191 protein-coding genes and 3 tRNA genes (2 of these 194 only partly in view) are annotated in these 230,686 nt (G+C 44.2%); 126 read left to right on the forward strand and 68 right to left on the reverse strand.

Annotated features, from left to right (window positions below):
• From recN to truB, 25 genes are all read left to right on the forward strand, one after another.
• Window positions 1-1,444, forward strand: partial view of a DNA repair protein RecN gene (gene recN, locus QHH26_02985; protein ID MDH7480926.1) — the 3' portion only. 239 nt of this gene lie to the left of the window's left edge; only the last 1,444 of its 1,683 coding nucleotides appear in the window; its start codon lies beyond the left edge, outside the window; it ends in the stop codon at window positions 1,442-1,444.
• Between the two features lie 120 nt (window positions 1,445-1,564).
• Entirely contained in the window at window positions 1,565-2,689 is a 1,125-nt protein-coding gene (gene steA, locus QHH26_02990) for a putative cytokinetic ring protein SteA (GenBank protein ID MDH7480927.1), read from the forward strand.
• A 10-nt stretch (window positions 2,690-2,699) separates the two neighbouring features.
• The gene (locus tag QHH26_02995; GenBank protein MDH7480928.1) at window positions 2,700-3,599 is read left to right on the forward strand and encodes a copper transporter; all 900 of its coding nucleotides are present in this window, start codon (window positions 2,700-2,702) and stop codon (window positions 3,597-3,599) included.
• The gene (locus QHH26_03000) at window positions 3,575-4,291 is read left to right on the forward strand and encodes a glycosyltransferase family 2 protein (protein ID MDH7480929.1); all 717 of its coding nucleotides are present in this window, start codon (window positions 3,575-3,577) and stop codon (window positions 4,289-4,291) included. Before QHH26_02995 ends, QHH26_03000 begins: the two co-directional genes overlap by 25 nt.
• Window positions 4,288-5,109 carry a hypothetical protein gene (locus tag QHH26_03005; protein ID MDH7480930.1) on the forward strand — a complete coding sequence of 274 codons (822 nt, stop codon included), beginning with the start codon at window positions 4,288-4,290 and terminating at the stop codon, window positions 5,107-5,109. The genes QHH26_03000 and QHH26_03005 overlap by 4 nt, the downstream gene beginning before the upstream one ends.
• 2 nt (window positions 5,110-5,111) lie before the next feature.
• Window positions 5,112-5,315, forward strand: coding sequence for a 4Fe-4S binding protein (locus QHH26_03010; GenBank protein ID MDH7480931.1), 204 nt, complete (start codon window positions 5,112-5,114; stop codon window positions 5,313-5,315).
• A 106-nt stretch (window positions 5,316-5,421) separates the two neighbouring features.
• Window positions 5,422-6,519: a 3-methyl-2-oxobutanoate dehydrogenase subunit VorB gene (locus QHH26_03015; protein ID MDH7480932.1), complete on the forward strand. Its 1,098-nt coding sequence runs from the start codon at window positions 5,422-5,424 to the stop codon at window positions 6,517-6,519.
• 52 nt (window positions 6,520-6,571) lie between these two features.
• A complete protein-coding gene (locus tag QHH26_03020; protein ID MDH7480933.1) occupies window positions 6,572-7,309 on the forward strand; it encodes a thiamine pyrophosphate-dependent enzyme in 738 nt (245 codons plus the stop codon).
• A 32-nt stretch (window positions 7,310-7,341) separates the two neighbouring features.
• Window positions 7,342-8,613, forward strand: a complete 1,272-nt coding sequence (locus QHH26_03025; protein ID MDH7480934.1) for a hypothetical protein — start codon at window positions 7,342-7,344, stop codon at window positions 8,611-8,613.
• 143 nt (window positions 8,614-8,756) lie between these two features.
• Entirely contained in the window at window positions 8,757-9,893 is a 1,137-nt protein-coding gene (locus QHH26_03030) for an alpha/beta hydrolase family protein (GenBank protein MDH7480935.1), read from the forward strand.
• Window positions 9,894-9,961: 68 nt separating this feature from the next.
• Window positions 9,962-10,798, forward strand: a complete 837-nt coding sequence (locus QHH26_03035; GenBank protein ID MDH7480936.1) for a thymidylate synthase — start codon at window positions 9,962-9,964, stop codon at window positions 10,796-10,798.
• A 55-nt stretch (window positions 10,799-10,853) separates the two neighbouring features.
• Window positions 10,854-11,069 (forward strand): hypothetical protein, encoded by a 216-nt coding sequence (locus QHH26_03040; GenBank protein ID MDH7480937.1) that lies wholly within the window; start codon window positions 10,854-10,856, stop codon window positions 11,067-11,069.
• Between the two features lie 125 nt (window positions 11,070-11,194).
• Window positions 11,195-12,169, forward strand: coding sequence for a DNA-processing protein DprA (locus tag QHH26_03045; protein MDH7480938.1), 975 nt, complete (start codon window positions 11,195-11,197; stop codon window positions 12,167-12,169).
• 23 nt (window positions 12,170-12,192) lie between these two features.
• Entirely contained in the window at window positions 12,193-13,002 is an 810-nt protein-coding gene (locus tag QHH26_03050) for a hypothetical protein (GenBank protein ID MDH7480939.1), read from the forward strand.
• A gap of 53 nt (window positions 13,003-13,055) precedes the next feature.
• Window positions 13,056-16,625 carry a chromosome segregation protein SMC gene (gene smc, locus QHH26_03055; protein ID MDH7480940.1) on the forward strand — a complete coding sequence of 1,190 codons (3,570 nt, stop codon included), beginning with the start codon at window positions 13,056-13,058 and terminating at the stop codon, window positions 16,623-16,625.
• Between the two features lie 299 nt (window positions 16,626-16,924).
• Entirely contained in the window at window positions 16,925-17,374 is a 450-nt protein-coding gene (locus QHH26_03060; GenBank protein ID MDH7480941.1) for a BlaI/MecI/CopY family transcriptional regulator, read from the forward strand.
• A gap of 257 nt (window positions 17,375-17,631) precedes the next feature.
• Entirely contained in the window at window positions 17,632-17,913 is a 282-nt protein-coding gene (locus tag QHH26_03065) for a hypothetical protein (GenBank protein MDH7480942.1), read from the forward strand.
• Window positions 17,910-18,563: an MgtC/SapB family protein gene (locus QHH26_03070; protein ID MDH7480943.1), complete on the forward strand. Its 654-nt coding sequence runs from the start codon at window positions 17,910-17,912 to the stop codon at window positions 18,561-18,563. The genes QHH26_03065 and QHH26_03070 overlap by 4 nt, the downstream gene beginning before the upstream one ends.
• A 148-nt stretch (window positions 18,564-18,711) precedes the next feature.
• Window positions 18,712-20,034, forward strand: a complete 1,323-nt coding sequence (nusA, locus tag QHH26_03075; protein ID MDH7480944.1) for a transcription termination factor NusA — start codon at window positions 18,712-18,714, stop codon at window positions 20,032-20,034.
• Between the two features lie 2 nt (window positions 20,035-20,036).
• Complete coding sequence (locus QHH26_03080; protein MDH7480945.1) at window positions 20,037-20,315, forward strand: YlxR family protein; 279 nt, start codon at window positions 20,037-20,039, stop codon at window positions 20,313-20,315.
• A 74-nt stretch (window positions 20,316-20,389) separates the two neighbouring features.
• Complete coding sequence (infB, locus tag QHH26_03085; GenBank protein ID MDH7480946.1) at window positions 20,390-22,498, forward strand: translation initiation factor IF-2; 2,109 nt, start codon at window positions 20,390-20,392, stop codon at window positions 22,496-22,498.
• 45 nt (window positions 22,499-22,543) lie between these two features.
• Entirely contained in the window at window positions 22,544-22,825 is a 282-nt protein-coding gene (locus tag QHH26_03090; protein MDH7480947.1) for a DUF503 domain-containing protein, read from the forward strand.
• A 13-nt stretch (window positions 22,826-22,838) separates the two neighbouring features.
• Entirely contained in the window at window positions 22,839-23,204 is a 366-nt protein-coding gene (gene rbfA, locus QHH26_03095; protein ID MDH7480948.1) for a 30S ribosome-binding factor RbfA, read from the forward strand.
• A complete protein-coding gene (locus tag QHH26_03100; GenBank protein MDH7480949.1) occupies window positions 23,176-24,144 on the forward strand; it encodes a bifunctional oligoribonuclease/PAP phosphatase NrnA in 969 nt (322 codons plus the stop codon). The genes rbfA and QHH26_03100 overlap by 29 nt, the downstream gene beginning before the upstream one ends.
• Window positions 24,129-25,043 (forward strand): tRNA pseudouridine(55) synthase TruB, encoded by a 915-nt coding sequence (truB, locus tag QHH26_03105; protein ID MDH7480950.1) that lies wholly within the window; start codon window positions 24,129-24,131, stop codon window positions 25,041-25,043. The genes QHH26_03100 and truB overlap by 16 nt, the downstream gene beginning before the upstream one ends.
• An 84-nt stretch (window positions 25,044-25,127) precedes the next feature.
• Here the strand turns inward: truB and QHH26_03110 are convergent, their stop codons facing one another.
• Window positions 25,128-26,189, reverse strand: coding sequence for a hypothetical protein (locus QHH26_03110; protein MDH7480951.1), 1,062 nt, complete (start codon window positions 26,187-26,189; stop codon window positions 25,128-25,130).
• A gap of 207 nt (window positions 26,190-26,396) precedes the next feature.
• On the opposite strand from QHH26_03110, the gene accD reads away from it, so the two are divergent.
• From accD to QHH26_03125, 3 genes are all read left to right on the forward strand, one after another.
• Window positions 26,397-27,263, forward strand: coding sequence for an acetyl-CoA carboxylase, carboxyltransferase subunit beta (accD, locus tag QHH26_03115; GenBank protein MDH7480952.1), 867 nt, complete (start codon window positions 26,397-26,399; stop codon window positions 27,261-27,263).
• Window positions 27,253-28,248: an acetyl-CoA carboxylase carboxyltransferase subunit alpha gene (locus QHH26_03120; GenBank protein ID MDH7480953.1), complete on the forward strand. Its 996-nt coding sequence runs from the start codon at window positions 27,253-27,255 to the stop codon at window positions 28,246-28,248. The genes accD and QHH26_03120 overlap by 11 nt, the downstream gene beginning before the upstream one ends.
• A gap of 131 nt (window positions 28,249-28,379) precedes the next feature.
• Entirely contained in the window at window positions 28,380-31,115 is a 2,736-nt protein-coding gene (locus QHH26_03125; GenBank protein ID MDH7480954.1) for a beta-N-acetylhexosaminidase, read from the forward strand.
• A gap of 3 nt (window positions 31,116-31,118) precedes the next feature.
• Here the strand turns inward: QHH26_03125 and QHH26_03130 are convergent, their stop codons facing one another.
• Window positions 31,119-32,531 (reverse strand): sulfatase, encoded by a 1,413-nt coding sequence (locus tag QHH26_03130; protein MDH7480955.1) that lies wholly within the window; start codon window positions 32,529-32,531, stop codon window positions 31,119-31,121.
• A 133-nt stretch (window positions 32,532-32,664) separates the two neighbouring features.
• Here QHH26_03130 and QHH26_03135 point away from each other — a divergent pair, with 133 nt between their 5' ends.
• The 3 genes from QHH26_03135 to QHH26_03145 are packed head-to-tail and all read left to right on the forward strand — an operon-like array spanning window position 32,665 to window position 37,096.
• Window positions 32,665-34,155, forward strand: a complete 1,491-nt coding sequence (locus QHH26_03135) for a hypothetical protein (protein ID MDH7480956.1) — start codon at window positions 32,665-32,667, stop codon at window positions 34,153-34,155.
• 24 nt (window positions 34,156-34,179) lie between these two features.
• The gene (locus tag QHH26_03140; protein MDH7480957.1) at window positions 34,180-35,178 is read left to right on the forward strand and encodes a hypothetical protein; all 999 of its coding nucleotides are present in this window, start codon (window positions 34,180-34,182) and stop codon (window positions 35,176-35,178) included.
• Between the two features lie 28 nt (window positions 35,179-35,206).
• Window positions 35,207-37,096, forward strand: a complete 1,890-nt coding sequence (locus tag QHH26_03145) for a hypothetical protein (GenBank protein ID MDH7480958.1) — start codon at window positions 35,207-35,209, stop codon at window positions 37,094-37,096.
• Here QHH26_03145 and QHH26_03150 read toward each other — a convergent pair.
• Window positions 37,093-37,986, reverse strand: coding sequence for a hypothetical protein (locus QHH26_03150; GenBank protein MDH7480959.1), 894 nt, complete (start codon window positions 37,984-37,986; stop codon window positions 37,093-37,095). The two genes, QHH26_03145 and QHH26_03150, sit on opposite strands and share 4 nt — an antisense overlap.
• Window positions 37,987-38,055: 69 nt before the next feature.
• Here QHH26_03150 and QHH26_03155 point away from each other — a divergent pair, with 69 nt between their 5' ends.
• From QHH26_03155 to QHH26_03235, 17 genes are all read left to right on the forward strand, one after another.
• A complete protein-coding gene (locus QHH26_03155) occupies window positions 38,056-39,666 on the forward strand; it encodes a D-aminoacylase (protein MDH7480960.1) in 1,611 nt (536 codons plus the stop codon).
• Window positions 39,667-39,673: 7 nt separating this feature from the next.
• Window positions 39,674-40,750, forward strand: a complete 1,077-nt coding sequence (locus tag QHH26_03160) for a hypothetical protein (GenBank protein ID MDH7480961.1) — start codon at window positions 39,674-39,676, stop codon at window positions 40,748-40,750.
• A 15-nt stretch (window positions 40,751-40,765) separates the two neighbouring features.
• Window positions 40,766-41,962: a DNA adenine methylase gene (locus tag QHH26_03165; protein MDH7480962.1), complete on the forward strand. Its 1,197-nt coding sequence runs from the start codon at window positions 40,766-40,768 to the stop codon at window positions 41,960-41,962.
• Between the two features lie 36 nt (window positions 41,963-41,998).
• Window positions 41,999-42,643 (forward strand): hypothetical protein, encoded by a 645-nt coding sequence (locus QHH26_03170; GenBank protein MDH7480963.1) that lies wholly within the window; start codon window positions 41,999-42,001, stop codon window positions 42,641-42,643.
• A 221-nt stretch (window positions 42,644-42,864) separates the two neighbouring features.
• Window positions 42,865-43,332 (forward strand): hypothetical protein, encoded by a 468-nt coding sequence (locus QHH26_03175; GenBank protein ID MDH7480964.1) that lies wholly within the window; start codon window positions 42,865-42,867, stop codon window positions 43,330-43,332.
• Window positions 43,333-43,760: 428 nt separating this feature from the next.
• A complete protein-coding gene (locus QHH26_03180) occupies window positions 43,761-44,624 on the forward strand; it encodes a hypothetical protein (protein ID MDH7480965.1) in 864 nt (287 codons plus the stop codon).
• A gap of 95 nt (window positions 44,625-44,719) precedes the next feature.
• A complete protein-coding gene (locus QHH26_03185) occupies window positions 44,720-44,884 on the forward strand; it encodes a Flp family type IVb pilin (protein MDH7480966.1) in 165 nt (54 codons plus the stop codon).
• A 107-nt stretch (window positions 44,885-44,991) separates the two neighbouring features.
• A complete protein-coding gene (locus QHH26_03190) occupies window positions 44,992-45,510 on the forward strand; it encodes an A24 family peptidase (GenBank protein MDH7480967.1) in 519 nt (172 codons plus the stop codon).
• A gap of 119 nt (window positions 45,511-45,629) precedes the next feature.
• Window positions 45,630-45,806 (forward strand): Flp family type IVb pilin, encoded by a 177-nt coding sequence (locus QHH26_03195; protein MDH7480968.1) that lies wholly within the window; start codon window positions 45,630-45,632, stop codon window positions 45,804-45,806.
• A gap of 55 nt (window positions 45,807-45,861) precedes the next feature.
• A complete protein-coding gene (locus QHH26_03200; GenBank protein ID MDH7480969.1) occupies window positions 45,862-46,323 on the forward strand; it encodes a TadE/TadG family type IV pilus assembly protein in 462 nt (153 codons plus the stop codon).
• Between the two features lie 17 nt (window positions 46,324-46,340).
• Complete coding sequence (locus QHH26_03205) at window positions 46,341-47,504, forward strand: pilus assembly protein TadG-related protein (protein MDH7480970.1); 1,164 nt, start codon at window positions 46,341-46,343, stop codon at window positions 47,502-47,504.
• Between the two features lie 25 nt (window positions 47,505-47,529).
• Window positions 47,530-48,447: a Flp pilus assembly protein CpaB gene (gene cpaB, locus QHH26_03210; protein MDH7480971.1), complete on the forward strand. Its 918-nt coding sequence runs from the start codon at window positions 47,530-47,532 to the stop codon at window positions 48,445-48,447.
• A gap of 90 nt (window positions 48,448-48,537) precedes the next feature.
• Complete coding sequence (locus tag QHH26_03215; GenBank protein ID MDH7480972.1) at window positions 48,538-50,181, forward strand: pilus assembly protein N-terminal domain-containing protein; 1,644 nt, start codon at window positions 48,538-48,540, stop codon at window positions 50,179-50,181.
• 11 nt (window positions 50,182-50,192) lie between these two features.
• Window positions 50,193-51,410 carry an AAA family ATPase gene (locus QHH26_03220; protein ID MDH7480973.1) on the forward strand — a complete coding sequence of 406 codons (1,218 nt, stop codon included), beginning with the start codon at window positions 50,193-50,195 and terminating at the stop codon, window positions 51,408-51,410.
• A 3-nt stretch (window positions 51,411-51,413) separates the two neighbouring features.
• Window positions 51,414-52,745, forward strand: coding sequence for a CpaF family protein (locus QHH26_03225; GenBank protein ID MDH7480974.1), 1,332 nt, complete (start codon window positions 51,414-51,416; stop codon window positions 52,743-52,745).
• A 6-nt stretch (window positions 52,746-52,751) separates the two neighbouring features.
• The gene (locus tag QHH26_03230) at window positions 52,752-53,714 is read left to right on the forward strand and encodes a type II secretion system F family protein (GenBank protein MDH7480975.1); all 963 of its coding nucleotides are present in this window, start codon (window positions 52,752-52,754) and stop codon (window positions 53,712-53,714) included.
• A gap of 20 nt (window positions 53,715-53,734) precedes the next feature.
• A complete protein-coding gene (locus tag QHH26_03235; protein MDH7480976.1) occupies window positions 53,735-54,667 on the forward strand; it encodes a type II secretion system F family protein in 933 nt (310 codons plus the stop codon).
• A 182-nt stretch (window positions 54,668-54,849) separates the two neighbouring features.
• Here the strand turns inward: QHH26_03235 and QHH26_03240 are convergent, their stop codons facing one another.
• Window positions 54,850-55,722, reverse strand: a complete 873-nt coding sequence (locus QHH26_03240) for a hypothetical protein (protein MDH7480977.1) — start codon at window positions 55,720-55,722, stop codon at window positions 54,850-54,852.
• A 564-nt stretch (window positions 55,723-56,286) separates the two neighbouring features.
• On the opposite strand from QHH26_03240, the gene QHH26_03245 reads away from it, so the two are divergent.
• The 34 genes from QHH26_03245 to QHH26_03410 all read left to right on the forward strand — a co-directional run bounded on the left by QHH26_03245 (window position 56,287) and on the right by QHH26_03410 (window position 100,961).
• On the forward strand, window positions 56,287-57,201 hold the full coding sequence (locus tag QHH26_03245) for a polysaccharide biosynthesis/export family protein (protein ID MDH7480978.1): 915 nt from the start codon (window positions 56,287-56,289) through the stop codon (window positions 57,199-57,201).
• 29 nt (window positions 57,202-57,230) lie between these two features.
• Window positions 57,231-59,390, forward strand: a complete 2,160-nt coding sequence (locus QHH26_03250; protein ID MDH7480979.1) for a polysaccharide biosynthesis tyrosine autokinase — start codon at window positions 57,231-57,233, stop codon at window positions 59,388-59,390.
• 17 nt (window positions 59,391-59,407) lie between these two features.
• Complete coding sequence (locus QHH26_03255) at window positions 59,408-60,124, forward strand: sugar transferase (protein MDH7480980.1); 717 nt, start codon at window positions 59,408-59,410, stop codon at window positions 60,122-60,124.
• Between the two features lie 4 nt (window positions 60,125-60,128).
• Window positions 60,129-61,061 carry an SDR family NAD(P)-dependent oxidoreductase gene (locus tag QHH26_03260; GenBank protein ID MDH7480981.1) on the forward strand — a complete coding sequence of 311 codons (933 nt, stop codon included), beginning with the start codon at window positions 60,129-60,131 and terminating at the stop codon, window positions 61,059-61,061.
• An 18-nt stretch (window positions 61,062-61,079) separates the two neighbouring features.
• Window positions 61,080-61,976 carry an exosortase/archaeosortase family protein gene (locus QHH26_03265; protein ID MDH7480982.1) on the forward strand — a complete coding sequence of 299 codons (897 nt, stop codon included), beginning with the start codon at window positions 61,080-61,082 and terminating at the stop codon, window positions 61,974-61,976.
• The gene (locus QHH26_03270; protein MDH7480983.1) at window positions 61,943-62,581 is read left to right on the forward strand and encodes an EpsI family protein; all 639 of its coding nucleotides are present in this window, start codon (window positions 61,943-61,945) and stop codon (window positions 62,579-62,581) included. Before QHH26_03265 ends, QHH26_03270 begins: the two co-directional genes overlap by 34 nt.
• Before the next feature lie 117 nt (window positions 62,582-62,698).
• Window positions 62,699-64,489 (forward strand): O-antigen ligase family protein, encoded by a 1,791-nt coding sequence (locus QHH26_03275; protein MDH7480984.1) that lies wholly within the window; start codon window positions 62,699-62,701, stop codon window positions 64,487-64,489.
• Between the two features lie 143 nt (window positions 64,490-64,632).
• Complete coding sequence (locus QHH26_03280; protein ID MDH7480985.1) at window positions 64,633-65,502, forward strand: class I SAM-dependent methyltransferase; 870 nt, start codon at window positions 64,633-64,635, stop codon at window positions 65,500-65,502.
• 47 nt (window positions 65,503-65,549) lie between these two features.
• The gene (locus tag QHH26_03285) at window positions 65,550-67,007 is read left to right on the forward strand and encodes a flippase (GenBank protein ID MDH7480986.1); all 1,458 of its coding nucleotides are present in this window, start codon (window positions 65,550-65,552) and stop codon (window positions 67,005-67,007) included.
• A 2-nt stretch (window positions 67,008-67,009) separates the two neighbouring features.
• Window positions 67,010-68,194, forward strand: a complete 1,185-nt coding sequence (locus QHH26_03290; GenBank protein ID MDH7480987.1) for a glycosyltransferase family 4 protein — start codon at window positions 67,010-67,012, stop codon at window positions 68,192-68,194.
• Between the two features lie 12 nt (window positions 68,195-68,206).
• On the forward strand, window positions 68,207-70,540 hold the full coding sequence (locus QHH26_03295; GenBank protein ID MDH7480988.1) for a hypothetical protein: 2,334 nt from the start codon (window positions 68,207-68,209) through the stop codon (window positions 70,538-70,540).
• Window positions 70,537-71,385, forward strand: coding sequence for a hypothetical protein (locus QHH26_03300; GenBank protein MDH7480989.1), 849 nt, complete (start codon window positions 70,537-70,539; stop codon window positions 71,383-71,385). Before QHH26_03295 ends, QHH26_03300 begins: the two co-directional genes overlap by 4 nt.
• A gap of 13 nt (window positions 71,386-71,398) precedes the next feature.
• Window positions 71,399-72,517 (forward strand): NAD-dependent epimerase/dehydratase family protein, encoded by a 1,119-nt coding sequence (locus QHH26_03305; GenBank protein MDH7480990.1) that lies wholly within the window; start codon window positions 71,399-71,401, stop codon window positions 72,515-72,517.
• Window positions 72,518-72,553: 36 nt separating this feature from the next.
• The gene (locus QHH26_03310; protein ID MDH7480991.1) at window positions 72,554-73,513 is read left to right on the forward strand and encodes a glycosyltransferase family 2 protein; all 960 of its coding nucleotides are present in this window, start codon (window positions 72,554-72,556) and stop codon (window positions 73,511-73,513) included.
• Between the two features lie 17 nt (window positions 73,514-73,530).
• Window positions 73,531-74,202 carry a methyltransferase domain-containing protein gene (locus QHH26_03315; protein ID MDH7480992.1) on the forward strand — a complete coding sequence of 224 codons (672 nt, stop codon included), beginning with the start codon at window positions 73,531-73,533 and terminating at the stop codon, window positions 74,200-74,202.
• Between the two features lies 1 nt (window position 74,203).
• A complete protein-coding gene (locus QHH26_03320; protein ID MDH7480993.1) occupies window positions 74,204-75,409 on the forward strand; it encodes a glycosyltransferase family 4 protein in 1,206 nt (401 codons plus the stop codon).
• Between the two features lie 6 nt (window positions 75,410-75,415).
• Window positions 75,416-76,579, forward strand: coding sequence for a glycosyltransferase family 4 protein (locus QHH26_03325; protein ID MDH7480994.1), 1,164 nt, complete (start codon window positions 75,416-75,418; stop codon window positions 76,577-76,579).
• Window positions 76,576-77,781 (forward strand): glycosyltransferase family 4 protein, encoded by a 1,206-nt coding sequence (locus QHH26_03330; GenBank protein MDH7480995.1) that lies wholly within the window; start codon window positions 76,576-76,578, stop codon window positions 77,779-77,781. The genes QHH26_03325 and QHH26_03330 overlap by 4 nt, the downstream gene beginning before the upstream one ends.
• Before the next feature lies 1 nt (window position 77,782).
• A complete protein-coding gene (locus QHH26_03335) occupies window positions 77,783-79,009 on the forward strand; it encodes a glycosyltransferase family 4 protein (protein ID MDH7480996.1) in 1,227 nt (408 codons plus the stop codon).
• Between the two features lie 42 nt (window positions 79,010-79,051).
• Complete coding sequence (locus QHH26_03340; protein MDH7480997.1) at window positions 79,052-80,218, forward strand: glycosyltransferase family 4 protein; 1,167 nt, start codon at window positions 79,052-79,054, stop codon at window positions 80,216-80,218.
• Window positions 80,215-82,806: a hypothetical protein gene (locus QHH26_03345; protein MDH7480998.1), complete on the forward strand. Its 2,592-nt coding sequence runs from the start codon at window positions 80,215-80,217 to the stop codon at window positions 82,804-82,806. Before QHH26_03340 ends, QHH26_03345 begins: the two co-directional genes overlap by 4 nt.
• Before the next feature lie 73 nt (window positions 82,807-82,879).
• Window positions 82,880-83,953, forward strand: coding sequence for a DUF362 domain-containing protein (locus QHH26_03350; protein ID MDH7480999.1), 1,074 nt, complete (start codon window positions 82,880-82,882; stop codon window positions 83,951-83,953).
• Between the two features lie 112 nt (window positions 83,954-84,065).
• The gene (locus QHH26_03355) at window positions 84,066-87,809 is read left to right on the forward strand and encodes a metallophosphoesterase (GenBank protein MDH7481000.1); all 3,744 of its coding nucleotides are present in this window, start codon (window positions 84,066-84,068) and stop codon (window positions 87,807-87,809) included.
• Window positions 87,810-88,011: 202 nt separating this feature from the next.
• Window positions 88,012-90,705, forward strand: a complete 2,694-nt coding sequence (locus tag QHH26_03360) for a GAF domain-containing protein (GenBank protein ID MDH7481001.1) — start codon at window positions 88,012-88,014, stop codon at window positions 90,703-90,705.
• A 29-nt stretch (window positions 90,706-90,734) separates the two neighbouring features.
• The gene (locus QHH26_03365; GenBank protein MDH7481002.1) at window positions 90,735-91,937 is read left to right on the forward strand and encodes a sigma-54 dependent transcriptional regulator; all 1,203 of its coding nucleotides are present in this window, start codon (window positions 90,735-90,737) and stop codon (window positions 91,935-91,937) included.
• A 248-nt stretch (window positions 91,938-92,185) separates the two neighbouring features.
• Complete coding sequence (locus tag QHH26_03370) at window positions 92,186-93,241, forward strand: response regulator (protein ID MDH7481003.1); 1,056 nt, start codon at window positions 92,186-92,188, stop codon at window positions 93,239-93,241.
• A gap of 188 nt (window positions 93,242-93,429) precedes the next feature.
• Window positions 93,430-94,320, forward strand: a complete 891-nt coding sequence (locus tag QHH26_03375; protein MDH7481004.1) for a hypothetical protein — start codon at window positions 93,430-93,432, stop codon at window positions 94,318-94,320.
• A 38-nt stretch (window positions 94,321-94,358) separates the two neighbouring features.
• On the forward strand, window positions 94,359-95,222 hold the full coding sequence (gene rfbD, locus QHH26_03380; GenBank protein MDH7481005.1) for a dTDP-4-dehydrorhamnose reductase: 864 nt from the start codon (window positions 94,359-94,361) through the stop codon (window positions 95,220-95,222).
• Window positions 95,212-97,971: an isoleucine--tRNA ligase gene (gene ileS, locus QHH26_03385; protein ID MDH7481006.1), complete on the forward strand. Its 2,760-nt coding sequence runs from the start codon at window positions 95,212-95,214 to the stop codon at window positions 97,969-97,971. Before rfbD ends, ileS begins: the two co-directional genes overlap by 11 nt.
• Window positions 97,972-98,057: 86 nt before the next feature.
• Window positions 98,058-98,432, forward strand: a complete 375-nt coding sequence (locus QHH26_03390; protein ID MDH7481007.1) for a TraR/DksA C4-type zinc finger protein — start codon at window positions 98,058-98,060, stop codon at window positions 98,430-98,432.
• Window positions 98,429-98,893: a signal peptidase II gene (gene lspA / locus QHH26_03395; GenBank protein MDH7481008.1), complete on the forward strand. Its 465-nt coding sequence runs from the start codon at window positions 98,429-98,431 to the stop codon at window positions 98,891-98,893. The genes QHH26_03390 and lspA overlap by 4 nt, the downstream gene beginning before the upstream one ends.
• A gap of 20 nt (window positions 98,894-98,913) precedes the next feature.
• Window positions 98,914-99,738 (forward strand): prolipoprotein diacylglyceryl transferase, encoded by an 825-nt coding sequence (lgt, locus tag QHH26_03400; protein MDH7481009.1) that lies wholly within the window; start codon window positions 98,914-98,916, stop codon window positions 99,736-99,738.
• A gap of 6 nt (window positions 99,739-99,744) precedes the next feature.
• On the forward strand, window positions 99,745-100,731 hold the full coding sequence (locus QHH26_03405) for an RluA family pseudouridine synthase (protein MDH7481010.1): 987 nt from the start codon (window positions 99,745-99,747) through the stop codon (window positions 100,729-100,731).
• A gap of 47 nt (window positions 100,732-100,778) precedes the next feature.
• Window positions 100,779-100,961: a DUF951 domain-containing protein gene (locus QHH26_03410; protein ID MDH7481011.1), complete on the forward strand. Its 183-nt coding sequence runs from the start codon at window positions 100,779-100,781 to the stop codon at window positions 100,959-100,961.
• An 18-nt stretch (window positions 100,962-100,979) separates the two neighbouring features.
• Here QHH26_03410 and QHH26_03415 read toward each other — a convergent pair whose 3' ends face one another.
• From QHH26_03415 to pilM, 9 genes are all read right to left on the reverse strand, one after another.
• Window positions 100,980-102,296, reverse strand: coding sequence for a sigma-70 family RNA polymerase sigma factor (locus tag QHH26_03415; GenBank protein ID MDH7481012.1), 1,317 nt, complete (start codon window positions 102,294-102,296; stop codon window positions 100,980-100,982).
• Window positions 102,297-102,400: 104 nt separating this feature from the next.
• Window positions 102,401-103,603, reverse strand: coding sequence for a type II secretion system F family protein (locus tag QHH26_03420; protein ID MDH7481013.1), 1,203 nt, complete (start codon window positions 103,601-103,603; stop codon window positions 102,401-102,403).
• A gap of 35 nt (window positions 103,604-103,638) precedes the next feature.
• On the reverse strand, window positions 103,639-104,778 hold the full coding sequence (locus tag QHH26_03425; GenBank protein MDH7481014.1) for a type IV pilus twitching motility protein PilT: 1,140 nt from the start codon (window positions 104,776-104,778) through the stop codon (window positions 103,639-103,641).
• Between the two features lie 41 nt (window positions 104,779-104,819).
• On the reverse strand, window positions 104,820-106,541 hold the full coding sequence (gene gspE / locus QHH26_03430; protein ID MDH7481015.1) for a type II secretion system ATPase GspE: 1,722 nt from the start codon (window positions 106,539-106,541) through the stop codon (window positions 104,820-104,822).
• A gap of 133 nt (window positions 106,542-106,674) precedes the next feature.
• Window positions 106,675-108,921: a hypothetical protein gene (locus QHH26_03435; protein MDH7481016.1), complete on the reverse strand. Its 2,247-nt coding sequence runs from the start codon at window positions 108,919-108,921 to the stop codon at window positions 106,675-106,677.
• Window positions 108,893-109,567 (reverse strand): hypothetical protein, encoded by a 675-nt coding sequence (locus QHH26_03440; GenBank protein ID MDH7481017.1) that lies wholly within the window; start codon window positions 109,565-109,567, stop codon window positions 108,893-108,895. Before QHH26_03440 ends, QHH26_03435 begins: the two co-directional genes overlap by 29 nt.
• Window positions 109,568-109,579: 12 nt before the next feature.
• Entirely contained in the window at window positions 109,580-110,251 is a 672-nt protein-coding gene (gene pilO, locus QHH26_03445) for a type 4a pilus biogenesis protein PilO (protein MDH7481018.1), read from the reverse strand.
• Entirely contained in the window at window positions 110,238-110,873 is a 636-nt protein-coding gene (locus tag QHH26_03450) for a PilN domain-containing protein (protein ID MDH7481019.1), read from the reverse strand. Before QHH26_03450 ends, pilO begins: the two co-directional genes overlap by 14 nt.
• Before the next feature lie 57 nt (window positions 110,874-110,930).
• On the reverse strand, window positions 110,931-112,046 hold the full coding sequence (gene pilM / locus QHH26_03455; GenBank protein ID MDH7481020.1) for a type IV pilus assembly protein PilM: 1,116 nt from the start codon (window positions 112,044-112,046) through the stop codon (window positions 110,931-110,933).
• 307 nt (window positions 112,047-112,353) lie between these two features.
• Between pilM and QHH26_03460 the strand changes: the two genes are divergently transcribed.
• Window positions 112,354-112,563 (forward strand): hypothetical protein, encoded by a 210-nt coding sequence (locus QHH26_03460; protein MDH7481021.1) that lies wholly within the window; start codon window positions 112,354-112,356, stop codon window positions 112,561-112,563.
• A gap of 389 nt (window positions 112,564-112,952) precedes the next feature.
• Here the strand turns inward: QHH26_03460 and QHH26_03465 are convergent, their stop codons facing one another.
• From QHH26_03465 to pstC, 5 genes are all read right to left on the reverse strand, one after another.
• On the reverse strand, window positions 112,953-114,029 hold the full coding sequence (locus QHH26_03465) for a trypsin-like peptidase domain-containing protein (GenBank protein ID MDH7481022.1): 1,077 nt from the start codon (window positions 114,027-114,029) through the stop codon (window positions 112,953-112,955).
• Window positions 114,030-114,153: 124 nt separating this feature from the next.
• A complete protein-coding gene (phoU, locus tag QHH26_03470) occupies window positions 114,154-114,819 on the reverse strand; it encodes a phosphate signaling complex protein PhoU (protein ID MDH7481023.1) in 666 nt (221 codons plus the stop codon).
• A gap of 80 nt (window positions 114,820-114,899) precedes the next feature.
• Window positions 114,900-115,664 carry a phosphate ABC transporter ATP-binding protein PstB gene (gene pstB / locus QHH26_03475; protein MDH7481024.1) on the reverse strand — a complete coding sequence of 255 codons (765 nt, stop codon included), beginning with the start codon at window positions 115,662-115,664 and terminating at the stop codon, window positions 114,900-114,902.
• Entirely contained in the window at window positions 115,658-116,503 is an 846-nt protein-coding gene (gene pstA, locus QHH26_03480; protein MDH7481025.1) for a phosphate ABC transporter permease PstA, read from the reverse strand. Before pstA ends, pstB begins: the two co-directional genes overlap by 7 nt.
• Window positions 116,500-117,378: a phosphate ABC transporter permease subunit PstC gene (pstC, locus tag QHH26_03485; protein MDH7481026.1), complete on the reverse strand. Its 879-nt coding sequence runs from the start codon at window positions 117,376-117,378 to the stop codon at window positions 116,500-116,502. The genes pstA and pstC overlap by 4 nt, the downstream gene beginning before the upstream one ends.
• A 149-nt stretch (window positions 117,379-117,527) precedes the next feature.
• On the opposite strand from pstC, the gene QHH26_03490 reads away from it, so the two are divergent.
• Together QHH26_03490 and QHH26_03495 are read left to right on the forward strand one after the other, a co-directional pair.
• Window positions 117,528-118,631, forward strand: coding sequence for a hypothetical protein (locus tag QHH26_03490; GenBank protein ID MDH7481027.1), 1,104 nt, complete (start codon window positions 117,528-117,530; stop codon window positions 118,629-118,631).
• A complete protein-coding gene (locus tag QHH26_03495; protein ID MDH7481028.1) occupies window positions 118,609-120,342 on the forward strand; it encodes an ATP-dependent DNA ligase in 1,734 nt (577 codons plus the stop codon). The genes QHH26_03490 and QHH26_03495 overlap by 23 nt, the downstream gene beginning before the upstream one ends.
• Before the next feature lie 104 nt (window positions 120,343-120,446).
• On the opposite strand, the gene QHH26_03500 is transcribed toward QHH26_03495, so the two are convergent.
• From QHH26_03500 to QHH26_03520, 5 genes are all read right to left on the reverse strand, one after another.
• Window positions 120,447-121,178, reverse strand: a complete 732-nt coding sequence (locus QHH26_03500; protein MDH7481029.1) for a ThuA domain-containing protein — start codon at window positions 121,176-121,178, stop codon at window positions 120,447-120,449.
• Between the two features lie 138 nt (window positions 121,179-121,316).
• Window positions 121,317-123,164: a glycoside hydrolase family 127 protein gene (locus QHH26_03505; GenBank protein MDH7481030.1), complete on the reverse strand. Its 1,848-nt coding sequence runs from the start codon at window positions 123,162-123,164 to the stop codon at window positions 121,317-121,319.
• A gap of 83 nt (window positions 123,165-123,247) precedes the next feature.
• On the reverse strand, window positions 123,248-124,333 hold the full coding sequence (locus tag QHH26_03510; protein MDH7481031.1) for a carbohydrate ABC transporter permease: 1,086 nt from the start codon (window positions 124,331-124,333) through the stop codon (window positions 123,248-123,250).
• Window positions 124,330-126,765, reverse strand: coding sequence for an extracellular solute-binding protein (locus QHH26_03515; protein ID MDH7481032.1), 2,436 nt, complete (start codon window positions 126,763-126,765; stop codon window positions 124,330-124,332). Before QHH26_03515 ends, QHH26_03510 begins: the two co-directional genes overlap by 4 nt.
• A 132-nt stretch (window positions 126,766-126,897) precedes the next feature.
• Window positions 126,898-127,176: a DUF5658 family protein gene (locus QHH26_03520; protein ID MDH7481033.1), complete on the reverse strand. Its 279-nt coding sequence runs from the start codon at window positions 127,174-127,176 to the stop codon at window positions 126,898-126,900.
• Window positions 127,177-127,559: 383 nt separating this feature from the next.
• Here QHH26_03520 and QHH26_03525 point away from each other — a divergent pair, with 383 nt between their 5' ends.
• The 4 genes from QHH26_03525 to QHH26_03540 all read left to right on the forward strand — a co-directional run bounded on the left by QHH26_03525 (window position 127,560) and on the right by QHH26_03540 (window position 130,877).
• The gene (locus QHH26_03525; GenBank protein ID MDH7481034.1) at window positions 127,560-128,339 is read left to right on the forward strand and encodes a hypothetical protein; all 780 of its coding nucleotides are present in this window, start codon (window positions 127,560-127,562) and stop codon (window positions 128,337-128,339) included.
• Window positions 128,340-128,364: 25 nt separating this feature from the next.
• Window positions 128,365-129,000, forward strand: coding sequence for a hypothetical protein (locus QHH26_03530; protein ID MDH7481035.1), 636 nt, complete (start codon window positions 128,365-128,367; stop codon window positions 128,998-129,000).
• 231 nt (window positions 129,001-129,231) lie between these two features.
• Entirely contained in the window at window positions 129,232-130,419 is a 1,188-nt protein-coding gene (locus tag QHH26_03535; protein MDH7481036.1) for a M48 family metalloprotease, read from the forward strand.
• A 149-nt stretch (window positions 130,420-130,568) separates the two neighbouring features.
• Entirely contained in the window at window positions 130,569-130,877 is a 309-nt protein-coding gene (locus QHH26_03540) for a hypothetical protein (GenBank protein MDH7481037.1), read from the forward strand.
• A 60-nt stretch (window positions 130,878-130,937) separates the two neighbouring features.
• On the opposite strand, the gene QHH26_03545 is transcribed toward QHH26_03540, so the two are convergent.
• From QHH26_03545 to QHH26_03565, 5 genes are all read right to left on the reverse strand, one after another.
• Window positions 130,938-134,348, reverse strand: coding sequence for a sugar-binding protein (locus QHH26_03545; GenBank protein ID MDH7481038.1), 3,411 nt, complete (start codon window positions 134,346-134,348; stop codon window positions 130,938-130,940).
• 74 nt (window positions 134,349-134,422) lie between these two features.
• A complete protein-coding gene (locus tag QHH26_03550; GenBank protein MDH7481039.1) occupies window positions 134,423-135,589 on the reverse strand; it encodes an aminotransferase class I/II-fold pyridoxal phosphate-dependent enzyme in 1,167 nt (388 codons plus the stop codon).
• 20 nt (window positions 135,590-135,609) lie between these two features.
• Window positions 135,610-136,089 carry an Lrp/AsnC family transcriptional regulator gene (locus QHH26_03555; protein ID MDH7481040.1) on the reverse strand — a complete coding sequence of 160 codons (480 nt, stop codon included), beginning with the start codon at window positions 136,087-136,089 and terminating at the stop codon, window positions 135,610-135,612.
• A gap of 160 nt (window positions 136,090-136,249) precedes the next feature.
• Window positions 136,250-136,831, reverse strand: coding sequence for a putative metallopeptidase (locus tag QHH26_03560; protein MDH7481041.1), 582 nt, complete (start codon window positions 136,829-136,831; stop codon window positions 136,250-136,252).
• Window positions 136,832-136,888: 57 nt separating this feature from the next.
• A complete protein-coding gene (locus QHH26_03565) occupies window positions 136,889-137,998 on the reverse strand; it encodes a Gfo/Idh/MocA family oxidoreductase (GenBank protein ID MDH7481042.1) in 1,110 nt (369 codons plus the stop codon).
• Window positions 137,999-138,168: 170 nt separating this feature from the next.
• On the opposite strand from QHH26_03565, the gene QHH26_03570 reads away from it, so the two are divergent.
• Window positions 138,169-139,374, forward strand: a complete 1,206-nt coding sequence (locus tag QHH26_03570) for a serine hydrolase (protein ID MDH7481043.1) — start codon at window positions 138,169-138,171, stop codon at window positions 139,372-139,374.
• Window positions 139,375-139,454: 80 nt separating this feature from the next.
• On the opposite strand, the gene QHH26_03575 is transcribed toward QHH26_03570, so the two are convergent.
• The 4 genes from QHH26_03575 to fsa form a co-directional block, all read right to left on the reverse strand.
• Entirely contained in the window at window positions 139,455-140,579 is a 1,125-nt protein-coding gene (locus tag QHH26_03575) for an ROK family transcriptional regulator (GenBank protein MDH7481044.1), read from the reverse strand.
• A gap of 124 nt (window positions 140,580-140,703) precedes the next feature.
• The gene (locus tag QHH26_03580) at window positions 140,704-141,459 is read right to left on the reverse strand and encodes a sulfite exporter TauE/SafE family protein (protein MDH7481045.1); all 756 of its coding nucleotides are present in this window, start codon (window positions 141,457-141,459) and stop codon (window positions 140,704-140,706) included.
• A gap of 26 nt (window positions 141,460-141,485) precedes the next feature.
• Complete coding sequence (locus QHH26_03585) at window positions 141,486-142,898, reverse strand: aldehyde dehydrogenase family protein (GenBank protein ID MDH7481046.1); 1,413 nt, start codon at window positions 142,896-142,898, stop codon at window positions 141,486-141,488.
• A 36-nt stretch (window positions 142,899-142,934) separates the two neighbouring features.
• Window positions 142,935-143,579 carry a fructose-6-phosphate aldolase gene (gene fsa, locus QHH26_03590; GenBank protein MDH7481047.1) on the reverse strand — a complete coding sequence of 215 codons (645 nt, stop codon included), beginning with the start codon at window positions 143,577-143,579 and terminating at the stop codon, window positions 142,935-142,937.
• A gap of 89 nt (window positions 143,580-143,668) precedes the next feature.
• Between fsa and QHH26_03595 the strand changes: the two genes are divergently transcribed.
• The 4 genes from QHH26_03595 to larA all read left to right on the forward strand — a co-directional run bounded on the left by QHH26_03595 (window position 143,669) and on the right by larA (window position 147,955).
• Window positions 143,669-144,664, forward strand: a complete 996-nt coding sequence (locus QHH26_03595; GenBank protein MDH7481048.1) for a hypothetical protein — start codon at window positions 143,669-143,671, stop codon at window positions 144,662-144,664.
• A 3-nt stretch (window positions 144,665-144,667) separates the two neighbouring features.
• Window positions 144,668-145,471: a phosphosulfolactate synthase gene (locus QHH26_03600; protein MDH7481049.1), complete on the forward strand. Its 804-nt coding sequence runs from the start codon at window positions 144,668-144,670 to the stop codon at window positions 145,469-145,471.
• Between the two features lie 65 nt (window positions 145,472-145,536).
• On the forward strand, window positions 145,537-146,625 hold the full coding sequence (locus QHH26_03605) for a putative sulfate exporter family transporter (protein ID MDH7481050.1): 1,089 nt from the start codon (window positions 145,537-145,539) through the stop codon (window positions 146,623-146,625).
• Between the two features lie 88 nt (window positions 146,626-146,713).
• Window positions 146,714-147,955, forward strand: coding sequence for a nickel-dependent lactate racemase (gene larA / locus QHH26_03610; GenBank protein ID MDH7481051.1), 1,242 nt, complete (start codon window positions 146,714-146,716; stop codon window positions 147,953-147,955).
• Window positions 147,956-148,001: 46 nt separating this feature from the next.
• Here larA and QHH26_03615 read toward each other — a convergent pair whose 3' ends face one another.
• Both QHH26_03615 and QHH26_03620 read right to left on the reverse strand, forming a co-directional pair.
• Window positions 148,002-148,859, reverse strand: coding sequence for a class II fructose-bisphosphate aldolase (locus QHH26_03615; GenBank protein MDH7481052.1), 858 nt, complete (start codon window positions 148,857-148,859; stop codon window positions 148,002-148,004).
• Window positions 148,860-148,905: 46 nt separating this feature from the next.
• On the reverse strand, window positions 148,906-149,949 hold the full coding sequence (locus tag QHH26_03620) for a Gfo/Idh/MocA family oxidoreductase (GenBank protein ID MDH7481053.1): 1,044 nt from the start codon (window positions 149,947-149,949) through the stop codon (window positions 148,906-148,908).
• Between the two features lie 372 nt (window positions 149,950-150,321).
• On the opposite strand from QHH26_03620, the gene QHH26_03625 reads away from it, so the two are divergent.
• On the forward strand, window positions 150,322-151,671 hold the full coding sequence (locus QHH26_03625) for a BNR repeat-containing protein (protein ID MDH7481054.1): 1,350 nt from the start codon (window positions 150,322-150,324) through the stop codon (window positions 151,669-151,671).
• A gap of 35 nt (window positions 151,672-151,706) precedes the next feature.
• Here the strand turns inward: QHH26_03625 and QHH26_03630 are convergent, their stop codons facing one another.
• The 9 genes from QHH26_03630 to QHH26_03670 all read right to left on the reverse strand — a co-directional run bounded on the left by QHH26_03630 (window position 151,707) and on the right by QHH26_03670 (window position 163,499).
• Complete coding sequence (locus QHH26_03630; GenBank protein ID MDH7481055.1) at window positions 151,707-152,507, reverse strand: sugar phosphate isomerase/epimerase; 801 nt, start codon at window positions 152,505-152,507, stop codon at window positions 151,707-151,709.
• Window positions 152,508-152,545: 38 nt separating this feature from the next.
• On the reverse strand, window positions 152,546-153,535 hold the full coding sequence (locus QHH26_03635; protein MDH7481056.1) for a Gfo/Idh/MocA family oxidoreductase: 990 nt from the start codon (window positions 153,533-153,535) through the stop codon (window positions 152,546-152,548).
• Between the two features lie 194 nt (window positions 153,536-153,729).
• Window positions 153,730-154,653 (reverse strand): tetratricopeptide repeat protein, encoded by a 924-nt coding sequence (locus QHH26_03640; protein MDH7481057.1) that lies wholly within the window; start codon window positions 154,651-154,653, stop codon window positions 153,730-153,732.
• Between the two features lie 96 nt (window positions 154,654-154,749).
• Window positions 154,750-156,063 (reverse strand): UDP-glucose/GDP-mannose dehydrogenase family protein, encoded by a 1,314-nt coding sequence (locus QHH26_03645; GenBank protein ID MDH7481058.1) that lies wholly within the window; start codon window positions 156,061-156,063, stop codon window positions 154,750-154,752.
• A gap of 390 nt (window positions 156,064-156,453) precedes the next feature.
• Window positions 156,454-157,764 (reverse strand): TolC family protein, encoded by a 1,311-nt coding sequence (locus QHH26_03650; GenBank protein ID MDH7481059.1) that lies wholly within the window; start codon window positions 157,762-157,764, stop codon window positions 156,454-156,456.
• Window positions 157,765-157,819: 55 nt separating this feature from the next.
• Window positions 157,820-158,743: a M28 family peptidase gene (locus QHH26_03655; protein MDH7481060.1), complete on the reverse strand. Its 924-nt coding sequence runs from the start codon at window positions 158,741-158,743 to the stop codon at window positions 157,820-157,822.
• Between the two features lie 5 nt (window positions 158,744-158,748).
• Entirely contained in the window at window positions 158,749-159,441 is a 693-nt protein-coding gene (locus tag QHH26_03660) for a 5'-nucleotidase (protein ID MDH7481061.1), read from the reverse strand.
• Window positions 159,431-160,544, reverse strand: a protein-coding gene (prfB, locus tag QHH26_03665) for a peptide chain release factor 2 (GenBank protein ID MDH7481062.1) whose coding sequence is annotated in 2 segments (ribosomal slippage) — window positions 159,431-160,474 and window positions 160,476-160,544 — 1,113 coding nt in all. Because the reading frame shifts where the segments join, the coding sequence is not laid out codon by codon here. The genes QHH26_03660 and prfB overlap by 11 nt, the downstream gene beginning before the upstream one ends.
• Before the next feature lie 12 nt (window positions 160,545-160,556).
• Window positions 160,557-163,499, reverse strand: a complete 2,943-nt coding sequence (locus QHH26_03670; GenBank protein MDH7481063.1) for an SEC-C metal-binding domain-containing protein — start codon at window positions 163,497-163,499, stop codon at window positions 160,557-160,559.
• 265 nt (window positions 163,500-163,764) lie between these two features.
• On the opposite strand from QHH26_03670, the gene QHH26_03675 reads away from it, so the two are divergent.
• The 3 genes from QHH26_03675 to QHH26_03685 are packed head-to-tail and all read left to right on the forward strand — an operon-like array spanning window position 163,765 to window position 165,892.
• Window positions 163,765-164,202, forward strand: a complete 438-nt coding sequence (locus QHH26_03675) for a prepilin-type N-terminal cleavage/methylation domain-containing protein (GenBank protein MDH7481064.1) — start codon at window positions 163,765-163,767, stop codon at window positions 164,200-164,202.
• 39 nt (window positions 164,203-164,241) lie between these two features.
• Window positions 164,242-165,180, forward strand: coding sequence for a hypothetical protein (locus tag QHH26_03680; protein ID MDH7481065.1), 939 nt, complete (start codon window positions 164,242-164,244; stop codon window positions 165,178-165,180).
• Window positions 165,164-165,892 carry an HD-GYP domain-containing protein gene (locus QHH26_03685; GenBank protein MDH7481066.1) on the forward strand — a complete coding sequence of 243 codons (729 nt, stop codon included), beginning with the start codon at window positions 165,164-165,166 and terminating at the stop codon, window positions 165,890-165,892. Before QHH26_03680 ends, QHH26_03685 begins: the two co-directional genes overlap by 17 nt.
• 41 nt (window positions 165,893-165,933) lie before the next feature.
• On the opposite strand, the gene QHH26_03690 is transcribed toward QHH26_03685, so the two are convergent.
• Genes QHH26_03690 through lnt form a run of 3 tightly spaced genes read right to left on the reverse strand, consistent with a single transcriptional unit; the run spans window position 165,934 to window position 168,604 of the window.
• Entirely contained in the window at window positions 165,934-166,488 is a 555-nt protein-coding gene (locus QHH26_03690) for an archaemetzincin family Zn-dependent metalloprotease (protein ID MDH7481067.1), read from the reverse strand.
• The gene (locus tag QHH26_03695) at window positions 166,479-167,123 is read right to left on the reverse strand and encodes a cyclase family protein (protein MDH7481068.1); all 645 of its coding nucleotides are present in this window, start codon (window positions 167,121-167,123) and stop codon (window positions 166,479-166,481) included. Before QHH26_03695 ends, QHH26_03690 begins: the two co-directional genes overlap by 10 nt.
• Window positions 167,120-168,604, reverse strand: a complete 1,485-nt coding sequence (gene lnt / locus QHH26_03700; GenBank protein ID MDH7481069.1) for an apolipoprotein N-acyltransferase — start codon at window positions 168,602-168,604, stop codon at window positions 167,120-167,122. The genes QHH26_03695 and lnt overlap by 4 nt, the downstream gene beginning before the upstream one ends.
• Before the next feature lie 102 nt (window positions 168,605-168,706).
• On the opposite strand from lnt, the gene QHH26_03705 reads away from it, so the two are divergent.
• Window positions 168,707-169,324 carry a hypothetical protein gene (locus QHH26_03705; protein ID MDH7481070.1) on the forward strand — a complete coding sequence of 206 codons (618 nt, stop codon included), beginning with the start codon at window positions 168,707-168,709 and terminating at the stop codon, window positions 169,322-169,324.
• 74 nt (window positions 169,325-169,398) lie between these two features.
• Here the strand turns inward: QHH26_03705 and QHH26_03710 are convergent, their stop codons facing one another.
• From QHH26_03710 to QHH26_03725, 4 genes are all read right to left on the reverse strand, one after another.
• Window positions 169,399-171,531 carry an LptA/OstA family protein gene (locus tag QHH26_03710; GenBank protein ID MDH7481071.1) on the reverse strand — a complete coding sequence of 711 codons (2,133 nt, stop codon included), beginning with the start codon at window positions 171,529-171,531 and terminating at the stop codon, window positions 169,399-169,401.
• Window positions 171,532-171,673: 142 nt separating this feature from the next.
• Complete coding sequence (locus QHH26_03715; protein MDH7481072.1) at window positions 171,674-172,753, reverse strand: LptF/LptG family permease; 1,080 nt, start codon at window positions 172,751-172,753, stop codon at window positions 171,674-171,676.
• Window positions 172,754-172,904: 151 nt separating this feature from the next.
• Entirely contained in the window at window positions 172,905-174,023 is a 1,119-nt protein-coding gene (locus QHH26_03720; protein ID MDH7481073.1) for a uroporphyrinogen decarboxylase family protein, read from the reverse strand.
• A 155-nt stretch (window positions 174,024-174,178) separates the two neighbouring features.
• Window positions 174,179-176,170, reverse strand: a complete 1,992-nt coding sequence (locus tag QHH26_03725) for a right-handed parallel beta-helix repeat-containing protein (protein MDH7481074.1) — start codon at window positions 176,168-176,170, stop codon at window positions 174,179-174,181.
• Window positions 176,171-176,275: 105 nt separating this feature from the next.
• On the opposite strand from QHH26_03725, the gene QHH26_03730 reads away from it, so the two are divergent.
• Together QHH26_03730 and QHH26_03735 are read left to right on the forward strand one after the other, a co-directional pair.
• Complete coding sequence (locus QHH26_03730; protein ID MDH7481075.1) at window positions 176,276-177,079, forward strand: histidinol-phosphatase; 804 nt, start codon at window positions 176,276-176,278, stop codon at window positions 177,077-177,079.
• A 46-nt stretch (window positions 177,080-177,125) separates the two neighbouring features.
• Entirely contained in the window at window positions 177,126-178,151 is a 1,026-nt protein-coding gene (locus QHH26_03735) for a Gfo/Idh/MocA family oxidoreductase (GenBank protein ID MDH7481076.1), read from the forward strand.
• Between the two features lie 111 nt (window positions 178,152-178,262).
• On the opposite strand, the gene QHH26_03740 is transcribed toward QHH26_03735, so the two are convergent.
• Window positions 178,263-178,703 (reverse strand): EamA family transporter, encoded by a 441-nt coding sequence (locus QHH26_03740; GenBank protein ID MDH7481077.1) that lies wholly within the window; start codon window positions 178,701-178,703, stop codon window positions 178,263-178,265.
• 571 nt (window positions 178,704-179,274) lie between these two features.
• On the opposite strand from QHH26_03740, the gene QHH26_03745 reads away from it, so the two are divergent.
• Window positions 179,275-180,069, forward strand: a complete 795-nt coding sequence (locus QHH26_03745; GenBank protein ID MDH7481078.1) for a carbon-nitrogen hydrolase family protein — start codon at window positions 179,275-179,277, stop codon at window positions 180,067-180,069.
• Window positions 180,070-180,088: 19 nt separating this feature from the next.
• Complete coding sequence (locus tag QHH26_03750; protein ID MDH7481079.1) at window positions 180,089-180,814, forward strand: DUF72 domain-containing protein; 726 nt, start codon at window positions 180,089-180,091, stop codon at window positions 180,812-180,814.
• Here the strand turns inward: QHH26_03750 and hydE are convergent.
• The 6 genes from hydE to QHH26_03780 all read right to left on the reverse strand — a co-directional run bounded on the left by hydE (window position 180,811) and on the right by QHH26_03780 (window position 187,765).
• Window positions 180,811-181,851, reverse strand: a complete 1,041-nt coding sequence (gene hydE, locus QHH26_03755; protein MDH7481080.1) for a [FeFe] hydrogenase H-cluster radical SAM maturase HydE — start codon at window positions 181,849-181,851, stop codon at window positions 180,811-180,813. The genes QHH26_03750 and hydE overlap by 4 nt on opposite strands.
• A 23-nt stretch (window positions 181,852-181,874) precedes the next feature.
• Window positions 181,875-183,263 carry a [FeFe] hydrogenase H-cluster radical SAM maturase HydG gene (hydG, locus tag QHH26_03760; protein ID MDH7481081.1) on the reverse strand — a complete coding sequence of 463 codons (1,389 nt, stop codon included), beginning with the start codon at window positions 183,261-183,263 and terminating at the stop codon, window positions 181,875-181,877.
• A gap of 198 nt (window positions 183,264-183,461) precedes the next feature.
• Window positions 183,462-185,237 (reverse strand): NADH-dependent [FeFe] hydrogenase, group A6, encoded by a 1,776-nt coding sequence (locus QHH26_03765; protein ID MDH7481082.1) that lies wholly within the window; start codon window positions 185,235-185,237, stop codon window positions 183,462-183,464.
• Window positions 185,230-186,858: an NADH-ubiquinone oxidoreductase-F iron-sulfur binding region domain-containing protein gene (locus QHH26_03770; protein MDH7481083.1), complete on the reverse strand. Its 1,629-nt coding sequence runs from the start codon at window positions 186,856-186,858 to the stop codon at window positions 185,230-185,232. The genes QHH26_03765 and QHH26_03770 overlap by 8 nt, the downstream gene beginning before the upstream one ends.
• Window positions 186,859-187,362, reverse strand: coding sequence for an NADH-quinone oxidoreductase subunit NuoE (gene nuoE / locus QHH26_03775; GenBank protein ID MDH7481084.1), 504 nt, complete (start codon window positions 187,360-187,362; stop codon window positions 186,859-186,861).
• A gap of 34 nt (window positions 187,363-187,396) precedes the next feature.
• Window positions 187,397-187,765, reverse strand: a complete 369-nt coding sequence (locus tag QHH26_03780) for a (2Fe-2S) ferredoxin domain-containing protein (protein ID MDH7481085.1) — start codon at window positions 187,763-187,765, stop codon at window positions 187,397-187,399.
• Window positions 187,766-188,130: 365 nt separating this feature from the next.
• Here QHH26_03780 and QHH26_03785 point away from each other — a divergent pair, with 365 nt between their 5' ends.
• Genes QHH26_03785 through feoB form a run of 3 tightly spaced genes read left to right on the forward strand, consistent with a single transcriptional unit; the run spans window position 188,131 to window position 190,630 of the window.
• Window positions 188,131-188,562 (forward strand): Fur family transcriptional regulator, encoded by a 432-nt coding sequence (locus tag QHH26_03785; protein MDH7481086.1) that lies wholly within the window; start codon window positions 188,131-188,133, stop codon window positions 188,560-188,562.
• A gap of 11 nt (window positions 188,563-188,573) precedes the next feature.
• Window positions 188,574-188,783, forward strand: a complete 210-nt coding sequence (locus QHH26_03790) for a ferrous iron transport protein A (protein ID MDH7481087.1) — start codon at window positions 188,574-188,576, stop codon at window positions 188,781-188,783.
• Window positions 188,783-190,630: a ferrous iron transport protein B gene (gene feoB, locus QHH26_03795; protein ID MDH7481088.1), complete on the forward strand. Its 1,848-nt coding sequence runs from the start codon at window positions 188,783-188,785 to the stop codon at window positions 190,628-190,630. Before QHH26_03790 ends, feoB begins: the two co-directional genes overlap by 1 nt.
• A gap of 11 nt (window positions 190,631-190,641) precedes the next feature.
• On the opposite strand, the gene QHH26_03800 is transcribed toward feoB, so the two are convergent.
• A complete protein-coding gene (locus tag QHH26_03800) occupies window positions 190,642-190,827 on the reverse strand; it encodes a KGG domain-containing protein (GenBank protein ID MDH7481089.1) in 186 nt (61 codons plus the stop codon).
• A gap of 716 nt (window positions 190,828-191,543) precedes the next feature.
• Here QHH26_03800 and tgt point away from each other — a divergent pair.
• From tgt to nagA, 9 genes are all read left to right on the forward strand, one after another.
• Window positions 191,544-192,674: a tRNA guanosine(34) transglycosylase Tgt gene (gene tgt / locus QHH26_03805; protein ID MDH7481090.1), complete on the forward strand. Its 1,131-nt coding sequence runs from the start codon at window positions 191,544-191,546 to the stop codon at window positions 192,672-192,674.
• Between the two features lie 3 nt (window positions 192,675-192,677).
• The gene (locus tag QHH26_03810) at window positions 192,678-193,340 is read left to right on the forward strand and encodes an HD domain-containing protein (protein MDH7481091.1); all 663 of its coding nucleotides are present in this window, start codon (window positions 192,678-192,680) and stop codon (window positions 193,338-193,340) included.
• A 149-nt stretch (window positions 193,341-193,489) separates the two neighbouring features.
• Window positions 193,490-195,985, forward strand: a complete 2,496-nt coding sequence (gene secD, locus QHH26_03815) for a protein translocase subunit SecD (protein MDH7481092.1) — start codon at window positions 193,490-193,492, stop codon at window positions 195,983-195,985.
• Window positions 195,986-196,135: 150 nt separating this feature from the next.
• Window positions 196,136-197,878 carry a single-stranded-DNA-specific exonuclease RecJ gene (gene recJ, locus QHH26_03820; GenBank protein MDH7481093.1) on the forward strand — a complete coding sequence of 581 codons (1,743 nt, stop codon included), beginning with the start codon at window positions 196,136-196,138 and terminating at the stop codon, window positions 197,876-197,878.
• A 12-nt stretch (window positions 197,879-197,890) separates the two neighbouring features.
• Entirely contained in the window at window positions 197,891-200,113 is a 2,223-nt protein-coding gene (locus tag QHH26_03825) for a bifunctional (p)ppGpp synthetase/guanosine-3',5'-bis(diphosphate) 3'-pyrophosphohydrolase (GenBank protein MDH7481094.1), read from the forward strand.
• Entirely contained in the window at window positions 200,110-200,556 is a 447-nt protein-coding gene (dtd, locus tag QHH26_03830) for a D-aminoacyl-tRNA deacylase (GenBank protein ID MDH7481095.1), read from the forward strand. The genes QHH26_03825 and dtd overlap by 4 nt, the downstream gene beginning before the upstream one ends.
• 47 nt (window positions 200,557-200,603) lie before the next feature.
• Window positions 200,604-201,458 (forward strand): tetratricopeptide repeat protein, encoded by an 855-nt coding sequence (locus QHH26_03835; GenBank protein MDH7481096.1) that lies wholly within the window; start codon window positions 200,604-200,606, stop codon window positions 201,456-201,458.
• Window positions 201,458-202,090, forward strand: a complete 633-nt coding sequence (locus QHH26_03840) for an MBL fold metallo-hydrolase (GenBank protein ID MDH7481097.1) — start codon at window positions 201,458-201,460, stop codon at window positions 202,088-202,090. The genes QHH26_03835 and QHH26_03840 overlap by 1 nt, the downstream gene beginning before the upstream one ends.
• 98 nt (window positions 202,091-202,188) lie before the next feature.
• The gene (gene nagA, locus QHH26_03845; protein ID MDH7481098.1) at window positions 202,189-203,346 is read left to right on the forward strand and encodes an N-acetylglucosamine-6-phosphate deacetylase; all 1,158 of its coding nucleotides are present in this window, start codon (window positions 202,189-202,191) and stop codon (window positions 203,344-203,346) included.
• On the opposite strand, the gene QHH26_03850 is transcribed toward nagA, so the two are convergent.
• Window positions 203,324-204,322 (reverse strand): uroporphyrinogen decarboxylase family protein, encoded by a 999-nt coding sequence (locus tag QHH26_03850; GenBank protein ID MDH7481099.1) that lies wholly within the window; start codon window positions 204,320-204,322, stop codon window positions 203,324-203,326. The two genes, nagA and QHH26_03850, sit on opposite strands and share 23 nt — an antisense overlap.
• A 162-nt stretch (window positions 204,323-204,484) precedes the next feature.
• Here QHH26_03850 and QHH26_03855 point away from each other — a divergent pair, with 162 nt between their 5' ends.
• Complete coding sequence (locus QHH26_03855; GenBank protein ID MDH7481100.1) at window positions 204,485-205,363, forward strand: zf-HC2 domain-containing protein; 879 nt, start codon at window positions 204,485-204,487, stop codon at window positions 205,361-205,363.
• A gap of 64 nt (window positions 205,364-205,427) precedes the next feature.
• Entirely contained in the window at window positions 205,428-208,649 is a 3,222-nt protein-coding gene (locus QHH26_03860; GenBank protein ID MDH7481101.1) for a hypothetical protein, read from the forward strand.
• A gap of 12 nt (window positions 208,650-208,661) precedes the next feature.
• Here QHH26_03860 and QHH26_03865 read toward each other — a convergent pair whose 3' ends face one another.
• From QHH26_03865 to wrbA, 6 genes are all read right to left on the reverse strand, one after another.
• Window positions 208,662-209,759: a helix-turn-helix transcriptional regulator gene (locus tag QHH26_03865; GenBank protein MDH7481102.1), complete on the reverse strand. Its 1,098-nt coding sequence runs from the start codon at window positions 209,757-209,759 to the stop codon at window positions 208,662-208,664.
• Window positions 209,760-209,866: 107 nt separating this feature from the next.
• On the reverse strand, window positions 209,867-211,129 hold the full coding sequence (locus QHH26_03870; protein MDH7481103.1) for a dihydrolipoamide acetyltransferase family protein: 1,263 nt from the start codon (window positions 211,127-211,129) through the stop codon (window positions 209,867-209,869).
• A gap of 41 nt (window positions 211,130-211,170) precedes the next feature.
• The gene (locus QHH26_03875) at window positions 211,171-212,154 is read right to left on the reverse strand and encodes a pyruvate dehydrogenase complex E1 component subunit beta (protein ID MDH7481104.1); all 984 of its coding nucleotides are present in this window, start codon (window positions 212,152-212,154) and stop codon (window positions 211,171-211,173) included.
• Between the two features lie 66 nt (window positions 212,155-212,220).
• The gene (gene pdhA / locus QHH26_03880; GenBank protein MDH7481105.1) at window positions 212,221-213,201 is read right to left on the reverse strand and encodes a pyruvate dehydrogenase (acetyl-transferring) E1 component subunit alpha; all 981 of its coding nucleotides are present in this window, start codon (window positions 213,199-213,201) and stop codon (window positions 212,221-212,223) included.
• Between the two features lie 3 nt (window positions 213,202-213,204).
• Window positions 213,205-214,113, reverse strand: coding sequence for a class II fructose-bisphosphate aldolase (locus QHH26_03885; protein MDH7481106.1), 909 nt, complete (start codon window positions 214,111-214,113; stop codon window positions 213,205-213,207).
• A gap of 1 nt (window position 214,114) precedes the next feature.
• A complete protein-coding gene (gene wrbA, locus QHH26_03890; GenBank protein ID MDH7481107.1) occupies window positions 214,115-214,723 on the reverse strand; it encodes an NAD(P)H:quinone oxidoreductase in 609 nt (202 codons plus the stop codon).
• Window positions 214,724-215,017: 294 nt separating this feature from the next.
• On the opposite strand from wrbA, the gene QHH26_03895 reads away from it, so the two are divergent.
• Both QHH26_03895 and QHH26_03900 read left to right on the forward strand, forming a co-directional pair.
• Window positions 215,018-216,256, forward strand: a complete 1,239-nt coding sequence (locus tag QHH26_03895; GenBank protein ID MDH7481108.1) for an exonuclease SbcCD subunit D — start codon at window positions 215,018-215,020, stop codon at window positions 216,254-216,256.
• Window positions 216,257-216,314: 58 nt separating this feature from the next.
• Window positions 216,315-218,915 carry an SMC family ATPase gene (locus QHH26_03900; GenBank protein ID MDH7481109.1) on the forward strand — a complete coding sequence of 867 codons (2,601 nt, stop codon included), beginning with the start codon at window positions 216,315-216,317 and terminating at the stop codon, window positions 218,913-218,915.
• Here QHH26_03900 and QHH26_03905 read toward each other — a convergent pair whose 3' ends face one another.
• From QHH26_03905 to QHH26_03915, 3 genes are read right to left on the reverse strand one after another with little or no spacing between them, the layout of a single operon-like run.
• Window positions 218,916-220,694, reverse strand: coding sequence for a carbon starvation CstA family protein (locus QHH26_03905; GenBank protein MDH7481110.1), 1,779 nt, complete (start codon window positions 220,692-220,694; stop codon window positions 218,916-218,918). It lies immediately after the preceding gene.
• Between the two features lie 14 nt (window positions 220,695-220,708).
• On the reverse strand, window positions 220,709-221,371 hold the full coding sequence (locus QHH26_03910) for an NAD-binding protein (protein ID MDH7481111.1): 663 nt from the start codon (window positions 221,369-221,371) through the stop codon (window positions 220,709-220,711).
• Between the two features lie 17 nt (window positions 221,372-221,388).
• Window positions 221,389-221,844 carry a TrkA family potassium uptake protein gene (locus tag QHH26_03915; GenBank protein ID MDH7481112.1) on the reverse strand — a complete coding sequence of 152 codons (456 nt, stop codon included), beginning with the start codon at window positions 221,842-221,844 and terminating at the stop codon, window positions 221,389-221,391.
• A 123-nt stretch (window positions 221,845-221,967) separates the two neighbouring features.
• On the opposite strand from QHH26_03915, the gene QHH26_03920 reads away from it, so the two are divergent.
• From QHH26_03920 to QHH26_03950, 7 genes are all read left to right on the forward strand, one after another.
• Window positions 221,968-222,043 (forward strand) — tRNA-Arg (locus QHH26_03920).
• A 68-nt stretch (window positions 222,044-222,111) separates the two neighbouring features.
• Window positions 222,112-222,187 (forward strand) — tRNA-Arg (locus QHH26_03925).
• A gap of 79 nt (window positions 222,188-222,266) precedes the next feature.
• Window positions 222,267-222,356, forward strand: a tRNA-Ser gene (locus tag QHH26_03930).
• Window positions 222,357-222,429: 73 nt separating this feature from the next.
• Window positions 222,430-224,412 (forward strand): tetratricopeptide repeat protein, encoded by a 1,983-nt coding sequence (locus QHH26_03935; protein MDH7481113.1) that lies wholly within the window; start codon window positions 222,430-222,432, stop codon window positions 224,410-224,412.
• A gap of 64 nt (window positions 224,413-224,476) precedes the next feature.
• Entirely contained in the window at window positions 224,477-226,120 is a 1,644-nt protein-coding gene (locus QHH26_03940) for a glycosyltransferase family 39 protein (GenBank protein ID MDH7481114.1), read from the forward strand.
• 43 nt (window positions 226,121-226,163) lie between these two features.
• The gene (locus QHH26_03945) at window positions 226,164-227,813 is read left to right on the forward strand and encodes a tetratricopeptide repeat protein (GenBank protein ID MDH7481115.1); all 1,650 of its coding nucleotides are present in this window, start codon (window positions 226,164-226,166) and stop codon (window positions 227,811-227,813) included.
• Between the two features lie 127 nt (window positions 227,814-227,940).
• Window positions 227,941-230,686: the 5' portion of a penicillin-binding transpeptidase domain-containing protein gene (locus QHH26_03950; protein ID MDH7481116.1), read on the forward strand. It continues 437 nt past the right edge of the window; 2,746 of the gene's 3,183 nt are visible here — the first part of the coding sequence; its start codon is at window positions 227,941-227,943; its stop codon lies beyond the right edge, outside the window.

Consider the following 230,686-nt stretch of genomic DNA (forward strand, 5'->3'; position numbering starts at 1 on the left):
TGAAGCAGCCGGTTTGGAAGCAGAAGATGGTAGAATTATAATTTGCCGTGAAATTCATAAGTCAGGCAGGAGCCAGTGCCGAATCAACGGAAGAGCGGCAACTATTGCCCTTCTAAAAGAGATAACCGATAGTCTGGTTGACATTCACGGACAGCATGAGCATCAGAGCATTCTACGGCCAGAATCGCAAATAGAGATACTAGACAATTGGTGTGGCGACGAAGTACTGTCATTAAGGGCGGAAGTAGGCGAAAAATTTGCTATTCTTCGGCGACTTAAAGACGAACTTCGCCAATTAAAAAGCGAGGAACAGGAACGTGCGCGGAATATAGATATCTATAGGTTTCAAATAGATGAAATAGAAAAAGCCGCTCTATCGCCTGGGGAGGAAGAGGAACTGCTAGCAGATAAAATCAGACTTGCGAATGCAGAGCGCCTTCATTCTATGACTTCCCTTGCATATGAAGCTATTGGCAATAGGTCAAGTGAATGCTGTGCGTTGGATAAACTTGGTGAGGCAGTTGCCGCTCTCGAGGGGATTTCGGAGGTTGATTCAAATCTGCAGCCGCTCGTAGAATCGCTCCAAAATGCTTTGTACCAGGTTGAAGATATAGCACGCGAGCTCAGGAGTTATCGGGACTCAATAGAATTCAACCCTGCACGTTTGGAAGCTATTCAAGAACGCATAGACCTCATTAGGGCGCTTAAACGTAAATATGGTGATACTGAGCAGGCTGTTATTGATTATGCCCAGCAACTAAAAAGCAAACTCGAATTGCTTGCAAATAGTGAGGAGCGGTCAAAAGAATTAGTTGCCGAGATTGAGCGTCTGGAATCGGAATTAACGCAAAAAGCCAAAGCACTTTCAGATTTGCATAAGAAAGGCGGAGAAAAATTTACAAAGGCAATCGTTAGCGAACTTGTCGAACTTGGCATGCCAAATGCTGTTTTTCAGGTTTCGCAAGAACGGAAAGAAATTGATTCTTTAGGCATTGATAAAATCGAATTTCTGTTTTCCGCCAATACTGGGGAGCCGCCAAAGCCTCTTGTTAAAATTGCATCCGGAGGCGAAATATCACGAGTAATGCTGGCAATAAAATCAGTTTCTGCTACAGCAGATAGAACCCCAACGCTAATATTTGACGAAATTGATGTTGGTATTGGGGGTCGAACAGCGGAAGTCATAGGTCAGAAGCTAGACACTTTGGCTAGTAAAAGTCAGGTTATATGCATAACTCATCTGCCACAGATTGCCTGCCGAGCTGGAAAACATTTTGGAATAGAAAAGGAAGTTTCAGGCGGGCGAACGGTTGTACGAGTTCGTCCTCTAACTTATGAGGAACGAGTGGCGGAGCTTTCTCGGATGCTTGGAGGCGCTAGCCCTTCTCCAACTGCCATTCAGCATGCCCGGGAAATGCTTGCTATGAAAAGCACTGACACATAATCTAATTTTCTCTTGTCATTAGTTCTGCAGCCAAATTTCAGGATTCCTGTTGTTTCGCGTAGATAAGAATAAAATCAGCGAGCAATTTTTAGGTCCCAATTCTAATTTCGGATTTTGCAAATGGCTAAAATTACGTCAATAGCTAGGGTTGACAAAAAGACAAAGCATTTGGCTCAAAGGCTTAGGAAAGGTGAAATAGCTGTTATTGACCACCAAGACCTTGACTCGACTTGCGCGCGGATGCTTGTTGATTGCAAGGCTGCGGCAGTGATAAACGCAAGCAAATCCATCTCTGGAAGATATCCAAATACCGGTCCAAGCATTCTCCTTTCTGCTGGCATTCCAATCATAGACAACGTTGGCAAGGAGATTATGGACGTCGTTTCGGAGGGCGACAAATTATTAATTGATGGCGAGACTATCTATAAGAATGGGGTAGTAGTTGGCATTGGAAAGTTGCTGTCTACTGAAGAAGTCAATCGTATGATGGAAGAATCTCGTAGCAATCTTGCTGTCGAGCTTGAGAAATTCGTTCAAAATACCCTGCGGTACATTGAGGAAGAAAAATTTCTAATCCTTGACCCAGTTGAGGTACCAGAATTAAAAACCAAAATTGCCGGCCGCCATGCGCTCATCGTAGTTCGGGGCGAAGGTTACAAGGAGGATTTGGCTATCATAAAATCGTATCTTCAAGATGTAAAGCCTGTCCTAATTGCTGTTGACGGCGGTGCAGACGCCCTGCTTGAATTCGGATTTAAGCCTGATTTAATAGTTGGTGATATGGATTCGGTGAGCGATGAAGCATTGAAATGTGGCGCAGAAATTGTTGTGCATGCGTATGGGAATGGAAAAGCTCCAGGTCTTGCAAGGGTGAAAGAGCTTGGTTTAAAAGCCGCAGTATTTCCACTGCAAGGTACAAGCGAAGACATGGCGATGATGTTAGCTTATGAAAAGGGCGCTGATCTTATCGTTGCGGTTGGGACGCACTCTAGTCTTATTGACTTTTTAGATAAGGGCAGAGCGGGTATGGCAAGCACATTTCTTACCCGCTTGAAAATAGGGTCAAAGCTTGTAGATGCAAAAGGAGTAAGCAAGCTTTACCGACGAGAACCAAAATTAAAAGAATTGCTTGCCCTTGTGTTGTCTGCTTTAGCTGTAGTTTTTGTAATCGCTTTTCAATCCCCAGCTTTTCGTACATGGGTTGGATTAATATTCTTCAAGCTTAGAAAACTGCTCGGCTTTTAGGAGTCCCAAATTGCCAATAGACTTTAGGTATCATCTCACCAGCTTGGTTGCGGTATTTCTTGCGCTAGCGCTAGGCATTCTCCTAGGAAGCAATTTTATTGCCGGTTCTTCTGTTGAGAGGCAAGTGGCAAAAAGATTAGAACAGCAGTTTTCTCAGTTACAAGCCGAGAACAGAAGCCAGCAGCGAACAATCTCTAACCTTAATGAATTAATAAGAAAAAGTGAGGAGTTTGAGCGAAGTGTATTGCCAGCGCTTGTCGCGGGTCACCTTGCAGGGCGTAGAATTGCTATTATCCAAGCTGGAGATTACATGGAAGCCGCACAAAGTGCAAAGACCGCGCTTGAGACTGCAGGTGCCGAAGTAATTTCAGTTACTACAATTTCAGACCTTTCAGTGGATTCTGCTGTTACCAGGGCGGCAAGAGCTGTGGAATTAATAGCGGGCGAGTATAATTTGCGCGATCCCATCCGAAGAGCTATCGAAATCATTGCCAAGTGTGTGGTGAATGGCTCGCATCAAGACGGAATAGATGTATTGGAGCAGAAAGGTTTAATTGCTGCTTCAGGCGACTACAATCGCAGGGTTTCAACTGTGGTGATCGTCGGTGGTAGCAAAGACAAAGAAGACAAGTCCTCCTCAAAGGTAATATTTGTCCTCATTGATGCTTTAAAGGCTTTCAATGTTGTGGCTGTAGGATGCGAACCTTACCAAGTTGGTTTTTCTTCTATACCAACCTTCCAAAAGAAACAAATTCCCACTGTAGACAATGTTGACATGCCGATGGGTCAAGTTGCCCTTGTGTTTGCAATAACTGAGGGCAAAGGAAGCTTCGGCATAAAAAAGTCAGCTGAGCAAATTCTCCCACATTATTTTGGAACAAAACAATGGCGAAAAGGATATCCGCGCTAATTCCTGCATACAACGAAGCTGATGTAATCGCCCAAACCGTCAGGGCGGCGCTCGATATCCCAGGTGTTTCAGAAGTGTTAGTAGTTGACGATGGCTCAAAGGACGACACCGCGGAAGTTGCGCGCTCTGCTGGCGCCCACCAAGTTATTAAACTCACTCATAACATAGGCAAGGGAGGTGCGCTAAACAGAGGGTGGAAACAGTGTAAAGGTGAGATACTTCTACTTTTAGATGCTGACCTTGGATATTCTGCTTCAGAAGGGATTAAGCTTCTTGAGCCCGTGTTAAAAGACGAAGCTGATATGGCGATTGCTATGCTTTCTGGTTTGCCGCCTGAAAAAACAAATAGCGATATGCCTATTCTTTCCCCAAGGAGCAAGGGATTTGGTTTGGTGGTGAAGACTGCTAGGTTCGGGATTATGTTATTAACAAGGCGCAAAATGCAGGCGCCCCTTGCAGGACCCAGAGCCTTGAAACGTGAGATTGTCGAAAGGATTGGAGGTTTTAATAGTAGGTTTGGCATAGAAGTTGGGCTTACTATAGATGCGCTTCGTATGGGTTATAGAGTAATTGAGGTTCCGGTTGATATGGTCCATCGAGCGTCTGGTCGAGATTTGCGAGGCTTTATCCACCGTGGCCGCCAGTTTTTGGATGTTGTTCTAACACTTATGAGGAAAACTTTTAGACTATGAACATATGGGTGCTTCTACTCCTAAGTTTAATAATTACACCCGTAGCTGTGGTAGTTACGAATAGACTAGTCCAAAAGTTTGAGCTTATTCGGCCTAACTTTCGAGGCGATAAGATTCCAACTTCCTATGGCTTTATGCTAGTTTTGGCGGCTACACCGGTCTACATTGCAATGTGCATTGGAATGCCGCATGTTGAGTTTCGGACTGTAATATTTTTGATTGTAGTAATCGCATTTGGAGTGGCTGGTTTTGTTGATGACTTATATGGGTCTAGAGAAGTTGGTGGGTTTAGAGGACATTTTAGCCTGCTTTTCAAAGGCAAGGTAACAACGGGCGTTATTAAGGCATTTGTTGGGGGCCTTACTGCGATTGCAGTGGGTGTAATTATCGCGCAAGGACAGCCCGGTATTGCAGTTATTAATGCACTGTTAATTGTTCTGGCGGCAAATTCGCTAAATCTATTGGACTTGAGGCCTGGTCGTGCAGTATCTTGTTTTTGGGTTGGGCTACTAGTGCTAGTTATTTTACGGCAAGGCAATCTGGACATATGGCATGAGCTTACAGTGCTCCTATTGCCTGCACTTTGGCTTACAAAGCTTGACCGGTCGGCAAAAATAATGCTTGGCGATGCAGGGTCGAATACGCTAGGTGCAGTTTTGGGATTAGCGTTAGCGTTTGAGATAAATACACTTGGCAAGTTGATTATTGTAATAATGCTTGGGTTTTTGCAGGTATACGCAGAAAAGTATTCAATAACAAAACTAATAGAAAGTAACCGCATCATGCGGGAGATAGACCGCAGGATGGGAGTGAGGTAGCTTTGGGAAGAATAGTAGTCAATGCAGAGAGATGCAAGGGATGCGAACTTTGCGTTCACTTTTGCCCCAAAAAGTTGATTTATTTGGCAGAGGGTTTCAATAGCAAAGGCTTTCATCCGGCAGCTTTCATGGATAATGGAGAATGTACCGGATGCACCGCATGCGCTGTCATGTGCCCTGATGTAGCAATTGAGGTGTACAGGTAGAAAGCAGATTTCTTGCAGAAGCCAATAAAATAGCTCCATTATATTCCAATTCGTTTTTACTAAAGAAAAGAATCTCTGTTTCCGGCTCGTATTTGGAGGTAATGTCATGACAACAAAAGTTTTGATGAAGGGTAATGAAGCGGTTGTTCGTGGGGCAATTGCTGCCGGTTGCCGTGCTTTTTTTGGATATCCCATCACCCCTCAAAACGAAGTGCCCGAGTATATGTCTAAATATATGCCCGAGGCTGGCGGTGTTTTCGTACAGGCAGAAAGTGAAGTAGCGGCGATAAACATGGTTTACGGTGCTGCATGTGCAGGCGTCCGTGCAATGACATCATCATCGAGCCCTGGAATTAGTCTTAAAATGGAGGGAATCTCTTACCTTGCAGGGGCTCAACTTCCGTGCCTCATTGTAAATGTTCAGCGTGGAGGTCCCGGACTTGGCAATATAGCGCCATCGCAGTCAGACTATTTTCAAGCGGTCAAAGGCGGTGGGCATGGCGACTATAAGATGTACACCTTTGCTCCATGGTCAGTAAAGGAGATGTTTGAACATCCATCGCTTGCTTTCGAAGTAGCCGATAAATATCGCGGACCGGCTATGATTCTTACTGATGCAATAATAGGTCAAATGCTTGAGCCAATTGAAATTCCAGAAAAAATTGAGCTAAATTTGCCACCCAAACCATGGGCAACTACTGGTGCAAAGGGTAGGGGGAGGAACTCAATCACCTCTCTTTACATAGTTCCTGAGGATTTAGAGAGAATTAATTTGGAAATACAAGCGAACTATAAGCTTGCCACTGAGCGTGAGGTTAGATTTCAGGAATTCTGGATAGACGATGCCAATTTAGTATTAGTTGCATATGGATGTGTTGCAAGAATATCTCGCACAACAATGACCATGGCTCGCGAAAAAGGTTTGAAAGTTGGGCTTTTTCGGCCCATTACTCTTTTCCCATTTCCATCAAAACAATTGCTTGAGCTTGCGAAATCAGGAAAGCATTTTCTAGTTGTGGAGATGAGTGCTGGACAGATGGTAGAGGACGTTAGGCTTTCTGTAAATGGCGAAGCGGAGGTTGATTTTTATGGAAGGCTTGGCGGAATAGTGCCAAGCCCAAATGAAATCCTTGAAGAGGTGGAAAAACTCTTAAAGCCATCACTATACCAGGTCATGGCTTCGGCAAAGACCTCTACCAATTAATATGGAATTGCCACCATGGTGATGAGTTATTTGCATTAGAAAGAGGAAGAAGATGAAGGTTGTATTTTCGAGGCCAAGAGCATTAAGTGATGTAACGATGGCGTACTGTCAGGGGTGTACCCATGGGATTGCACACCGCTTAGTTGCTGAGGTTATTGATGAGCTTGGAATACTTGAGCGCACAATTGGCATTTGTCCAGTAGGATGCTCTGTGTTCCTTTATCAATATATGGAATGCGACATGATTGAGGCGTCACATGGGCGAGCACCGGCAGTTGCTACGGGTGTAAAAAGAGTGCTTCCTGACAGGGTTGTTTTTACTTACCAAGGCGATGGTGATCTTGCAGCTATTGGAACAGCAGAGATTATTCACGCTGCTGCAAGAGGCGAAAACATAACCGTAGTTTTTATTAATAACACAACATACGGTATGACTGGTGGCCAAATGGCACCAACCACAATACCAGGCCAGGAGACTACCACTACTCCAGGGGGACGAGATCCCATTAAAGCTGGAAACCCAATAAAAGTATGTGAGCTTCTTGCGCCTATTGAAGGGACAGCATATATTGCGCGCGCATCGCTTACAAGTCCGGCGAATGTTATGAAAGCTAAGAAGGCGATAAAAACTGCGTTCGAGATGCAGTTGGCAGGAAAGGGGCTTTCGCTGGTAGAACTTCTGTCTTCGTGTCCTACTCAATGGGGAATGCCACCTCTTGAAGCTCTTAAACATGTAGACGAAGTAATAACTCCATACTATCCGCTTGGTGAGTTCAAGAGAGTAAACTAGAAGACGAAAAATGATGGAGGCAGTAGGGAAACATGGATTCAGCCCGATTTGACCGCATAAGGTCAGCAATTAACGAAATACCGGTTATTGATATCCATACACATTTAGGAACCCGTGGGATGTGGCAGGCGAGGGATTTAACAGACATAATGTTCTATCATTGGCTTGGAACCGAGTTCCGTAACGCTGGTTGCCCTGAGGAGGCATGCTACCCAAGCCAAACAGCGCCTGCACTTACGCCAAAGGAAAGGGTAAAAACAGCAATTCCTTTCTGCCGAGCGATTCGAAATACTTCAAATTTTTGGGCGTTCGCTGGAATCATGAGCGACCTTTACGGAATTGACTATTTGGATGAGAGCAACTGGGAATATGCTTTTGATGCAGTCGCAGAACGCGCTAATGACCCAACATGGGAGCTTGAGGTACTTAGAAGGGCAAAGATAAAAAAAGCCGCAATACATGCTGGCCAAGAACCTAGGGACCCATCGCCATATTTTAACTATTTGCTTGGTGAGGGGCTTTATGGAATTGGCTTGGTAACTACACCCGAAGCGCTGACAAAAACGCTCGGAGAACTTCCTCAGTCTGCACTTGATTTGGATGTTGCAATTACCAAGCATATTGAGAAAACAGCACAAGAGAGCAAAAGCACAGCGATTCATCTTTGGCTTCCTGCTACGTGGCGATATACGCCGACTGAGCTGGACGAAGCAAATGAACTATTTAAACGGTGGAAAGCTCGAGAATCGCTGTCGCAAGAAGAACGAAACCGACTATCTTCGTTTTCTGCAGATGTCGTAGCTAGGGAAGCAGGACGTCTCGGATTGGTTGTTCAAGTATTCCATGGCTCAATTGCATACTCAGGTGGACTGCAGGTTACAACATGGCACCCAGGTTTCCTTCGCAACCTAATACTTCATATCGCAAAAAACGCAGCCACCAAGTTTGATTTATTTCTTGCAACTAGGGCGGCAAGCCATGAGGCTGCAGGTTTAGCGCGACTGTATCCGAATTTAATCGTTTCAGGCGCTTGGTGGCATGGATTCACCCCCACTACGCTCACGGAATTCTTCCGCGATAGGCTGGAAATGCTTCCCATGACCCGGTGGCATGCTTTTTATTCTGACGGCTATTGTGTTGAGTGGTGCTATGGAAAACTGCTTCTCACCAAGAACCGGCTTGCAGTAGCACTAACTCAGCTTGCGGACGAACACTTGATAGGGGAAGAAGACGTGGAGGAAATTGCACAGGCATTACTTTATGATAATCCAATGAGAATATATCTAGCCAACCACTGTGCGTAGACGTTTACCCCAAGGTCCAGCAATTTCAAATATCTTTAGAAATCTCCCTGTGCGGCATATATTCTAGCAATTAACGCTAAGGAGCTTTCTATCTAAAGTGGAGTTTTGATTATTAAAAAAGAAAGTAAGGAGGAGGACGACCGTTGATTGAGTTAGCGCTGGGAAGCGAGTCTCACATTGGAAACATTTACCCATTTGTTGAAAAGCAAGCTTTAAAGTCAGAATTTTCTTATTCATACCTTAGTGGCGGATTTTCGAATCCCGATGCGTGGAAAAAAGCGGCACGTGAGAAGGTTTTCGAACTTCTTCATTACAGACCTGAGAAATGTGCGCCGAATGCCGAGATTACCGAGAGAACAGATATGGGTGATTATATACGCGAAAAGATATACTTCAACACAACGCCCGACATTAGAGTGCCTGCGTACGTTCTGATACCAAAAAGTAGTCTCCCGGCGCCAGCTATTGTTGCGTTACATGACCACGGTTGCATGTACCGTTGGGGGAAGGAAAAAATTATAGATGTTGGTCCTGTGCATCCAGCTTTGGAGGAATTCCGCCAGCAAGCATACTCGGGAAAATGTTATGCCACGGAGCTTGCCCGTAGAGGGTATGTAGTAATTTGTATAGATGCCTTCTACTTCGGAGAACGAAGAATTTTGCCTGCGGAACCAATTGACTCTGCAACCGAGACCACTGAACAAGTTCAAGCACAAAACGAGCTTTCGCGGAAAGAAGATACTGTGGCGAAGACAATTTTCATGGCGGGACTCACTTGGCTAGGAATTATGATTTGGGATGATATTCGCACTGTTGATTATCTAATTAGTAGACCAGAGGTTGATCCCATGCGGATTGGGTGCATCGGATTATCTCTTGGTGGGTTTAGAAGCGCTTATCTCTCAGGCCTCGACTCAAGGATAAAATGTGCGGTTGTTGTCGGTTGGATGAGCGCTTATGGAAAGATGTTGAAAAGACATATGGTTTGCCACACATGGATGTTGTTTATTCCGGGACTATATCAATACCTCGACTTGCCAGACATAGTTTCAATGCTTGCGCCAAATCCTCTCTTAGTCATTCATGGTAGCAGGGATGAACTTTTCCCACCGGAAGGCGTCGAGGAAGCTTTTGAGAAAATCTCAGCTATCTATGAAAAGCTTGGTGCACGAGACAGATTCCGTGCAAGCGTTTACGATACACCGCATGAGTTTAACGCAGATATGCAAGAAGAGGCATTTGCATGGTTTGATTCTGTTATGCGTCCAGCAGGAGTTTAGGCAACCCAAAGAGAAACTTGCATTTACTAGATTGCTTAATTTCGATTTGATTACGGAGAGGGTATAAGATGGATTTAACACTACCGGTAATTCATGTAGTTGCAGAAAACTTGCCCGAAGCGTGGGAACGAGCAGTTGTAGAAACCTGGAAGCATGGTGCAACAATACAGACACAATACGATAAGCCAACTGACCCGCCGAGTAAGGATGCGCTATCTGTTATTGTGGTTACTAACCCCATGTCCGAGCCGCGAATTCATCGGGCATTTCCAGGGGGTATCGTTGAACTTGAAGCATACCGCCAAGAAGTTGTGGATGGAATCCACGATCATTGGGTAAACCCTGCCGAAGGGAAATGGGAGTATACATATCATGAACGCTTAACAGCATATTCAGTTCCTGGCATAAAGGAACCTGTTAATCAACTTGATTACGTGGTATCAGCACTTGCAGAAGCTCCGTACACTCGCCGTGCACAGGCGATTACCTGGAAGCCATGGGAGGATGCAGGTATTCAAGACCCTGCATGCCTTCAGCGGATGTGGTTCCGAGTATTTGGCGACGAATTAGTTCTAAACGTTCACATGCGTTCGAATGACGCCTTCAAAGCCTCGTTTATGAACATGTATGCTTTTACTGATCTTCAGCGAGTTGTTGCTGAAAGACTTTCCGACCGTATTGGGCGCAGGATTAAAGTAGGGCAATATACACATATTGCTGATTCTTTCCATATTTACGGTTCATATTTTGAAGAATTTGAGGGTTTCCTTAAGACTCTGCAAACGCGCACATTCGAACAAAGAGTTTTTCGCACTGAGGATGTCCAAGATATCATTGATGAAGCAAGAGAGCAGATTGCGCGTTCTCTTGAAACTGAGATTATTTCGGGGAGAAAAGGACTTTGAGAATTAAGCGCATGAGCAGAGGGCATACATTACTCTAAGATTGTGGAGGTTTCCAATGTTATTTCCCAAGGACAAAATGAGCTATACTTCAGTTTACGAAGGTAAGAAATCCGATGAAGGTTGGCTTGTCCTGAATATAGCCGGCATGGATTTGGAGGGAGTTAGCAAAATCTACGTTGACCTTTCAGATGTCGAGGAAATCAAGACAAAAAAGTTAAAGGCTCAAGAAGCTTTAGAAGAGGCTAGGCGCCTGCTGAGTGGAGATCTTTAATTAGCGAAGAATCTAGGATAACTAGTTTTACCAAGCTAAAAACCTCCAAAACAAGACAAAAGAAGAGAAGCTGATGGTGATAAATGTTATCCCATTTTTCTTATTAAACTGACAATGGCACAACTATGGAAATTACTCTTCCCCAATTTGCACTAATGCTACATTCGGTTCCACACCTAGGACCAAAGGGAATCCAACGGATTTTATGCGATATTTCAGCACCTATTGGAACCAAAACCATTAATCTTAGTGAGCTTCAGTTTTGGAAACTCTCAGCAGATTGCCTAATAAGAAATTATAAGGTTCACCCAGAAGCAGCACATTACATTGAATTTTGCAAGGAGCAATTACTCAATTCATCAAGGGATTTATTAAAGGCGGTTCAGAAACTTGGTATCCATGTAGTAACGGTTGTCGATTCTGATTATCCCCCTTGTATTCGGGAATACGAAGCCCATCCGCCGCCAATACTTTATATTTATGGAAATATGTCCCTCCTTAGAGAAAGAAAATTCGCAGTAATTAGCTCAAATGATATAAGTGGCCGAAGCATAGAAATAACCCGCGAAATTTCTAGCTTATTATCTGAAGAGGGTCTTACTGCGGTAACTAGTCATAACACGCATTCATATCAGATTGTAGGCATAGCTGCTAAAAGCCGCAATGCTCCATTAGTGCTAGTTCTTGATAGGGGTATTCTTAGTGCATTTCCACAGGGTCTTGGATGGGAACCTGTTGCACAGGCGCGTATTTGGGATTTGCGGTTTGACCCTCAGCGGGACGTAGTGATCTCGAAGTTTCGAGTTTATGATCCATGGATTGGAGCAAATGGGCGTGAACGCGACCGCATGGTTTTTAGCATGGCTGATATTGTAGTAGCTGTTGAGGTGCGAGCCGGAGGGGTGATGGAGGCGGAATGCCTTCGAGCGTTTAAACATGGTAGAGAGGTTTATGTTTACAAACCTGACGACGGAGAACCTCCTGCTGGCAATCAAACCTTGTTGAACAAAGGCTGTGAACCGTTGAATCCTACGCAGGCTCGCTCACTGATGCGAACTCTTGATTTACCAAATGATGACGATTTGGAATTAAGCCAATAATTCTCATCCAGGAGGTGAAGAAAATGAAAATGCCAATGACGTCCATTGGTGGCATTAAAGTATCAAGAATCATATGTGGTTCAAATACTTTCTTTGGCTATTCTCACTTCAGTGCAGCAAGGGATATGTGGCTTAAGAAATACTTTGACGTACCTAGAATAGTAGAAGTCATGGCAAAATGCGCTGAATTTGGTGTGAATTGTGTGCTTAGTGGTCCTGTTCCCGCAATGTATGAAGCTATCCAAGAGGTTGAAAGACAGACCGGCAACCATTATGTTTGGATTTGCACGCCTGGAATGGGAAACGAGGATATCGGTGAAGGTTTGAAGTGGTGTGCCGACCACGGAGTGGAAATGTGTTTTCCGCACACTTCTTGGACGGACATTCGACTAAACGTAGCAAAAAACGAAATTGAAGGAGTCGAGCCGGTCTTTGAGCAAATACGAAATCTTGGCATGATTCCTGGCTTCAGTACACATAGACCAGAAGTCATAATCGTTAGCGATAGCCGCGGCTATGATGCCCAAGCATATATTCAACCATTTAACGTTGCTGGATTCTTGTGTTCTGTTGAGACGGATTGGATAGCGAGGATCATACGCAATACACCTAAGCCTGTTGTTTGCATCAAACCGCTTGCTGCGGGGCGAGTCATGCCTGAGCCGGGTCTAGGGTATGTGCTTCGCAACAACAAACCAATTGACCCGGTATGTATTGGTTTCCTTAGCCCTGAGGAAGCAGAAGAAGACATCCGCATTGCTCTAGCAATAATGGAGCACGAACAGGCAAACGTTGAACTTACAAAGTCCCGAAGTAAAGCACATCTTGCTTGACACAGGTTGCTTAGTATGATACCTTTTGGTCAGCATTACCCTCAGGAAGAAGCATGTTACTTAAGAAGCTCGAGATTCAAGGATTTAAAAGTTTTGCTGACCGGACCGAAATCCTCTTTACACCGGGCGTCATTGCGGTTGTTGGTCCAAATGGTAGTGGAAAAAGCAACATCTCCGACGCTATCCTCTGGGTACTTGGCGAGCAGAACGTTCGTGCCTTACGCGGACAAAAATACGAGGATGTAATATTTGCAGGCACGGATAAGCGCCGACCAGTTGGGATGGCTGAAGTTTCCCTCACGGTTGACAATTCGAGCGGGAAATTGCCAATCGAATTTTCTGAGGTAACGGTTACTCGCCGTGCTTATCGCTCAGGTGAAAGCGAGTTTTTCATAAACAAGACCCCATGCAGGCTCAAAGACATATATGAACTATTTCTTGATACCGGTGTTGGGCGAGGGGCATACTCCATTGTAAGCCAGGGTGAGATAGACGCTATTCTTTCGGCTCGACCCGAAGATAGGCGCGAGTTGTTCGATGAAGCAGCCGGCATTAAGAAATACCGCCACAGGAAAAAAGAAGCTGAGCGAAAGCTAGAAACCACTGAGCAGAATCTCCAGCGAGTGAATGATATTATTAGGGAAATCGAAGCCCAAATTGAGCCGATGGTTGAACAAGCCGAAGTGGCAAAAAGATATTTGGAGCTCGTATCCAGGCTCCGGGAAATAGAAATAGGCATTCTTGTGAACGACCTTCAGCGCTATAACGCTGAAATTCAGGCAGTGCGTTTAAATAAGCAGGTCTTTACTCATGAAATTTCCGATGCGGATGCCTTACTTGCAGCTTTAGAGGAGGAGAAGTCTGCACTCGCTGTTGATTTAGCCAACGCTGACGCTCAGGTAGAACGATATCAAGCTCAGTATCAGGAAGCACTGACTCATCTTGAGCGGACAGAGAGCCAACTGGCTTTAGTAAACCAGAGGCATTCTTCGTCGGAAAATGCCAAAAATCTGCTTTCAGAGGAAATTGCCCAGCTTGAAAGGCGTATTGCCCAGCTTGATTCCCAACGAGAAAATCTATTAGCAGAACGCGAAAGCTTGGAAAAAGAGGAGGCTAAATTAAACCGGCGGCTGGAAGATAAAATTGCTGAACTTCATGCGCTTCAAGAAAAAATGGAGGCAGCTGAACAGGCGGCAAATGAGAAGAAAAGTGATTACATTGAACTGGCAAAAAAGTTAGCGGCTCAAAAGACAGAATTAGCAAATACGACTGCCAGAATTGAAAGTCTTCAAGAATCGCTAGAACGCTTAACAGTTGAGCTAAAAGACGCTGAACAAGCTATGGGTAAAGTGTGCACAGAAAAGGAGAACACGGAGAGTGAGCTTCTAAAAATTAAGGCTGACCTTGAAAAAGTTGCCTCGGAAATGTCTGCTCTCAGCATAGAAATTAAGGAAAAGCAGGCAGCTGTTGGTAAGTTAGATGATGAACTTTCGCAACTTAAGAGCACACTAGTAGACAAGCAGTCGCGTTTGAAAACACTGTGCGAAATGGAGGAGGCTAGAGAAGGGTATTTCCTCGGGGTTCGCTCTGTAATGAAGGCAGTAAAATCAGGATTAATAGACGGTGGCTTTGCAGTAGTAGCAGACGTGATAAAAGTACCAAACGGGTACGAGACAGCCTTTGAAGTCGCTCTTGGGTCGAGCCTTCAAGACATAATTACCGACTCTGAACGTGAGGCGAAAGAAGCAATAGAGTATTTAAAAACAAACAAAGCTGGTCGAGCCACGTTCCTGCCTCTTAACATGATGCGGTATACGGTATCTCCGCTTCTCAAAGAGCTAGTTGGCAGAGACGGGGTACTAGGTCTTGGAAATGAACTCGCAGAATTTGACCCAAAATATGCTCCTGCGATTAATTCTTTGTTAGGCAAGGTTCTGGTTGCGCAGGATATAGATTCAGCAATAACAGTGTCGAAATCAGCAGTTGGTTGGAGTAAGATAGTTACCCTTGAAGGCGAACTTGTGCTTCCAAGTGGAGCAATTACTGGGGGCAAAGCACCAGGTAAAACTACAAATAATCTTCTGGAGCGGAAGCGCGTAATTGAAAATTTGCAAAACGAAGTACGTGAAATCGAGAGGAATATCGCGGTCAAACAATCCTCGGCCCAAGCGTTAAAGCAGGAGATAAATGAGCTATCAAACAGACTAGCAGCTTTGGGAGAGCAGGATACTGCACTAAAGATGTCGTTTTTAGAAAAGGAGCGTCAGGTTGAGTTCCTGTCCCGTGAAGCTGCAAGGCTTGCGAAGGAGTTAGAAGTTATTGAGTCTGAAAGGGAAGATGTCCGAGAAAATTTGGACAAAGCCTGCGAAACTCAAACCTTGCTTATATCCGCCATAGAAGAGGCAAATAAGGAAAATGCCACCCTTGATGACCAGATAAACAAAACAGAAAGCGAGACTCAGGAGTTACAAGAAAGATGTGACCTTGTAAGTGGTGAGATTAGTGCTGTTAACATTTCCTTAGCTTCGCTCGTCCAAAAAAAGGTAGCTATTGAAAGCAGTCTGACAGACTCTGAAAACACTTGGAAGGAAATTTCCACCGAGATATTTCGCAAGCGTGAGCAATTAAGAATGGCCATAGAAGAAAGGGATGAAACTGAGCGTAGGCGAGTCGAGCTAGAGGCAGAATTAGAAAATGCTAAAAGAATTTCGATAGAGACGCAGACCCAATCTGAACAATGGCGCAGGACAAAGCAAACAATACTGGCATCAAGCATGGAAGTTACTGAACGTATAAAGGAGGTAAACCGCAATCGAGAGGACTTAACGCAAAAAGTTCATGCCGCGGAGCTCCGTGAAGCCAGATTGGAAGTTCAGATTGCGCAAACGACAGCGCGTTTACTAGATGAATATGATATAACTGCGGAGGAAGCTCTTCGGAAAGAACGTCCCGAAGTAAAACACGGTTCTGCTGCCGAGGTGATGAGACTGCGCCGCGAAATAAAAGCAATGGGGGAAGTTAACACTGGGGCAGTTCAGGAGTACTCCAGACTTAGCGAAAGGTTGGAGTTTCTAAGCTCTCAACAAAGGGACCTGATTGATGCACGGCAAAAGCTTGTGAGTGCAATAAAGGAAATAGACGAAAATACTAGAGGCGTTTTCCTTGAGACATTCGAGGCCGTTGGAAGAGCATTTAATGAAATGTTCTGTCGCCTTTTTGGCGGTGGGAAGACTCAATTGGTGCTTACTGATCCAGATAACATACTTGAGAGCGGGATAGATGTAATGGTCGAGCTTCCAGGTAAGAAGCTACAAAATCTTCTTTTGCTCTCAGGTGGCGAAAGGGCCCTTATAGCATCAGCTTTGATGTTTGCTTTGCTATCTGTAAAACCAAGTCCGTTTTGTGTTTTGGATGAGGTTGATGCTCCCTTAGATGAAGCAAACGTAGAGAAATTTGCTGACATAATAAGGGAGTTTGCTGAGAATTCCCAGATGATTGTAATAACTCATAACAGGGCAACAATGGAAGCTGCAGACGTTCTTTATGGCGTGACAATGCAGGAACCTGGTATATCAAAGGTTGTTTCGGTAAAGATGTCCGAGATTGAAGCAAAAAGTCAATAGGGCTAAAGCATCAACGTGAGGCAAGAAATAAAGGCTTGAGTAGCCTAAAAAAGAAAAAGACAATCGCCATACCAAAAAAGGATTTTGATAAAAGCAAAAAGTTTTTTAATTGATATGCGAAATAATATTGACACGTGATGAATATAGCGGTATATTAAGAAGAAAGCGTGATAAATCTTTGACTATTTTGCGAATTCGGTTGACGCGGACACTTTCTTGTGTTTTAATGTCTTAGTATCCATTCATTAAATACGGGAAAGCCCAGCAATAATTTTAGTAATAAATGAAGGAGGCGCACCATGGATTCAAAGGACGGTGCCAGGGATTATGTAGGTATTCGCAAAGGACTTGGGGGAAAATCTCTTGGAGAATTGGAGGCCCAAATACTCGATATAATTTGGGACCTAGAGCCACCTGTTAGCACTACTCAGGTTTTTAAAATTATGTACCCCCGACGCGAGTTGTCTTACTCAACGATAATGCTTACCATGGCTAAGCTAGCCAGAAAAGGAATACTTAGCCAGGAAAAAACCGGAGATAAAAAAACCGATCCATTCATTTACATCCCAAATATTACCCGCGAAGAAATGGGGCTAGTGCTACTTAATGAAGTATCCAAAAAGGTCTTACACAAACCACTGCATGAAGCAATTCCCATGTTGTGTGGGATGAAAGAAGGCGAGATTTCTGCAAAGGCACTTGAGAAACTTGGAGAGCGCATAAAGAACGTCGAAATAAAAGCTGAGTAGTGGTCTAACATCCCACCATTGTTTTGGTGAGGCATATACTTTTAATGTTTTTGGTCAGAAATGAGGCAGACGTAAGTCTGCCTCATTAATTTAAAAGGTGCAAGGTTAGCTTTTTCTTTCTAAATGTTATTAAAGCTTCTGAACAGCTAGCGGCCATAGCGACTAGTGTTTGCAAAAACACAATTTTGGTGATATTCTCTAAGTCAAATCATATAAATAATCCATGGTGCTGGCAAAGCAATGGGGTGGAGCTTTGAATGGACAGAAAAGGCAAAGTAATTGGAATGTTAGTTTTTATCTTGGGTATTGCACTCACATTACTGGTATTTGGCATGGCTTTTGCGATGTTCACCTCAAAGACAGCTAGTATTGTCCTGCCAAGCGATGCTGGCGCAGTTAAACTTGGCAGCGCAGTTATTCAATTAATTTTCAAAATCGTATTACTTTTTATAATGACGATTGCGGGTTCAGTTATCGCTGGGAAAGGTATCCAGCTGTACCTTGGTGTATCTGGCGTCAAGCAAAAGAGTGAGGAATGATGATGGACATAGGCTCAATGCTTGGAAAACTTGTCTTGGCGACAATTCTTGGAGGAATAGTCGGTTGGGAACGCGAAGTGCACGACCGACCTGCCGGTTTGCGTACCCACATGCTTGTGTGTTTGGGTTCGACACTCATAACTCTTGTTTCGATGTCTTTTGGTACAACCTCTGACCCGAGCAGAATTGCCGCACAAATAGTAAGCGGAATTGGCTTTTTAGGAGCTGGCACAATTTTGCGACAAGGAAACGTAGTTCGTGGTCTAACAACAGCCGCAAGTTTATGGACTACTGCTGGCATTGGGTTGGCGGTTGCCGTAGGCAAGGGGTTGCTAATACTTGCTGTTTTAACAACTTTAATAGTTTTTCTGACTCTATCGGTTTTGAGCAGGCTGGAATCAAGCATCGGGAAGAAAAATATACGTCAGCTTAGACTTGAGATACCGGCTCAGGAAACAAGTGTTCTCACAGAGACGCTCGAGAAGCTTGTGAGCATGGGTGTTGTTATTCGTTCGATATCTTCTCGAGAAGGTGCGGCCGGCATGAGGATAATTGATATGAGGGTTTGTGTGCCTCGAGATATAAAAGTGGAATCAATAAGCGAGATGCTATCAAGTTTGCCAAAGTTAACTAGATTCGAATGGACATAATGCAGAAGGTTCATTAAAAAGGCTTGCAACAACCATAGATATGTGATATACTTTAATTGCGTAATGCCGAGGTGCTTAGTGAAAGAGTGGGTAGCACGCCCACTCTTTTATGTTGATGCATAAACCGGCGAATGAGAAAAGGTGCATTATGAACGGTGATTTCATAGACGCGCTACGTGCAATTGAAAAAGAAAAAGAGATACCTTTCGAGGTACTCGTTGAGACAATAGAATCGGCGCTCGTTACTGCTTACAAGAAGAATTTTGCCGCAACGGGCGATATTCGCGTGCGTGTGGAATTCAGCAAGGGCGGATTCAAAGTCTTTTGCGAGAAAACCGTTGTGGACAAAGTTAACAACCCTCACGCAGAGATATCACTTGCAGAGGCGCATACTTTAAATTCAAGCCTTAAGCTTGGAGATGTAATTGAAGTAGAGGTAACGCCTAAAGATTTCGGACGAATCGCTGCGCAGACTGCAAAGCAAGTAGTTGTTCAGCGCATAAGGGAAGCGGAACGCGATAAAATTTTTGAAGAGTTTAGCGAGCGCATTGGCGAAGTTATGACCGGTACAGTTCAGCGCCATGAACAAAAAAACGTTTTCATTTCGCTGGGCAAAGTTGAAGCTCTCCTGCCGCCAAATGAACAAGTGCCAACCGAGCCATATAAATTCAACGACAGGATAAAGGTCTACATACTCGACGTTAGGAGGACTCCAAAAGGCCCACAGGTGATCGTATCTCGCACACATCCGAGCCTTATTCGGCGTCTTTTTGAGCTTGAAGTACCGGAAATTCATGATGGCGTGGTAACCATAAAATCGGTTGCCCGCGAACCGGGTGCAAGGTCAAAAATTGCTGTTGCTTCTAATGACGAGAAAGTTGACCCTGTTGGAGCATGTGTTGGCCACCGGGGCAGCCGTGTTCAGGCAATCGTTAACGAGCTGTACGACGAGAAGATTGATATTGTTAGATGGGATGAAAATCCTTCGAAGTTTATTGCAGAAGCGCTCAGCCCAGCAAAGGTTATATCTGTTGATGCAGATGAAGAAACAATGAGTGCATTTGTAATCGTTCCTGATAATCAACTATCGTTAGCGATTGGCAAGGCAGGCCAAAATGTTCGTTTAGCTGCACGTCTCACAGGATGGCGCATAGATATAAAAAGCGAATCCCAAGTGGCAAGAGCTGCTTTGACCGTTAAACTTCCTGAGGAAGGAAAACCTGGCGTCGAAGAAAGCTCAACCGAAGCCGGTGGAGTCGAAGAATACGTGTCTCCTGAGGAGGTAGAAGAAAAACTAATAACTGAAGAAGGCGAAGCTGCTGTTGAGGAAGAAGTTCAATTGGAGGAGGAAGAGCCTTCAGAAAAGGCAGTAGAAGCTGTTGCTGAAGCAATAGTTTATCAAGGTGAATCTGAGGTAGAGGACACTCCGCAAGAGCAAGAGCCAGAAGATAACGAAATGGCGTCTACCTAAAAATGAGACAACGCAAGATACCTATAAGGACCTGCGTGGCATGTAGAACAAGCGGTGAGAAGAAATCACTCATTAGGATAGTTAGAACTTCCGAAGGGCGAGTTGTCATAGATGCCACTGGTAAGTTGCCAGGAAGAGGAGCTTATGTCTGTCCGTCTGTCAATTGCTTGAATAAAGCAATAAAGGAAAAGCGTTTATCTCGGGCGTTGCGCATCGAAGTCCCTGAGGAAGTTATACAGGAAGCAAAACAAATCGTGAGTCAAGGGTCGGAAGAGATGTAGAAGAAATCGCTGAGATTCTGCAAAAGCGCCAGCTGCCTGACCCTGTCCTGGTTAATGGAAGAGGTGACAGATAAGTGTCTAGTGTACGCATTTATGAATTGGCAAAGGAGCTGGGCATCAGTAATCGAGAACTGATAGCCGCATTGGCGGATCTCGGCATAGAAGTCAAAAGCCATTCAAGTACAATTGATGAGCAAAGTGCAGACCTAGTAACTGAAAGAATAAAAAAAGAGCAGAAAGCTCAGAAAACACAAGAGAAAACCGCGGCAAAAGAGCATATTGAGACACGGAAAACCGAAGACATAAAGAAAACAGAGCCTGCCACAAAGAAACATGAAGAAAAGAAACCCGTGCCTCCAAAAGGCAAAGTAGAACTTCCTCAGCAAGCAACTGTCAGGCAGCTTGCTGAATTGCTAAAAGTACAGACTGCAGATATTCAAAAGGCATTGGTAAAGCAGGGGGCACTTGTTGCAGTTAATCAAGTTGTTCCTCCTGAATTGGCAAAAAAAGTAGTGGAAAACCTTGGCTTCGAAGTAGTACTTCCACCTCCACCGCCGCCAAAACAAGAAGTTCCATCGCCAAGTAAGCCAAGCGAAGCAAAGCCTGTAACAGCACCGCCAAAGCTGGTTACTCCTCCCACAAAAACCGAGCCTGAAAAGCCTTCAAAGCCTTTGAATCTTGTTCCTCGGCCCCCGATAGTAACAATTCTAGGCCACGTTGACCATGGTAAAACCACTCTGCTCGATGCAATTCGGCAGACGAATGTAACTGACCAAGAGTTTGGGGGAATTACTCAACACATAGGCGCATATCAGGTTGAAGTAGATGGTAAGAAAATCACCTTTCTAGATACACCTGGCCATGAAGCTTTCACTGCCATGCGAGCAAGAGGTGCTCAGGTAACCGACCTTGCGGTTCTTGTTGTGGCGGCCGACGATGGGGTAATGCCTCAAACAATTGAAGCAATTGACCATGCTCGTGCGGCCGGCGTGCCAATACTGGTTGCTATAAATAAAATTGACAAACCGGAAGCAAATATTGACAGAACCAGGCAACAATTGGCAGAGCATGGTTTGGTGGTTGAGGAATGGGGCGGCGACACAGTAGCAGTCCAAATATCTGCCAAAGAAAAACAAGGGTTGGATGAACTTCTTGAGATGATTATCCTTGTAAGCGAACTGCAGGAGCTCAAGGCTGACCCAAACGGCCCATTAGATGCCACCGTTATCGAAGCAAAACTTGACCGTGGCAGAGGTCCTGTTGCTACCGTGCTTGTTAAAAGCGGTACCCTTAAAGTTGGAGATTCGATTGTTGTTGGAGAATCGTATGGCAAAATAAAGCTTATGTTAGATGACCGCGGCCATCGAATCTCAAAAGCAGGTCCATCTACCCCTGTTGAAATAGCGGGCTTATCTTCAGTTCCAGAGGCTGGAGACAAAGTTGAAGTAGTTAAAGATGAAAAAGAAGCAAGGCAAATTGCTGAAAGCCGAATAGAGGAGCAACGAGAAGCAAAGCTGGCGGCAACTCAGCGTGTTACGCTTGCTGACTTATATCGCCAACTACGCGAAGGCGTGGTTAAAGAGTTAAATGTAATTCTTAAAGGTGACGTACAAGGTTCGGTTGAAGCAATTTCACAATCGCTAAACAAACTTTCTACTGAGGATGTGCGATTGAATATTATACACACTGGCGTAGGCAACGTTACCGAATCTGACGTCCTGCTTGCGTCAGCCTCCAATGCAGTTATAATCGGTTTTAATGTAAAGATTGACCCACAAGCAAAGCGCATGGCCGAATCTGAAGGAATCGATGTTCGACTTTACCGCGTAATATACGAGCTACTAGATGATGTAAAAAGTGCCATGCAAGGGCTCCTCGAACCTATTAAAAAGGAGATAATCATAGGTCATGCTGAGGTGCGTGCCACATTTAAGCTTCCACGTGGCGTTGTTGCCGGATGCTATGTAACAGATGGCAAAATGGAACGAGGCGCCGAAGCACGTATTCTTCGCAATGGAAAAACGTTGCATACAGGCAGAATTGCATCTTTGAGGCATCTTAAAGAAGACGTGCGTGAGATGGCTGCCGGTTTTGAATGCGGAATAATAGTTGACGGATTCAGCGAATACGAAATTGGTGACGTTGTAGAGGCTTATACCATACAAGAGGTTACTCCTGGTTAGCAATATAACCATAAGGCAATTCTTTTTAAATCGAAGTGATAGACTATGATAGTTGGAATACTTACAATAGACCTTTTGGTAGTAGGAAGCAATTCGTTGAAAGAAAAACGTCACGTAGTAAGAAGCCTGCTTGACAATATTAGAAACAAATTCAACGTGTCAGCGGCGGAACTTGATAGTCTCGACTCCAGACGACGTGCAGTCATAGGCGTTGCATGCATTAGCAACGATAGGGCTATTGCTAACACCATGTTAAATAAGGCGCTGGGCTTAGTTGAAAGCGATCCCAGAGCAGCAATCGAAAGATCACATCTCGAGTTCCTATAAGGGGTTAAAACCAATGCCCGATAGGCTTGAGCGTGTAAAGGAGCTCCTTAAGAGCGAAATAAGCGAGATAATCAGGCGGGAAATAAAAGATCCTCGGCTTGGTTTTGTAACAATTACCGATGCAGAGGTCTCAAAAGATCTTCGGCATGCCAAAATATTTATTAGCGTTTTAGGCGATGAACAGAAAAAACAAGAGACGCTAAACGTTCTTCAATCAGCCGCTGGTTTTATTCGGGGCGAGTTTGGCAGACACGCCAGGATGAAAATAATACCCGAAATTACATTCAAGCTGGATACAACAGTTGAGCGTGGCGCGCGCATATTTGAACTGCTGGAACAGGTGAAACGGGATGAAGAGCAACCTCCAAGCGGTAACTGAGATTCTTAAAAGTAAGAAGAGTTTCCTGATAGGCGGTCATGTCAGCCCCGATGGAGATTCATTGGGATGTATGTGCGCTCTGGGAATAGCCCTTGAACGGATGGAAAAAAAAGTCGTACTTCTTAGCGCAGACGGTGTCCCAGAACTCTATAGTTTCCTTCCGATAAGCAACAAAGTCATTAAAACGGCGCCGGTACGTTCATGTTTTGAAGTTGGAATAGTAATTGATTGCGAGGACATAAGCAGGCTTGGACAAGTTGAGGAAGCTTTTCGCTCATGTGAAACTATTATAGAAATAGACCACCATCCAAACCTAGACCGAAATGGAAATCTTCAATTAATCTGGCCTTCAGCAGCCGCCGCAGGAGAAATCGTTTTTGAACTTCTTAAAAATATGGAAGTTCGGATTGACGCAGATATTGCAACCTGCCTTTTGACGGCAATCATGACTGATACCGGATCATTTAGGTTCAGTAATGTAACACCGCAAACCTTTCGAATTAGTGCGGAGCTTTTAGAAAAGGGTGCTTCGCCAAGCAAAATTGCCCATAATGTATATGAAAACCGGTCGCTATCGAGCACAAAACTTCTTGGAGCGGTGTTATCTTCACTGCAGACTACAGATTCAGGCCGTATCGCTTGGGCTTCAATCACACAAGAACAGCTTGCCACAATCCAAGCCTCAGAGGCGGAGACGGAGGGCGTTGTCAACTACATACGTTCAATACGCGGTGCTCAGGTTGGCGTCCTATTTCGTGAGTGCCCAGATGGCTCAACACGCGTAAGCTTGCGATCTCGTGACGGTTCCGACATAAGTCAGGTTGCCAGACTGTTCGGCGGTGGCGGACATAGAACCGCCGCTGGTTGTACTATCAACCATCCACTTGCTCATACACAGGAATTGGTGATAGACGCGGTTCGTAAATGGATGGGGTCTTAAATATAAACAAGCCTCAGGGTCCAACTTCACACGACGTTGTTGCACTAGTGAGGAGCATTTCAGGAGAAAAGCGAGTTGGTCATGCAGGCACGCTCGACCCAATGGCGTCGGGCGTGCTTCTTGTTTGTTTGGGAAACGCAGTAAGAATAATCGAGTACCTGGTAAATTTAAAAAAGGTCTATCGTGCCACTGCGGTCTTCGGGGCAGTTACAGACACGGAAGATGCCACGGGAAAGATAATAGAGGAATCGGATGCTTCATACGTAACTGAGGCAATGCTCCGCAGCACTCTTGAAAAGTTCACCGGAAAAATATTGCAAACTCCTCCAATGATTTCAGCAGTTCGATATAAAGGTCGAAAACTTTATGAGCTTGCGCGTGCCGGCAAGATTTTAGAAAGAAACCCGAGAATTGTTGAAATCTATTCATTGAAGTTAGTAGAGTTTCAACCAGGCAGAAAAGCTGAAGCAGTACTTGAAATAGAATGTTCAAAAGGAACCTATATACGGACACTTTGTGCGGATATCGGTCGTGAGCTTAGCTGTGGTGGGTACATGAAGTCTTTAATCCGCACCGCAATCGGGCATTTTAAAATTCAAGATAGTATTTCTCCTTCGGTTGTAGAAGAACTTGCAAGCGAAAGCAGACTTGGGGAAGTACTGTTTTCAATTGACGAAGCTTTGGCTGACATGCCTTCAGTAATAGTAAATGCTGAGGACGTTAACAGAATAGCTAATGGCGCGGTTGTATATTTAGAAAGACCAGTCGCAAATATATGCGAAGGCAATAATGTGAAAATAAAATCACCAGAAGGTTGCGTTATTGCAATTGGAACTGCGTCATGGTTGTCAGATGGAAAAATGCAAATAAAGCCCCTAAAAGTGTTTATTAAAAAGTAAGCTGGCGTTAAGTTGTTGGACGGAAAGTCGCCGTTGTTGCGCCAGCTGAAGTTTGATGAGCATCTTTTATTTCTTCTTTTAGTTTTACCACATATGCATGTCGAATGGGTCGCAATTAAGAGTCGGCGGAGTTTGTGTTGGATCGAGCGACCCCACTACGGTGAAGAAGCAATTTGGTATGGCGGCATGACCGGGTGAATATATTTTAACAGGCATGCCTGATCCGTCGTCGATAAAGAATTGATTATTATCAAAACCATCTTCTTGCACAACGCCCCACACCATAAATCTGTATCTTTGGCTTCCCTGATATGCGGCGGAGTTATAGATTCCGCGATTAGTAATACCGCAAACTGGCGGTGGAGGTCCTAATCGTTCAAAATCAAAGACTGTCTCGACGCCTTTGACGCCAATTACAAGCTTGTCGACATAAGCATCTATGCCACAAGATTCCCACCACCATGCACCGTATCTGCTGTCAATAGCTTTTCCTGCACCAATTTTAACGCTTAAACCTGTACCAGTGAGATTGCCAGTTGGGTAATCACCTACGGGGGGTACAACTATTCTCATAGGACTGGTTTCATTTCCATACCTGTTTATAAGCCAATCCCAGTTACCAAAATAGTTTGGGCTTGACGTATATATAAGCTCCCAATAACCTGTTGGCGACATTAGGTCCCATTCTTGCCATGTATTAAATTGAACATTTTGGTCGCCATTTCTCCCCCATGGGTAGAAGACAAAGCGTCTTTGCTGGGTAGTCGTACCACTGTCTGTTATAAGCTCTACCATTGGTGGCTGACCTCTGTTGTAGAGTCTTGATGAGACAAATGTCCATATCTTAAAGCTTGTTATTTCCTTAAGACTTACTCCCATAAAATCATTGGTTCCAATATAAACTTTGGAAAGGGGGTCGGAATCGCTGTAGAACGTTTGCATATGAAGAGACGAACTACCTGAAGGTGCTACTCCTGGCCCATCTACGAAATTGCATATTGGCGAAGTGTTTGCAGTTCCTTTTTGAATAGCAATTTTCCAACCGTTCATTGAATTGGGAGAAACCACGATTGTTTTTGCCTGGGCGGTAATGCTAATAGCTAAAATAGCAATTAATGTGATTGCAGCAAATCGAACAGAGCGCATTTCATACCCCCTAAAATGCAAATGGTGGAGGTGTTCTAAGTGTTGTTTACTGCTAAATACCCATTTTGTCAACCGGTCACACAATAAACAGGTACTTTTACTAGATGCGCCATTATCAAAATTGCATTTTCCTCTTGCTTTTCATTAGTGAATAAGTTATCCTATCGTTAATATCTGAACTCAAATTAATCGGACTGGAGTGAAGCGATGTCTCCTGACGGTTGGTTCCGCAGAAGATTAAAAACAGCAGGGAAAGCCGCTAGGAAACACCTAGATGAGCTTCCAGATGGTCTTTGGATCAAGTGCCCAAAGTGTGGTGAAATTCTTTTCAGCAAAGAGCTCGAGAAGAATCTCGAGGTTTGCAACAAATGTGGCTATCATTTCAAGTTAAGGGCAGCGAAGCGATTAGCAATTACCGTTGACGAAGGCTCGTTCGTTGAAATAGACAACGAACTTGTTACATTAAACCCGCTCAACTTCCCCGAATACGATAAGAAAATCGAAAAAGGGAAAGCAGAGACAGGCATGAATGATTCAATGATTACAGGTTATGCAAGTATTGGCGGGCAGCCTGTGGTAATAGGAATAGCAGACTTTGCATTTATTGGCGGAAGTATGGGTTCTGTTTACGGTGAGCGTGTTGCGCGTGCGTTTGAAAGAGCAACAACTGAGAATCTTCCTGTTATCATGATCAATGCTTCGGGCGGTGCCCGAATGTATGAAGGTTTAATCTCTCTAATGCAGATGCCAAAGACGGCCGCAGCAGTCGGCAGATTTAATAAGGCTGGCGGCTTGTATATATCTGTGCTGACAGATCCTACAACTGCAGGTGTTTTAGCGAGCTTTGCCATGCTTGCTGATATCATCATAGCAGAGCCTGACGCCCTAATCGGATTCACCGGACAGAGGGTAGCAGCTCAGGCACAAGTAATTAAAACGCCGCCAGGATTTCAAAGGGCTGAATTTCAGCTAGAACATGGGATGGTGGATATGGTTGTCCACCGCCGTGAATTAAGGGATACCCTTAAAAAGTTGCTAACAATTGGAGTAAAGAGGGAAAGCTATGGCATTTAACGTGCTTGATTTTGAAAAGCCGCTTGCAGAATTAGATGCAAACATAGCAGAACTTAAGCGCATCTCCGAAATAGAAGGAGTTGATCGTTCTAAGGAGATTGCCGAGCTTGAAGAACATCGCGAGCGACTTGCACAGCAGATATTTAGCAATCTTACTCCTTGGGATAAAACCTTAATTGCAAGGCATCCCAACAGGCCATACACTCTTGACTATGTGCGTGCCATATTCGATGAATTTGTTGAGCTTCACGGTGATAGACTTTTTGCCGATGATAATGCAATCGTTGGGGGGATAGCTTTTTGGGATGGCAAGCCAATATTTGTTGTAGGCCATCAGAAGGGGCGTGACCTCAAAGAGCGTCAATTCCGAAATTTTGGCAGCGCAAAACCCGAGGGATACCGCAAAGCTCTTCGCCTAATGAAAATGGCTGAGAAGTTTGGCCATCCGATAATTGCATTTGTGGATACACCCGCAGCAGATTGTAGCGTTGGATCTGAAGAAAGGGGTATTGCAGAAGCAATTGCCAGGAATATGATGGAGATGGCAATGCTTCGCACGCCAATCATTGTTATTGTTATTGGCGAAGGCGGTAGTGGTGGTGCAATAGGTTTGGGAGTAGGAAATCGTGTTCTTATGATGGAACACGCAATTTATTCTGTAATTCCACCTGAAGGATGCGCAGCAATTATCTGGCGCGACCCAGCAAAAGGTCCCGAAGCCGCTGAAGCACTCAAGCTAACAGCTCAGCATGCTTTGGAATTTGGATTGATTGATGAAATCATTCCCGAGCCTTTGGGCGGTGCACATCGAAACTACGAAGCTGCAACTTTGGCGGTGCGAGAAGCAATTATTCGTAACCTTGAACTGTTAGAAAAATACACCCCCGATGAACTTCCTGCTCAGCGATATGATAAATTCAGGAAAATGGGAATTTTTGCTACGGCAGAGCCCGAGAAAAAGAGCAAAAAAGCACAAAGAAGTTAACAAAGAAAGAAGCATAAAAGAAGGTTAAGATATGCAAAATGAATAGAACGATTCTGCTAATATTTATTTCGGTGGCTTTGTCAGCCACATTTTTATGCTACGCATACTGCCAATCGGAGAGCACTTTTAAAATGAAAGACTTTGAGTTTTCTTATACCACAGGTGGGGTGTCGCTTAAGTATAAAGATGTAACCATAATTCGAAAATCATCGCTTTACGTCGTTTCACCAGGTTGGACCAGGCTTCTGTTTGGCCATCACCAGGCTGAGCACAAAATCACTTGTGAAGACATTCCTGATGGCAAGGTTGTCAGGATTAGCATGGGTAACGAATTTTTCTCTGCAACTTACCATGTAACAATGAAAGATTCCAATGAGGTCACCATTGACCTTGCCTATCAATTAGTCCAAGATGTGCCTGCAGAGATTGAATATTGCGTTGGCTATATTCCGGCACAGCTTATTGCAGGATTCCCCTACGAAGCGGAAACTGAAGAAGGTCAAAGGAGTGGTTTTGTTCCATATACTGCCAAGTCAGCTGACCATTTTGAATCAATGCTGGTGCCGCCATTTAAACGATTAGAGTTCGAAACACGGCCTGCAGATATAGAAATATCAGTTTCGGGCGACTGCTCAGGGTTAATTATATTCGATGCAAGACGCGACCCACAAGTGTGGGCACGTGAGGCGCCGATATTCTGGTGTGGTATGGGACACCCCCCAGAAAAGATTGTTTACGGTAAAGAGTACCATGTAGTTACAAACTTTAAGTTCGTTCCAAGGCAAGTGCAAGAATGCTTCGAACTCAATCCTACTTCGGTTGAAATCAAAACAGTTAAAAATGCCAAGCTTCCAAAAGAAGATTTAATCAAGATAATTCCAGAGCCAAAGTACGTTGAATACAGCGAGCGTGATTTTATCATTGAAGATAATGTAGCGATTGTCTTGCCAGACAATCCCACTTCTGATGACCGCCTGAATGCAGAAATATTGAATGAGGAATTAAACGACATATACGGCGTTACGCTTCCAGTAACGACTCCATCCAAAATGAAGCCAGGGACAAAAATCATTGGCATAGGAGAACCTGCGCGTAATTCGACGGTAGCATATCTCTGTAAAGAAACTGGCTTGGAAGTTCCAAATTATGATGAAGGATATGCGCTAAAATCTTGTTCCCAGTTTGTTGTAATTGCTGGAAAAGACACTCGCGGGACATTTTATGGCGTTCAAACCTTACTTCAACTTTTAAAACCCACTGTAGATGGGGCAGCTGTCCACGGCGCAATTGTTCGTGATTGGCCCACGATGAAGATTCGCGGGGCGCATATTTTTATGGGAGGCCAGGGAAAGCCATTTATTAAAAAGTTAATAAGGCGTATTTTCGCGCGCCATAAAATGAATTATCTCATCTTCCAAACGGACTATGTGAAGTGGGAAAGTCATCCAGAAATATGGGTTTCATATGGTGCAAGCAAGGCGGATGTAAAAGAGGTCGTAGAATATGCAAAAATGCACCATATGGAGGTGGTTCCGCTCGTTCAATCGCTCGGCCATTCTGAATGGATGTTCGCAAATAATTCTAACCTAAACCTTGCGGAAGACCCTGAGCATCCGTATGGTTACTGCCCAAGCAAACCAGAAAGCTATAAGTTTTTGTTTGACATATACAATGAGGCAATAGAAGTATTCAAGCCAAAGGTTTTTCATATAGGCCACGACGAAATCACCATGAGAGGTCGCTTCCCACGGGATGAGCTATGTTCGAAAAAAACTATATCACAGCTTTTCCTCGAAGATGTTGAAAAGCTTCGCGCATATCTTGCCGAAAGGGGTATTCGCACAATGCTTTGGGGAGATATGATGCTCCATAGTAGTGAAACTCCCTGTGCTGGCATGGCAGAATCATTGGAGGCGGCAAAGGAGCGGCGTGAAGCTCTACCAAAGGATATCATAATTGCTGATTGGCACTACTGCACTTCGGAAGACTTTCCAAGCGTGCGGCTTTTCAAAGAAAAGGGACACGAGGTACTTGCTTGTACATGGTACAATCCGTATAACATTTATGATTTCAGCCGTTCGGCAAAAAAAGATGGCGCGGAAGGTCTTATCCAAACCCTTTGGTCAGGGTTTAATGTTGATGAAAGATGTTTAGACCAGCAATTCCATCAGTACCATGCGTTTATATTAGCGGCTGAGTATGCTTGGAACACTGGGGAAACATCAGTAAGTGACCTACCTTATTTTTCAGGAGAAGAGTTTCTGAAACTTTGGAGGCGTGAAAAAGCCGACCACTCAGCAAGTGATGGCTTTGTGGTGAATCTTTCACCATTCGCAAATATCATGCTCAGTAGCGATAACGAAAGTGCATGGATAGGTTATGGGCCAGATCATGATCTCAGAGAGTTGAAAACGGGGAATATCCGGCTGTGCGGAATTGGGTTTGAGATACCTCAAAACAAGGCGCTTATGTTCTCTGGCGCAATGAATCCAAAAGGTTCATGGCCTTGTGAGATTCGAATACCGCTGTCTAGAACTGCTGATAGTGTGGCTTTCCTTATTGCAACGGGCTGGGTTGCTGAAAAGGGCACACCAGTCGGGAAAATTGTCTTTAGGTATTCAAATACGGAATCTATGGTTCTCGACCTTGTGTATGGAGAAAACATCGCTGCATGGAACGACCATGGTTCAATTCCATATGCTACGGTTGCTTGGAGAGGAAAAACCCGTGCGGGGGAAATAATAGCCCTTCGCATTCTTCAATGGAATAATCCTTATCCAAAAAGGCCAATTCAAGCAATTGAAATCCTATCGAATAACACAGAAGCGTGTCCGATAGTATTTGCAATTACTGGAATCGGAGGTTAAGAATTAATCTTTACCAATCCTTGCTTTAAAAACGTCAAGTAAAGGGTCTCCTGTTCTTTCCATCATTCTAAGCAATTCCAATCGGAATTTGGAAAGAGTGTTCTTGTAATCCTTTTCTGCGATAAGGTTTTTCTGCTCCCAAGGGTCTTTTCGAATGTCATAGAGCTCCTCTGGCGTGCGGTAAAGAAAAAACTTAACACGCTCAGCAATTTTTTGATCGCTTGATTGCGCCATCGCCTTAAATGCCAAACCACCCATTGGCTCATTTTTGAATGTTGTTTTTCCATCCGACCAGGCATTGAAAATGTAGCTGAAGTTTTTCGTCCGAACACATCGCATTGGAAACATGTTGCCGGCGGAGGTACTGGTAATAAAAGTGAAAACTTTGTCCCATCCCGAAGAATGTTTGCCTTCTAGCAGGGGAACAAATGACCTGCCATCTAATCCTTCAACTTGGTCTAATGCCAGCGCATCAAGCACTGTTGGCATAAAATCAACGCCAGAAACAAGGTCTTTATCGTTAACTGTTCCCGGCTTAATTTTTCCGGGCCAGCGCACAATAAGTGGCGTCGCAGTGCTCGTATAGTAGCAGTTTGTTTTCGCAAATGGTTCGGAAATTCCGTTGTCGCTTAGGAAGAAAACGATGGTATTCTCTTCAAAACCGGTTTCTTTGAGTGCCCTAAGAATTTGACCGACTGTTTCATCGCATCTATGAACGGCTGTATAATACTGCGCCAGTTCTTTCCTAACATCAGGAGGATCGCCAGGGAGGAATGGAGGGACGGTAATTTCTTTAGGTTTGTAGGTTCTGCTAACTTTAGAGACTGTTTCTGCACCAGGAAAGGGTCTATGAGGGTCCATTGAGTTTGCCATAAGAAAGAATGGCTTCCCAGCAGCTTTAGCTTGTTCAAAGAAAGATTTTGATTTAACGTAGTATGCCTCGGGATCTCTACCATTGCCAAGATCCTGTGCAGGTATTTCAACATCCCAGCAAAATTTCCATTTTGGCGTAAGGTGTTCGATTTTTGCCATAATTCCATTAAAGTAACCAGCTTTTCGTAGATGTTCCTGAAGTGTTGGGACGTTCTCGTTAATTGGTTGAAATCCCAAGGCACCGTTTCTATGAGGGAATCTGCCTGTCATAAGAGCTGAACGACTGGGCTGGCAAATTGCACTTGTCACATGAGCTTGAGTGAAACGCATACCTTGCGCAGCTAGTGCGTCTAGATTTGGTGTAATGTCCGGAACTTCGCACCCAGTAACGCCAAGGGAATCGAAATTCATATCATCGGCGGTTATCAAAAGCACATTTAAGCGATTGTTGCTATTTCTGGCAAAGGTTCTGGGTGCAAATGCCATTGCTGCCGACGCTCCAAGTGCTGTAATGAATTCACGCCTTGTAAATTTATCCATCATTTCGTTCCTCGCCTATCACACGTCTAAATCATAGTATGGCATATTGTAAGTAGCGACGTCAATTCATCCGCTTGACGTCTTGAAATGCCAGGAATATCATAATTGCATATAAAAAAGATTTTTGGAGAGAAATATGCTTAACCAAGCGCACACATGGGCTGAAGCAGACCTTTTTCTAATGGCAGACGAAGGGATAGTTGAGAAAAGTGAAAATGCCACACGCCGGCTTTGTCCTATTGAGAAACATCCCGAGCCAGTAATAGTGCCGAATAGACCTTGGGAAGGACTAGCACCAAATGGCAAGGTTGACTCACTTCAAGATCCCTTCTATGCGGTCGTTGTTTTTGACCCAATCGAAGAAGTATTCAAATGTTGGTATAATGCTTACACCCGCATCGTAAACCGTGCTAACTACTCTCCGTTTGCAAACCAAGGTTCGTCATGCTGCTACGCTGTGAGCACCGACGGGGTGCATTGGGAAAAGCCTTCTGTCCGCGAGGTACTTTTTGATAATTCTTATGATAATAACATTGTTCGTTTTATGGAACATTCTGCAACACATGACACATGCGTGCTTGCTGAGCAGGTGTGGAACGTTTTGCCTTACGGAACCCCAGATTCAGAAGACCGTTGGGTTGCAACATTATTTACCGCTTATGACGACCCAATCTACTCTAAAGGCATTACAGTTTGCTTTAGTCAAGACGGACTTCGGTGGCGCATGCATTACCCTCCCGTACTTCCTTTAGATGGGGATTGTCACTCGCTGTCGATTGATCCAATGAACAAATGTTTCCTCATGACAACGCGGTCGCATCAACACATGAATTTATGCCGTAGATGGGGGCGCCCATGGAAGAGACATATTGCATTAAGCAAAAGCAGGGACCTCTTTCACTGGACCCCCATGCAAACCGTTCTAGAAGCCGACGAAAACGATCCTGAGGATACCCATCTATACTTAATGTACATCATTCCTTATGGCCATGCTTATCTTGGGCAACTGCTAGTCTTCAATACAAATGAGATGGTGCTTCACGAGCAACTTGCACTTAGTCGAGACCTTGAAAAATGGCAGAGAGTAGGCGATAGAAAGCCACTGCTAGAACGTGGTCCAGAGGGAAGTTGGGACTCTAAGCACGTTGCCTTAACCAATAACCCTCCACATCCCGAGGGCGATAAAATGCGATTTTGGTATGGTGGAGCATCAGCACCACACTACCAGGCGGGATATGGGGCACTGGGTACCGGAACCCTTCGTCGTGATGGATTTGTCTGCTGGGAGGCTGGCGAAAAGGAGGGCGTCATAACAACTATTCCTATGAAACCCATAGGGCCAACCTGGATTTTGCTCAATGTAGATGCAAGCAAGGGAGAAGCTCTAGTAGAAGTAACCGATAAAAACTTTAATCCAATCGAAGGATGTACAAAAGACGACTGCATTCCTGTTAGGGGAAATCACATACGTGCTGTTGTAAACTTTAAAGTCGAGCCTAAGGACCTCTTTTCACGTGGAAACTTCATGCGTTTCAATCATGATATACGCTTTCGATTCTACTTAAGAAATGCAAAATTGTATGCATTCAAGGCGCCAAACTTGCAACCATTGTGGCAGGATTCTTAAAGGTTTCAACAAACGTGGAAGGCAATGAACAATATCGAGTTTGAAGAGCGATTATTCGAAATGCGAATGGCAGCTTACCGTCATCCGAAGATTGATATAATAAACGTAGGATTTCGGCCAGTTAGCGGTAAAGTTGCCGACTTTTGCGTGATTGAAAATAATGGGCGTTATCATTTCTTTTATATTGAACGCCGGCTTCAAGAGGGGACCCCATTCTATCCTGGCAACGAAATTTATTTCGGCCATGCAAGTACCGAAGACTTTTTCAACTGGGAAGTTCATGACCCAGTGATGCTTATTCGCCCTGGGACATGGGAGGAAGCACATGTTTGGGCGCCGTTTGTGTTTCGCTATGGCGGTTTATTTGTTATGGCGTACACGGGAGTAAACAGATATATTTCGCAAAATATTGGCTTGGCATTTAGTAAGGACTTGTTTGAATGGGAACGCTGGGATGGCAATCCCATTTCGCCGTGTAAGGACAAAGATTGGGCATTTTGGCGTGAGGATCGTATATCTAGCTGTCGTGATCCCCACGTTTTTGAACATAATGGCAGGATATGGATGTGTTATACAGCAAACACGAGAAGCGGTGCCTCCTGCATTGCTTTGACAAGTACCGATGACCTTAAACATTGGGAGGACCATGGTCCCATACTTATAGGCCCAGCTGACGGATACGAACCTAGGCTTGAAGGAGGTCATCCCCAAGGGAGCTTGGAATCAAGCAATTTGCTTGTGAGAAATGATAGATGGTTCCTTCTTGTTAACGCTGCAATTCGGGGAACGCCAATCAGATGCTGGGTCTTTGAGAGCAATAGCATTGATTCTTTCAACTTTTCAGAAGGGCGAGAGTTTTGGCATGGCGGTGGAGGAGTGGAAATTGTAAAAGAAAAGGGTAGCCGTGCACTTCTCGCTAGCTTCGCATCAGGGACTATAAGATTCGGAGAAGTAGATTGGGCAGCAGAGCATCCCACAGCAAGATTTGTAACAGAGGAGCAGTTGAGGGAGTGGCAAAAATAGACAGTTTGAAAAGGGGACTAAGTTATTTATGTATAGACGAATTCTTTTGCAATTCTTGACTCCTGTTATTCTTGCTTTTGTCGGCGCGCTTCCTGTTTCAGCTTGGAAGGTAATTGATGCACACTGGCGCCCAGATGCGAACCCATGGGCAAAAGCACAAGTATGGGAGGGCACAATTTGGAGTGAAGGATGGTCGGAAGAGGAGCAGTTTTATCCAAAACACATGAAGCCATCGGGAAGCGTGCACGTAATACTTCGAAACGATTCTCAAATAAAGGATACTATTTGGTTGTCAAAAATTAATGATATCTCAATTGATAAACTTGTCACTAACTCACAAAATGCAGGAAACGTAATTTGGTACAAGGTTGAATCCCCTAAATTAACTGCTCCAAATGAATCATATTGGAAAGATGACAAAAATTGGGCTCAGCCCAAGCCGGTTGAAGTTGAAGGCGGCGGCTGGGTTGAATGTATAGTGCGATTTAGAACCACCCCAAAAGGTATTGTCCGCCTTCAATTCATTACAGGTTCAAATGGTATTGTTGAAGTGCCTGTGTCGATAAAGGCTCAAAGGGCCCGCATCGAATCTATTTCATTTTCTCCGAAGATAGATAAGCTGTATGTGTACATTCGCTCGCTAGATGGCAATGCTATCAGAACAGGGGTAGTAAGGCTCGATGGACATAAAGTGAGTGCAAGGTGGACTGAGGGGCCAAAATCATCAGGATTGTTGCTGGCAGAGATTGACCTAAAGCTTAGTTGGGAATACGGCTCATATCATCTTATTGAGGTTGAGATACCGGGTGAGTTGCAGCTGGTCCAACCTGTGCGTGCATGGGACAATTATTTTTGCATTGGACTCTATGGTGTTTTGGATGCCGGAAGCATAAGTGATGCGAAGGCGCACGGAATAAACACTTATTTCACGTCAGGCGTTTCCCCTCTGCTTGATGAAGCCGGCCTAAACTGCGTCCCCGCATATAACGTGGGCGAGGGTAGACCACGGAATGAAAACCAATCTGGCGTTCTCTTTTATCAAAACAAGGATGAGCCGGATGCGCACGATTTTTCAAGCGGAGAAAATCTGCCAGTCATGGACCGCTTAGGAGTTAATGCCCAAGCGGAGGTTTTGCCAAGGTTGAGCTACCAAAAAGCAAGGGATCCGAGAACACCCAACCTCTTGCTAGTAAACAATACTTATAAGCCTCTGAATTGGTATGTATATGGCCAGATTGCTGATATATATTGCACTGACCCGTATGTGCCCTTGAATGGCAGACAACTAGATTATGTATGGAGAGCTCTTGACTGTGCTAGAGATGCGTGTACACCCAGGCCGCTAGTTTCAGTTCTCTGGGCTTGTGGACTTGCTGGGGCCCGAAAGTTTGGCCACCGTCCACCAACGCCCCAGGAAGAGCGCATGATGGTATTCTATGCCCTAGGATGTGGGGTTAAGGGAATTGCATACTTCATTGACTTGACTTCCGAAACCGGCGAAGGAAAGTTCACCGGACTATCGGATATAAAACCACTCTGGGAAGAGGTTGGCCGCACAAACAAGGATGTCCAAGCATTAGCTAAATTTCTCTCAATCGGTTGTCCGATTCCAATTTCCATTTCAGGAAAAGACGTTTGGGCGCGGGCACTTCAATGTGGAAGAGATAATTTGGTAGTTATAGTGGTGAATACTAACCATTACATAGGTTTTGAAACTAGAAATGAATATGCTTGGCATACTCCAGCCAAAAACGTAGAGCTAACAATTTCTCTGCCACCTCACTTTCGAAATTGCCATTTAGAAGAGGTTAAAGGTGGAAAATTTGTCCCGCTATCATTTGAAAAGCTTAGAGGCGCAATCAAATTCAGATTGGATATTCTTGATGATGCAAGAGCTTTTGTAATTACAAATGGCTAAGAGATTAGCTTATCCACAAGCTCTTCTAAGCTGGGAAAAAGAAGCTTAACATGCCTGCTGCCTGGCATGCTTATAAAACAAATAAAACCCTCTTTTTCTGCTGTTTTAAGGAGCGAATCTATCTGAAGACGATTCAAGAGGAATAACTTTGCGAAATCTCCGTTTTGGATGCGGTCCAATGACTGAACTGTAGATGCTCCACTGTAAAGGGGTTCTTCATATAGGCAGTAAATAAATGTCTCCAGGCTGGGAATATGCGGACGAGGAAAGTAGCCTAAAGTATGCCGGCTTCCTATTGCAACTGAGACTGAGTCTAATATCTCCGCTTGCTTCAAAATTCTAAGCGCAAGAGTAATTGTCTTCTCGCTTTCGAAACCCCATGTCTTCTTTGCATACTTAATTATCAAGTCTCTGGTGATAATGGAGTCAATGGGGAAGAGAGATGCTGTGTTATCCATTCGAAATGTGTGTTCATCATAGTTCGCAGGCAAGCTTTGAAGCACGAAGAATGGATAAAAAATTTCCTCTGCAATTGCGCTAATTAACAAATCGGTCCTGGCAGTCCTCCAAAACAAGAGGTCTCGCCTAATAGAATCATCTTTCATTCGCGAAATTAGTTTAAGAAATGCAGAGGATGGCGATTTGGCGTCTGGTGATTTAAAAAAGCGCTGTATAATTTTTGAAGCTATGCGAAAACGCGTTGATTCGGATTTATGGGGAAGAATCGAAGCGATTTTATCTCGCAAACCAGCAAGGCTAGAGATATCGGCGAACGTCTCAATAGCCTGGATGCTATAATCATAATATAGTTCTTGACCAAATGTAGCTAACTCTTTGTATTTCACGCCGCCAGTATAGCAGAAATACACTACATCGAAAATAGCCCTCAATACATCTTTCCAAGTATCCCAAGAATGGTCTAGAATAAATAGGATAGTGTGCAAGAAAGGAGAATGCCGTTGTTTGACTTAGTAATAAAGAATGGCTTTGTTGTTGATGGCACTGGGAAGCCTGGCTTTAATGCTGATGTAGCTGTAAAAGACGGAAGGATTGCAATTGTTGGAAGCACGACTGAGTATGCGGCAAGAACGATAGATGCCGAGGGCTTAGTTGTTAGTCCGGGGTTTATAGATATTCACTCACATACTGACGAGCTTGTTATCGCCAATCCAACGTGTGAGAGCAAACTTACTCAGGGAGTTACTACTGAAGTTTCGGGCAACTGCGGAGACTCGGCTGCTCCAAGGGGCGGCAAACAAAATCTCGAAGAAGCTAGCAAATGGTTGACTGAATATGGGATTAACCTGACATGGCGGAGCTTGGATGAGTACTTTGATGTTCTAGAATCAATTCAAATGGCGGTCAATTGCATAACTCTTGTAGGCAATGGAACTCTGCGCAGTGTAGTAATGGGTAATGATGACCGCCCAGCTACGCCTAGCGAAATTTCCGAGATGCGCCGATTAGTTGAGGAATCAATGAAAGCAGGCGCATTTGGATTGTCAAGTGGGTTAATTTACCCACCAAGTTGCTATGCCGATACTGAAGAATTGATTGAATTATGTAAGGGAGTAGCTCCATTTGGAGGGTTCTACGCGAGCCATATAAGGAATGAAAGTGAAAGACTTTGCGAAGCTGTTGAAGAAGCTATCACAATAGGAAAAGAAGCAGGTGTGGGAGTGCAAATCTCGCACCATAAAGCGTGCGGAAAGCCAAATTGGGGATTGGTCAACGAAAGCCTTGCGTTGATTGACAAAGCACGCGCTGAAGGATTGGATGTTTGGGCGGATCAGTATCCTTATGTCGCCACCTCTACAGGACTAGGAATCATGTTTCCAAAGTGGGCGTATGCGGGAGGCAACCGAAGCCTAACAGAGAGACTAAGAGATGCCGATGAGAGAAGCAAAATTCGCGATGAAATGATAAGCAATACAGAGTCGGGCTGGATAAAGGATTCATGCGGCTGGGAAGCAGTTGTAATAAGCAGTGTTCGCGAGGAATGCAACAAACACTTTGAAGGTCGAAGCATTGCTGAGATTGCGCAAGAGCAGGGGAAACATCCAGTTGATATTGCAATTGACCTTATGCTCAGTGAAAATGGCCACATTGGCATGGTGCACTTCGTAATAAACGAGGACGATGTTAAGAGAGTAATGGCGCACCCAGCAGTCTTGATAGGTTCAGATGCAACAGCGCGGGCAACAACAGGGCCCCTAAACCGGGGAAAACCTCATCCAAGGGCTTTCGGCACTTTCGCGAGGGTTCTTGGTAAATATGTGCGCGAGGAAAAGGTACTTACGCTTGAGCAGGCAGTGGCTAAGATGACTGGTTTGACAGCGCAAAGGCTTGGCCTTGCCAATAGGGGCATAATTGCTGAAGGTTTTTGGGCTGACATAACGATATTCGATGCCGAGACGATTTCGGATGCCGCAACATTCAAGGAACCGCTCACGCCGGCAATCGGTATAAAATATGTGGTTGTCAATGGTAAGGTTTGCGTTGATGACGGTCGAATAGTGGATAGTGGTCTTGGCGCAGGTCGGGTTATAAGACGCGGAAGGGATAGGTGAATAAATAATGAACCGAGGTATTATCATTTTTTTGGCATCTGTGGCGGTACTTGGTGCGGTGGGGCTTTTTTTGCTGAAACAAGGTAGTACCTTTTTTCTAAAAAGCCCGGATGAAGTTCGTATTGCCTACGTTTCCGATGTTGGTGGGAACATAGATATCTGGACAATGAAACCCGATGGTTCCGATAAACGGCAGGTAACCAATGATCAAGCAAACGACCGCCTGCCTGTGTGGTCACCGAATGGCAAAGAAATTGCTTCCGTTTCTGACCGGCGAGAGAATGTCTATCAGGTATTTGTCTCTGCATGGGACGGAAGCTATACAAAACAATTAACAGTGGGCACCGGTACAAAAGACTTTGTGCAATGGAGTGCTGATGGTTCGACGCTAGCATATATTTCCAGCGGCAGGGTTTTCACACTTCAACGTCATGGAGGAACAGAACAGCAAATTTTGCCGCCGGTAACAACAGGCGTGATTTTAGATAATCCACCGTATTCATTAGCATTGTGGTCTCCTCGTGACAAAAAGCTTGCTGTTATAATGAATGCTGAAGAAGGCCAGCGGGCACTGGTGCTTGAGAATTTTGACGAGAAGCCCTTTGGAATTACTGCTGCGCGCCGTTTAGCTATCGCATGGTCTCCGTCAGGAGAAATGCTTGCAGTTACGTTCATTGGCCGCGGGCAAGAGAATGGTATTCTGACTGCCGATATCTCAAGAGTGCTGACGAAAGACCTGTGGAAAATAAAAGGGAATGCTGAAGGTCCGTTGTCTCCCGCTTGGTCTCCGGACGGAAAGCTCATTGCGTTCGAAATGTGGACACTTAGAGATGGATATCCAGACAAATGCAAGGGCATTTATACAATCAATGCGTCGGGTGGAAAGCCCAAGCTTATTGTTTCCGGTGATGCGCGAGAGCCCACTTGGTCGCCAGATGGTAAGTATCTTGCATATGTTTTGTTTCGCCCAGACGGAGGCAGAGATATTTGGCGCATAAATGCGGATGGCTCAAATCCATTAAACCTCACAAACGGCAAGGGCGATAATTATCAGGCTTCATGGTCGCCTTTGCCAAAGAAGTAGAACAGCTTGGCACGCATGGAGCAGCAAAATTATATAACAGACCAGTTAATTCCGTACATTGGAAACAAGCGCAAGCTTATACGGCTAATAAAACATGCGATTGACGCTACTGGCGTTAAAAATGGAACATTCTACGATGCCTTTGCTGGAAGTGGAGTCGTCTCAAGGCTGGCAAAGACGCTTGGATTTCGGGTCATTGCTAACGATTGGGAGCCGTATTCCTTTTATATAAACTACTGTTACATTGGCCATAACAAACCTCCTGCGTTCGAGAAACTTGGTGGAATTGAGAATGCAATCCGCATTCTAAACTCGCTTCAGCCAATTTGCGGTTATATTGCCCGCAATTATTGTCCCAAAGACGACGAGAATTATGACCCGGAAACCGAAAGAATGTTTTATACTCAAGAAAATGGCCGCAGAATTGACGCTATACGCGAAAAAATTGCCGAATGGCGCGCAAACGAAATCATCACAGAAGGCGAGGAAGCAGTCCTTCTAGCCCCGCTTATATTCCAAGCTTCCTATTGTAGCAATACATCGGGAGTTTTTAAGGGTTTCCATAGAGGATGGGGTGGGGCAACTAAAACAGCCCTGTATCGCATTCGAAGCACTCTTACCCTTTCTCCGCCGCTGTTTTGGGATAACGGTTGCCAAAATCTTGTCTTTCAAGAGGATGCCAATGTTCTATGTGACGAGATTGAAGCTGATGTAGCGTATCTTGACCCTCCATATAATCAACACCAATATGGTGCTAATTACCATCTGTTAAATACCATAGCTCTCTGGGATAAGCCGAAAGTTACCCCAATTTTTCAGTTTGGGCGTAGTGGCAACGGCAAAGCGGCGATTCGCGAAGATTGGCGTACCGTGCGGCGCAGTCCGTACTGCTACCGCTGTTCTGCACTTCCTGCATTTTCAGACCTGGTAAATAGAACAAAAGCACGTTTCATATTGGTAAGCTACAGTACCGACGGCATAATTCCTTTTGATTCCCTTCTTGAGCTCCTTGCTGCACGAGGTGAACTCTCTGTCGTAACGCAAAGATATAAGCGGTACCGCGTAAGCAGCCAGCGCCCGTCGCCAAGATCGCATAATGTCGAATTTGTCGCCATTGTAAATACTTCTAAGCCTGGAAATCCTTCAAATATAAAAGAGGTGAAACAAAAAGTTCTTGACGAACATATAAATAATCAAAATATGGTAAGCTAGAGTTCCAACTACAAAATGAGTGGAAAGGAGTACATTATGAAAAAAGCCTTGCTTTGCTTGCTTTTGTTAGTTTTGGGATGTTTAATGGTAATCAGTTATGCCAGCGCTGATAGGTTAATCTTAATACCTACAGGCAGTACCATAAGCACCGGCATAAAAGGTGAATATGCCGCAAGTGCCGAGGGCGATGACCAAAAAATTTACTGGGCAAGTATTGGCATGTCTCGGTTTGAGATTGAAGGTGCAAGATTCCAAGATTTTCCCGCAACAGAAAAAACAGACGCTTTGAGTGCACAGGTGTGTGTAATTCCAGAAACTTCGTTTACGCCAGCCGTAGCAGTCGGAGTAAGAGATATTTCTGATGAGACAGAAGGGCTTGGACTTCCCTACGATGGCCAGTCATTTTATGCGGCTGTTTCTAAGACAGTGCCCATTACTGGCGGCGTTCCTGTTATATTCCAAGATATGAAAGTTCACGGCGGCGTGGGCACAGGAAGTCTTGGCGGTGTATTCTTCGGCGTTGAGGGAACCCTACCCATTGGTCTCCGAATTGCCGCAGAGTATGATACCGAAGAGTTTAATTGGGCCGCGATTTACAGTGTAGCAGGCCCACTGAAATTTAAAGTTTCTTCGATAAGAAACGACCTTTACTATGGTGCCTTTCTGAGCACTTCATTTTAAAGAAAAATCAGGGCAAAATTAAAACTTTCAAGGGAGAGCGAGGGAAGTTGCTCTCCCTTGAAAGCATTTATGGCAGGTATTGGGCAAGGAACAAAAGTATTTTTCCCCTGCGGAATAAAGTAATTACCGCATAATGCCGATACTTCTATTAGATATACCAGTAGAAATACTAGTATGGTCGTTCGCTGATTGGCACAAGCAATTTTTGGAGGTAGTTAGCATTGGCAGGAGAAAATAAAATCAAATGCGATGAGAAAAATAATTCTGTATACACCACTTGCTGGGAAGTAACCGGATGCAGTAGGTCGGACTATATTTCATGTCCAGCTTTTCAGCAGAGGAAAAACTGCTATGAACTCGACCGCGTGATTTGCTGCACAAAGCACAGGGATAACTGTGCTTCATGTCCAGTGTACATAGCAATAAACAAAGTCCCCGTTGAGAGAACCCGTGTTAGAGTCTGTACTGATCGCTTTGACATTGAGGGCGATTTGCACATGCCAGTTGGCGCACGTCTGTCAGACTATATAAACCGAACCGATAAGCCATTTTTGGTGCTCACAGATGCCGAGATTACTCAAATAGATAATCCAAATAACGTTACCCATGATTCGGTTGCCATCGTAAACAAGTCTCACATAATCCTCACCTGGCCAATTAAGGAAAACCCCCAGTCTAAAGCGGCTTGAAAAAAAATTTGCCCTATTTCTAATTTTTTTTTGCGGTTGCGTTTAATTTTAAAAATAGAAGGGTAGAAAGCGATAAAACAGTGTGTCAGCGCTCATTTGTAAACACAGTTTTAATAAGGAAGTGGGTTATTAATACTGCAAACAAAAAGGTAATAAAAAATTAGCTTGACAAAAAAACAGAAATATGATATCTTGCTATTTGAATTACCAGTTTGTTGTAAATCTTGCTTGCTATTGGTTGATTGGCACATTTTTTGCAACACCTCAAGTTAAATAACAAATCCACTGGAGTTGTCTCGGTATAGCACAAAATGCCAGGAAGGCGATTTGTTCCCAAGAATCTAGGTGCTCTGTTAAGTGAAGATTTCTATATTCATTCATAATTGGCAGTCATCTATATTTCAGAGTCAACAAGGAGGAGGAACGGCATGCACCTTAACCGACATTTAGTTTGCTGGGTGTTATTGGTATTGTCGGCGTCTTTGGTTATCCCCGCATTATGTGCACAAGAGGAAGGCAAGCTGGTAAGAGGTATTGTTGTTGATAGATCTGAGAAGCTTCTGTGGCTTGGTTTGCCAGAGCCGGTTAAAAAAGGGACAGTATTTAACATCATGGTAATGCCAAACAGCAAGGTAATTGCAAAGGCTATTGTAACAGAATGCACACCGGACGAGCCTTACGTTGCAAAGGCGAAGTTCGTTCTTGAGGAAAAAGGCGCTTTCGTATCAGTAGGGGCATATGCCGAGGCGGTTAGTGATGCTGCTGTTAAAGACCGAGATAAGATAGACGGCTATCAGGAAGTTGAGCTTGGGCCGAAGGGCATCAATCCACTGAGTTTTTCCATAGGGGTTTTCTATCCTTTAGAAAGCAGTCTTCGCAGAGAGACTGCCACCTTGTGGCCAGCAGTCCAAATTGGCTATCAACTATGCAAAAAAGAAAATACAGCGTTAAGTTTAAGCATCGGATACTTTCACGGCGATGGGAGCTTTACATTAGATGAAGTAGAAGGTAGCCGTGATTTCAGGCTTGTCCCCTTGATTTTAGATGTTAAATTTTCGGAAGCATCTCAACTTAGAGGAGCGCCTTACTTCAAAGCCGGCATAGGAGCTTTCTATGTCAAAGACGAGCGTTCCATAGGCGGTGCTGAAGATAAATTAAACGTGGTTACTTTGGGCTGGCGTCTAGGGCTCGGATACCAATCAAAGAAGGGCAGGCATGTTGAGCTGACATATACTGACGCCGCAAGGTCAGATTTCAAAGGGCTAACATTTAAACTCGGCGCTAGGTTCTAAAGCTATTGAACAAAGCATGAACTGGTGCGTCAACGCAAATATGAGGAATAAGGCAAAGTTCGAATTAGCGTTTTATTGAAAGGGGGTGAAAGAAAATGGTTAAGAGGATGAAGGAGCTGCTCAAGGATGAAGAGGGTGCGACGATGGTCGAGTACGCCCTCTTGCTGGCGCTGATTGCCGTAATTTGCATTTTGGCCGTAACGCAACTCGGCGGGAAGGTTAATTCCACGTTTGAGAGTTGCAGAGATGCAATTCCATAGTAAAGGCCGCAGTAAATAAGCAGCGCCGTTATGGAGTAAAGTGGACGGATTCTGCCCCGCTTAATGCGGGGCAGAATCACACTCTTTTTTAACAGCTCGGGGATAATATGGGCGCAAAAGTAATAGAAATGCTTCCAATCGGCATATTGGTTTTAATGCTGGGGTTTGCAGTTTATACAGACATCCGATTTGGAAAGATATACAATAAGTTAACACTACCTTGCATGGCGCTTGGCATACTGCTTGGCGCTGTGTCAAATGGGTGGATGGGCTTTCTCAGCAGTATAGGCGGAATTTTAATAATCCTTATTCCATTTTTACTATTCGCTCCTGCAGCAGGCATTGGCGGCGGCGACGTTAAACTCATGATGGCTGTTGGTGCTCTGCTTGGATACAAAGCGGCAGTTTGGGCGGTGCTTATCTCGGCAGTTGTAGGGGGTGCGCTGGCAGTAATAACGGTGCTAATCTACAGGGAATTCCTTAATACTACAAAAAACGTTTTTCTCAGCGCGGTCCTAAAAGCACCAATGGTTCTGGCGGGAGGCTCGAAAGGCTTAAAAGTTCGCTACAGCCCAGCTATAGCAATTGGTACAATTCTTACAATTATTTATCAATTTGGAAGATAAGCACAAAAATACTTAGCGTTTGGCACAACCTACAGGCTCTGAAAACTGCATTTTGACGGTAGTCGGATGCCGAGAAATTAGCTTTCTACTGCCGCCGCTAAAGAAGGGAGCTTAAGCTTATGTGGGATAAAATAAGGAATAAAGCGAAAATCCTTGCTTCCGATGAGGATGGCCACGTGCTCATTGAATATGGAATCGTGCTGGCACTAATTGCTATTGCATGCATAACAATTGTTGGTGAGATAGGAAATAAGACCAATGTTCTATTAAGCGATACTGCATCGAAATATCCATAAATGCAAACAAAGTGCAGACACCATCAAAAGCCTTAGGACAGGCGGTGACGACAAAATGAAAATGATGCGGATGGGTGACAACAAAGGGGCAGCGTTGGTTGAATTCGCCATAGTTGCCCTTTTGCTGTTCACAATGCTGTTAGGAATCATTGAGTTTGGCATGCTCATAAAGGACTACCTTGCACTAAACCAGGCAGTCAGGGAAGGAGCAAGAAGTGCCGCCCTCCGAAGTGATATAACTACTGTTGTGAATAGGGTTAAAGGCAGTGCCCCAACGCTTGACCCATCAAGAATCAACAATGTTAGCGTTTTTTACAGGGTCTACAATTCGAGTTCCAATAGTTGGGGCGATTGGATTGCAGGGACGCCTCCGGATAATATAGCCCAATATCATGTCCAAGTTAGGGTTCACGGCGAGTATTCTCACAAATTGATTACAGGTCAATTTTTCTCATGGCTTGCGGATGGCGGGGATTCCATTACTGTCAAAAGTGAAATGGTGATGAAACGGGAGTAGCCGGGAAGGAGGCTAAAATGATGCGCTGCTTTAAAAGAAAACCATGTGAAAAAGGAATCGTCATAATCCTGGTTGCAATTTTAATGGTTGTTATTGTTGGGATGGCGGCATTAGCGGTAGATGTTGGACAGCTGTTTATCGCCAGGCAGAGAGCCCAGAATGTTTGTGACGCCGCCGCACTCGCCGGAATCTGGGACCTGGTTCGCACAGATTTGCTTAGTTTAAACGATCGAGAAGCCGCCGCAACTCAAACGGCTATTAAAACTGCTTTGGGGAATAATGAGCTTACGAACTGGCGAATCCTAATTCCCGATTCGGAACCACCCGAAGAAGGCATATCCGTTGAGTTTCCAACAGCTGTTCAATACGATAATGGCACAAGTTTAAATGTGAATGAGGGCGAAGCAATTCGAACAACAGGTGAAGTTCTCGTTAATTTTGGCTTTGCTCGAATATTTGGCTTCGACAAAAAGAGAGTAGGAGCAAGTGCTACTGCAATAGCAGAACAGCTAAAGGAACTGTGCAGTCCTTTGAAAGTTCCAATTGGAGTTTCAAACCTTGAGATATTTAATGAAGACGGGAGCGTTAAGGTTGAGTTTGGTACTCAGCGAATACTTCGATGCACAACATGGGATGGTGGCTTCCTAGGACCGGGCAACTACCTTTCTCTGCGACTCGACGAATCTGATTCTGGCGCAAAAGATTATAGATTGAGGATTGCTGGTGACAAACCTACCGCTTGCCTATCTACGGAGGAGCCAGATAATACCTGCACAACTGAGCCAGGAAAAATGGGAAGCGTAACTTACACCGGCATTATGGACAGGTTAGCCAAAGAAGAGATTTATACAAACGATGACACTGCTTGGGAAGAATGGACGGCAGATTTTAATCCAGAGACAGGAATGTACCCGAATACTTGGAGAATAGTAATTTTACCAGTATTGCTGGATGTCCCGGGAGTTGACGATATTTCTGGTTCAAAGGAAGTTACAATAGTTGGGTTCATTGGCTTTTTTATTGAAAAAGCAACCAATATAGGGCAGGATAAAGGATTAATTATAGGAAGATTTATTCAGGGAGCAGTTATTGGGGATAAGTTTATTCCACTTTGGACCGGTGGCTCAAGTTTGCCAGGTTCGAATAATTGGACTATGATAAGACTTCGCTTGATATCTTAGGAGGAGGTTAAGCAGGATGAAACAAATGCCTAGAAACAGAGTTCTTGCCGCCGCTCTGTGTCTTGCAGCTGTAGCAGCAATACTTGTATATGCTTATATGAGTAGGCTTTCGGATGAGTCTAGACAGCCGGTGGCAGTTGTGGCAGCAAGCAAAGATATACCCGCAAGAACAATAATCACGCAAGATATGGTAAGAGTGAATGATTTCCCAAGGAAGCTCATTCCGCCAAACGCCGCTGTGAGCATTGATTCGGTAGTTGGCAAAGTTGCATTGCAAACAATTAAAGAAGGAAATCCCATATCAATGAACCAGCTAGCCCCTAGAGGCGCTGCCTTGGGCTTGTCCTATGCTGTTCCGCCGCTAATGCGTGCGGTTACGGTGGCGCTTGACCCTATTATCGGCGTTGCAGGGTTCCTAAAGCCTGGCGATCACGTTGATGTTATAGCGACCTTCGATGTAAACGACGGAACGATTACAAAAACTGTACTTCAGGATGTTGAACTGCTGGCAATTGGCTCGCAAGTTGTTGAGGGAGAAATTGACCCGGGAACAGGAAAACCTGCCAAGCCTCAAACTCAACCTAACGCAACGCTTGCTGTAACCCCACAGGATGCGGAAAAATTAATCCTGGCAGAATCAAAGGGCAAGCTGAGGTTAACTCTTCGGTACTATGGCGACCAAGCCAAGGTGATTTCAAAGGGCATTACCAGCAGGCAATTGATAGGTTATGTGCCGCCCGATGTTCCAGAGAAAACATCTAGCACGGTAACGGTGCGCCCTGCGGTTTCTAGGCCATCTCCTCCACCAATAGTTAGGGAGAGCCCGCCAATTTATAGTATTCCGCCACTGCCCACAACGCAGACTACGGTGCAAGAAGAGCCCGGCAAGAAAGTTCAGGTTGTCCGCGGCACGAAGATTGAGGAGGTTGTGGTCAGCGAATAAAAGATAAGACAGGAAGTCTTTCAAATAAATTCCTAGCAAAGGAGGTCAGGGGGGAGTAAAAACATTGCACACGAAGAACCCCTTTCAAAAATGAGAGCCAAAATAAGCTTTGTATTCATTTTAGCAATTACGGTTTTTCTAGCGAATCCATTAGCCGCCGCAAAAGCGGCTGATAAGGCTAGCGGTGAGAAGGCACTTCAGGTTGGTGAAAGCATTATCATTGAATGCAAGAATGTTACGCGGGCAGCCGTTGGCGACCCCGTAATAGCAGATGTTGTGCCTTTGTCTTCAAAAGAAGTATTAGTCAATGCTAAATCACCAGGCAAAACCGTCGTCTACATATGGGATGACAATGGCAGGCGTGTGTTCAAAACCGAAGTCAAGGCAGCCGAATTAAATATGGAAAAGCTTGTGGAAGCTATAACAAATGAACTTAACGATTCAAGGATTACTGTTCGAGCGGTTGGAAGCACAATTATGCTTGAGGGTGTGGTTTCCAGAAAAGCTGAATCTGACCGGGCGGAAAGAATAGCAACCGCAGTAGCAGAAATGGCCGCTTTCCGTGGTGTTTATACGCCTGAACCAACGGGGCAGACAAAATCGGTAGCAAGGACCGAAGGCGATGTGATTCGTATTGAAAGCGTTAAGACCGATAGAACTACGCCTATTACTGCAGAGGTTGATCTTAGATGTCCGAAAATAGTAAACCTCATTGAAATTGAAAAACCGATTGATGAAATAAGCGTATCCACGCATGAGGCATGCGAAGCCTTAAGGCAGGCTCTCAACGGAACAAACCTAACCGTTCGAGGTCTGCCAGGAAACGTGGTATTGGTCGAGGGGAAGGTTGGCACGCAGGCTGAATTTGACAAGATAAACCTAGTTATATCTGGTTGGAAAAAGCAGAGCAACACAAGTGGACAAGCAGAGGGAGCAAATGAAGAAGTTTCGCTCGTCAATGCTGTAACCATTGATAGTTCGATTGCCCAGCAGGTAATGGTGCGTGCCCAAGTCGTGAGTATAGATAAAGCCGCTCTAAAAGATTTTGGTATTGAGTGGGGCAGAATTGCCTCAACAAGCGAGGGAGGAGCGAGCTTTGGGGAACAACCTTGGCTCATAGGGCAAATTCAAAGCCCTCCTTACGACATTTTTGGCGGCGGCGGTCTATACCGATTGGACCCAATTGGCGCAAGGATAAGGGCTCTAGAACAACAAAACAAGGCAAAGGTGCTTTCGGAGCCCAATCTGCTTGTGGTTGATGGGCAAGAGGCGAAAATTTTAGTAGGCGGAGAAATACCGGTGCCAGTGGTTCAATCAGGCAATATTGGCGCCGCAGTGAGCGTAACTATTGAGTATAAAGAATTTGGCGTGCGCCTGGAAATTCTCCCCACTATCACCAGCAAGGATACAATACAACTTAAGGTTATGCCTGAGGTAAGCTCACTTGATTTTGCAAACGCCGTTGAGTTTAGCGGATTCCGCATTCCAGCGTTGCGCACTCGAAGGGCTGAAACAATAGTAAGCGTTAGAAATGGGCAATCGCTAATACTTGGCGGTCTACTGCAAAATGAGGTGTCAAAGCTAGTTAAGAAGATTCCAGTGCTTGGTGACATACCGATTTTAGGAGAGCTCTTCAAGAACACTTCGTTTACTAAAGGCGAAAGTGAGCTTGTGATAATCGTTACACCGCAGATAGTCAAACCAACAGCAGCAACCGAAAAAGCCCAAGAATAGCAGGTGCTGAAATGCCTGTGCGAGTTTTGGTAGCAGAAGAAAATCAAAGACTGCGCGAACAAATGCGCGACTATCTTAGCAATGAATGTAGCTGCGAGGTAGTTGGTCTTGCGCGCGATGGCCACGAAGCCATCCAGCTTGCTATGCAGCTGCTTCCACATATAATGTTCATTTCGCATGATTTGCCAGGGATAACGGGTCTGCAGACGTGCGAAATAATAAATGCGCTTGCACCAGACATAATGGCTATCATGGTGACCGATACAAAATCAATTGAACGAGTTGAAGCCGCCATGAAAGTTGGGGCAAGGGCAGTTGTAACAAGGCCGCTTAAATCACCGGAAGTAGGCTATTTAATACAAGAACTTGCTGAAGTACGAAATCGCCGTGATTCCGATGATATTCAGGAGTTAAAAGACCCGGCTCGGTTTCCAAAGGTTATAAGCATAACAGGGGCAAAGGGGGGCGTAGGCAAAAGCACGATAGCCGTCAATCTTGCCGTAGCATTAGCAAAACAAGCGCCGAACAAGGTTGTTATTGTAGATATGTATACGCAATTTGGCGATATTGCTACTATGTTCAATGTCACGCCCAAGCATACGATTTCAGACCTTGAGCCAATTTTAAAAGACTTGGACCAGGATTTAATCCGAAACTATGTGTCAGAGCATGAATCTGGTGTTCATGTACTTGTAGCCACAATCAACCCTTTGCCGCTGGATGCTATTAGCGTTGAGTGCTGGGATACACTTATTCACCTTCTCAAACGAACATATCGGTATGTGATAATTGATATGCCGCCGATACTGCATCCGACAACTATTCACGTATTAATGCATTCAAATATTGTGCTCTTAATTGCTAATTTATTTGATTTGACAACAGCAATGGATACGAAAAAGTTTTACGACGCTCTCGACCAAGAGCGAATATCGAAAGAGCACATAAAGGTAGTTTTGAATAGGGTATCGAAGGTAAACAGGCTACATGCAGCTGACCTAGAGCAGATGTTTCCATGCGGTATTTTGGCGCATATACCAAATGAAAGCAAGCTTGTAAACGCCATTAATAAGGGCGTTCCACTGGCAATGACTGACGGTGACTCACCTTATGGGCGAAGTATTGATAGACTAGCCGCTACCATATTAGGCGTAGAAGGTAATCTCCCATTTGCTGTAAATGAAGCCGAAAGATGGAGCCTGCTACCTAAGGCAAGGAAGGGGAGATAATCAGTGGGAGTATTGGGAGCAGGAAAGACGAATTCAGGGTCTGAAAGCGGAAACCTAGAGGGACCACTAAACATTCGCCGTCTTTTAGACCTCAAAGCCAAAATCCATCAAAAAATGATGGATGAAATGGACCCAAAAACGCTTGGAACGCTCGACAGGCTCGCTTTGAGTAGAGAAGTTCATTCTGTAACAGCTGATGTACTTGCAAGCGAGAATTTAGCTTTGCCGGTTCGAGTCCGGGAGCAAATAGTAGCTGATGTAATAAATGAGATTATCGGCTATGGTCCGATACAGCCACTGCTGGATGACCCAACCATAACCGAAATTATGGTCAATGGTCCAAACCAAGTATACGCCGAACGTGGTGGAAAGCTGTTCCTGACGGACAAAATTTTCCGCGATGATCAACACGTAATGCGGATAATTGAAAAAATCGTGATGCCATTAGGGCGGCGAATTGATGAAAGCTCTCCGATGGTTGATGCAAGGCTCCCCGACGGCTCGCGCGTTAATGCAATAATTCCCCCACTGTCAATCAAAGGGCCAACACTTACAATTAGAAAATTCTCACGCGAGCCTTATACTATTGAGGACCTTATTTCATTTGGCACCCTTACAAGGGAAATGGCAGAATTTCTCCGAGCTTGCGTAATAGCGCGCTTGAATATCATTATTTCAGGTGGAACGGGAAGCGGTAAAACAACTACGCTTAATGTCCTTTCGTCGTTTGTCCCCAACGATGAACGCATAGTCACCATAGAAGATGCCGCGGAACTTCAACTTCAGCAAGATCACGTAGTCTCATTGGAAAGTAGGCCTCCCAATCTTGAAGGGAAGGGTGAAATAACAATTAGGCAGCTCGTTAGAAATGCATTGAGAATGAGACCCGACCGCATAATCGTAGGCGAAGTCCGAGGCGGCGAGGCTCTTGACATGCTACAGGCGATGAATACAGGTCATGATGGCTCGCTTAGCACTGCCCACACCAATAGCCCGCGTGATACGCTTTCGCGGCTTGAAACAATGACCCTTATGGCAGGAACAGAACTCCCGTCACGCGCGGTAAGAGAACAAATAGCTGCTGCTCTTCATTTAATTATTCATCAAAACAGATTGAGAGATGGAAGCCGCAAAATAACACACATCACCGAAGTGCAGGGAATGGAAGGGGATGTCATAATCTTGCAAGATTTATTCCTGTTCCAACAGGAAGGTGTGGATGCAAGCGGTAAAGTAATCGGCAGACACGTAGCTACTGGGCTGCGTCCAAAGTTCATGGATAGATTAATTCAACAGGGATTGGAGCTACCGGCAAGTATCTTTAATTTGAGGTGATGTGGAATGCCTCCATTCGTATGGGCTCTTCTAGCATTTGCTGCTACCGCTTTGGTCGTAATCCTTATTGGTTTTGCTGTAACAAGAGAATCTGCAGAAGCTAGAACCAGGTTACGACAGTTAACAACTGGTCCCAAAGAGGAGCGACCGTCTGTAGAATTCAAGGCACCTGCTGAAAAAAGAGACATGCTTCCAACGGTAACGCGCTTCTTAAATGCGCGCAATTTGACTGAGCGCCTTTATGTCGAGCTTGCTGCTGCAGGGTTGCCTTTACGACCGAGCGAATTTGTTGGCATTGTGGCGGCTTCGGTATTAATTTCACAGATTTTAGGCGCAATTGTTGCGAGGAACTTAATTGTTTATTTCGTATTCGCAATTCTGGGAGCAAGTATTCCATTTTTCGTCGTCAAGGTGCTCCAGCAAAAAAGAAGGGCAATGTTTGATAGCCAAATAGTCGATGCACTTGTGCTAATTGCCTCGTCCATTCGCTCAGGTTTTAGTTTTCTAAGGGCTTTGCAAATGGTTGCTCAAGAAATGCCACCTCCAATTTCTACAGAATTTGAGCGAATAATAAGCGAAGTAAATGTTGGCCGCTCAATGGAAGATGCTCTTCGGGGTAGCGTGCAGCGCGTCAAAAGCTATGATTTTGATTTGGTAGTAACTGCCGTATTGATTCACCTTCAAATAGGAGGCAATTTGGCAGATATTCTTGAAACAATTGCTGAGACGATACGCGAGCGCATGCGAATAGCCGGTGAAATAAAGACGCTGACTGCCGAAGGAAGAATCTCTGGAATAGCACTAGTGCTCATACCAATATTTCTCGCGGTTGTTCTAACCTTGATAAACCCATCATATATGCACACATTATTTTATGAGGACATCGGGCGCATTTTATTGGTCGTAGCGGCAGTCTTTCAGCTACTAGGATGGCTTGTTATTAAAAGGTTACTCGTGCTGGAGTATTAGGAATTAAAAGGAGACGTGAAATGCTAATACTCATTTCGGCATTGACTTTTGGAACTGTCGTATTGTTATTCCTCGGGCTCACTATGAAAACTGAGCGCGAAATAATTCAGGACAGAATACGTCAACAACAAGAGGTGGACTCGTCCATATTAAGTTCGATCGAAGCCGAGCTTGAAAGACCAATCAAACAGCGAATAATAGCACCAATACTTATAAAACTTGCCAACTTAGTAAGCAGCTTCACGCCTGCCGGAGCTCTTCGTGCCATTGATGACAAGCTGGAAACAGCAGGTCGTCCATGGTCGCTAAGTGCAAAAGAGTTCGTAGGGCTCAAAGTCCTCTCTGTTGGTGCATCTATTGTCGTTGGCTCGTTATTCTCCAAGTTCATTGATGCTCAGCCGCCAATCAGGATTTTAGCATTCGTTTTGATTGTCTTCATCGGGATAATTCTTCCTGATTACCTGTTACAGAGAGCAATTAATAATAGACAAACCCAGATTAGAAAAGTTCTTGCGGACACACTAGATTTGCTAACCGTGAGCGTCGAGGCTGGCTTAGGTTTAGACGGTGCAATGCAAAAAGTTACTGAGAAATTGCACAATCCGCTTTCCGATGAAATGACTCGTGCCCTTCAGGAAATAAGAATAGGTAAGATGCGGATGGAAGCCCTAAGGGATATGGCTAGGAGAGTAAAAGTTACAGAGCTAAGTTCTTTTGTAACGGCAATTTGTCAAGCTGACCAGTTAGGCGTAAGCATTGCGAAAGTTCTTCGCGTCCAAGGAGATACGCTACGCACCCAGCGAAGTCAGAGAGCAAGAGAAGCCGCAGCAAAGCTGCCAGTCAAGATGCTTTTCCCCTTGGTATTCTTTATTTTTCCCGCGCTATTCGTAGTGGTTGCAGGCCCGGCGTTCATTCAGATATTCCGCCAGCTTGGCGGAGTGATTGGCAGATAGAATGAAACAAAGCACATAAATTGTTGCAGCTGATGCTTAAGCCAACAGCCTATTTCATGTTCGGGAAACCATTATCTTGTAAAGGTCCTTCTCAAATTTTATAAAGCAAGAACTAATTAAAAGAAGGATGTATCAAATTGATACATCCTTTTTTGTTGCTCTTTCGAATGGTTGTTTGTTAGCTATTTACGCCGGCGTAGGATTCTGACGGATGCTAAGGTAGCTATTCCTGAAGCCAAAGTTAATATACTGGCAGGCTCAGGAATAACTGGAGGATTTGTTCCTCCACCCCCGCCACCACCATTGTCTGGAGGATTGTCTGGAGGAATTATTATGCCATTGTCGCCTCCTCCTCCACCGCCACCCATTGCAACTGCGGCGCCTACGACACCCAATGGAATCAGCCAATTCATAGAACTCAGTCTGGAACCAGTTCCAACGGGTGAAGTAGTTGATGGTATCTGAACGCCCGTGTTTGCAGCCACAGTTTCAGCGGGTTTAGCCAACGCTGCACTCTGACCAGCACTTTCAGTCGCAAGCTTTGGAAGCTCTGTTGGCGGTTGCTCGAGAACTTGAACTGCAACCTTATCATTTTTCGCTGCTGAGCTTGCATTTGATGCCTTCAGCCCATCAATTGTCTTCTTTGGAAGTGCGCCTGTTAAAAGTGTGGAAGCAAGTGGATTGCCTGTTCCTATCTCCAAGATTGGTGCACCTGCTTTGTTAGCAAATACCCATGTGCCGGCTTTAAACTCTCGGATTTCGCTTACTATATTATGTGCTTCATCAAGATAATAAACTTGAAGCGACATATCCTCTGGAAGTTTAACAACCGACAGTTCATTCCTGAAGAAGGTAAGCACGCTGGATGGGTCCGTGCGGAAATGCTTGGCATACCGCAGGGCTACAAGTCGGCTATCTTCAACTTGACTAACAAGCTGCTGGATTGTGTCTGAATATTCCAAGAGGAATGCTCCTTGCCCTGCAGGCTTTGCTGCGACGGCTCCGAACAGCGCCACCGTAAGAATTAACGTTAAAAATATGGCCCTTATTCTCATTTCACCACCCATCCTTTCAAAATCAATTAAATCAACCACGGTTTATGACCGTCTAAACTTTGCTTTGTACAGCTTTCAAATATGTCTAGTGCAAGAATTGGGCCAATTTGATAAGTTTTGCGATAAAAAATTGTTTTTGTTGCCCGGTAGTAATTGTGAAGGCCAAGTGTCGCAAACTTGACAAGAGTTTGCAGGGGTGCTAACATCTTGCTGATTTTAAAAAGTTAAAGCATTATTTTCATAAATAGCGAGGCTGAAAGTAGGTTTTGAATTTTCCTTTAAAAAGATGCTACTTGCCGCTTTAGAGGCATTTGACGAGGAATGCAGGAACCAAATTATTACCGTTTGCGTAATTTAGCACAGAGCGCTTGCAGATTTTCTGTATTTAAGATGCTTTATGGCTGCCGGATAGCTAAAGGCGGAGTTTGATATAAGCCATAATGAAAAATGGTGCTGGTATTTTTACCAGGATTTAGCTGTGTGTTGGTGAGTTCCATTCTAAAATTGAAAAATACTCTCACATCGCTTTTTACGAGTGGGAGGTAGTTTTTAATGAGGTTCGCAATGAAAATCAGTTTTTTTGCGCTACTCTTCGTGTCCTTCTTAGTCTCGCAGGTTGGAGTTTCCCTCGCTGCTGAAGCAGTTCCACCGCCAGGGTATGTTCTGGATGTCGAGGATGTTATAGAGATTCAATCAATAGGCGATCCAGCGCTGTCTACAAAACAAATGATTGATCCTGAAGGCAATATTTCTATTCCATTGGTAGAAGAACCAATTCGTGCAAAAGGGCTTACACAGCAACAGCTTTTAAAGGTAATAAAAGAACGTCTCAGTCCATATTTGACTGACCCCAATATTCAGGTTACCATAGTTCAGTTTCATTCGCCTAAAGCATACGTTCTTGGTCAAGTAAACCGCCCTGGTTTGCATGAATTTCGTCCAGGTGATCGCGTATTGGAAATCATTGCCCAAGCAGGTAGCTTTACAGAACAAGCTGATTTAAAAGGGGCAACAATTACTCGAAAAGGTAGCAATGAAGCTCAACCTCTAAATCTTTATGATCTCTTCTATAAAGGCGATATGACTCAGAACTTAGAAATTCAACCAGGAGATGTAATATACATACCGGAAGACACAAAGAATAAATATTTTGTGCTTGGAGAGGTGCTACGGCCTGGTCAATACCGTTGGAAGGAAGGCATGACCGTTATGGATGCAATAGCCAACGCCGCCGGACCAACAGACCGTGGCATATTAAGTAAAACGACAATAATCCGCGGAGATATAAACAATCCCGAGAGAATCGAAGTTAATATGAGCAAAGTTTTGAAGAAAGCTGATTTAAGCCAGACTATAGCACTCAAGCCAGGTGATATAGTTTATGTGCCTGAGACATCTAGACCTGATTGGAACAAAATCTCGGGGGTAGTAAGCGCTGTTGTTAATACTACATACTTATTTAAGATACTCGGATTCTAACAAGCCCCATTTGGAGGTGTTATATCTAATTGGAACTTTGGCGGTATTATAGGATACTTCGCAAGAGAAAGTGGCTAATTGTTACCACTACCCTGGTTTGCGTATTAATTGTCGGTCTAAGCATTCTTTTTACGAAAACCAGATGGGAAGCTTATACGACGGTTATGGAGCGGCGCCCCGAGCAGGCGGAAGTAACAATCTACCAACCGCCGTATATATATAACATGGAAGTCCAAATCAGGATAGCAAACCTGGCATATATAGCAGGAAGCCAAACAGTACTTGACCGAACTGCACAAACACTCTATGAACTTGGCATAACATCAACGCCGGAAGAAATCCTGAGAACCGTAGTAGTCGAGCCTGTAAAGAACACTGAGATTCTTCTTATTAAAGTAAACTCAACAAGCCAGGCGGAGGCAAAAGCAACAGCTGATACTTTGGCAGCCGAATTTAAACGTTTTTATAACGAGCTGCAACGTGGCGAAACTACAAAAAGCAGACAGTTTATCGAACAAAGACTGCCTATTGCAAGGCAGGAAATGCTAGAGGCGCAAGCTGCCGTAAGAGATTTTAAAGAAAAAAATAAGGTTGTTTCTCTTCCGGAACAAAGCACCTTGCTAATGCAGCGCTTGGAAAGCATACAAAATCAAGCGGCATCAGCGAGAATAAAAGCCGATGAAGCAAAAAGCCAGATGGAAATCTTAAGACAACAACTGGCAAAAGAACCAATTATGAGAAAAGCCAGCGAAGTAATAATGGAAAATCCAATCTGGCAAGAACTCCAGAGTTCGCGTATCAAATTAGAACTTGATATCCAACGGATGCGCGAAATTGGCGGAAAAACAGATGCCCATCCGGAAATGAAGCCGCTACTGGCTCAGTTAAAAAAGATTGACGAGCAAATTGAAGACCTAAAAAAGAAAGAACAAGAGCGAATAATTTCAAGTCTTTCGACAGCTTCAAACCCAATTTATGACTCGATTCTTTCTAACTTTTTAGAATCGCAAGCAACCTATGTAGCCGCACAATCTCAATATATAGCAGCTAAACAATTAATAGACGAGCTAACCCCTGAACTAGAAACACTTCCTGAAAAAGAGATGAGGTTAGCTCAGCTTACTCTTGACCAAAAGAATGCCGAGGAGACATACTCTCTCTTAAAATCAAAACTCGATGAGGCAAGAATCAAAGAGCGTGAAGCACAAAACGCTAGTTCTATCCAGCAGATTGACCCCGCTATTGTGCGAAGACTTGAAATGCGGAGAGGCTTGAAGCTGATGTTGGCTATTATCTTTGGGCCACTTCTTGGGGCGGGGCTTGCGTTCTTGTTCCATTATCTAGATAACACCATTAAGACCCCAGAGGAAGCAGAGGCTTTGCTGGGTGTGCCGGTATTCGCGGTAGTACCACTATCAGACCAAAAAGCTTTAATGGGCGATACGCAACTACCAGTAATAGAGGCCTCTTATCAAATATTATCGACAAACCTGTGGTTTGCAAATCAAGAAGCCAGAACACCTGCGATTCTGATTGCAAGCGCGGAGCCCGGTGTAGGTAGATCTACTACAGTTGCAAATCTTGGGCGAACCCTTGCAAGAAATGGCGCTAGAACGATAATAGTTGACAGCGATTTTAGGCGGCCTTCGTTGCATTTATTATTTGGAGTTCAGAATGAAAAAGGGCTTAGCAATATCCTTGCCGGACAACTTGGAATAGCAGATGCCGTTGTGCCAGTTGGGGAAGATGGATTGCTATTAATTCCATCCGGCCCAATCCCTAGCAACCCAGTTCGATTGTTCCGGTCGCCAGAAATGAAGAAATTTGTAGAGGATATTAGCAAGCTAGCCGATTTTGTATTGTTTGATAGCCCTTCGGGTGTCGCCTTTGCAGACAGCACACTGCTTGCGGCAATCATAAAAAACGTAATCATCGTGCACTCAGCGGGTCGTGTGCCTCGCGGAGCAGAGGCTGAGTTCCGAAGCAGGCTTGAGCAAATCAGCGCAAACACTATTGGTGCAGTTTTGAACAGAGTGAGGCCAGAGGACAGCCATGGCTATTACCACTACAGGCGCTCATATGAGGACTTCATAATAAAGGACGGCAAAGTTAAAGAGCCAATGGAGTCTAAAATACTTGGCGCAATACCGGAGAAGACAAAAGAGCAAGACGAAAGTGAAGTAGATTAATAATAAGGTTGGTCCTGATGAATACAGGCAGCTTAGATAAAAGTGGACACCATGCGGCTGTAGGAGACAAAGAGCTGACGCAAAAAAAGAACTCATTAGAAGAACCTTTAGAAATACAGTCTCCGCTTTCGCCATTGGGACAAATAATCAAGCGCTGTCTAGACGTTGTAATTTCCCTTATAATGCTAATTATCTTGGCTCCGTTAATGTTGCTTGTTGCATTGGCAATTAAACTGGAATCGGAAGGACCGATAATCTACAAGCAGACTAGGGTAGGAAAAAACGGGCGGGAATTTACTTTTTACAAGTTTCGCTCAATGTTCCGAGATGCTGACAAAAGGCTTGCTGAACTTAGACATCTAAATGAAGCGGATGGGCCGATATTTAAGATAAAGAATGATCCAAGGATAACTAAGGTTGGCCGCATTATACGCAAGACTAGTATTGATGAGTTACCACAGCTAATTAATGTTTTAAAAGGCGATATGAGCTTAGTAGGCCCTCGCCCACCACTGCCAGTTGAGGTAGCACAATATACTGCTCGCGATCGCCAGCGTCTGAATGTTATCCCAGGCATTACATGCCTGTGGCAAATATCCGGCAGAAGCAACATAGGCTTTGACCGATGGGTTGAGCTTGATCTCGAATACATTCGTAATCAGTCTTTATGGCTTGACCTAAAAATTCTTTTGTTGACAATACCCGCTGTTATTAAAGGTACGGGTGCACATTGACCTGATGACAAAAGTTACGGTATTGGTTACTGGGGGGGCCGGGTTCATAGGCTCCCATATTGCTGATAGGCTTGTTTCAGAAGGTTATCGGGTGGTAATCGTTGACGATCTCTCGAGTGGAACGCTAAAAAACGTAAATCCAAGGGCATTGTTTTATCAGGTTGACTTGCGTGATTACAAGGCAATAGAAGAGGTTTTCGACAAAGAGAAACCAACAATAGTTAATCACCATGCGGCTCAGGTGGATGTCACTAAATCTGTGAGCGATCCAGCAACCGACGCACATATTAATATAATTGGAGGTATAAACCTCCTTAAAAGCGCATGCAAGCACGGTGTTCAGCGCTTTATATATGCATCTACTGCCGCTGTTTATGGCGATCCGGAGTACGTTCCGATTGATGAAGACCATCCGATTAAGCCACTTTCGGCTTATGGTATTTCGAAGAGTACCTTTGAAAAATATTTAGAATTGGAAGCTTCAAGGGTTGGCATGCATTATGTCATTTTAAGGTATGCCAATGTCTTCGGCCCCCGCCAAGTGCCACATGGTGAAGGAGGCGTTGTAGCAGTTTTTGCCAACCGAATGCTTGCTGGTGAGCAGTGCCGCATATTCGGAAATGGAAGCAAAACTAGAGATTATGTATACGTCCAGGATGTAGTTGAGGCTAATATTCTTGCAATGCAAAGTGCGGCTTGCGGCGTTTTCAACATAGGAACAGCAAAAGAGACTACTGACCAGGAGGTCTTCGATACCGTTCGAGCTGCCGTAGGAAGCTCTCAAGAGCCGATATATGCAGACGAGCGCCCGGGTGAAATTAGAAGGAGCTGTTTCGATGCGTCCAAAGCAAAGACTCAATTAGGGTGGAAGGCTAAAGTATCGTTTGCCGAGGGCGTAGCCAGCGCTGTAGAGTTTTACAGAAGAAATAAGCAATAAACGAAGTTCGGGGAAGTAATGGTGGAAAAAGAGACAAGGCTTGAAAGTTCCAGCACAATTAAAAGCTCAAGTGATTGGAATTTACTTACATATTTGCTAATTGCTCTAAGCCTCATCCTGCTTTTGGTGCTCTATGTGCCCGTTTTTAAATGGTGGTACCAGCAATGGACAGTTAAAGATAGCTACTATTCACATGGGTTCCTGATACCACCAATTTCTGCTTTCATCATATACCTAAAGAGGAAAGAGCTAAGAAAACTAGAAATAAAACCATCTACTCGCGGTTGGCTTTTCATTATCCCCGCGGGTATTATTGTGCTGCTTTCGCTCTGGGGCGAAGCACGAAGCGTTGCTGGGTTGATGTTCCCCATAATTCTCTGCGGCATGGTGGCTCTTCTTTTCGGTATGCAAATACTAAGAGAGCTCCTTTTCCCGCTCCTCTTCCTATTTTTCATGTGCGTAATTCCAAGCTTCCTTATTGCAAAAATAAGTTTCAAGATACAAGTACTCTCGACAATTGGTGGTACTTGGCTGTTAAAACTATTTGGATTCAATGCAGAAAGAGCAGGGGTAATTATCTATCTTCCTTATATTACTGTGGAAGTCGGGGCACCGTGTAGCGGGTTCAGGCTGTTAATATCTTTGTTTGCATTCTCAACGCTTTTTGCTTATATCAAAGAGGGTCCTCTTTGGGGTAAATTGGTGCTTATTTCGTCCACACTACCCTTGAGTCTTGTCATAAATTCGCTTAGAGTTGCAATGATTGGGATGGTTGGCGACCTCATGGGTTATGAGGCTATGCATACTTTCCATGATTATTCTGGATATATAGTTCTTGTTTTTGCCTTTGTCTTTCTTTCACTACTGTCGAGGTGGGTCGGTTGTCGAAAGTACAGTCAAATGTTATATTCCTAGTTATTTTCTTCGCCATTTTGCTTTCTGCTGCCCGCATGGTAAAACCTTTTGCTCATGAAGGCAGAGTAGTTACTTCTTTTGAGGGAATACCTAAAACGGTTGGTTCCTGGTCTGGCGTTGACCGTGAATTTGACGAGGAAGTTAAAAAACAACTTCCAGGTAGCAGTTTGTTGTGGCGCGATTACACTGACAAGGATGGCAACATAGTAAGCATTGCAATCGTCTATGGCACGGCTTTAGGCATCTTTCACCAACCTGAAATATGCCTGCAGGGTTCGGGATGGACAATATTGGAAGAAGGCGATACAAAAATTCCAATAAAATCCGGCAGCTCAATAACAGCAAAGTATTTCGTAATGGAAAATGAGTACATTGGGAGGTCCGCAGGAGTATATTGGTTCAGTACAAGAGGAATGACTTCCACATTCCTAGGCACTCACAAAACACAATTATATCTTTATCGCATATTAAGGCGTAAAATTGAACCTTCTGCGCTTGTAAGATTTACATCAATGGTTCAGTCCGACGATGCAACAACTCTGAAAAAGGTGAAGGAATTGGCAGGGTTACTTTTCCCGTATGTGCAGGAGGAGCTGAAGAAATAAGTGTTTGTCTAACCAAGCCTTTCTGTAAAAGACACTTGGCATAATCAACCTGGCACTACAAGTTCACGCGGAAACAATATTAATTGCTTTCTCCAATATTACAATTGACCGTGCGCTATGGCTAAACGATTCTTGGCATTTCTAAAAACTTTGTATGCGTTTTTGAGAGTTATACTTCTGCCGATTGGATATACGGCTAAGGGCATCTATGCAATCATCAGGCATCCAGTTCGATCAGCCAAGATTGCAGGCGCCGCAGTACACTTCGTTATGCGGCATCCTATAACGTCCTGGCGAATATTCTACCAATTCCTGCGTAGGGCCCATAAGCGGTTTGTTAGGCCAGCGGTCCAATACCTATTCTCTATCTTCAAGCTAATCTTCCCGTGGATATTGGCAGTTACCCTTGCGGCTTTGTTGGCTCGCTCAATACTTTCTCTATCACCTACAAAAGTAGTTGCAATTTTCTTGGCAAGTTGTTTGATGGGCATTATATGGCGGCGGATTGAAGTAGGCATTGTCCTGCTTTTGATAATGGTGGCAACAATTTTCTACGCCAGCGTGTTCCCAAAAGTAATTACTATTGGAGGCTTCGGTCCGTGGGGTGCTGAGACTTTATTGATTGCTCTCATCGGTGTGGGCACAGTGCGGTTTCTTGCAAATCGCAATTCAATATTTCCACGAAGTCCTGTTACCTTGCCATTGGTAGTGTTTTACATCTCAATAATCATTTCAATGGCTAACAGCTATTTTAATTATTTGCAGAATCCCAGGGGCTGGTTTGACTTCAAAACAGTTTATAACACATGCCGACCGCTGTTCTTCTACCTATTCTTTTTCGTAATAGCATTCGGGCTTCAGACTGAACGTGAGCTAAAAGTTGTTCTCAAATCGGCAGTCGTAATGAGCGTAATTGTTTCAATACTGATGGTGGTCCAAGCGGCTTTGGGCACCTCGCACCGCGTTTTCTTCGGGACAGAATGGTCGCCAAAATTCGTTAATCCACTCAGTCCTGAGGAACAAGAAGTTGCACGCTCGTTGCCACCAGGCCTTTCTTTGTCTCAAATGATATTTATTCCAGTGCTTTATCTTACCGCATGCCAAAAGGGGAAATCAGCCTTCATATATGGAATTGCTTTTTTATGCATGCTTATTGGATTGGCATTTAGCTTTACAAGAAATTATTGGTTTACAGCTGCAGTATGTTCAGTCTTGCTAATTATTCTTGCCGGCCGAGGCATTAGGGGACGCTTGATAGGCATCACTGCAATTTTGCTTGTAAGTTCAATTTTACTTAGTTTCGTAGTTGGAAACTTAATGTCAGCCGCAGGCAGTGAATTTGGGCCTGCCATGGTGCGCAGATTTCAGTCACTCATAAACAAAGAGGCATTTGAGTCAGCCTCCTTCGAAAACCGCCGCGAGGAAGTACGAAGAACATGGCCGCAGATACTAAGAGACCCAATCTTCGGCGTAGGTCCGGGTAAACCCTTCTATTATGATGAAATCACTCTAAAAAGCGGTCAAAAACTACTGATAGAGCACTCTGCTCTTCACAATAGCTATCTAGAACTTTGGCTCGTTTACGGCGCTTTTGGACTTGGTAGCTTTATCTGGCTAAGTATAGCTTTTCTCGTTAGAGCCATTTGCGCTTACAGACGCCTAAAGAATCCATACTATAAAGCATGGGCATTAGGACTTGGCATAGCTTATATAGGATTTCTTATTCGGGCAAACATAGGTATGCATATACTGCACGAACCGCCACAAATGCTTTCTGTGGCGCTTTCATGGGGTATTATTGATGTCATGTTAAAATTGGAACGTGCTAAAGCTGAAGCTTTTGCTCATCAGGCGGCACAGAAACTGCCAATTCCACGTCGCCCACTCGTTAACCCAACGATCTCTTAACATTTCATAAGCTTCTGGAAACTTTGAATATGTGCCTCAATCATAATGTTGAAAATAAATTGCCATCTGAAGCTTCCAAAAACAATAATAATTCTACTATGGAAGCAGTTAACTGCGACTTTTGTGGTAGCAGTAATTCAGTATTGCTGTACAAGGTCCCTGATAGATTTAGCCCGGGTGGAGCTGAATTTTCGCTAGTCAAGTGCAAGGAATGCGGTTTAGTATATGTGAACCCAAGACCAACAGCCGATGTGATAGGAAAGTACTATCCTGATGAATATTATGGTTTAGAAGTCCTTCATGAGGGTGGGCTTCAGCAGTCGCTGAAATACTTAGAAAGGAGACGCCTCAGCGATATAGAAAAATTTGTGCCTCGCGGCTGTATTCTTGATATGGGGTGCGGCGCTGGCCAATTTCTGGCAGAAGCAAAAGCAAAAGGTTGGACTACACTTGGAATTGAAATTTCCGCTTTAGCGGCGGAGCATGCCTGCAGGCAATATGGATTGGAAGTAATTCAAAAAGACCTCTTATCTGCCGATCTTCCAGGTGAGCATTTTGATGTGATAACAATGTGGGGTGTGCTTGAGCATCTTTATTCACCAACAAAAGCACTTAAGGAGATATATCGCATGCTAAAACCTGGAGGGCTTTTCGTAGCTCTAGTGCCAAACATAAATAGCACGCAAGCGCGAATCTTTGGTCCACGGTGGCAGCTACTTGATGTCCCGCGCCATCTTTATCACTTTTCGGAATCAACATTAAAGCGCATGGCACGAGAAGCTGGTTTTGCGCCGGCATGGACGCGATACTTTGCCAGGGAACAGGATGTTTCTCAATTTCTGCAAACTATGAAGGTAATATTGCAACCTGAAGGGAAGAAAAAGTGGACCCTGAGAAGGATCTTAATGGCGGTTGCAAGGCGTTCTGCATTAGTGATTGCAAAGCTAATGGCCCTGCGGCGAAGTAGCGCCACAATTGAGGCTTACTTTATAAAACCTAAACATATTAGCTAGCACAAAGTTTCGGACGTAAAGTTTGTAAAATTAAGCTCAGGTAAACTGTGAGTAACGACGCAAGAAGTGCAGTCAAGAACTCCTTTGCAAGTATAACGGCTCAGTTAGCTAATTTGCTGGTAGGCCTTGCCTCAAGCGTATATGTAGCGCGAATGCTTGGCAAGGAGCAGTTCGGCATATACAATTGGGCACTTGGGCTCTGCGGCCTTGTTGTTGCAGTTGCAAATGTTGGCGTTGACAATGTCATCTCGCGAGAAACAGCCAAAGAAAAGACAAGAGCTTCAGAGTACTTAATAAGCGGTTTCCTTATTAAAATATTTACTTCCACCATTGCCTACCTGGGCATTGTTTTGTATCTTAAGCTTAGGAATTATTCTGGACTTCAGCTTGCTGTTGGATACTTGCTGTGCACAACGGTAATCACGGAGAGTTTTAATGCAAGCTGTCGGGCGGTTCTTATTGGAATCGAGCGGCAAGATGCTTCGGCAGTTATTTCTGTTGTGACGAACCTCATAAGAGTTGGCTTAGTTATTCTTCTAGTCACCCTAAAATATGACATTCTAGCTGTAGCATGGGTAACAGTAGGAATTTTGATTCTTGCGCTCATACTGCATCTTTGGGTTATATCAAGGCTTGCAGGCGGCACGTGGAAGCCGAATCTTACCACTACTAGCTATTTATTGGCGACTGGTTCAACCTTTCTTATAACAAGCTTATTTGCTAGCTTGTTTGATAGGGCAGATTACGTAATATTAGAGTACTATAAAGATGTAGGAACCGTTGGAATATACGGCGCGGCCTGGCGAATGGTTGAAATTGTCACAATGATTGCATATAACGCCAGCATTGCGTTGTTTCCAATTTTATCTAGAAGGTTTCAAACCTCAAAAGAGGAACACGCCAAGGCGCTGGAAAAAGCCACAAAGTACATGACGGTTTTCGGGTTTCCGTTTACTATTGGCATTCTACTTTTGAGTAATCCTCTTATGGTAGGTCTTTATGGTGAAAAGTTCGCCGAATCAGGTACGGCACTTGCAATTCTCATGTGGAGCAGAGTTTTCGCGTTCCCGATTCTTCCAGGTCAGCAATCGGTAGCGGCTCGTAACGCTCAGCTTAAGTTATTCCCGCCTGTTGTAGTGCGAGCAATTTTAGCAGTTGGACTGGCTGTCTATCTAATCCCCAAATATGGTTATAAAGGTGCGGCTGTATCAAAGGTAGTTGCAGAAAATGTACATTACTTATTGTGCTATTTAATTGCTTTTAGCGGTCCTGAACGCTTCAACCCGATAAAGCTGTTTGGCAAGCCAGCACTTGCAACAGCTGTGATGGCTTTGGCAATCATTTTCCTGCGAAGGTTTGGAATATTCGTGGCTACCGGTGGCGCAATCGTAGTCTATATTGGTGCTATTCAGCTTTTTAGGGTTCTAGATAGCGAGGACATTAAAATACTGCGTAAAGTTGCTATGAGTTTTATCCGCCCTGGTTTAAGTATTAAAGGAGATTGAGAATGGAATTGTTAGCTTCTTCACAAAAGAATCGCTCACCTATGAAAGTTGCTTTGATAATGGGCGCACTATGCCATGCCAGAATTTCCCACTTATATGAGGGGTTTGATCCTCGTTATGAAATAATTGCAGTTGGTTCAAAGAAGTGTGATATAGGAGAAAGCGACATTAAGCAAGAGCACAGAAGGATATTGACGCTGAGAGATATCCTTCGCCATGTGCCAAAACTGCGGCACAGGATTCCATGGGAAACCCAGCAGTATTTTTTCGGCTTTGAAAAAGCAATGTCAGACATTGGGATTCTTTATCCTGCAGGATCAGCTATGAAGTTTGCATATCAGTGCATTCAAATGAAGCGTAAAACTGGAGTTAAAGTGGTAGTTTCCGACTTTGAAAACGTGCCGCTTAGGTTTTTTCACCACAGCGAAACACGCAGAGCAGAGCGGCTTGCAGTCCTGCATGAAGCAGATGCAATAGTTGCGGTTTTGCATCAAGTTAAGACTTGTCTTCTAATGGAAGGAATACCAGAAGAAAAGATTCATGTTATTTATCATGGTGTAAATACTGAGAAGTTTCATCCTGCTCCAAAGAGCAAAGATATGCTGGGAATACTCGGCTTGTCAGAAAGAGACATTGCGGTGCTTTTCATCGGCCATTTTGGTTGGCAAAAGGGAGCTTTAACCTATCTATATGCCGCCAAGCTTTTAGAAATGGATTCAGAAGTTCGCGATTTCCCTGTAAAGTTCATTGTAGTAGCTCGTGGAGGAAAGGACTTCACAAAGCGAGCTGAATACCTGGGAATTGCCGACAGAGTAGTGATTCACGAACGTATTCCTTTTGAAAAAATGCCTCAGTTATATCGATGTGCTGATATCGTGGTAGTCCCGAGTATTCCAATATTTCAAGCGTATGAACAAACATCAAACGTAACACATGAAGCCGCTGCATGTGGTAGGGCTCTAGTGCTTTCATACACAGGAGGCCTTCCAGAGTTAATGGGGGATGATGCATTGTACTTTGCTCCGGCAGACTATCAAGGGCTATACAAAAACCTAAAAGAACTCATACTTGACGAGAAAAAACGCGAAGAATATGGCAGACGTGCTAGATGTCGAGCAACCGAAGTGCTCGACAGCGCAATAATGCGTGAGAAGACAGCTAGGCTATTCGATCAAGTACTTGGTTAAATAAGGAAAACTATGTCGGGAAAGTCCTCAATTTACAAAAGATTGCTTCCGCCAAAGCCAGTATACAGCTTAGTTGGTGGAATGTGGTATGACACCTCACCTCTACCTAACACATCATCTACTTATTCGGCAAAGAGCTACTCTGGTGAAAATTATGCCTATTTTAGGATTTATAACACCGTCGAAAACTCTCGCACATATCGCTCGACTATTTATGCAAACCTTCCCATGGCAATCTTTCAATATGAAAAAGAAGCAATCGGTCTGGTTTTTGAGCCTTTAAGCGACGGGCGTCCGTTGTCGCTGTGCGTTGCCTCAACGAAAGAAGAGGTTACCTTCGAGTACAGAAATGATGTAAAGCATTTATTAAGAAGCAAATCGAGAGGATTTGTTGGTCCATGGGAGAAGGAAGAAGATTTTATATCCAACGCACAAGTTCCTCCAGTGCAAGAGCTTAGCGCAGATAGCTGGATGGAATTAGTCCGCAGGTACATTTCCAAGCACTTAGGCAGTGAGCTCCGACTAAAAGACCTATCGGATGCAATTCAAATGGCAATTGGTTTCTATGACCGTGCATTCGACGCTGGCAATTGTGTCCATGCGGATACTCTTTTGACTTTTGCGCCTTCAGATTTTGGGGATCCAATTTATAGCTATCCCAGCTTTGAAGCATGTCGGCTGGCGTCATTGGCGCGCGCTGACAAATGGCGTATCGAGAGATGGGAAAAAATAGCAGATAAGTTATTGAGCGATGAGGCATCTGTTAGACTAGTTGAACTAGGAGACGTGCGCGTTTGGCACAATGCACTTGTGCCAAATGGTGACATGAGCAAGCTTAAGTATACAACTGGCTATGGTACAGGATATTGCGGCTGGCCCGGGGGAATGGCTTATACGCTTAGAGGCTTAATCGAATACTGTATGAAAATGGGCAAATCGAATGCATGTGAACGAATCCGTTCTGGGTTAAACTGGTTCTTGGCAATTCAGCTTCCAGATGGAGGATTTCCATTTAATGTCCCAACATTTCCCGATTTCAATAGCATGCGAGGCCGATGCCGAACAGGTCCAAACAGCAAGGCCGTCGGCGGCGCAGGCGAAGCTATAAGAACTTTATGTGCAGGATATAAGTTTCTTAATGATGAGCATTATCTAGAAGCTGCTAAGAAGGCTGCAGAGGCAGTTAACCCACGTCCGCCATATTACGAATTCCGAGGTTATGGCGACCTCAGGGATGCTGGTGATTATGAATCTGACTCGACTTCTGGCTGTTCACTTGGAAATGCCAACCTCGATTTGTTTGAGGCAACTGGCGACCGCAAGTATCTTGAAACTGCAAAAGCGTTAGGCTATTACCTGCTTACCTGGCATTTTTGGTGGACGCCGGGGCCAAACGAAATATTAGGTCTTATAGATCCTATGGCAGAGTCTTTCAGCCCCCACGCATCGCCCTGGAATACTGCATTAGCTGCCGAATTTTACCTTCGGCTTTATAGCCATACTAAAGATGAATTTTGGTTCAAAGTTGCTCAGCATGTACTCGCTCAATGCTTAAAATTTCAGAATCACAACACAGGTGGAATTTCGGAAACATATCCAATACGCTTAGACGGCACCTATACCGATATGGGTGGCGAGTCGGCAATGGTAACCTGGGCTTTAATCAATGGTTGCTTGGCAATGCTCGAAGCATCTGGTGTTTCGCTCGAGACCCCCAAAGAAAGTGCACATTTAAGTTGTGACTCGCAAGTAAGCTTTTATGCAGAGGTATCGGTCTATAGCATTGCCAAAAAGAGCAATCGCATACAAAAATTGAAGAGTGCGCTGGCGCACGCCATCAGGAAAAGAATATGGAAGAAGCTTCCCATTTCAGTAGCCAAACGTCTTAAGGAACTTCGAGAAAAGCCTAGCGTTCATATTATACCAGTACCACACGAGGGTCCTGCTCGCAGACTTATTTTAAGCCCAGGTAATTCGCTAGAAGGCTTCGCTTTTTCAGTTGACCGGGCGCCAGAAGAATATGTTGTGTCCCTAAAATCCTCTACGTATACGGCAAATGTTAAGCGAGTGCTTATGCCAATCCTACGATTCCCCTCACCGGTGGTTAGTTTAATAGAAAGTGAGAAAATTGGCGAAACAATCACTTCCGTCATGGTGAAAACTCAAAGCGGCAAGTGCTATGAAGTCCGTTTTTTGCCGGGGACACACGGTCTTGGCGCATCAGCGGTTGAGCTCCAGGATGCACGCCTGGCATTCGATGTCACACTCAAAGCTTTATGGCAGCGTGGCGGAATTTGTACACAACGGATTCTAGTTGTTCCTATTGAAGCGGAGGAAAACTCATGAATGGCAAGAGGCAAGTAGTCCTTGCGGTGGAATGTGATTTCCCTGGTTATCAGCCATATGAAGGATTGTGCACCTACGACCACGCTCAAAGTAAAAGACTGGTTTCTTTGGCAGTCGATTTTGTACTAAAGGTTTGTGGTGGAAAAGGAGTATTTTTCATCCATACTTCCCCATTTATGAGGAGAAACCATAGCAATCCTTTCTTTAATAACAGCGAATATCTTAATCTGTGGCAAAGGGTGCAAGATGGCGGGGGAGAAATTGGTTTGCATCCTCATGAAGAGGAGCCAGATGGAAGCTGTTTTTATTATTATTATTCGAAGCATATGGAAAGAGTTATAAATGAACATGCCGAACTTCTACGTTCCCGCGGCTTTAACATCAGCTCTCAGATGATGGGCTATTTCGGCATGAACGAGTGGATTACGCCAATTGCCGAAAACCAAGGTCTTGTCATAAGCATGAACAATGTCGGGAAATATGTTAAGTATTCGCACAATAATTGGAACGAAGCACCGTTGAAGCCTTACTTTCACTCATATGATGACTCAAAAGCGCCTGGTGATTCTCGTGTCCTAGAGATACCCTTGGGTATGACGGACCTTATGCGCTATGAAGATGGGTTGGTGCTTGATGCCAATAGCTTATGGGATCTAAAGAGAACTTGGCGGCAAATGGAGGCAGAGGGGAAAACGTGGCCATGTTTTGTGCTTCTCAGGGCGAGCAAGATTGAACAATGCCGTGCAACCGCTGAGAGGTTTCTTGGTTTCATAACAAAAAGAAGAGCAATGCTTTCAACGCCCTCAGAGATATACAAAATCTACACGGAAGGACAGCTTTATTAGGAGGAGATATAACATGAAAGTCTTGGTAACCGGAGGAGCAGGCTTTATAGGTAGGCGGTTGGTAAAGGCACTGCTATCCAATTCACATACTGTACGTGTCCTTGACAACCTGACTACCCAGGTTCATGGAGAAAATCCGGACCCTCGCCGAATTTTGCCAAAGGATGTGGAGTTCATTTACGGAGACGTTCGCAATGCTGATATAGTGCGGCGTGCGCTCGAGGACGTAGAAATTGTTTTCCACTTCGCAGCTCAAACAGGCGTGGGGCAGTCAATGTATAAGATAAAGGAATATATTGACTGCAATGTTGGCGGTACTGCACAGTTGCTTGACATACTGGCTGCCGAACGTGGAAGTGTCAAGCGCATTGTTCTTGCCTCCTCAAGAGCTGTCTATGGTGAGGGCAAGAGCTTATGTCCGCTGTGTGGACCAGTTTATCCCGACCTGCGAAAAGAAGAGCAGTTAGCCGCGGGCGAATGGGAAGTTAAATGCCCATCCTGTGGTCATACTGCAGAGCCAATGCCAACAGATGAGGATAAGCCGCTTCGCCCAGGGTCAGTTTACGCTATCTCTAAAAGAGATCAAGAGGAACTTTGCATCTGTGTAGGACGCGCCTACAACATCCCAGTAGTTGCATTACGTTTCTTTAATGTTTATGGTGCCGGCCAATCGCTTATAAACCCGTATACTGGGATTATTTCAATATTCGCATCACGTATTAAAAATGGGGAGCCGCCTTTAATTTATGAAGACGGCTTGGAGAGCCGAGATTTTGTCCATGTGGACGACGTTGTTCAAGCATGCATGCTAGCGATGACCAATGAAAATGCCGATTATCAAATTGTAAATGTAGGAAGCGGAACGGCGCTTTCCATAATTGACGCAGCACGCGTAATGATTCGTGTGATGGGCGCCTCGGTGGAGCCCCAGGTCATTGGGAAGTACAGGGTTGGCGATATACGCCATTGCTATGCCGACTTGAAAAAAGCTCGAAAGTTATTGGGTTATAAGCCGAAAGTTTCTTTTGAGGATGGAATTAGAGAGTTTATTAATTGGGCAATGAGCGAGGAATCAGAAGATTTGCTGGCGGCGGCAACTTCGGAGTTAGAACAGCGCGGTCTTTTCAGATAGTTTTATATTCTAGCGCTACCAGGTGGGCACTTCATTATGAAAGCAAAAATGACTGAGGAGAATCCGGATCTTTCAATAACAATTGTAAGTTTCAACACAAAGGATTTAACTCGGCAGTGTTTGCAGTCAATTTTCGATGGCACTCATGGCATTTGCTTTGAAGTCTGGGTTGTCGACAACAATTCGTCGGACGGCAGTGTTGATATGATTCGCCATGAGTTCCCCAATGTGAATCTAATCGTCAACAATGAAAACAAAGGACTCGCTGCCGCTACAAATCAGGGCCTGGCTAAAAGCACCGGAAGATACGTGCTTGCTCTTAATAGCGACACAATTGTCCGACCGGGAGCGCTAGAAACCATGGTGCGGTTTATGGATGAACATCCGGACGTTGGTGGAGCTACTCCAAAACTAGTTCTGCCGGATGGAGGCAAGCATCCCCAATTTTGCGGCAGTATTCCATCACTTAAGACGGAACTTGTAGAGGCTTTGGCACCTTTGTTCGGTAATGCGGCAGAAGCTTTGCAAAAAGATAGGTTTGGAAAACCCATTGATTATAACACCAGCCAAGAAGTTCAATGCATCTTATGGGGATCTTCTTTTATCGTTAGGCGGGAGGTAATGGAGAAAATAGGCCTCCAGGACCCAAGGTTCTTTGTATACGCTGAGGACATTGATTGGGCAATGAGGATTCGGAAGGCAGGTTGGAAACTTTATTATATAGCAGAAGCTGAGGTAGTCCACTATGGTGGTCAAAGTACAAAACAGTCATCATCGAGGATGCTTGCACAAAAATATCGAAGCAAATGCCGTCTAATTCACAAACACTATGGATTTTTTTCAGCTTTGGTATTGAGACTTGCCATTGCACTAGTAGCAGGTATTAGGTTGGCAAAGTGGGCTGTGATTTTTACTCTACGAAGCAGTGAACGCCATAAGGCAAAATCGAGAATAGACCAGATGTGGCTTCTTATACGTGCGGCCCTTGAGTGTTAAAGAATTTGGTGAGGGATATGGAAAAAAACAGTGCTAATTCTGCTGGATATCGCGCCAAAACCGCCTACCAAGATGAAAAAGAGGTAATGACATATGATAGCGCGCGGTTCAAAAGCCTGAAAGGACGTATAACAGACTGGCTGGAGAAGCGCGCCGTTTGCCATGCCCTAGCAGTCGTTCCACCGGGAAGTCGAGTGCTAGATATTCCCTGCGGCACTGGCCGAATAACTGCTTTGCTTCTTCAACTTGGATACCGCACAGTCGGCGCCGACATTTCGGCAGGGATGCTCAACCTGGCACAAAAGGCTCTTGAGAAGTTCGAAAACCTCGAATCGCTCGATGAGGCTGATGCGGAGAAGCTACCATATAAAAATGAAGAGTTTGATGCTGTTACCTCGATTCGGCTAATGAACCACCTGCCTCCTAATATTCGCGTTAATGTGCTCAAAGAAATGGCGCGCGTAAGCCGATTAGCGGTAATTGTTTCCCATTGCAATCCAAGGTCAATATCAGGGATAAAAAGGCGGATAAAATACTTGTTCAAACCGCCCCATGCACCGTGGAACCCGGCAGCATACGAGCAGGTAAAGAAAGAAGCAGCTGAAGCTGGGCTATACATAGCGGCTGTGTTTCCGATTCTTGGCCCAATTGCAGAAACAAACGTCTATTTGCTAAGAAAGGCAAGTTGACATGGCTGAAATCCTGATAATTTCGGCTGAGATGCCGTATCCTGTAAGAGGTGGCGACCAACTCAGACAATATAATCTTATAAAGCGAATAGCCCAACACCACAACGTTTATTTAGCTACCTTTCTGCACGGAAAGGAAGAGGAAGAAATTGGTGTTCAAGAGATGCGCAAATACTGCAAAGGCGTCCATGTTGTTCATGCGCCAAAGTTTAGCGCTCCTGTCCTAATGCGGCGCTTTATCAGCAACTTGGCGCGCTGGAGGCCACTTTGCGAATCATATCATTTCGTTCCTGTTCTCGAAGCGAAAGTCCGCGAAATAACATCTAAACAAAACTTCGACATTATTCAAGCCGAGCATGTTTATATGTCGGAATATGCGCACTGCGCTCCCAAAAACTCGGCACATAAAAAGATTTTGACATTAATAGACATAGAATCAGTCAGAATAAAGCGCCAATTCTTCCTCGAACCAATAGGTCAGAACAAAGTTCGCTATTTAATTGACTGGCTGGTTATGAAATCGTTCGAGCCTCGGTCTATGCGTCGAATGGATAAATGTATTGCCATGTCGGAGATTGAAGCAAAGATTGCTAGAAAAATGGCACCAATGGTAGATGTTGAGGTAGTGCCAAATGGAGTAGATTCAAAACTCTTAACACCTGTTGTCCCTAGTAAAGAAAAACAACTGCTGATGATTGGGAGTCTTTGCTATCCGCCAAACATTGACGGTGCAGAATACTTTGTTAAAAAGATCTTTCCATTAATAAGAACCCAGGATAGAGAAATCAAGCTCAACATAGTAGGTCGAGCGCCAACACCAAGAGTACAAGCCCTCGCATGTGTGGACGGTGTTGCGTTATTCAGCAATGTGCCCGAAGTAAGACCTTTCTACGAAAGGTCTGCAGTCTCAGTCGTCCCTCTTCGTTCTGGGGGAGGTACAAGACTCAAGATATTGGAATCCATGGCATTTGGTGTGCCGGTAGTATCAACTTCGATAGGTTGCGAAGGCTTAGATGTTACTAATGGCAAAAACATACTAATTGCCGACACGCCAAAAACGTTTGCAGAAAATGTAATTCGCATTCTAAATGATCAATCGCTACGAGATAAGCTAATCCAAAATGGACGAAAACTAGTAGAGGAAAAGTATGACTGGGATATCATCGCACAGCGTCTTCTAAAGATATACGATGAGCTATTGGGGTAGGAGAGAATGAGCGTTAGAAATGGAGATCGCTTAAAAGTTTTAATGGTTGAACCAAGGGGCGTTCGAGGCATCAACCATTATACTTACTTGCTATGCAATTCATTATCTGATTATGCAGATGTCACTATGGCGACAAAACCAAACTTTGAAACGGCGGATAAAGAACGGCTTTTTAACGTAGAACCAATGTTTACGCGTACTCGCAATTACCCTATCGAAGCACTCAAACTCTTGAGCTATGTTCGCAGAAACCGTCCTGATATTGTGCACTATCAGATGTATTTCTATTGGCCATTTGATTTAGTTTTCTTCAGGCTTCTTTCAAAGTCTACCGCGAAAGTAATCGTAACAGCCCACGATGTTCTTCCACATAATGCTAAACCTTTCCATAAATATATAATGAAAGCACTTTATAAACCTCTAAGCCATATCATTGCACACGATGACTACTGCAAACGGCTTCTAACGGACCTGCTTTGCATTTCGGAAAAGAAGGTATCCATTGTACCAATGGGCAATATTTCGGTTTTTCATGACACTGTAAAAAGTCCGGGAGATGCAAGAAAAAATCTCGGCATACCATCGGATGCAAAAGTTGTTCTATATTTTGGAGTCATCACAGAACGCAAAGGAGTCCCATACCTGATTCAAGCATTCCCTCAGGTTTTAAAAGATATTCCCAATGCTTATCTCATAATCGCTGGACTTCCACATAAGATTAATTGGAATGATTATGTGTCCTTAATAGAAAGTACTGGAATCTCAAACCGAACGCTAGCTATGCCAAAACATATTCTAATGGAGGAGGTAAAGCAATTATTCTTATCTGCTGACGTCGTATGCTTGCCTTACCTAGGCGTATATCAAAGTGGCGTGCTTCAAGTCGCTTATACGTTCAGGAAACCTGTTGTTGCAACAACTGTTGGTGGTTTGCCAGATGTCATAGAGGACGGTAAATCAGGCTTTCTAGTACCGCCCGGCGACCCAAAGGCAATTGCCGATGCGCTAGTTCGAGTATTGCGGGACAGCGAACTGCAAGCAAAGATGTCGGCGTACATAGACTATCTCAACGAAACAACTTACTCCTGGACGAATATCGCAGCAAAAACTTACGAGACTTACCTCAAGGTTCTCGGGTGTCCACTTCCAGGCAAAGGAGTGGCAGAATGAGATTGGTTCTAATAGGCGTTGGGTTCTTTCCTTGGATTGTTGCTGGGGACAAGAACTTTTTCACACGCCTAATACCGCTGTTGGCTAGTCGGTGCGAAAGTATTGACGTATTTTCCGTCAACGACCGCGAGGGTAGCGAGAATGTAGTGATTAACAGCTGTCCAGTCACATACCACAGCGCACCACGGCCGCTCCATTTAGGTAATCGCGGTCGGTTTTTTGCAGGCAGTGGTATCCTCATGGATTATCAGCATAAACATTCACCTCCGCAAGAAATTGCCGAACTTCTATTGACAACGATGCTTTGGCTACCAAGGCTACGTCGGCTTGTTCGAGAGAGAAAGATAGACGTAGTCCATTTCATGGATAACATGGGCCCTTCAATGCCCCTAATAAAACGCACACTCAATGACGTAATGGTTACTCATTCGGCGATGGCTTATGCCCCAAGGGGACACTTTTACGATAAATACCTTCGTTTTTGCATGAGCAAGCTTGATAAGATAATCCCATACTCCCAAGCATATGCCTCAAAACTCTTACAATTAGGGATAAGCGCACAAAAGATAGAGGTTATCAGATGGGGAGTTCAAATAAGCAAGGATGAACTAAGCAAGGAAAAGAAAGCCATTATTCGTAAAGAATACGGCGTGCCACCCAATGGCCGCCTCATCCTTTGGACAGGATTCATCCAACAAATACAAGAAGCTGACTTTCTAGCAGCCGTAGAAGTTGCCAAGAAAGTAGTCGCTGTAAGACCAAACTGTCGCTTTATTTTCGCATTCAAGCCGCGAAGCTTCCGGCCTGAATACAAGCATCTTGAATGCGAAGGAATCCTAATAGAAACAAATATTGAACACTTTTCAGAACTTCTGGAAACCGCAGACTATTTGTATTCGCCCCTTCTTAGAACCGACGTAATAGTCGCTCCACCTCTTACATGGCTCGAAGCTATGAGTAAAGGAACGCCAGTTATTTCGACAGCCGCTGGCGGTGTTGACGAGGTAGTAATTCACGGCAAGACGGGTTTTGTGGCACAATCATTCGAAAATCTACCAGAGACTTTGATTCGTGCAGCCGACTTCGACGACTTACAAGGCATGAGTAACGCCTGCAGGAACTTTACCGCTAAGAAATGCGATATAAATGACGTAGCTGAAAGATACCTCCGAATGTGGGAAAGCGGCAAAGGTATAAGTTAATATGAGAATCCTGCTTTGCAACAAGTTTTACCGTCCTGTGGGCGGTCCTGAGTGGATGGTTTATGATATGACCCGCCGCTTTGAAGAAGCTGGGCATACGGTCATAATTTTTTCTATGGAGCACCCTGACAACTGGCAATCGTCGTATTCTAAGTACTTCATGCCAAACGTCGAATATTCAGAAGGAACATCGTATGGCTTAAAACGCAAAATAGAGGAAGCATTCAGGATTATATATTCGGTCGAGGCTAGAAAGCGAATAGACCTTCTAATAAAAGACACAAAGCCTGACATTGCGCATCTACATAATATTTACCATCAGCTTTCGCCTTCCATAATTCATGGGTTAAAAAGGCAAGATATACCAATTGTAATGTCTCTGCATGATTATAAACTAATATGCCCAGCAATTAGGATGTTTGTTAGGGACAAAGTTTGCGACAAGTGTATTGGTGCAAGGTTCTATAATGCTATTAGATATAAATGTGTAAAAGACTCGCTTGTTTACAGTCTAATTTGCTGTTTGGAAGCTTATATTCATAGGATACTTAAGGTTTACAATTGTGTAGACCTATTCATCTCACCAAGCGATTTCCTGCGTGAAAAGATGATAAAGTCTGGAGTGCCCGCAGACAAAATTATCACCCAACATGTTGCCGTCGAGTTGTCGCAATTCAAACCATCAAGAAATGGTGGCCATGTTCTTTATATGGGGAGGCTCACAAAGGAAAAAGGAGTGCTTACGTTAGCAAAGGCAGCGGCAAAACTACCGAACGTCAGGTTTTGCTTTGCTGGCGAAGGTGAAGCTAGAGCAGAAATAGAATCTATGATTGAGCAGGAAAATATTAATAATATCGTTCTAGCTGGTTTTAAGGCTGGCAAGGACCTAATTAATCTAATAGAAGATTCATTGGCTGTTGTAGTCCCGTCGGAGTGGTATGAGAACTGCCCAAGGACTGTATTAGAAGGCTTTGCATGCGGCAAACCAGTGATTGGCTCGCGAATTGGTGGAATTCCTGAATTGATTTGCGAAGGCGTAGACGGATATCTCTTCGAGCCAGGAAATGACGCTGAATTGGCAGATAAGATTTTAAAGCTTCTTTCGGATGAAAAACGAAGGGTAGAAATGGGGCTAGCGGGACGTCGCAAAATGGAAGAGCATTTCTCTCCCGATGCTTTTTACAGCGGAACGCTCGATATTTACCGGCGGGTTGCAGGTATCCAATAAGAAGTGTAGAAATTAGAAAACCTGGTTTTCAGGATAGCCTTAATGAAGATTGCAATGCTTGGGACAAAAGGCATACCGGCTACATGGGGTGGAATCGAACATCATGTCGAAGAAATTTCCACTCGCATGGTTAATCTTGGACACGAAGTGACCGTGTACTGCCGGCCTTACTATACTACAACAGACGAACAATATTACAAAGGAGTACGGTTAAAGAAGCTCCCCACAATAGCAACAAAAAACTTAGATGCTATCACACATACATTTATGGCAACTATGCATCTTCTACTTGAGGATTACGATATTGTGCATTACCATGCCATTGGGCCTTCGACTTTATCTGCCTTCCCTCGTCTAGTTGGGAAACGAACTGTAGTAACTGTACACGGTCTTGATTGGCAGCGCGAAAAGTGGGGGAGCAAAGCCAAGCTATTCCTAAAGTTTGGTGAGTATGCCTCAGTGGTTTTTCCACATGCAACAATCGTTGTCTCCAAATATCTCAAAAAATATTTGGAGTATAAGTACGGAAAGACTGTTAATTATATTCCAAGTGCCGTTACAGATCCCATAATTAGGCCACCAAATAAGATACGCGAATACGGACTTGGCGAAAGAGATTACATCCTATTTGTTGCAAGACTTGTTCCAGAGAAGGGCTGTCATTTTCTTTTGGAAGCTCACAAGCGCCTAGGAGCAAAAATGAAACTTGTTGTTGCAGGTGGATCAAGTCATTCTGATGACTATGTTGAAAGCCTCCATAAGATGGCTGGAGACAATGTGATATTTACCGGCTATGTTTATGGCGAAACTCTGCAAGAACTTTATTCAAATGCCTACTGCTACGTTCACCCGTCCACTATCGAAGGGTTACCTGTAACACTACTAGAGGCTGTGGCATATGGAAACTGCGTCATTGCAAGCGATATTCCTGCAAACAAGGAGGTTGTTCAAGACTCGGGCATAATTTTTGAGAGCGAGAATGTTGAAAGCCTTTGTGAAGCGCTTGACAAAATTATCAAGAACTCTGAGCTGGCCCGAAATCTTGGTGAAAAGGCAAAAGCCCTCGGTGTTAAGGAATACAATTACGACAGCGTTACTCAAAAAACCCTTGCACTGTACCAAGAGGTATATGAAAGGAGTCTTCATTCTCCAACTGCAAAAATTGAAAGCAAATTACAACCTCCTGTTGACTCCAAGGATGCTCCATGAATAATGCGTTAGTGAAAAAGCGCACTACAAAGACACGGAACACATATATAAAAACCCTCCTACTTTTGCATCTAATAATACTTTTTACTGCCCCTTCACAAATGCTTGCTGCCATTGAAGCATTAGATATTGGCAGTGCCTCAAGAGTTGCTGAAATTATCAAATACCATCCAGGTTGGTCTGCACACGAAGCAGGTGGGGGGAGCCTTTCCATTATACAATCCGACTTGGTTCCTAGCGGCCGAACAATTAAAGTTGATATTCCTTACTCCGAGAGCGCCGCATTCCTTCGGTATACTCTTGAAAAGCCTGTAGAAGAGATATGGGTCGCATTTGCTATTCGAATTTTGAACGCAAGGCCAGATTGCGATTGGGCAAGACCTTTCGCCTTGGTTGGTGATGACGGAAAGAATCTATTAGAGATGCGATTGCGTGAAACAAAGCTAGTAGAACTAGCAAGCCAACCACAATCAAGCATCTACACAAGAACCCATCTTACGGGCTATCCATGGTGGCCAGGACAAAAATATCGGTATATCATTGGTTTCAGAAAAGGTGACGCAGGATTTGTAAGGTTTTATGTGGACAATGCCAAGATATACTGTCTTGACGGCGTAGACATGGGCGAAGGAATGATTTCCAGGGTTGAGATTGGCGGCTTTAGTACCATTGGAGTCAACCTGGGTGGGTCGCTGGAAATTGGAGATATACGAATTTCTACAAACCCAGAAGACTTAATCACCCAGATTCAACCAACTATTAATATTACTAATAAAGTTCTATCCACGGTAAACTCTGACTGCTTCGGAATAAATACTTCACACCCAGGAATTGACTGGCCTGCTAAAGCTTTTGATTTAGAGCGAGCGCTTAAATTCAATACCTACCGATATGGATATCGGTGTACTGAGAAAGATTGGGATGGCGAAACGACATGGCAGGCGAACCCAAATCGTAACTATTGGTATGCGCGCGAAGGACGTGGAAATGCGAAATCATTTCTTTATTCAAGTTTTTACACCGCTTGCACGAAAGACCCCCTTTTTATTTGTATTTTGAACTGCATGGGGGAACGCGATTCCAGATGGGATGCTGAGCATGCAGTAGAGTGGGTGAGGTTTAACAACAACTACAAAAAACCTGATGGTGCAATTGGTCTTAGAGCCATTTACGAAGCAGGCAACGAGGTTTCTCTCCCTCAATCTTTTACCGAAGGCTGGTGGTATGATGGCAAATCGTATATACAAATAGGGAGTGGTGTGGCGCTTTGGAATGCCAAACATGCTAAAGAGGTTTATCCGCGTGAAAATGGCATTCCCGATAGCCTTTCGAGCGAAGAAATGAACTTCAAGCTGGACTTCGGGCCCGGCAAGTATCTTTATTTAGGCTTTCGGTGGAAGTTCAATGAAATTATTTATGAACTTGCAAACATACCGAAAGAGAAGACAGCAGGAAGCATCAGGCTCAATTATGAATATTGGGATGAAACCACACGGCAGTGGCGTAACTTCAACCAATGGGTGAATGGATGGGAAACTGATAGGCGTCCTCACTTCCTTGCTACCGGACAGCTGAATAGAATTACCTTCGATTGGCGCCGTCTAGAAGGCTGGGGTAAAAGGTCAATTCGAGAAGAAGCAGGCGATAACAACTCTTTGATTTCAGATGACCGCTTATATTACATAAGATTGAGCCTTCATTCGCATGGCACGCTTTTTGCAGAAGCTCCAGTAGAGAAATTCATACGTGTTTGCATGCCGGGCGAATCCTATATTGACATATTAAAGCACTTTGCCCCGGTGCGCAAAGCTGGTGGCAAATTGTACGCATGGATTGGAATGGTTGGCAGTGTAGACTTTGAAAAAGCTCTTGCTGAAAATACTGATCTCTACGATGGAATAGTTTCTCATTTTTACACTAGCTACGACTGCGAACCCAATAAATCAGATGGCCCTGCGCATATCATGATTAATGCAGGGCTTTGGATGCCGGAATTGGTAAGCAAGTATGCGGAATATTTGCGAAAGAAATTTCCAGGGAAGAAAATCGGCCTCACTGAATGGGACTTTTCAGGCGTTCATCCATCGCTATTAACTTGCCATATAAATGGACTTCGTGCCGCCATAACGCAATGCGAAATTTTAAAGGGTGGCTGGGATTTCGCAGCATATCATACAGGCTTTTTCCCATATAAACTTGGGTATTCATATATGATTAATTCTTCCACTAATCCCAGGCTTCGGCCGACGGGGTTAGGGATTAAGCTTGTCCGTGATTGTGCGCTGAAATATGTACTTGATACGCAGTCGAATCATCCGTGGCTTTATGTCTGTGCTTTTCAGGGTGAGACCGAGAAGGACATAAGCCTGGTAGTAGTTAATCGGGCTGATTCAGACCTAACTGCTACGATAAACCTTCCAATCGAAGGATGTAGTTTCCGAATAAGGGATTTCAGCGGTTCTCCTTATGAAAATAATGAGGAGTCTTATGCGATTAAGTTTCGCTACCATCCTTCAATAGATGCAGGGCGTTCATTTACATATACTTTCCCTGCTTATTCTGTAACGGCTTTCGAAGCGAAAATATAGCGGATAATTAGACTCATGATATAATTAGGTGCCATCCTTTTCAAAACACTAGCTTTTGTGGGAGGAAAAAATAATGTCAACGGTTGCAGTATTGAGAACAAGTCCTGCTACGGTGCTTGATGACTATGAAAAGCTAATGCACCTAGCAGGTTATAAAGATTACTTATCAAGCCAAAACGATACCCTGCTCAAGCTAAACTTGTCATGGACGAAATTCTTTCCCGCATGCTCAACGGCGCCTTGGCAGCTTGAGGGGGTAATTCGAACAATGCTTAACGATGGCTGGGATACCACGAAGTTAATCCCTGTGGAAAATAAAACTGTTGTTACTAATCCGCGACTTGGGGCGAAGAACAATAAATGGATTCCTGTGTTGAACAAATATGGGCTTAAGTTTGTGCCGCTGACTGACGTAGAATGGACTAAATACGAGTTCAAAACACCTTTGCTAATGCTGGACAAAATCTTCCCCAAAGGTATTGAAATACCAAAAATGTTCATTGGTAAAAACGTCCTTCATCTTCCCACTGTAAAGACGCACGGTCACAGCATAACTACAGGTGCGATTAAAAATGCGTTTGGTGGTCTTTTGAAAGAAGTTCGGCACTACGCGCATAAGTACATCCACGAAGTGCTTGTCGACCTACTGATAATGCAAAAAGAACTGCATCCAGGCGTTTTTGCTGTGATGGACGGCACCGTTTGTGGCGATGGCGCGGGGCCGCGAACAATGGAACCAAAAATACAAAATTTTATCTTAGCGAGCGGAGATTCAGTGGCTATCGACGCAATAGCAGCAAAAATGATGGGATTTGAGCCCATGGAAATTCCATATATACGAATGGCTACTGAGATGGGACTAGGTTGCGGCAATCCAAGTGAGATTAAGGTTGTTGGAGAGGATATATCAGGTGTTAATTTCGGATTTCGAACAAAGAAAAGCCTAGTTATCTTGGGGGACCAAATTATCAGAAAGGGGTGGCTGCAGCCATTAGAAAAGCTACTTTTACATTCACCGCTTGTGTTTTGGGCTCCTCTTGCGTCAACGATATACCATGATTGGTATTGGTATCCGACAAAGGGGAAAAAGGCTATTCGCGAGTTCATGGAAACTGAATGGGGCAAGTTGTTTGCAAGCTATTCTTAACAAACTAGCATATCTACTAGTTGACGGTAAGCAAGATGCAAAATAAAATGAAACAATAACTTTCAGCAAACTGTTGTAAGGTAGTATGTTTAGAACTTGTCTGACTGTAAAAATGAGGAATACAAACGCCAAACTAGGGCTGGTGGCAGTCGTTATTTGTTTGATTCTCGCAAACAAGGTATTTGCGACAACATACGGCTGTGAGATTAATTACGCTTCCTTTGCACAGTTAAGGCTTTATATTAATAATCCAGCAAAAAAGATATCCTACCGATTTGTAGTTCCTCCGTCCCTCAACGGCAAGACCTTGTATGGAGTATACATTTATTCGACCGATGGCAAGGGTAGCATCCCCATATGTCGCGTTGGTTTGCAAGCAGATATTGACGGTTTGCCGTCGGGATCTTGGCTTTCAACGGGACAAGTGCCGGTTACAACCACATTTTTGCCAGCTGGGCGTGGAACTTTTGAACCTATTCAACTGCCGGGATACACATTATCAGCAGGAACAGCATACCATTTAGTAATATGTTATGAGTCAGGTGTCGCCAACAGCCAAAATTATGTGGCTTTTGCTTATGCTGCAGGCCATGATAAAGCTGACATGTCTGTTCTTACTGATTATGGGAACGGTTGGGTCATGCATAAGAATGCAGACCCAATATTTGCTCTAAATTTTGGACAAGGCCAATTTTATGGTCAAGTTTATACTAATTGTACAGACCAGCTTATATACGGCAGTGGCTCTAACTCCGGCTTTGGTCAACAGTTCGTAGCCACTAATACTGCTATCATCAAGCGCATATCATTTCTTATGCGATTGGCAGGTAGTCCAACAGCTTCTTGTCGCATAGTAATCAAAGACGTGCAGTCAGGCGAAGTTCTTGTAGATGAGGTATTTTGCACCCCTGCTGATTTTCCACGATCCAGTTCAAGGTTTTCAAACTGCTACTGGGTAGGCCATGATTTAACATCCCCAGTAACATTGACTGCAGGTCGAACTTACCGTATATGGTTATATGAAGATGGATATGGAGGGGATGCATATAATTGCTATAGAATAAGATGTTTCTCAACCACCTCAGAAACACTATCACCATTAACTTGGGGAGGCTCAACCTCCTGTTCAATTGCCATAACAGGATGGGGTAATTTAACACATTTGCCTCGTGCTGATACTCCTTTTCGCTTGAATACAGCTTCTCTGGAAATCAACTATAGACATCTGACATGTGTTACGCCTACCTCCGCCACAATTGTAGTAAGTACAAATAGAACTTCAAACGTAACAGTAGAATATGGTGAAACAAACCAATATGGAATGACCGCAAACTCATCAAATCTCTCACGCCATGAGATAGTATTGACTAGACTTCAAGCTGGAAAAAATTACCACTATAGATTGACATGCATTGATTCTAGCAATCCCAACAATTCAATAATTACTGAGGATTCTGAGTTCAGAATTCCACTTCCTGACGATACAATAACAGTTGACGTTATCGGCGACCTTCAACAATGCTCTAATAGTTATGCAATCGGTCAGGTAATAGGGAGACGTGGCGACATACTTTTAACAGCAGGCGACAATACGGAACTCGCACAATTTATACCCGGCGTCAACCCGACAAAAGAAGAAGCAAAGTTCGAATGGCAATTATTCCTTGGGCTGCTTAATCCTAGCTCTTGGTCACCGGCGCTTTATTTAACAACAGGCAACCATGATAATGTATCTGCAACAACCTGCGCTCAGGCTTGGCAGGAAGAACTGACACTGCCTACAAACGGTGCCTCTGAAATGTACTACTCCTTTGACTATGGACCTGCGCACTTTGTAGTTCTGGATTCTGCATCTATTGACCGAACAATCAGCAGCCAGCAGTTAGATTGGTTAAAGCAAGATTTAGGAAGTACAAACAAGCCTTGGAAGATTGCAGTAATTCACTATCTTATAAAGGGAATGAGCCCTTTAGAGGAAATACATAATTGGTGGGTTCTAAAAAATGCCGATACCTTGCATCAAATCTTTACTCAATATGGAGTTCGTCTTGTGTTGCAGGGCCATAGACATGTATACAACCGTTACGTAAAAGATGGAATATTCTATGTGATTAATTCGACAATGAGTTATGACCTTTCTTACGCCCCCTTTGGGTGGGAAACTCCCTACAGCGGCGTGGAGGAATTGGAGAATATCGATGGCGAATCAGGTACTATACCTGCATATATTAACTTCGCTGGCTCGACCCGCCTGGAGATATCACCTGAGCAACTTACCGTGAGCTTTATTGATGGAGCCGACAGAGTATTAGATAAGTTCTCGCTAGCGCCTAGCAATTTTGATTTAATTTCTCCCGCAAATGAAGCAACTGTATCGTCAGCAACCCCAACTTTTTCATGGGCTCCTTCAATCGATGATGCTAGCGGATTAGTTGAATACGAACTATGGATAGATAATCAACTATGTGTCGACAATATTCCACCCCAATGGACATATTGTATTCCATTTTCACCTCTAAGTGATGGAGCACATACTTGGTGCGTAATAGCCAGGAACCGAGCCGGTCTTAGCAGATTATCGGAGACTTTCACTGTAAATGTTAACGTTGGCTCCGAACCAGACATAACACCTCCAACTAATCCAGTTAATGTTATTGTGTATTCTAGCTCAGATAGGGAGGAGATTCTTCAAAGCAACCATTGGTACAGCTTCCAAACACCCCTAATTATTTGGAACGGTGCCACAGACGACAGTTCAGGCGTGGATGGCTATTATGTATATTTCGGTACAAATCCGAATGCAGAACCAGTTTTTTCTGGTACTTACTGCAGAGTGAACTGGTATGCTCCGACCACGCTAAGTTTGGATGGCTACTACTACCTAAGAATACGCACTGTTGATAATAGAGGCAACTTTTCTCCTGATGTCTTTGAAGGTTTCGTTTATTGGCTAGATGCCACTTCGCCAACGCAGCCTGGTATACCCTTGACAATTACTCCAACGCTCGATCCAACCCCGGTATGGCAATGGGCGCCTTCTGTGGATAATGCATCAGGCTTAGCAGGATACCGAATAGACGTAGTAGTTGAAAAATCAGGCTATTTTCGCGTATGCAACCTTTGGTTAGGAAATACCACAATATGGGAGCAAACTGTTTCTTTGGAACCAGGTAATTACATGTGTAGAGTTCAAGCAATTGATAATGTTGGGAGAGCCAGTTTATACTCGGAATGGGGAAAAGTATTGATCTTGCCTGTTAATAGCATTGCTTGGGCTAAAACTTTAAAACCAGGCATAGGAGTTTCCCTGAGTGGCAAGGTTGTCACGGCTTCTTTTGCTGATTGTGTTTACATCGAAGAACCTAACCGTTGTTCAGGACTTCGCATAAACGGTTCGTTCCCGGTTGCAATTGGCGATGAAGTAAGTGTATCTGGTACGACGTCTTTGACTGATACCGGCGAGTTTTGTATTTCCAATGCTAGTGTTTCGGTAACCTCTTCTGGTATTAACATTAGACCGATACTTATAAACCAAAGGAATATTGGGTACGGAATTCTTTCTAACAAGATAGCGTTGGGACCAAATGTTACGTCAATGCTGATGAAAGTTCATGGACGAGTAATAGGAATCCTTTCAGATGGCTTTTATTTGGATGATGGCTCTTTACTTGAAGCACCTAATGGTGCCTTTGGAATTAAGGTATCCACTTGCGACCTTGCGCCTGGCAGCTTCACGCCGCCTAATGTGGGCGACTATGTCATAGCAACTGGAATAGTATGCCATTATAAAACAGGCAGTAATGTTTACCCTTACATTAGGTGCCGAGTTCCTTCGGATCTTGTAATATGCCGATAAGTGGTTGCTATAGTATTGTTGACTCTCAACATCCACACTTTTTCAGCACACGTCTTAAGCCTCCAACACACATCACCGATAATAAGTATTGGAGCCATCTTCATAAGAAGGAGATGGCTTTTATGCTTGCAAGATTCATGAGAACTTGTCGCCTAGATGACCCTGTGATATAATTTGGCTGTAAGCCCCAAGGAAAAAAACAATGTCTGACCCGGCACAAAAGCGCATTCAAGAAGTTTCCGCAATTTACGAGATTAGTCAAGCCATCAATAACCTCTCTATAGACGAGCTTCTGAAGCTCATAACGGAGAAGGCCGCTGACGTTATGGATGCACAGGCATGCTCGTTGATGCTTAAAGACCCAAATAAAGACGAGCTGGTCATCAAAGCGAGCTATGGCTTGTCTGAGCAAATAGTTGAAGAAACTCGGGTTGCAATTGGAGAAGGCGTTGCTGGCAGAGTTGCGTTGACAGGCGAGCCTATGCTACTGACTAATCTTCAAAATGACCCTAGGTTTATCAATACGGACGTTGTACCACGGCCGGAAATTGCCTCTTCAATATGCGTGCCACTAAGAGATGAGGGCTCAAATATACTAGGGGTGCTAAGCATCCGGCGAATTTCGCCAGCTAAAATGTTCACCGAAGAAGATGTCAAGCTGTTTAGCGTTTTTGCAAGCCAAGCAGCCCTCGCAATATCAAACTCCCATCTTTACGCCAGCCTAAAAGACAGGGTGCAGGAGCTTTCCGTTCTGCACGAAGCAAGTAAAGAGTTAAGTGGTGCATACAGCGTTGAAAATGCGGCGCATTCGCTAGCCCGTCTTGCAACGCAGATGATTGACGGTTCGTCTGCGATGGTACTTTTACACGAGCGTAGGCATGGGGTCAGAATCCAAGCAGCATCTGGTGTAGCTGCCAAAATACAAAATACCATAGCAGAGACAATAGACGAAGGTTTCATTGCATGGATGCATGGTTTGCGTGAGCCAAAAACCATTTTGACCAAAAACAAGAACCGATGGCCAACGAGTTTATACCGACTGGCAGACGTGCTAAAACGCTCGTTCGCAAGGATTATAGCCATACCGCTAATTGCAGAGGGCAATGTAATAGGCTTACTTTTGCTTTGTAATAAAAAAGATAAGCAAATCGAGAAACAAAAAGTTCGCTTACTTTCAATAATCTCCTCGCAGGCTGCAACAATCATTAAAAATACCACTAGATATAAAGAGCAGATTGAACAGAAAGCGCTTGAGCTAACCGCGTTGTACCAACTTTCAGAGCGCATAAGCACCGCTGCAAACCTAAAAGAAGCTTTGGATTCGATTCTTGACATAGTTCGCGATATAGTTTGGTATGACCAGGGTTATATATCAACGATTGATTATGAAAAGAAAACAATGACCCTTCAGGCTTGGAGAGGTATTGATATCAAGCCTTCAGAAACAGAAGTTCCACTTGAAAAGGCGCCCTTAAGCAAGTGGACAATCAGCGAAAGGAAAGCTATTGTTGCTCCAGATATAAGCAAGGACAACCGTTTTAATAAGCCAGCTGTCTTTTCAGGAATAGTAAAATCACTCATGTCAATTCCATTAATTGTCCAAGACGAAGTGGTTGGCGTGCTAAACATCGGTAGTCATGCGCCAAATCTTTATACTGAGGAAAGTGTTCGGATACTTTCGATTATCGCTTCTCAAGCAGCTGCTTTATATAAAGAGCTAGAGACGTCAAGTGCTCTTGCAAACTATACTGACAACATTCTTCGAAGTATTGCTGCAGGAGTTGTAACACTAGATAGCGACGGTAGAGTATTAACATGGAACAAAGCAGCTGAAGAGATCGTGGATATACCCGCAAATCAAGTGATTGGGAAACACTTTGCAGAGATCGTAAACAATATAGGTATTTCGGAAACCGATAAGGAACGAACGCTTTCTATTATTAAGAATGTATTTCGTTCGGGGCATGGATACCTTGGGCACAAACTGGAATATCATCCAACCCAGGGAGATGCAGAAGTTATCTATATTAATATGAATATCACCCAGCTACGTGATCATACTGGCGAAGTCCTTGGGCTTGTTCTAATATTCGAAGATGTAACAAAAGAAATCGAAATGGAAAACGAAATGCGGCGCATTTCGGAGCTTGCAGCAGTAGGCCAGCTAGCTGCAACGATTGCCCATGAGCTCCGGAATCCTTTAAGCTCTATAAAGGGCGCCGCGCAATTCTTGCGAAAAGAATACGAGGATCATTCAGCCATAAAGGAATTTCTTGATATTATAATCGATGAAGTCAATGTTTTGAGCAAGATTACAACCGAATTCTTAGACTTTGCTAGACCAACGAAGTTGAATTTGAAGGAAACAGATGTGAACGATGTTGTATTTCGCACTCTTCAGTTCATGCAACTTGAAATCACAAAGCAAAATGTTCACGTTCGCCAAAACTTCAACTACAACCTGCCAAGAATTTGGGCAGATGACAAGCAGCTTGAACAGGTATTGCGCAACATCATTTTGAATTCTCTTCAGGCAATGCCAGATGGCGGAAACTTGTATGTGGACACAGCCCAAGCAGACAATGCAGTTCGAGTCATCATAACAGACACAGGCATTGGAATACCAAGCGATAAAATTGATAAAATTTTCGTTCCATTCTTTACAACGAAAACAAAGGGAACAGGCTTGGGACTTTCGATAGTGCGCAAAATCGTAGAAAATCATGGCGGTACGGTACGGGTGCAGAGCGAAGTAGGAAAAGGAACAACTTTCGAGATAACCTTGCCTATAAGGAGCGATAGAGCTAGAATTTTGTCTTCGGAGGTTGATACTATAACACAAAGAGAGGAAGCAGAGTTATTAAGACGCAGTCATCATCGGGAGATTCCCACGTAAAGAACCCATCATTAATAGGAAGGAACGGTATGGAAAACAATAAGTCAATACTAATTGTTGACGACGAGCCGAATATCAGACGTGTGCTCGATGCTGTTTTTACAAAAGAAAAATACCAAGTATTTACTGCCGAGAATGGCAAAAAAGCCCTCGACATAATTGCAACGGAGCCAGGGTTGTCTGTTATGCTTTGTGACCTCATAATGCCTGACCTTAATGGCATTGAGGTTCTCAAAGCGGCAAAAGAGCTAAATCCCAATTTATCGGTTGTTATGATAACAGCCCACGGCACAATCAAGAGTGCTGTTGATGCAATGAAGCTTGGGGCTTTTGACTATATAACAAAGCCCTTTGACATGGATGAGATAAAACTAATTGTAAAAAACGCTTACGAACGTAGCCGTCTTCTGGGCGAAAACATTGAGCTAAAACAAGAGTTAAAAGCGCGCTATCGTTTCGACAATATTGTTGGAAGCAGCACGAAAATGCAGGAAGTTTATAAAATCGTAGAGCGTGTTGCAAATAGTAATGCAACTGTGTTAATCCGAGGTGAAAGTGGAACGGGTAAGGAGCTAATTGCTCGCGCAATACATTACAACAGCCCAAGAAGCTCAAAACCATTTATCGCGGTATCATGCGCTGCTCTACCTGAAACATTGCTAGAAAGCGAGCTTTTTGGGCATGAAAAAGGTGCATTCACAGGAGCAATAGGTCAAAAGGCTGGTCGTTTCGAACTTGCCCACCAAGGAACTTTATTCCTTGACGAAGTTCCGGAGATTTCCCCATCTGTGCAAGTAAAGCTACTTCGGGTTTTGCAAGAAAGGGAATTCGAACGAGTTGGCGGCACAAAAACAATAAAAGTAGACGTTCGGGTAATTGCAGCGACTAACCGCAATTTAGAAGAACTTGTTGAGCACGGGCAATTTCGCGCTGACCTTTACTACCGTCTCCAAGTTATTCAAATCTTCCTTCCACCTCTTAGAGAGCGGCGAGAGGACATACCTGAACTCGTTGAATTCTTTATTAATAAGTATAACAAAGCGAACAATAAAGAAGTTAAAGGCGTGAGTCCCCAAGTTATGGATCTCTTCATGAAATATAATTGGCCAGGGAACGTTAGAGAATTAGAAAACGCAATTGAGCGAGGAGTCGTACTTACAGAACCAGGTGCCGATTTAATAACTCCAGACCTACTCCCCATGAGCATTCAGGTAGCAGCTGAAACGTCTTAACAGCAAGAATGCAATTTATTAGGATTCTGCAAAAGGGTCTTGTACGACAAGACCCTTTTTGTTTACCAATTTTTTAAAAAATTTGGGCATCGAATACTTCTATGGCACACCAATGGCACAGTTTATGCAGTTAAATCAATTGGGAGTAGGGTATAAGACAAACTTACGAAGCCAATCTTTGGCAATTGTGCGCGACAGCAAAAATGCCTGGCCAACTGTCGGAAGTTTAGCAATGGGGGCTCGGGAAAATGATTAGAAAACGCAACATACTGGTCGCGGACGACGAGGTCAATCTCTGCAAGATTCTCGAGGCAGAGCTGAAAAATGCAGGATATGCGGTCACCGTGGTTCATGATGGGGTACAGGCTGTCGAAAAAGCTAGAGAAATAGATTTCGACATTATCGTCCTTGATTTGCGAATGCCAGAGATGGATGGCCTTAACGCACTGCGGGAAATTCGCAAACATGACAAGGAAACTCCCATCATAATAATGACAGCTTATGAAAATCACGACACCATGGCCAGTGCCCTATCAATGGGAGCCACCGCCTGCATTAATAAACCATTTGATTTGGACAGCATCACCGCCCTTGTGAAAGCCACGCTCGACGATGGAAATGGCCAGAAATCAGTAGATTGGTCAGGGTCCGTGCGCACAGTATTCTTCAATAAAAATCAGCCGGTGCTAGTTGAAGTCCACGATGGTGAGTATGTTGGGCAATATCACAGCAGGATAGAAGATAAAGATGACCGGACATTGACCATACTTTGTCCGACAAGCGGAGGAAGCCATATTATTTTGAGCCCAGGCACGCCGGTTTCTATTGGACTCGCCGGCGAAGATGCGTTCTATAGCTTTGAGACAACAGTTCTTGCCCAGCGTGAGAATTATCTTCCGCTTATAGTTCTAAGCAAGCCTTCGGTAATCTACCGCGTTCAGCGACGAAAGCACGCGAGAATAGCTGCTAAAATTGCTGTAGAGATGGCGCTGGTTGAGAAAACTGGAGAAAACGAAGAAAATTCTACAATAGGCCCTGTTTTTACGGTTTATACCGAGAATATTGGAGCTGGTGGATTGAAGATAGTAACTCGCCAAAGACTTCCCGACGGAGCAACGGTAAGAATATGGGCTTCCAATGTGCCTGGCTTAGGCGAGCTTACGGGAACCGGCAGAATTACACGTGCGCAGAAAATATCTGTGAACAGCCATGAAGACTGGGAATATGGCATCCAGTTCACAAAAATAGCCGATGAAGTGCGACATACACTTGCTCAAGTGGCTGAGTCAAAAGTAACCGTTTGACTTTAATAACAGCTAAGCTAAAAACAGCCTAGCGATCGTTAAGACGCTAGGCTGTTTTGTTATTCCCATCAAGGCAACAAAAATGTACTATATTTTCTATCGCCATATCGCTTAGAATTGACTTGTTTGACTACATTCTCAGCCAATGATATACTCGATTCGAAACCATAACCAAGGAGGATTCCAAGGTGAAATGTGCTAGGTGTGGAGCTGAAATACCAACTCAGGGCGGTACGAGGTTTTGTCCGTCTTGTGGAGCACCCGTCTCATTAAGACGCCCTGAAAGCACAGGCTCGGCTTCTATGCCAAAGAAAAAACTAACAATATGGGCAGTTGTTGCATCAATTTGCATAGCGGGCATTATACTCGGTGCTGTGGTTCTTGCGAAAAGAGGCGGTAAAGTAACACAAATCCCTGAAGCACCTCCTGTTAAACAGCCGCCAGTTACACAGCAAACAGGACTGCCTGAAGCAAAACAACCTGGTGTGTTGAAAACCGATGTAGAGAAACCACCTCTTAGCGCAAAAACCCCTGAAAAAAACGCTCCTCCGCCAGAAGTACTGGCGTACCTTGAACACCTAAAGAAGGTCGAGGAAGCTCGCGTTGGACTTAAGGAAAAAGAAGAAGCAGAACTTATCAACATGATGGTTCACATTCAACTAGATCCCCTGAAAGAAGTTCTAAGTTGGTCTGATACTGACACATCAAACAAAAATGAAGAAGACCCCCAGCAGAAAGCAATAAGAGAGATGAGCGAACTATCAAAAGAGTGGCAACAACTGGCAAGATTTTTTGTTTCAGTTCAGCCGCCTGAACCATGCCACAATCTTGCCACAAAGTATTCCGAAATGTTGGCAGACGTAATCTCTTCGGTTGGTGATATTCAGGATTTCCTGCGCAAGGCTGATGTTGGAACCCTAGTGAAAATGCAAGGCAAAAGCAGCAGAATAGACCAAAAATTGAGCGCAGCTGATGAAGAGCTAGGGAAAGTTTGTAGCCAGTATGGCATTGAAAAAAGCTTCTCAATTCAGCCAGATGCTGGAATGTCACCTTTGTTCAATATAATTCCTCGTAAATAAAAACACGTGGTTATTTTCGAAAGGCGTGGGACAGAATTATGCGAATATTGATTACCGGAGCTGCCGGTATGCTTGGCAATGATCTTCAAAAGGTCCTCGGAGGCGAAAACGAACTAATTCTGACCGATATAGTTGGCGATTTCATTCCGCTAGACATAACGGATACCCAAAATGTTAGAGATTTGCTCTTTAAGGTGCATCCTGACCTTGTAATTCATTCTGCAGCTTATACCGATGTTGATGGGTGCGAGCGAGAGCCAGAAAAAGCATATCGCATAAACTCATTTGGCACATGGAATGTTGCTACAGGATGCGAGGCTATCAAAATACCGATTATTTATATAAGTACTGATTTTGTCTTTGATGGTGAAAAGGGCGAGCCTTATTATGAGTTTGACACGCCAAATCCTTTAAGTCATTATGGCAAATCGAAATATGCAGGTGAATTGTATGTAAGCTCACTCTGCTCAAAGTATTACATTATTAGGACTGCCTGGCTATATGGCGAAAAAGGAAAAAATTTCCCACGCACTATGCTTACCCTGGCGAAAACTAGAAAAGAACTGACGGTTGTAGATGACCAGATTGGCTCGCCTACATTTACATATGATTTAGCACTTAAAATTAGGGACCTTATTCAATCTCCACTTTATGGCATTTATCATGTTACAAATAAGGGTTTGTGTTCATGGTTCGAATTTGCAAAAACAACGCTAGCACTTGCGGGTATTACTGATGTAGAAGTTAAACCGATTAAGTCTTCCGAATGGCCAAGTCCGACAAAACGTCCGAAATATTCTGTTCTGAAGCACTGGGCGCTTGAGATGCAAGGAATGGACGACCTTCGTCATTGGGAAGAAGCCCTCAAAGATTTCATAAAGCGGATTTCAAATGGATTATAGTGAAACACTGAACTTGCCAAAGACCGATTTTCCGATGCGGGCTAATCTTCCAAAGCTCGAACCAGAAATTCGCCAGTTTTGGGAGATGTGCAATATCTACAAGAAATCGTTGGAAAAGCCCGCACCTAAGGGGGATTTCATACTCCATGATGGGCCTCCTTATTCAAACGGCCACATTCACATGGGCCATGCGCTCAATAAGATTCTAAAAGATATCGTTATCAAGTACAAAACAATGGCAGGCTACCGATGCCCGTTTGTTCCAGGTTGGGATAACCATGGAATGCCGATTGAAGCTGAAGTATTCAAAGAGTTTAAAAAACAAGGGAGAAAACCAGAACGCCTTGAAATTAGGCAAAGATGCCGAGAGTATGCGTCAGAGTGGGTTAATATTCAGCGTGAGGAGTTTATACAACTTGGGGTCCGCGCTGATTGGAAAAACCCATACCTTACAATGTCTACCGAATATGAAGCCACAATCGTGAAAGTTTTTGCTGAATTGGCGTTGGGTGGGTACATATATCGAGATTTAAAACCAATTTATTGGTGTACCAATTGCGAAACTGCTCTTGCGGAAGCAGAAATTGAATATCGAATGCATGTTTCGCCCTCAATTTATGTGCGTTTTCCACTTAAATCTGACCTTAACGGTATATTTTCTAATCTTCCAGCAGACCATTGTTTTGCTTTGATTTGGACAACAACCCCTTGGACAATCCCTGCAAACGTTGCTTTAGCGGTGCATCCAAATTACAGCTACGTGATAGTGCGCGTAGGCGAAGACTACTACTTACTTTGCGAGAATCTCCTTGAGAGAGTTTCCGCAGCAATTGGATTCCAAGATTATCAAATAATTAGCTTTGCAAAAGGAACAGAACTAGAGGGCACTGTCTTTGCACACCCAATCTTCGGCAGAGACTCTATTGTTGTACTTGCCGATTATGTCACGTTAACGGAGGGAACAGGGATAGTTCACATTGCACCAGGACATGGGCGTGAAGATTTTGACACCGGACGAGAATACGGCCTTCCAGTGTTAAATCCAGTTGATGATGCTGGCCGCTTTACGGAAGAAGCTGGCATATTCGCTGGCTTAACCATCGAGGAGGGAAATCGGAAAATTATAGAAGAACTTGAGCAAAGAGGACACCTTTTAGCTCACTCGGAGGTTGAACATAGTTACCCCCATTGCTGGCGCTGTCGCAAGCCAGTAATATTCCGCACTACAGTGCAGTGGTTTCTTAACCTAGAACACAATAACCTTCGCAATAAGATTATTGACTCCATAGAAACAATAAAGTGGTTCCCTGCAGAGAGTATTAACCGCATCACAGCAATGATTGAAAATTCGCCTGATTGGTGTATTTCTAGGCAACGCGCATGGGGTGTAGGAATTCCTGTCTTTTACTGTGCGTCTTGTGGGAAAGAAATAATGACCCAGGAATCTTTGGAGGCCGTTTATGAGTTAGTAAAAACCAATGGGTCAGACGCTTGGTTTACAAAAGAGCCGTCCGAAATTCTCCCAAATGGTTTTCATTGCCCGACCTGCGGTGGGACGTCATTCTATAAGGAAACCGACATCTTAGATGTTTGGTTTGACTCAGGATCGTCATGCCGTGCAGTTCTCGAAACTCGCCCTGAACTTCACTATCCGGCAGATATGTATCTTGAGGGTTCCGACCAACATCGGGGGTGGTTTAACAAATCGCTTGTAATAGGCATTTCGACAAAAGGCATATCGCCGTTCCGTGAATGTGTAACAAATGGATGGATGCTTGATGAACATGGCCGTACAATGCACAAGTCGCTGGGCAATGTGATTGCACCTGAGGAAATCACAAGCCAAAACGGTGCAGATGTGCTCCGCCTTTGGGTCTCTTCAACGAATTATTTCGAGGACGTAAGACTCGGAAAAGAAATTCTCAAGCGTGTAAGTGATGAATATCGCAGAATTCGAAATACTTTTCGCTTTCTTCTTGCCAATCTATACGATTTTAACCCTGCATCTGACAAAGTAGCTGATTCAGAATTATTAGAGATTGACAGGTGGGCACTTCATCGGCTTCAATGTCTTATTCGTGAAGTAACGGCAGCTTATGAATCTTATGAATTCCATCGCGTATATCATTCAGTACGCAATTTTGCTGCAGTTGATTTAAGCTCATTTTATCTTGATGTGTTGAAGGACAGGCTTTATACGTCATCACCGAAATCCGTTGAGAGGAGGTCGGCACAAACAGTATTTTATATTATACTATCCTCAATGGTACGCATGATGGCTCCAATTTTGAGCCATACAGCTGAGGAAGTTTGGAAATTTATGCCAGGAAAGAAGGAAATTAGCGTACATTTGGAAGAATTCCCAATGGTTAACGAGCGGTATGTGAGCGAGGACCTTGCTAGACGTTGGGAGAAACTTCTTGACATACGCGACCAGGTCTTCAAAGCTATCGAGGAAGCGCGGACGGCTGGCGTGATAGTAAAGCCTCTTGAGGCTGCTGTAACCATAGCCGCACCTCCTGAACTTTATGACTTTCTAGTTGGCTATGTGGACCAGCTTCCTTCGATTTTTATCGTTTCACAAGTGAAGGTCGAACAATCTAAAAATAAGAAGTTGGAAATCCAAGTAAGTCCAGCGCCAGGTAAAAAGTGTGAGCGATGTTGGTTAGTAGTCCCAGGAGTAGGGGAGCATCCTATCCATCCAACGCTTTGCGCTCGTTGTGCTGAGGTTGTCACAAGGGTATACTAAATTGCATTGATCTAGCGGAGGAAGGATTTTTCGAAACCGTGGTGTTTTTTGTGGTCCATTCTCCGTATTTATGAAGGGGGAAATAAATGCAAAAATCTATTGATAATGAAAAATACAGAAAAAGACTTATCGAAGAGCGTGAGCGGATTCGCAAGGAAATAGAAGAAATTGAACGTGATATAGGCTATTATGACACTGAAATTGGGCATTCGGAGCTCGCAGATTATGACAATCACCCTGCAGATGCAGGTTCTGATACATTTGAAAAGGAAAAAGATATTGCTCTTTTAGATAATTACAGGGATATACTCGGGAAAATTGATGAGGCATTGGGCAAGCTTGATCGCGGCACTTATGGAATATGTGACCGGTGTGGTAGAAGGATTGCTGAAGGTCGCCTGGAGATAATCCCATATGCTATCTACTGCGTAGAGTGCCAAGATATTATAGAGGGTCAGTGACAAGAAGATTATTTTATGCAATAGCGCTTACAGTGGCGTTTATAGACCAATCTACAAAGATGCTTGTTTCCAGCCGTCTTCGGCTTGGTAATTCAATTCCAATAATAGACGGCATTGTGCTTATTGAGCCAACTCGCAACCCAGGTGGCGCATTTGGCATTTTTCAAGCATATGGAGGAATTATAACTTTTCTAACCGCCATAGCAATTATTGCCATCCTCGTTGCTAGCCGTCGAGACATTGCATTACCACGAATTGCATGGATTGCGCTGGCTTTGCAACTTGGCGGGGCAGTTGGAAACTTAATAGATAGAATACGCTTAGGTTATGTTTTAGATTTCATCAACTTTCAAGTATGGCCTGTATTTAATTTCGCAGATGCCGCAATTGTAATTGGCGTTGTCTTGCTTTTGTGCTACGTAATTTTCGGCGAGAAATTTTACGCACGCAGTGCGTCTTAACAGCCAACGGAGAATTACCATTGCGTTCAGTCCTTTTTCAAATCGGCCCAATACCCATACGCTCCTATGGCCTTATGCTCTGGCTGGCTCTTGTAGTTGGCCTTTTTTGGACTATTAGAGCGTCCAAAAAAACCAGCATTAAGTCTGAGCATGTTGTTGACATTGCTCTCTATGGGTTAATTGTAGGCATAATTTCCGCACATCTTTCATCTATTTTACTGGATGTTCGATATTATTTAAGCAATCCATCGGAGATAACTAGTCTATGGAGCGGGATATTTTCACCTTCCGGTGGTTTACGCGGATTGTCGTTCCATGGAGGCCTTGTTGGTGGGATTATTTCGACCTTCATTTACACTAGGCGGAAAAAGCTCAATTTTCTCGCGGTAGCTGATTTGTTTTCGCCGGCTCTTGCGCTCGGCTATGCCATTACAAGAATTGGATGTCTTCTAAATGGTTGTTGCTATGGTATACCAACAAAGCTCCCCTGGGGTCTGCAATTTCACGTAGGACCAGCGTCCGACGGCTTAACTCCGCCGAGCCACCCAACACAAATTTATGCAGCAATAATGAATCTTGTTATTTTTGCATTTCTCATAGCAATCGAGAAAAATCGGAAATTTAATGGCCAAGTATTTTCAAGTTATCTGGCTATGTATTCAGGCTACCGCTTTTTAATTGAATTCCTGAGGCGCGGTGTCACTGCTCAAGTTTGGCTTGCTGGTTTAACCCAGGCTCAATGGGTAAGCCTTATTATTCTTGTTATAACTATTCCTATTCTAGCATTAAAAGTAAAGCAGCCAAAACCCAAAAATCAAAAAGCGAAAATCCGAAATGGAGGTTAATCTCCGTTGCCGGAACTTATTGTATCTCCAGAAGACGCGGGATTGCGACTAGATGTCTTTCTTGCACTTCATGAGCCGTCAATTACAAGGTCTGCATTTGAGCGCCTTATTTCCGAAGGCCGCGTTACTTTAAATGGATTACCAACGCGGCCTGCCCGCAAAGTACGAGCTGGCGATGTAGTAGCTTACTCACTTCCACCACCCAAGCCTGCAAAAATAAAAGCAGAAGAAATCCCAATTGATATCATCTATGAAGACTCCGACATAATAGTTGTAAATAAACCTAAAGGAATGGTTACACACCCTGCACCTGGACGTGAAGAGGGCACGCTAGTAAATGCACTTCTTGCGCACTGCAAAGGCCTCTCGCAAATCGGAGGAGTGGAACGCCCTGGAATAGTACATAGGCTAGACAAAGATACTTCCGGCCTTATGGTTGTTGCCAAGAATGATATGGCATATCACAGCTTGCAAAAGCAGATTCAAGCTCGTACAGCAATAAGAAAGTATCTTGCTCTCGTTTGGGGCGATCCAAAATTCGAAAACGCGGTAGTTGATGCTCCAATTGGACGCCACCCGGTTGATAGAAAAAAGATGGCAGTAATTGAATCCTTAACCCTCAGATCGCGCATTGCGATAACAGACTTTCATGTCTTGGAGCGTTTTGGATTGTTTGCGCTTGTTGAAGCAAGTCTCCGAACAGGGCGAACTCACCAAGTTAGAGTTCATTCAGCATACATTGGGCATCCAGTTGTTGGTGATCCCGTATACTCAGGCAAACGACGTGTTCAGTCGGGCTCGAAGGAGTTCATTTCATGCGTAAATAGAATGATTGACGGTCTGCAGGGACAAGCTCTTCATGCACATTATTTAAGCTTTGACCATCCCAAGACAAACAAGCGCCTTGAATTTACGTCTGAGATGCCAGTTGCAATGCAAAGTCTGATTGAATATCTTAGGAAGAATATATCAACCATCAAGGAACGCGAATAAAGGTAGCTTTTATTGCTAAACATATCTTGGAACTTTCGTGATTAGCAATGATACAAGTTAGAGTAGGGGACATTGCGCATATGCGGAAGCCGCACCCTTGCGGGAGCATGGAGTGGCTAGTTACGCGCATTGGTGTGGATATCGGGATGAAATGCCTAAAATGCGGCAGACGAGTGATGCTACCGCGTGAGGAATTTGAACGTCGTGTTAAAACCCTTCGCCCAGGTTAAGATTATTAACTAGGCTAGCTAAGCAGCTTTAGCTAATTTTTTCTGAGAGGTTTCAAGTGCAACCCAAGCAAAATCAATAAGTTCCTCAGCGCTTGCAGCCTCATCTGGATAAATAGCAGTGCCAAATTCTACATCAAACGTCATAGAACCGCGCGTCCGATGGATATCAAATTTCACCATCTTTATCGCATTACTTACCCGCTCACAAACTTGGCTTGCCTGCTCGCCAGTATAAGGCATTATTAGCCCGAAGACCTTATCATCCATTCGGCCAATTATGTCGCATTTTCTAACATTATCAGCAATGATGCGGGCAATGCTGTATAACGCATCATCACGATGCATGCTTCCTGCAAGCTCCCCATATTTGTCAAGGTCTCTTACTGCAAGAAGCGCAAAGCTTAGCTTCGACTTGTTTCGAGCTGACCGGATAACTTCCTCTGCAAGTCGTTGTTCCATATAACTCTTTGTATATACTCCAGTAACAGCATCGGTGATAGCACTTTCCTCTGGGCTTTCCTGCCGACGACCAGCTAGTTGCAATTGCATTTGCATTTCCTTAATCTCTTCCGTAGTCAGTATTCGCTTTAGCTTTCGAGTTCCATTGCGAAGAATATGCGAAACGTAATTGCATGATATGCCAAGCTTTTTCGCAATCTCAGTTTGGCTCAAGCCATTGTAGAAGAATTCCTGAATGACCTTCTGTTCGATTAGTTTGAGCTTGTTCATTGCCATTCCCAATACAACTCTATCTTCAACCGGAAGTTGAAAAGTCGTAAAGTCCTCATCTTTTACCTTTTCTACATCTACCGAAGCACCAGATTCCTCATCCCGGTCATTATCAAGCGATGCAACTTTGAATATTTCTCGTGTCGTGAGGAGCTCCGCGACGCTTTCCTCAGGAAGATGCATAACACGACCTATTTCTGCTTCGGTAGGCTGGCGGCCAAGCTCTTGGTAAAGAGAATCAATTACCCGCGCCATCTTATGATTCAGTTCCTGAAGCCAGGCCGGTTCCTTTATTATCTTCCCTCTATCTCGAAGCGCATGCTTGATTTGGCCAATTATGAAATGTGTGGCATAGGTCGAGAACTTTACTCCCTTTTTGGCATCATAGAGGTCGGTGGCTGTGATTAAGCCGATGTAGCCCTCCTGTATCAGATCTTCAAGGGGCTCCCCTGACCCCGAGAACCTGCGTGCAATGCTCTCGACCAGGTTCTTGTACTGGAGGACAACTTTGTCTCGTATTCTTATGTCCTTGGTAGCAGCGTACTTTGCTAATAGTTTATTAATTTGCTCGTCTGTTAATCTGTTGGTAGCCATGATTTTCGCCATTTTCATAGTACTTCCGAAATTTTTAAAGCATTATGAAATTGCCTATTTTTACAAAGAATCTGCGTTTGGTAGCCTCCCGAGGGCTCCCAAACGCCCATGCATACCTAGCCTATCGAGCTTACTAGCTTGAAAATTGGACCCATTACCGAGATTGCAATGAACCCAACTACCACACCCATGAATACAATAAGTAGCGGCTCAATCAAAGAAGTAAGTCCTTTGATTGAAGCATCAACCTCTTTATCGTAGAACTCAGATACCTTAACAAGCATATCGCTAAGGCGACCTGTTTCTTCGCCTACGTCAATCATGTGCGTAACCATTGTAGGAAAAACGCCGCTTGCTTCTAACGGCTGGCTTATTTTCTGACCTTCGCGAACACTTTCGCGCGCTGTTTCAACTGACTTTGCAATAACAGCATTTCCCGACGTTTCACCAACGATTTCAAGCGCCCTCATCATTGGAACGCCACTGCTTACGAGTGTACCAAAGGTCCTAGCAAACCGTGAAATCGCCATTTTTTGGACAATTTCTCCAATTATTGGCAGCTTCAGCTTAAGATTATCTATCAAGTATCTGCCCTCGGGCTTGGAGTTGAGAATGCGGAAAGTAACTATAACACCGATAATGAGCCCTACTGGCACATACCAGTATGTTTTGAGAATGGTACTCATATCGAACAAAATGCGTGTTGCTGGTGGCATCTCAACGTTCATGCTAATAAAGATTTCTTTGAACTTTGGAAGAACAAATGTAAACAGAGCACAAATCAAGAGCACGGAAAATAAAAGAACAATGATTGGGTACATCATCGCCGACTTGATTTTCGTGCGAATTTCCATTTCAGTTTCCAGGAAGGTGGCTAACCTATTTAGAATTTCATCCAAAATACCACCTAGTTCTGCCGCCCTAATCATGTTCACATAAAGCTTGGAAAACACATACGGATGTTTCGCGAATGCATCTGTAAGGCTCATGCCGCTTTTAACATCGTTCATCGCCTGAGCAATCACAGGTTTCAGCACAGGGTCTTTACTTTGATTCTCAAGTATATCCAGGCATCTAACAATGTTAATTCCTGCGTCTATCATTGTTGCGAACTGGCGGCTAAAAATGGCAATGGCATTTAGCTTTACCTTTTTATGCTGAAACAAACGGAAGCCAGAATCTTTCTTCTCCGATATGTTAGTGACATGATAATGTTGGTCTTGCAGCTTGGATAATGCAAGCTGCTGGTTGTCTGCTTCTATTTTTCCTTTGATTGATTTTCCAGTCGAATCAACCGCTGTGTAAACAAATGTTGGCATATGGTAACAGCCTCCCTTACTTGTCTGGAAACAGATTATTTTGAGCCATTAAGCATGCGAGAAAAGTTCTCCTGGTCAAGTGCTCGAGTAAGTGCCTCTTCGTAGCTTATTAAACCCGCACGGTGTGCGTCAGCAAGGACTCGATCCATCGTGCGCATGCCCTGTTGGCTACTAGTTTCCATTATGGAATATATTTGGTGCGTTTTTCCTTCTCGAATTAGATTGCGTATTGCCGGATTGGCAACCATTATCTCAACAGCTGCAAATCTTCCCCCACCTAGCTTTGGAATAAGTTGCTGGGCAATTACTGCTTCAATTGTGTTTGAAAGCTGAACCTTTATTTGGTCTTGCTGGTGCGCTGGGAACACATCAACAACCCTGTCAATCGTTTGGGGAGCATTTCTTGTATGGAGAGTGCCGAAAACAAGATGCCCAGTTTCTGCAAGTGTGAGTGCTGATGCAATAGTCTCTAGGTCTCGCATTTCGCCAATCAGAATAACGTCAGGGTCTTCTCGCAACACTGCCCGAAGAGCGTTGTCAAAGGAATCAGTGTCTGAATTCAGTTCACGCTGATTTATCATACTCTTCTTATGGCTGTGTAGATATTCAATCGGATCTTCGATTGTCATTATGTGGCAGTTGCGAGAATTGTTGATGTGGTCAATCATGGTAGCAATTGTTGTTGACTTTCCGCTACCTGTTGGCCCAGTCACAAGTATTAGTCCACTATGCTTGAGTGCAAGTTCTTTAAGTATGAGCGGGAGCCCCAATTCCTCCATGCTTGGAACCTTGCTTGGGATAGCTCTCATGGCAGCGCCAACTGAGCCTCTTTGGCGATAAACATTGACCCTAAAGCGGCCGATATCCTTGACACCATATGAAAAATCCAGCTCCTTGGTTTTTTCAAACCACTGGATTTGCTCGTTGTTCAGGATATCATATACCAGCCGCTGGGTATCTCTTGGTGTAAGTGGCATATAATCTGTAGGAACAAGCTTTCCGTCCATACGAATCATAGGCGGTAGTCCAACAGATAGATGGAGATCCGAAGCACCTTGTTCTGCGGTATATCTTAATAGATCATCAAGGTGCAGGTCTGCCACGGACTTTTTGCCACTTATTGGTGCTTCAGCATCAGATTTTCCTAGTGGTTCCAGGAGGTCTGTTTCTATCATTCCGTACTCCCTTTCTCTAGATTGATTCAGCCAGCCTATTTCTATCCGGCATATATGACTCGAAGTGACTCTTCGAGCGTTGTAAGGCCAAGCAGAATTTTTTCCATAGCATCATCTTTTAGCGTTTTCATACCAGCCTCAATTGCGGCTTCTTTGATGGCATAAGATGATGACTTGGCAAGTATTAAATCCCTAATTTTATCGGTGATGGGCATTAGCTCGTATATGCCTATGCGACCCTTATAGCCTGTGCCTTTGCAATGATCACAACCCTTCCCCCGATAGAAGGTGACGTCAGAGTTTTCGTCAACATTCATCCCAAGCCGCCTTATAGCGTCTCTGGGCGGAGTATACATTTCTTTGCATTTGGGACATATAGTTCTCAACAGCCTCTGCGCTAGCACACCAATCACAGCAGAAGCAATCAAGAATGACTCTACACCCATGTCTAAAAGTCTTGTAATGGCGCCAGGCGCATCATTTGTGTGTAATGTGGCAAGCACTAAATGTCCCGTCAAAGCAGCTTCGATTGCTATCATGGCTGTTTCTTGGTCTCGAATTTCGCCAACCATTATTATGTCAGGGTCCTGGCGGAGCATTGTCCGCAAACCACTAGCAAAGGTTAGGCCTGCTTTTACGTTAACTTGTGTCTGAGTTATTCCCTCAAGTTCGTATTCAACAGGGTCCTCAATTGTCAAAATGTTCTTCTCACCGGAATTTAGCTTATTCAAAACAGAATAAAGAGTTGTCGACTTGCCACTTCCTGTTGGTCCAGTAACCAATATGATGCCGTATGTTCGGCTTATAATAGACTCAAACATTTCCAGGGTTTCTGGAAGAAAACCCAGCTTGTTAAGACCTAGCAGGACCGAGTTTTTGTCTAATACCCTCAGAACGACTTTCTCGCCGTAAACACTTGGAAGGGTAGACACGCGAAAATCATAGTGCTTCCCATCCACAATCGCACTGATACGTCCATCCTGAGGCGCCCGCTTTTCCGCAATATCCATATTTGCCATGATCTTCAGCCTTGAAATTAAAGACGCCTGCGCTTTCTTTGGCACTATCAATCCATCGTGTAGAATGCCATCAATTCGATAGCGTACCCTCAATGAATTCTTGCCTGGCTCAATATGGATATCACTACATTTGTCTTGTATGCCCCTTGTTAGAATAAGATTGGCCAACCGAACTACCGGAGCTTCTTCGCTAAGTTCACGAAGCTCCTCAATACTAACTTCTTCCTCTGTGGTTTCACGTTCCGCTACCGCAATATTTGTCGTTTCCATATCATCAATCAGCTCACTTACGGCTTCAGTCGGCGACTTAATAGTGCCGTAGTGCTGACTGATGGCGTTCATTATATCTTCTTCGGTAGCTATTACAGGCTCGACTTCAAGCCCTGTAATTAAGCGAACTTCATCTGTCGCAAAGATGTCGAGGGGGTTTTTCATTGCCAGGGTAAGCTTGCCATTTTCCCTGGCAATTGGCAAAATTTTATATCTGCGCGCAATTTCTTGGGAGATCAACTTAATCGCTTCAGGCTCAGGAGTGCGCTCGGTAAGATCAACATAAGGCACACCCCAGTGGATTCCCAAGCACTTGACCTTGTCACGCTCGGAGATGAGCCCCATACTTACGAGCACATCACCGATTGTTTCTCGGTTGCCCAATTGGCGCTGCTTTTCAATAGCCTGATTAAGTTGTTCTTCCGTTATAAGTTTTGCGTTTACGAATATTGCGCCGATAGACTTTCTTTGCACGAGGAAAACTCCCCACCACAGAAGTTTATTTTTTGGGTGGGCGTGTCATTGCAAACCCGCCCACAGCTCTTAGTAGTTACCAATCCTAACAGTCTGTCAGATATTTGTTATTTGTCGAATGAAAACATCTACGCTATTTGCTTGCACCAACAATTTTTGGAGTAATAAACATCATTATCTCTGAGCGTATCTTCTCATTATGCTTATTCTTAAATAACCCACCAATTATTGGTAGGTCGCTGAGGAATGGTATTCCCGTCATGCGCTCGCGGTCTTCTTCGGTTATGAGACCACCAATTACGATCGTCTCTCCATCTTTCACGCGAACTGTGCTGTCTATGAAGCGACGTGAAATCTCGGGAAGGAGAAGGTCAGCTGGCGTCTTCAAGAAGCTTTTAATTACACTAGCCTCTGGGTGAAGGTCCATAGTGATATAACCATCCGAGCTTACCCTGCTAACTACGTGAAGCTGGACACCAACCCTTGCCGTTTCAGTTGTTACATTTACGCCTGTAGTAGTAACCTGAACACTAACGACGTACTTTATCTCATCTCCAATGAAGATGCTTGCTGGCTTCCCATCGAGTGCGAGAACATTAGGATTTGCCAATACTTTAGCCTTACCATCATCCACGAGAGCGTTAATGGTCGCTATTATCTCCATTGGCGAGCGTTGGAAATGACCAAGCACAACTGGCGGTTCCTGACCAACGTCGTTAACGTGTCTTTCATTAAATGAGACTCTACTCCATTCCCATTCGATACCAAGATCCTTAGCAAATTCATTGCGTATGTCTACAACTTTTGCCTCGATTAGGATTTGCGGCTGTTGTACATCAACCTTTGCAAGAAATTCCTTTGCCTTGTTAATCTCTTCAGGCGTACCCGTTATAAGCAGAGTCTTAGGTGGAGCTTCCTTCTTAGGTTGTGCATTCTGACCGGCTGAGCCTCCTTCAGATGTGTTACCCATTGCCAATGCGCTTGGCTTCTCAAGGTCAAAGCCTTGGTTCGGGCCTATTACAACCTTAACTCCCGGCACACAAGATTGCAGAAGAGCTGCTAACTCATTAATGTCGGCATACTTTACCTCATATACTTCCATAACCGAGGTTTGAGCCTTATCCGCTAGTGATTGTTCAACCTGGTCAACAAATGCCTTGGCAGCTTTTACTTCACCAGCAGGACCTGTCAAAACAAGGACAACATTTGTTTTGGGAGCATCCTTATCGAGACTCTTGCTTGTCGTTGCTTTTACAGCAGCAAACTGGGTCTCAAGCATTTTAGTGACCATATCACTATCAGCGTATTTTAAGACCACAACCTCGGTAACTTTTTCGTCACCAAAACTGGCACCGCCCGCCGCAAGTGCCTTCAAATTCTCTGCAGTTCCAACCACATAAGCGCCTTCTACTTGGGCGTATTTGTAGCCACTAAGGTTAGCCACGAGTTTGAGAGCCTCTTCCACGGTGACATTGCTGAGAGCAACCGTTACTTCTCCCTTAACATCAGGGCTTGCCACAATGTTTACACCGCTTTCAGTTGATAGCGCTTTCAAAACGTCATGAATATCCGTGCCAACGAAATCAAGGGTGATTCGCTTTGCCGGCTTATTAGCATCCACTGTGGCCGCAGCAACGACAGCATTTGATACGCCGATGGGTGCAGCGCTGGCAACTAGTATTGGCTTACTTTCGGTAACCGTTGGTTTAAGCTCAGCAACTGGTGCTGAAGCTACCAAGGTAATTGGCGCACTTGACTGCGCTTCCGCAGACACTTTAGGCCTGAGGCTAACAACTTCAGAAGCGGAGCTATTTGGCAAAACCGGTTTGACCTCAGCAACAGGAGCTGAAAGAGTGATTATTGGTTCTTCTATCTTACTTGTTTTATTCACCACAAACTTAGCTGAAGCTGAAGCTTTGGTAGAAGAATCAATCGCCGGCTTTTTTACAGCATTATTAGTCTTGAAGATTGTAATAACTGCTGCACGCCTGCCGTTGAAGTAATTTACAGAATATTTTAATTTTCGACTCGTAGATACAACTATTCGGACAATGGGTGGCGAATTTTTGTACCAACCACACTTTACAGTCTTGATACCGCCATCATTAACGATAAATTGCCTCGTTACATGTTTGCCGAGATATCCGTTAAGATCGAAAAACAAGTGTTGCTGCTTCACCCAGCCGCTGTGAATTGTCATCGGTCGTGAAGCACTGATATTGATTTGCACAGAGTCGGCCAGCTCGGCAACCTGGACTTTTTCGAATACTTGCTTTCCAGCGTAAGCTGGAACTGTCCATAACAATATGAGAACCAAAGCGATAAAGGTCTTAAAGAATGTTGCAGCATACTTATGCCTGTGCCCCTTTGTTATTTTCATTGTTACCTCCTAAACGTAGAAAGAATGTTTTACCGTTGTAGGCAATCTTCACGCCTGCACGAGAAATGGAAACTACATTAAACTTTCCTTCAATCTTTTGGCCCTCGCGGACTATGTATCGAGTGTTGTTTGGCCCGCGGATTATTGCGACATTAATTGAGCCTTCAATAACACCCGTAAGCCTAAGTTCTGGAGGGAGATCCTTTTCCTCTTCTCCCGTCATATTAGTCTGGCCGCTGCTTATTCCACTATTGCAATTGGTGCCAATCGCAAGCGGCGGCATTATTTGAATTGGTGGTTTTGTATCGCTATTGAACAAGGGTGGCAGATTAGCCCTCAAGACCGGGCTTCTCTTTTCACCGAAACCAGGTTGTTGCGTTTTGGGTAGCGTCTGTGGTGCAAACGGATCACGAGCATCAAAGCTCTGCGCTTCTGCAAGCACAGACGATTCCTCTGCACCTTTAATCTGAACTTCTGTTTGTTCAGTTCTAGTAGACTGCTCCTCTGTCTGCGCCAGTTTTTCTTTTTGGGGTGGAGCAGCTTGTGTGCCTATGCCTATCACACGATAAACACCAAATCCTATAACTAATGCGATAAGGCAGCACAATACAATAAGCTGCTTTTTCTGTCCCTCTTCAATTTTCATATCTTACCTCCGCTATGTGCTCTGAGAAGCCTGTTTGACTTCATTTGGCTTAGCCAACGACTTTATTGGCTCATCCTTAAGAATGAAGGCTGTTGTATTTAGCTTGACGGATAACACGGGGGAGCCACGGTCTGGTTGATTGGGTATCCCTGCAGGGCTAGCTTGAAAACTATTAACCCTGACTATTTTTGGAAAAGCCGTTATTTTATAAAGAAACCGGACAACATCCCAATACTTGCCGTGAATTTCAATGTCAATGTCTAACTTGTCATATGGTTCTTCTTTCGGCTTGACCTCTTTTTTATCTTCACCCTCAGAGGTAGAAGGCGTAACTGCTGCAGGTTGCGATACAATTGGTCTAACGCCAACAACCTTTAGGTTGACATTCTTTCCCAGTTCCTCCAGCTGACGCAGTAGGGTGGGAACATATGCCCTTGTAGAAACTCCCTGCTCAAGGCACGCAAGTTTCATCTGTGCGTCAGTATATTCGGCCTCAACCCTATTAAGGCGTTTTGCAATTTTCTCGCTGTTTTCAAGCGCTTCTTGTTTCTTGCTTACTTCCGCCTGTATCTTGTCCAAAACGCTTGATCTATTCCAATATCCTAGCCCTGATGCGACAAATACTAAGCCTGCACCAACTATCAACCCTATGAGCAAGGTCCTGGAGGGTTTAATTTTTAACATTGGTTACTCTCCCTCCTTTATCTGAGTTATAGGCGTTTATAATAGCGGCAATTTCAAATTCCAATCCTTCATATTCGTTTGAGTTTGCTTTTTGCGTGTAGCTTAAATCAACCTTAGAGAACTCTGGGAATCTATTGAGCCTAAGCATTGTTTCTCCTACGAGTCTTTGGCTTGCAGATGTACCTTTTAGTTTCATCGTCGGTGTGTTTTCTTTTTTGGCTTGTTCCGACTGACCTTCCGAGCCGCTGGTAGGAGCAGGTTTGGTAGTAGTTACGCTACAAAGCCAAGTACTCTGGGGTACACTACGTGCAAGATCTTGGAGAACCGTATACCAGAGCAATGTTTGCTCTCTTGATTCTGCCAATAGATCTAGACGGGGCTCTAATTTTTTAATCTCTCTTTCGTAATATTGTATTCTGTCAACGGTTGGCTGAATTCTTTTCAAATCATTGTTTAGCTCTGCCAGCTTTACATTCGACGCGTGAATTCGCGCTGTCATGAAACTAAAAACACCTACTGCAAACAAAATTTCGCAGAAAAGAATAAGCGCAACAATTCGAATCTGCTTTTCCAGCCGTTTTCTTTCTGCCCTGCGGGCAGCAATCATATTGATAGAGGGCATAAGCAATTCCTTCCTTTTCGTATCCCTCGAAACTCCCGCTCGACCCACGGGTTAGCATTATGCCGCATTTTTAAGTGCGGCTGGTGCTATCTCTTTAATGGCAAGTCCAAACGCAACTGTGAGCAATGGTATGTCTTCTGCACTCAGTTCAGTCGGGTAAACCGAGGTATCAATCATACGACTCAACGCAGGATTACCAATAGTTACAGGAACGTTAAGTCGAGATGTGGTATATGCTCCGAGACCCTTCAGCCGCGAAGTGCCTCCAGTCAATACTAATTCATCAAAAGACATCTCCGGCGAGCCATCGGGAAGTTGGGATTGATAATAGTTTATTGACCTACGAATCTCTCTAAGTAATTCATCGACAAGGGGCTGAACAACTCTTAATACTGGATCATCGATAACCCCATCTGCTTTAAGTATTTCACTCAGATCCACAGCATACTTTACTTGTTCAGCCTCATCATCTGTGCAATTTTTTACATTTTTGATGGCATTTGTAAGGCTAGAACCTGCAATCGGTATGTTTCGTGAAAGAGCAAGCGAGCCTTTTGATACGAGGTTTATTTCCGTGTGGCTTGCGCCCATATCTAGAATTGCTATGTTTTTCTCCATTATGCTAAAGTCAGGATTCTGTTCAACTAAAGCACGGAGAACAGCAAACGCTTCAACATCTACTGCAAGAGGCTCAAGACCTGCTTCCTCAAGCGTTGCTACTTTGCTTTCTACCATTGCCCTTGGCGCAGCCACTAATATAACGTCCATCTGATCATCTTCGGCATCACCAACAATTTCAAACTCTACTACGCTTTCATCAACCGAAGCTGAAATATACTTGCTTGCTTCAAAATAAATTGTCTTTCTCAGAGCTGCTTCAGTCATTTTGGGCATCTTGACATGCCGCACAATTACACCAGGCCCAGCAATAGCCGCCAAAGCAGCAGAAGCCTTAATTCCAGCAGAACGCATAGCAAACTGAATTGCCCCAGCTACCTCTTTAACATCAGTAACAACTCCTTCTCTTATTGAGTTCGAAGGAGTTGGGCAGATTGTAACGTTTGATATGTGTGCTCCCTGCCTGGTTGGCTCGGCATAAACGATTTTGATGCTGCTGCTGCCGACATCCACCCCGACAACGCCTTCTTTTGATAACAAACCAGAGAATATCACCAGGATGCCTCCTTCAATTGGCTAATTATTTGTTTGCGCGCGGAGGGATAATTGTGGCCCTTTATCCGGGCCCTATGGACACGGAGAAAAACATAGAAGATTGTGCCCCACAAGCAGACCTGCCCCTCCATCTGCTTATCCTGTACTTAATTATTGACTCTCAACCGTTAAATATAGAGGGCATTTTCAAAAATTCACGCACAACTACGGGGTAATACCAGCAGGACCTTGACGAAGGAGAGGTAGGTTATTACAATATAAAAAATACTGTTTCACAAAGGCTATTTTTGTTGGCGTGGAGAAAACAATGGGGAAAAAGGCGAGAGATAAACAACCAAAAGTTAGCAGGGAAACAAAAGAACAAAAGACTGAGGAAGTTTATTGCATTCCTTGGTGGCGTGACTGGCGGCAAGTGCTTTTGGGCATTATCGTTCTGATATGGGCTGTATCACTCGTCAGCGTAACTATTTACGACGCAACACATCCGCCAACCCAAGAAGAGCTACTGCAAAGATAGACTAAGCTTTTGAAACGCCAACGGCGTTCACTTCAACGCTTTCATATCCGTGGCATTAAGAATCCGAATGCCGTCATTACAAGGAAAGCAAGCACAGCTAGAAGCAGACCAATCTGCTTGCTAAGATTGAACGGCCAATATACGCAGACCGCGTATACGATTATACCTCATAGCAAACCAACGAAAAATTCCACCGATAATACGCATTTGTAGCCTCTCCTTTTCTTAAAAAATCTCAACCTTGTTGAAAAATAATTGACAAAACCATCAAGTTTTGCTATATTAAGTATAGTAACAAACAACTTTTCCCTCGAGGCACTCGGCGGCAGTTAAAGTTCGAGTTCCCCCTTTGATATTGCTGCCGCCGAGTGCTTTTTATTTGAAATCAACTATGCTCGCGATAATTCCTCTGGCATCTCACACACAGTAAGCAATATCCTTAACTGCTTGCCACCACGTACAACCGTTAGTCTAAGTTTGTCTCCAACATTTAGCTTTTTGACTATAGCTTCCATGTCCTCCGAAGTTTTAATCTGCTTCCCGTCGGCTTCAATTACTATATCTCCAGTCCGAAGGTTTGCTTCTTCAGCGCAAGACCCACGGTATACTTGAATTATGATGCCCTCAATATAGTCAATACCCAGCCGCCTTGCAAATTGAGGGGTCATGTCGGTGTATATAAATCCAACCCAAGGTCGTATTACCTTTCCATATTTAATCAATTGCGGCACAATCTTGCGAATAGTCTCGGCGGAAATCGCAAAGCCCAGACCCTGGCCATCAGCTCGAATGGCTGCATTCATTCCAATCACGTTGCCATTAATATCGCAAAGTGGACCGCCTGAGTTGCCAGGGTTGATTGCCGCATCGGTTTGGATGCAATCTTCAATCTTGCGCCCATCAGATGTTTCAATTCGGCGGCCAGTGGCACTAACTACGCCTACTGTCACAGTGTTTTGGAGACCAAAAGGATTTCCTATAGCAATTGCCCACGAGCCAATTTCTGGCTTTGGATTCACCGACAGCTTTAATGATGGTAAGTTTTTGCCGTCAACTTTAATTACTGCTATATCGCTGAGCCTATCGGCGCCGATAATTCTTCCCTCAAACTGTTGTTTATCTGGCAACGTAACAACTATCTGCTCTGCGTTTTCAACCACGTGCTCGTTGGTTACTATATAACCGTTTTTGCCATCATATATCCAGCCTGATCCTTGGCCTTGCTGGGGCATAGGAGGCCCGAAGAACTCCGGAAACAAATCGAAAATTGAACCGGTTCGCCTCGACCTATAGGTGGTGTCTATATTTACTACAGCCGGTCCAACAAGCTTAACGGCCTTTACAACCGCATTCTGTGATTGCTCGCTTATGTCGGGTACTGCCGTGGCCGGACAAGCAGACGTTAAGCAAAGAACAAATGCCACTAAAGTAAATATAAGATAAAATTTGAAATGCTCCAAAGACATCGAATCACCTGCCTAACCTTGAATGCTGTTGCTGCGAATTTTACGATTGACGCTACCTTAGGTGCTTCCGTTCAAATACTTGCCGAGTAAAAAACTTCTTTTAGCATAACACTTTTAAGAGTCCTTATTGATGCAGCTCTTTTAGTTTTCCGGTTTCCATATAGTAAATCCGCTCGCCAATATTTGTGATATGGTCGGCAATGCGCTCAAGATATCTTGCAATGAGCAACAAACCAATAGCTTGATCTGTTAAGTCTGGGTTCTTCTTTATATAACCTATAAGCTCTTCGTATAAGCTGTTATATAGATGATCAACCTCGTCATCGTGTGCAACCATTTGTTCAACAAGATGAAGATCGTGAGTAACGAAAGCAGTTAGTGTTTCGCGAAGCATTTCTTGCACTATAGACACCATTTTGGGAATATCCTCAAGCGGCTTAAATAAGGGCTTATCAGCTAATTTTTCTGCGATTTTAGCGATGTCGACTGAATAATCACCAGCTCGTTCCACATCTGTAATAATTTTCATAGCAGCTGCAATTATTCTTAAATCGCGAGCCATTGGCTGTTGGAGAGCTAGAAGACGTAAAGAACGAGCTTCGATGTCAATATTATAATTATCCACAATATCATCTAATTCGATAACCTCACGAGCAAGTGCAATGTTGCGTGTTTTTAAAGCCTCAATTGCTTTGTCCAACATCTCTTCCACAACAGTGCCCATTTTCCTTAGGTCTTCTTGAAGAGTAGCTAACTCCTTATCAAATTCTTTTCGGGCCTCAGATGACATCTTTATTCTCCAAAATTATGGTTTAAGAGTAATAAATCATAACCGTAAGCTCAACAACTTTCAACACAGCCGATTATTGATTACCCGAATCTACCGGTAATATAGTCTTCCGTACGCTTATCTCTTGGCCTAGTAAACAATTCTTCCGAAAGGCCAAATTCGATTAGCTCACCGCTAAGAAAAAAACCTGTATACGTCGAGACTCGCGCCGCTTGTTGCATATTATGCGTAACTATTATTATTGTATAGTTTCGTTTGAGATCACGCATTAGGTCTTCAATTCTGAGTGTAGAAATGGGGTCTAACGCCGATGCCGGCTCATCCATAAGTACAATTTCCGGCTCGATTGCCAACACACGTGCAATACAAAGACGTTGTTGCTGTCCGCCTGATAGGGTAAAGGCAGATTTATTTAGCTTGTCTTTCACCTCATCCCAAAGTGCTGCTGAACGTAAACTCTTCTCAACTATTTCCTCTAGTTTGCTACCTTTTGCCATGCCATGGATTCGTGGCCCGTAAGCCACATTATCAAATACAGACATCGGAAAAGGATTCGGCCGTTGAAAAACCATGCCAATACGCTTTCTCAATTCCACAACATCTACTTCGGGTGAATAGATATTCCTATTTTTAACAAGTACCTCGCCAGTAGTGCGTGCCCCTGGAATTAGGTCGTTCATTCGATTGATTGTTCTAAGAAAAGAGGACTTTCCACATCCAGATGGGCCAATTAGCGCTGTAATTTCTTTTTCAGGTATACTTATGTTGACGTGCTTCAGCGCATGGAAATCATTATAATAAAGATTTAGGTCTCGGGTCGAAACAATGATTTCACGATTTACCAATGAATATGCCTCCTGAATCGGTATCTAATAATTGCTGCGGCAAGGTTTAGACCGAGTACGATAATGAGAAGAGTCAGAGCGGTTCCCCATTGCATTCGAGGAGGAGCATTTGGTACTTGGGTTGAGATTATATATAAATGATAAGGGAGAGCCATTACTTGGTCGTATATAGACTTCGGAAGACTTGGTAAATAAAATGCTGCAACTGTGAACAAAATTGGCGCAGTTTCTCCTGCAGCCCGTCCCATAGCTAGAATTATTCCAGTAATTATGCCTGAAAATGCGTTTGGCAGGACAACCAACCTTGTTGTTTGCCATTTGGTCGCCCCGAGAGCAAGGCTTGCTTCCCGAAACGTTTGCGGCACTGCTAACAAAGCTTCCTCAGAAGCAACAATCATCAGCGGGAGTACAAGTATTGCCAAGGTCAGCGAGCCTGACAAAATGGATGCACCAAACTTCAACATTAGAACGAATATTCCAAAGCCGAACAAGCCATACACAATAGAAGGTACTCCTGCCAGGTTTACTATCGATAACCTAATTAACCTAATAAGTGGCCCGGGTTTTGCATATTCTGCTAGATAGATTGCCGCAAGTACTCCCAATGGAACTGAAAATAGTATAGTACCAGCAATAAGGTAAAGAGTTCCCACAATTGCTGGGAATATTCCGCCTGATTGCATACCCTGAGATGGGTAGCTAAGCAAAAACTCAAGAGTAAGCCCCCTAGCTCCACGAACAACAATAAAAAAGATGATAAAAAAAGTAGGGAGGATGACCACCATTGCCGATGCTTTCAGAAAAGCAAATGCAATTTTCTCTATTGTATATCTACTCATCTCACTATTTCCTTTCGATGGAGCGCAAGGTCCGCTATTAAATTAATGAGAAACGAAATAATGAAAAGAACCAACCCAACGGCGAACAACGCAAAGTAGTGAGGTGAATATTGAACGGTTTCTCCCATTTCAGCTGCTATTGTAGCCGTCATCGTTCGCACAGGTTGGAAAATAGAGTGGGGGATCACTGCCGCATTGCCAGTTACCATAAGCACAGCCATTGTCTCGCCTATAACACGGCCTATTCCTAACATTACAGCAGCTATTATTCCGCTTTTTGCCGATGGCACAACAACACGGCTTATTGTCTGCCATCTTGTAGCACCAAGTGCCAATGATGCGCTACGATAATCCATTGGCACCGCTGTAATTGCATCTTCCGAAATAGAAATAATTGTTGGGAGAGACATAAATGCTAGCATTAGCGAACCAGTAAACGCTGTAAGACCCGTAGGTAAATGCAACAATGTTTTTACTGCAGGTGCAACTACAAGAAGTCCAATGAAACCAATAACTACTGAAGGAATCGCAGCAAGTGTCTCAACCGCCGGTTTCAAAAGTTCCTTCATGCGAGGAGACGCAATCTCAGCGATATAAACGGCAACTGCTATGCCTAGCGGGACAGCAATCACTAATGCACCTGCAGTAACTAAAAGCGAGCCTATTATAAGCGGTAATATCTCAAAACGCCCTGAAAGTGGAAACCACTCGCGTCCAAAAAGAAACCTTCCAACGCTGGTGTATCTAAAGATTGGAAGGCCATTTGCAAGCAACAAACCAAATATTGAAACTACAAAAACGACCGTTGCAATTCCGCTTAGCTGTAACAATCGCTCGATAATTTTTTCTATAAGCTTTCTACGCCTCTTTGCCATCACATCGCCCGTTTCTATTCTATCAAATTCAGAAATTGCTTAAAAGTTCAGAAGTTATTCTTCCTTTGAAAATATGTTTCTAATCTTCACATTAGCCGATTGGGTATATAATCCTTAGCAGAAATAATTAACACTTGAGGCGGTCATTGATGGCAACGCTTGGATATCGCGCAGAAATTGATGCAGGCAGGCGTTTCCTTGAAAAAATTGAACCCAGCAACACAATAGTTTTATTTTTTCATGGCGACGTTGATGGCTGTTGTTCGGGTGCGATAATGTATCGAACGCTAAGATATCACGGTTGCCATTTAACTTTCCCTGTTTTTCTTGAAAAGGGTGAGACAATATATTCGGATTCATTAGCCAAACGTGCGCTTGTGCGCGAACCAACCCACTTAATAGTAATGGATACGGGTAGTCGAAATCAAGCGATTCTGCCTGGCATTACAACAATGGTAATCGACCACCATAAGCCAGAGGGTGTTCCTCCCGTAGATGTTTACATAACTTCATTTGGTGTTTATCCGCCCGAACCTTCAGCTTTACTTACCTATAATATATGCCAAGAAATAACACCGTTAAACGGGCTGGATTGGCTTGCAGCAGTTGGTACGGCTGGAGATATGGGAATCAATGCTAAACTTGAAATACTGCGCGAAGCAAAATCGAGATATGGAGTTAAAACAATAAAAGAAACGGTTGCTTTAGTTGATGCCGCACGAAGGTCACCTTCCCATGACATTGCAACAGCTTTCTCAGCATTAGTGAGCGCCGACAGTCCGTTCGATATTACTGAGGGTATTATTCCGGAATCAGTTATTCTTCGTCAGTACAGAAAGATGGTAAGTGCTGAGATTCGGCATGCCATAAAAGCAGTGCCCAAATACAGTGGGAAATGGGCAATTCTGCAATTCAGCAGCCCAGCGCTCATACATCCAATTGTAGCAGCTGAGTGGAGCAATCGGCTGAATGAAAATATTGTAATAGCCGCAAATTATGGATATACCGAAAGTAACGTCCACTTTAGCATTAGGACTAAAATAAATATTAACCTTCATGAAGAAATAATGGGTATTAAACCTCCTGATGAGGAAGAAGAATTTGTTAGCGATTACAGCAAAGCAAGCGGAGGGGTGCTTCCTATCGTAGATTTTATAGAATTTTTGAGAATTCTCGATTTTCCGAAAGAAGTTGCTGAGTTTATTCCTATACAAGCCCAGGGGTTAAAAAGTGAAGCTATCGAAACTTGCTGACCATTTTGAGATTCTAGACAAAACTACTTCTAGAAACGCTCTTATAGAAGAGTTAGCCAAACTTTTTAAGGAAAGTAACGATCCAGAAGAGATTAGAAAGATTGTTTATCTTTCTGAGGGAATCTTATTGCCAGCATACGAAGGGGTAGAAATTGGCATAAGTGAGCAACTTATGGCGCGTGCAATTGCAGAAGCCACTGGTGAAAGCATCGAGCACATTCGAAAGCTTTATCAAAAACTTGGGGACTATGGCCTCGTCGCAGAGCATCTAATCAAATGGGATGGAAAAGGACTCACTATTGGGCAGGCGTATGAAGCTCTGCTTAATATTGCTCAAATCACTGGTAAAGGAAGCATAGAAGCCAAGGTTTCAGAACTTGCCTCCCTTATAAGACAGCTTAGTCCTAAAGAAGCAAGATATCTTATTCGAATCGCTATTGGAAAACTTCGACTAGGCATTGGCGACCCGACAATCATTGACGGTCTTTCTCTTGCTTATGGGGAAAATGAACAACTTCCGGCTCTCCTTGAGCGGGCCTATAACATTTCAGGAGACATGGGGCGTGTAGCATATATTCTCTACAAGGAAGGACCTGAAGAGCTAGAAAAATTAAAAGTGCAGGTGGGGAGTCCAATTCGAATGGAACTTGCAGAACGTGCACCCGATGTAGAAACAATCCTCAAAAGATTGGGAAAGTGCTCTTCAGAACCAAAATATGACGGCTTTAGAGCTCAAATCCACAAGAATGGAGATATCGTACAAATCTTTACGCGAAATCTTGAAAACGCCACCACAATGTTCCCCGACATTATCGAAGCAACACTCAAACACATCAACGCACGCCAAGCAATTTTTGAAGGCGAGGCGGTTTCTTTTGACCCAGAAACAGGCGAATTTCATCCATTCCAAATTACCGTCCGCCGAAAGCGTAAGCACTTAATCGAAGAAAAAGAAGAAGAACTACCACTCAAACTTATGGTTTTTGACTGTCTTTTTGTAGATGGCAAGGAAATGATAGACGAGCCCTACATCGAGCGGCGCAAAGCACTCCAAAAAATTGTTTCATCTAACCAGACAATCCAGGTTACCGATGCACTTATTTCAGATAAGCCCGAAGAGATTACTGCCTTTTTTAATTTAATGGTATCTTCAGGCTTAGAAGGCATTATTGCAAAAAGTCTTGAAAGCCCATACCGTGCTGGACGACGCACCTTCGATTGGCTAAAGCTCAAACGAAGTTATCAAGGAAAGCTCGCAGATACAGTCGATTGCGTTATAGTTGGCTATTTTGCAGGCAGAGGCAAGCGGGCAAAATGGGGCATAGGTTCACTACTTTGTGCTGTTTACGATGAAAAAAAGGACAAATTTCAAACTATCAGTCGCGTTGCAAGCGGATTAACGGACGAGGATTGGGTAAAAATGAAGCAAATACTCGATGAAATCATAGTTAACGAAAAGCCCGCGCGAGTAGAAAGCCTCATCGAACCGGACGTATGGGTTGAACCTCGATATGTGACAGAAGTCCTCGCCGACGAAATTACACGTAGCCCGATCCACACCGCCGGCCGCGACGACAGCGACACTGGTTTTGCACTCAGATTCCCTCGTATTATTAAGGCAATTCGAACTGACCGCCGGCCAGAAGATGCTACTACTGTGAGCGAAGTTAAAAATCTCTATGAAACCCAGCGGCAAGTAGCTATGAAATAATTTCACAGAACTCTTAGCTTCTTAAATCCTAATTTAGAAAAACGAATTGTAGCTGCCTTAAAAGCTGAGTTAGTTCGATTTGACGCAACTAGCTCAATAAGGGTTTATAGCTTCTCCAAAGGCTGGCGATTACCAAATGTATGGACGACTGTATTGACTGGAGCGGCCCAGCGCACAGCATTTTCGATTACTTTAAGCACATTGGCATCCCTATATGTTGGATAGCTTTCGTGGCCAGGTCGGAAATAAAACACTTTGCCCCTACCTCGATGCCAGCAACACCCGCTTCGGAAAACTTCGCCACCCTTGAACCAACTTATGAATACCAGCTCATCTGGCTGGGGAATGTCAAATCGCTCGCCATACATTTCTTCTTGCGGAAGCTCGAAATACTCGCCAAGTCCCTCAGCAATTGGATGACTCGAATCTATAACCCACAGGCGCTCCTTTTCGTCTGCCTCCCGCCAAATTAGATTACAGGTTGTTCCCATTAACCTTTTGAATATTTTCGAGAAATGCCCTGAATGCAAAACGATTAAGCCCATTCCACCAATTACAATTTTTTGTTGAAGTTTGTCTACCAACTCGTCAGAAACTTCACCATGCGCCATATGCCCCCACCAAATTAGGACATCTGTATCATCAAGAACGCTATCAGGAAGACCCTGTGCCGGTTCATCAAGGGTTGCTGTTCTCACCTTAAAGTCAGGCTGTGTTCGGAGGTGCTCGGCAATCGCCTCATGCATTCCCTTGGGGTAAAGTTTGCTAGCCGGATGGTCGGTGTTTTTTTCATGTCTGAACTCATTCCAGACCGTAACCCTTATTAATTTGCTCATTGCTCATTCTCTTCCTTATTAAAATTTAGATTGCCAAGGAGAAATTATGTATTTAGCACAGATGTTCCTCCAATTTGCGTATAAATACCAAATAAAACTTCAGGCATGGGCTGACTAAATTAAGTAGGAATTAACTCTCTACTCAAGCACAGGTATCCATACTTCCATATGAGATGGCCCTCGGTTTGCCCAAGCATAGTAGGGGATTAATGTTAAGTCTGCTTCTTTGACCTCCAACCTGATACTATCTTTGGCGCGATAAAGTGGACCGCGTTCTTGGCCTGGGATTGGATAAACACCTTTCGCCTTAACAACAGCTATACCGCCAAGCATATTAGGCATAATCTCAACCGAAATAGGCTCATTAATCATTAGCTCGACATCGCGAATCGGAACTTCTGGATTATCTACGCTCTCAATGCAATAAATAACCGGGCCACGTTGGACCGCCACGCATCCAAGATCTTCACGTACACGAGGGTCTGCTTCTTGAAGTGTGGTGTCTGTTGGCAGTTTGAGGTGGATGCGATCCCCTGGCTTCCATTCTCGTTCTATCTGCAAGTACTCTCCAGGAACCGCTCCTCGCTCAGCCTCGTCATTTATCGAAACCGAAGCAAAGCAACACCATCCTGGTATCCGAAGAAAAAGTGTAAACTTTGTCTCTATTTCAGGCGTTACTCTGATATTTACATCTCTCATCCATGGATAATTAGTCTCTTGTTCTAGTATTAACTTGACACCATTTTCTAAACGACAGTTGAGGACGGAATTATCATAAAAGTGCACCCAAACTCCTTCTTCACTTGTGCTGTAGAAGTATCCCGGTAGCGAGGCAATCATGCGCACCACATTCGTAGGACAACAGGTGCAATCAAACCAAGGAACGCGTTGGTACTCTTTGTAGCACGCTAAGGGATTGGTATAGAAATAATGTTTTCCATCAAGCGACACGTCAGAGAGAAACCCATTATATAAAGTGCGCTCAATTACATCAGCAAAGCGTGCCTCACCTTTTATAGCTAACATCCTCCAATTCCAGTATATACTGGCAATTGCTGCACAAGTCTCTGCGTACGCTTGCTCGTTTGGAAGCTCATACGGCGCTCCAAATGCCTCACCCGCGCTTCTAGCCCCAACGCCGCCCGTTATATACATCTTGCAACTAACCATATCATTCCACACATGCTCAAGGGCATCCATTATTTCTTTGTCACCAGTTTCTGCAAAATAATCAGCCGCACCAGATGCAAGATAACAAGCTCGCACCGCATGCCCTTCAATTGTTTTTCTTTCTGAGTATTTCTGGCTCGAAAGGAAAAACCCAGCCAGATCGAGGTATTTCTTTTCACCAGTTGTGCGGTAAAGTTCAACTAGCGCCATCTCAATCTCGGGATGCCCGTCAGCTTGCTCAATTTTCCCAGGTCCAAAAACTTTGGTTAAGTAATCAGCATATTTTAACGCTGCATCCAAAAATTTACGCTCGCCAGTTGCACGATAGTGTGCAATTGAAGCTTGGAATATGTGCCCTGCGCAGTAGAGCTCGTGTTCTCGTGAAAGATTTCTAAAACGCTGGTCAGCAAGCTCGCCTGCAAAATAGCTATTAATATAGCCATCAGGACACTGAATACTTATAAGCTCGTCAATAGCGGCGTCTAGCAGCTTTTTAAGATTTGCGTCATCCTCTGATTGCAGGACAAAAGCAACCGCCTCCATCCATTTTGCAAGATCAGAATCTGTCCAGACCGCACCTCGCCGTTCAACATTCTTTTTGCCCGAAATGCGCCGAAGGTTATCAAGGACTCCATGTTGTTCTAAAAGGCGGTAAAGTTCAGGGATGCCGCTTTCTCGGTTTGCATCCATCCTCTTCTTCCAAAACCCATCTTTCATTTTCACAGCCCGAATCGGGACGGGATGTAGTTTTGCGTAAGGACTTTTCGCTGTATCTACGACGCCTGCGTCATGCCAGGCTGAAACTGATGAGCCCATGTGTACGCCCCCTCCAAGCGAGAAAATAACAATCTTGGGCATTTTCAAAATGCGAAATGTCAAAATAGTTCACGGATATATTCTTACCCTTTGAGACCAGTGAGAGTAATTCCTTGAATGAAATAGCGTTGGGTAAAGAAGAAAACAAAAAGAACAGGAAGCATTACGAGCGTCGAAGCAGCCATTAGAAGGGCATACTCAGCTCCATGTGCCCCCTGAAAGAGCTGGAGTCCATAAGAAAGCGTCATCTTTTCCGGCGAATTTATATAAATCAAAGGACCCATAAAGTTATTCCAAGAACTCATGAAGGTCATAATAGTTAGTGCCGCAAGAGCCGGTTTGATAAGTGGCAGCATAATCTGCCGATATATTCCAAAGTAGCTACAGCCATCAATTTTCGCTGCGTCTTCTAAATCCATTGGAATTGTCATGAAAAATTGCCTGAGCAGGAAAACACTAAAAGCGCTTCCGAAGAATGCCGGCGTCCATAAGGGCTTGAGTGTATCCACCCAATTCAGTGCCCGAAACACGAGAAATACAGGCACCATTGTCACTGCGCCGGGAAGCATCATTGTTGCCAACAAGACAACGAAAAGCACATCCCTTCCAGGCCATCGCAATCTCGCAAATGAAAAAGCAACTAGTGAGCTTGATAGGAGAGTGCCAATGATGCTGAGAATGGTTACGTATACAGTATTCCATAGGTACAAAAGGCCTTTCTTTGTTTCCTCCGGAAGGAAGTTCAATGCATCGGTATAGTTTTCCCACTTCAAGCCAAATGCGCGAACTTTTTTAAGTTCGCCGCGTTCTACAAACGCAATTTTTTCTTTGCTAGAACCATTAGTAAGTAATCGCACTTTAATGCGTCCGTCATCTGTTTCACCAAGCTCCGCAACCCTCTGACCCATCCACTCGGAAACAGGATATTTGCGACCCTCTATTTCGATTTTGATTTGTCGAGTTGGAATCCATACCGGCGGATATTTAAAAATCTGGTCCTCCTCCTTTAGTGACGTCGTAACAAGCCAAATAAAGGGCAGCATGAAAACCCCAGAGCCAATAAGTAATACCGTATGCAAAATTGTTTTACGCACAAACTCTTTGCGCCTTCTTGCTCGTTTATGCTTCGCTAATTCTGAAGTGTTACGGTTGGCGCCTGGCACTTTCATTTTGCTCTTTCCCCTTCATAATGCACCCATCGTGGTGCTAGCTTGAGCTGGACTAGTGTAAGGATTAGCACAATTATAAAGAGAATCCAAGCAAGCGCAGATGCATATCCCATCTTAAAGTAGGTGAAAGCACAATTAAAGAGATAGAGCACGGGGACAAGGGTGGAATCAACAGGACCGCCTCCTGTCATTATGTACACAGTTTCAAATGTCTGAAGTACTCCAATTGTGCCCATTATGAGATTAAAGAACAAATAGGGCGTTATCATTGGGAAGGTTACGTTCCAAAATTTGCTCCACCAATTTGCACCATCAATTTCAGCGGCTTCATATAGATGCTGTGGAACACCCTGAAGACCAGCTAACCAGAGAATCATGCCACCCCCTGCACCCCATAATCCCATGAGAATCAGTGCAGGTTTGGCAGTCTTTTCATGTGTAAGCCACAGTGGAGCAGGCAGACCAAACCACTGGCCAAGAGTAGCTCTCCATGCAGCATTAATTAGCCCGTATTCGGGGTTTAGCACCCAAATCCAAAGAATTGCATTAGCTACGACTGGGACTATTGACGGAAGATAATAAATTGTACGATACCAAGTCATTCCGCCAACTTTAGTATTTAAAAGCATTGCAATTGCAAGTCCAGTAACCAAGCTTAGCGGCAAACCAAAAAGCGCTAAAAACCCAGCGTTGTAAAGCGCCTTCGAAGTATACTTGCCCCAGTCATCAATTAGTAATTCTCGATAATTGAGCAGCCCAACCCATCTTGCCGGGTGAAGCACGTCATAATCGCAAAAACTAAAAATTATTGATGCGATGATTGGACCGATAGTAAAGACAAGGAAACCAACAATCCACGGAGATGCAAATAAATATCCTGCAACGGTTTCAGCTTTCGCAAGCCTGCCCATCGGTCCATATTGCCTAAGTTTCCAAAAACAAATAAAGAACAAAATTACAACACCTATGCCTACAACACTTAAGGGATATGTCCAGTTCAGAAGGCCATATTTCGAGCGATTGAAGACTTTGTCTAGCTCCTTTTGGACTACCTTTGTTCCCTCGTCCATTGCTTCTTGAGCCGACATCTTGTGATGAGTTGCATAGTCGAATGCGCGCACATGTTCATCCCAAAGACGCTGACCTACAAAAGTTACTGGCCGGTATCTTGAAACAGCCATTAAGTCAAGAAAAACACGAGTGGCTTTTCGGAATTTCTGTTGTTTTGGGGCGAATTTTGTAAAGATAACTTCATTTACTTTTGAGTTCGCGGTCATCCAAGGTACATATGGTCGTCCCTTGCTCATGTTGTACTTTCTCTGCGCCTCATTCGCAATTACTTGTGCCTCTTCAGAAACCATCCATTTGATAAACTCCCAGGATTCTTCGACATGCTTTGCACCTCTAGGTATGGCTAGTGAAAATCCACCGCTCCAGGTAATAAATTTCGGCTGTCCAGTAAAAGGCGGCTTCCCTTCATAACGAGCTCTAGGCACCGGCGCTGGTGCAACAGCGAAGTCTAAATCTGGGGCATATCTCGCTATGTTATTGGTAAACCAATTACCATCTATTTTCATAGCAACTAGACCTGTAAGGAACGGGTCAAGTTCATTAGCTTTGAACCCCGATGAGAAGGAATTGATTGCGTCCACGCCTTTTAATGCGTCGTAAACCGAGACCATATATTCTAAGGCAGCGACGGAACGAGGATTATTCATCGTGCACTTCCTACCATCAGGGCTCATGAACTCGCCCCCATTTTGCCAGCTATACAAATAAAGCCACGAGTTACCAAAGTTTGGTATAAAGCCTATACGTTCAAAACCCCCGTCCTTTCGATACTTAGTTAACTTTTTAGCGTAAACCAATAGCTCATCCCATGTTTTTGGGGGCCTGTCGGGATCTAACCCTACCTCTCGAAAAAGTTTGCGGTTATAGTAAAGCGCTCGGTCATCAGTATTAAACGGAATGGCATAAACTTTTCCCTTATAAACTGCTTCCGCCCAGCATGCTTTGTAGAACTCTTCCGGGCGAATTGGGGGTATTTGACCTTTTTTGTTTTTAATTCTCTCCCAACGACGCAGGTCTCTTTTAATTAGCCCATCCAAAGGCATAAAAGTATCCCGCGAAGCCCAATCACCAATGGTAAAGCGGTCCTGGTGGATCACGTCTGGCGGAACCTTTCCAACAATCGCGGTCATTAGCTTTTGAGGATTCATGCCACCTGCCCCCATCGAGAGGACCTTAACATCTATGTTTGGATGGCGACGTTCAAATTCTGCTACTGCCGCTTCTATACCTTTTGACTCCTCGCTCATTTGCAGTCCCCAAACGACAAGTTTGATTTTCCCTTTTTCTTTTGGAGCACAACCTGCAAATGAAATGCATAAAACTGCAAACAAGAGCAAAATGACAAACTGAAACTTTCGCATTCTTATAACCTCACATTAAGTTCCGATATAGTTTTCTCATGTACGAATGACAATACCTGCAAATTAAATTCTTGCCATCGAGGTTTTGGAAAATTCGGGCTTCGCATAATGAATGGACAGGGCAAAAGCTACTTAGTTACTTAGCCATACCATTGCATTATGTGTACATACGAGGGCAACATATATATCTAGCACTAGAAGCGATATTACAGCAAAAAGGCTATTTCTTAACTCAATCTTTTCTACAATTTTCAACGCTGCATATGCCAAAAACATTTTTGCGGTAATAAGCAAAAGGGGAGTGCCGATTAAGAGGCTCATCAGTGGGTTAAGCTCCCTCACATTCCCCTTTGAAAGAGCTTGGTAGGTAGTAATTATGTCAAGGACATTGAGGAGGAGCCATATACACATTAAACAGATTGCCCACTGTGTGCTTCTTGGAAAGAGAAAAAAGTTGTTTTTCTGATTTTTCATCTTAGATCAAGATTAATGTTACCCTAAATTTTTTGCTAATCCTCCTTCAATTGCAAATGTTGAAGTTGAAAAGATTCCTTACATTCAATTTTTAAGCCCCTAAGTTTTAAAGTAACGTCTGGACAAACGCTGTTTTAGCTAGTAATCACTTGAAACCCCTATATTTTATCCTTCAAGCACCAAAATCTTTACTTTTTTTGCGTCAAAACTGGATTTTGGCCCAAAACTTGCAAGCATTGCATATGACACAAACGACAAGCCAATAAGAACAAATTGGCTTGAACCTATAACTACATCTTGCTAAGAAGGGGGTGACAAGTATGCTACTTCGACGCTGGCTATTGTTATCCCTGTGTGGGCTATTGCTAGCACTTCCGACCATCGTCTTTTCAGCGAAGGTCAAGATGCTGCCGGGCTCCTTTTTGAAGGAACCAGCATACACCCCACAGGACCTAAGCCGCATGATTCAGCAAGACAAGGTTGTGGCTCTGCGCTATTCCAAGCACTTTGGGATGTCTCCAGAAGAGCTTGCCAAGTATGTAGAGACATACACCTCTGCGAAAAATCTGACCCATTCTCACAGGTATGTTGTCTTCTACATCGGTAAGAATGGCAAGATTGCATCTCGTGCTAGGCTGATCAAAGCGGGGACACGAGTATTAATCAACTGGAAGGGCGAGCCAATAATGGACTTGAGATGTGGCAATCCTTTTACCAAAGAGTTGCCAAAGCGCCCGACAGTTGCGCAAAAGCCTCAGCCTCCTCCAGCTGCTGCCCAGCCAGTTGCATCCCAGCCAGTCGCACAAGTTGAGCCAGCACAGCCGGAAACCGTAACAGTTGTACCTGTAGAGACCAAGGTTTTGGACGTACCACCAGCAGAATTACCACCACCAATTCCTCCGCAGGTAATTACGGAGACAAAGGTCACAAGCTTCATTCTTCCAGCTTTGGTTGGTGCTGGCGCCATTGGTGCTTTGTCTGGAGGAGGCGGTAGTTCGCCTGTTGTGCCAGAGCCAACTAGTTTGGTTGTGCTTGGTTTGGGAACGGTTAGTGCATTATATGCTACTCGTGTAATGATTCACAAAAGCAAAAGAAAGTAAATAAATGAAAGCAAGGTGCATTGCGATGAAAAAGCTTCCGATGTATATGGTTACACTTGTTTTACTTTGTTTCGGGCTGTTAATTGGCTCTGCTCCTATTAATGCAGACCCATGGCCTGACTACATCTCGCACCCAGATACTGTTGACTATATTGATGTTTTGTATTCCAATATAAACAACCTGTGGTGCTACTACTTGACCATTGATACCAATGCGTTTGACCCCAGGTTCGGTGAGCTAATAGGTGTAAAAGGTCTAGCTGTATATCTCAACGCCGGAAATCCTGTAGAAGGAATCCCAGATGATTGGACCGGCTATGAAACTAGCTATACGCGCACGGGTTGGGACTACAACGGCGGCTGGGAACCTAATAAAGGCGCATTTGGATATATTACCGGCTCGCCGTTCTACTATGTCCTGCCTGGAGAAATTAATGCTTTGATTGGTGCAGCATTGTTTCCAATAGGATTCACACCCAACACGGAAACACAAGGATTCCTACTTCACGTAGCTTACCGAAACAACGATACAGTGAATACCCTTTGGGTTCGTCCCGAGGGTGGCGGCATTGCAGTTCCTGAGCCGGCAGGCGTTCTAGCTTTGATTGGCATAGGCATCCCCGCGCTTTGTGGATTCATTTATAGGAGGCGAAGCTTATAGAACGTAGAAGCAAGGCGTATCGGACGCGTACAGGGAGGTAAAAGGGGCACCTTCCGATAGACCTAGGCAAATCAGTTTCGCCGTTAGCAATCGTTGGTAGAATTCAAAGGCAGCAGTTCATCATAGGTGAGCAAAAGCAAGATGCTGAGTTTGCTCACACTTCCGGCCAGCCTCGAGTTAAAAAACGGCAGAAAAATGAGAACGCCGAAAAATCTAGGAGGAAAAGGTGCCATGAAGCGCATAGCACACAAGTTAATAATACAGCCTCCCTTATGGGTCGTTATGCTTGTTTTCGCGTTCCTAGCAGTGGCTGGCTCCATTGCTTTATGCGATGAAGAACTTGCAAAACGCGAAATTAGGATGGGCCGTGAAGCCGCGGCTGAGGTAGAAAAAGAACATAAGCTCATAACAGACCCACAAATAATAGAGCGCGTTAATAGCATAGGCCAAGCAATAGCTAAAATTGCAAATTCCGTGCGAGTTGACGCCAGTTACGGTAGTTCTGAAATATGCCAGTTTGAATACAAATTTAAGGTAATCGAGGATGATGACATCAATGCATTCTCATTGCCCGGAGGTTTTGTCTATGTAAATTCTGGCCTGCTTAATTATGTGCAATCCGACCATGAACTGGCAGCCGTTTTGGCCCATGAGATTGCGCATGCCTCACATCATCACATGACATATCTGCTCAAGGAGCAAAGCCGATTAGACGGGCGCATAGCCCTGGTGCTCCTTGCAGGTATGCTGACAAAAATGAACGCAACCGATCTCGGCAACGTTCTAATTGGTGCTCAATTGGTAAAAATTGCGCGTATGAGCGGGTACGGCCAAAAAGCAGAACAAGACGCTGACAGAACTGCCGTTGACTATTTAGTAAAAAGCAACTATAACCCAGTGGGCATGGTTACCTTTCTAGAACGTCTCGCACGCGATTACACTAATTTGCCGCAGCCAGAATTAGGAATACTTCGGACGCACCCGCCGTCAAGAGTGCGCGTTAAGAATACAATAGCTCGCATAGAGGCGCTTGGCTTGCCAATTAAAAGAAGGGATGTAACCAAAGCAGTAAAAGCCGAAACAGAAATAACTTCGATTAATGGGCAGCAAATAGCGCGAATAAAACTTGGTGAACGAGTTCTTTTTGAACCAGCACCAACAGCAGAAGGATTAAGCTCGGAGGAGCGTGCGCAGGCAATAGCTGAAAGAGTCAATCAATTGCTTGACTCAGAACCTCAGCTACGTGAAATAAAGGTTGACTTTGACAAAAAAGCTGTAGTGGCACGCGGAAACACGTTAATAGTTGTTACTGAAGAAGACGTAGCGCTCCAGAAAAAGTCCGCTGAGGAACTTGCAACGCAAGCAGCAAATACAATAAAGCAAGTCATTTGGCAAGAACTAGTCCAAAGTTTCTATTAATTAAAAACTAGAAATAAAATTCAATAACAACCAGGTTTCGCTTGAAACCTGGTTTTTATTTTTAAGTGCATCCCAGTAACCGTTTAGGTAATTAATTACAGGGTAATATAAAGCAAACACTGACCAACTCAATAGGAGGAGAAATAGAAATGCCAGAGTTTGTAAATCCATTTACAGGAATGACATCCCGCAAGATGACAGATAGTGAGCTTGTAAGAGCAATTATGCTAGATATAGCGGCTGAACTCGAAGCCGTTCATATCTACACTGCCCATATGGATGCAACTGACAATCAAGATGCTAAGAAAGTTTTGTACGATATTGCTCTAGAGGAGCTCGTTCACATGGGTGAGTTTACCAAGCTCCTATATAATTTGGATCCGGTAGCCGCGGAGAAGGCAAAAGAAGGCATGGCAGAGGTAGAAGCTTTACTTGCCGCCAAGGAGAAAGAAGAATAGACACCGAGTAAATTTGAAGATTATAAATCAAAGTTCCAACGTGCAGACTTAACAGAACTTTTATTCACCATGTTCCAGTGTAATTGCAAGGACCTTTATGCTCTCTGATTTTGGAAGGTGAATGGCTATCAGTTCTTTCGATGGGTCAAGTGGCATGGCATAATGATTTAGATAGCACTTTTCGCCGGGTCTGTCTCCATCCGGTGAATGCTTGTGAAGAGCAATTATACCAGATTTTTCGTCATGTTTTGGTCTTTCGTTCCATGCCGAGAAAAATAATCTTTGGCTATTGTTTCCTCCTGCATACTCAAAGCTAAACATTCCCTCTGCATCCTGCGATGACGCCGCCAAAAGATGGAGCGCTAAATATCTGCCTTGTTTCACTTTAATTCTCTGCCCTTTACAAGTAACAGCATTTTTCAACGTATCAACTTTTGGAGGGTATTTGAACGAGACGCGATGTTTCAGTTCTTCATTTGGCTTGGTTACAACCGTGAAATATTCCGATGGCCACAGGCCATCCGCTGGAGAAACTGGAGTTGCATCAGGGGGTAACACTTCCGCTGGGAAAGTTGAACCATTCCCGTCAAAATCTCCATCACTTCGGTTGGTATCGAAGCTGATGACATCAGCGTCAAACAATTTATCAAGATTTAGAATTTCTAATTTGCCCTTTTTAACCGAAACTGGTATAACAATGCTGTCGTTCCCTCTTGTTGCAGGAATAGTGGATAACCAAAGCTTGCCATCAATTACAAAATCCCAAACGACCAAGTAGTTCCCATCATACAGCGGCGGGGTAATAGTTGCTTGCAGAGTAATCTTATCCGCAGGTTTTAGCTCTGCATTTAGAGGAGTCAGCTTGCTTTCCGCAATTGCTTCAACACCGTCAAGGTAATACCAGCGATAGCCAATCGAAACTTGGCCAGCAGGATAAAAATTGGGACCAACATTCTCAACCGTTAAGCTTACTTTTGTAGGCTTTCCAGCTGTCATTTCCTTTGGCGTAGTGCTTTCGACAAAACGCAGTCCATAATCAGAATCAAGGTATACCAGTTGCGAAGCACACCCAAGTCCATGAGAACCTAGTCGATTCTGCTCCTCGAAAACGTCCCATTTTAAGACTAGCTCAGAAGGTCCGCCCAGCGAACTAACCGCAGGCGTTTCAACGGATGTCATTACTTCTACGGTTCTGCCTGGCTCAACATCCGACGTGATATTTGCCGCAGATTCTATTGTCAACATAGGTTGAGACTCATCTGCGGGATTAAACCATCTGTATCCAATATTGCAAGTACCTGCTTTCCATGTATTTGGCCCATCATTTCGAAGCTTCAAATAAACAGAATATTTACTGCGTGCCTTGGCAAAGGTTGGCATTGTTGAACTCACAACAGTAAATCGTGGGGCAGGGGGCGTTCCCACCTTGACAGGAACGCATAGAGGTGTGTCACCCGCGGCTGAAAACCAAGTATCGCGCAGACCTGTCATCTCCCACCTAAGCTCATAATCACCCTCAGGTAGTGGTTTGCCCTCTTGATCTACAGCTCGTATTCCCACTGTCTTTTCTAATGTCTGGCCTGCGAGAACCGTTGTTTGAATTGGCAACCGCGCACCTGTATCCGCAAAAAGTCTTCCGTCCTTATACCACCTGCAAGCAATGAAAAACCCTTGTCCAGCATACCACGGCTTCGTCCCCGCGTTCCGAACAGTCACGTTTATTTGGTAGAGAGCACCCGGCAGCATAACAGATGGGGTATTATGCTTTATAAACTTCGCATCATACGCACGCATGCCGTTAAATCGAAGCATGTTTATTCGAGTGAGACCAACGTATTTCACGCCATATTGTCGGCTAGGACATATCTCGCTCCCTTCATGGAAGCCATTCCAACTATCAACAACAACCCAATTGGGCTGTTTTGCAATCAATGCATCCCAATCTTTTCGATAAGCCAAACCGTCCATCCTTGAGCGAATTTTAGAGTTTTCGCCGTTAACAGCAGAATCATCGTAGCCTGGACCAATGCATGCAATATCAATCCACCCAGTATCATCATATTTAAGACCCAAACCTCCGTAGGGTGCCCAGTATCCATCAGCAGTTTCTAATTTGGACTTTAGGCTGTTGGTTGCTATCCATATAAGCCTAGTTCCATCAAAATCTTCAGCAAAACGCTTGTTGCAATATTCGATTGCGGTGGTATCTAAGTCAGCATTAGATAAGGATTGACCAAAGAAAACAATGTTAGCAGGGCAGGCCCCTTTTTCTGGTGGTAGTTGAACCGTTGCTCGAAACTCTTCGGGTACGCGGAGAAAGAAATCCCTGATTTTACCGTATAAAACTTCTTGAGCCTTGGGGTTTATTTTACCAGCGTTTTGTTTACCAACTATTGGTGCGTTTAATAGCAGTGCGACAAGCGGATAATCCCGATTTTCAGCTTTAAGTTCCTTCAAAGCTTGAATAAGAAACAGGATGCTACGTTCCTCTGAGCCTTCATATACTGGAAGTATTATGTCTATTCCTGCTCGCCTAACCTCTGAGCATTGTTCTTTATGCCATTGTACCCGATAACCAGAGAACCATGGGCCAACACCATAAAGCGGTTGGTCGGTTAACTGCATTGCCTCGCTATTTTTTGTCGTGGTGTTCCTTTGGGAAGCACACTGGAAGTTGCAATAATAAGGTGCAAACGAAAGCCTCTCGACAAAGTATTTTTGCTTTGGTGGCAAAAGGGCGGGCTCAGGCTTTATCATCTGGAAACTCATGTTAGGATTCCATTCTCCTGGGCTTAAGTTTCCATCAATCAATGGCGCTCGAGTAACCACTTTTCTACAGACGACAGCGCCATCTTGGATAGCAATCACCGTGGGTACATCTACCAGCTTGATGGTTCCCCAATTTGCCGGAACTTGTACATCCTCTTCTGTCTTGACTTTGGGGGAAAAGCTCACAAACCCAGTGTTCTCGCCCCGCATTCGACAGATAATATTAAAGCCCATAATTTGCCCAGCCTTTGGAGGACCACCCATCTCCCTCCAAGGCATTGCAAGTTCGATAACATACCCTATGTCTTTGTCCTCAGGCTTGTTAATGGTACCTTGTACCTTTTTTGCATACTTAAATGTATATATGGTCTTTGGCTTTGGCATGCCAGACTCGCCGACTACGAAACTAGAACCACCGCCCGCACTTACAGACATTTGAAACGTATTCGCAGACCTGTTGGGTGCTCGGTTGGCATCAGTTTCTAGGAATACTTCGATTGCATCGTCTTCCCAGGGATTGGACATGTGGGTGGTGTTAGTCGCTTCAATATCCGGATCCTGTATCTCAGCCGCTACGTAAAAGAAGGCGTTATCCCATGCTGTGTAACATGTTACGCGGTCTGCTGCTCTTACGGAAACCCCAACAGCAAATACTAATGAGAAAGTTAACAAAAGCAGTACCGACCGTCGCGTATTCAACATTTTTGCCAATCCCTTCTGCATGTGGAAACTTGATATTACCAAAAGCAGCATTTAGAAAAAAACTTGCTTGGTTACTATGAATTTCCAGCAAGTCTCTTAACAAACCGCTCCATTCGTTCAAGAGCCTGCTGAATATTTGAAAGGCTTGTCGCGTAGGAACAACGAATATAACCTTCGCCACATGCTCCAAAGGTATTACCAGGAACAACTACAACTTTTTCCTCCCGAAGCAATCGTTCGGCGAACTCCTCCGAACTTAGGCCAGTGTTTTGAATCGAGGGGAAAACATAAAATGCACCCTTTGGTTCGAAACATTTCAGTCCTATCTTATTCAGGCCCTCAACTATTAGCCGCCGCCGTCGATCATATTGCTGTATCATATCATTTGTGTCCGTCTCTCCATTCTTTAGTGCTTCTATGGCGGCCATCTGAGCGGTAATTGGCGCACACATCATTATATACTGGTGAATCTTCATCATTGCTTCGATAATTTCCGGAGTACCAGCAGCGAATCCAATTCGCCAACCCGTCATTGCGTATGCTTTCGACCACCCATTCAGCAAAATTGTGCGCTCGTATGCTCCTTTTAAAGTTGGAATGCAAGTGTGCTCAACGCCGTAGACCAGCTTATCGTAGATTTCATCGGATATAACCCAAAGATCATATTTATTTGCCAAATCGATTATTTCTTGAAGCGCTTCCCTAGACATCACAGCGCCTGTTGGGTTGTTTGGATAACTAATAAATATTACCTTAGTCTTTTCCGTTATTGCTTCCTCAATCTGCTTAGGAGTTGGAGCAAACCCTGATTCCGCACTTGTTGGAATTGAAACTGGTTTGCCATTCGCAAAGATCACACAAGGTTTGTATGCTACAAAGCACGGCTCAGGGATAATAACTTCGTCGCCTTGGTTAAGAATTGCGCGAAGGGCTAAATCAATCGCCTCGCTGACACCCACTGTAATGAGAATTTGATTTTGGGGATTATATGTCAATCCATAACATCTTTGGAGATTTAGCGCAACTAGTTCTCTGAGTTCAATAAGGCCATAATTCGATGTGTACGTAGTGTAGCCTTTCTCCAAAGCATAAATGCACGCTTCCCTGATACGCCAAGGGGTTACGAAATCGGGCTCACCAACACCTAACGAAATGACATCATCCATTTGTGAGACAATGTCGAAAAACTTTCGGATGCCCGAAGCAGGAACCGCAGCCATTTTTGCAGAGATATCTGGCATATTGTGAATTTACCTTTCAATCAGGGAGTAACCGCTAAGCGATGATCTTCTTCAGGTGGTGCAAAGATATCACCATCTTCCTTGTATTTCTTCAAAAGAAAATGCGTGCTTGTTGATTGTACTCGGTCTATCGTGGCAAGCTTCTCGGCCACAAAGAAGGCAACTTCCTTCATGTGCTGGCCGCCAACCACAACGCGTAGGTCGTGAGTTCCCGAGACCAAATAAACCGAATGAACTTCAGGAAATCGATATATTCGCTCGGCAATATCGTCAAACCCTACTCCTCGCTCAGGCGAAACCTTCACATCAATGAAGGCATAAACTCGCTCCTCGCCAACTTTTTCCCAATCAATTACCGTCTTATACCGGCGAATTATGCCCTCCCTCTCGCACTTTTCAATTATCTGCCGAACTTCCTCAACTGATTTGCCAGTCATCGTGGCAATTTCCTCGGGGCCGAGGCGGGCATCTTGCTCAAGGATTTTGAGTATTTCTTTCATTAGAAGGTCCTTTCCAAAATTGCAGCCAAAGAGTTTAGTAACTAAAATAGCTTAATTCGCAAAGATTCATCAACTATAGCTAAAGAGACTTACTCTTCGCCATTTTTAATTAATGGGGATCTGATGCCTAATTTAACATCCAAGAATCCCCTTTGTCAACTTAAGCGAGCGACGGTCTAGGAGGCTTTATCTTTGTTCCAACAACTTTGCCGTATCTTTCTTCAAGCTCCTGAAAGTTTTGCCTTAGAAATTCAGTCATCTCTTTGGCTTCGGCATTGGAAATATATTCTGCAATTAACGGTTGTAAAAGCTCATTATATTTCTTTCGCGAATGTCCATGTGCATAGTTTCTTCCAGGGAAACGACGTAAGTCGCCGTTAAACTGCGGGCTAATATGGTAGAGCTCGTGGAATATGGTTGTCAGCTTTTCTTCAAACCACAGATTAAGGAAACGAGGCAACGCAAAATAAATAATGTAAAGTATTTCCTTTCCGTCATGTCGAACCTCTGGCATGATGTAGGTCCGTCCTCTCCGTTTTATCATGCGCTCGCCATCTTTGAATCTCAAGGGTTGAACAGATGCATACACTCCATGCAAGCCAGGGGAGCGCGTTTGTAAAGTCGCAACGATTATGCGTTCCGAATCTAGATGGCTGAATTCAGGACACACCTTAGAAATATGTCTTATCAGCCGCTCCATTGCTTCTGTAAAGTTGAACGATTTACTTTGCTTTTCTTTCATGTAAGTTTCTCATATTTACCGCATAAAGCTCTAATTTTCAATAACCCTTGTCTAGCTTTAAAATTGCGGTATTTCCAACTGCCTACCACCTTCCAGTGCTGACTTATGAGCAATTATGCCTGGAACTGTATATGCCAGCGCTTCGTTAATATCAATCGCTGGCGTGCGCTCGTTTACAAGAGCATCTATAAACTCATGGGTGAGAAAAGTATGTGAACCATCGTGACCACTTGGATGACGCAGTGGTTCTGGTAGCATATCCGTCTTCCACCAGATTTCTTGTTCATATTGTTCAAGATGAGGAAGTTTCCGAACGCCTTCTTTACCATCCTTTTCGTCTTCCTCTGAAAAACGAACAATTACTGGTCCAAGCCCATTGGGGTGGGGGTCATAAAAACTCATCTTCGTTCCACACCACTGGCCTCTTTCGCAACCACGAACTGGCGCGTTCCAATAGATAGCCACTCGAAAAGCATGCCCTTTGTCAGTCTTGAAGAAAGCAGTCTCATTCCAAAACGGGTTATTATATGCGTTGTCTTTCAAAACCTGCGAATCGTCTCCCCAACCGACACAAGTTACACTGGTAAGGCGTTCACCTGTAACACCAATAAGATACGATGTACAGTGAGTAGGATAGTGCATGGGTGGGAAGCCATATCTCCATGTTCGCTGACCATTCTCAAAAAAGAGCACATCGAGGCCTGGGTGATAGTACTCGGCTTCAGTATAGAATATCTCGCCGAACTTGCCTTCTTTGTACCATTTGCGAGCCGATATCACAGACTGGTGATAGTAGCTGGTCTCTGCCATCATATAAATAAGGCCTGTTTTCTCCACAGTTTCTTTTAGTTCTTCAGCTTCTTCGAGATTCATAACCGCAGGGACAGCGCAAAATACATGCTTACCTGCCTTAAGCGCCGCAATTGAATGGTGAGCATGAAAGGGAGCAGGCGTAAATATCGCCACAGCATCTACATCTTTATCTTTAATTACTTCTTCTAAGGTAACGTATGACTTGTTGCACCTATACGTTTCCATTAGAACTTTTCGCTGGTCTGGATTAAAATCGCTAACAGCCTCCACAGTGCAATTCGGGTGTTCATGAAACTGAAAGGTGGAACCAAATCTACCGCCAACAATTCCAATGCGCACTTTCCTGCTTGACATAAAAGCCTCCAGAATACCTAGAATTGTGCCAAATAAATCTTTCTTACCTTACTAGAAATCTCCTGCAGGAGCTAGACACTTTTAAAATGAAAAGGAAATTAGACTGTGATTTTCACCACATTGTCAATGCAAAAATTTACCCAATATAAACAACTAGCAGAGGCATAGCGATGAAAGAATCTTGCAAAAACAAACTTCTGGTCTCATTTGTTATCTTTTTGGGCTTAATGGATTTTGCATTAGCGGCCCCTGTGTTTGATGCAAGGATACTCCAACGTATTGATACCATGGCTGAAGAAGCCATTGCAAAACATAGAACTCCCAGCGTTGTCATTGTCATTGGAACCGCAGACAAAACACTTTTCGCAAAGGCATACGGCCATTTGACCTACGATGATGACTCACCTAAAGCAACTCTTGATACAATCTACGATTTAGCCTCAGTCAGCAAGGCAGTTGGTACTGCTACCGCTACTATGCTTCTTTTTCAAGATGGAAAGCTAAACCTCGATGACCCTGTTTCAAAATATTTGTCTTCTTGGAACACAGACGACAAAAAAGATATAAAAGTGCGCCATCTTCTGTGCCACACTTCTGGGCTTCCAGCATATACCAATGTCGCAAAGACGGAAGAGCAACGCAGGCAAGGTGAACCTAAATCAGACGCTCTCATTCGCCGCATTGCCTCACTTCCTTTAGAATATAAGCCTGGAGAAGGATGGAAATACTCTTGCCTAAACTTTATCACTCTAGCTCGAATTAATGAAGAAGTTGCTGGAATGTCGCAGGAAACATTTCTTAGAAGGCGATTATTTGTTCCTTTAGGAATGCTACACACAGGGTATTACCTCAGCGAAAAGAAGAAATCGCTTGCAGCACCAACCATAGGAAAACCTAATTTTAGGCAGGGGGTTGTCCACGATCCGCTTGCAAATTATTACGAAAGCGACGGATGGCGATGCTGTGGGAATGCAGGTCTTTTCTCAAGCGCCAATGATCTCTCCAAATTTTGCCAGATGATTTTATCAGGAGGCAAATGGAATGGCAGGCAGATACTAACGCCATCGACAATTAGGCTTCTAGGAACAAATCAAGTCCCAGAAAAAGTCGGACGCATTTTCGGCTTGGGGTGGGGCTTAAGCCGTTCATACCCATATGCAACATCATTAAACCAGGGACCAGACAAAGCGGTTTTGAGCCATTCTGGTTACACCGGCACCTGGATTCGAATTGATCAGCTGGCAGGGACATTTATAATTATTTTAACTAATCGCGTATATCCAGACGATACATCACAGGGAGCCGGGATTCAACGCGAGATAACAAAAATTGTAATCGAAAACTATCCTTTTTACAAAAACACACCAGCACGCTGAAGAAATAGAAAAACAGACTTAGACTAAAACCCATTCCAAAGCTTGTTGGACATACTTTTCAAAGGGCAATGTGTCAATCGTCAGGACTCATAAGCGCAGATTATTCCTTCAAGAATCTCATCGGCAACGGTATCACGAGCAAGCATGGCGGCACCACGGGCTCCCATTAGGTCATCACCTTCAAAAAACTTGATTTCTGGAGTCATATTCCCCGTCCGAATTACCTCTTCTCTTACCGACGCCACAATCCTTTCAAGAATCTCCGCAGGCATACGGTTAAAAATCCCTTCGATAAGCACGTAGTTAGGGTTGTATAACATGATTGCCAAGTGAATTGCCTGAACGAAAGCTGGAACCGCATCTTCCAACCAATCACACGCAGGTTTCTGGGCGGGGTCTGAAACCAATTCCTGGAACGCTCTTTGGTCACCACGTTCCCGAGCAAACTTAAGAAGTGAGGCCCCCGTACAAACCTCTTTGAGTGGCCTCGTGGGCGAAACAGTACCACACGGTAGCAATCCAATGTCACCAGCGTAGTGGGAAGCACCAGTGTAGAGCTTGCCATCCCATACAACAGTTGCAGCTATACCAAATCGATTAAGGATGACCATCTCGATTCCTTTTTTGCGCGGGGCATTCATTCGATGGTGGCCAACAGCGAAACAAAACGTATTCGCTGTTGCAACAGTATGCACACCACATTTCTCTTTAACTGCTGGCACAAATTCTAGCGTTCCATAGCCAAACTGAAGGTGAGTTCTTACACGTCCGGCATCTTTGTCTATAACAGGCCCAGGAAGTCCCAAACCTATAACATGTACGTTAATTCCTCTGTCCCATGCAAGCTGTACCAATTCAAAGGCAACTTCAGTTACAGCTGCAACTATTTCATCAGGTCCATCTGAAGGGCTTATCGGCTTTCTTAAGACATCCGTTATCTCGTTAGAAAAATCGAGAACCACACCACGAATATGAGTAGCCTCCAGATCTACGCCAATGCTACAACCCAAATCACCGCGAAGGGCAACAGCCCTTGACCAAGGTCCGCGACGGCCGGTTTGCTGTCGTTCTTTTTCAACCAATAACCCAGCATTCTTGAATTCTGCAACGAGGCGGCAGACGTTTGGAAAACTCATCCCTAAATCCTCAGATGCACCCCTTGATGTAGCGTTTGGATGGTCAAGAATATATCGCAGAAGACTCACATTTGTGCGCCTAGCCGCCCTCTGCTCTCTTTGCAAAGTATTATTTAATGGGTATATATGCTTTTTCATCGATTTTGGAAGTTTCTCTCCTAATATACCTGCAATTTAAAAAACAATCTTATTGCTACACAATAACTGACAAAGCCAGTGTTATTCCTGCTAGCACGAGGACAGTATATACGAGCTTTCTAAACAGGATTTCATCCATTCTGTAGTGCCAGTGATTTCCCATAATCATGCCGATTACTGTGAATGGCAGGGCAAATGCAGCAACCTTGAGAATATGTGCATTCAGGCTCTTTGTAACAATCCATCTGCTTACAATTATTGTGTTTAATGTTACCCAGACGGCGCATAGAGTGCCTCTGAATGCAGTCTTGTCTGTAAGTGTTTGTGTTGCGTATATGACGGCAAGTGGGCCCCCTGAACCAAATGCACCATGAATTAATCCGCCTATTGGAAGCAAGAGACTCGAGAGAAACCTGGTTGTAGGGTTTACTGTCGGATTATTTCGTTGCTTTGCAGTTTGCTTCCACAAACCATGTATGCCAACCAATATCATGAACCCTGCAAGTATAAACTTAAGTATATCCTCGGGAAGCCTAGAAGACATCCACATTCCAATTGGCAATCCCAATGCAGCAAGGATAAAAATTCGCGCATATTCACTCCAAACAATTTTTTGTCGAGACTCCCATGTTATGTACACCGTCAGTACCCAAGCGTTTATTACTAGCATAGGTACCGCAGTTTGAAGCCCAAGAAGCAAAGTTATAAATGGCAAAGCAAGAACAGTGCATCCGAAGCCTGTGATTCCTTCCTGAACGTGAGTCAAGTAGACTATCACAGCAACTAGTGTGTAAATTATGATTTGTTCCACATCAACTTCCTTTCTCTTCTGTAGACTTACATTTGGAATGCAACTAACTTTAACTCCGTCATCTCTTCAATCGCATATTTTGGGCCTTCTCTTCCGAACCCACTAAGTTTTACTCCGCCATAGGGCATGGGGTCTATCCTAAAAGTCGGTACGTCGTTTATTATTACGCCTCCAACTTCGATTTCACGAGCAGCTCTGAGAGCAAATTCTAAGTTTCTCGTAAATATTCCAGCTTGCAAACCATATTTAGAGGTATTCGCTAGCTCAATCGCATGGTCAAAATCTCGGCACTTTACCACAGCAACTAGAGGGCCAAAAACTTCCTCCGACCAAACCTTCATATCCAGCGTGACATCGGTAAGAACCGTTGGGAACAAAATTGCCCCGTCTCTTTTTATTGGAAGAAGGCTTTTAGCACCCCCTGCAATTGCCTCTTCTATCCAGCTTTCAACCCGAAGAGCAGCTTTTTCGTCAATCATTGGCCCCATGTCAGTTTCAGAATCCAATTGATTGCCAACCCTAATGCCTGCGACAAGCGGGACAAGCTTTTCCAGAAAAACATCATAGACCTTTTCTTGCACAATAACTCTCTGCACTGATATGCAAACCTGGCCGGCAACTGCATAGCCACCTATTCGGACTCTCCGTGCTGCCTCATCAAGGTCCGCATCGTCCATCACAATAGCACATGAATTCGACCCTAATTCCATTGCAATCTTCTTGAGCCCAGCTATCCTTGTAATAGCCTCGCCTACCTCAGGGCTACCAGTAAATGAGATCAACCTTACTCTCGAATCTGAAACGAGCAGGTTTCCAATACTAGGTCCTCGACCCGTGATGACACTAATCGCATTTGGTGGCAAACCGGCATCCAAGAGAAGCTTTCCAAGCATTATATCTGCCAATGGAGTAGCAGTCGCAGGCTTTAGGATTACTGCATTTCCTGCTGCGATAGCTGGCGCAACCTTATGGCACGCCAAATTAAGCGGCACATTAAAAGGTGTAATGGCAAGGACGACACCAACGGGCACGCGAATATAGAATCCAAACTTTGATTCCGCGCCTGCCATTCCGTCGAAAGGTACTGTTTCTCCATGGATTCTTTTTGCTTCCTCAGATGCGGTCCTTATAGTTAGGCAAGCTCGCGTAACTTCTGTTCGGGCTTCCTTTATGGTTTTGCCTACTTCCTTTGCTATTGTAACTGCAAATTCATCCAGCCTATCCTGAAGCAAATCAGCAGCGCGCGCCAAAATTTCCGACCGCTCTCGAGCTGAAAGCTTGCTCATTTCTTTTGCTCCAACTACAGCGCGCTGAAGTGCCGACTCAACATTCGATGCATCTGCACTGGGAACTGTGTCAATAACAGAACCATCGAATGGATTAATGACTTCGATACTCTCATTTGTTTCAACCCATTCGCCGCCAATTATCATCTTCATAAAACGAACCCCTCGCTTTGAGTCTAATTAAATAGCTTATTTAGGTACCTTTGCCCAGTCTTCAAGAAATTTCGCCAATCCAACATCAGTCATTGGGTGTTCGAATAACGCCTTCATTATTTCAAAGCGCATTGTGGTGATATGAGCTCCAATTAAAGCAGCTCTCAATACATGAAGCGGATTCCTGACGGCCGCGACTATTATTTCCGTTTTGAAGCCGTAGTTGTCGTATATTGTTTTTATCTCCTCAACAAGTTCCATGCCGTCATGGCCAGCGTCGTCAAGTCTCCCGACGAATGGGCTAATATATGCAGCACCTACTTTTGCAGCCAAAAGGGCTTGGGCCGCACTAAAATTTAATGTTGCATTTATCTTAATGCCTTCAGGCGCAAGTATTTTCATTGCCTTTATGCCGTCTCTAGTTACCGGAATTTTCACAACAATGTTTTTGTGCATTGCTGCAATGCGTCTTGCTTCCTCAACAATCTCCGGTGTTGTAGTACTTCCAACCTCTACGCTAATCGGGCCGTCAACAATCGAGCATATTTCGTTAACGACTTCAAGAAACGGCCGTCCAGTTGCCGCTATGTGTGATGGATTTGTTGTAACGCCATCAAGAATCCCCCAAGATTGTGCCTCCCTTATCTCTTCAACCTTCGCTGTATCAATGAAAAGCTTCATTTGCTGCCTCCTTTGCCCTTGACATAAAAAACTATATTATGTTATACAGTATTGTGTTGGATGTCAAGTGTTTACCTAAGAAGCGGAAAATGAACGACCAGCTTACCCTTGACCAATTGACTTTTAAACGGGGCGTACGAATATGTGGAGCTACTATTGGGCTGGCTTCGAATAACAAGTTTTTAATTACAGATCCTCAGTACTTCGAGGCAATGATTTTACAATCGCTTCTTACGGATGTTTGGCGAATTGAAAATGTCCCATATGCAAACGTGGATGCAGAATTTTGGGTCTATGACGTGGCCGAGCGTGCAATATCTTTTCAATTTGAAAACAATGGCAGGCGTCTGATATTGGTTGGGGACTTCACCAAAGCAGAAAAGTTATGCAGTGACAATCGTTACTCACTATTTGGAAACATTGGTTTGTTTTTCAAGTATTTACTGGTCGTACTAGAAAAAAAGGGCATTTTTAGCTTCCATGCAAGCGCGATATTTAAAGATGGTCGCTTGGTTATGTTTGTTGGCCCAGCAGCAAGTGGAAAAACAGTGTTTATCCTTTCGGCAATAGAAAAGGGATGGAAAGTTCTTACTGTCGAAATGGCTCACTGTGAAATAAAGAACCAAAACTTAATCATACATAAGGGAGCCTTATACGACAACATTCGTGTGGGCAACCTCACGATTGACTTCCCTGGTGCAATAGAACCTTTGAAAATCAAGATACCAGATACAAAAGACATATGGGGTCATAAGTTCGCGGTTGACTTGACTCCTGTCGCAGTGGAACAAGACTACCTCGTAAACCCGAACATATCCGTTGTTTTCCCAAAGGTCGAGACGGGAAGAGGAGACCCTGAGTTTACTCAAATTCCAAAGGGTAGGGGGCTTCGACGCCGGCTATTTGATAATCTTACTGAGAAAATTGGCTCTACGTTGCTTTTATACGACGAATTGCCAATACCTGGCTTTGATTCACCCGAACTTGCGGCTGCTCGTCTTGCATTCATAGACGAATTCATGAATCGAATAACTGATGCCCGGTCTGTACTCACGGGACCAAAAAACTGCATGAAAGGAATCTAGAAAATGGCAAACGCTTGGGAGAACATCTGTGAAGCACCAATACAAGGCAGGTCACGCAAGCCACGAACCACAGGGTTCACAATGGTTATTGATAAATGCCTTGGATTAAGGCAAACCGAAGACCTAATGGAACTTGCGAGCGAATGGATTGACGATATCAAGCTAACTTTCGGAACATCAGCATTTTATGATGCCGACATACTTCGCCGAAAAAATGAGATCATTCGTGCGGCCGGCGTTGATGTCATGCCTGGGGGCACTTTCCTGGAAGTAGCAATCTGGCAACGACGTGTGCCAGAATACTTAAAGCGAGCAAAAGAATTAGGATTTACAATGATCGAAGTCAGCGATGGAACGATAGAGGTATCTCCTGAAATGCGTAGGGATGTCATTAAACGCGCATTGGACTCGGGTTTCAAAGTAATTAGCGAGGTCGGTAAAAAGGACCCAGACGAAAAGATTGCTACCGAATTGATGCATGAAGAAATCGCAAATGATTTAGAGCTAGGTGTATTTAAAGTAATTGTGGAAGCACGCGAAGCCGGCAAAGGCGTAGGAATATTCGATAAAGATGGAAAGGTCAAGGAGGATGAAATAGACGCTATTATAGCCGGAGTTAAGGACCCAAACGACCTAGTGTGGGAAGCGCCGCTCAAGAACCAGCAACAACATCTAATATTAAGGTTTGGCTGCAACGTCAACCTTGGCAATGTGCCACCGGAGGAAATTTTGGCACTCGAAGCTCTTCGCCAGGGTTTGCGCGGCGACACTTTAAAGAGAGCATACTGTGCAAACCCTAAGTACTGAAATAAAAAATTACTTACAAATTGCCGTTCAACAGCTAAATGAAATGTAAAAAGAAAGGAGCATTTATGAACAAAAAATTATTCCCAGGGCTAGGATTGGCTACTGTTATTGCAGTGGTAGCCTATTTCATAAATCAACTGCCATTTCCGCCATTTACTATGCCTGGTAAGGATCCTCAGCATCCACAGCATCCAATTGAGAGCGTGCTCATAGCAATAATCATCGGTTTTTTAGTAAACAACCTCATAAAGCTTCCAAAGGCAATCGAGCCTGGTGCAAAGTACTGCCTTAAGGGAGTGCTGGCGCTTGGAATAGTTTTTATGGGCTCAAGGTTAAATTTCTTTGATGTGGTAAAGCTTGGTGGGCTTTCTGCGGGTTTGGTAGTTATTGTTATTGGCGTAGCACTTTCGCTGTCTATGTGGCTTGGGAAAATTATGAGAATTCGGCAGAAGCTCGGTGCATTAATCGCTGTTGGATGCACAATTTGTGGAGGAAGCGCAATTGCCGCTACAGCTCCAGCCATCGAAGCCGAAGATTCAGATGTCGCATTTGCCGTTGGAACTATTACAATCCTTGGTGTTTTGGCAATGTTTATTTATCCAGCAATCTGCGGGCTGATTGGTTTATCAGATGTTGGTTTTGGTATCTGGGCAGGAACCGCAATTCACAATACACCTCAAGTGGTCGCCGCAGGAATTATGCATAGCAACGTATCGGGCGAAGTTGCTACAACGGTTAAAATGGTACGCAACTTGTTTATCGCCCCAATTGTAATACTTTTCGGCTACTTGTTCCGCAGCCAGCGCGTCCAACAAAGCAAAGTTAAACTTAACTATAAAGAACTCTTTCCCTTGTTCGTACTGGGATTTGTATTGATGGCACTATTGCGAACTAGTCTTTCTAGCTTTGGATTAGTTGGGTCAGCAAAAGAGCCAGAGGCGTTATGGCCGCTTTTTCAGGTTTTTGAAAAGCTAAGCATGTGGCTAATCACAATTGCCATGGCAGGAATTGGTTTAACAACCAACTTGGCAAGCATGAAAAAACTTGGCTTCAAAGGATTTCTAATTGGACTAATTACAACCGCGGTTGTTGCAATAATAAGCATCCTTTTAATTTTTGGATTCGACTTAAATAATCTATCAGTCGCAAAATAACTGTATTTACTCGGCGCCTACGCGTTAAGTTAAAAGAAATCAATAAAGCCCAGCTTTTCCATTTGCAATATATATTAGGCATTTTTCTATGCAAGTTGATTTTAAGTATGGGCAGGGGCATATTACGTTAGAATTGCCAGACAAACAGATCCTAGCTATTTGCCGTGCGCACGACCTTGACGGCGTTGAGGATCCAGTCTTGGAAATTAAGCGTGCCCTGCAAAATCCAATTGATTCGCTAACTCTCAAATCCCTCGCTGTTGGCAAGAAGTCTGCCGCTGTTGTGGTTGACGACGTCTCGCGACCCGTGCCTTACCCGCTTGTCCTTACGCCCGTTTTGGACACTTTGGTCATGGCAGGCATTCCCGAGGAGCGCATTTGCGTTATTGCTGCAACGGGACTCCACCGACCCATGACCAAAGAAGAGTTCGATAAGTGGGTGGGTCCCTACAAAGGGCGAGTACAAGTAGAAAACAACCAGCCCGATAATCCATTAGGATTATCCGAACTTGGCGTAACATCATTAGGCACTCGAATTTCAGTTAACAAAAAGTTTATGGAAGCCGAACTTAAAGTTCTTACCGGCGATGTAGATTACCATCAATTCTGCGGGTATGGCGGTGGCGCAAAGAGCGTCTTCCCTGGTCTAAGTAATCGTGAAGCGATTGAAGCAAACCACTCAAACTTGGAAATTCCTGGAACCGGCATGGGACGTATAAAGGGCAACCCAGTACGCATGGAAATCGATGAAGTCGGGCGCATGGCAGGCGTAGACTTCATTTTGAACGTGGTACAAAACTCCAAAAAGGAAATCGTTGGCGCCTTTGCTGGCGATATGATTTCTGCTCATAGAGCAGGCGCAGCTTTAGTTGACCGTATGTATAAAATGAGAGTTCCATGTCGGGCAGATATTGTAATCGCTTCCCAAGGTGGCTATCCAAGGGATATTGACCTTTACCAGTCTCAAAAAGCACTTCAAGCATCTAGGAAGTTAGTAAAAGATGGAGGAAAGATATTTATTCTCGCAGAATGCCGTGAGGGCCATGGAAACGACCTTTTCGATGAATGGATGCGAGAAGCCACTTCAGCAGAAGAAATCATCTCCCGAATTAAGAAGAAATTCGTTATGGGTGGCCATAAGGCATACCAATATGTTCGCGACATAAAAGGTGTAGAAGTTTTTCTCTATAGCGCTCTGCCGCCTCAGCAGGTTAAAACTTACCGATTAAAACCACTTGACGCACCTGAAGAAATCATTAGCCATATAAAACCATCAGATACCATTATTTGCCTACCTGATGCAGCGATGACCTGTGTGGAATGTAGTTAACGCCAACTATGGCTTTGAAATTAACGACTGTCCTGAAAGTTCAGGTCTAATCTGCTTTACCCTCGGCGCCTAGGGCCCGAATAATCTCTTTCATATCTTCCTTGAGTCTATCTTTAATGGCCTGCATAATTTTCCACGGATGATCCTTATGATCAAGAGTTGCCGAAAATTCATTAAAGTACTTGATATAATTCGCGCGAAATGGCTCACCAAAGTTCACTTTCGATATGCCAGCTTTTACCAATTCGCTTATTAATTCTATGGGGATGCCACAAGTACCATGTTGGACAAGAGGAACGGGCACTACCTGACGCAACTTTCGAACAAGATCAAAATCAATCTGGTCTTGAAGATCAAAAACGCCATGCTTTGTCCCATCTGCAATCGCAAGCATATCAATACCTGTCTCTTCTACTAGGCGTACAGCCTCTTCTGGGTCTGTTACAGGTGCTTCTTGACAGCCACTCGAATGAACACCACCTGTAACATGACCAACTTCTGCTTCTACTGAAATCCCCATCGGCTTCACAGCTTGCACAACTCCCCTTGTTAGCTTAATATTTTGCTCAAGCGGCAAGTGTGAATAATCAATCATAACCGACGTATATCCAGCACTAACTGCCCGAAGTATCGAGGACAGGCTTGAACCATGGTCGAGATGCAGGGCAATTGGAATGTTTGACGTCTTCGCAAGATGCTTAGCTTGGAGCACGCAATATTTTATGCCTCGATATTCAAGGTTTGGCTCGTAGGTTTGCAAGATTAGCGGCGACCTAAGCTCATCCGCTGCTTCGATTGCAGCGCGAGTAATTTCATAGGTTCCACCATTTGTGTTGAAAGCAGGAACCGCGTATCCCTCGTCTCTTGCTCGATCTACAAGTACTTTAGCATTAATAAAGTTCATGGTTCATTCCTCTTAGTTAATTCCATTTATAATCAGAAAACTGCCCTTAATCATCCAATTTTATCTTTTTTCCCTGCTCAGCCGATTCATAGCATGCCAACACTAAACAAAGAACGTCGCGTCCTTCTTCGGCAGTAGCAATTGGTGGGCGCTTTCCCTGAAGGAATTCTGCAATAGGGCAAGCCAATCCTGCGATTCTTTCGCCTTGCCCACGAATCTCAGGGAGACTACTTACGTGCCAGCTTCTATCTTTTTCCAACCACCATTTGAGTTGAGGAGCACCTTCCGGACGCACTGCATTGCTTGGCCCGTCGCCATAATTACCAATTATTATCCCATGTTCGCACAAAATTTCCAGGGTATTTTCACCAGCAACTGCCACAAAAGAACACGAAACTTCTGCCATCTTGCCATCAGGATACCTGAAAAGAACAATAGCGTTGTCATTTGGAATATTAGGATTGAGTAGCGTACCTAATTCCGCATATACACTTATGGGCATACCGAACAACCAATATATAAAATCAATGGGGTGGGCCGCGTCATCCGCAAAAATATCCCTGTTTAACTCAGGCTTGACATGCCAACTTTTGTCGAAATCCTTCATATACTGTGTGGTTAGGCAATGCCGGCGACGCACTTGGAATACCCTTCCAAACTCTCCGCTCTCAAGCAGGCTTTTCGCTTTCAAATTATGTGGGTCCACACGCATTTGCCAGGCAAGCGTGAATGGCACCTTATTTTGACTCACAGCGCCAACAATTCGATTAGCTTGCTCCATCGTGAGAGCAATCGGCTTCTGAAGTACAATAGCCTTGCCCGCATTTGCTGCTTTTTCCACGAGGTCGGCATGCATAGAGGTCTCTGCTGCAATCACGACTGCGCTAACATCACTTCGTGACAAAATATCCTCCGCCGACTTAGCTTGCTCTAATCCAAAATTGGCACAATATGCACTGGCGCGTGCTAAATCATGGTCCCATCCAGCTACCAACCGAATGCCCATTTCTTTCTTATCTAGCCATTGGGTGCAATAAAGCCCAACATGTCCGTGGGCAAAGCCGAGGATTGCAGTTCCAATTTCCATCATAGCCCTTATCCCAATGCTAAGGCGCTTTACAAGAAGCTAACTTCTGTGTCGAAATCGTATATCTTGCGACCTTGACCTTATTTCAGTTAATCTCTTTCGCACCAAACTCCTGCAAATGCCGCTAAAATGTTCACCTTCTTGCCTCAAAAGCAATTTTCTACAGAATACCCTTGAAAAAGATGGGCAACTACGTAGCATTTTTGTTATTATATAACCTGGTAATCACTTAGCTATCAATGGCCAATTTAAAAATAATTTGGTATTCGCTATAATGGCGCATCCATTGCCAAGCAAATTCGGCAGAAACTTTTTCCACTTGCATATAACAAGCGTTCGCTTAAAATGGACTAAAAGATTTTCGGAGAGTCAATTATGATTTCAAACAACAGCATTATTTACATCCAAGCAGTATTGATATTAGTATTAGCTTTCTCAACATCGTCAGGAAAATCTGCACAAGTAAAAGAAACGTGTATAGAAATTGCACCTGTATGGTCAGGACATCCTGTAGGCTTTTCGTTACTAAGTTGCCCAGAAAGACAATATGTCGCTTTCTACAACCCCGATAGACAATTGACCGTTGGCTGCCGAAAATATTCTGAGACGACATGGCATTTCGTGAAACTTCCTGAGACCGTCGGTTGGGATAGCCATAACTATATAACAATGGCTATGGATGACAATGGTTGCATACACCTATGTGCAAATATGCACTGCAGTCCTTTAGTTTATTTCCGCACAACAAAGCCAGGAGATATTGACAGCTTCGAGAGAATTCCTTCGATGGTTGGGCGAGATGAAACAAAATGTACCTACCCGTCATTTTTCAGAGGACCCCGTGGCGAATTCTTATTTACCTATCGCTTTGGAAGCTCTGGAAATGGCGACCAATATTTCAACATTTATGATCACAAGACAAAAACCTGGAAACGGCTAATGGATGCTCCCCTAACTTCAGGTGAGGGAAAAATGAATGCTTATTTCACAGGGTTGCGCTTATATGAAGATGGTTACTACCACACAGCATGGGTTTGGAGGGATGAGCCAGACTGTTCAACTAATCATGACCTTTCTTATGCAAGGTCGAAAGATTTAATCCACTGGGAAACGAGCGATGGCAAGGCCCTTAAGCTACCAATCACCTTGTCGACAGCCGAGATAGTTGACCCAGTACCTGTTAAGGGCGGCTTACTCAATGGGGGTGTGGCAATAGGCTTGGACTCAAAGAAACGCTTGGTTATAAGTTATCTTAAATTCGATGAACACGGATACAACCAAGTTTATAACGCCCGTCGTGAAGCAAATGGTTGGAAAATATATAAAACCAGTTCTTGGGAATATCGCTGGGAGTTCTCAGGCACTGGCTCGATTCCTTTTGAAATAAGGATAGGGCCAATTGTTGTAGAAAAGGACGGAAAGTTAAGCCAATCCTACAGCCATGTTAAATATGGAAATGGAAAATGGATACTAGACGAAGAAAATTTCCGCATATTGGAAGACATTCGCGCCACACCCGTGCCCAAAAGCGATACCTCTAAAGACTCAACCCGTATGTTAGAACCCCGATATGCTAATGATTTAGGTTCCAGCGGCGAACGCGGCGTGCGATACCAACTTAGATGGGAAACACTTAGCCTTAACCGTGACCGGCCTCGCGACTATCACCCTTCGCCTTCTATGCTTAAGCTATGTCGAATTGAAAGCGTACCAATAGATAAATAGCGCGTTCGTTTTTAATGGATACTCTGCACCGGCCATCACCGTGCTCCTAAGGCTTTCAAGCAAGCATTTAGGTATCCATAGCTCTCAGCCGCAATTATGCAAACTTCCGGCATAGACATTTCTAATGCGCCTATGACCTCCAGACACACTGGCCCCGAGTATCCATCTTCGACCATTACTCGGCAATATTCCATTAGGTCGATATCTCCACGTCCACACGCCTGTTCCTTCGGCGAGCCAGGGCTTGGCCCCCGTCCTTTGCAATCGCGGATATGAATATGTCTAACGCTGTTAATTACACGCCGAAGTGCCTCTGCAGGATTCTCTCCAGCACGGTAGATATGGCTTGGGTCCATATCTATTCCAAATGCTGGAGATTTGATTCTTTCAATTGCTTTAAGAGTGGTGGGTGTGTTGTAAATACATGCGCCAACATGAGCCTTCACACACAAAGTTACGCCAAAAGATTCCGCTTTCTCTGACATCTTTGCCATTAAGTCGGTCTGGCGCATGAAGTCTTCTTCTACATCCGACTTCCCACCTGGTCCTATGTTAATAATTGGAATGCCAATTTCCGCCCCCGCTTCAAATGCCTTCATCAGGCGATCTTCATCTAATGCTGCCTCTTCCATTGAAAGAAACTCGAGCCCATTATCCTTTACGATTTTACGAAGGTCGCTTGCTTGTGTTTTCCAATTATCTAGGTCCAAGTGCTCGCACATGCCTTTGATTGCTGAAATCTCAACTCCGTCGTATCCGGCGGATTTGATGTATTTGCATGCGGTTGCAAAATCATAACCACCAAAAAGAACTGAGTTTACGCCCAGTTTGATCATATTTGCGTTTCCTCCAAATCCTTAATTCCAATCTAAAACTACAAATCTACGATACTGTGCGTCTCCCACGATTTAATCGCCGCCTCGATGATAAGTTGAGCTTTCAGGGCATCTTCTCCGGAGCCGTCAATTTTATCGGAAGGAGTTTTTTCCTCCAACTGATCAACCCATTTTGAAATGCGGCTCTTGAAGGTCTCGCTGAAAGAACGCATCCCGCCGAGATAAGAGTAGGTTTCATACTCAATGCTATCGCGCGGATAGAAGGTTAGATGCTCGCAAGCATCCTCAAGAACAAAGCGCCCTTTGGAGCCTACAACTTCACATCTTTCCAATCCATAGCTTCCTCCAGCGTCATAACTCCCAGTCAGACAGCCGACAACGCCGTTTTCAAAATGAACTAGAATTTGCGCATTTGAATAGCAAATGCGCCCATCGCCTTTCTTTAGAAATGCTGCAACACTTTTTACATCACCGCAGAAATATCGCATTACGTCAAACGAGTGCGGATGGAGCGCTCTCAAATGAAACCAAGGTGAAGTCTCGACGGGGTTATTTATCCACATGCGCATATTTATCATGTAGAGCGTTCCTAGACGGCCGGATTCAATCCACTCTTTAGCTCTGAGAGCCGCTGGAGTAAAACGATGGTTTAGGTTGATTGCATAGGGGATTTTTTTCTTTTTTGCCAAGGCGACCATTTCCTTGCCTTCTTCGATATTGTTTGAAATTGGTTTTTCACCTAGAGTCGGGATGCCTGCCTCAAGAAGTTCCATCGTCGGAACATAATGATCGCCACCATTTTCCTCTCCTCTTGTGCACATTGAGCATGCATCAAGTTCTATACCACTAGCGAGCATTTCCTTTACGCTGTAAAAAGCCTTCCCACCAAATCTCTGGGCGCCCGCATCTGCTCTTTCAGGAATTATGTCGCAACAAGCCACTACTTCACATTTAGGGTTGTCCTTGTAGCATTGAGCATGAATACTGCCAATATTTCCAACGCCGACAATGCCAATCTTTAGAGGCATAATACCATCTCCTTGACCAACTTATTAAAAAATAAAATGTATTCTGAATTAGGATACGATAGAAGGTTCCCAATTTCCTTTTAACTTAACGCAAAGATTGTAAAAAGAATAAAAGTGGGAATTCCAAAGCGAAACCATACCTTGAGGTATAGGGGCTACTTAGAGGCGGTTGTTTCAAGAAGTAACTTTTAGGGTTATGCTTTAGCGCAGCCTTTTAGCTTGGCAATACGGCGCTCAGCTTCAGGATTTTCAGGGTCTATTGCCAGAACATTTTCAAGCTCCGATATACACAGGTCCCTATCGCCAACAGCATCGTAGGCAGCTGCGAGATTTAACCTAGCGCCAATAAAGCGAGGATTGATATCAAGTGCCTTCCGGAACTGCACAATCGCTAAGTCTGCCAAACCTTGCTTTAAGTAACATATTCCCAGATAGTTTCTCAAATCTGCATATTGGGGACAGATTGAAATTGCTTGAAGGAAAGCATCTGCAGCTTCCAGATACATTTGCTTATTCATCAGTGCAAGGCCCTTCTCAAGATGGTACTCTATCTCGTCTATATCAGTTTTTGCAACTTCCTCAAGTAGCTGGATTGCTCGATTGTGTTTGCCATGATTGTAGAGTTCGAGCGCCTCACGATACCTTTCATCACAATAAGCCGGTTCAAGTCTTACAGCGCTTTTTATATCATTAAGTCCCTCAGGTTGCCCTTTTAAAATTCTAGCAAGGCCTAGATAAAATATTGCTCGAGCATACTTAGGATTTATTTGAAGTGCTTTTGTTAGCTCTGCTTCTGCATTATCATAAAGACCCTGATTGTAATAAATCAAAGCAAGTTGAAAATGCAAATCAGGATATTCAGGGTGTAGCATTAGAGCGAATTTTAAGGACTCCTCTGCTTGGGCATAAGCGTTCATCTTTGCTTGAGCTATTCCCAGATTTGCATATGCCTCACCCATGTACCAAGCTGCAAGCTTCCGCTCAGGTAAGTTTTCATCGCAATCGGAGTCCAAAACCCTCTGAAATTCGCTTATTGCCTCGGCATACAAGCCATGGTCAAATAAAGCAATTCCTCGGTTGTAGAATTCGCTCACTGAGCTTGATGTTTTTACTTTCACGAGTAAAGGGCCTCCGCTCTAAGCATCTCAATTTAAAACTTATCTTTCAATGGTATTATCGGATTTCTTAGGGTACTACTTAAGGCGCCGTCAAAATTATATAGGACGCCTGCAGTTGGAAGCACGTCCGATGCAATAATATTCAAACCCTAATTTTTGCATGCGTTGAGGATCATAGAGGTTGCGGCCGTCAAAGAAAACTGGTCGTTTCATTGACTGCCGTATTTTATCTAAATTTAAGAAGCGGAACTCGTTCCACTCTGTTACCAATAAAACCGCATCCGCGCCTACCGCTACTTCGTAAGCATTGTCACAATAAGTAATGTTTGGTATAATCCGCCGGCAATTTTCCATTGCTACAGGGTCATATACTTGAACATTAGCTCCTTCGGCTAGAAGTTTGTTGATTATCTCAATTGACCTTGCGTCGCGCATATCATCTGTATTTGGTTTAAATGCAACGCCTAAAATTCCTATTGTTTTGCCTTCCAACCCTCCTAAAACATCTTTGATTTTATTTACAAAACGCAAAGGTTGTGCATCATTGACGCTAAGCACCCATTTGAAAAGGTCGGCATTGCACCCAAGTTTCTCAGATGTATGAATGAGCGCTTTTAGGTCCTTACCAAAACACGAGCCGCCAAAGCCAAGTCCGGCTTGCAAAAAGTGCTCTCCAATACGCTTGTCATAACCCATCCCTTTGGCAACTTGAACAACGTCTCCACCGGCCGCTTCGCATAACTCCGCAACCAAATTAATAAAGGAAATTTTCGCTGCAAGGAATGCATTCGAAACATATTTGATAATCTCAGCGCTTGTTACGTCAGTTATTAACATAGGCCGCTCGAGAGGCGCGTATAGCTCAATCAGCTTCATAGCGGAAGTTTGGGAGGGTGCTCCAATGATAATACGATCAGGATTTAGGGTATCGTAGATTGCCGACCCTTCTCTTAAAAACTCGGGGTTCGATACAACATCGAAGTCTACTGCGGAACGTTGGTTCTGTTCAATGACTTCTTTAACAAGATTTCCAGTACCAATTGGAACAGTGCTCTTGTTAACTATCACCTTGTACCTTTGGATATACTGTGCTATGCCTTTCGCTGCCTCAATTACTTGGGTTATATCCGGTTCGCCATTAGGACCGGGTGGTGTTCCTACGGCTATAAAGACAACATCCGCGGGCAATACTCCCTCGCCAAGATCTGTTGTAAAGAACAAACGGCCATCATCTACATTGCGAGAGACCATCTCCTCAAGGCCTGGCTCGTAGATTGGCATAATTCCATGCTGAAGTGATTTAATCTTTTCAGCATCAATGTCAACACACGTTACCTCATTACCGAGGTCCGCGAAAACAGTCCCAGTAACTAGACCAACATAACCTGTTCCAATTATGCAAATATTCATATGCCCGCTACTCTTTCTCAAAAAATAAAAGTTCTAGACTACTTTTAACGTTGCCAAGCTTAACATGCAGCCTTTCCGTTGTCAACGTTTTCTCTGTTTGCAGGAAGGCAAATTTTGCCTAGACTTGTATGAGTATTTACCCACCGCAAGGCATATAAAATACAAAAACAGGCACTTGGTTGGTAAAATTTTACTTGACAAAATTTGCTAAAAGTGCGAAACTTTTAATTGAGATAAGTCGTTTATATTTGTGGAGGATGGGTAAATATTTAACGGACTCATAGGCGGCGATTCCGATTAATCTTAATTGACTCATACGCCGCACCTCCAGTATTGTTAATACCTATAAATGCGGGTGTACTGTGCACCCGCATTTTGTTATTCAATGTCTTATGCGCCTGAAGGATTTCCAAGCGCTTTTTGTAATTTTGCATATGCGATGTTGTAGTCATAATTCGCTTGGTCAAGGTTAGTTCGCGCCGCCGCCAATGCAGCCAGTGCATCAGCAATTTCTACGGCAGTGCCTACACCTGCATCGTACCTTACCTGCGCAATCTCATATGCTTCCTCTGCTTGAGCAAGTCGGGCTTTGGCAGTCTCAAGAGTTTTTTGTGCTGTTTCAAGATTTAAATACGACTGCCTTATCTCCAGCTCAACTTCAAATTTTGTCTGCTCAAATCGTGAACGTGCTTCGTCAAGCATAGCTTTTGCCTCTGAAATTGCTGCTTTGATTCGGCCACCATCGAATATCTCTTTAGTTAAAACTGCAGCCAAAGTAAAACCGCTTGCCTGACCCGGGTTTTCATTGGACACCACCTGATAATCAGCATCCAATCCAAGTTGTGGGCGCTCGTCTGCTTTGGCTGCTCGAACTCCAGCTTCGGCAGCCGCAATTTGAGCTTTTGCTATGAGTACCTCTGGTCTCTGCGATAATGCAGTTTCAATTAGCGACGATATATCTTTGGCTGGAGGTGAGGGAGGTTTGGGTTCAGACAGGTTGAAAACTTGATTCAGTGGGGCTCCGAGGACTTTATTCAGCGTAATCCTTGCAAGTTGAGCCTGATTTCTCGCTTGGGTAAGGTTCTGTTCAGCCTCTGAAACCTGGGTTTTTGCTCTGATGACATCAAACCTTGGTGCTGAGCCAGCTTCAAATTTGGCGGTGGCAACTTCAAGGTGTTGTTTAGCTGCTACAAGGTTTTGCTCTGCACTGCGAACCAAACTTTCACTTAATAGAACATTGTAATATGCTTCCTTTGCTTCGAGAACAATTTGTGCCTGAACGGCCGCTAGTCTGCCCAAAGCAACATCATATAATGCAACAGCTCGTTTTATTTGAGCCGGTATACGCCCCGCTGTATAAAGTGCTTGCTGGACGCGAAGAATACCAATTGTGTTGTCTGCGGCTCCGATAGAAATAGTTCTAAGCGGAATATTGGGACCAAGTGACGGAATTGTAAAAGTTCCAAGGGCATCGGTATGGAGATATTGAGCGCTCATCAAAACTTGGGGATATTTCGCCGACTTAGCTATATCAATGCGCCACCTGGCGGCTTCTAGTTCATTTCGTGCGGCTCTTACTGCAGGATTCTGCGATACTGCCAAATTCACCGCATCTTGAATAGTAATAGACCGTACCTCTTCGCCAAAAATACGCAAGCAGGTGAGAACTTGAGTCATAAGAATAAGAAAAACCAAGCGCATCAAAATAGCATACCTCCTACTCCGTATATTCAATCCCAAGAGAATGACTTGCCACCTAGTCTGGAGGCTCAGAATATACAACAGAAGCGATTGTCTCACCAACAATTCTTAGCGAATCGGGGCTACACTTATCCACTGTATCCTGCAGTGTGTGCCAATAAGCATAATCGAAGTCAATTACGTCTATACAAGGTATGCCCGCATCAATTAAAGGAACATGGTCGTCTATTATGGTGTATTTTACTTGGTTGGAGAACACTTTATTAAAATTGAGTTTACTAGCTGTTGACCAGACTTTATCAACCACCCACCTGGCTCGCTCATTGGAGTTTCTCTCACGGTAAATTGTCAATTCCTTATCCCCAACCATATCAAGCAATATACCATAGCGTATTGTTGTTTTCCGAACATTTTTTGCAAAATGGCGTGAGCCTAGAAACATATGCTCAGAAGTAGGACCAAAGTCCTCGCCATCGAAAAGTACAATCATCACAGGGACGGGAGGAAGCTTTTTAGCAAAAAGCCTAGCTAATTCAAGGAGGACTGCAACTCCAGACGCACCATCATTTGCTCCTAGAATTGGTTTATTTCGTTGAGTAGGTTCAATTTCCTGGTCGGCAGTGGGGCGAGTATCCCAGTGAGCGCAAAGTAGAACCGCTGGTCGATCTTGCTTTCCAAAACGAGCGATGATATTTGAAAGCTTGTAAGTTTTCTCTGAGCGAGTATGTTCGAAGTCTTGGGTTTGAACTGAATCTGCACTCTTTTTGAGCTCTTCTAGCAGATAGGCCTTTACTTTTTCATGTGCTTCCGTGCCAACAGGCCTTGGACCGAATTCACACTGTTTTTTCAAGTAGGAAAATGCTCTGTTTGCATCAAATTGAGACGCCGTGCTCTGAGCTGAACAACCAGTAATCCCTACTGCAATTAGTGAGAAGGCTAGCAGGAGAAGATTGAGATGAACGGAATACGATTTCCTCATTGATTTTACTGTGCTTTCATGACTCTAATACGGTCTTTTTTGGAATAGTCAACAGTTTGCATTTTTTTCAAAAATTTCTCCACAGCTTCTTTTGTGGTAATTTTGCCAATTTCCTTTATATTAACACTACCCCAGATTGTAAAATACCCATAACCACCTTTGGCTAAAGGCTCAGTAGTAGCAACAGTATATTTCTTTTTCAAATCGATGGCAGAACCACCAATTTTCACACCAGAAACTCGAGAACCCTTAGGGGAATTAGGAGTGAAAGTAAAACTAAGGCCGCCGACCTGCAAGAAACCAAGGTTTTTTCTAGGAAATACCGAAACGCTTCTTTCCAATGCATTTACAACTTCCTTGCCAGTAAGCTCCAAAACTGCTACGCGGTCATTAGGATATTGAAGGCACTCAATAACTTGTTTAGGTTCAACTTTTCCCTTTGGAATGGTAAGTTCGCGAAGCGCACCAGCGGGGAAAAAAGCAATTTGCACATTCATTGCATCTTTGAGGGCATCAGACACAAGGTCCCCGAGTTCGGTTTCTTCTATCTGACAATTAACAGAACTTAGGGGAGATTGGCAATCGATGGCGGCTGGTAATTGAGTCGTCAGAGTCAATATAAATAGAACAACAGTAACAATTCTAGAGCGCATGTTGTAATAAAAACCCAGGCGGCAACTAGCGGTTTTAATTTTCACTGGAAGCAAGCCACCTTAGCCCAGCTCGAATAAACAAGTCGATTTCCCCATCCATAACAGCGTTAATATTCGCTGTTTCAACGCCGGTTCTATGGTCCTTGACCATTTGATATGGCTGGAAAACATACGAGCGAATTTGGTTGCCCCACTCGATGGAACGCAATTCACCCCTGAGTTGAGCCAGCTTTTTCTCGGTCTCCTGGCGCTCCAAATCAAGGAGGCGAGCCTTCAATATGTTCATTGCCATTTCGCGGTTCTGATGCTGTGAGCGCTCATTCTGGCAAGTTACGACAATGCCTGTAGGTATATGTGTTATTCGCACTGCCGAATCTGTCTTGTTGACGTGCTGTCCTCCAGCGCTGCTAGCTCGAAATGTGTCAATTCGAATATCATCCGGGTTAATCTCAACTTCGGTGTTTTCATCAAGTTTGGGGATAACATCCACCGAAGCAAAAGAAGTATGTCTTCGCTTGTTTGCATCAAATGGCGATATGCGGACAAGACGGTGTACGCCCTTTTCAGCCTTCAAGTAACCGTAGGCATTCAAGCCACTAATAATAACGGTGACATTCTTCAGTCCGGCAACTTCACCCTCTACTGAATCTACAATTTCTGAAGTGTATCCTTTCCGCTCTGCCCATCGCAGGTACATGCGAAGGAGCATTTCAACCCAATCACAAGACTCAGTTCCGCCTGCGCCAGCGTTTATCTCCATAATGGCATCGCTTGCGTCGTGCTCGCCACTGAGAAAGGTTGTTAGCTCAAGCTCAGAGAATTGACTGCGTATTGTTTCGAGCTCTGCGTTGATTTCCTTCAGCAATTCTTCGTTGTCGTCTTGTTCCTCAGCCGCTAATTCTATAAATGCCTGGAGATCCTCAATTCTTTTATCCAATGCTAGCCACGGCTCAACCGCTTGCTTTAGACGCGCAATTTTCTTCAACACCTGCTGCGCCTTATCCTGGTCGTCCCAGAACCCGGCCTCAGCAGTTTGCGCTTCGAGTCTTCTTATCTCATCTTGCCTGTCAGCAAGTTCAAAGATGCCTCCTGAGTTCATCAATCTGCTCTTTTAGAGCATCAACTTCCTTTTGAATCTCGATTACCATAGTGTCGTTGTTCTATCCCTCTTTTCCTAAACAACATTTCTTATATTTTTTTCCGCTTCCACAAGGGCAAGGGTCGTTTCTGCCGACCTTATGCTTTCGCTGAATTGTGCTTTGAGCAGACGACCTGCCATTATCCCTTTCTTCCGCAACATCCATGGCGGGAATGTATTCACCGCCATACATGGTTATGTTGCGGAATGGATTTCTATATGGTTCTTGCACAACCTTGACCTGCACACGAAATACCATGCGGAGTATCTCATCCTGGATGCTCTCGAGCATCTGCTGGAACATTTCGTAAGCTTCCTTCTTAAAGGCAATGACCGGGTCAATGCCTGCGTATCCTCTCATGCCGATGCCCTCTTCCAGATAGTCCATTGCATCCAAGTGATCTATCCACTTATTGTTTATCGCGCGCAGAGCAATTTGTCGCTCAAGGTCGCGCATAACTTCGGCACCGAGAAGTTGTTCTCTATCTTCATATGTTCTATCGCCTACTGCATTAAGAAACTCCTCTAGCTCATCACGCTTTTTGCCCTTTAAGTCAGCTGGCCTTGCATATACCGAAAGCGGGAATATCTCGTCCAGCACTTCGAACAAGGTATCTGTGTCCCATTCGCTTGGATGTACTCCTTCGGGACAGTACATATTAATTGCGTTGCTGATTGTTGAATGCAGATATTCGATTATTGTAGGCTTGAGATTAACTCCCTCAAGGATTTTTCTGCGCTGACTGTAAATGACCTCACGCTGGACATTCATTACATCATCATACTGCAGCACGTGCTTTCGGATACTGAAATGGTATGACTCCATTCGCTTTTGCGTGAGCTCTATCATTTTTGAGAGCGGCTTCCAATCAATCGGCTCGTCTTCCTGCCACGAATTTAGAAGCACGCTCTTTGATTTATCGCCGAAAACACGCCACAGTTCGTCTTCAAGCGAACAGTAAAACCTTGAGCATCCGGGATCTCCCTGACGTCCTGAACGACCTCGAAGCTGATTGTCAATTCTGCGGCTTTCATGTCGTTCACTGCCTATTATCGCCAATCCCCCAAGAGCCACGACCTTTTCCGCCTCTGGGTTTCGATTAGCAGTTGACCCCTCAGGTTTGCCGCCCAAAATAATATCTACACCTCGACCAGCCATATTAGTGGCAATTGTTACTGCACCAAGGCGGCCGGCCTCGGCAATTATCTGCGCCTCTCGCTCATGATATTTCGCGTTCAGGACATTATGTGGAACGCCTTCGGCAAGGCTTTGCCTTAGTCGTTCTACTTCTTCAGGATTTTGCACGCCGATTAATGAAGCAAATCGTTCTACATTTTCCGGCGCTAGCATGTCCAAGGAAACTCCAAGTGTCCTTGCCATCGGTAGCAGGCGTCCTAGAGTCAATTCGCCAAACTTTGTATTTAGCAAGGCTATGTATTCCCGCTTTTTCTCGGCTTCAATATCGCGAGCTTCATTAAGCTTTGATTTAAGCACAAAAACTGCTGCCAATAGCTGCAGACGTTCAGGTGCAAGTCGCGAGCTTAAAATTTCCGATTTTTCAATTGAGCGTGTGCCAACTAATACCGGCTGCTGTCGACAATATAGCCGAAGAATTTCTGCCGTGATGCCTCGGAATTTCGCTTCTTCGGTCTTATAAATTACATCCGGGTAGTCTACCCGAATCATTGGCTTGTGCGTCGGGATGACTACAACATCAAGTCCATATATTTTGCGAAACTCTTCTTCTTCGGTCTTCGCTGTGCCCGTCATGCCAGCGAGTTTTTTGTATAGTCGGAAATAATTCTGATATGTAATTTTCGCAAGCGTTTGGCTTTCGTGCTCAATTTTGACATTCTCTTTTGCTTCAACAGCTTGATGTAATCCATCGCCCCAACGACGGCCGAACATCAAACGTCCGGTAAACTCGTCAACTATGATTACCTGATTGTCTCGAACAACATAGTCAACATCACGCTTGAAAATAGTCCTTGCTTTAAGTGCAGCATTTGCATGGTGCATCAATGCTGGATCATCAGCAAGGTTCTCAACACCCATTCCTTGCTCTATTTTCCTGATGCCCTCATCTGTCAACATCGCCGTCCGGGCTTTTTCATCAACCGTATAGTCTTTCTCAGGCACCAGGCGTGCAACAATACGGTCCATCTTGTAGTAAAGGTCGGTCGACTGCTGGGCTTGCCCAGAAATAATTAACGGCGTTCGAGCTTCGTCGATTAGGATGCTGTCAACTTCGTCTACAATTGCGTAATGAAGCTCCCTTTGGACGAGCTCTTCTAGCGAGAAAGCAAGGTTATCTCTCAGGTAATCAAAACCAAAGACGTGGTTTGTACCATAGGTTATGTCGGCCATGTAAGCCGTTCTTTTATCCACACGACGCAGATTTGGGTAGACTGGTTCCTCTTCGTTAACGTAATTTCTATCAAAAATATAAGAAGCCTCCAGCTCGCCTGTTTCTGCATTTGAGCCTTGCAAAGCCCCAACAGTTAGACCTAGAAAATCGTAAATGGGACCCATCCACTGCGCATGGAATTTAGCTAGGTAATCATTAACTGTTACTAAGTGTGCTCCTTTGCCTTCAAGAGCATTTAAGTAAAGGGGAAGGGTGGCAACTAAAGTCTTACCTTCACCAGTTTTCATTTCCGCGATGCGGCCCTGGTGCAAGACTATTCCACCAATCATTTGGACATCGAAATGCCTCAGCCCAATAGTACGCTTGCTTGCTTCCCGAACAACAGCAAAGGCTTCTGGAAGAATGTCGTCAAGTGTTTCGCCATTAGCAAGCCGAGCCTTGAACTCATCAGTTTTCGCACGAAGTTGCTCGTCTGTGAGCAACTCATACTCTGGCTCATAGGCGTTAATCTTGTCGACTATCTTTCGAAGCCTAGCGATTTCTCGTTCATTTCCACTTAATAACCAGCTTATGATTCCCATATATTTAAAATCCATTAATGTGCTTTTGACCTAGTAAATGTTACCATAACCAAGCTTGATTGTCAAAAAGGAGCGCTAGTTATAAATGCTTGCATGTGGTTTCTATTCATACTAATTACAACCATCTATAGGAATTGCTTTTTCATACCGAAAATAATACGTGGAACGGAAAGTTTGGCGCTGCATTCAATCATTCGATGAACACGCTCAAAGTCAGCCATTGTTGTAATTATAAGTAATTACATATTCTGCAAAGTCTCTCTTAAAGGTGAAACAAACAGTGAGCAGGTTCTTAAGGTCAAAAGTTGGATTTTCGCTGGTCGAATTGCTAGTTGTCATCGTCGTCCTGGCAATCCTTGCAGCGATTGTACTACCAAAGCTGGTAGGTGCTAACACTAGAAACAAAGAACAAGAATTAAGAAGTTGTCTGCAACTATTGAGGAATGCTGTCCAGGCATTCTATGCACATACAGGAGTGTACCCAATCCGCCTATCGGATTTATCTGCTACATCAGCACCACCAATTGGATTATCTGAAGATGGTTACCCAAAACCCATTAACTCAGCTAAATGGAGAGGACCATATGTTGATTCCATTCCCGCGGATCCGGTTTCAGGCCGCCCGTTTATTTACATTACCTCCAAACCCAATGTAGGAAAGATTCAGAGCAGCGCTTTAGGAAACTCTGTAGATGGAAAACCCTATAGCGAATGGTAGGTTTTCCTTGGGATTTATTGGAGTATACAACCAGAAGGTATGGAAGAACAAAGAAAAGCTGAACTATTAATAGTAAGACTTCGTTGGATAGCGTTAATCGCAGCCGCGTTTGCAATAGACGATTATGCCAATTCGCCTTTTGCCGCGCTCGCAATTTTTGGAGTCTTTTACTATAACACAATAGCAGCTTTAATTGTTTCAAATAGTCAGATATACAGCAAGTATTCAAGATTCTTTGGTTTATTTACAAGAGGGCTCGATTTTAGCGCAATTTCGCTTGCATGCCACAGCGGCACCCCAGGCACGGAGAACTTCTTTCTCCTATATTGTTTTGTTATTGTAAGCACAGGTTACGTATATAACCACGTGCGGCCAATACTAGTTGCGCTTGCCATCAGCGTAATTCTCGATTTTTCAGGTAGTCTTATTAACATATTGCAAAACGGCAAACCCCATGATATTCCAAACCAAATAACCAGCCATATAGCAATTTTTGCGGGTGCGGCGCTTGTAACAGCTTATATTCTTGCGTATAGAAAACAGCAAGAAACAATGCGAACGAAGGAACGAAAGCTTTCGGCATTGTTTGAGTTTGGCACACGGTTCACGTCGGCGACTGATCTTCCACAATTCTTGAATCATATTCTCGACACCGCTGTTTCTGAAACAGGTGCAGCAGGGGGACTCATAATGCTTGTTAACTCTGACACGGGTGAGCTCTTCACTGCGGCTGAGCGGTGGTTTGACCCAACTTTTCAAAATAAAATATGCGACTTTTCAATTGAAAAATGGGTACAAACATCGGGACACCCGGCTTTTATACCAGGAATCCTTGACGATGATACAACCAGCGTGCCAATTCAAAACAAGGTAGCAATATGTGTGCCCTTGGTTGAAAGCACCCCAAACACAATGCTGGGAACACTAGAGAAAAGCAATTTCAAAGTTGTTGGAACCCTTAGTGTATACGGTTCCTGACTCACCGCCATTTGCGCGCGAAGATCTTAACCTTCTCCGAATGTTGGCGACCCACGCTTCAATGGGCGTCGTAAACGCAGGTCTTTATAAAGAACTCCATGACAGATTCCTAAAAACACTCCAATCACTTGCAAGAAGCTTGGAAGCACGGGACCCCTACACACAAGGTCATTCATATAGGGTATCAGAAATTTCAGTGCTTGTTGCCAAACAACTTGGTTTATCTCCCCAGTCTACAGAGGCACTACGGAATGCTGCATTGCTCCATGACATAGGAAAGATTGGAGTGCCAGATAATGTGTTGCGTAAGCCAGGAAAACTCACTGCAGAGGAACGCCTAATAATACAAACTCATCCTATTACCGGTGAGAATATTTGCCGTCCGCTTGACATGGGGGAAGAGGTTCTTTTCTTAATTCGCCACCACCAGGAACGCCTCAATGGAACAGGGTACCCAGACCAGCTGCCCGCATATCAGCAACCCTTATCGCTTAGGATACTCTGTGCTGTTGATGCGCTTGATGCAATGAGTTCCGACCGCCCATACAGGAAAGCATTGAGCGCAGCGGAGAGGGTAGAGCAATTAGATAAAGGAGCAGGGATTGAGTTTGATCGCCAAGTAGTAGAAGTCTTGAAATCTTTGCTATCATCAGGTGAACTTGACCGCTTTTACTCCTCAATCAAGGATGAAGAAATGCTCAAGGCCGCTTAACAAGCTACCCCCAAAAGAAGCCAAAGTCGTATGCTCCAGAGTTAGTTATTTTGAAGCTGTAAGTTCATAAACTTTATCAAGCGAGCATGACATTCCTGACAGAATTCGGCTGACTTACGATCAGTATCGCTTATGCTATTCGAGAAATACATTACACATTTTGGGTTCACACAATGGCCAAGACCAAAAGTATGTCCTAGCTCATGAACAGCCTCCTTGATTGCGCGCTCTTCCAGAAGTTCTTCGTTTCCAGGAAGTCCATAGAACTCTGGATAAAGACGATGAAGGGATATTATTGCAACCTCGCCTTCCATCACTGCTTCACCAAAAACGAAGTTCAGTTGAGGAACATACAAATCAGCTTCTGTTATTCCAACAAGCCTAAATGCATCAGGCGGTAGATTGTCCTTAAGAAAATGAAGTATTTTAGTTGAATGATATTGTCTTCGCGTAGGATTGAATGCGCCGGGAGGCATCGGTATTGCATCGAGCACCTCAATAGGCATGTGAAATACTGATTCCAATGCGCTCACAAGCCTATTGAGCACCTTTCGGTTGGTACTATTAATAGGCTGTAGATATATTTTTAGCACCATGCTTCAGAGCTTTCAATCAATACTGCTCGTGCCGGACTCCCATCGCCAGCCTCAATTTTTAGAGGCAGGCAAATCAATGTGTATTTACCCGCTGCGACGTTGCGTAAATCCAACCCCTCGATGATTACTATGCCAGCGCTTAGCAATGTCAAATGAGTAGGATGTCCCTTGCAACGAAACTTTTCGATGGAGAGATAATCGGTTCCGATAAGACGCGTCCCGCGTTCGACAAGCCACTGAGCAGCATCCGGAGCAAGGTATGTAAAATCTGTTCGGAATTCTTCCTCGTACCAGAAATCGGAATTTCTAGTTTTGAGCAATAGCCTGGTTGTGTTTTCTGGTATCTCTGAAGCCTGTAGCACCGACAAATCTACGACTGGCACATCCCCAACATCGCACACATAGCATTCCCCAATCAGCATATCTAGAGACACACTATCCAAAGTTGGAGCACCTTCAATCATGTGAATAGGTGGGTCAACATGAGTGCCCGTGTGCGTCCCAAGCTTAAGAGCCGATAAGTTCGAGCTAGCACCTTCAGATATTCGACCGATTGGCGTAATTTCAACACTAATGTCACCTGGATAAACCGGCATTCCAGGCCTAATTGGAAGGGTAATGTCAATAATCTTCATATTTCCTCCTTGCTCTTTAATTTTGAGTAACTTCGAAATAAAACAAACAATCCGAAGACGATTGTTATTCCAAAACAAAAATAAACGAACCAATCCCCCATTCGAGTATAAAAGGTCTTTTTGTCTATTGGACTAACATCCGCTATGATTGTGCCCGGCTCAAATATCCCTTTTTTGGCAAGGATTCTCCCGTGCGGGTCAATAATACAAGAGACTCCTGTCGACGCAGCACGAATTAGGTAGCGCCTATTCTCAATGGCACGGAATACCGACTTTACAGCATGTTGTTCAGCAGCAGCAGTTCGCTTGAACCATGCATCATTTGTTATTACACACAAAACTTCTGCACCCGCAGAGGCAAGTTTTCGAGAGATTTCTGGGAAAATGGACTCGAAACAAATTGCAAGCCCCAATTTATGAGGTCCGCCTGTTAATATGTTGAAACCTGGCCCAGGCGAAAGGTCAACAGGCGTCACCCGGTAGTATGAAAGAAAAGGCAGATACTTTCTTGCCGGAACAAACTCGCCAAACGGAACAAGATGTACTTTTGCATATTTTGCTATAATTCCTCTTCCAGGAGCAATCAAGAATCCACAATTAAAACACTTGCCATCTTCATCTTCATTGTGAGCGCCAACAAGCAGATATGCATTGGAATCGGCTGCCAAAGTAGACAGAAACGCCTGAAGATAGTAATCAGTCCCCGGATTGCCGGGAACGGCAGTTTCAGGCCATACTATCAAACGCGCACCTTCACGGCTAACTTGCCTTGTGAGTTCACGATAGGTACGCAAAGTTCGCTCAATGTACAAGTAATCCTGAGGTACATCTTGGTCTATGTTTCCTTGAACCGCCGCAGCTCGAAACTTTTTTGAGGAGGTTTCACCTGTTTGCAAAATAATAACTCCGTAAGCTAAAACTGCGGCTAACACCACTGCCACGATAACAGCCTGGGCTTTGAACAGCTTTCCATTTGCCACATTTGCCAACGTGGAGTTCACTAACGCAACAAGAAAAGAAACGCCCCAGACTCCTGTAATTGCGGCGATTTGTATAAATGGGAGGAAAGAGTGTTGACTATAGCCAATGTCGCCCCAAGTGAAGCCCATCATTCCTATTGACCGAAACCATTCGCAGCAGATCCAAAGCGCTGGTAGGAGAAATAATCTTCCCCATGCGCCAAGAGGCCTTCCTAAAACGTTCGCTAAAATGACCCATAATAAGACGAAAAGCGACTGAAAAATAGCAAGTAATGCCCATGGTAACTTTCCAAAAATTAAAATCCAATACAAATGGCTTGCAAAAAAACCAAAACCAAAAGCAAATCCGCATGCGAGTGATGCGCGTAATTTCGAATTGCAGACAAAATACATGAGAGGTGAAAGCGCCACCCACGCCAGCCAATGTTGATTTGCTCTGGGAAATGCAAGTGACAAAGCCACTCCCGACAGGAAGCATGCAAATACCCGAAAGACCCCCATATACTTGTGCCTGTTGTAACCCATATCTGCTTCTGTTATAATCCTCCTGTGAAAAGGCTCAGATTCATTTTTAAATATTTATTTGCATTTCAGGCTGTTATTTTGATATTGCTCATCGTCGGATGCGCACGAACTCCCTCGGGCATTTTGTTAACGCAAAAGCGCGAGCTGACCTTTCAAATCCAATTCGACGCCCCAATAAACGAAGCATACTACTACTTTATTGCCATTGACACAAACACCGATAATGGCAAGTATCCAACGCCGATTTTTCCCTCGCTATTAACAGGCGACAGATGGGTTACCGGCGGGGTAACACATTTTATCAGATACTACCAAGGCAAATACACCTTATACAAAGTAAATAATCTTGATACTTTCGACGTCGAACCAATTGGGGCACCGATACGTTTTGACAGAAGTGATCCGTCCAGCCTTGTGTTCACCATCGACCTAAATGACATCCAGGCAACCAGCCAATCAATAGAAGTCAACTTCATAACCGCAAATCAACTAGGAACGCCAACCCGCTTTCTTGATGCCCTTGGTAAGTCCGGCACCGAATTCCTAGAAATAGGCATTACAAATGATCAAACGATTATAAATACTGGCGTTGAAACAATTGGCGATGTTCTAAATGAAAATCGTGAGATTCAGCCTTCGACTGACCTCATCAAACCTCTTGACATTAAAGACTTCCGCATTCAGGTAGACGTCTGAAAGCCTTTTGTTATTGGATACGACGCACGAGCATCTACTTTGCAAGAATACCAAAATTGGTTTTCCTTAGCAGCTTAGTAATAAAATTCTCCCATACTCGGGTCGATAGCCTGGCCATACTGACCAATGCCAAATCTCTCCTTGAATGGAAATGCCTTAATGCGAAAATCGAGTCTAATGCCGCGGTCTTTACGAAAACCAACTTCATCTGTCCAAATCAAAGATGCCTCCCAGCAGTGTAGGTCTCTGGTCAGCTTAATACTTCGATAATCAAATTTCTTCTCAAAACCGTTCCATCCTATTAAGCCGCTAATTCGCCATTTGTTGCCCATTGGTATATCGAACACACTTCGAAGTAGCGCTATTTTTCCGAGCTCAACATCATACCGACAACCTAGGTCTAGTGCCAAATTATCTGGTTGACCTAGCTGAATGCGAGTAACGAGATTACGCCACTTAGAAATATTTAGATTATATCCCGCAGAAATAGAATAGCCGATTATGTCTTTCGGGCGGGCAGTCAGCCTTAGAGTCAAATCATGCCAAGGATACTGCCGCTGACGAAAATCGTAACCTGTTGCTAAACTCCATCTAAGCTCCTCATCATCCTCATAATCCATAACTAACCTGAGGTAGTTGTAGTTGCCAGAATAGTCAAATCTAAATGGACTATACCCTTCAGGATCTTGGTAGTTGTATGCTAACCTAGTTTTAAAATAATCGCTGAACCTAGTCGTCAGGATAGCATTAGTTCTCAAAACGTACTGCGCCATATCACTAGCGTAGAAAGCCTGTCGAAACCCAGCGGATATATTTAATTCATTCTTTCCAAAGTCATACGACTTGCCAAGTATATCCATCTCAAACATAAAGCGGTCGCTTGTAACGCCCGATGGTTCCTCGTGATATCTCCCTGTGGTGAACCTAAGCCTTGCTGGAAATGGCAACTTCATACCGCCACGGTATGTGTCTGTTTCGACCGAAATTTCAGGCAGTCGGTCAAGACTGCTGTAGAACTGGTCTCCGGTGAATTCGTCACCATCAAGATCAAAGCGCTTGCTTGCAACCAAGGAAGCCGAAAATTTATGGTCATCAAAGCGCAGGTCAAAGCCTGATTCCATCTCACGATCAGCAATTCCCTGGAAGCTTGATGACTTGTACGTACGAAGATCGGTCGAAAACTGCCCGCTGAGCTTATTTGAAAACCTTCGGTCATGTCGAAATGAGATTGTATCTGACGAGTAATTTCCATACCCACTGCTCATGTTTCGTCGGATTGAAAGCGAAGTGCTCGACACATTTTCAAAATGACTAAAGGTTGCATTGTAATCCTGTGAGGTTGTACCGGGGAAGTAGAGATAATTGTTCTGCCGATAGTCACCGGTAAAATTAAAATTAACCGATCCAAGCTTCTGCTGATGTTGAATTCGGCCTGAAAGGTTGTTGGCATCCACTGTTTTGTCGAATAGATAATAAAGAGAAATTAGACCAGTGGTATCGGCTGTTTGGTACGAATGTTCGATGCCTGTGCCGATTCCCCGCTTTGACATAATATCTAACTTCAGAAAGCCTTGGGCATTTTCTGTTGCAGTATATGCATACGCGCCTTTAAGAAACATGCCCTCTTCGGCGCTAGACCCCACTTGCGGCACAAAACTTTCACCAAAGCCTTTTATAGGAATTACAAGCGAGTTCAAAGTGAAAATTCGCTTATTCCATCCAACAAAAGAAACTTTACGAGCTACTATCTTATTGCCTGGGTATATTGCCAACTCTTGTGCGCTAATACTGTAGTGAGGTTGCTGAAGATCGCAAGTGGTAAATGACCCATTGCCCACAAAAAGGTTTTCATTATGACTGCTTAGGACTAAGCTATGGATAAATGCAGAACCCTGGAGATTGCCTTGAAGCGAACCTGGTTCGAGTTTACTGCTAGCCTTTTCAATTCTCCAATCCTTGGTCTTCATATTTAGCGTTAGAAGTTCGCCTTGAGCGTTATACTCGCCCGTCGAGATTTTTACATTTCCTTTGAATATAGCAATATTGGTCTCTAAATCAGCTTCAGCCTCGTCTGAGGTAATCTTAAAGTTTTTGTATGAAGCCTCTACGCCTCCTGACGCTACCACTTTTTTCTCTGGATACCAACGGGTAATCCCCGCCGACAACGAGATTGCATCTTCATCCTCAGTAAACGCCGGTGAAGCCAATGCGCAACTAATAAATAGCAAAAGCAGAAAATAAAGCTGCTCTCGATAAGGGGCTTTCTTAAATTTGAAAAAAACCGAGAAACTCTTCATGTGAAAAACGTTTGTATGAGGATATTATCAGTATTACTAGAGAAGAAACGCTTCACTCTTCCCGCCAAATTAGGTAGATGCCAATTAATCCAAAGATTATATTTTGTGACCATCCAGCAAGCACAGGATGAACCATTCCACCTATTCCAAGCGCCTTACCAAGCCATATGTTATTTTGATAAAGGAACATAATAATAATCCCAAGTAGGATACCAGAATAACTTCCAGAACGAGCAAACTTTAAACTCAAAGGAGCCGCGCAAAGTGCAAAAATCAAGCATGAGAAAGGAATCGAAAGCTTAAAGTGCAAGTTTACTTGCATTTCGTTTGCTTGCCTACCAGTTTGCGAAAATAATGCAACTTGCCTTCGAAGGTCACGAAAGCTCATTTCTTCGGGAGTATATTGGCTTTCCCAAAAGTCGCTAAACGGCCGCTTCAAATTCAAGCATACTTCTCGAAATTTTGTCTCATATTCTGTAAAGCCATCGGGACCTATTTTGCGAAGTACACCATCGTGCAGAGTCCACAAATTATCTTTATTTGTCGCCCACGACGCCGTCATTAGCATTGGATACCCACCAACAACTGGAGTCTCATAAACCATAACATTGCGTAGAATTACCTGCGATTGACTTGGTCGCTCAACTTTTTGCACATAGAAATAATAATTCTCGGAATTGAAAAAGACGTTATCTTGAATTAAGGGCGCATTTTGGAGTCCCCAAATCATGCGTACAATTCGCTGCGCCTCCCTATTTGCCCATGGGGTTACAGTTTCGCCAAACCAAAACGCAACCAAGCTAGTAACAAAACCAACCGCTAGTATAGGCAAGAATATTCGCCTGAGCGGCGTGCCTGTCATGCGAATCGCAGTTATCTCACTGTCGCGGCCAAGACGGTTTACGGAAAGTGAAGTGGCGAAAAGGGTAGCAAGAGGCAGTACAATTCCGATAACCCACGGCAGTTGGAATGCTACCAAGCGCAAAACCAACCCCAATGGTACTCGCTTCCCAACAATAAAGTCGAGGTTGTCATAGATAACCCGTCCGATCAGCAGTACAATAAACGCAAATATGCTGACCATAAACGGAGCTAGCATCTCTTTTAGGATGTAGCGGTCTAGTGTTTTCATTATTACTCTAATATACTTACTGCTAAACCTAAAGCTGCAAGAGGAATTATAGCATGGGAGGCAAAACACGGCAAACGTGTTTCTTTTTCATTTTGGGTGATGATATTTAAACGAAAAATCTTGTGTCAAAATCCTACAAGATTATAAACCATCAAAGTTTGCCTTCGAGTAATTTTCGTTTGGCATTCATATAATCGCAGAAGTTCTGCCAAGAAACATCAGGAGGTACAGTATGGTCAACAGTGGGGATGTAACCACCTTCTTCAATTAGTGGGAGGAGTTCACGAAGATGTTCTTCAATTGCAGACTTACCCTTCGGAAGCACTCGCTTGTCCACCCCGCCCGATAAACGAAGTGACCGGCCATACTTCGCCCTCAAGCAAACTGGATTCATGCCAGCTGCACGTTCGAGTGGCCAAACCATATCAATTCCTGCATCCATAAGCAAAGGAATCAGCGGCTCAAAGTTTCCATCGCTATCCAATATGACATAACGAGTGCCCTTAGATTTGAAGAACTCAACAAGCCTCTTCATTGGCTTAAAAATATACTTTTTGAACGTCTCTGGTCCAATGAGCGGCCCACCTTTGCCAGCAAAGTCTTCATTTAAATTAAAATACTCCACATCAATTTCTTCGAGTATTGGGCGCGCAACTTCTATTGTAAAATCAGCGTAAGTCTCCATCATCTCATGGCAAAGCTTTGGCTGGTCGTACCATGCATATGAAAGGTTTTCTGTCCCCATCCACTCCCGCGCCCGCCAGTAAAAGCCATCCGCTTGGCAATTGCGGCCTAGCACTAATACGTAATCACGAGAGCGCCAACGCAGGATATTTTGTCTCCAATCTTGCGGATATCGCGAAGGGTCGCGAGGGTCATAGCGTTTTTTAAGCTGACGAAAATCATCCAATGTTTTCACAGGAAATTCGATATATGTATCCATGCACATCCGACTTGTGCCAATACTCCCTTCGACCAATGCCCGAGTTATTATGCCAAGCTGATTTCGAACAACCTCGTATCGCTCTGTTCTCTCCAATACCTCGACTTCGAAAAGCGGAATCATGTCGAAGTTCAACGAAATAAACTCGCGTCTGTCAAAACCAAAATACGGCTCGCCCGCAAACCAGTCAAATTTCAGTTCATCTCTCGGCATTCCCTCGGACTGCCATCTCTCAATCGTCTGAGGCCAAACGCCAAGTTCGTGGTTTGGCACCCTATCAACCGGTTGATACTCCATTATCCCCAAAAAGCGTTCTAGATCCGTCATTAGTAAGCACCGTCTTAGTTAAGTCCTATGTTGTCTTTATACAACACAGATTGTCGAAGTCGGAAGGATAAATTACTTCAATCGAAGACGTTCTGTGAATGATATTTTTAATCGGCTTTTGACGATTCTTTCCGAACCATCAAAGCTAGTTCAGTTTAATCTCCAGCGTCTTTTATTTCCTTGAAACCAAGGGCGAACGCAGGGGATTCCTTTTTAAGTCGAAAGTCGTGTTTTTCGGGATTCATGAAAAGTGGGTCAGCGATAATAGAATGCACATCCAAACCGCGTTCCTTCCAGTCTTTGGGGAATTCAACCGGTTTCCCACTTGCATTCCAATAAACGTTCTTATCAAATTGGAAACTTCCATCCTTCATGTTGCCGGCAAATAAATTGCCCTCCGTCCAATAGACAATATTATTCTCAAAAATAAAGGAGATGTGTCCCTCTGCCCGCGTGCGCTGAATTTGCGCTTCTTTTCCAAATGCAAAAATGTTATTTCGAACAACATTCTCTCTACCATAGTGCTGATGAAACCCAGCGCTTTTACAATTGTAAACTATGTTGCACTCTGCTATGATGCCGGTGCTTCCTTCGTCGAAATAAATTCCCCATCCGCCATAACTATAGGAGACAACATCATGAATCAGGTTATTACGAAGGACAGTCCCTGGCGAAACTCCTAGCGTATATATACCACCCATATCACTTAGGAGGCCCTTGCCAAGATCATGTATATGGTTGTGTTCTATAATATTTCCGACCGCAAGGCTTGGACCATAACCCCAGGTCCAACCAACAGATATGCCTGAGTAGTTTAAGTCATGTATGTGATTATAGGCAATGCGATTGTTTCCACTACCGCCAATCCAAACGCCAACCGCACAAAGGTATGTTTTCCCCAAGTCATGGATATGGTTGTTCAATATCTCATTATTTTCTGTTTTCTGTGAATCTTTCAAATTGTTGGTTGGCAAACCTATCTTTATCCCGCCAGCACCCATATCATAGATATGGCAATCAGCAACTTTATTATTCTTGCAGCCGCTACCAAAATGGATGGCATATTTACCTAAATGGGTAAACTCGCAGTCGAGTATCTCGCATGATTGTGCGCCATTTGCTACTAGAACTGCGCCAACAGAATACTCCGCCTGGATAGGGATATGCCCTTGTGCTGGCAGGTGCCATCCTGTATATTGAAAGCTCAATCCACGAAAGACTAAATTATTAACCCATTTCTGATTTTCAACATCGCCATCAATTATCACAAGCTCTTCGAGAATAGGGGCAATAACCTTAACTTTCGACATACTCTCGCCAGGAAGCGGATAGTAATAAAGTATTCCCTCCTTTTGGTCAAGATACCACTCGCCAGGCTCGTCCAAAGCTTCGTAAACATTCTCTATATAAAAGCGATTAGAACCTTGCCCCCATGCACCAAAGGGCCAATTGTTTGAACCTGTAAAAGTAACTGTTCGCGTCTGCTCATCTATGCTAGCAATCCGTAACCTAAGCTCGTCCCAAGCGTTAAAAACAATGACCTCAACGTCATCCAGGTTCTTCCATGGTTTAATACTCCCCTCGGGGTAAATAAATGCATCCTTCACTTCAGGCGAGATGGGCTTTTCAATGTGAAAGAAACCCTCTCTAGGAAGTCGAGGACGCCTACGTCGCTCGCCATTAACATATAAGTCCCTGAAAGACCATCTACCCGCCTTAACGTCCGCTAATTCAACTTTCCATAATTTTTCTTTCACCTTCTTCCAACCTGTAATCTGCCTTCCTCCACTCAACACCGGCTTTTCGCCAGGATAAGCGGCGTAGATTGTGTTAGAATCTTCTGGTTTGAAAACAAGAGGCTTGTCTAAACAGTAAGTGCCGCCCCGAATCATTATCTTAACTGAGCATTTCGGGTCCTTTTTCTTTTTTAGTGCTCGAGCGGCTTTTTGGGCATGCTCAATTGAAGCAAATGGCCCATCAGTGTGCATATCATTTGGCGCAGGAAAGGTCCCGGACCACAAATCGTTGCCACATGTGGAAACATAAAAATCAGCTTTCGGCACAGCAGACGTCTTGCTAGCCATCATTAACCCCCCAAACATAAATACTCCAAGAAAGAAAAATAATCCAAACAAGCGCTTGTCCAATTAAACCTCCTAATATCCAATTGAACATTCAATAATGGCGTATCACCTCTTAGGTTAAATGCAATTGTTTGCTGAAGACTTCACCCATGTGTTAAACTAATAGTCATGCGAACATCATATCATACACACTCACGTTGGAGCGATGGAGAAGGTGAGATAGCCGACTTTGTCCATTGGGCAAGCAAATTGGGACTAGACGAGCTAGGAATATCTGACCATTGCGTTATACATCCAAACAATTCTCTAATTACCTGGAGCATCCCTCCAAACATGCTCGAAGTCTACGTCGAAGAGGTGCAAAAAGCTGCAAAAAAAGCAACCAGCAACCTAACCGTCCGCTTGGGCATCGAGATGGACTATTTCCCTGAAACTGAAGATCTCATCCGCAGTGTGCTCGCCAAATATCCTTTCGACTATGCAATAGGGTCGGTTCACTTTTTTGGCGATTTTCCAATTGACGAAGCTGCTGAAAAGTGGGATACGCTAAATCAAGAACAGAGAAATGAAATAATACGTGGCTATTGGAAAAGCGTTAGAAAAATGGCGGAAAGCCGTTTATTTGACATTGCCGGGCATCTCGACCTAACAAAGAAATTTGGACACTATGCTTCGGTGGACCTTAGCAAGGAGATTTCGGCGACCTTGGACGCAATTGCCGACTCGGGAATGGTTGTTGAACTAAATACTTCCGGCTGGCACAGACCCTGCAAGGAACAATACCCATCACTTTCAATTCTAAAAGGTTGCGTCAGTCGGGGGATTTCGGTTGTTGTAACGGCGGATGCACACTCACCCTTAGAATTAGTTAGAGACTTTGATAAGGCATATGCACTCCTCCGAGAGGTTGGCTATACTGAAAAAGACCTAGAGCTTCGAATTATACGGAGAAACTTTTGTAAATTGAAGTAACTTATAATTTTGGGTTTGTAAAATAAGCCAGGTTTTGGAGGCCCTTATGGCAGAAAAAGTTAGGATTGGAATGATTGGATGTGGAACCGTAGCCTGCTATGGACACATACCCGCAATCTCAAACTGCGAAGAAATCGAGCTTGTTGCACTCTCTGACCTAAATCAAACAAGACTTGAGGAACTAGCTGAAAAGTACAAAGTCGCGGCTATATATACCGATTATCGAGACCTTCTTGCTCGCGATGACATCGACGCCGTCGGAGTTGCTGTCCCTCTCGACCAGCATCATCCTGTAGTGTTGGATGCCGCAGAAACAGGCAAGCATGTCTTATGCGAAAAGCCAATCGCACAAAGCGTTGAGCTTGCTGAAGAAATGATTCAAGCGATGGAAAAAGCTAAACGCCTTTTTGCCATCAATTTCGAGCTACGCCACACAGAACCAATGCCGCAGATGAAAGCATTACTTGACCAAGGCGTTATCGGTGAGCTAAAAGTAATTCGAGGAATTGGAAACTGGATGGGCGGCAGGTGGGCAGGGGAAGACCGCTATAGAATGTTGATAACCGTTGGATTGGGCCCAATTGTTGACTGTGGAATCCACCACTTTGACCTTTGCCGGTGGTTTAGCAAATCAGAGTTTGCCGAAATTCATGCCATAGGCACACATATCGAGGATTACCCAAACCCCGACCATGTGATAGCTACAGGTAAAATGGACAATGGCGTATTGTTTATAATTGAGCAGGGTTGGGCGTATACGCATAATACGCCTGCGCATGAAGCTAATTTGCGGCACGACTTAATAGGAACAGAAGGTTTGATAAGCTATGCAAACCTGCAGTGTAGCATCGAAGGCCAGGAGAATAGACGAGAGTTTAGCCTTTACAGCAAGAATGAATGCTTCCGCAAGACAATTACTTCACCCGCAAAGGCTTTCGACAAGATGTACTCTCTATTCGCCAAGAGCATTAGACAAGGACATTTGATTGATTTGCCTTCGGGTTATGATGGCCTCCAAGCACTTAAGGCATCTTTAAAAGCATTGGAATTGGCTAAATGCAAATCAATTTAAGCGTTATATTGCTGTCGATAATAGCGAATTATTAGCATTAGCCGCTCGCTATTCGTAGCCGCCCTCAGCTAAATGTTATTGAACATTACACTTTCCGAAAAATAATTGCACTTACCTTGGCCATAATACTTGGTCCAGCCTTATCACTAGAACACCAAGCACAATAAGCACAGCGCCAATGATTTTCCCAGGTGTAATAGGTTCTTTGAGAAAGACGACAGCTACAGCGGCAGTTACAAGCGGATAAGTAGCCGCTATAGGCACAACCCATGCGGCTTCACCGGCTTTTAAAGCGTAATAATACACCAGCTGACCTATCAGTCCTGCCGCAAGTGCACCAAGGATTATATACATTACAGAACGCCTATCAATTGTAACTAGTTCGCTCCAGCTACCTGACGCACCCAAGAACACCATTAATCCAACGGCTATTACAATAGTCCTAATAGTTAAAGCAGCATGTGGAGTTGCTTTTTCCAAGCCCAGCTTATCAAGTACAGGCGTTATACCCCAAAGAATTGCGGTAAGCATTGCAAGCCAAAAAACTTTCATCTTATCTTCTCCCCCAAAAAGGAAACATAGAAAATTCTAGGCAGGTAAGAAGACGGTGTCAATGCAACTTTATGACTTGGGAGGTGTTAACATTCAATAATAAGCGCTTGCTTTTCACAGATAAAAAATGCCAGGCCTTAGCACAGTCGCCGTTTAACTTACGCGACGCTCCTTGCCTCTTGATGCTATCGCGTAGGCAGGTGGCGGCGCTTTCGTATCACGACGTGCCCTTCGGTCTCCTTACCGCCCCGTATGGAGTTTCCTCCATACGGAGGTTAGGGTTCCCTACGGACAACCTTGCAGTCAGTTCCTGAGCCGTTTCCGGCCAGGTTCAAACTGCAAGGCTCGTGGTCTAGCCTGGCAAAACTCAAAGTACCGGGGGCACTTTCGGGTACACAAAATAAATACCCTACTGTAAAAAACTTAAACATCGGTCAAAAAAATTTTGCATGCATTTTTTATTAGGAAAATTTTAAGCAAGTAACACGGTGTTTAAGGATAATGGTGGTTTGAGTAAAAGCGATAGTGGCATCCATTTGTCTACAGCGACTAATCCTGGAGGTTTGAAAAGATGTTTCCTATACATGTAGCTGCAGTACAGTACGCCACGGAAATGTATGATAAAACACACAATACAGATAAGGCAATTCACTTGCTCGACAAAGCGGCCCACTTAGCCGATTTAGTTCTCTTGCCGGAAATTTCTTTTACAGGCTATTGGCTTGGAAAAGATATGAAGCGTTTTGCAGAACCTGTTCCTGGACCTCTAACAACAATTGTCTCCCAGATAGCGGTTACGAGAAATGCGTGGATATGTTTCGGTCTTGCCGAACGTGAAGGTGATAAGATTTACAATACAGCAGTGTTGATTGGAGCCGATGGAAATATTGTTGGAAAACACAGAAAGGTTCACTTATTTCAAGCTGACCTTGAAGCAGGATTTTCGCCGGGAAATGAGCTTTCTGTATTTGAAACAAGTCTGGGGCGAATTGGAATCTTGGTTTGTTATGACGCCTTCCATATCGAAAGCATAAGAGTCCTTGACCTAAAAGGCGCACAAATCGTGTTAATGCCAAGTGTAGGTCTCTCTGCCCCAGACGAGATTGAAGATACAATGCGGTCATGGGAAATCGTTCTAACAGCCAATTCAAAATTTGGCAGATGTTATGTCGTATGGGCAAATAAAATTGGCAAAGACAATAATCTTATTTGCATTGGCAATAGCATGATTCTTGACCCAAATGGCAATATAATTGCAAGGGGTGGAACGGAAGAAGAGATAGTCCGCGCACAAATTCAGCTTGAACCCAAAATGCCACGTGAAGGTCGCCGCCCTGAGCTATACACACCAATATGCACAGTTTAAATTGATTTAAGGTGACGCCATGAAGAATCGGGCATACATTGGCACATCAGGATGGAATTATAACCACTGGGTGGACGTTTTCTATCCGAAAGGCTTGCCTAGTAAAAAATGGCTTGAGTTTTATGCTCAATATTTTGATACAGTAGAAATTAATTTCTCGTTTTATCGGTTGCCCGAGCGCGAGACTTTCGAAAAATGGCGCAACGAATCACCAGAAGGTTTTACCTTTGCAGTCAAGGCAAGCAGGTACCTAACTCATCAAAAAAGATTAAAAGATGCAAAAGAACCACTGGAAAGGATAATTAACAATGCACGTGGATTAGGCGAAAAGCTAGGCCCAATTTTGTACCAGCTTCCGCCAAGTTTTAAAATAGATTTGGAAAGACTTCAGAGCTTCCTTGAATTGCTCCCAAAGGACCTCCGACATGTAATGGAATTTCGTAATCCGAGCTGGCAAGTAGATGAAGTTTTCAATTTGCTGAAAGAATATTCTGTAGGTTATTGCATTATGAGCGCGCCTGGTTTGCCGCGGATTATCAAAGCGACAGCACCTTTTGCCTATATTCGCATGCATAGCGGCGGTATTGAAACCGAAGGCAACTATGAAGAACAAATGCTTGAATGGTGGGCTGAACAAGTAAAAGAAATGCTCGAGAATGTGGACGTTTATGTGTACTTTAATAATGACTATAAAGGCTTTGCGATACAAAACGCAAAAAGACTCAAAGAACTAGTGGGGTTTTAAAGTCTCTTCTTTAGTGAATGCCCTGGTCCAGTAGCCACCTTTCTGCCAATTGACTCAATCCTAGCACGTATGTCCGCCAAAGCTTGCTGAGGATCTTCGGTAATGCACCGCTTAGCAGGATAGATCTCATAGTGAACGCGGTATTCGAGCGGGGTAAAGTTTGGCATAACAACATTTGCGCCAGCCATTAGAGCCTTTTCTCGTCCAAATGGGTCGACTGTTCCCACAGCTGTGGTTGCAGGTATAAGAGCATTTCGCGTTACGATTCGAACAACAGCAACCATTTTTAGGCTCATCCCAAGGCTTCCGCCAGGATAGTTGGCTAGTGGTGTGTTGGGGTGGGGAATAAAAGGGCCAATTCCAACCATATCCGCATCCAATTCTTTCACGAAGAGTGCATCATCTGCTAGGTCGGCTACAGACTGACCTGGCAAGCCAACTATGTTTCCAGCGCCAACCTGATAGCCGTGCTCGCGCAGATTATTCAAACAACGCAATCTATTTTCAAAAGACATACCGGGATGAAGCCGCCTATATAACTCCGAATTTGCTGTTTCGTGTCGAAGAAGGAACCTATCTGCGCCGGCTTTTTTCATTATCCTGTAGTCTTCCGATGAACGCTCGCCAATGCAGAGAGTAACAGCGCAATCCACCTCGGATTTAATTTTTTGAATAATTTCAGCCATTCGCTCGGCAGTGAACCAGGGGTCTTCACCAGATTGGAGAACTACAGTGCCAACGCCATATTTTCCAACCTTAACTGCGGCCTTAACAACTTCGTCAATGCCCATGCGATATCTTCGAACTTTGGCATTTTCTAGCCTCAGTCCGCAGTATAGGCAATTCCTCATACAAATGTTAGAGAATTCTATCAATCCCCGAATATGAACATCATCGCCACATTCTTTTTTTCGCACCTGATCAGCAACTGCAAAAAGGCGGGCTACACTTTCCTTATCGTCAAGTGATAAGAGGCGTATAATCTCTTCTCTGCTTAGATTGCCAGTTTCAATGGCTTTTTCAAATAGGGAATCCATAGTTTTGAGCTGACAAAGTGGCCTTATACGTAAAGATCACGTTTTCCTGAGCGAAGCTCTTCAAGGAGTCGTCGTGTCCGCGTGCGCATCTCTGCCGGTAACTCTTCGAGCGATTTGTCTACAACTTTTTGACCTGCAGCACGAGTAGAAGGGGTCGCATGATCAAGTAGGTATTCTTCAAAAGACAAGATTGCGTTCGGCAGGCACATTTGTCCAATATTGCCCGTTTTTGCCAAAGACATAAACCTATCGCCAGTTCGCTTTAGTCGGTAGCATGCGGTGCAAAAGCTTGGAATATAGCCTTTTTTAATTATTGTCGCCACAAGCTCCTCAAGCGACCTAGTATCTCCTATCTCGAATTGCTCAGCCTCTGGAGCATGTTTTTGTCGCCGTTTGTATCCACCAGGAGAGGTTACAGACCCAGCGCTAATTTGCGATACCCCTAATGCGAAGAGTTCATCACGAAATTCGGGCCTTTCTCTGGTAGTAAGAATGATTCCAGTGTATGGAACTGCTAGTCTTATGGAAGCGATTATTTTCCGAAATTCGAAGTCAGTAACAGGGTAGGGCGGCTTTGCTGCAAGAGGAGCATTAAGCGCAGGTTCAAGTCGTGGTACTGAAATTGTATGCGGCCCGATTCCAAAATTTTCTTCTAAACTCCGTATGTGAGCTAGCATCGCAACACATTCATATTTGTAGTCATAAAGTCCAAAGAGAACGCCAATGCCTACATCGTCAATCCCCGCTTCAAAAGCCCTGTTAATAGCTGTAAGCCTCCACTCATAATTGGCTTTGGGACCAGATGGGTGAACATATTTGTAAATGCTTGGGTGGTATGTCTCTTGAAATAATTGATACGTGCCAATGCCACACGCTTTCAAGCGGCGAAAATCTTCTACGGTAAGCGGTGCACTGTTTACATTTACTCGGCGAATTTCTCCATCAGGGGTGCGAACACTATATACAGCAGATATGACTTCCTCCATGTAGTCTATTCCCGAGTAATGAGGATGTTCTCCAAATACAAGGAGTAATCTCTTATGACCTTCTGCCAGAAGAATTTTGACTTCCTCGCGAACCTCATCAACCGTAAGGCATCGCCGCTCAAGATCCTTATTGTCCCTTCTGAACCCACAGTATAGACAGTTATTCGCGCAGTAGTTTGAAACGTAGAGTGGTGCAAAAAATACAAGCCGTTTCCCGTATACTTTCTCCTTTACTTCTCTCGCCGCTAGAAAAACTTGCTCCAAGAGGTCTAGGTCTTCGAGGGCAAGCAGACTGGCAAACTCCGATAAAGAAAGACCCTTCAACGCACGAGCTTTGTCCAATATTGACTCAATTTCGAGTCTCGAGGGCTTTGCAGAGTCCTTGAGGATTTCCTCTATTTCATTCCTTTCGATTACTTCAAGCATACCCTTTATCCGACGAGAATGCTTTTCCTTGAAATCGCTGGTATCTGGAGTATGAAATTTATAGCTTATTAAATAAACATGGATTCTTTGATGAGCAAAGCCTCAGCTTGTCGCCAAAGCGGCTGTCAAACATCACTGCCAAGGCTTTGCTCATGTTGATTTATTTAATTTAACCTCTTCTGCAGAAAAAGTGTTTTGCTATGTTGAATGAGTTAACTGCTGCCTAGATTCTTTACTCTTAGGTGCTAGCTTTTTGTCCCTTCGAGTATAGTGAGTATGCAGAAGCTTGTGTGACATTTCGCCCAAGGGCTCTTTAAGGAATGTCTCATATAGCTCGATAATTGCCGGGTTCTCGTGAGACTTCCTAATAGGCATTAGGCGATCTGCAAGATAGATTGCTTCTGCCCGAGCCTTTCGTATCTCAGGCGATGTTGGGAATGGCTGACCGCCACCACCAAGGCAACCACCGGGACACGCCATTATTTCTATGAACTGATGGTCCGATTTGCCTTCCTTTATTAGATCAAGTAGCTTTCTAGCATTCCCTAGGCCATGTGCTACTGCAGCCTTGACTTTAACCCCATCTATATCAACCGTTGCCTCTCGCACGCCTTCCATTCCGCGAACGGCTGTAATTTCAATGTTTTCCAATGGTTTGCCAGTGATGACTTCATAGGCCGTTCTCAGCGCCGCCTCCATGACGCCTCCTGTTGCACCAAAAATTACTCCGGCGCCAGTAGATATACCCAAAGGTACATCAAATTCGCTATCAGGCAAGTTTGGAAGATCTATGCCTGCCTCCTTGATCATTCCAGCCGCTTCACGGGTTGTCAGCACATAGTCAACGTCTTTATACCCACTTGCACGCATCTCAGGCCTTTCAGCCTCGAATTTCTTTGCAGTACAAGGCATTATTGAAACCACAACCATTTTTGCAGGATCAACGCCTATCTTTTGAGCATAATATGTCTTCGCTATCGCGCCAAACATTTGCTGTGGCGATTTGCACGTTGAGAGATGCGGCAGTTGGTCGGGATAGAAATGCTCAATGAATTTAATCCAGCCTGGGCTGCAAGAGGTAATCATTGGCAGAGTTCCGCCTTTCTTCAACCGCTGGATTAACTCATGGCCTTCTTCCATTATTGTTAGGTCAGCCGTAAAGTCTGTATCAAATACCTTGTCGTATCCAAGCATGCGTAGTGCTGTTACCATTTTGCCAGTAACCAAGCTACCAGGCGGCATGCCGAACTCTTCACCAATTGTTGCCCGAACAGCTGGTGCAACCTGCACAATCACAAACTTATTAGGATCATCAATGGCCTGCCAAATTTCAGGGGCCGGATCCTTTGCCTTCAGTGCACCGGTTGGACATCTATCAATGCACTGACCACAATAAACACAAACGACCTCTGCTAGTTCTTTATCGAAAGGAGGACCGATTTCAGTATGCCAGCCGCGGTTGTGGGCAAAAAGGGCACCAACAGTTTGGATTTCATGGCATACCCGAACGCATCTCTTGCAGAGAATGCACTTTTCAGGATTCCTAATTATCGATGGATTTGATTCATCTTTCTTGTGATTATGGCGCTCGCCTTGGAAACGAACCTTCTGAATTCCAAGTTCTTTCGCAAACTTCTGGAGTTCACACTTCTGATTTGCCGAACAAGTAAGGCACTCTTGCGGATGGTTCGCTAGCAAAAGTTCTACTATCATGCGCCGTGCTTCTCGAACTTTTGGAGAGTGTGTATTGACATTCAAGCCCTCCGACACTGGATATGCACACGACGGGCACAATAACCTCTGGCCTTCTACTTCCACAACGCAGATTCTACATACACCTTCTACGCTTAAATCTGGATGATAGCAAAGAGTAGGAATATAGATGCCTGCCTGTTGTGCCGCCTGAAGAATAGTCATTCCTTCTTCAGCCACAACCTTTTGGCCATTGATTGTCATGTTTATTTTCTTACCCATCTTTTCCATCCTTTCCGTTGCCCATTGTGCATACGCCGGTTGGACATTCTCCGTCAGCTACATGGGCAAGATACTCATCGCTAAACAGTTTATAGCTAGTTGCGAATGCCGTTCCTGCGAACTGGCCAAGCCCACACCTGGATGAGACAGCTAGGTTATTTGCGAGCTCCTGCATCAGTTCTACATCCCCAGGCTTTCCTTCGCCATTAATCCAATTGCTCGCAATTTCAAGCATTCGCTTCGTGCCTTCGCGGCACGGTATGCACTGCCCACACGATTCATGAACGAAAAACTCAAGGCAGTTGTGCACAAGGTCAACAATGCACTTGTCTTCATCTATTACTATAAGAGCGCCCGCACCCGGAGGAAGATCTTCATATGCAAAACGCCTATCGAGACTTTCTTTACCAACGCAAATGCCTGACGGCCCACCAATTAAAACAGCCTTAATGTCCTTGCCAGACTTAGTTCCACCAGCCATCTCGTAAAGAATTTCTCGCATAGTGGTTCCAAATGGAACTTCTATAACGCCAGGCTGGAGAACATCGCCACATGGCGTGAATATCTTCGTACCTTTGCTTCTTTCTGTGCCAATGCTGTTAAACCAATCGGCACCATTTAATATAATTTGAGGTATATTGGCTAATGTCTCGACGTTATTTATAACCGTAGGCGCTCCCCAAAGTCCTTGGGTCGGCGGATAAGGTGGCTTTACCATTGACTCGCCCCTCCGCCCTTCGAGCGACTCAATGAGTGCGGTTTCCTCTCCACAAACATAAGCACCGGCGCCCTTGAAAACTTCGATATCGAAATTGAAACCGCTATCGAAGATGTTTTCGCCAAGAAGGTTCATTTGTTTCGCATCTTCAATAGCCTTGTTCAATTTTTCTATAGATTGCTTATACTCGCCTCTTACGTAAATATAGCCTTTGTTAGCGCCAACAGCATATCCAGCAATTATCATCGCTTCGATTATGCTATGAGGGTCGCCTTCCATTATAAGCCGGTCTTTGAAGTTTCCAGGCTCGCCCTCATCTGCGTTGCAGATTACGGTCTTCGGCTGACCGGTTGCATTCCGTGTTGCCTCCCACTTGATTCCTGTAGGAAATGCTGCGCCTCCACGGCCTCTAAGATTCGATTTCTTTACTTCTTCTATGACATCTTCGGGCGACATTGAGGTGAGCGCCTTGCCTAGTGCCTCATAGCCATTATTTGCGATATATTCCTCAATTGATTCGGGGTTTATAACGCCAGCATTTCGAAGAACTATTCTTTGCTGACGTGCTACAAAGGGAATCTCTGGTGCTTTAAAGGCTTTCTTAGCCAACTCTGGAGCACGATAAAGCAATCTCTGAACAATTCGGCCGTTCAGAAGGTGCTCCCTAACTATTTCCCCTGCATCCTGAGGCGTTAAGTTACAGTAGATTGTGCCCTCAGGGTAGATGACTATTACCGGTCCGCATTCAGATATGCCGAGGCAACCTGTCTCTACAACACGGATTTCGTCTTCCAATCCGTTTAAGCGTATTTCCTCTTTGAGAGCGGCCTCAACTGCTCTACTTCCTTTAAGTACACATGGAGTAGCATTGCAAATTAAAATATGTGATCTATAGAATGGCATTTAGCTTTCCTCCTGCCTGTATCTTGCAAGAATCTCCGGTATCTTCTCAGGTGTCAGGTTGCCGTAAATATCATCATCAATCATAATTACTGGACCAACACCGCAGACACCAAGACAGCTTGTCAATTCCAGGGAAAAATGACCATCTTCTGTCATCTCACCCGGCTCAATATCAAGCTCATCCTTGATCGCCGAAAGTATGGCTTTTGACCCTCCAATATGGCACGGAGCGCTATTGCATACCTTGATTACGTGCGTGCCTTTAGGTATTATGGAAAACAACGTATAGAATGTCGCCGTGCCATATACCTCGCTTACAGGAATGCAAAGTTCATCGGCAATTATTTCTAATGCACTTTCTGGCAAATAGCCATACTTTGCCTGGACTTCGTGAAGTATTGGCAGTAGATTGCCTCTAAATGCATCGTGCTTTGCGACGATGCTCTTCACATCTTCAAGGTTTACGTGGGAAAAGCGCTCTGCAGACTTTTGCGTAGATTTCAAATTAACACCTCCATAAGAATGTTTCCAGCAACTGCTAGGCTTCGGCCGTTGTGACTACCCATTCACCGACGATGTTACCATTTACGAGGTGCTGACTAACTATCGTTCGCGCTCTTTCAGGAGTTACGTAGCCATAAGTAACTCCCGGCTCGCCGGCTCTGAAAACATCAACTAATGGTTCCTGCGAACATAAACCTTTGCAGCCAGCTTGGACAACCAATACATCTTTGATTCCGCGCTTGTCCAGTTCGTCCAAAATTGCATTTAATACGTTTTTCGCGCCGGCTGCTATGCCGCAAGTCCCCATAGCAACTACAACTTTTGCTCTCTGCTTGCCATCTCGAATTCTTAAATCTTGCTGGGCTTTTTCTCGAATTCTATGCAGCTCATCAAGAGACTTCATTGGAATCTTTCCTTTCTACGTTTCAAAAACAATAAGCGCACAAGGCATTCATTCTACAATTGCTTCTCTAATTTTTGCTCCCCATGCCTCCGAATATGGTCGTTCAAAATTTTATCACACATGAAGTGAGTTTCGCAATGAAAGACCGCTCCACGAGCAACCAGCCTTACTAACTTGCGTTACTCGCCCCTTTTTTCCAGTAAAATAGATTAGCAGCGGTGGATTAAAAATGGGGTAAGAAACCGTTAATTTTGCTTTAAATTGTAATAATAAAACGCCCTAGCAAAATAAATATTGACGAACTACGGGAAATAATGGTAGAATTGCAATTGAGATTGAGTCTCAATTGCAATTTGGAGATAAAAATGACCGACGAAGAAGCAAAATTCAGACATTTCCTAAGAGAAGAGGGAATGAAGACAACCCGCGAGCGCAAGCTAATCCTCGAAGAAGTTTTCAGAAATCATCAACATTTTGAAGCAGATGACATTGTTTCCGGTCTTCGAAAACGTGGAAAACGCGTCTCGCGCGCAAGCGTATATCGCACACTTCCTCTTCTCGTGAATAGCGGACTACTTAGAGAAGTTGATTTTGGCGAAAGGCATGGGCACTATGAACATGTTCTTGGCCATGATCATCATGACCATTTGATTTGCACAAGTTGTGGGCGAACTTTCGAGTTCAATGACAACACGATAGAAGAGCTCCAGCAGAAAATTTGTGAGCAATATTCGTTCAAAGCACATACCCATGAACTTCGAATCATGGGCCTATGTTCCGAATGCGCGAATTCGTAAAGGAAATAAATATGACTCTTGATCAAACAACAATTGGTTCGGAAGTGCAGATTATCTCAGTTCCCGATGCCATACGTTCACAACTCATTAGGCTGGGGATTGCCGAGGGAAGCCGCGTAGTATGCCTTGAAAAAATCCCATTTGGACCAGTAGTTTTGAAGTCGAGGCGTCAAGAAATTGCAATTGGCAGAGACCTTGCTCGACAAATAGAGGTGAGGTAGTGAGAAAACCGCGACATCGGCAAAGAATGCCACCTTGGGCTCAAATAGAAGCCCCAGCGCGAAAAATTGCTCTTGTCGGCAATCCAAATGTAGGAAAATCGGTTTTCTTTGCTTATCTCACAGGTGTATACGCTGAAGTCTCAAATTACCCCGGCACCACAATTGAGGTCTATACTGGCCGCTTTGGAAATAACCTTATTATTGACACTCCTGGTATTTACAGCGTCTCCTCATGGAATGACGAAGAGCGAACTGCGCGTGATATTATCCTTCAAGCTGACATCGTTATAAACATCGTCAATGCCCTTCATCTAGAAAGAGACCTATTCCTCACTCTGCAGCTTGCCGATATGGGCATCCCAATGATTGTTGCCTTGAACTTTATGGATGAAGTGAAGGAGCAGGGCATAAAAATCGATATAGAAAAGATGTCAAAGCTCCTCGGCGTTCCTGTAATTCCAACAATTGCAACAAAACATGTGGGGCTCGATAAAGTTCGCCTATCTATAGACAAGGCATGTGTCGGAAAACCTGATCCCTTCGTACAGAAGCAGGCAGGAAAACTGAACTGCTCTCAGCGAGAAGCGGTGTTAATATTGGAGGGCGACGAGGTAATATCCAGCCGCCATGGCTTATCACCAGGCTTACTCCGAGAAGATATTTACCTTCGGAGACGGGCTCGTGCAAATGATATTGCCGACCAGGTGGTTAGTGAAACTGGACCCAGCCGCAGATTTGCCCATGTTCTAGGTAGATTAATGTTGAACCCCTTAACGGGCATTCCAATTTTAATGGTTGTTTTATTTATTGTTTACCAGTTAATAGGTGTCCTAATTGCACAAAAGCTCGTTGGATTTACAGAGAAAACAATAATGCAGGGATACTGGGAGCCTGCTATCAGAAAGGTTATTAGCCATGTTTTACCTGCTAATTCTCCAGCGTGGATTATTCTTGTTGGACGTTTTGGAATATTGACAACCGGCATAACCTATTTGGTTGGTCTACTTCTGCCATTGGTCGTTGGATTTTATATCGTTCTATCATTCCTTGAAGACACCGGATACTTACCAAGATTGGCAGCGTTAACTGACCGATTGCTCAATTGGATTGGACTAAATGGCCGCGCAATAATTCCAATTATCCTAGGATTTGGTTGCATTACAATGGCAACGATTACCACACGACTTCTTGGAACAACGCGAGAAAAAACAATTGCAACCTCAATCTTAAATTTCACAATTCCGTGCTCAGCCCAGCTTGGCGTTATAGCCATGCTAGCCGCTAGGATTGGATTAATTCACACGTTAGTGTACATTCTGGTAATTGGCACATGCTTTATTACAGTAGGGACAGTCCTCAACCACTTCTTACCTGGAAAATCATCGCCACTTATCATAGACCTACCCCCGGTGAGACTTCCAAAGATTGAAAACTTATTAAGGAAGACATGGATTCGCATAGTTCATTTCTTGCTGGAAGCATATCCTTGGTTTCTAATTGGTTCGGGGCTTGTCGGAGTATTGGAAGCAACGGGGCTGCTTAAAATATGGCAACGTCTACTCGAACCATTAACAGTCGCTTGGTTGGGGCTACCAAAAGAAGCGGCAAATGCCATAGTTATGGGAATGATTAGGCGTGACCTTGGAGCTGCTGGGTTTGCATCAATGACCCTTACCCATGAACAAACGTTGGTAGCGCTTATCTTGATGACTCTATTTGTTCCCTGCGTTGCCTCAATGATGATTCTCTTTAAAGAGCGAGGATGGGGCGAGGCGGTGGCAATCTGGCTTGGAACATTCGTTGCTTCTTTCCTTATCGGTGGGCTCGTGGCATCAGCTATGATGTAAATATATGCGGACTATTTGCTACTCTTACGCCCGCCTCCATGGCTCATAAGTCCGCCCTTGCGTCCAGCTTGCCTAGCTTCATGGCTAGTCCATTCATGGGCAGTACCCTTCGCATGTGCAGCCTTGCCACCTTTGCTTGCAATTTCCCTTTGTTTCTCTGGATCCATCGAGGCAAAGCCACGCTTGGAAGAAGCCATCAATCTCACCCCTCTGTGCTGTATTAACGCCATATAACTAAGCAACTTTTCATAGTACTACCCTTAAGAATCAAAGTTTCAAACATTCAAATAGGCAAATAGAGTAATATACGTTCAGAATAAAAAAGAAACCGCCGGATTCAGCCGGCGGTTTCTTATAAGGGAGGTTGACAAATAACAAGTGCAGGTATTAATTAACCGGTGAGTACAATGCACTTCTATGGATGAAGACGTCAGGTTACAACGAATTGCTCACCTGCTCATTTAGCTATTTCAAATATAAGATATCATGCCACAAGAAAACTGTCAAGCTTCTAACAAAAAACCAGTATAAATTATGGGCTTTAATATGACTGGTCGAAACGCCTTTAAATCATGACAGCATTTTGTTATTCTAGATTGGGATTTACACAGCTTTATTCAAAGTTTGTGAATAAACGAAAGATGCCGAACATAATAATAACGGTAGGGTGGGACCGGGAGCCGAATGGAACGGCGCTTGTCCGGCGCGGAGGAGGAAACAACCCCCGGCCCCATTCCCATCCGCTGGTGGGGAGGATCGCAAATTAATTGCCTCGCATTTGGATTGTTCCATGCTTGAATTGCTCATTCGCCTGCGTGAGATACCTGATTCTGTGGGGAACTATTTCAAGATACGCTCTCGACACATAAAGATTTGACACCGATTATGAGCCTGACGTATACTGGGATTTCAAATGAAAAAAGCTTCCGGATATTTCCGGTTTGATGTAATTAATAAGAGCACTGAAACAGCAGCCAGACTGGGCAAACTTCAGACTGCACATGGCACTGTCCAAACTCCTGTGTTCATGCCTGTGGGCACGCAAGCCACCGTCAAAGCGATGAGCCAGGAGGAATTAGCCGACCTTGACTTCGGGATAGTCCTGGCGAACACATACCACTTATATCTTCATCCTGGGCATGAGCTAATTAGACGGGCCGGCGGTCTGCACAATTTCATGAGCTGGGACCGTACACTTCTCACGGACAGCGGAGGCTTTCAGGTTTTTAGCCTCAGCGACCTCCGCAGGATTGGAGAAGAAGGAGTTCTTTTCAAATCTTATATTGATGGGTCCGAACACTTTTTTACACCAGAAAACGTAATGGAGATTCAAGGCGCCATTGGTGCTGATATCATAATGGCATTCGACGAATGCCCTCCATATCCTAGTACATACGAGTATGTTCGAGAAGCAACCAGGCGAACCCATGATTGGGCTGTTCGCTGCAAGAATAATTCTCCACCTGGGCAAGCACTATTCGGCATAGTCCAAGGCGGCGTATATCGCGACCTAAGGTCGTGGAGCGCAGAGTTTATCTCATCACTCGACTTCCCAGGAAATGCCATCGGTGGAGTCTCGGTTGGAGAACCCAAGGCCGCCATGTATGACGTAGTAGGATGGACTGCTCCACTTTTACCAGAAGAAAAACCAAGATATTTAATGGGAGTTGGAACGCCATTAGATATAATTGATTTTGTGATAATGGGCATTGACATGTTTGACTGCGTTCTGCCCACCAGATTAGGACGAAACGGCTCAATGTACACTACTTATGGACGAATAAACATAAAAAATGCTAGGTTTGCCCAAGATTTTTCGCCAATTGACCCTGAGTGCGATTGCTGGGCTTGCCGAAACTATACAAGGGCTTATCTTCGCCACCTACATAAATCAGGTGAGATATTAGCAGCACGACTGGCAACCTACCATAACTTATACTTTTACCAACGTGTAATAAAAGGAATTCAGGAAGCGATAAAGGATGATCGCGTGCTTGACTTTCGTCGAAAGTTTATAGCGACTTATTCAGCAGAAGGTGATTAATACATGGGGCAAATTTGCCTGCGGGACGTAAAGCGTGATTTGCGTGTCAGAACCTATATAGAGAAAGCAAACGAGCAAATGGCAGCAATAGGTTATACCGAACATGGTTTTCGACACGCTGGCATCGTTGCAGGCGTATCACGAGGTATAATTCGTCAGCTTGGAAATGGCTCACGCGAAGCAGAACTAGCCGCAATAGCTGGTTATCTCCACGATATTGGAAATGTTATTAACCGTGAGAATCACCAAGAAACGGGAGCAGTTCTGGCAGAAAGCATCCTTAACTCCCTCAAAATGCCACCGGCAGAAATTGCGGTTATTATGGGTGCAATTGGCAATCATGAGGAGGATAATGGATTTCCGATAAACAAAGTCACTGCAGCCGTAATCATTGGCGATAAATCTGACGTACACTTTTCTCGTGTACAAAATCCAAATCCTCAAACATTCGATATTCACGACAGGGTAAATCATGCTGTCCAAAAGTCATACTTACGAGTTGATTCAGAAAACAAAATTATTAGCCTAGAATTAACAGTAGATACAACATCAATCAGCGTAACCGAATACTTCGAAATTTTTGTACTCAGAATGGTGATGTGTCGTAGGGCGGCAGACGTGCTAGGCTGCAAGTTTAAGCTTGTAATTAACGGAATTGACCTATGATTTTCAATAATTAAGAGGCAAAATCATTTTATTTGACAATATCACGGCACATCTGTATAATTGCCCTGTTATATGGCCCGGTTCGAATGATTAATAGACCCGCGCCCCAAAAAGCGCCATAAGGTGACTTAGGGAGGATTACAGAAAAATTGAGACATAAACATATCCTTGCTCTTGTTATTGTATTGGTTGCAGCATCTGCTTTCATTCTTGGAAAGCAACATGTGACAGTAACAGAAAATGGCAAGCAAATTACTAAACCTTGGCATTTAAAGAAAGGCTTAGACCTTGCAGGTGGAGTACGTGTCGTACTCCGCGCAGAAACCGACAAGCTGCCTAAAGGTGAAAAATGGAGCTATAAGCACCTAAATGGCATAGTGCGTGTCATTCGCAACCGCGTTGATGCTTTCGGCGTATCCGAACCTCTGATTCAGCCCAAGGGTATTGATCAGGTGGTCGTCGAAATTCCCGACATTCCAAACGTAGATCAAGCCATAGAACAACTTAAGTCAACCGCAAGGCTTGAATTTCGCCACCTGCGATGGGTGCAAGACAAGCGCCACCGTGGGAAATACCAGATGACGATTGAGCAGGACGAGCAGGGAAATGATAGGTATGTCTTTACAGACCATGACGGAAAGAATGTACCAGTAGAAAAAGTACTAGCAGAATCCCCAGTCATCGTCACTGGCGCTAATCTCAAGCCTAATGCCCAAGCAAACAAGATGGCTCAGCCTCCATATGAAGTTTACGTAGCCATCGAGTTTGATAGAGAAGGCAGGAAGTTGTTTGCCGACTTTACGCGGCGTAATGTAGGCGAGTACTTGGCAATAGTCCTGAACGACCAAATTTTAAGTGCGCCAGTCGTTAAGGTACCTATTCTCGACGGAAAAGCCACCATTGAAGGCGGCTTCCGAACTATTCAGGAAGCCACGCGTTTAGCTGAATTCTTGAATGCTGGCGCATTACCAGTCCCTCTTGAAATAGTGCAGCACCAAAGGGTAGAGGCAACGCTAGGTCAAGATTCTGTGGATAGAAGCGTACTTGCAGGAATCATAGGTCTCGGCCTAGTCGTCCTCTTTATGTTCGGCTATTACTTATTGCCTGGAGTAATTGCAGATATTGCACTTGGAATATATGCAATACTCACTCTTGCATTATTCAAAATAATACCTGTAACGCTCACACTACCGGGCATCGCGGCATACATCATATCAATAGGTATGGCCGTAGATGCTAATATCCTTATTTTCGAGCGATTGAAAGAAGAGTTACGAAGCGGAAAAACGCTTCGCGCGGCAATTGACGCTGGATTTGCAAGAGCATTCACCTCCATTTTCGACTCCAACGTCTGTACGCTCATTACCTGTCTAATACTAGGATGGCTTGGCACTGGACCAATCAGAGGATTCGCCATTGTCCTTAGCCTCGGTGTAATTGTTAGTATGTTCACCGCAATAGTAGTCACGCGAACAATTCTTCATTTAATCGTAAACACCGGATTTGCCCAACATCCTGCATGGTTTGGTGTGAGAAGACAGTGGGTGACAGGACAGACAGGTCGGCAAGTAGACGTTGTTGGGCGGATGTGGACTTGGTATGCCATAAGCGCCGCAGTAATTTTGCCGGGATTGTTCTTCATCTTCGGCATGCACGGACTGAAGCCAGGTATTGACTTCACTGGTGGTAGCCTCATGCAACTTGAGTTTAAGCATCCAGTAGAACGAGCATCTGTTGAGGCAGCACTCAGCGACCTAGGCCTCAGAGGAAGCATGGTCCAGAAATCCAAAGAAGATCCAAAAGAATTCTTTATCCGAACTAAAAACGTCTCTGAAGAAGAATTTCGTACACTTCAAAAAAGACTGAAAGAAAGAGTCGGCGAATTTGAAGTGCTTGCAACCGAACGAGTTGGCCCAACTATCAGCCGCGAATTAACTGCGAACGCCTTCAAGGCAATAATATTGGCCTCTCTTGGCATTGTCCTATACCTTTCTGCACGATTTGCCATTGGAGGATTAGCATACGGATTCCGATTTGGAATATGTGCAGTCATTGCTCTTTTGCACGACGTAGGTGTTATAGTAGGCCTCTTTGCAATATTTGGCCACTTCCTCCATTGGGAGATTGATAGCCTATTTGTGACGGCATTGCTAACAGTCATTGGATTCTCCAACCATGACACAATCGTCATATTTGACCGCATTCGCGAGAATCTGCGCCACCGCTCGAAAGGAGAAACATTCGACTCGCTGGTCAATAGGAGCATACTGCAATCTTTCGCAAGGTCAATTAACACATCTTTGACGGTTGTGCTGACTCTCATAGCTTTATTATTGTTTGGTGCCTCCAATCCGAGCTTAAAGCACTTCAACGTGGCACTATTAATTGGTATAATAACAGGTACCTATTCCTCCATCTTTAATGCAAGTCAACTTCTCGTCCTGTGGCAGAGAATTGCAAGCAAACAGCCTCTTAGCGGCGTACCTTCTGAACAACCTCGCACTGCAACAAAGCCAATGGACCTGAAACCTCTTGTCGAACAAACCGAAAGCGATGTTCATGAAGAAGCGGCTACAGTCACTCCGGTGCGTAAGGCTCAGACCGCGACCAAAACGAAAACCAAGAAGCGTAAGAGGAGGTTCTAACCTCAGCTCCAAATAGGACAAATCCAGCCTACAGATTTCTCCAAAATCTGTAGGCTTTTTAATTTCACTTTTGCTCCCATATCGGTTGTTTTCCATGAACCAGCATGCTATTATGTTTTCTGTTGAATGAACAAGTGTGAGATAAGCTTTATGATTGGCAATAAAGCTAAAAGATCAAAAGATTGGAAGATTATCCAGCCAGATCTCGTCATCGAAGAAAAATTCTGCAATCAAGTTCCAGCCTCACGAATAGTATGCCGCGTTTTATTAAACAGGGGCATTCGAACCCCCAGAGAAGCTTGCGAGTTTTTAAACCCCAGCATGGATAACCTTCACGATCCTAGCCTTTTAGATGGAATCGACCACGCAGTTTCTAGAACAATAAAGGCCCTAGACGCGGGTGAAAAAATCATGGTCCATGGAGACTATGATGTTGACGGAATCACAAGCACCGCACTTCTCGTCCGTGTACTTAGGGCTTTGCGCGCAGATGTGAGCTGGTATATTCCTCATAGACAACGTGAAGGTTATGACATCAGACAGCCAGGGATAGAAGAAGCAGCTCGTCGAGGAGTTAACCTTATAATCACCGCAGACTGCGGAACTTCGGCCATCGACGAGATAGAATACGCAAAAAGCCTTGGGATAGATGTAATAGTTACAGACCACCACGAACCAGGCCCTAAAATTGCAGAACCTCTAGCTCTCATAAACCCTCGGAAGCATAATTGCCAATATCCTTTCAAAGACCTGGCAGGTGTTGGAGTTGCATTTAAATTTGCAGAGGCACTTGTGCAGAGTCTTGGCTATGATACAGAGGCATTTCGACGCAGATTTGTTGACCTTGTAGCAATTGGTACAGTGGCTGATATCGTGCCTCTTGTCGGCGAAAATCGGGTGCTCACAAAATGCGGGATTACCGAAATTCCAAGATCGGGAAAACCTGGAATTCAGGCGCTTTTAAAGATTGCTGGCATTCACGGAAAACCAATAACAAGCCACATGCTCAGCTATATATTATGTCCTCGATTAAACGCAGCAGGACGTTTGGACGATGCTTCACTCGCTCTTAATCTCCTGCTTACAAAAGAAGAAGCGGAAGCAGAAAAGCTTGCTGAAATGCTTGAATTGCAAAATCGAGAACGTCAAAGAGAACAAGAACGTATAACCCAGGAGGCAATAGAGCAGATAACTGACCGCTGTCTTGATGAAAAAGCTAAGGTTTTAGTTCTATCGTCGCAAAGATGGCATCCTGGGATAATTGGAATAGTTGCAAGTAAAATTGTTGATCTTTTTCATAGGCCCGCGGTACTGATAGCCATTGACGAAACCAACAACAAAGGCGTTGGTTCTGGGCGAAGCATAGACTCTTTTCATCTTTTTAAGGCTCTTATGCAATGCAGTGAACTTCTTGAGCGCTGTGGTGGCCATGCAAAGGCTGCGGGCTTATCAATAATGGCAGAAAAACTCTCTGACTTTGATGAAGCAATAAATGAAGTTGCCGACCATGTACTCACTCAATCGGACCTTATACCTCAAATAGAAGTGGACGCCGAACTAGAAATAGACGAAATAACATATGACCTTGCCACAGAACTCCAGCTCCTTGAACCGTTCGGCTATGGCAATCGTGAGCCGGTCTTTGCGAGTCGTGACGTAAAAGTTATCAGCAAAACCCGACTGGGAGGAAATGGCAATCATTTAAAACTCAAACTAGCCACACAAAAGACAAAACAAATAGAATGTGTTGCTTTCGGATGGGGAGAAAGCGAGCAATTGTTTGAAATTGGAGCTACGGTGGATTTATGTTATAATATTCAAATAAATGAGTACGCGGGCTTCAAGGTCGTTCAACTCGTTCTCAAAGATGCAAAACCATCCAAGTCTACATAAAGGCCTAAGAAAATGACTTCCAACCAGACAATGTGTCCGCCGGCAATCCAAAACATTGTCGAGAAAATGAAAAAATATGCTTCTCAGCAAGACATAGAGCTGGTTGGTAAAGCCTATGCTTTTGCCGAAAAAGCTCATGAGGGCCAATTTCGTCTCTCTGGGGAACCATATATTAACCATCCCGTAGCAACGGCAGCAATCCTTTCAGAGCTCGAAATGGATGCCAAAAGCATTGCTGCAGCTTTGCTACACGACGTCATCGAAGATGGGCATATTACCCGAGAAGAAATAGAAAAAGAATTCGGCAAAGAAATAGCCCAGCTTGTTGATGGCGTTACAAAACTCAAGCTAGCGGATTTTGAACCACGAAGCACCGAAGGTGAATCAGGAAAAAAACGTCAATCGGAAGTTAGAAGGAGCGCCGAAAATCTTCGTAAGATTTTTCTCGCCATGGCACATGATTTTCGCGTCATGGTGATAAAGCTTGCTGACCGTCTTCACAATATGCGTACCTTGTCCGCGCTTCCTGAGGAACGGCGTCTTAAAGTAGCAAACGAAACCTTACAAATATTTGCACCCCTGGCACACAGGCTTGGAATATGGCAAATTAAATGGCAATTAGAGGATCTCGCCTTCAAATACGTTGAACCCAAAGCTTACGCCGATATCGTCGAGAAAGTGTCGAAAACCAGACGTGAACGCGAACAAGAACTAAACAATGTGATTGAGACCATAAGAGCACGCCTCGAAAAAGAAGGGCTGAAAGCAGAGATTCAAGGTCGGCCAAAGCACCTATACAGCATACACCAAAAAATGGCGTCCCAAGAAATCGATTTCAGAGATATCTATGACTTAACAGCAATTCGAATAATTGTGGACACTGTCCCCGAGTGCTATCAGGTTTTGGGCATTGTGCATGATCAATGGATGCCAATTCCAGAAAAGTTTTATGACTATATTAGCAAGCCAAAATCAAACATGTACCAGTCTCTTCATACGAAAGTCATTGGGCCAAAAGGCGAACCGCTCGAAATACAAATAAGAACAAAAGAAATGCATAAAACTGCGGAATTTGGAATCGCGGCGCACTGGCAATATAAAGAAGGCGGAAAACCAGCCGATGAGTTCGAAAGAAAGCTTTCTTGGCTACGTCAACAATTTTTCGAATGGCAAGCCGACTCAAAAGACGCTGATGAGTTCCTCCGCTCTGTAACCGAAGATCTTTTTTCAGACCAGGTTTTCGTTTTTACGCCCAAAGGCGATGTAATTGACCTACCAGCTGGGTCAACGCCAGTGGATTTTGCATACCGGATTCATAGCGACCTTGGCAATCATTGCGTTGGTGCGAAGGTTAACGGAAGAATTGTTCCGTTGAACTACAAATTCAACAACGGCGATATAGTTGAAATTATATCGAGGAGCAACGCGGTTCCAAGCCGAGACTGGCTCAACTTCGTACGGACATCTACCGCACGAAATCGCATCAAAGCTTTTTATCGCAAACTTTATCACGCGGAGAACGTAGCAAAAGGTCGAGAAATTCTTGAAAAAGAGATTGAACGCCAGGGTTTAAACCCTGATGATTTTCTAAAACCTGAAAACGTGCAGAAAATACTAGCATCTTTGAAATTTCAATCTGAAGATGATTTGTTTGCTGCAATTGGCAATGGGCATATTGCGGCTCTGACCGTTATCCATAAATTAACAGCAACACAACCGCCGGCTCCAGGACTAAGTGTTTCAGGAAAGCGTCCCCCTCTTGAAGCAAAATTAGGGATAGTTGCGGGAGGGGTAGATGGTGTTGCAATAAGACGAGCGAAATGTTGTGCACCAATTCCTGGTGACGAAATCGTCGGATACGTAACGCGGGGTAGGGGCGTAGCACTGCACAGGAAATCCTGCCCAAACATAGCAATTTATTACGAAAAGGAGCCCGATAGGATGGTAGAAGTAGAATGGACACATGGAGATGGCGAGCGTTTCCAAGCCGGGCTCTTCATTAAAGCACTTGATCGTGTGGGTTTGTTAAACGACATATCGGCGATATTTAGCGAATCTAAAACGAACATCTCATCTGCGAAAATTGCATCGCGACCAGACAAAACTGCATACTTTGATCTTATTGTGGAAGTAAATGACCTAGATCACTTGAACAGATTAATTAATAGCGTTGCCACCTTGGGCGATATTCTCGAAGTTCGCCGGGTCAGCATTACGGGCAGAGAGCATTCATGAGAGCGGTAATACAGCGGGTAAAATCGGCATCGGTTAAAGTTAAAAATATGACTGTTGGAAAAATTGGCCATGGAGTAGTAGTGCTCCTAGGCGTCGGTATAAATGACACGTCCGAGGACGCCTCTTGGTTAGCTGAAAAAACCGCCAATCTCAGAATCTTTGAAGACAGCGAAGGAAAAATGAATTTGTCTCTGCTTGACGTTGGTGGTAGCGCCCTTGTTGTATCGCAATTCACGCTCTACGGCGATGCAAAAAAGGGAAGAAGGCCTAGCTTTACAAATGCTGCTCCACCCGAAAAAGCTGATAGCTTATACCAAGAATATGTCGAAAAGCTTCAATCTCATGGGGTTCCAGTTGAAACCGGAATCTTTAGAGCGAAAATGTTAGTAACAATTAAAAATGATGGACCGGTCACTCTTCTTCTGGACACGGAAGACCGTTAGTGATATTCTTCTATTTGCCTTTTAAATCATGACAGAGGAGTGAGGAAATGCGCCTAGAGGACTTTTTTCAACTCGACATGGGTGCAAAACACAGGGAAGTCGACCAAGAAGAATTAACGCCCGAGCGCGAACCTAGAACTGCTGATGGAAATAAGCGCTTGGCTGATTCACATATATCAAAGGGCTATCTTCATCAAGCGATTACTCGATATAAAAAAGCCGCCCGGATTGAAAACGATGCTTCGCACCGCACAGATCTGGGCGATGCATATGCTTATGCTGAATTACCTGTTAAGGCTGTTGACCAATACAAGCGCGCAGTGAAAAAGGACCCGAATCGCCCCGAGCCGCACTTTAGTCTTGCCGAAATTTACACCAGATACGGGAAATGGCACGCTGCCATCCAAGAATACGAACGCGCCATAAAACTAGATCCAAGAAATGCCTTTTACCGCTACAAACTAAGCGGGGCACTTATGAAAACTGGCCAATATAAGGAGGCAATAGGACAGCTAGAAGAGGCAGTATTGATTTGCCCTGACGATGGATTCTACCGTTTTGAGCTTGCAGCCGCTTATGCTGATTCAGGCCATGTAGATGAAGCCCTTCCGGAAATGGCTCGGGCTGTCGAAATGACTCCCGGCGATGATTATTATGTAGTCAGGCTAGCAATCCTTTGTGCGCGCGTAGGACTGCTTGAAGAAGCGGTCATCGCTTTAAAAAGAGCAATCCAGCTTAACCCAGAAAGGCCGGCGTATAAGTATCTATTGGGTGCTGTATATTATAACCTTGGCCGCGAAGAAGAAGCCTTCAACATCTGTCAGAATGCAGGTGATCTTCATCCATATGATCTAGAATTTTTAGAGCGCGCGCGCAAATTTGTTGAAGGAGGGCGCTGGTAGTGACCGAGCGCCTTCAAGTGAAAAGATTTATCTTGGGATTGTTTGATACAAACTGCTACCTTGTATCAGACCTGTTCAGCAAGCAAGCCCTCATAATAGACCCTGCAGAGGAAAACAGAGAAGTCATTGCAGCCATTGAAAAGGATGGGCTCAATGTTATCGGCATAGTTAATACTCATTCTCACGGTGACCACATTGGTGGCAATGGACCAATAAAGGCAAAATTTGGCTGTCCCATCTTGATTCACGAGGCCGATGCTCCAGCATTAACAGATGCTTATAAAAATTTGTCAGCTTTAGTTGGGCTGGATAATATTGTTAGTCCACCGGCAGACCGTCTTCTTAAAGATGGAGATGAAATTTTTGTTGGGAGACATTCTTTAAAAGTAATCCACACACCTGGCCACTCACCTGGAGGCATTTGTTTACATACCAACGATATAATATTCACGGGCGATACGCTTTTTGCTGGAAGTATTGGAAGATGTGATTTCCCCGGCTGTTCGTTCGAACAATTGATGGCATCCATTCATAAGCTGCTCTTATTGCTTAACGACAACACGAAGGTTTATCCAGGCCATGGTCCTGAAACCACCATTGGCAATGAACGCGCTCACAATCCATGGATTTAGTTTTTCGATAAAAAGCCATGCTTCGATACAAAAAGATTAACATTAGAATCAATAACTTGAAAATCAAACTTGCATAATCAAAGACAGGAGAAAATGAAATGAATGCATCAAAGGCTACGAGTTGGCGCATGTTTTGTGGGTGGCTAATTACCCCAACACAGGAGATGCAAAACGTTCTTATCGAGGTTAGTGACGGCATTATTTCAGCTCTTCAATTGGGAGCTGAGAAGCCAACCGACCGCTCGTACATTGATGCATCCGACGAGATGGTTGCTCCAGGCTTTATAGATATCCATGTCCACGGCGGCGCAGGATTTGATGTTGCCGATGGAACATACGAAGCGATTTCTTCAATTTCGACCCACCTAGCTCGCCATGGCGTGACTTCGTTCCTTCCAACGATTGTAACTTCGCCTTGGCCTACAATTGTTCGTGCAATGGCCGCCATAAAAGAAGCAGTTGACCGTGGTGTGCCTGGTGCCAGAGTTTTGGGTGCGCATGTCGAAGGACCTTTTTTGAACATCGAATACAAAGGCGCCCAACCACCTGAAAACATACGACCTCCAAGTGTAAAGGAATTTGAGCAATTCCTAGGCGATTATCTCGCTTACATTCGTGTCGTAACAATTGCCCCCGAAGTGCCCGGCGCCGAAGAAGTGATTGAATATCTTATTAAAAAGGGCATTAGGGTATCCGTCGGTCATTCGGGCGCAACGTACGACCAAGTAATGAAGGCTGCAGCCATGGGTGTTACCAATGCCACCCATACCTTTAACGGAATGAAAGGGCTTCATCACCGTGAGCCAGGAGTTGCAGGTGGTGTAATGGTTAACGATAGGATATTTGGCGAGCTAATCTGGGACAATATTCATGTCCACCCAGGCGCAGCAAAATTACTCGTAAAGGCAAAGGGACCTGGCCGCGTAATCCTTGTTTCAGATGCGATGAGAGCAGCAGGCCTCCAAGATGGAGAATATGATCTTGGCGGACAGATTGTTTTTGTAAAATCAGGGCAAGCAAAACTAGCGGATGGCACAATCGCAGGAAGCACAGTAACGCTCGACCAAGCAGTTCGAAATGCAACTGAACATGTAGGACTAAGAGCAGCGGTAGAGATGGCGTCCCTTACGCCAGCAGAATCCATCGGTATAGCCTCAGAAAGAGGCATGATTGAGGAGGGGCTTGCCGCAGATTTCGTCGTAATGGATAAGAATCTAGAAGTAAAGCGAGTATTTATTGGCGGTCTCGAGGTATAGAAGCATATTTTGCGAACTCATCGCAAGCCCACATTTGCCATTCTGGCTTGACACCTAATGATTTTACATCGCCATAGAATCCGCATATAAAGCCGCCACCCCGACTGCCAAGTTTATCAATCAATTCGCGAGCCCGAGCTCGGATATAGTTTTCATCGCCTATCGGAAGATCACGTTGAATATCTACAGGCGACCAAATTGCCGTCTTGCCATGACATACTTCCGCAAGGAAATCAAGCCCAGAGAGTGTTGGCTGGTCGAGCTGGAGAACTTTAATTCCCATATCCACAAGACTAGGAATTATATCTTTGATATAGCCACATGAATGCATCCATACATCCAAACCGAGCGCCTTTGCATGCCCAACGAGTTCTCGAAAACCCCACTCGAACATTTCATGCCACAGCTTAGGCGATACCAGCAGTCGCTCTTGAGTACCCCAATCCTCAGCGAACATTACTCCATCGCAATCCGTAGTCGCCCATTGATCCATACAGCGTTTCAATAGATCAACCACTTTTCTTTGAAGCGCATTAACCTCTTCGGGATAGAGGAGCACATCTGCAAGAAAAACTTCAATTTTGCGCATATACCGCATAATTGCAAATGGAAAACCATTTAGATGCCCAAGATGGTATTTATCAGGGTTTGCCGCAAATATTTCACGCGCTTTCTCGTAACGAAGAGGAAGGTCAAGGCGCGGCATTTGATACGTCTCCACCTCCGACCAATCCTTTATTACACCTTCAATCACCTCGCCTCGGGTAGTACTTGGCAAACATTTCCACACGTTATGCCACTCATCTTCCCATTGCTTAGCACCTTCTAAATTCCATGTTCGCCACGGCTTCCATTCGGGATCCGGCGTGATTCCAATACTGCAAAAGTCGTTAGGGTAGGGAGGAGGCAAACTCATTGGACACCTGTCTGGATTCTCGTAGTTAATACAACGTTTAACCCTTTCCCTGCTTGTCATAATTTCGCCCCTTATTCACTATTCCATTCAAAAGTTACGCACTATCCTGTGGTTTTCCTCTTACATAAAACCGGTTGATTTTCATACGAAATTTTCTTGTAACTTTTATCTCTCTTTTGTGTTTGAAGAACTGATACATCGTTTAACAAAGGAGGTATTTAAATGAGCTGTGAGAAAGTACGTCCGATGTTGCCCGACTACCTAGATGGTGAGGCATGCGAAGCCGATGCTCAATTCATAGAAAAGCATTTGGCAGAGTGCGCCTCATGCGCCCAGGAGATGGAAGTTCTCCGACGCATGGCCAAACTGCTTCAAGCAAACGCAGAGGTCGAACCGCCAGCTGGATTGCTTGAGCGCATAGAAGCTGCAACAATTCAAAAACGTGGAATTCTGGAGAGGCTTCGAACTAAAATTACAGTCATCCCCCAGTATGCCCGCCTTGCAACCGCAGGTTTTGCTGCAGCTATTCTTCTAATGGGAATTTTATTTTCCCAAATTGGTGGAAATCGACCACAGCAACACATCGCCTCAATCTCAGAAAAGCGCCATACACCAATTAAAGTCTCTTCTAAACAATCCGCTCCGAGTATTAATGCTAAACAGCCTGTCGGTAAGCCAAAGATAATTGCCTCGATGCCAAAGTTTAAACAGCCAAGGCGTGTTGCTACTATTGCACGTAAAACTCACGTTAAATCAGGCAAAGAACGCAAAGCTCTTGAACAACCAAAGAACGAAAAGATTGATGAAACAGTGGCTATCCAGGAAGAGCAGGCTACTCCATCTTCAGAAGCTACAGAAAAGCCGAGCGAAATCACCGAGGAAAGCTCTGGCGCAACAATGGTAGCCGAACAACCTGAAATTCAAGAGGAGGTGAAAGAACCAAAAATCGCCGCACCAAAGCTGGTTGTACAAGAAGATCCTTCGGCAATCGAACAATTACGCAAGAAACTTGCAGCTAAAAACAAGCAACCAGTAAGTATAAAGCTTGATCCTATAGACAACAAAAAACACTCCGTAACGCTGGTAGGCTTCCGGTTCTAGAACTGGCCATTATCCGGAAGGCCACCTGCGCTTGGCAATTAATGCCAAAGCGAGGTGATGTCTTGTGAAAACGGCAAAGTTCATATTGGCCGGATGCCTCTCAGCTTTTGTCTTTCTCTCAATCGCAGCACCCGGAGGAGCATCTCAACTCAACAGCGCAAATGATCCCACGCTGCTGAGTTTTCAGCGTTCGTTAGCGGGAATAACCGAACCTGGACCAAGCATACCATCACCAGGCACAGCTAGCGAGCGTGGAATCCTAGCCTCTGATGCAATCAAGGGTAATGGGACAAGGGCAGGCTACGTGCTTAGCCACTGCGGAATAATTCCCAACAGCGAAACGGTCACGGTAGACGGCAACCTAAAAGCTAGAAATCGAGACTATTATCTCGACACCGCGAGTGGAACAATAGCATTTGCAGAGCCCATAAAAACATATCAGATAGTTCGTATAACCTATCGCTATTCGGAAAGCGCCGATAAGAACCGCGCCTTGCTTGGTTCTCCAGGCTTTCGATTAAACCTTGGCTCCAATTCGAACATGAATGTGTTCTACGCATATCAAGCTGGCGCAGGTGGAACGACAACAAATGCTTTCGATTTGCTTACATGCGGACTAAACATCGAAACGAAGCTAGGCAACCAGTCTTCTATGTCAAATATGCTCTATTTCTCGTCCGCAAAAAATTCGGGCAGGATATCACTTAACCTATTAGGCAAAAATCAAAGCAACGCTCCAGCTCAGAAGCCAAAATCAGACAAACTACTTCTCCACAATTCCGACTGGAAATTCGGACGCCTCACAGTAAAACCGATGTATCAGGAAGTAGGAGCAGACTTCGCTGGTTTCACCGCACTTCGTCAACAGCATGCCGCTCCAGATGAATTACTAAACAGGCTTGAAAAAGAAAAGGGGTTAAAGCGACTAGGATTCCAAGCAGACTATGCCCTAAATAACAACAGCTCAACTAACTTTGCTTGGAACCGCATTGATGATTCACAAGATAGTATTATCAAGCAATCAATATCTTTTGCATCGCCAACAGTCAAGGTTGCCGGTAGCATACAGGAAATAGGCGAAAAGTTCACAAGGTTTAAAGATCTTGCTGAAGCTGAAAGAGATCAGTGGGCAAGAGAAAAAGGTTTGAAACGGTCTAATTTCGCACTTAGCTTCACACCAATGAAGGGTTTGCCTTCAAATTCAGCATGGAACACCATTGCAATGACCAAGATTTCTGGTAACAATGGCGACTTCAGACTTAGCACGCTTAACCTTGCACTTAAAAGATTTTCACTTTCAGCCACCGATAGTAAAACAGATTCGACTTTCACTCGAATTAGTGACATCTCCGAAGAAGATAAAACAATGATTGCCCTCAAGATAAGACAGGAGTTCGAACCAGGCGCCACCCAAGCAAACGTTACCAATGAGGACAAACAGCATGCTGCGCGTGAAGTTGGTATTTGGCGGCGAAACATCCGCGCAACAACCGAACTTGGCTCCACATCCGCTAGTCTGCAATTATTAACATTAGGAGATGACAACAATGGCATTAGAAGGCAATCCCTCTCCTTTAGTGGAAAAACCTTCTTAATATCAGGCTATGCCCAAAAGATTGACGCAGGTTTTGATAAACTCACTTTACTCGCTCCAATTGAAAAGCTCAACTTTGCAAATGAGAAGGGCATGGAGAGGTTGAATATAGATGGCAGTTTTATTCTTAATCCATCTACAAAATTAAGAACCTCTTTCTCTCGTATCACAGAAAACAACGCTGCCTTGGTCAAATACGGTCTTGATTTAACCGGCAATGGATTCTGGATTAGGGGTAACCTGCGAAACATGGACCCGGAGTTCACAAGAGTAATGGACCTGGCAGATTCAGATAAGAAGCTAATGGCAGCAGAGCAAGGATTCCGACGCTTCGACTGGGCGGGACACTATGAATCGTCTAAGAAGCTCTTTGCAATTGATAGCTCGTTTATAAATGCAAAACATGCAACAGACGGTCGCTTCCGCAAACAATCAACAAACAACTTGGTACTGACGCCTTCTGAAAATTTGAAATTGACAATGTTCCGCGACGAAGCAAATTCTGGCAAAAATGAGTTAGAAGACCGTCTAATCCGAAACATGTTGCGTCTTGATAATACATTAGGCTTCATCTCTCTTAATGCAATGATTGATACAACAAGAAGCACCTCCGCCTCTGGAGAAGAGAAAACGCTTGAGACGCGTACAGTTCATTTCAACACACTTCCAGGACGCGCCATTATGCTAACCGGCGATTGGAAGAACGTGAAAAGAAATGACGGAACATTTGAGGACACCCAGGTCTTGAAGTTAGATTCGATGCTTACAAAGTCGCTAAACTTCAAAGGTGTGCGCTCAATTATAAAAACAGACAAAGTCGAAACAATTGCACAGGATTATAGCTTAGCGGGAAAGGTCTTTAATAGCCTTAACCTTTCTGCCAGATTTGGAGAAACTTTATCCAATGGCTCAACTACTGGGAAAGTTCGGGAACTCAGCCTAGCACCGACTTGCCCTACCGATTTAGGGCCATTCAAATCAACAGCATGGAGCGTTGCCTTTGCAGAAGTCCGCAAAGCAGATAAAATTGAAACCCGCACAAAATCAGCAAAAATTGAAACTAACTTCCTACAACACCGCATAACTGCCGAATACTTAGGCCAGGTAACTAAAGATGGCAAAACACCAATTGTGAGGGCGTTTAGCTTGGTGGGCGATCCTAATCCTTCCAAGAGATTGCATTATTCGCTTGCATACAAGGTGCTTGACCCGGGTTCAGCCCCCTCAGCTCTCGTGCGCAAATATAACGCTGATTACAAACTCGGTGAGAAGTCAAAGCTTGAATACAACTACTTCTCCTATAAAGAACAACCAAATGGAACATTGGAGCCCATTGGCGAGGAACACCTAAAGTTTACTGCACCACTTACCAGGAGACTTGGATTTGTTGGAGCCTATGATGTCTTTGAAAATTACCAGCAAAGCACAGAGAAACGAGTTCTGAGCTTTGAAATTTCGGGCAAGACATCTTCGCTGGGGATACTCGAGGCATCATATAGTTATGACAGGGTTTCGAGTCCAAGCGGGACTTCGCACGCAAGAACCTACAAGTTGAAATATGACTACCAAGTTAGCCCTGAACAATTCATAACACTAACAGGCCAATACACCGACTGGTCCAGCTCCCAAGCGACTGGTTCTCCTTCGGACGATTTTCAAGTGATGTTGGATTTAAAGACAGTTTGGCGATAAATCTCAGCGGTCTTAGTTGTTGACTTTTGGACGAATATCACCAATTAGCTTATCTACCAACTCGGATACGCACGATACACGCAGGCGGTCTAAAACAGATTTAACTCGCACCATTGCAATTTCGACATCAACGTTCAATCGTCTCGCAATATCCCTATCAGAAAGACCTGCAATAAGCATAGCGCAAATGTTTGCCTCACAATGCGTCAAACCGTATTGGTTTACTGCTCTATTATAAGCAAACCGCACATAATCCATAGCGCTTACAGCAGGTACGATATAATACCTCTGACAGCAAGATGCCTGAAACAAGTATGCGCCGAGTCGATAAGCATTGTTTCCAATGTAACATATGCACTCTCGAGGTGGGATGCAAATCTTTTCTGCTAATTGCTGTTCTTTTATCAGCATGGACACAGCATTGACAATCCTATCAAGATTTTCCTGCTTATTTATGCAGCCACAAATCGATTCCGCCATTTGGTTTATGTGGATGAGTTTTGCAGAATCATCGAAAATAAAAATTGGCATAGGTGCCTTGTCGAATGCGCCCTCCAAAGTATTCTTTGTCCTAAGTATTTCCTCAAAAAGCTTGGCACGTCTCAAGGCGCTAACAAAATGTGTTTGCAAAATACTTAGAAAATGTACATCTTTTTGCGAAAATGGTGCATTGCCTTTTCCTCTCGCCATGTATATCCTGGCATGAACATCTTGCCCAGTGTTAAGGGCAGTTGTTACCGCATGGCACAATCCCTCTGGAAGCAAAAAGTCATTGTAGATTTCAGAATTCTCCCACACACTCTTTGGGACAATATCGGTAGGCCGCCAAGCATGAAGGTTTCTCGCCAGGGCGGGTAAAAGGGTCAATTCCCTTGCGTGATAGTAGTTAGCATACCTTTCGAAGAAAACAGGATTTATATTATACGATACATGGCGTTCAGGTTTGCAAGTTCGGATATCGAGAAAAACTGCACCTAAGACATCAACGGGCGTTAACTTCCTCAATAAGTCAATGATTTCCGTCCACGCCGACGGTGAAAAGATATCCGAGTTTGCAATGTAAATTATATCCGAAAGTATTCCAAGCTCTTTGTACGTTACGGCACGCATATAAAATGGCTACCCTTTTGCAAAAAGTAATACCATGCAAGTTTTGGGGTGTCAAGAGGTTGTTTAGTGATTGAATGCTAATTATTCCCGAATACAGGCTCTTGATGTCATATAAGTCCAATTGGGGATTCAAGCCTTTTCCGCACCTCATTAAGAAACATGGCAGCTTTAGCTCCATCTAGAACGCGATGATCTGCAGACAAGGTAGCCTTCATTCGTTTGGAAATAGTAATTTCCCCATCAATGACAACTGGGCGTTCCATAATTGTGCCAATGGCTAGAGATGCTGCCTGTGGTGGGTCTATAATCGCTACAAAGTTTTCTACATTGAACATTCCCAAATTAGAAACAGTAAAAGTCGCCCCAGTATATTCAGATGCACGTAAGGTATTTGAGCGTGCGTGCTCTGCAAGCCTTTTCGTTTCTACCGCAATTTCCCTGAGAGGTTTTTTGTCTGCATTGTGAATAACAGGAGCTATTAGGCCGTTCTCGAGCGCCACTGCCATTCCAATATTAATTTCTTTGTGCATTATAAGTTTGTCTTCTTTATAGGAAGAGTTTACTTCAGGAAATTGCGCTAGCGCCAGAGCACAAGCTTTTATTACCATATCTGTAAATGAAATCCTTTTCTGGGCATCTTCTATTGAGTTTAGTTCATCACGAACACGAGACGCCCAATCCATCTCAATCTCTGTGGTGACATAAAAATGAGGGATAGTTTGCTTGCTTTCAGACATACGGTGCGCAACTGTTTTTCGCATCTTACTAAGTTCAACTTCTTCAGAAGGTACCTCAGTAATAGGAGGAGCTGCTGCCACTGATGGAGGCGAAGGTGGAGGCGCAGCCGAAGGGGCAGCTGCCTGAGCCTGACTTGCATAAGCTACTACATCAGCCTCGGTTATCCGACCATTTGGGCCAGTCCCCTTGACTTTCGACAAATCAATACCCAACTCTGCTGCCATGCGCCGTGCCAAAGGCGATGCGAGAATATGCTTTTCCTCGGCAACCTCAGCTGAAGGCTTGGGCTCTTCTCCAATGTATTGTGGAGCAATTTCAACTGTGGGTTCAGCTGTTTTAGGCGGTTGTTCACTAACAACCTCAGGCTGCTGTGGAACTTCAAACTTGGGAACTGCCTCAACAGCTTCCAATTCGGCGATTGCTGCTCCCACAGGGACTGTTTCTCCTTCAGGCACAAGGATCTTTTTTAAAATTCCCGATTGAAATGCCTCCATTTCAACGTTTGCCTTGTCAGTTTCGATTTCGGCAATAACATCACCCTCACTAATGCGGTCACCTTCATGCTTTAACCATTTGATGACTTTTCCTTCTTCCATTGTGTCGCTCATCTTTGGCATGGTGATTGCAGCCATTATCGTTCCTCCGTTAACTTTATTTGCGTCCTTTAAGCTCTTTATGCCTTACCCATGATTTGCCTTACCGCCATTACTATGTCATCTTGCAACGGCACAGCAAGCTGTTCGAGCGGCTTTGAATATGGCATCGGCACCTCGGCAAGCGCCACTCGCATTACCGGCGCATCAAGGTAGTCAAAAGCTCCTTCAAGAATTCGAGCTGAAATCTCTGCGCCCATTCCAACCGACTTCCAATCTTCTTCGACAATAACGGCACGATGAGTCTTCTTTACCGAACCCACAATGGTTTCTGTATCAAGAGGCCTGAGGGTGCGAACATCCACAACTTCTGCATCAATTCCTATATCTGCGAGATGCTCGGCTGCTTTCATAGCCAAAATTAAAGTCCTTAGATAGGAAATAATAGTCACATCTTTGCCCTGCCTTTTTACCTCCGCTTTAGCAAGTGGTGTCAAGTACTCATCATCAGGCACATCGCCTTTTGTATTGTATAGGGCTTCATGCTCGATGAACATTACGGGATTGTCATCTCGGATGGCACTTTTTAGAAGGCCTTTTGCGTCAGCCGGCACCGATGGGGCTACCACTTTAAGACCCGGGACATGAGCATACCAAGATTCCAAATTTTGCGAGTGTTGGGCACCAAGTTGAAGCCCAGCCGCTTGTGCAGCACGTATGACCAAAGGTATTTTAATCTGACCGCCCGACATATAGCGGAGTTTAGCGGCATGATTTACTATTTGATCCATCGCCAATGTTGTAAAGTTAATTGTCATCATTTCTACAACAGGTCTAAGACCCACCATCGCCGCACCAATACCTGTCCCAGCAATAGCTTCTTCAGAAATTGGGGTATCGATAACACGCTCAGGTCCGAATTCTTGCAGCAGACCCTCTGTAACCTTGAATGCGCCGCCATACGCCGCAACATCCTCACCAAGCACAAGGATATTTGAATCACGCCTCATTTCTTCTCTCAAAGCTTGGTTTAATGCTTCTCGGTAAGTAATTGTCTGGGCCATTGAATGCTCTCCTACGCATAACTTAATATATTGCTTGCCTTCGAAACCAAACTTTAGCTATAAGCTTCAGGCATACACATCCTCATATAAGGCATCTGGCGGCGGAAATGGGCTAGACTCAGCAAAATCCACTGCCTCTTGAACCTTAGCATTCACCTCATCGCGTATTGCAATTAAATCGTCGTCAGTTATGAATAAGTTTTCTTTTAGATATCTTTCCATCCGTACAATGGGGTCACGTTTTCGCCACTCCTCAATCTCTTCTTTTGTTCGATACTGGCCTGGGTCAGCAACCGAATGTCCCCTATACCTGTATGTAATCGCCTCGACGAAACGTGGCTCGCTATGTTCTCGCGCTAGTCTTATCGACCTTTCAGCTGTGTCTCTAACTGCTAGAACATCCATACCATCCACCTGTTCACGTTCAATATCGTAGCAAGACGCACGTCGAATTAGGTCAGGAATCGAGGAGGCTCTATATACTGGCGTGCCCATCCCATATAGGTTGTTCTCCAAAACATAGATGACCGGAAGCTTCCAAAGGGCAACCATATTCATAGCTTCATGAAAAGCTCCTTCGTTTACCGCGCCATCACCGAAAAAGCAAATGCATACTTTGTCTTCTTTCTTATATTTAATTGCTAATCCAACTCCAACGGCGAGCGGCATACCTCCACCGACTATTCCGTGTCCTCCCAGAAAGCCTTTCTCTATGTCGAAAAGGTGCATTGAACCACCCTTGCCCTTTGAAATACCAGTAACTTTGCCGAAAAGCTCCGCCATTACGTATTTTGGATCAGTGCCTTTTGCTATACATTGGCCGTGCTCTCGATATGCTCCAATTACATAATCATCCGGGCGCAAAGCAGAAATAAAACCAACCGCCACAGCTTCTTGGCCTGAGTAAAGATGGAGAAAACCACCAATTTTGCCCCTCGTATACATCTCGGCAGCCTTTTCTTCAAAAGTGCGAATCAAAAGCATCTCTTTATACATTGAAATTAGCTCATTTTTTGTCAGTATTGCTCGTTTCTCACTGATAGCCATAATTTATTCTGCCTTTCCTGAGCTTCCAAAAACACGTATTCTATCCTCGATTACTGCCTGCATCGCCGTTCTTGCAGGTTGGAGTATTTTGCGAATATCATATTTACGTGGTACGCCTGCTCTATCAGCTTCTTCATGCTCAGCCTCAATTTTGACAATGCAGTCTCGAACAGCTTCGAAAAATGCTACGCGGATATTTGTATCAATATTTACCTTAGCAATCCCAAACCGAATCGCCGCACGAACATCTTCATCAGGAGTAAATGAACCGCCGTGCATAACAAGGGGAATACCAACTTTGTCTGAAATTGCTTTTACTCTCTCAACATCAATAAACGGTGTCCCTCGATAGAGACCATGAGTCGTGCCAATGGACACAGCTAACATGTCAACACCGGTATCTTCCACGAAGCGTGCTGCTTGATTTGGGTCGGTTAATGCCCCAGATGCATCGGTGATTTCCTCACCAATCTGCCCAAGGGTACCAAGCTCGCCCTCAACCGTCACCCCAATTGCATGAGCCGCCTCGACAACCTTGCGTGTTACTTCTACATTCTCTTCATATGTCCTCGGCGTTTTTCCATCAGGCTGCAGCGAACCGTCAATCATCACTGAAGTAAATCCAAGCCTAAGAAACTTCATTACAACCTCAAACGTTCGTCCATGATCAAGGTGAAGGGCAACAGGGATATTTACGCGATCCACCAGGACTTTCATTAACGCCGCCAATTCCTCTGGGTCTGTATAATTCAAAGTAGTCTGGGTAACCTGCATTATAAGAGGACTGTTTTCCGCAACACCTGCACCAATTATCGCCTGTGCAGTCTCCATGTTTACGGCATTGAACGCACCTACCGCATAATGTCCTGCCAATGCTTTCGTAACAATTTCTTTGCTTGTGACCAGTGTCATATCAAGACCTCAGCCTCTTTGTGGTTTCTGCTAGCCTCCTACCAAACGCTCGCGCAATCAATAATTCCTTTTCAGTTGGAGTCGGTTCTCCAAGGCCCGAGACAGACGAAGGACCATAAGGAGTGCCGCCTCTGTCAGTTGATGCGACATTCGGTTCCACATATCCCATGGGCACAATTATATACCCCAAATGCATAAGTGGAACCATCATTGTAATAAGGGTTGCTTCATTCCCACCATGCATCGTGCTCGTGCTTGTAAATACACCAGCAACCTTTCCCACAAGCGCACCTTTTGACCACAGTGGACCTGTAGACTCGAGAAAATTGCCCATTGCTGGTGATACATTTCCAAACCTAGTTGGACAACCCATTGCTAGACCCTCAGTTTCAACCAAATCATCGAGCGTAGCTTGGGTTATTTCATTTGATTTAAAGTCATAGAATTTAGACCAAGTTTCATTTGCTCGAATTACCTCCATCGGGGTCGTCTCCTTAACCCATCGCATGCGCGCTTTTATATCTTCCACCTGCTCGATGCCCTCAGCGACGGCTTTCGCTAGCTTATATACATTTCCGCCCTTGCTATCAAACAAAACAAGTATCTCCATGACAGTTACTCCCGAATTGTTTTTTGGAGTAATGTTCCCATCATTAGCCGATTACAAACTTCCCCATTGTTTTAACAGGGACGCAACTAGTTGCAGAAGACGCAAGATTGATATAGAAAACACCAAAGTTTCATGTTATTATTTTACTAAGAAACAACTCGCTGAAGCTGTTTTGTGGTGCCTATCTCAAGCATTTTTACCGTTATCTATTTGCAAGCGCAAGGATTTATTTTTGCCAAAAATCCTAAAAATATTTTAAAATAGCTGACAAATCACGCTCCGGGCGGTGCGATAATGAGCAAAATCAAGATAATGCACTTCGGTGATGTCCACCTCGGCATCGAGAACTACGGAAAAATTGACCCAGAGACAGGCCTTAACTCTCGCCTCACAGACTTTTCGCGTTCACTTAACGCGGCAATCGACAAAGCACTCGAAGCAGGAGTAAATTTAGCGCTCTTTGCTGGGGATGCATACAAATCTAGAGATCCAAACCAAACACACCAGCGAGAGTTTGCCTCGTGTATCCGGCGACTTACCGACGCAGGACTGCCAATCGTAATGCTTACAGGCAACCACGATTTACCTAACTCCAGAGCTCGTGCAAACGCAATCGAAATATATCGCACGCTCGGTGTAAAGAACGTGCATGTGCTTAGTAAACCAGAAGTCCTTCTTATTGAAACCACTGCCGGACCTATTCAGATAGCCGCAATGCCATACCTTTTAAGAAGCGTTGTTCTCTCACGCGAAGAAACGCGCAATCTTTCCATAGAAGAAACCACCGATTTGATGGTAAGAAAGTATACCGACTACATTGCTTATTTGGCTCGGCAGCTAAACCCATCTATCCCTTCTGTCTTATTAGGTCATTTCTGGATAAAAAATTCAAAAGTCAGTTCCCAAAGCTCCTATTTAAACGTTGCTGAGCCTGAGGTGTTGGTAAGCGCAGTCGCAAATCCTGCTTTCGACTATGTAGCAATGGGACATATCCACAAACATCAGGATTTGAACAAGAGGGGGCATCCGCCTGTAGTCTATTGTGGAAGCATTGAGCGTATAGACTTCAGTGAGAAGGACGAGGAAAAGGGAATCGTTATCGTCGAGGTTGAAAAAGGCTCCGCATCTTATGAGTTTGTCAGTGTACCAGCCAGGAGATTTGTCGAAATTGAAGTGGATGCAGATGTTGATAATCCAACCCAACGCATTCTCGACGAAATTTCGTCGAAGCGGATAGATGATGCTGTGGTCAAGTTGATTTATCACATCTCCGCTGACAAACTACCTTTTGTCCGAGATTCGGACATCCAAAGAGCGCTTTCTTCTGCATTCTATGTTTTGCCTATAACAAAACACATTATTCGTGACAAGGAAGCCATCCGAAATAGACTGTTAACGGAATCACTCGACCCTCTTCGGGCGCTTGAAATGTATTTTGATACAATAGAAGATTACCGAAAACGAAAGGCCGAATTAATGGATTACGCACGGCCGTTGATTCAAGAATTAATAGCGGAAGAAAACATAACATAAAGTCAGTCAAATCAGAAAAATACATGCAGTAAGCCAAACAAATGCCAGAGGTGAAACCATGATTCCACTTAGATTAGAACTTCGGAACTTTATGTCCTACGGCGAAAATGTGACGCCGCTTGACTTGCGAGGTATCCACATCGCTTGCCTCTCTGGCGACAACGGCAATGGTAAATCGGCACTTCTCGATGCAATTACTTGGGCGCTTTGGGGGGAAGCTCGCGCCTCAGACGATGAACTAATCCGCCTCGGTTCAGATGAAATGCGAGTTGTTTTTGATTTCCAACTTGGTGACGACGTATACCGCGTTATTCGAGGGCGTAGCAAGAAAAGTTCCTCTGGCATTTGGGAACTTTATATTGCGGATAATGGCCAAATTGAAGAAAAGACAAACGGTCTTCAACACCATACCTCCCAGCCATCACCAACATGGCGGCCACTTACAGGCCAAGGGCTTCGTGAAACTGGCCGCCAAATAAAACGCATCCTTCGAATGGACTATCGGACCTTTATTAATTCCGCCTATATTCAGCAGGGTAGGGCAGATGAGTTTACAAAGCAAACGGTTTCCGACCGGAAGAAAATTCTCGCAGATATCCTCGACCTAGGTCGCTATGATGCACTAGAGCAAAAAGCAAAAGACCGCCGCAATCAAGCTGACCAACAAGTCCAAGAGCTAAGTAGAGAAATAGAAACAATTGAAGCGGAAATTGCAAACGAAAATGAACTCCAACAACAGCTTAATGAATCAATCGCTGAGCGCAATAAAATCGAAAAAGAAATTGCAAGCAAAGAGTCAGAATTAAAAAAGCTGATGAAAAAGCAGGCGGAGCTCGAAGCAGCTGCATCCCAAAAACGGGAAAGTGAGAAGCGCATTAGCGAATTGCAAAAGGAGATTGACAATCTCATAGCTCGAAAGTCCGAGCAAGAGCAACGCATAAAGCAATTCCAAGAGATTATCAAAGACAAAGAACGAATTCTTGCAGGAATGAACAAACTTACAGAGCTCAGAAACCAATTGCCCGATTTTGAGAAAAGGCTCGAAGCTCTTCGGCAGCTTGAACTAGAACAAATGCGCATAGAACAGGCCATTTCAAACGAACGCCACAAGATAGAATTGGAGTTTCGATCTCGAGCCGATGAACTCGGCCAATTATTGGCCAAAATCGAGCAATTACCAGCCATAACTAACGAAGTAGAAACTTTGCAAAAAGAGATTGCTGAACTAGATAAACTTGAGATTCGAAGGAACGAAATACAAACTGAAATCACAAATCTCTCGAATCGAATGGGCGAGCTAAAAGCCCTCCACGAAAGGCTGCCCCAAGAGAAAAAGGATCTCGAGGAGAAATTGCGGCTCCTCTCCGAACCAGGTGCACGGTGTCCAGTTTGTCGGACTGAACTCGGCAAGGACAAACATGCAGAGCTAGTTAATGATTACAAAATGCAAATTGAACAAACAGAAAACAAAATAAAGGCGGTCATTTCCGATGCAACGAACGTCAAGAAAAAGCGCGCTAGTTTAGAAACCGAGCTTGCAAATATTGAAAATAAACTCAAGAAGGGCAGGGATACTCGCCACAGACTTGCTCAAGCAGAACAAGTGCAATTGCAAATCCTCGAAGCGAAAAAACAAGAACCTAGTTTAAAAAAGGCAGTCGAGTCTTTGCAGAAACAGCTTGAAACCGAAAATTTTGCACATGACTTACGTCTGAAGCTGAAAAAAACCGAAGAAGAAATAACATCCTTGGGATACGATACAAACGAGCATAATCGGATAAAAGAGGAGATTAAAAAACTAGAAGAATTTGAAGCTCTTGCCGCAAATCTCAAAGTTGCCGAAGAAAGCCTTCCAACAAATGAGGAAAACTTGAGGGCAATCAACGAATTAATCGCCAGCCGCCAAATGTCAATAGCTGAACACGAAAAGACCATAAAAGATCTTGAAAAATTGCTCCTGGAATTCGACGCGGTAATAACTGAACTTAATGCGGTCTCTAAAACTCTGGAGCAACTTCGAGAGCTAGACCGACAGATTACTGGTAGAATTGCAAACCTCAGGCAATCAATCGAACGCTGTAAAGCTTTGCGGGAAAAAGTTGACAAGCTGCAAAAAGACCTTGAAAAGGCAAAGAAAGACAGAACCATTTACAATGATTTGGTTACTGCATTTGGAAAGAAAGGAGTTCAAGCACTTATTATCGAGAACGCAATCCCTGAAATTCAGGAAGAAGCAAACCGATTGCTCGCCCGAATGACCGATAACTCAATGCAAGTAAGCCTAGAAACATTGCGTGACAAAAAGACAGGCGGTACTGCTGAAACACTTGACATCAAAATTAGCGATGATATGGGAACCCGAAGTTACGAGCTCTACAGCGGTGGTGAAGCATTTCGTGTAAACCTTGCTCTTCGAATCGCGCTCTCGAAGCTTCTTGCCCGCCGTGCTGGAGCCCGGCTTCAGACATTGATAATCGATGAGGGCTTTGGCACACAAGATGGCAAAGGAAGAGAAAAACTCGTCGACGCAATTAACTCAATCAAAGATGATTTCGAAAAGATTCTAGTAATCACTCACATCGATGAACTAAAAGACGCATTCCCTACCCGCATTGAAATAACAAAGGACTTGCAGGGGAGCAAAATAAGCATTTCCTAGTTATTTGCTACTTTTTGCGAGCACATTATCGGTAACAGCCGCCGAAGTTTCTTTTGCGCGAAAAGACACCAGAACACGCACCATTAGAATAACAACTAGAACTGCGAGAACCACGAGAGCTACATCTGCGCCCATTAATGCATTTGCCTTTGCAGGTAGGTACTTTGTCACGAAAAGATACACCAGTGCCGTCATCGTGGTCGCCATCATAAATAAAGCCGGCAAAAAGGCGAAAAGATAGCGTCTACCCTTCAATGCCAACCATCCAACAACGGACAGTAATGTAAGAGCCGAAAGAAGTTGGTTAGCTGAACCAAAAATAGGCCATAGTGCAAGAATCGTATTTGTATAAGCAAAGAAAAGCATCAACCCAACAGATAATAAAGAATTAAAAATGTAGGTTTTCATAAACCACGGGGGATTCCTAAACAAGATAGCCCAAAGTTCCTCAAAAAGATAGCGATTGAGACGCACGGCGGTGTCCAGAGTTGTAATGACGAATCCCTCGACCAAAAGCATTCCAAAGATTGTTCCAAAAGCAGCAGAAATTCCTAGCGCATCATGAAGCAGACCACCCATCCCAACGGCAAATGCGGCTGCAGGATTTGACTGCCCCGACGCCCCAGGAAAAACAAACGATAAATAGTGTTTAAAATTGAGGCCGGCACCAACTGCAATAACAACTCCAAGTGCAAGAAGAGCCTCTAAGAGCATTCCTCCATATGCAATACTTTTTGCATGAGACTCCTGCGAAATCTGTTTTGATGTGGTTCCACCAGCAACAAGCGCATGAAAACCAGAACATGCCCCACAAGCAACGGTAATAAAAAGAATAGGCCATATTAATCCTAACTTTGCAGTCCCCTCAGCAACATTCCAACCAGGAGCACTTATCGGTATACCCCGAAATAGGGCTGTTATTCCAGCAATAGCTAGCGCAGCTACACCTCCATAAAGCATAAATGCGTTTGTGAAGTCCCGCGGTTGGAGCACTAACCATACGGGAATGCCAGCAGCAAAAACTGTATACACCGCAATAATTATCATCCATATGTTCTTGTCAATGCTTACAGGATATCTTAGTCCCATAAGCACCGAGAATATACAAATCCCAAGCGCAAAGAGAGCCATCAAATTCACATTTGCTTTTCGCTTGTAAAGAAGATAACCGATAAATGGAGAAAAACAAGTAATGATAATTACTGAAGTTGAGGCAATGCCACCAATTCTCGCATTCACAACCCCTTTGACTACGGTTGTTTTAAGCAAAGTTTGGCTACTTGCCATTCGAAGAATCTCAAGCGGTACTAATGATGTGAGAGCAGTCGCAGTTATTTGAAGGAACACTGATGTTACCATCAAGATCATTACAATAGTAAAAGCAATAAACAACAGAAAACCAGCGCGCCCCAGTGCCTGCTCTGCAACTTCGGCCATGGATTTGCCTTTCTCGCGAATACTTGTTAGCAATGCGGAATAATCATGCACTGCACCAACGAAGATACTCCCAAATACAATCCATAGCCATACGGGTATAAACCCAAAAATCATAGCCATTGTGGGGCCCAAAATCGGACCTGCACCTGCAATTGAAGCAAAATGATGACCAAAAAGCACAAGCGGCTTTGCGGGAACATAATCCACGTCATCACACATTTCGCAAGCTGGGGTTGAACGTGAATCATCTACGCTAAAAATATTAGCAATATAGCGCCCATAGAACTTGTAAGCAAACAAAAATAGAGGAACGGCAGCAACAAACAGAAGGCCGGCATTCATCCTAATGCTCCCTTCTAATGGCTCTCTGCAAAGATGGCTCGCAGCTGGGCTTCCTGGTCAGCATTAACTAGGGCTATTACGCTGTCGCCTTCCTTAAATACCACATCAATGTTTGGAAGGATTGCATGACCATCTCGAACAATCGAAATAATTAATGCGTCCTGGGGGAGGGCAACCTGGTTTATCCTCTTTCCAACAACCGGTGATTTGGGCCCAAGATCTACTTCGACAATCTCAATGTTTCCACGCTGAAGAGGAGCAAGTGGAATAACCTCATCCGTTTCGATTTGTTGCTCAATTAGATTAAAAATTATCTTTGTACTGCTTACTGTTGCATCAATGCCAAGCATTTCGAAAATATCTTCATTTTTGGGATTGTTTACACGAGCAATCGTGCGAGGAACGTGGAACTTCCGTTTTGCCATCTGACAAATAACAAGATTATCTTCATCGTCTCCTGTTACCGCCACCACAACATCGGCTCGTTCCATCCCAACCTCTTTCATTGTCGAGACTTCGCAAGCATCTCCCCACGTAACTACTTCACCGAGGTCCTCCGAAAGATAATCCGCACGGGAGCGATCCTTCTCCAAAAGAAGCACCTCATGCCCAGCGTCAATCAAAGCTCGTGTTAAATAATGTCCTACTTTTCCGCCGCCAGCAACTATTATGTACATTTTATCATCCCCACTTCTTAAATGACTGGATCCTCAGGGTTGAGAGCGCAGTAATCAGCCATTGCCCCCAACTCCTTTCCCAGCAGTGTATCTTTGATTAATCGCGCGCCAACAACGGTTGTGCAAATAGTCTGAAGTCCAAGCTCGCGATATGCGTATGCTCGGATTGGATCGTAAATTCTAGCAATAACCTTAGGCACATGGAATTTCTCTTTCGCTATTTGAACCGACATAATGTTCGTGTTGTCGCCGTTGGTCACCGCAATAAACGCATCTGCATCCTTTATACCAGCTTTCAGCATCACTTCCTCATCAATTCCATTGCCCAAAACCATTTTGCCCTTGAAATCGGGCCCAAGTCTGCGAAACGCTGTGCTTGTGCGGTCAATTATTGTTACATCTTCTCCATCCCTTACCAACGAGCGAGCAAGAGTGGAGCCAATGCGACCGCAACCGAGAATAATTACTTTCATTCCAACTGCGCCTCCTTATCCTTGAAATTATGCGCTTTCTGTTAATCTACGTCAAGACCCATGTTGACAATAATAGTCGCGTGTGGTATACTACCCATTGCTGAAAATAATGAAGCAAATAATGCGCTTGTAGCTCAGGGGATAGAGCGAAAGGTTGCGGACCTTTAGGTCGGGGGTTCGAATCCCTCCAAGCGCGCCATCCTTTTTAAGACTTTATTTGTGGGTCGGACTTCTATAGTTGCCTAATTAAAAATTTGTTGTTTGAGTGCCCTTGTAGCTCAGTGGATAGAGCGCCTCCGTCCTAAGGAGGGCGTCGGGAGTTCGATTCTCTCCAAGGGCGCCATCATCAAGGAATGGTTGATGGTTAATGGTATTAATAAAATGCGAACCATTTACCGTCAACCATTCCTCATTTCTAAAATGGAGAGGTGCGGGAGTGGTTTATCCGGGCGGTCTCGAAAACCGTTGTGGCGCTCGCGCCACCGTGGGTTCGAATCCCACCCTCTCCGCCATTACCCCAGTTGACAAGCGCCGCCTTCCCATGTTACCGTAACTCCATGCAATGTGAATTTAGGGGTTGGCCAAATGGGAAAGCCAATCAGCTCTCACATCCACCTCAAACTGTGTATTCTCGTTGTTATAATTACAGCAGTCGCTTTTGCTCAGGTCGTCGGACACAAGTTTGTAAGCTACGATGACAGCAAGTATGTTACTCTTAATCCTCACATCCGCAACGGAATTACCTGGGCCACAATCACATGGGCTTTTACGACCTTTCGTGCAAGCAATTGGCATCCGTTGACCTGGCTTTCTCATGCGTTGGACTGCCAGCTCTATGGTTTACACAATGCCTGCGGCCATCATGTAACAAACTTGCTCCTACATTTGGCGAACGTAGTTCTGCTTTTTCTCCTTTTTAGCAAAATGACTGGGGCAGTCTGGCGAAGCGCACTCCTAGCCCTTCTTTTTGGCGTTCATCCACTCCATGTTGAATCAGTCGCTTGGGTAGCCGAGAGAAAAGACGTATTAAGCACTCTCTTTTGGATGCTCACCATATTGGCATACATCCAATATGCTCAATCCCCAAAAACCAAAACCTACATTTCAGTAATTACTTTCTTCGCTCTTGGGCTAATGTCAAAGCCAATGCTTGTAACGCTTCCGTTTGTGCTTTTGTTGCTCGACTATTGGCCACTCAAACGAATGAATATTGACCGCCAATCGAAATCTCCAGGTAAAACTTCAAAGCTTATGCTGGAAAAAGTACCGCTCCTTATTTTAGCAGCCGGTTCCTCTGTTATGACATTCGTCGCTCAGCGAATAGGAGGATCTGTTGCAACAGTAGAAAGCTTTACGATCGGCGTCAGAGTAGCTAATGCGCTTGTATCATATGTCAAATATCTAGTTAAGACAATTTGGCCGCACAATTTGGCAGCATTTTATCCGCACCCAAACAACACAATCCCTACTTGGCAAGTGTTTGGCTCATGGATAATAATACTTGGAATTACAATTTCCGTTTTCAAAGCCGCCAAAAGTCGTCCATATCTCATGGTAGGCTGGCTCTGGTATCTCGTCACTCTAATACCCGTCATTGGTTTTATTCAAGTTGGCTTCCAGGCAATGGCAGACAGATACACTTATATTCCATTAATTGGCATCTTCATTATAATCGCATGGGGAGTTCCGGATTTAGTCGGAAGGGTAGAGCGCAGCGAAATAAAACAAGGTTTAACAGTTATCCCATCCTCAAGGTCTACCATTCTACCATTTGCATCCAGTCTCGTTACCTTAACCTTAGTAATTCTTACATGGCACCAAGTACGATACTGGAAAGATACGATTACATTATTCGAGCACGCGATAGCCGTAACAAAAGGGAATTATGTTGCACACAATAATCTCGGCCAAGAGCTGAGTTCGATTGGTGAATTGGATAAAGCAATTGCCCACTACCGATTGGCTATCAAAAGCGACCCTGACCCAGGACTGGCATACAATAATCTAGGGGCTGCACTTGCGCAATTAGGCAGGATTTCTGAAGCAATGGAAGCATTTCACCGCGCTGTGGAAAGCGACCCCGAATGCTGTGAAGCATATGTGAATCTCGGGCGTGGATACGCTTTGCAGGGTGATTTCCATAAAGCTAAGCAATATCTCGAAAAAGCGCTGGAAATTGATCCTGAAAATTCGGCCGCTTATTTGGAAATGGGCAATGTGCTTGGCCGCCAAGGAATGTATGCGAAAGCTGAAGAGTACTTTGCAAAAGCAATCTATCTAAACCCAAATTCCGCCGAGGCACACAATAATATGGGCGTTATCTACCGCAAAACAAACAGGCTAGACAATGCGATAGTAGAATTTAGGGAAGCTATGCGCTTAAAACCAGATTTGCCAGCGCCTTACCACAACCTTGCGCTTATCTATTATGTTAAAGGAGATATCAAAACCGCTTGGGATGTTATTCGAGAAGGAGAAGCCAACGGCGTAAATCCAAATCCAATGCTTGTGCAGGCCCTCTCCCGTGCTATGCCTAAACCCTCATTGACAGCGCAGCCTTCGCCGTGATAGTTTATACTTCGCAAAACCACGAACTAATCATAGACGCAGGCAACATAACCGCATGCAAAGAATGCCGACTTCAAAAACAATTCGACCCAAAAAGTCGAATCTCGAAAATTATGATCTTTCCCCCTATAAAGCATGGGGCGTGATTGTTCTAACGATACTCCTCGTAGGGTTTCTCCGCGCTCGATTATTGAACGTCCCCCTTGAGCGCGATGAAGGCGAGTATGCTTATATGGGTCAGCTTTTGCTCCAAGGAATCCCTCCATATAAGCTTGCCTACAGCATGAAACTCCCAGGCATCTACGCTGTTTATGGTGTTATTATGGCAGTTTTTGGCCAAACAATAACTGCTATACACCTCGGTCTTTTGCTAGCCAATGTCATTACAATAGTTCTTTTATTTCTAATCGCCAAGCGAATAGCTGATAATCGGGCTGGAATCATAGCGGCGATTGTATTCGCTGTTCTATCTATAAGCCCACTTAGCCACGGTTTGGCTGCAAATGCAGAGCATTTTGTGGTTCTCTTTGCACTTGGCGGCATTCTCTGCATGTTAAAGGCGATCGAATCGCAACGACTGCATTGCTTCTTTTTGAGTGGGCTACTTTTGGGCTTTTCAATGTTGGTTAAGCAGCACGGTGGATGCTTTGCTATTTTTGCAGGGCTATATATTCTTCTTACCGGGTTAAGAAAACAAACCCATCGCGTCCGAATTTTAGCGCAACAGGCAGGTTTATATATATGTGGCTTGTTTCTTCCGTACGGTTTGGCGTGCTTGTTCCTTTTCGCTGAGGGAGTTTTTGACAATTTTTGGTTTTGGACGGCCACTTATTCAAAGCAGTACGCTACTAGATTATCACTTTCGACGGGGGTTAAATATTATCTTTCGGATGCCATAGAGAACGTCTTCAAGCCATCGTTTTCAATATGGATTTTAGGAATTTTTGGATTTGCAGCATTGTTTGACCACAAAATACGGCGCTATTATATGTTTATAATAGGGTTCACGCTGTTCTCATTAATTTCCGTTTTCCCAGGATACTTTTTCCGCAGGCATTATTTTATCCTACTTCTCCCTGCTACAGCAGTCCTTATTGGAATCGGTTACACTTCAGCAATAGCCATATTGGCAAAGCGAAAGAAAGCACTTGCGATTATACCCGTTACCATTTTTGGAATTGCAGTAATTGCGGCGCTCCTCAACCAAGGAAAATTGCTTTTTTCAGCATCACCAATTGAAGTCTCCCGCGCCGTATACGGTCTCCAGCCTTTCCCAGAAGCATTAGAAATCGCAAAATATATTAAAAGGTCCTCAACTAAGCAAGACACGATCGCAGTTTTAGGGTCCGAGCCAGAAATTTTTTTCTATGCAAATCGAAGGTCCGCCACATCTTATATCTACGTCTACCCACTCATGGAGGAACATAGCAAAGCACTCGAAATGCAAAATGAAATGATGCAAAACATCCAAAAAGCAAAGCCTAAGTTTATCGTTTCAGTCGTCAATCCGCTTTCGTGGGGTGTTTCGCGAGGTTCTGTAACTAAAATTTTCAACTGGAGCGCAGATTATTGCCGGCAGCATTATAAAATAGTAGGTATAGTTGATATGTTGTCAGCCGACTGGACGGATTATTATTGGGACAACGAGGCAAGAAAAAATACCCCACAATCACAGGAATATGTGATAATTTTGGAAAGAAAAACCTAATCAAAAAGTCTTTGTTGTTCCTACAGGAACAAAGGAGGATAACTTGACCCGAAAGCCCACTACCTCCAATAAGAAGATATACGTCGCTGCAATGCTCCTCGCATTGATTGTACTTGTGCCCTTTTTTCAAGTGCTTTGGCATGACTTCATCACTTTAGACGACCCCACCTATGTCGTTAGCAACGAACAAGTTAAAAAAGGACTAAGCTTTGCAGGGCTGAAGTGGGCTTTAACTGCAATGCACGGTGCAAACTGGCACCCAATCACATGGCTCTCGCACATGCTTGATTATCAACTTTTTGGTCTCAATCCAATGGGCCACCATCTAATGAATCTACTCATTCATTTAGCAAACACCCTGCTGCTATTTTCGGTGCTGAGGCGAATGACCGGAGCAGTCTGGCGAAGTGCGTTTGTGGCAGCGTTGTTCGGCGTGCATCCGCTCCACGTCGAATCTGTTGCATGGGTAGCCGAAAGAAAAGACCTCCTGAGCACCCTATTTTGGATGCTCACAATGCATGCATATAGACGATATGCTCAGTCGCCGACTATCAAAACCTATTTGCCCGTGATAGTGGTCTTTGCTCTTGGCTTAATGACAAAGCCAATGTTGGTAACCTTGCCATTTGTTCTTCTAATTTTAGATTATTGGCCTCTCGAGCGAATTGGGAATTCTGGCTTAATGCCAATTGTAACTTCGAGAAATTTTAGAACTTTACTGCTTGAGAAAATCCCGCTGTTCGTCCTATCCGGGATATCCTGTGCCATTACTCTTTCCGCACAAAGCCGAGGCGGTGCAATACAATCGCTAGAGGAATTTACACTAGGCGTCAGGCTAGGTAATGCGGTCGTTGCCTATGGAAGCTACTTAATAAAAATGATTTGGCCTTATCGCCTCATTGTATACTATCCTCATCCAGGCTCTAATCTGCCCGCTTGGCAAGTCCTTACATCTGGCTTTTCATTGGCGCTCATCACATTCATAGCTATAATGCTTGCGCGTAAGCATAGATATCTCGCGGTTGGCTGGCTGTGGTATCTTGGCACGCTCGTACCAGTGATCGGCCTCGTCCAAGTCGGCATGCAAGCCATAGCAGACAGATATACGTATGTGCCTCTAATTGGAATCTTCATCGCAATAGCTTGGGGAGTCCCTAAGCTTATCAAACCTCATGAAACTTGCAAGAGAGTAGGGGAAAAACAAATTGCATTTTCGATTCTTCAATCATCAGCAGCCTTGTCTATTCTCGCCCTAGCTATATGTACATGGATTCAAGTAGGTTATTGGAAGGATAGCTTCTCCCTTTTTAGACATACACTTGCTGTTTGCCCCCAAAATGCCGTTGCCCACTACAACCTTGGTGTAGCATTTGTGAATAATGGCGATGCTGAAGCGGCTATGGTAGAGTTCCAAAAAGCACTGAATATAAAACCAGGATATCCTGATGCATGGTACAATGTCGGCGTCCTTCTTCAGCGCAAAGGTAAGATTGATGAGGCAATCAAAAGCTACTATCAAGCAATCAAACTTGACCCTACGTTGGTACAAGCCCGAAACAATCTAGCCATAATGCTTTTCATTAAAGGAAATTATGCTGAGGCATGGAGAGAAGTTCATGCTTGCATGAAATATGGATTTCAACCGCATCCTGAATTCCTCAAAGCGCTGTCCCAAAAGATGCCCGAGCCTTAATCCGTCAGCAAATGCTAATTAACAAGCGTTATGATGGTGATTTTTGCAGGATATAGGGTGAAAGATTTGAAGGCATGTAATAAAATCAGTTGTTACAAGTCTAAACAACCGAATGAGTAGACTCAAAATGGGACATACTCGGCGAACCACTGAAGGCATTCTTATTTTATTTGCATCCCTATTATTGCTAATGGGATTTGCACTTGTCTATGCTGCAAAGCTTCCCCAACTTTACAATGGCGGGAAAGCAAACATAAACACTGCCGATGAAAATACCTTGTCAGCAGTCATGGGTATTGACCGCAGACTTGCAAAACTTATATGCGAATACCGCAAAAAGAATGGGAATTTTACAGATGTTGATTCGCTTCGACGTATAAGGCTACTCACCAAAGATGAAGCGGAGAAAATCGCCACATTAAACGCCAGCCGCAAAATTGACATTACAACTATTAGTCCTGAAGAGCTTTCAGCAAAAGCTGGAATCAGCCCCGAAGTCGCCTATAGAATTTTGGAGGCAGTAGCAACAAGAGCTCCAGGTGAACCTATAACAACCCTTCTTTTGTCAAAAATTTCTCTTATTTCTAGCGATACTCTGGCCTCACACAAAAAGACCCTGAGAGTTCGAGATGCCAACCAAGTAACGATTTCATTTTGGATAAAAGCCTTTATCATGATAGGCGGATTCTTTATATTTCACCTTACACTGAGAAAAAAAGCACCAAATGCTGACCCATATCTTGTACCATGCGTAATGGTGCTTTCAGGGCTGGGATGCATAATTTTGTTTTCAATCAAGCACCCGCTCCAAGACACCGACGTCTTCGGCCGTCAAGTCCAAGGTGTGCTTATTGGCATTGCCTTCGCAACGATACCTTTAAGTAAAAAATTCAGTACACTGCGTCTTTGGCGATATACTTATCTATATGCAATCTTCGCCATCATCTTAACCATAGCGCTAGCACTGTTTGGTAAAGGCCCAGGAGGAACACGACTAAGTTTATTGGGAATTCAGCCGATAGAGATTGTTAAGCTTGCCTTAGCCTTTTTTGTTGCAAGTTATCTTGCTGAGCGTTGGAGTATCCTATCTGACCGCACTGGTCCACGTCGCCGATTTCAGCTTCCTTTATTCCGTGATATCGGTCCCCTAGCTGTAATATACTTTCTCTCCCTCGCCACGTTTATCATGGTAAAGGACCTAGGCCCAATGCTTGTCCTCTTTGGAATGTTTGTTGTGCTGCTTTATATTGCAACTGGAAACTCTTTATTTATCATAGCCGGCCTTGGACTCATCGCATTCAGTGGTTGCATTGCCTATTTTTTAAAACTGGGCGTTTTTGATGTGCGAGTTGATATGTGGTTTTACCCATGGGCAAATTCGCATGCGAACGGAATGCATCTTGCGCAATCACTTTGGGCATTGGCAACTGGTGGATTATGGGGAAGCGGCTTAGGACTTGGGCAACCGAACTACATACCAAGAGCAGGCTCAGACCTTGTTTTCTCTTCGTTAGGTGAGGAGATTGGTCTACTTGGCACGATTTTAATGCTAATCTTATATTCAGTACTCCTATCAAGATGCTTTCGAATTGCTATTCGGGCTAGAAACGATTTTGAAAGGTTTCTTGGTGCAAGCATTGCCTCCCTCCTAGGAATCCAAACGGTTGTTATAATCTTCGGTGTGCTTGGACTCCTTCCGCTTACTGGAATCACCTTACCATTTACCAGCTTTGGGCGGTCCTCAATGATTGCCTCGTTCTTTGCGCTGGGCTTGCTGCTGAGTATTTCGTCTGACGGTTCGATTTATCCATCAAATATTCCACTACCAACCAAGCGAGCACTCAACCGCCTTGCAACAAGCATTATTGTTTTATTACTGGGCGGGGCTGGAATATGCCGCCTTATGTGGATTCAAGGCATCCAGGCAGACCAAATAGCTGGTTCATCGGCGATAGTACCCGACGCTGATGGCATTTCACGCCCCCATATCAATCCCCGATTAAAAGCCATCGAAGCAAGAATACCCAGGGGAACTATTTTCGATAGGAATAACCAAATAGTAGCGTTTTCCAACAATGGGAGAAGGCTCTACCCATATGGTGGATCCATGGTTCACCTTGTTGGCTATCTTGATTCCAGGTATGGTGGTCCAACTGGAATAGAAAAAAGCAGAAACAATGACCTTCGTGGCTTTGATAATTACTCAGACCTTCTCCCAATATATCGCCTAAGCCATATGCCTCACTGCCCAAAGCTAAAAGGCAAAGACATAAGGCTTACAATTGACGCCAGACTTCAGGTTAAAGTTGAGAATGCGCTCAGGAAATACGCAAATGCTTTGGTTGACAAGCGCACCGGAAGGGTCAAAAACAAAGGCGCTGCGGTTGTTCTAGATGTTCACACGGGTGAGGTACTTGCCGCAGTTTCAATTCCCAATTTTGACCCCAACAAGCTTTCATATCACGATTGGAGGAAATATATGGCTGATTTAAATAACGACCATGTGCTCATTAACCGAGCACTGAATGGCCTTTATCCTCCAGGCTCAACGTTCAAAATTATTACAGCTGCAACTGCGCTCCAGAATGGAGTTGATTTCAAGTATATCTGCAATCATAGCGAACATGATGTAACATGGCGGTGGAAAGGCAAAACATTCGCACGAAAACACATTACCGACCTCGAGGATATGTCGGCTCATGGTTTGGTTGATATGGAAAAGGGCCTTAGAGTATCTTGCAATCTATATTTCGCGCACTTGGCGATGGAGTTGGGTCCTGAGCTTTTGTATAAGACGGCAACAAAAGGCTTTAAGCTAGAACATATCCCACCTCCAAAGCTACTCGCCGAAGATTTAGCAGATAGCGGCTATG

The organism is Armatimonadota bacterium (assembly GCA_029907255.1).
Lineage (GTDB): Bacteria > Armatimonadota > UBA5829 > DTJY01 > DTJY01 > JAIMAU01.

What these genes read in the sequence shown, in the direction of transcription:
- steA (MDH7480927.1), top strand. Translation starts at nt 1,565, where the DNA reads ATGGCTAAAATTACGTCAATAGCTAGGGTTGACAAAAAGACAAAGCAT.
- QHH26_03000 (MDH7480929.1), top strand. Translation starts at nt 3,575, where the DNA reads ATGGCGAAAAGGATATCCGCGCTAATTCCTGCATACAACGAAGCTGAT.
- QHH26_03005 (MDH7480930.1), top strand. Translation starts at nt 4,288, where the DNA reads ATGAACATATGGGTGCTTCTACTCCTAAGTTTAATAATTACACCCGTA.
- QHH26_03015 (MDH7480932.1), top strand. Translation starts at nt 5,422, where the DNA reads ATGACAACAAAAGTTTTGATGAAGGGTAATGAAGCGGTTGTTCGTGGG.
- QHH26_03020 (MDH7480933.1), top strand. Translation starts at nt 6,572, where the DNA reads ATGAAGGTTGTATTTTCGAGGCCAAGAGCATTAAGTGATGTAACGATG.
- QHH26_03025 (MDH7480934.1), top strand. Translation starts at nt 7,342, where the DNA reads ATGGATTCAGCCCGATTTGACCGCATAAGGTCAGCAATTAACGAAATA.
- QHH26_03035 (MDH7480936.1), top strand. Translation starts at nt 9,962, where the DNA reads ATGGATTTAACACTACCGGTAATTCATGTAGTTGCAGAAAACTTGCCC.
- QHH26_03040 (MDH7480937.1), top strand. Translation starts at nt 10,854, where the DNA reads ATGTTATTTCCCAAGGACAAAATGAGCTATACTTCAGTTTACGAAGGT.
- QHH26_03045 (MDH7480938.1), top strand. Translation starts at nt 11,195, where the DNA reads ATGGAAATTACTCTTCCCCAATTTGCACTAATGCTACATTCGGTTCCA.
- QHH26_03050 (MDH7480939.1), top strand. Translation starts at nt 12,193, where the DNA reads ATGAAAATGCCAATGACGTCCATTGGTGGCATTAAAGTATCAAGAATC.
- smc (MDH7480940.1), top strand. Translation starts at nt 13,056, where the DNA reads ATGTTACTTAAGAAGCTCGAGATTCAAGGATTTAAAAGTTTTGCTGAC.
- QHH26_03060 (MDH7480941.1), top strand. Translation starts at nt 16,925, where the DNA reads ATGGATTCAAAGGACGGTGCCAGGGATTATGTAGGTATTCGCAAAGGA.
- QHH26_03065 (MDH7480942.1), top strand. Translation starts at nt 17,632, where the DNA reads ATGGACAGAAAAGGCAAAGTAATTGGAATGTTAGTTTTTATCTTGGGT.
- QHH26_03070 (MDH7480943.1), top strand. Translation starts at nt 17,910, where the DNA reads ATGATGATGGACATAGGCTCAATGCTTGGAAAACTTGTCTTGGCGACA.
- nusA (MDH7480944.1), top strand. Translation starts at nt 18,712, where the DNA reads ATGAACGGTGATTTCATAGACGCGCTACGTGCAATTGAAAAAGAAAAA.
- QHH26_03080 (MDH7480945.1), top strand. Translation starts at nt 20,037, where the DNA reads ATGAGACAACGCAAGATACCTATAAGGACCTGCGTGGCATGTAGAACA.
- QHH26_03090 (MDH7480947.1), top strand. Translation starts at nt 22,544, where the DNA reads ATGATAGTTGGAATACTTACAATAGACCTTTTGGTAGTAGGAAGCAAT.
- rbfA (MDH7480948.1), top strand. Translation starts at nt 22,839, where the DNA reads ATGCCCGATAGGCTTGAGCGTGTAAAGGAGCTCCTTAAGAGCGAAATA.
- QHH26_03100 (MDH7480949.1), top strand. Translation starts at nt 23,176, where the DNA reads ATGAAGAGCAACCTCCAAGCGGTAACTGAGATTCTTAAAAGTAAGAAG.
- truB (MDH7480950.1), top strand. Translation starts at nt 24,129, where the DNA reads ATGGATGGGGTCTTAAATATAAACAAGCCTCAGGGTCCAACTTCACAC.
- QHH26_03110 (MDH7480951.1), bottom strand. Translation starts at nt 26,189, where the DNA reads ATGCGCTCTGTTCGATTTGCTGCAATCACATTAATTGCTATTTTAGCT.
- accD (MDH7480952.1), top strand. Translation starts at nt 26,397, where the DNA reads ATGTCTCCTGACGGTTGGTTCCGCAGAAGATTAAAAACAGCAGGGAAA.
- QHH26_03120 (MDH7480953.1), top strand. Translation starts at nt 27,253, where the DNA reads ATGGCATTTAACGTGCTTGATTTTGAAAAGCCGCTTGCAGAATTAGAT.
- QHH26_03125 (MDH7480954.1), top strand. Translation starts at nt 28,380, where the DNA reads ATGAAAGACTTTGAGTTTTCTTATACCACAGGTGGGGTGTCGCTTAAG.
- QHH26_03130 (MDH7480955.1), bottom strand. Translation starts at nt 32,531, where the DNA reads ATGATGGATAAATTTACAAGGCGTGAATTCATTACAGCACTTGGAGCG.
- QHH26_03135 (MDH7480956.1), top strand. Translation starts at nt 32,665, where the DNA reads ATGCTTAACCAAGCGCACACATGGGCTGAAGCAGACCTTTTTCTAATG.
- QHH26_03140 (MDH7480957.1), top strand. Translation starts at nt 34,180, where the DNA reads ATGAACAATATCGAGTTTGAAGAGCGATTATTCGAAATGCGAATGGCA.
- QHH26_03145 (MDH7480958.1), top strand. Translation starts at nt 35,207, where the DNA reads ATGTATAGACGAATTCTTTTGCAATTCTTGACTCCTGTTATTCTTGCT.
- QHH26_03160 (MDH7480961.1), top strand. Translation starts at nt 39,674, where the DNA reads ATGAACCGAGGTATTATCATTTTTTTGGCATCTGTGGCGGTACTTGGT.
- QHH26_03165 (MDH7480962.1), top strand. Translation starts at nt 40,766, where the DNA reads ATGGAGCAGCAAAATTATATAACAGACCAGTTAATTCCGTACATTGGA.
- QHH26_03170 (MDH7480963.1), top strand. Translation starts at nt 41,999, where the DNA reads ATGAAAAAAGCCTTGCTTTGCTTGCTTTTGTTAGTTTTGGGATGTTTA.
- QHH26_03180 (MDH7480965.1), top strand. Translation starts at nt 43,761, where the DNA reads ATGCACCTTAACCGACATTTAGTTTGCTGGGTGTTATTGGTATTGTCG.
- QHH26_03185 (MDH7480966.1), top strand. Translation starts at nt 44,720, where the DNA reads ATGGTTAAGAGGATGAAGGAGCTGCTCAAGGATGAAGAGGGTGCGACG.
- QHH26_03190 (MDH7480967.1), top strand. Translation starts at nt 44,992, where the DNA reads ATGGGCGCAAAAGTAATAGAAATGCTTCCAATCGGCATATTGGTTTTA.
- QHH26_03195 (MDH7480968.1), top strand. Translation starts at nt 45,630, where the DNA reads ATGTGGGATAAAATAAGGAATAAAGCGAAAATCCTTGCTTCCGATGAG.
- QHH26_03200 (MDH7480969.1), top strand. Translation starts at nt 45,862, where the DNA reads ATGAAAATGATGCGGATGGGTGACAACAAAGGGGCAGCGTTGGTTGAA.
- QHH26_03205 (MDH7480970.1), top strand. Translation starts at nt 46,341, where the DNA reads ATGATGCGCTGCTTTAAAAGAAAACCATGTGAAAAAGGAATCGTCATA.
- cpaB (MDH7480971.1), top strand. Translation starts at nt 47,530, where the DNA reads ATGCCTAGAAACAGAGTTCTTGCCGCCGCTCTGTGTCTTGCAGCTGTA.
- QHH26_03215 (MDH7480972.1), top strand. Translation starts at nt 48,538, where the DNA reads ATGAGAGCCAAAATAAGCTTTGTATTCATTTTAGCAATTACGGTTTTT.
- QHH26_03220 (MDH7480973.1), top strand. Translation starts at nt 50,193, where the DNA reads ATGCCTGTGCGAGTTTTGGTAGCAGAAGAAAATCAAAGACTGCGCGAA.
- QHH26_03230 (MDH7480975.1), top strand. Translation starts at nt 52,752, where the DNA reads ATGCCTCCATTCGTATGGGCTCTTCTAGCATTTGCTGCTACCGCTTTG.
- QHH26_03235 (MDH7480976.1), top strand. Translation starts at nt 53,735, where the DNA reads ATGCTAATACTCATTTCGGCATTGACTTTTGGAACTGTCGTATTGTTA.
- QHH26_03240 (MDH7480977.1), bottom strand. Translation starts at nt 55,722, where the DNA reads ATGAGAATAAGGGCCATATTTTTAACGTTAATTCTTACGGTGGCGCTG.
- QHH26_03245 (MDH7480978.1), top strand. Translation starts at nt 56,287, where the DNA reads ATGAAAATCAGTTTTTTTGCGCTACTCTTCGTGTCCTTCTTAGTCTCG.
- QHH26_03255 (MDH7480980.1), top strand. Translation starts at nt 59,408, where the DNA reads ATGAATACAGGCAGCTTAGATAAAAGTGGACACCATGCGGCTGTAGGA.
- QHH26_03260 (MDH7480981.1), top strand. Translation starts at nt 60,129, where the DNA reads ATGACAAAAGTTACGGTATTGGTTACTGGGGGGGCCGGGTTCATAGGC.
- QHH26_03265 (MDH7480982.1), top strand. Translation starts at nt 61,080, where the DNA reads ATGGTGGAAAAAGAGACAAGGCTTGAAAGTTCCAGCACAATTAAAAGC.
- QHH26_03275 (MDH7480984.1), top strand. Translation starts at nt 62,699, where the DNA reads ATGGCTAAACGATTCTTGGCATTTCTAAAAACTTTGTATGCGTTTTTG.
- QHH26_03290 (MDH7480987.1), top strand. Translation starts at nt 67,010, where the DNA reads ATGGAATTGTTAGCTTCTTCACAAAAGAATCGCTCACCTATGAAAGTT.
- QHH26_03295 (MDH7480988.1), top strand. Translation starts at nt 68,207, where the DNA reads ATGTCGGGAAAGTCCTCAATTTACAAAAGATTGCTTCCGCCAAAGCCA.
- QHH26_03300 (MDH7480989.1), top strand. Translation starts at nt 70,537, where the DNA reads ATGAATGGCAAGAGGCAAGTAGTCCTTGCGGTGGAATGTGATTTCCCT.
- QHH26_03305 (MDH7480990.1), top strand. Translation starts at nt 71,399, where the DNA reads ATGAAAGTCTTGGTAACCGGAGGAGCAGGCTTTATAGGTAGGCGGTTG.
- QHH26_03310 (MDH7480991.1), top strand. Translation starts at nt 72,554, where the DNA reads ATGAAAGCAAAAATGACTGAGGAGAATCCGGATCTTTCAATAACAATT.
- QHH26_03315 (MDH7480992.1), top strand. Translation starts at nt 73,531, where the DNA reads ATGGAAAAAAACAGTGCTAATTCTGCTGGATATCGCGCCAAAACCGCC.
- QHH26_03320 (MDH7480993.1), top strand. Translation starts at nt 74,204, where the DNA reads ATGGCTGAAATCCTGATAATTTCGGCTGAGATGCCGTATCCTGTAAGA.
- QHH26_03325 (MDH7480994.1), top strand. Translation starts at nt 75,416, where the DNA reads ATGAGCGTTAGAAATGGAGATCGCTTAAAAGTTTTAATGGTTGAACCA.
- QHH26_03330 (MDH7480995.1), top strand. Translation starts at nt 76,576, where the DNA reads ATGAGATTGGTTCTAATAGGCGTTGGGTTCTTTCCTTGGATTGTTGCT.
- QHH26_03335 (MDH7480996.1), top strand. Translation starts at nt 77,783, where the DNA reads ATGAGAATCCTGCTTTGCAACAAGTTTTACCGTCCTGTGGGCGGTCCT.
- QHH26_03340 (MDH7480997.1), top strand. Translation starts at nt 79,052, where the DNA reads ATGAAGATTGCAATGCTTGGGACAAAAGGCATACCGGCTACATGGGGT.
- QHH26_03345 (MDH7480998.1), top strand. Translation starts at nt 80,215, where the DNA reads ATGAATAATGCGTTAGTGAAAAAGCGCACTACAAAGACACGGAACACA.
- QHH26_03350 (MDH7480999.1), top strand. Translation starts at nt 82,880, where the DNA reads ATGTCAACGGTTGCAGTATTGAGAACAAGTCCTGCTACGGTGCTTGAT.
- QHH26_03355 (MDH7481000.1), top strand. Translation starts at nt 84,066, where the DNA reads ATGAGGAATACAAACGCCAAACTAGGGCTGGTGGCAGTCGTTATTTGT.
- QHH26_03360 (MDH7481001.1), top strand. Translation starts at nt 88,012, where the DNA reads ATGTCTGACCCGGCACAAAAGCGCATTCAAGAAGTTTCCGCAATTTAC.
- QHH26_03365 (MDH7481002.1), top strand. Translation starts at nt 90,735, where the DNA reads ATGGAAAACAATAAGTCAATACTAATTGTTGACGACGAGCCGAATATC.
- QHH26_03370 (MDH7481003.1), top strand. Translation starts at nt 92,186, where the DNA reads ATGATTAGAAAACGCAACATACTGGTCGCGGACGACGAGGTCAATCTC.
- rfbD (MDH7481005.1), top strand. Translation starts at nt 94,359, where the DNA reads ATGCGAATATTGATTACCGGAGCTGCCGGTATGCTTGGCAATGATCTT.
- ileS (MDH7481006.1), top strand. Translation starts at nt 95,212, where the DNA reads ATGGATTATAGTGAAACACTGAACTTGCCAAAGACCGATTTTCCGATG.
- QHH26_03390 (MDH7481007.1), top strand. Translation starts at nt 98,058, where the DNA reads ATGCAAAAATCTATTGATAATGAAAAATACAGAAAAAGACTTATCGAA.
- QHH26_03410 (MDH7481011.1), top strand. Translation starts at nt 100,779, where the DNA reads ATGATACAAGTTAGAGTAGGGGACATTGCGCATATGCGGAAGCCGCAC.
- QHH26_03415 (MDH7481012.1), bottom strand. Translation starts at nt 102,296, where the DNA reads ATGGCGAAAATCATGGCTACCAACAGATTAACAGACGAGCAAATTAAT.
- QHH26_03420 (MDH7481013.1), bottom strand. Translation starts at nt 103,603, where the DNA reads ATGCCAACATTTGTTTACACAGCGGTTGATTCGACTGGAAAATCAATC.
- QHH26_03425 (MDH7481014.1), bottom strand. Translation starts at nt 104,778, where the DNA reads ATGATAGAAACAGACCTCCTGGAACCACTAGGAAAATCTGATGCTGAA.
- QHH26_03435 (MDH7481016.1), bottom strand. Translation starts at nt 108,921, where the DNA reads ATGAAAATAACAAAGGGGCACAGGCATAAGTATGCTGCAACATTCTTT.
- QHH26_03440 (MDH7481017.1), bottom strand. Translation starts at nt 109,567, where the DNA reads ATGAAAATTGAAGAGGGACAGAAAAAGCAGCTTATTGTATTGTGCTGC.
- pilO (MDH7481018.1), bottom strand. Translation starts at nt 110,251, where the DNA reads ATGTTAAAAATTAAACCCTCCAGGACCTTGCTCATAGGGTTGATAGTT.
- QHH26_03450 (MDH7481019.1), bottom strand. Translation starts at nt 110,873, where the DNA reads ATGCCCTCTATCAATATGATTGCTGCCCGCAGGGCAGAAAGAAAACGG.
- QHH26_03460 (MDH7481021.1), top strand. Translation starts at nt 112,354, where the DNA reads ATGGGGAAAAAGGCGAGAGATAAACAACCAAAAGTTAGCAGGGAAACA.
- QHH26_03465 (MDH7481022.1), bottom strand. Translation starts at nt 114,029, where the DNA reads ATGTCTTTGGAGCATTTCAAATTTTATCTTATATTTACTTTAGTGGCA.
- phoU (MDH7481023.1), bottom strand. Translation starts at nt 114,819, where the DNA reads ATGTCATCTGAGGCCCGAAAAGAATTTGATAAGGAGTTAGCTACTCTT.
- pstA (MDH7481025.1), bottom strand. Translation starts at nt 116,503, where the DNA reads ATGAGTAGATATACAATAGAGAAAATTGCATTTGCTTTTCTGAAAGCA.
- pstC (MDH7481026.1), bottom strand. Translation starts at nt 117,378, where the DNA reads ATGGCAAAGAGGCGTAGAAAGCTTATAGAAAAAATTATCGAGCGATTG.
- QHH26_03490 (MDH7481027.1), top strand. Translation starts at nt 117,528, where the DNA reads ATGGCAACGCTTGGATATCGCGCAGAAATTGATGCAGGCAGGCGTTTC.
- QHH26_03500 (MDH7481029.1), bottom strand. Translation starts at nt 121,178, where the DNA reads ATGAGCAAATTAATAAGGGTTACGGTCTGGAATGAGTTCAGACATGAA.
- QHH26_03505 (MDH7481030.1), bottom strand. Translation starts at nt 123,164, where the DNA reads ATGGGCTCATCAGTTTCAGCCTGGCATGACGCAGGCGTCGTAGATACA.
- QHH26_03510 (MDH7481031.1), bottom strand. Translation starts at nt 124,333, where the DNA reads ATGAAAGTGCCAGGCGCCAACCGTAACACTTCAGAATTAGCGAAGCAT.
- QHH26_03515 (MDH7481032.1), bottom strand. Translation starts at nt 126,765, where the DNA reads ATGCGAAAGTTTCAGTTTGTCATTTTGCTCTTGTTTGCAGTTTTATGC.
- QHH26_03520 (MDH7481033.1), bottom strand. Translation starts at nt 127,176, where the DNA reads ATGTGTATATGGCTCCTCCTCAATGTCCTTGACATAATTACTACCTAC.
- QHH26_03525 (MDH7481034.1), top strand. Translation starts at nt 127,560, where the DNA reads ATGCTACTTCGACGCTGGCTATTGTTATCCCTGTGTGGGCTATTGCTA.
- QHH26_03530 (MDH7481035.1), top strand. Translation starts at nt 128,365, where the DNA reads ATGAAAAAGCTTCCGATGTATATGGTTACACTTGTTTTACTTTGTTTC.
- QHH26_03535 (MDH7481036.1), top strand. Translation starts at nt 129,232, where the DNA reads ATGAAGCGCATAGCACACAAGTTAATAATACAGCCTCCCTTATGGGTC.
- QHH26_03540 (MDH7481037.1), top strand. Translation starts at nt 130,569, where the DNA reads ATGCCAGAGTTTGTAAATCCATTTACAGGAATGACATCCCGCAAGATG.
- QHH26_03545 (MDH7481038.1), bottom strand. Translation starts at nt 134,348, where the DNA reads ATGTTGAATACGCGACGGTCGGTACTGCTTTTGTTAACTTTCTCATTA.
- QHH26_03550 (MDH7481039.1), bottom strand. Translation starts at nt 135,589, where the DNA reads ATGCCAGATATCTCTGCAAAAATGGCTGCGGTTCCTGCTTCGGGCATC.
- QHH26_03555 (MDH7481040.1), bottom strand. Translation starts at nt 136,089, where the DNA reads ATGAAAGAAATACTCAAAATCCTTGAGCAAGATGCCCGCCTCGGCCCC.
- QHH26_03560 (MDH7481041.1), bottom strand. Translation starts at nt 136,831, where the DNA reads ATGAAAGAAAAGCAAAGTAAATCGTTCAACTTTACAGAAGCAATGGAG.
- QHH26_03565 (MDH7481042.1), bottom strand. Translation starts at nt 137,998, where the DNA reads ATGTCAAGCAGGAAAGTGCGCATTGGAATTGTTGGCGGTAGATTTGGT.
- QHH26_03570 (MDH7481043.1), top strand. Translation starts at nt 138,169, where the DNA reads ATGAAAGAATCTTGCAAAAACAAACTTCTGGTCTCATTTGTTATCTTT.
- QHH26_03585 (MDH7481046.1), bottom strand. Translation starts at nt 142,898, where the DNA reads ATGAAGATGATAATTGGCGGCGAATGGGTTGAAACAAATGAGAGTATC.
- fsa (MDH7481047.1), bottom strand. Translation starts at nt 143,579, where the DNA reads ATGAAGCTTTTCATTGATACAGCGAAGGTTGAAGAGATAAGGGAGGCA.
- QHH26_03595 (MDH7481048.1), top strand. Translation starts at nt 143,669, where the DNA reads ATGAACGACCAGCTTACCCTTGACCAATTGACTTTTAAACGGGGCGTA.
- QHH26_03600 (MDH7481049.1), top strand. Translation starts at nt 144,668, where the DNA reads ATGGCAAACGCTTGGGAGAACATCTGTGAAGCACCAATACAAGGCAGG.
- QHH26_03605 (MDH7481050.1), top strand. Translation starts at nt 145,537, where the DNA reads ATGAACAAAAAATTATTCCCAGGGCTAGGATTGGCTACTGTTATTGCA.
- larA (MDH7481051.1), top strand. Translation starts at nt 146,714, where the DNA reads ATGCAAGTTGATTTTAAGTATGGGCAGGGGCATATTACGTTAGAATTG.
- QHH26_03615 (MDH7481052.1), bottom strand. Translation starts at nt 148,859, where the DNA reads ATGAACTTTATTAATGCTAAAGTACTTGTAGATCGAGCAAGAGACGAG.
- QHH26_03620 (MDH7481053.1), bottom strand. Translation starts at nt 149,949, where the DNA reads ATGATGGAAATTGGAACTGCAATCCTCGGCTTTGCCCACGGACATGTT.
- QHH26_03625 (MDH7481054.1), top strand. Translation starts at nt 150,322, where the DNA reads ATGATTTCAAACAACAGCATTATTTACATCCAAGCAGTATTGATATTA.
- QHH26_03630 (MDH7481055.1), bottom strand. Translation starts at nt 152,507, where the DNA reads ATGATCAAACTGGGCGTAAACTCAGTTCTTTTTGGTGGTTATGATTTT.
- QHH26_03635 (MDH7481056.1), bottom strand. Translation starts at nt 153,535, where the DNA reads ATGCCTCTAAAGATTGGCATTGTCGGCGTTGGAAATATTGGCAGTATT.
- QHH26_03645 (MDH7481058.1), bottom strand. Translation starts at nt 156,063, where the DNA reads ATGAATATTTGCATAATTGGAACAGGTTATGTTGGTCTAGTTACTGGG.
- QHH26_03650 (MDH7481059.1), bottom strand. Translation starts at nt 157,764, where the DNA reads ATGCGCTTGGTTTTTCTTATTCTTATGACTCAAGTTCTCACCTGCTTG.
- QHH26_03655 (MDH7481060.1), bottom strand. Translation starts at nt 158,743, where the DNA reads ATGAGGAAATCGTATTCCGTTCATCTCAATCTTCTCCTGCTAGCCTTC.
- QHH26_03670 (MDH7481063.1), bottom strand. Translation starts at nt 163,499, where the DNA reads ATGGATTTTAAATATATGGGAATCATAAGCTGGTTATTAAGTGGAAAT.
- QHH26_03680 (MDH7481065.1), top strand. Translation starts at nt 164,242, where the DNA reads ATGGAAGAACAAAGAAAAGCTGAACTATTAATAGTAAGACTTCGTTGG.
- QHH26_03690 (MDH7481067.1), bottom strand. Translation starts at nt 166,488, where the DNA reads ATGGTGCTAAAAATATATCTACAGCCTATTAATAGTACCAACCGAAAG.
- QHH26_03695 (MDH7481068.1), bottom strand. Translation starts at nt 167,123, where the DNA reads ATGAAGATTATTGACATTACCCTTCCAATTAGGCCTGGAATGCCGGTT.
- lnt (MDH7481069.1), bottom strand. Translation starts at nt 168,604, where the DNA reads ATGGGGGTCTTTCGGGTATTTGCATGCTTCCTGTCGGGAGTGGCTTTG.
- QHH26_03715 (MDH7481072.1), bottom strand. Translation starts at nt 172,753, where the DNA reads ATGAAAACACTAGACCGCTACATCCTAAAAGAGATGCTAGCTCCGTTT.
- QHH26_03720 (MDH7481073.1), bottom strand. Translation starts at nt 174,023, where the DNA reads ATGACGGATCTAGAACGCTTTTTGGGGATAATGGAGTATCAACCGGTT.
- QHH26_03730 (MDH7481075.1), top strand. Translation starts at nt 176,276, where the DNA reads ATGCGAACATCATATCATACACACTCACGTTGGAGCGATGGAGAAGGT.
- QHH26_03735 (MDH7481076.1), top strand. Translation starts at nt 177,126, where the DNA reads ATGGCAGAAAAAGTTAGGATTGGAATGATTGGATGTGGAACCGTAGCC.
- QHH26_03740 (MDH7481077.1), bottom strand. Translation starts at nt 178,703, where the DNA reads ATGAAAGTTTTTTGGCTTGCAATGCTTACCGCAATTCTTTGGGGTATA.
- QHH26_03745 (MDH7481078.1), top strand. Translation starts at nt 179,275, where the DNA reads ATGTTTCCTATACATGTAGCTGCAGTACAGTACGCCACGGAAATGTAT.
- QHH26_03750 (MDH7481079.1), top strand. Translation starts at nt 180,089, where the DNA reads ATGAAGAATCGGGCATACATTGGCACATCAGGATGGAATTATAACCAC.
- hydE (MDH7481080.1), bottom strand. Translation starts at nt 181,851, where the DNA reads ATGGATTCCCTATTTGAAAAAGCCATTGAAACTGGCAATCTAAGCAGA.
- hydG (MDH7481081.1), bottom strand. Translation starts at nt 183,263, where the DNA reads ATGCTTGAAGTAATCGAAAGGAATGAAATAGAGGAAATCCTCAAGGAC.
- QHH26_03765 (MDH7481082.1), bottom strand. Translation starts at nt 185,237, where the DNA reads ATGGGTAAGAAAATAAACATGACAATCAATGGCCAAAAGGTTGTGGCT.
- QHH26_03770 (MDH7481083.1), bottom strand. Translation starts at nt 186,858, where the DNA reads ATGCCATTCTATAGATCACATATTTTAATTTGCAATGCTACTCCATGT.
- QHH26_03780 (MDH7481085.1), bottom strand. Translation starts at nt 187,765, where the DNA reads ATGAAGTCTCTTGATGAGCTGCATAGAATTCGAGAAAAAGCCCAGCAA.
- QHH26_03785 (MDH7481086.1), top strand. Translation starts at nt 188,131, where the DNA reads ATGACCGACGAAGAAGCAAAATTCAGACATTTCCTAAGAGAAGAGGGA.
- QHH26_03790 (MDH7481087.1), top strand. Translation starts at nt 188,574, where the DNA reads ATGACTCTTGATCAAACAACAATTGGTTCGGAAGTGCAGATTATCTCA.
- QHH26_03800 (MDH7481089.1), bottom strand. Translation starts at nt 190,827, where the DNA reads ATGGCTTCTTCCAAGCGTGGCTTTGCCTCGATGGATCCAGAGAAACAA.
- tgt (MDH7481090.1), top strand. Translation starts at nt 191,544, where the DNA reads ATGAAAAAAGCTTCCGGATATTTCCGGTTTGATGTAATTAATAAGAGC.
- QHH26_03810 (MDH7481091.1), top strand. Translation starts at nt 192,678, where the DNA reads ATGGGGCAAATTTGCCTGCGGGACGTAAAGCGTGATTTGCGTGTCAGA.
- recJ (MDH7481093.1), top strand. Translation starts at nt 196,136, where the DNA reads ATGATTGGCAATAAAGCTAAAAGATCAAAAGATTGGAAGATTATCCAG.
- QHH26_03825 (MDH7481094.1), top strand. Translation starts at nt 197,891, where the DNA reads ATGACTTCCAACCAGACAATGTGTCCGCCGGCAATCCAAAACATTGTC.
- dtd (MDH7481095.1), top strand. Translation starts at nt 200,110, where the DNA reads ATGAGAGCGGTAATACAGCGGGTAAAATCGGCATCGGTTAAAGTTAAA.
- QHH26_03835 (MDH7481096.1), top strand. Translation starts at nt 200,604, where the DNA reads ATGCGCCTAGAGGACTTTTTTCAACTCGACATGGGTGCAAAACACAGG.
- nagA (MDH7481098.1), top strand. Translation starts at nt 202,189, where the DNA reads ATGAATGCATCAAAGGCTACGAGTTGGCGCATGTTTTGTGGGTGGCTA.
- QHH26_03850 (MDH7481099.1), bottom strand. Translation starts at nt 204,322, where the DNA reads ATGACAAGCAGGGAAAGGGTTAAACGTTGTATTAACTACGAGAATCCA.
- QHH26_03855 (MDH7481100.1), top strand. Translation starts at nt 204,485, where the DNA reads ATGAGCTGTGAGAAAGTACGTCCGATGTTGCCCGACTACCTAGATGGT.
- QHH26_03865 (MDH7481102.1), bottom strand. Translation starts at nt 209,759, where the DNA reads ATGCGTGCCGTAACGTACAAAGAGCTTGGAATACTTTCGGATATAATT.
- QHH26_03870 (MDH7481103.1), bottom strand. Translation starts at nt 211,129, where the DNA reads ATGGCTGCAATCACCATGCCAAAGATGAGCGACACAATGGAAGAAGGA.
- QHH26_03875 (MDH7481104.1), bottom strand. Translation starts at nt 212,154, where the DNA reads ATGGCCCAGACAATTACTTACCGAGAAGCATTAAACCAAGCTTTGAGA.
- pdhA (MDH7481105.1), bottom strand. Translation starts at nt 213,201, where the DNA reads ATGGCTATCAGTGAGAAACGAGCAATACTGACAAAAAATGAGCTAATT.
- QHH26_03885 (MDH7481106.1), bottom strand. Translation starts at nt 214,113, where the DNA reads ATGACACTGGTCACAAGCAAAGAAATTGTTACGAAAGCATTGGCAGGA.
- wrbA (MDH7481107.1), bottom strand. Translation starts at nt 214,723, where the DNA reads ATGGAGATACTTGTTTTGTTTGATAGCAAGGGCGGAAATGTATATAAG.
- QHH26_03895 (MDH7481108.1), top strand. Translation starts at nt 215,018, where the DNA reads ATGAGCAAAATCAAGATAATGCACTTCGGTGATGTCCACCTCGGCATC.
- QHH26_03900 (MDH7481109.1), top strand. Translation starts at nt 216,315, where the DNA reads ATGATTCCACTTAGATTAGAACTTCGGAACTTTATGTCCTACGGCGAA.
- QHH26_03905 (MDH7481110.1), bottom strand. Translation starts at nt 220,694, where the DNA reads ATGAATGCCGGCCTTCTGTTTGTTGCTGCCGTTCCTCTATTTTTGTTT.
- QHH26_03910 (MDH7481111.1), bottom strand. Translation starts at nt 221,371, where the DNA reads ATGTACATAATAGTTGCTGGCGGCGGAAAAGTAGGACATTATTTAACA.
- QHH26_03915 (MDH7481112.1), bottom strand. Translation starts at nt 221,844, where the DNA reads ATGAAAGTAATTATTCTCGGTTGCGGTCGCATTGGCTCCACTCTTGCT.
- QHH26_03935 (MDH7481113.1), top strand. Translation starts at nt 222,430, where the DNA reads ATGGGAAAGCCAATCAGCTCTCACATCCACCTCAAACTGTGTATTCTC.
- QHH26_03940 (MDH7481114.1), top strand. Translation starts at nt 224,477, where the DNA reads ATGCCGACTTCAAAAACAATTCGACCCAAAAAGTCGAATCTCGAAAAT.